This window comes from Streptomyces sp. NBC_01381 (genome assembly GCF_026340305.1).
Taxonomy (GTDB): domain Bacteria; phylum Actinomycetota; class Actinomycetes; order Streptomycetales; family Streptomycetaceae; genus Streptomyces.
Genome location: NZ_JAPEPI010000002.1, coordinates 2,968,030 through 3,198,715, shown reverse-complemented (window position 1 = coordinate 3,198,715; position 230,686 = coordinate 2,968,030). Strand labels below are relative to the sequence as shown.

The following is a 230,686-nucleotide window of genomic DNA, read 5'->3' as shown; positions in this document are numbered from 1 at the left end:
ACGGCTTGGCAAGGGTGATCGCGTCGCCTGCCCAGGTCATGTCGGGGTGGAGTGCTCCGAGCGCCCGGCCGACGCCGTGGGTGGCGATGACTGTCGCGCGGTGGGCGATGTCCTGATCGATGATCGAGCGCAGTTCGGACCAGCCCTCGGCCAAGGTATCGCGCCAGAACCGGGCGAGACCGTTGGCGAGATGGCGCTGCATCCGCCCCGACTCCGCGATCCGGCGGGTGGTGGCCAGCAGCGGCCTGTTCCAGTGGGTCCGGGTGTGGGTGAAGACCTGGGTTTCGAGGTCGTCCTGCGCTACGGCCTCGATTTGCGCGATCTGCTCGTCGATCAGGTCGCGGCGCTGTGCGTCCGTTCCTGGCTGAGGGGTGAGCAGGTCAGGTCTGTAGGTGTCGCCGTTTTGCGGCAACAGGTCTACGAGCAAGGCAACGTCGGGATGGGCAAGTGATGCTCGGGCGAGTGGTCCAGGATCCCCGAAGACCGGGTGCCGTCCCGACGCGGCGGTGAGTCTCAGCCACGCCATGGATTCCGAAGCAGGGGAAGCCGCCAACCGTGTCCTGGACACTGTATTGGCGTCTACACGCAGGGTGAGCACCGCCCCGACGCTAGCAGTCGTCGCGATGGATTTGAACCTGCTCAAATGCTTTCCGGCCTGAGGTCCCCGCGTGGTGGAGTCGTGTTGCCGAACAACGGCAGCAACGTTCACTGCCCGATCTGAGGCGGTCGCCTCCGCACGACGGTGAGGTTGCGCATCCGGCACTCGAGGAACCTGGGAGTGGTGTCATGGTGAGGTTGAAGGACGCATCGAAGGTGAAGAGCCGCACGAGGAAGGTCGGCGTGGCCGTGACCGCAGCCGCGTCGGTTGCCGGGTTGGCCTTCACGGCGACACCCGCGACCGCCGTCGCCGCTGCCGCCACCGTCTCGATTGAGTATGGGGCGAGCGACTACGAAGGCACGGTCAGCTGGTCCAACCGGTCGGTCGGCATCGACGCATGGTTCAAGGCCAGCAATTGTCGGCGGGTCTACGCGCGGGCGTTCGCCGGTAGCACCTCTCTGGACTTCAAGAGCAGCAGCACTTGGTGCAATCGATCCGGGCCGGCGGACTTCGCCCTTGCCGCGAACGTCGTCGGTGGGTCCGACAACGTCTGGGTCTACATGACCGACGAAAACGGGAACTACCTCAAGGGACAGACCTGTTACCGCGCCGGCTACTACTGCATCGCCGGCCTGCACTAGTACTGCAGCGGTCTTTGTGGTGATTGTTTGTCAGCTGAGGGTCATGCGGCGGTGCCGGCCGGGACAGCGGCGGATCTGGTAGTCGTCCAGGACGTTGCCGGTGTCCTGGGTGGGCCGTCCGGGGGGGGGGCGGGGCTGACACATCCGGCAGGCCACAGCCGTGCGTTGATCGCGGCGATGAGAATCATCGCCGCGAAACGGGCCGCGACTTTGCCGAGCCGGTTCACCACCGCCCTGTTTCCCTTCAACCGGTTGATGCCGCACGCGACCGCGGTCGCGCCCTGTAGTCCCCATCCTGGAGATCGCATGAAGACTCATCTCGCCGCCGCCCTCGGTTCCATCGTGCTGACCGCGGGCACCCTGCTGGGCGCTCCCGCCGCCGGCGCGCAGACAGCCCCCTACCCGAGCACCTCTTTCGACATCACGATCGGCGCCAACTCCGTCCGTGGCACCCTGACTTGGCGCGACCGGTCGGTCAGGGCCGCAGGAACACACCGGTCCGTCAGCTGCAGCAGGGTGTGGTTCAGCACGTACGGTGCCTCTGGCAACGAACTGAGCACTTGGAGCAGCGGCACTCGGTGCAACGTGACATACCAGTTCAATGCCGAGTCCCCTGCGGATGTGCCCGGCGGGGCGGCGTCCGTCAGGATCTGCCTCGAGGCGTACACGACGCTCGCGTGTGAGTGGTACAACCGGCCCTGACCCACCCGACCGGCCGGGCGCAAGACCCTCAGCGCCATGCGGCTGGCCGGCAGTTCTGACGGGTCATCACCAGGTGTCCGGCCGTTCCCCGTTCCCCGTTCGCAGTCATCGCAGGATCTCGTTCGTGTGTGGATCCTCTGAAGTGACGGCCGAGGGTGGCCTGAGCTGGGAAGACGCTGATTGGTGTGTGGTGGCGCCGTTGTGCTTCTACGTGGCGGGGTTGAGGTGGGGCGCCATGGTGTCTTTGCCGGATGAGCTTCAGGCGCGGGAGGCTGCGGCTCGGCAGCGAGTGGAGGAACTCCAGGCTGAGGCTGTGGAGTTGGCCGTCCGGCTGGAGGAGGCCGGGGAGGATCTTTCGCGGCTAGAGATCACGCGGGAGACCGTCGCGATGGTGCCGCCATCGCTCCCTTGTCATAGGCGTCCCGCAGGATCGCCTTGAGCGTGCGCAGTATGTTGACCTGATTGCCCCGGCCAACGCCGTCGGCCTCCAACTCGTCCAGGAAACGCTCCACCACAATGGGGGTGACGGATATCAGCTTCCGTGAAACCTAGGCGCGGAACGATATGGACGTTGATAGAGCTGCTTCTGTCCCAGCTCCCGGCGCGCTTCCGCGACAGACGGCGCCGTGCGCTTCTTCTCCGCGTAGATCTGCGTGAGGCGCTCGATCGCGTCGTCCTGCGTGTCGAAGCCGCCCTCCTCGAGCTGCTTCCCTAGACCGTTGCGGAAACGGATTGTGTACGGGTGCGGGCACCGGGTCGGCCTGGCACAACCGCAGTCCTTGAAGAACGAGCCCATACCGCGGGCGAACTGTCGAGCCACGTAGCGAACCTTCCGAACGAGAGCCAGGCATCTGCGCCCAGGCCCCCGCCGCGGCGGTCACCAGGTCAGCGAGCCCGAGCGCTCCCGCACCCCATGCTGACCATTTGCTGACCTGAGCGGCCCCATTATGCCTCTGACCTGCACAAACGCCGAGATGCTAGATCTTGGACCTGAACATGGTGCGAAGCGTCAGAGCACTCCGGAATCTAGGCTCCCTGCCCGCGTTTTTGCAGGTCAAGGGCTGAATGTGCATTTCATGTCGCGCCGCGGGTTCCCACCAGGGCCGCACCGCATCACCGGTGCGGAAGGCACTCCTCGGCCATAATTCCGTCACCACGGCGGGAGGAAGCCGATGCGGGAGAGCGTGGACGCCAGGCACAAGCGGGTGCTCGGCCTCGTGCGGGAGCGCGGAAGCGTGCGCGTCGTCGAGCTCGCGGCGCGGCTCGGGGTGTCGGTGGAGACCGCCCGGCGTGACGTCGCCACGCTGGCCGAGGCGGGGCGGCTGCGGCGGCTGCACGGCTCGGTGCACTGGCCGACCGCCCAGCTGAGTCCGCACGAGGCCCGGCTCGCCCGCTCGGCGCCGGCGACCGCGGCCGCGCCTGCTGCCGGCGCCGCGCAGAGCGGCCTCGTCCTTGGCATGGTGGTGCCGGCGACCGGCTACTTCTACCCCTCGGTCATCCGCGGCGCCCGTGCCGCGGCCGCCGCCCTGGGCGCCCGGCTGCTCGTCGGGACCACCGACTACCGCGGCGAGGAGGACACCCGGCGGATCGAGACCCTCGTCGAGGCCGGCGCCACCGGCCTGCTCCTGACGCCCAGTTGGGGCATCGAAGGACCGGATCAGGACGCGCTGCGGGAGCTCATCGCCCTCCCCGTCCCCGCGGTGCTCGTGGAACGGCGGATACCGACCGGCTCGCGCGGCGCCGACATCGGCCGGGTCGGCTCCGCGCACGCGGAGGGTGCCGCGTCGGCGGTGCGCCATCTCGCCGCGCTCGGGCACCGGCGTATCGCGCTGCTCTCCAGGACCACGCACACCTCGCCGCATCTGCGCCGCGGCTACCGCGCCGCGATCAGCTCGTTCGGCTTCGCCCAGGACGACCTGTCCCCGCTCGACGCCGCCGGTCCCGGCGGATTCGACACCTTCGAGCGGGACACCGACCGGCTCCTGGAGCTCGCGGCGTCCGACGGGGTGCGGGCCGCGATCGTGCACACCGACGCCGACGCGATCAATCTGCTCCAGCGCCTGACGGCCCGCGGCCTGCGGGTGCCCGAGGACTTCGCGATCGTCGCTTACGACGACGAGCTCGCCGCGCTGGCCGATGTGCCCCTAACCTCAATCGCCCCGGCGAAGCACGCGATGGGCGACACCGCCGTGCGGCTGCTGCTTCGGCAGTTGACCGAGCCCGATACCCGGAGCGCGCACATCGAGCTGCTGCCGCGCCTGCGGGTGCGCGCGTCGTGCGGAGCCTCCACCACAACGGCCGGCTGACTGCTGCTGCCCGCTTGTTGACCGAATGCTCGACGAGCGTTGACCTCGGTCAACCGGAATCCCAACCTTGCCGAGCAACAGGGCCCAGCAAGCATCATGAGGCCATTCCCCCCTCCCCCAGGAGAAGTCCATGCGCATGCGATTCCTCGTCCCCGTGGCGATCGCCGCCACGGCGGCCTCCCTCGTCCTGGCCGCTCCCGCCCAAGCCGCCGTCGAATGGAACGGCGACGCGGACAACGGCGGCACGGCCGTCTTCGCCTCGGTCCTCTGCGACGCGCCGTCGTACGTCTACCAGCCGGACTGGAACGACGGCCGCGGCAAGATCTTCGGCTTCACCAAGCGGCCGGGATCCGAACGGTGCGAAGGGCACGGCATCGCAGGACGCACCCTCTCGGCCGGCAGAACCTACTGGTTCGGCTGGGAGTCGATGACCAAGACCGGCAACGCCCAGACGGTCTTCCAGTGGAAGTCGTGGGGCACCGGCTCGGAGCACGACCAGAACTACCCGGTCATCATGAAGGTCGAGAACAGCCAGTTGAAGATCTGGTACGTCGCACCGGGCGAGGAGTGGGTCCTGGTCGGCAGCGTCCCCTGGACGCCGGGCACCTGGAACAAGATCGAGCTCGGCATCAACGCCCAGTCGTCGACCGCCGGTTCCTTCTCCCTGTACGTCAACGGCAAGCAGGTCGCCGACCGGCAGGGCACCAGGACCTGGGACCTGAAGGGCAACGTCCCGCGCTGGGGCACCTACGGCTCCACCATCACGGACGTGGAGTCCGTGCACTGGGTCGACGGTCTCAAGATGGGCCCCACACGCGGTGACGTCGGCTGACCCGTCAGTCGCTGTGCAGCGCCGCCCGCAGTTCGTCATCGGCCGACCGCTTGGCCCGCCCCCTCCCCCGCGTGGTGTCGACGACCACCTCGTGCAGGGGGCCGCGCCACGCGAACGGGGGCCGGTAGCGCTCCGGGTCGACCGAGAGCCCTCGGTCGTGGCCGACGGAGAGGCCCGCGCCCCCGTGCTGGAAGGTGTAGGGGAACGGGCCGCCGAGGGACGTGGTCGCGATGTCCTCGCCGTCCACGTGGAGGGTGAACTCCCCTTGTTCCTTGCCCTCTTGGCCCACGTCGTACCGCACACCCAGCCGATGCCTGCCCGCGCCGAGCGGTTCGCTCGCCACCACCCGGTCCAGGTCACCGGCGCGGGAGCAGGCGAAAGCGAGGCGGCCCCCGTCGGCGTACAGAACGAACCCGCCGTTGAGGTCGCCGAGCGCGCACAGCACCCCGGCGGCCACCGTGCCGTCCGGCACCTCGGCGTCGGCGGTCAGCTCGAAGCCGCCGAAGAGGAGGGGCAGCGCCTCGTCGTGCACCGGGGTGCCGCCCGGAGCGTAGGAGGCACGGGCGGGTGGCGGCCAGGCGGGCGGGATCATCGCGGTGAGGCGTTCCTGCATGCGGTCGTCGAGGGGAAGGACCTGGTTGCGCTCAGCCTCCGCGTCCCAGAGAGTCACCAACTTCCGTACGACATCAGGGTGTTGGTCCGCCAGGTCGTGCGCCTCCGCGAAGTCGTCCGTGAGGCGGAACAGCGACCACCGGTCGGCCGCGAAGTCGCGGCTGCCCGGCAGGAGCCGCTCCTCGTCCTCGACGCCGCGCGAGACGTGGTCCGTGGTGGCCTTCCACTCCCCGTGCACGATGGAACGGGAGCCGAGCATCTCGAAGTACTGGGTGGGGGTGGGCAGTTGGGCGTGGTCCGGGTCGCCGAGGACACCCAGCAGGCTGCGGCCGTCCACCGGCTGCTGGGGCACCCCGTCGACCTCCGTCGGCGCCTCGATCCCGCATGCGTCGAGGATCGTCGGCATGAGGTCGACGGCGTGCGTGAACGCGGGGCGGATCGCGCCCGGGTCGGGGACGCGGCGGGGCCAGTGGGCGATGAGCGGGGCGCGGGTGCCGCCGAGCCAGGTGTAGCGCTTCCACAGCCGCAGCGGGGCGTTGCCGGCCCAGGCCCAGCCCCACGCGTAGTGCGGATAGGTCGCGGGGCCGCCCCAGTCGTCGAGCGCGGCGAGGTTGCGGGCGGCGCTGTCGCCCGAACGCGCGGTGAAGCGGTGCTCGTTGAGGGTGCCGAGGCTGCCGCCCTCCGCGCTCGCCCCGTTGTCGGAGAGGACCAGGACGAGGGTGTTGTCGAGGCGGCCGGTGCGGCGCAGGAAGTCGAGCAGCCGCCCGATCTGGACGTCGGTGTGGGTGAGGAACCCGGCGTATACCTCCTGCATGCGTGCGAAGATCCGCCGTTCGTCCCCGTCCAGTTCGCTCCAGTCCTGGATCCAGGGCGGGCGGGGCGAGAGTTCCGTGTTCCCCGGCACCACGCCCAAGGCGGTCTGCCGGGCGAAGGTCTCCTCGCGCCAGCGCTCCCAGCCCTGGTCGAAGCGGCCTCGGTAGGGGTCGCTCCAGGCGCTGGGCACGTGGTGCGGGGCGTGTGTCGCGCCGAGCGGGAAGTAGAGGAAGTAGGGCTTGTCGGGGGTGGCCTGCTTCTGGTCGAGGATCATGCGGATCGCCGCGTCGGCCAGGTCTTCGGTGAGGTGGTAGCCGTCGTCGGGGCCCGCCGGGGGTTCGGTGTAGTGGTTGTCACGGACGAGCCGCGGTGCGTAGTGGTTGGTGTCGCCCTGCAGGAAGCCGTAGAAGCGCTCGAAGCCGTAGCCGAGCGGCCAGCGGTCGAAGGGGCCGGACGCGGTGCGCTCCCAGCGCGGGGTGAGGTGCCATTTGCCGACGGAGAGGGTGGAGTAGCCGGCGTCGCGCAGGACGCGGGGAAGTGGTGCGGCGGACTTCGGGAGGCGTGCGGTGTAGCCGGGGTGGGCGATCGGCAGGTCGACGAGGAAGCCCATGCCGACGGCGTGGTGATTGCGGCCGGTCAGCAGGCTTGCGCGGGTCGGTGAGCACATCGCGGTGACATGGAAGCGGTTGAAGCGCAGCCCGTCGGCGGCCAGGCGGTCCAGGTTCGGCGTCGCCATGTCGGAGCCGTAGCAGCCGAGTTGGGCGAAGCCGAGGTCGTCGAGGACGATGACGACGACGTCCGGGGCGTCGGGGGCGGGGCGTGGGCCGACCGGGTGGCGGTGGCCGTGGTCAGTCATCGGTGGGGGCCTCCGGTTCACGTGGGACGTCCGGCTCGATGAGGGCGCGCGTCGCGGGGGCGACGGGCGCGGTGAGGACGGCCACCGCCGCGTCGACGAGGTTCGCGACGAGCAGGTCCGTACGGCGTCCCGGCTTGGCCGCGCCGTGCTGCAGGGCGCGTTCGTGGTCGGCGAGGGTGTGCAGGGTGAGCCCGACGAAGATGCGCCAGCGGTCGGCGCGGACGGGTTCGGGGAGCTCGGTGAGGCAGGCGTCGATGCGGGCGTACAGGCGGTCGAGCGCGCGGGTCCAGGTCTCGGCGGCCAGGTCGTAGGGGGCGATGTCCTCGACGTACAGGGCCTGCGCGACGAAGCGGAGGAAGTAGCTGGGCGGTGCGTCCGGGTCGGCCGCGGCCCGGGTGATCCGGTCGGCCATGGGGCGGACGAACACCTCGACGAGTCCGCGCAGTTCCTTGCCGCGCCCTTCCTCGTCGAGCACGGCGAGGCGGTGGAGCTGGCCCTCGTTGGTCGGGCCGAGCCGGTGTGCGTAGACAGCCGTCACCAGGCCCCGCTTGTCGCCGAAGTGGTAGGCGACGGCAGAGGTGTTGCGCTGTTCGGCCGCCGCGGCGATCTCGCGCAGCGACACGGCGTGGATGCCGCGTTCGACGAAGAGCCGCTCGGCGGTCTCGATGAGCCGGACCCGGGTGGCTGCGGGGTTCTGGTGGGGATCGGTCACGTCGGCAAGTGTGCAGACCTTGCCCCTTCAACGCAAGTGCGTTAAACACTGAACTCGCAGCAATCGCAAGCGACTTGACGGTCAGTCATATCGGTCAGTCAGAGACGATCGGCGGTGCGACGCAGCCATGCCAGATCCCTCCCCCTCCCCCGAGGACACCCCTCTGCCCGACGGCCTCTCCCCGGCCCAGTACGCCATCCTGCTCGTCCCGCTGATCCTGCTCACGGAAGTCACCGCGCTCGAACTCACGCTGATCTACCCGGTGTTGCCGTTGATGTCCGACGCCTTCGACACCCCCTCCATCGGCTGGACGCTGACCGTGGTGAGCCTGACGGGAGTGGTGGCGCAGCCCTTGCTCGGCCGTGTCGCCGACGTGATCGGCAAGAAGCGCATGATGCTGTACGCGGCCGGGCTCTTCGCGGCCGGCTCACTGATCTGTGCGCTGGCGCCGTCCTACCCGGTCCTGCTCGCGGGCCGCGCCGTGCAGGGCACCTGCCTGGTGATGGCCCCGGCCGCGTACGGCCTGATCCGTGACATCTTCCCGGCGCGGGTGGTCCCGGTGGCGCTCGGTGCCGTCACCACGGGGATCGGTCTCAGCGCGATCATCGGCCCGCTGACCGGCGGCGCCCTTGGCCAGGCCTTCGGCTACCGGGCGGTGTTCTGGTTCGCCCTCGTCTACGTCGCCGTCCTCATCCCGTGGTTCGCGCGCGCCCTGCCCGAGTCGCCGGTCCGCCGGCCACGCGCCGACTGGCGCCGCGTCGACGCGGCGGGCGGTCTGCTCCTCGGCATCGGCGCGGGCGGCCTGCTGCTGTTCATCGGCCAGGGCGGCGGCTGGGGCTGGGCATCGGCGCCCACGCTGGCCACCCTCGGCTGCTCCCTCCTTCTCCTGGCCGGCTTCGTACGGCGTGAACTGCGCACCGCAGAGCCGCTGATCGACCTGCGGTTGCTGACCGGGCCCGCGCTGCGCTGGACGCTCGTCGCGGCGTTCTCGGGCGCCTTCGCGATCGGCGGGACGGCCTTCGCGATGCCGATGCTGGTGCAGACGCCGACGTCGCTCGGCTACGGCTTCGGGATGAGTGTGCTCGGCGCCGCGGTGTTCCTCGTCCCGCAGGGGCTGATCGGCGCGGCGTGCGGGCCGCTCGGCGGGCTCCTGGCCGGGCGCCGCGGCCCCCGGTACACGCTCATGGTCGCCCTCTGCGGCCTGTCCGCCACCACGCTCACCCTCGCCCTGCTGCACACCGCGCTCTGGCAACTGCTGCTCGCCGCGCTGTTCATGGGCGTGGGCTTCGGCTGCTTCTTCGTCGGCGTGTCCAACCTGGTGGTGGAGGCGGTGCCCGCCGATCGCACGGCGGTGGGCGCGGGCCTGATGGGCGTGGCCAACAACCTCGGGCAGGCGACGGGGGTGACGCTCCTGGGCGCGGTCCTCGCCCGGTACCTGGTGGACGACTCGGACGAGGACCGGATCCTGTACGCGGAGACCGGCTACCTGCTCGCGTTCGGCCTGGCATCGGCGGTGGCCTTCGCGGGCCTGATGGTGGCGACGGCGATGCGCCATGGGCGCGCTCCCGCCTCGGGCGGGGTGCTGCGGCTCGTGGGGGCGGAGCAGGAATCCGGCCACCAGAAGTCGAAGCGGCTCTGAGATGCGGCACACCGGCGTCCTTGAGACGCCGGTGTGTCACACGAGCCGTTCCGCATGCGCACCGGCGGGCGGCGCCCCTGCCTCTCGCGGAGAGCGCGCCGCAGGCCCGCGGCGCGATCAGGTCCTGGCCGCGGACGCCGTGGACCACGGCCGGTGGCGCTGGAGTTCAGCGCCGTCCCGCCGGCCGCGTCCCACCGCCGCCGGAACCTGCCCCGCGGCGGCCTTGAGACGAGGCGAACCGGCGCCCAGAGACGCCGGTACACCGCATGAGCCGTGAGGCCTGGCCCTTACGCCGCCACTTCCACGTCCTCGCCCTTCACCACTCCCGCCCCCACGTCCTCGCCCTTGGCCGCGAACTGCGTCCGGTACAGCTCCGCGTAGCGCCCGTCGACCGCGAGCAGTTCCTCGTGCGTCCCGCGCTCCACGATCCGCCCGGCCTCGACGACGAGGATCTGGTCGGCGGACCGCACCGTCGAGAGGCGGTGCGCGATGACGATCGCGGTGCGGCCCTCCAGCGCCTCGGCGAGGGCCTCCTGCACCGCGGCCTCCGAGGTGTTGTCCAGGTGGGCGGTCGCCTCGTCGAGGATGACGACCCGCTGCTGGGCCAGGAGCAGCCGGGCGATGGTCATGCGCTGGCGTTCACCGCCGGAGAGGCGGTAGCCGCGCTCGCCGACCACCGTGTCGAGGCCGTCCGGCAGGGAGCGCACGAGGTCTTCGAGGCGGGCCCGGCGCAGGACGTCCCACAGGTCGTCCTCGGTGGCCTCGGGGCGGGCGAGCAGCAGGTTGGCGCGGACCGACTCGTGGAAGAGGTGGCCGTCCTGGGTGACCATGCCGAGCGTCTGGCGCATGGACACCGCCGTGAGGTCACGGACGTCGACCCCGCCGATCCGGACGGTCCCCGCGTCGGCGTCGTACAGGCGCGGCAGCAGTTGTGCGATCGTCGACTTGCCCGCTCCGGAGGAGCCGACGAGCGCGACGGTCTGGCCGGGCTCGGCGCGGAAGGACAGTCCGTGCAGGACCTCGTCGCCGCCGCGGGTGTCGAGGGACGCGACCTCTTCGAGGGAGGCGAGGGAGACCTTGTCGGCGGACGGGTAGCCGAAGCGGACGTCGTCGAACTCCACCGCCACCGGCCCCGAGGGGACCTCACGGGCGTCCGGCTTCTCGTCGATCAGCGGTTTCAGGTCGAGCACCTCGAAGACCCGCTCGAAGCTGACGAGCGCGCTCATCACCTCGACCCGCGCCCCCGCGAGGGAGGTCAGCGGCGCGTAAAGGCGGGTGAGCAGCAGGGCGAGGGAGACCACCGCGCCCGCGTCCAGCGTGCCCTCCAGGGCGAAGTAGCCGCCCAGGCCGTAGACGAGAGCGAGCGCGAGGGCCGAGACGAGGGTGAGCGCGGTGATGAACGCGGACTGCGCCATGGCCGTACGGACGCCGATGTCCCGCACCCGGTGGGCCCGCGCGGCGAACTCCGCCGACTCGGCGCCGGGCCGCCCGAAGAGCTTGATCAGCGTGGCGCCCGGAGCGGAGAACCGCTCGGTCATACGGGTGCCCATCGCCGCGTTGTGGTGCGCGGCCTCCCGCTGCAGCTTGGCCATCCGGGAGCCCATGCGGCGCGCGGGCACGACGAACACCGGAAGCAGCACGAGCGCGAGGAGCGTGATCTGCCAGGAGAGCGTCAGCATCACGGCGAGGGTGAGAAGCAGGGTCACGATGTTGCCGACCACCCCGGAGAGGGTGTTGCTGAAGGCGCGTTGTGCACCGATCACGTCGTTGTTGAGGCGGCTGACGAGCGCGCCGGTGCGGGTGCGGGTGAAGAAGGCGACGGGCATGCGCTGTACGTGGTCGAAGACGGCGGTCCGCAGGTCGAGGATGAGCCCCTCCCCCAGGTTCGCCGACAGCCAGCGGCTGAGCAGGCCGAGTCCCGCCTCGGCGATGGCGATGGCGGCGATGAGCAGGGCGTACCGGACGACAAGAGATGACTCTCCGTCAGAGACGATCGCGTTCACGACATTGCCCGCGAGAACGGGGGTCGCGACGGCGAGGAGCGCGGTCACGACGCTCAGGAGTACGAAGTGGGCGATGCGGCGCCGGTGCGGGCGGGCGAACCTGCCGATGCGGCGCAGCGTGGCGCGGGCGAAGGGGCGGCTGTCCTGCTCGGCGTTCATGACGCTCTGCAGCTGGGTCCAGGCTGTCGTTTCCATGCTCATGAGAGGAACTTAGAACCTCAAGCTTTCTTGAGGTCAAGCTTCACCGGGACAGGCATCGGAAAGAGGTACCGTTACCGACTTCCTGATTCGAGAAAGCGAATACATGCGAGAGCTACGAAGGCGTTCTCTGCTGTCCGCGATCGGCGGCACGGCCGTTGCAGGAAGCGGCTTCACCGCCGCCGGTACGGGAAGCGCCCAGGCCGCGCCACAGCGGCGGAGCCGCCCCGACCCGAGGGTCAAGAAGTTGCTCGACCGTATGACTGTCGAAGAGAAACTGGGCCAGCTGCAGCAACTGCCGTGGGCCGTCAGCACGGGCCCCGGCGGCACTGAGACCAAGGACGTCGAGGACGCGGCGCGCGCGGGACGGCTCGGTTCCGTACTGAACATCTTCGGCGCCGAGAACAGCAACGCCCTGCAGCGCATCGCCGTCGAGGAGTCCCGGCTCGGCATCCCGCTGCTCTTCGGGCTCGATGTCATCCATGGTCTGTGGACCACGTTCCCGATCCCCCTCGCCCAGGCGGCGAGCTTCGACCCGGAGGTCACCCGGCGGGACGCCGAGATCTCCGCGAAGGAGTCACGGTCGAACGGCGTGCACTGGACGTTCTCGCCGATGATGGACGTCACGCACGAGCCGCGCTGGGGCCGCGTCGCCGAGGGCTGCGGCGAAGACCCGTATCTGACGACGGCGTTCGCCGTGGCCAAGGTGGAGGGCTATCAGGGCGAGAAGGGTGCGGGCCTGGCGGACAAGGACCGCATCGCCGCCTGCGCCAAGCACTTCGTCGCGTACGGCGGGGCCGAGGGCGGCCGTGACTACAACACCGTCGACGTGTCCGAGTCCCGGCTGCGCAATCTGTATCTGCCGCCGTTCAAGGCCGCGTTGGACGCGGGGGTGGCCACGGTGATGGCCTCCTTCAACACGATCAGCGGCGTCCCGGCGCACGCCAACTCCCACACCCTCATCGACGTACTGCACAAGGAGTGGGGCTTCGAAGGATTCGTCGTCAGCGACTGGAACGGCGTCGACGAGCTGATCGCGCACGGCTTCGCCGAGGACGGCGCCGACGCGGCCCGTCTCGCGCTCAACGCCGGCGTCGACATGGAGATGGCGAGCACGGACCTGGCCAAGCACGGCAAGAAGCTGCTGAGCGGCGGAAGGATCAGCGAGCGGCGGCTCGACGAGGCGGTCGCGCGGATCCTGAACCTGAAGTTCGCCCTGGGGCTCTTCGAGCATCCGTACGTCGACGAGGGAACCGCCATCGACAAGCCCTCCGCGGCGGCGCGCAAGGCGGCCCGCGAGACGGCGGCCCGCTCCATGGTGCTCCTGAAGAACGCCGGCCGGGCACTCCCGCTCAAGAAGTCCACCGGGTCGATCGCGGTCGTCGGGCCGTTCGGCAACTCCGAGGATCTGCTTGGGACTTGGACGTTCCCCGGCGCCACGAAGAAGTTCCCCGCCGGGAGGGTGCTCGACGCGGTCAAGCGCGCCGCTCCGGACGCGAAGGTGACGTACGCGAAGGGAGTCGACCCGGAGGGCAAGGACACCCGTGGCATCCCGGCGGCGGTCGCCGCGGCCAAGGGCGCCGATGTCACCGTCGTGGTGGTCGGTGAGCCCCCGGCGATGAGCGGCGAGGCGGCGGCGCGCAGCGACATCGGCCTGCCCGGCGCGCAGGAGAAGCTGATCGAGGCGATCGCGGGGACGGGCAAGCCGTTCGTGGTGGTCCTGGTCAACGGACGCCCGCTGACGATCGGCGACTGGCTGGACAGGGCGCCCGCCGTTCTCGAGGCCTGGCACCCGGGGCTCGAGGCCGGGAACGCCATCGCCGACGTGCTGTTCGGCGAGGTCGCTCCCGGCGGCAAGCTGCCCGTCTCGTTCCCGCGTACGGTCGGCCAGATCCCCGTCCACTACAACCGGGAGTCGACGGGCCGTCCGTACGCCGCGGACAACAAGTACACGTCCAAGTATCTGGACCTGCCGCCGGAGCCGCAGTTCGCCTTCGGCCACGGGCTCAGCTACACGACCTTCGAGACCGGCGCCCCGAAGCTGAGCCGCGACCGCGTCTCGGCGGGCGCCCTGCGCACGGGCGACACCGTGGAGGTCTCGGTCACGGTCGCCAACACCGGTGACCGGGCGGGCGACGAGGTCGTCCAGTTGTACGTCCACGACATCGCGGCGAGCATCGCGCAGCCGGTGCGCAGACTGCGCGGGTTCCGCCGGGTGACGCTGGGAGCGGGCAAGTCGACGACGGTCCGCTTCCTGCTCGGCGCCGATGACCTCGGGTTCTGGACGAACGCCGAGGGCGGTGAATTCCGGGTCGAGGCGGGGGCGGTGGACCTGTACGTCGGCAACAGCTCCGAGGCGAAGGCGAAGCAGCGGCTGACGATCACGTAGGGCGATGGCGTGCGGGCCGGGCCCGGTGGGGTCCGGCCCGCCGCGTCAGCCGAGCTCCAGCGTCGCGACGCCGAAGACCCGCTCCTGGGCGAGCGGCCGGACCGGGCCCGTGTACATCCGGGCGGTCTCGAATGTGGGCTTCAGGCCGCGGCTCTCGGCGAGGGCGACGGCCTCGGGCTGTGTCTCGGGCACGTCGATGGCGACCGGAGCGCCGTCCGCCTCGGCGGTCAGCGCGTCGAAGAGCGCCTCGGCGTCGGCGCGCGTGTCGGCGAACAGCGGCCCGATGCGCAGGGCTTCGCGGGCGGGGCGCAGCACTCCGTACCCGGTCACGCGGCCGTCGACGATGCGGGCGAGGGCGCGGTGTCCGGGAGCGGTGAGCCAGGGGTCCAGGAAGCGCGGGCGGTCGGCGGGATGGCTCGCGGCGTCGTACGCGGTGATGGCGCGCAGCCCGGCCGCCTCAACGGGCCGGATGTTCGCGGGAGTTGGCGCGCCAGTGGGTGCGGGGCCCAGGTAGCGCATGGTGGTGTGGGTGAACTCGAAGCCCGAGCGGCGGTAGTTGTCCTGCTGGGTGACGACGCCGTCGAGGCCGACGGTCCGCCTGCCCGCGTGGGCGAGGGCCGTGTTCCAGGTGGCGAGGCCGTGGCCCCGGCCCCGCAGGTCGGGGCGGACCAGGTAGAAGCCCAGGAAGGCGTACTGGTCGTCGTAGTTGACGACCGAGATCGCGGAGGCCGCCTCACCGTCCACCCGGCCGATGAAGAATCCCTCGGGGTCCTGCGCGAAGAAGGAGGGCACGTCTCTGAGACCCGGGTTCCATCCCTCGCCCGCCGCCCATTCGACGACCGTCCGCCAGTCGTCGGGCGTCGCCCGCGAGATGACGAGCCGTCCTGGGGCCGAATGTGTCATCGCTGCACCCTTCTCGCACCGGAAGGGACCGTCCCCTGCCCCGGAAGGGGGCCGCCCCTCACATCGGAGAGGGACCGCCCCGGCGCGATCGGTGATCACGACCGCACCGGGACCATCCTTCCCGACTCCTCGCCCGGCTATCCGGTGCTCCGGCCAACCCGTGCTCCGGTGCGATTCAGGTCAGCCGATCTGCGCTCCGTACACCGCGAGGGCGTCCGTCACCGGCTGGAAGAACGTCTGGCCGCCGGACGAGCAGTTGCCGCTGCCGCCGGAGGTCAGGCCCAGTGCGTCGCTGCCCGCGAAGAGCGAGCCGCCGCTGTCACCGGGCTCGGCGCACACGTCGGTCTGGATGAGACCGTCCACGGTGCCCTGCGGGTAGGAGACCGAGACGTCGAGTCCCTGCACGGAGCCGTCGTGCAGCTGGGTGGTGCTGCCGCTGCGCTGTACCTGCTCACCGACGACGGCCTCGCGCGCGCCGGTGATCTGCTGGGTGGAGCCGTTGTAGAGATTGACCTCGCTCGGGTGCGGCACATCGGCCGTGTACTTCACCAGGGCGTGGTCGGCTCCGGGGAACGTCCAGTCGACGGCCTGGCCGATCTCGGCGCCGCCCTGGCTGTCGGACCAGCTGGTGCCCGCGAGTTCGGTGCAGTGGCCCGCGGTGAGGAAGTGCGGCGCGCCGTCCTTGACGACGTTGAAGCCGAGCGAACAGCGGCCGCCCGAGCTGTAGATCGGGTCGCCGCCCGCGATCAGCGGCGAGAACTTCCCCGCTGTCCGCTTGAGCACGGCCTTGCCGTCCTGCGCGGCGACGGCCTTCTTCAGCTTCCGCAGTTCGGCGCCCTTGACGGTGCTGTCGGCGGTGACGACGACCTTGTTGGTCACGGGGTCGACGGCACGCGAAGTGCCGGGCACGGAACTGGCGTTGAGCTCCATCTTCGCCGCTTCGAGCGCGGTCTTGGTGTGGCTGACCACCTTGGCCACGGCGCCCGCCTCGCGCACCTGCTCGGCCGCGGCCTCGTCGACGACGTTGATGACCAGGTTCCGCGCCTTCGCGTCGTAGTACGCGCCGGCCGTGTCGCCCTTCAGGTCGGCGGCCAGCGATGTCGCGAGGTCACCTGCGGCGGCCGACGACAGGGTGTCGGCAGTGGGGGTGGGTGCCGCGGTGCTGGTGTTCGCCATGGTCAGGCTTCCCGCGACCAGGGCGGCGACGCTCGCTCCGGCCATGACGAGGCGGCGCGTGCGCAACTGTGGGGTTCTCACTCAGTACCTCCATGGGGGGTTGGAGCCGTTCCAGTGGGGCGGCCCCGGGGAGTTACAGACATGAGCATGCCAAGCAGTGACGTGGTCGCGTCCCGCCCGGCAACGGCGCCGAGTATGACGAGACCGGCACAAGGTCACAAGACCCGGCCACCCGCGGCGGCTTGAAATCCACGGCCGAGCGGTGAGCCATAAGCGCGTTTTGCAGGGGCGCCTAGTTCCGGTATTGGGCTGATTTGAGCCTGATATCTGCCGTGCGGGGAATTCCCGGGGGTCGTATGGAAAGGTCTGCCTGGGGTTCGTGACCGGTAGGTCAGCCATTTCAGGCCTTTCCTCAATCAGCCCTGAAAAATCGCCACTTGCGGCCCGGGAACGACGAGAAGACGATCGGCGCCACACGCCCAGAGCACCGTCTTCGCACCGTCTTCCAGGAGGTTCCAGTGACCGACCGTCTGACCCTCGGCCCGGATGCCGCACGGCAACTCGCGACGACCACCAAGACCACCCCGCAGATGCGCGGCATCACCCCGCGCTATCTGCTGCGCGCGCTGCCGTGGGTGGACGTCGAGTCGGGCACCTACCGGGTGAACCGCCGCCGCACCTTCGTGCTCGGCGACGACCGCATCACCACGTACGAGGAAGGCGACTCGCACCGCGTAGTGGCGGGCGACTTACGCGAGGTGCCCTACCTCCGCGAGGCCGACGACGCGCTGCTCGCGGAGCTCGCCGGCGCCTTCACCGAGGTCACCTTCGAGGCCGGTCAGGTCCTGACCCAGGAGGGCGACCCCGCCGACCGGCTCTGGGTCGTCGTACGGGGCCGGGCCGAGAAGCGGGTGACGGGGCGGTACGGCGAGGACGCGCTGCTCGAAGTCATCGGTGACGGACAGTTCTTCGACCTCGGCGCGTGGACCCGCACCGAGGCGATGCCCTACCGCGTCAAGGCGCTCACCCCCGGCATCGCGCTCTGCGCGGACCGCAGCGCGCTCGCGGCACTCATCGACCGCGACGAGACGCTGCGGGGCGCGTGCGCGGCGTACGCGGAGGGCGAGATGATGACGCCGGGCGCCGAGGTGCCGGTGGACCTCAGCGCGGGGCACGTCGGGGAGGTCGACCTGCCGGGCACGTTCGTCGACTACGAGGACGCGCCGCGCGAGTACCACATGACCCTCGCGCAGACGGTGCTCCGTGTGCACACCAAGGTCGCCGACCTCTACAACGGCCCCATCGACCAGACCCGGGCCCAGTCCAACCTCACCGTCGCCGCGCTGCGCGAACGCCAGGAGTCCTCGCTCCTGAACCACCCCGAGTACGGCCTGTTCAACAACGTCTCCGCCGGGCAGCGCGTCCAGTCGCGCACCGGTGCGCCCACGCCCGACGACCTGGACGAGCTCCTGACCAAGGTGTGGAAGCAGCCCGGCTTCTTCCTCGCGCACCCCAAAGCCATCGCCGCGTTCGGCCGCGAATGTACGCGGCGCGGTGTGCCCCCGGTGATCGACAGCCGCTTCGGCAGCCCGCTGCTCACCTGGCGCGGCGTGCCGCTGCTGCCGTCGGACAAGGTGCGGTTCTCCAACGGCTCCGGCGTCTCCGTCGGCACCACCGAGATCCTCCTGATGCGGACGGGCGAGGCCGAGCAGGGCGTGGTCGGGCTGCGTCCCGCGGGCGTCGCGGACGAGGTCGAACCGGGCCTGTCCATGCGGAACATGGGCGTCGACCAGAAGGGCATCACGTCGTACCTGATGACGGCGTACTTCAACACGGCGGTCCTGGTGGAGGACGCCATCGCCGTCCTGCAGAACGTCGAGGTGTCGAACTACCATGACTATTCCTGACCTCACGGGTCGGCTGCCGGGGCTGGCGGAGGCTTCGGGCGGCACGGTTCCGGAGGTGCCGCCGACTCCGGGGGTCCCGGCGACGCCGCCCGTGCCGTCGGCCCAGGAACTGCTCGCGGACCCGACGACCGCCGCGCTCCCCGGCCCCCAACCACCCGCCTTCTCCCCCGAGTCGGCCCGCAAGGACTTCCCGATCCTGCACCGCACGGTGAACGGGCACCCCCTGGTCTGGCTCGACAACGGCGCCACCACGCAGAAGCCGCGCCAGGTCATCGAGGCGCTCGGTGCCTACTACTCCGCCGCCAACTCCAACATCCACCGCGGCGCGCACACCATGGCGCGCGAGGCCACCGAGCTGTACGAGGCGGCGCGGGCCGCGGTCGCCGGGTTCCTGGGGGCCGGTTCGCCGGACGACATCGTCTTCGTACGCGGGACGACCGAGGCCATCAACCTGGTCGCCCAGAGCTGGGGCCGGGCGAACCTCGGCCCCGGGGACGACATTCTGGTGCCGGTCCTGGAACACCACTCCGACATCGTGCCGTGGCAGCTGCTCGCGAAGGAGACCCGGGCCCGCGTCGTCCCGATCCCGCTCACCCTCGACGGGGAAATCGATCAGGACGCGTACGCCGATCTCCTCTCGTACCGCACGCAGTTGGTCGCCATCAGCCACGCGTCGAACGTCCTCGGCACCGTCCCTCCGGTGAAGGAGATGACCGCACTCGCGCATCGCTACGGCGCGAAGGTCCTGGTCGACGGGGCGCAGGCCGTCGCGCACTTCCCGGTGGACGTGACAGATCTGGACGCTGACTTCTACGCCTTCTCCGGGCACAAGCTGTTCGCCCCGACCGGCATCGGCGCCCTGTACGCGAAACCGGAGATCCTCCAGGCCATGAACCCGTGGCAGGGCGGCGGCAACATGATCGAGTCCGTGGAGTTCGGGCGGACGACGTTCGCGCCCGTCCCGCACCGCCTTGAGGCCGGCACCGGTCACATCTCGGGCGCGGTCGGCCTGCTTGCCGCGCTGAACTGGTTCACGTCCTTCGACCGGGACGCCGTCGCCGCGTACGAGGACGCGCTCCTCGCGTACGCGACGCAGGCCATGTCGACGGTGCCCGGCCTGGACGTCCTCGGTTCGGCGCCCGACCGGATCGCGGTCCTCACGTTCACCCTCGCGGGGCACGATCCGGCGGCCGTCGCCGACTGGCTCGACCGTGACGGCATCGCCATCCGCGCAGGACACCACTGCGCGCAGCCCGCCCTTGCCCACTACGGCGTGGAGTCCGCCGCCCGTGCGTCGCTCGCCCTCTACAACACGTCCGAGGAGGTGGATCAGCTGGTGGCGTCCCTGCGGCGACTGCAGGACGCGCCACAGGCCCAGCAGCCTCCCGCGCCTTAGCCCGTGAGCCAGTATGTGGTGTGCGGTGTCCATGGTCCTATGGGCGCCGTACATCACTTTGAGCTCGGGAGGCCAGGATGTTCGTCCCGTTCGGTGCCCTTGATTTTCTGGACCGCGCCACGACCGTGTACGGGGACCGCGTCGGCATCGTCGACGAACCGGATCAGCCCGCGGAGCCCTGGCAGGGGCTCACCTACCACCGGGTGGGTGAGCTGGCGCGGGCCCAGGCCGCCGGGCTCGACGCGCTCGGGGTGCCGCACGGCGCGCGGGTCGCGGTGGTCTCACCCAACAGCGCACGGCTGTTGACGTCGTTCTTCGGGGTGAGCGGATACGGCAGGGTGCTCGTGCCGGTGAACTTCCGGCTCACGGCCGACGAGGTGAGCCATATCGTCGGACGGTCGGGGGCGAGTGTGCTCCTGGTCGACCCCGAGCTGACGGAGCGTCTGGCGGGCGTGGACTGCGCGCACCGCTTCACGCTCGGGGCGGCCGCCGATGCTGAGTTGTACCGCTTCGGCACCGAGCCCGAGCCCTGGGAGCCCGACGAGAACGCCACCGCGACCATCAACTTCACCAGCGGCACCACGGCCCGCCCCAAGGGCGTACAGATCACCCATCGCAACATCTGGGTGAACGCGCTGACGTTCGCGCTGCACGCGGGTGTCAGCGACCGGGACGTCTATCTGCACACGCTGCCGATGTTCCACGCCAACGGCTGGGGCATGCCGTTCGCGATGTCCGGCATGGGCGCGCGCCACATCGTGCTGCGCAAGGTGGACGGCACGGAGATCCTGCGCCGCGTCGCCGAGCACGGCGTCACCGTGCTGTGTGCGGCGCCCGCGGTGGTCAACGCGGTCCTTGCCGCCGCGCAGTCCTGGGAGGGGGAGATCCCCGGCCGGGACCGGGTGCGGGTCATCGTCGCGGGGGCGCCGCCGCCCACCCAGACGGTCGAGCGGGTCGAGTCCGAGCTCGGCTGGGAGTTCATCCAGATCTACGGCCTCACCGAGACGTCCCCGCTCCTCACGATCAACCGCACGCGCGCCGAGTGGGACGGCCTGGAGCCGCGGGAGCGCGCGGAGAAGCTGGTGCAGGCCGGTCCGCCCGCCCTCGGGGTGACGCTGCGGACCTCGGACGAGGGCGAGGTACTCGCCCGCTCGAACGTGATCCTGGAGGGCTACTGGGAGCAGCCCGCCGAGACCGCCGAGGCCCTCGAGGACGGCTGGTTCCACACGGGCGACGGCGGGAGCATCGGCGAGCACGGGCACCTCACGATCAGCGACCGCAAGAAGGACGTGATCATCACCGGCGGTGAGAACGTCTCCTCGATCGAGGTGGAGGACGTCCTGTTCAGCCATCCCGCGGTGGCCGAGGTCGCGGTGATCGGGGTGCCGGACGAGAAATGGGGCGAGACGATCAAGGCGCTGGTGGTCCTCGCTTCCGGCACCGAGGCCAGGGAACAGGACCTGATCCGGCACTGCAAGGCACACCTGGCCGGCTTCAAGGCCCCCACCTCGGTGGAGTTCCGCGCCGAACTGGCCCGCACGGCCACCGGAAAGCTCCAGAAGTACAAGCTGCGCCGGCCCTACTGGGAGGGGCGCGAGCGAGGGGTCAACTGAAAATCGCTGGAGCAGGACGCCACCGCCTCATACCGTGACCCGGTCGATGATCAACGGATGAGGAGTCACGGTGGAGCACGGCGGATGGGCCGACGAACGGTTCGGGGCGGTCGCGGACGCGTTCACCGACAACTTCGAGGAGTCCGGTGAACTCGGCGCGTCCGTCGCGGTGTTCGTCGACGGGCGCAAGGTCGTCGACCTGTGGGGCGGTGTCGCGGACGAGCGGACCGGGCGCCCGTGGGACGAGGACACCGTCGTACCGGTCTTCTCCTGCGCCAAGGGCGTCGTCAGTGTCTGCGTCCATCTGCTCGCCCAGGAAGGGCGCTTGGACCTGGACGCTCCGGTGGCCGTGCACTGGCCGGAGTTCGCACGCGGCGGCAAGGAGACGATCACCCCGCGCATGGTCCTCGCGCACCGCGCCGGACTCCCCGCCCTCGACCGTTCCCTCACCTTCGACGAGATCACCGCGTGGACGCCGGTGGTCCGCGCGATCGAGGAGCAGAAGCCGCTGTGGGAGCCGGGCGCCGCCCACGAGTACCACGGGCACACCTTCGGCTTCGTCCTCGGTGAGCTGATCCGCCGCATCACGGGGCGCACACCGGGCGCGTACTTCCGCGAGGCCGTCGGTGACCGCCTCGGGCTGCGTACGTGGATCGGTCTGCCCAAGGAGGAGATGCCCCACCTCGCCCGGCTCACCGAGGCCGCGGGCCGCCCCGGCAACCCCGACCCCGAGTCGCTCGTGATGCGGATCGTCACGATGAACGGGGCGTTCGCCTTCCCCGGCCTCGACGAACCGCACGGCTGGAACGACCCGGCGCTGCTGCGCGCCGAGATTCCCGGCGCGGGCGCGGTGTCGTCGGCGCGCGGTCTCGCGACGCTGTACGCGGCCGCGGCGACCGGGGTCGACGGCGCGCCCCGGCTGCTCGCGGCGGACACCGTCACCGACGCGCTGCGCGAGCTGACGGCGGGCCCGTCCTGGTCCGGCTTCCCCGACCTGGGCGCACGCTGGGGCGCCGGCTTCCTGCTCGACGCGCCCCGGTTCCGCCCGATGCTCGGCGCCCGCAGCTTCGGCAACGACGGCTCGGGCGGCCAATTCGCCTTCGGCGACGACGAGTTCGGGGTCGGCTTCGCCTACACGGCGAACCGCATGATCGGCCATGGCGACGCGCGCGCGAGGCGGCTCATCGAGGCCCTGGGGGCATGCGTCGGCTGAGGCACCGGACAGCAGGAAAGCCTGGACTCGGTCCTGGCGCGTCTCACCGCGCCCTGACCGTGATCCGCGCCGCCGAGTCGAAGTGGCCTTCGTCGTCGGCCGGTTGGGCGTAGACGACCGTGACGGTGCGCCGCACCCCGTCGAAGCGGTCGGCGTACCGCTCCTCGGACGGGCCGGTCCGCCGCGGCTCGGCGGTGATGTCGTACGTCCGGAGGAAGTCGGCGACTCCCGAGTCGTCGCTGTTGCCGACCCGGTACCGGAGCACGGAGGTGCCGTCCTGCCGCGTCTTGGCGTACGTCGGCACATAGAAGCGCGTGCCCGGGTGATGCTGGTCGTGATGCATCGCGGCCCTGCGCTCCACCGCCTCCTCGGGCGGTGGAGCGTCCGGGGTGAGCAGGGCGACGGCGGCCCAGACGACCACCGCCAGCGTCCACACCACGCATCCGGCGAGCAGCCAGAACAGCGCCTTGCGTCGACGAGGCCGAGCGCTCGCCTCTTCCATACGTTCCCCCTGTGCCCACGCGTGCCTCCTGCCCCCACATCGTGGCATCCCCCACTCTTGCTGGCGCCGGCCGCCGGTGTCGTGGCACCGTTCGCGGGCAGGAGGGACGGCAACCGCACCCCCACGGGGAGCATTTGGCCCACCTTGGGCGCATTGTCCGTAAAGACCGCGGTCAATTTCCCGCTGTCTCTCAGGTTTCTGTTATCGGGGCGGAGACCAGGGATCTCCCCTTCTGTCGGAGGAGACAGGTCCCAGGACAGAGAGTGGACAACCGTGAGCAGTGAACGTGAAGTCGCGATGATCATGGCGGCACGGGCGGGGAACGAGCAGGCACAGGACGACCTCGTCGCCGAGTACCTGCCGCTGGTCTACAACATCGTCGGCCGGGCCCTGAACGGCCACGCGGACGTGGACGACGTGGTGCAGGAGACCATGCTCCGCGTGCTCGCGGGCCTTGAGGGGCTGCGCAGCCCGGAGAGTTTCCGCAGCTGGCTCGTGGCCATCACGATGAATCAGATTCGCGGCCACTGGCGCGGGCGCGGGGCCGAGCCGATACCGGCCGGCGGTGGGCTCGCCGACGCGTACGACGTGGTCGACCCGGGCGCCGACTTCGTCGACCTGACCATCGCCCGCCTCGGGCTCTCCGGCCAGCGCCGCGAGACCGCCGAGGCCACCCGCTGGCTGGACGAGGACGACCGCGCGCTGCTCTCCCTGTGGTGGCTGGAGTCCGCGGGCGAGCTCTCCAGGGTCGAGGTCGCCGCCGCGCTCGAGCAGACGCCGCAGCACACTGCGGTACGGGTGCAGCGGATGAAGGCCCAGCTGGAGACGGCCCGCGTGGTGGTGCGCGCGCTGGCGGCCGATCCGCGCTGTGTCCAGCTGGAGCAGATAGCCGCCGGCTGGGACGGCGCACCCTCCGCCCTCTGGCGCAAGCGGCTCGCCCGGCACGCCCGCGACTGCGCGGCCTGCGCGAGCCACTGGTCGAACCTGGTGCCGGCGGAGCGGCTGCTCATCGCCCTCGGCCTGGTCCCGGTGGCGGCGGCGCTCGCGGACCGGGTCGCGGCACCGGGCCTCGTCACGGTGGCGAACGCCCACGCGGCGCCCTCGGCCGCCCACTCGGCCGCCCCGTCGGCACGCGGCCGGGCCCGCCTGCGGCGCACCAGGCGCCGCCGTCGCAACGCGACCGTGGCGGCCGCTGCCGCCGCCCTGCTGATCGGCGGCGGTACGGCCTACGTCCTCGCCACTCCGGAGTCGGAGGAGACCTCGCCCTCCACCGCGGCGGCCACGGAGTCCCCCATCAGCGCCTCGCCCTCCAAGAGCCCGAGCAAGTCGCCGAAGCCCTCCGCGTCGCCGAGCAAGACCAAGGCCAAGGCCAAGCCCAAGCCGACCAAGACGAAGGCGAAGCCCTCCCCGACCCCCACCAAGGCGAAGCCCACGCCGAAGCCGACGAAGACCGCCGCCCCGCCGCCGGCCACGCCGAGCGGCGTCGCCGACCAGGTCATCGCGCTGGTCAACACCGAGCGTTCCAAGGCGGGTTGTGGCCCCGTCACCTCCAACAGCAAGCTCGCCACCGCGGCCACCAATCACTCCGCCGACATGGCCGCCCGCGACTACTTCGACCACACGAGCCCCGACGGCAAGGACCCCGGCGACCGCATCACCGCGGCCGGCTACCGCTGGAGCACGTACGGCGAGAACATCGCACGCGGCCAGCAGACCCCGGCCTCGGTCATGGACTCCTGGATGAACAGCGAGGGCCACAAGGCCAACATCCTCAACTGCTCCTTCAAGGAGCTCGGCGTGGGCATCCACAACGGCTCCGGCGGCCCCTGGTGGACGCAGGCCTTCGGCGCGGCGCTCTGACGCGGGTCACTGACTCGGCTCACCGGCTCGGCTCACTGACTCGGCTCATTGACTCGGCTCACTGGGCCGAGACCTTGTGGACGGCGGTGTCGTCGGGGTCAAGACGTCGGCCGTCCGCGGACAGCACCTCCAGTGCGCGGAGGCGATTCCCCTCCCGGCGGTCGACCAGCTCCGAGTGCGGTTCATCGGGGGCGAAGAAGTTCTGTTCGCCCCACTGCCGCAGGGCCACGATGACGGGGAAGAGCGCCTTGCCCTTCGGAGTCAGTACGTACTCGCGGTAGGCGCTGCCGTCCGACGCGGGGACGGATTCGAGGACACCGCCGGCGACGAGGGTGCGAAGGCGCGCGGTGAGGATGTTCTTGGCGACGCCGAGGCTGCGCTGGAACTCCCCGAAGCGCCGGCTTCCGTCGAAGGCGTCCCGCACGATCAGCAGGGACCACCAGTCGCCGATCGCGTCGACCGACCGGGCGACGGGGCATTCACTGTCGTCGAAGCGGGTCCTGGTCACCATGGCGCCCCTCACTCTCACATTGGTTGCAACATGCTACCAAGCGGGGCTACTGTCACCGTCACTGGTAGCAAGATGAAACCAGATACGCGGAGACGGCGGAGAAGTACGTGAGGAGTGCTGATGCCCGGCAACTGCAAGGCTGCGCCACGACGGACCGAGGACCGAGACAGGGAAGGCCCCACGTTCGCCCTGTCCCGCGGCGTCGTCATCCTGTTCGCCGTCGCCTGCGGCGCCGCGGTGGCCAACGTCTACTTCTCCCAGCCGCTCCTGGTGACCATGGGCCACGACCTCGCCATGAGCCCGGCGCTCGTCGGCGGCGTCGTCACCCTCACGCACGTCGGATACGGCCTCGGCCTCTTCTTCCTCGTGCCGCTGGGCGACATGGCCGACCGCAGACGGCTCATCGTGGCCCAACTTCTGCTCCTGGCAGGGGCGTTGGTCGTGGTGGCCGTCGCCCGCACGGCGGCGGTCCTGCTCGCGGGCATGGCCGCGATGGGGCTTCTCGCAGTCGTCACGCAGACGCTGGTGGCCTTCGCGGCGTCACTGGCGCCTGCCGCCGGGCGCGGACGGGTCGTCGGTCTCGTCACCAGCGGTGTGGTCATCGGCATCCTGCTCGCCCGCACCGCATCCGGACTCATCGCCGATCTCGCGGGCTGGCGCTCCGTCTACCTCGCATCGGCAGCACTCACCACGCTGCTCGCCCTGGTCCTGTGCCGCGTGCTGCCGCGCCACGGTGCCGTACCGCCGACACCTCTGCGCTACGGACAACTCCTGCGCTCCACGGTCACCCTCTTCGCACGGGAACGACTGCTGCGGATCCGGGCCCTGTTCGGCCTGCTGGTCTTCGCCGCCTTCAGCACCCTGTGGAGCAGCGTCGCGCTGCCGCTCAGCGAGGCCCCGTACTTCCTGTCCCACAGCGCGATCGGGGCGCTGGGCCTGATCGGTGTCGCCGGCGCGCTGGCCGCGACCGTGGCGGGCCGCCTGAACGACCGCGGGCTCTCCGGGCGGACCACCGGCATCGCGCTCGCCCTGCTCGCCGCCTCATGGCTGCCGTTGGCCTTCACCCGCAGCTCGCTCTGGGCGCTCGCCGTCGGCGTGATCCTGCTGGACCTCGCCGTGCAGGCGGTCCATGTCACCAACCAGACCCTGATCTACGCCCTGCACCCGGACGCGGGCAGCCGGCTGATCGGCGGGTACATGGTCTTCTACTCCATCGGCAGCGCCACCGGCGCCATCGCCGCGACCTCCCTCTACACGGTGGCCGGCTGGGGAGCCGTATGCGCACTGGGGGCCGCGTTCAGCTGCCTCGGCCTCCTGCTGTGGGCGTTCACCCGACACAACACCCCTGCTACCAGGGCGAGATCGGCTGTATGCCGGTCCGGCGGCTCGCGGCGTCCAGCAGATGCCCCATGCGCTTGACCGTGTGCAGGCCGACGATGCGGTCGTGACGGTCAGGGTGGGGAGACGGGCGCAGAGCGCGGTCTCGCGGCGCTGGATGTCCGCGATGTCGTGGACCCAGAGGGTGGCGAGGACGTTGGCGGGACCGGTGACGCCCGCGACCAGTCGGCATTCAGGGAGGGCGGCGAGCGTGCGGTGGACGACGCCCATGTCGCGGGCCGGTGCCTGGGCGAGCAGGGTCACCGGCACCGGGTGTCCTGCCAGTGGGGCGGCGAGGTCGCAGCGGAAGGCGAGGACACCCGCGTCCGTGAGACGGCGCAGCCTGCGGCGGACGGTGGGCGCACGGCAAGACACCGGGCGCCGACCGTGCGGTGCTGGACGGCGCGACAGCGCTCGCTCTGGTGGGCGCGGACCTCGCGGCGTCCGGGGAACAGCGCGGCAGGTTGCTCGCGGGGGTCGCCGGGCGTCGGGCCCGCAGGTGACGGCGCCGGAGCCCGCACGGCGCCTTGGCGGGCTGCGCCGGTAACGTGTGCCCAGCTCATCGGAGGGGCTCTCGGGGAAAGGTTGTGGCGCGGCTTGAACTGCGATAGGTCGACGATGGCGGCGAGCGGCGAGCGGCGAGCGGCGAGCGGCGAGCGGCGAGCGGCGAGCGGCGAGCGGCGAGCGGCGAGCGGCGAGCGGCGAGCGGCGAGCGGCGAGCGGCGAGCGGCGAGCGGCGAGCGGCGAGCGGCCAGCGGCGAGCGGCCAGCGGCCAGCGGCCAGCGGCCAGCAGCCAGCAGCCGGGCGGCCAGCAGCCAGCGGCGGCGGTCGGGCGGCAGCCAGCGGCGTGACGGGCGGGCGCGTGACGGGCGGGCTGTTCTGCAGCGCGCCTCTGGGCGGGCATGAACGGCGGTGGGCCCCTGCGCGTCCCCGTCGGGCACGACGCCGACCGCTGGACCACCTTCCGCAGTGAGAAGACCCTGGTCGTAGCCGCTCGCACGGTGACGTCGACGGCGCGTGTCCTGGAGTGTCTGCCGGCCCTGCTGCGCGGCGACAGCCGGGTGAGCGTCGTCTTCGCGTACGACGGCACTTCCGCCTTCAACGACGGAGTCCTCGATCTGCTGCACGCCTCCGGCTGCCGGGTCATGCCGTGGGATCAGCTAGGCCGGATCACGCCCGACCTGATCGTCTCGGCGAGCGAGAACATAGACGTGCCCGACGGCGCGTGCCCGGTCCTCGTCCTGCCGCACGGCATCGGCTTCCAGAAGTTCGTGCCGGACTCGCGCTCGGCGCGGGACCGCCTCTCCGGTGTCGTACCGGACAGGCTGCTCGAAGCAGGCCGGGCCTGGCTGGCCCTCTCCCATCCGGCCCAGGAGGAGCAGCTGGTCGCCGCCCATCCGAAGGCAGCGGGGCGCACCCTGCTCGTCGGCGACCCGGTCTACGACGAACTGCGCGCCGGCGCGGGGCGGGCAGCCGCGTACCGACGCGCGCTCGGCCTGCGCGACGACCAGCATCTGGTGGTGCTCAGCTCGACCTGGGGCAGCACCTCGCTGCTCGGCCGGACGCCCGATCTCCCGGCGCGGCTGCTTGCCGCGCTGCCCTGCGACGAGTACCGGGTGGCCGCGATCGTCCACCCCAACATCTGGGCGGCACACGGCAGTTGGCAGATCCGGAACGTGCAGGCCGCCGCCGCCCTGGAGGCGGGCCTGCTGCTGGTTCCGCCGGTGGGCGCGTGGCAGTCGGTGCTCGTCGCGGCATCGGCGGTCGTCGGCGATCACGGTTCGGTGACGCTGTACGGGGCGGCGCTCGGCAAGCCCGTCCTGCTCGGTGCGTTCGGCCACGACTCCGTGCCGGGCACGGCGATCGCCGAACTCGGCCGTACCGCGCCCCGGTTCGACCCGCACGGCGATCTGTACGCCCAACTGCGCCACGCGCTCCGTCCGCCCGCCCCGGGGCGGTACGCCGCCGTGGCCGACCACGCCTTCGCCGAACCGGGTCTCGCGCTCGCCCGGCTGCGGACGGCGGTGTACGGGCTGATGGAGCTGCCGGAGCCGCGAACCGCACCGCCCGCCCCGTCGCCGCCACCACGCCCCGAACCGGCGGCCGACGTCGTCACGTCCTGGACGGTGACCACATCGGTGATCCGGGACCAGGACCCCGCGACCGTCGTCGTGCGACGCCATCCGGCGGCAGTCGGCGACACGGCGGGCGAGGAGCCCGGCACGTTCACGCACCTGGCCTGCGACGACGCCGAGCGGGACACCCGGCTGACCGAGAGCGCGTCGGTACTGCTGCGCCGCGACCCGGCCGCGACGGCCACCGAAGCGATCAACTGGGCGCATGACACCCTCGACCGCTACCCCGGCGCACTGCTCGCCGCGTCGACATTGTCCGGCGGCGGCTGCCTGGCCGCTCTCCGGGACGGGCGTCTCGTGGAGGCGGCAATCACGGGACCACCAGCCGCCGCCGGCCTCGCGGCGGCCGCCGTCTACACCTGCCTACGCGCGGACCTTCCCCTGACAGACACCATCGCGACCCTACGAATCGGCGACGCACGCGAGGAAGACGTCGCGCTCCGCATCCGCCCCCAAGCGACGACCGAGCCGCACGCCTGACCTGCAACACACATCAGGCGCCCCACTGTGTGAAAGCGCCGCTGACCGGACCACCGTCCGGGCACAGCCTCGCAGCCGCCACCGTCTACACCTGCCTACGCCCGGACCTTCCCTGACGGACACCGCCGTGATGCTACGGATCGGCGACGCGCGTCGCGAGAAAGACGTCACCCTCCGCATCCGACCCCAGGCGACGACCAAGCCCCTCGACTGAGCCAGGCGCCCCGACCTCCAACGCACGTCCGGCATCCCGCTCAGCGAAGGCGTCGCTGACCGGACCACCATCCGAACACAGCCTCGCAGCCGCCGCCCTCTACACCTGCCTACGCGCAGACCTTCCCCTGACAGACACCATCACGACGCTACGAATCGGCGACGCACGCGAGGAAGACATCGCCCTCCGCATCCGCCCCCAAGCGACGACCGAACCCCTCGGCTAGGCGGCGCTCCGGGGCGTCCGGAGCTCCTGTCCGCTGCGGGCTCGGCGGGTGTCAGACAGCCTCGTCCGCCACACCTCACACATCCCCCTCACCGGACATCCGCCCCAGCCACCGCCTCAACTCCCCTGCCTCCGGGTTGCCTTCGGACTCGTAGATCTCCGCCGCCCTCCGCACCAGAGCGCGGCGCCGCGCCGAGTCCTCCTCCCGGGCCTCCAGGATCTTGGCCATGGCCACCCTCGCCTCGGCCTCGTAGTGGAACGCCTCCAGTGCGCGCAGGGCACCCGCCGCGTCCTCCAGGGCGGCGATCGCCTCGTCGGTCCTGCCGTGTCGTTCGTGCACCGCGGCGATGGCGATCAGGACGCGCGCCGCCATCCTCGGGTCCTCGCAGGCCGTCAGCGCCCGGTGCGCCTCCCGCAGCGTGTCCAGGGCGTCGGCGTGATCGCCGTGGGCGGCCTGTGCGTGGCCCAGGAAGTACGTCGCTATCGCCGCTCCCCGCAACTCCCCTCCCTGGACGTTGAGTTCGAGGGACTTCCGGTACGCCGCCATGGCCCGGGGCAGATCGGTGCGCTCCCAGAGGCGTCCGGCGAACTCCAGGGCGGAGGCGTGCACCACGGGGTGCCCCGACACCTCGGCGCAGGCCACGGCCTTCTCCAGTTCGACGCGGGCCGCCTCGTGCTCGCCGAGGCTCATCAGCGGGCGGGAGAGCAGGCTGCGTAGCCTCGCCTCGGCCGCGGGGACCGGCGTGGCGTCGGCCACCGCGGCCGCCACGCCCAGCTCCAGTGACTCCTTCCAGGCGGCGAGATGCCGGTGGTGGAGGAAGAGCACCGTGAACGCCTCGGAGAGCTGCCACACCTGCGTGAACAGGCCCTCGTCGAAGGCCGTGCGCAACACTTCGAGGATGTTGGGGTGTTCGGCCTCGAGCCAGTCCAGCGGGGCCGGTGAGCCGTCGGCGGCGAAGGGGTCGGGCGCGTCCGCCAGGAGGTCGGCGAGATCGGCGATGCGCAGCCGGTCGGCTCTGACGGCCCGGTCGGCGAACGCGGTCAGGGCGAGATAGTGCGTCACCATGCGCTCGACCGCCGCGCGCAGTGTGCCCCGCGTCTCCTCCTGGGCGGCGCGCTCGCGCGCGTGCAGGCGTACGAGATCGTGGAAGCGGTAGCGGCCGTCCTCTGCCAGGTCGAGGAGCCGCACCTCCTCCAGGGCGTCGAGGAGGGAGCGGGCGGTGTCCGTGCCGAGCCCAGCCGTGGCAGCCGCGGCCCCTGCGTCGAACGACCCTCCCGGCAGACAGGACACGAGCCGGTACATCCGGGACGCCTCCGGCGACAGCTCCCGGTAGGTGAGATCGAACACCGCGGTCACGGAACGCTCCTTCCCCACCGCCATCCCCGCCAACCGGCCGCTCTCGTCGGCCAGTTCACGGGCAAGGCACGTCATGGTCAGCCTCGGACCGGCGAGCAGTCGGGCGGCGAGCACGCTGAGCGCCTCGGGCAGACCCGCGCACAGTTCGACCAGGTGCCGGGCCGCCTCCTCCTCGTCGGTCACGGCATCGTCGCCGCACAGCTCGGCCAGCAACTCGATGCCGCTGCCGTGGCCAAACGGCTCTACGGGCAGCAACTTCGCCCCAGAGACGGCGAGTTCACCGAGGCGGGCGTGGCTGGTGGCCAGCACGACGCTGCCGGGCCCCTTGGGAATCAGCGACCGCACCTGGGCCGGGTGGCTGACGTTCTCGAAGACCATCAGTAACCGGCGCGGCGCCGAATGCGACCGGAACAGCGCGACGCGGTCCTCGTACATCGCGGGAATGTACGACTCCCCGATCCCGATCGCCAGCAGGCACTTGCGCGCGGCCTCGGACACATCGCTGCCGCCCGAAGGACCGCCGAGCGAGGCGAAGTCGACGTAGATCTGCCCGTCGGGGAAGAGCGCGCGACCCTGCTCGGCCGCCCAGTGGCAGACCATCGATGTCTTGCCGACTCCGCGCAGGCCGTAGAGGAGCCCGAGGCCGACCCGGGCCCGGCTCCGCTCCGAGCGTCCCGCGCCGAACCAGCCGTCGAGTCGTGCGATGTCGTCCCGCCGATTGACGAAACTCCCCAGGACGGGCGGGACTTGGTCCGGTGTGACGTGCGGTCCGGGGGCCTGTGCCTGCTGGACGTTGAAGGTGATGCCTCCGTGCACCTGCCCCGCCTGGACGACGGGCCCGTGCACGATTCCTGACAGGTCGTTGTGCGTGTGCATCACCGAAGGCTCCGGTCCGTTCGGCACATCGGGCTCTTCGCTCGCCATCCAGGGCTCCCCCTCGCTCCGCGCTCGGGGCGCCTTCCCCCAAGCATCACTTGTGCCACCGTAGAGAGCGATCTTCGTCCTGGCGAGGAGGCCCCTGACTGACTCGTGCGGCGCGGATCAGTAGGTTGATGCCATGAACGACAAGCTCACCGTAAGCGTCCTCGGCACCGGCATCATGGGCACCGCGATGGCCCGCAACCTCGCCCGCGCCGGGCATCGCGTCCGGGCCTGGAACCGCAGCCGCGCCAAGGCCGAGCCGCTGGCCGCCGACGGCGCGTACGTCGCCGACACCCCCGCCGACGCGGTGCGGGGCGCCGATGCCGTCCTCACCATGCTGTACGACGGCGCCTCCGCCCTGGAGGTCATGCGGGAGGCGGTCCCGGGTCTGCGCCCCGGCACGGTGTGGGTGCAGTCGACGACCGCGGGCATCGAGGCCATCGGTGACCTCGCCGCCTTCGCCCAGAGCTATCAACTCCCCTTCTACGACGCCCCCGTGCTCGGCACCCGGCAGCCAGCGGAGGCCGGAAAGCTCCTTGTCCTGGCCGCCGGTCCGGTCGAGGAGAGGGACGTGGTGACCCCCGTCTTCGACGCCGTCGGCGCCCGGACCGTGTGGACCGGTGACGACGGGGCGGCGGGCAGCGCTACGCGGCTCAAGCTGGTGGCCAACAGCTGGGTCATCGCGGCGACGAACGCGACGGGCGAGGCCCTCGCCCTGTCCCGGGCACTCGGCGTGGACCCGCAGGACTTCTTCGACGTCATCGCGGGCGGCCCGCTCGACATGGGCTATCTGCACGCCAAGGCCGATCTCATCCTGGGCGACCGGCTGACACCCGCCGCCTTCGCGGTGACCACCGCGGCGAAGGACGCCCGCCTGATCGTCGAGGCGGGCGAGCGGCACGGCGTCCGCCTCGACGTGGCCGCCGCGGGCGCCGAACGCCTGCGCCGCGCCGCCGCGCAGGGGCACGGGGACGAGGACATGGCGGCCGCGTACTTCGCCAGCTTCGACGACGAATCCCGCGCCTGACGCAGTGCGGGGGGGCGGCGGCTACCAGGTGACCGGGAAGGCGAGCAGCCCCTGGATCGTGCCGCCCGGCTTGAAGGGCACCTGGTCCGTCGGCACGTTCGGCGCGAGCGTGGGCACACGGGTATGGAGCGCCGTGAGGGCGATCTCCAGCTCCGCGCGCGCCAGGTTCTGGCCCAGGCATTGGTGGACGCCGTGGCCGAAGGCAACGTGCTGAGCGGCCGAGCGCCGAACGTCGAGCACGTCCGGGCGGGCGAACGCCCTGGCGTCGCGGTTGATCAGCGACGTGGCCATGACCACCCCGTCACCTGCTCTGATCACCCGGTCGGCGACGGGGATGTCCGCGACCGCCACGCGGAGCAGGCCGTCCGCGACGGACAGGAACCGGAGCAGTTCGTCGACGGCGCCGGGCAGCAGCGCACCGTCCGCTCTCAACTCCGCCAGTTCCCCGGGGTGTTCCATCAGGGCGAGCGTGCCGAGGGAAATCATGTTGGTCGTCGTCTCGTGTCCCGCGATCAGCAGCACCAGCGCGATGCCCGCCAACTCGTCGCGGTCGACGCCCCCTTGGGAGCGCTGCTGGGCGATCAGGTCGTCGAGGAGCGCGTCACGCGGGTCGGCCTCCCGCGCCGTGACCCGGTCGCGCAGATAGCCTTTGAGCTCCGCGCGCGCCCGCTCCGCCCCGGCCGCCGTCGACGCCGTGAGCGACTTCCTGCAGGCACACTTCGCGCTCGCGCCCCGCAACGACACCGAATTCTGGCGGGCCAACAAGGAGTTGAAGCTCTCCGACCAGATCCAGGAGAAGATCGCCATGTACCGGGCGGGGCTGCCCGTCAACGCACCGACGGCCGGCGAGAGCGAGTACTACGGCAACTTCGACGCGGAGTTCCGCAACTTCTGGACCAACGGCAGCTACTACTGCATCTTCTCCGGTCTCGGCCTGCAGCCCGAGCACCCGCTGCCCGCGCTGCTGCACCGCACCGAGTCCCTGGAGGGGCCCGGCCGCTCTTCGCGCGGGTCGCGGAGGAGCAGCGCGGACTGCTCGCGACGCTGCCGTCGCACCACGACTATCTGAGCCGCCTGCACAGCGCATGAACGGGCGCAGGCAGACCGGGCCCGTCGAAGGCGACCGCTACCGGACCCTGATGAGCGGCTTCCCGACCGGTGTCGCGGTGGTGACGGGCATCGACGAACTCGGGGAACCGCGGGGCGCGACCTGCTCCGCGCTGTGCAGCGTGACCATGGTCCCGCCGACGGTCCTGGTCTGCCTCACCGCGGGCAGCAGCACCCTGGCGGCGGTGCGGGAGCGGGGCTGGTTCGCGCTGAACCTGCTGCACGCCGGGGCCCGGTCGGCGGCGGAGGTCTTCTCCTCCCCCGTCGACGACCGGTTCGCCCGGGTGCACTGGAAGCGCCTCGGCACCGAGGGCCTGCCCTGGCTGGCCCATGACGCGTTCGCCGTCGCCGAGTGCCGGGTCAGCGAACTCACCACCGTGTCCACGCACACCGTCGTCTTCGGGGAGGTGATGGACGCCGAACTCGCCGACGAACCGCCCCAGCCGCTGCTTTACGGGCTGCGCCGGTTCGCCGCCTGGCCGGGCGAGGCGTGACGTCACCCGGCGGCAGTGGGATAGCGGTGGAACGCACCGGACGCTGCCACGCCCAGTTCCGGCCGCCATCCGAGCAGTACGGCGGCCGACGGCGCGAAGAGCTCGGAGGGTACGTCCCGGGGCGCGAACCAGGCCCACCGCTCGATCTTGTCCGGCTCGCGCACCGCGGCCGGGGCACCTGAAGCCGTCGTCACGAGTGCTCCGGCCGTCACCCGGGTCACACCGCGCTCCCCGTCCACGAAGAACGCGCCGATCCGGACATCCTTCGCATCCGCCGACAGGCCGGTCTCCTCGGCCAGTTCACGCACCGCCGCGTCCTCGAAGCTCTCGCCGGGGTCGACCTTGCCGCCCGGCAACTCCCAGCGCCCGTCGTGCCCGAGCCCGAGCAGCACGCGCCCGCTCGCGTCGAGGACGACGACTCCTACGCCGACGAGCCCGTGCGGCGTGGGGAAGGCCCGCTCGGGCCTCTCGGGCCGCTCCGCGGGCGAGGTACTGCTGCTCATGCGCCATGCCTTTCTGCGTGGCCGGGGACGATACGACGACGGTACGCAGCACCAGGAGCCGGCCCCCGGTCGAGCCCGGCAGCGGCGTGGTGGAATGTCGCGGCCGCACCCAGACGACAAGTGGAGCCGCGCACTCCGCGGCCGCGACAGGAGCAGAAGCCGCTCCCCTGCGGGCCGGCCTCGCCCCGCACTGGCCGCCCGAAGGCTACGGCTTCTCCGTCACCGTCGGCCTGCTGTCGCCCGCCGCAATCGCCCTGATGGCCATGGCGACGATGCGTACGAAGCAGAGAGCCGCCCAGGGACGGGCGGGCTGGACCCGAGCGTCCGGATGGGGGCCGGTCGCTTCCGCGGGAACAAGCAGCAGACCTCCCCGGTGAGCGCGGACTCGTCTGCCGCCGACGGGAGTTGACACAGCACCACCGTGACCCTGTGTGATGTCAGGCCACCCACCCGTGCATTCACATCCGTGTCGATCTTGTGCATCTTTGCAGTCAGGGGCATGGAACCCGGACGAGACCTCCCATCTCTCTCCGTAAAGCAAGTCTCCGCCGTGATAACACGGAGTGATCAATCCTAAGGAGACGACGACATTATGGGTATCTTCAGCCGTCGCCAGACCGCGACCCTCGAGCCGACGCCGTCTTTCGGCCCCAGAACCCCTTCCTCCGGCGCCGGTGCGGCACTTGACCCGGCGCTGCGTGCGCTGACGGGCGAGTGGACCATCGACCGGCCGCACAGCCGCATCGGATTCTCCGTGCGGCACGCGATGGTCACGACGGTGCGCGGCGCCTTCGCCGACTACACGAGCACGCTGCACTTCGACGGCGACCGGCCCGCCGCGTCGAGTGCCGAGATCGTCATCCAGGTCGGCAGCGTCGACACGGGGGTTGAGCAGCGGGACGCACACCTCATAGGCGCCGACTTCTTCGACGCGCGCCGCCACCCGGAGATGGCCTTCCGCAGCACCTCCACCGTCCATGAGGGCGGAGAGACCTTCCGCATGGCGGGGGACCTGACCATCCGCGGGATCGCCCGGCCCGTCGAGCTGCAACTCGACTACCTCGGTTCGGTCGTGGACCCGTTCGGCTACGAGCGGGCCGGCTTCGACGGCACCACCACCATCGACCGCACCGACTGGGGCCTGGTCTACAACCAGCGTCTGGAGGCGGGCGGCACCATGGTGAGCGAGAAGGTGCGGCTGCAGTTCGACATCTCCGCGATCCGGTACTCGCCGGTGGCATAGCGGAACCGGAGTCGCCAGAGGTTCGTGTCTGATGAAATGAAACGTGTCGGGCCTCGGTGGCACAGGGCGCTCCCCGGGGCTGATCGGACCGCTCAGGAGGGTGGGCGAGGATGCTGCCTGAAGCACTGACCGCGCTGGCCCGCGGCGCCCGGAACTCCCAGGCCCTCGGCTGGCTGGCGCAACAGCTGGAGCGGGCCGGCGACATCGAAGGGGCGGAGGCATCGATCGTAGAAACGGCCAAGTCCTTCGGGTTCGTGCCGAATCTGCTGCCTCTGGCGGAACCGTGCGAGAAGGCCGGAGATCTCCGCGGCTCGGAGCGGATATATCTGCGGGCCCTCGACGACCACAGAGACACACGGGCGCTGGCGCATCTGGCACAGCGATACGAGCGGGCCGGGGACGTCCGAGCCGTGGAGCGGCTGTACCAGCGGGTGATCGACAACGGACATCCCTTTTTGCTGACGCGCTTTGGGGAGTCACGCGCGGCCACCGGGGACGTCCGCGGCGCGGAACGGCTGTACCGGCGGGCCGCGGACGCCGGGAGCACCCGGGCCCTTGGCTGGCTTGCGGGGCTGCGCGAGCGGGCCGGGGACGCGGCGGGCGCGCGGCGGCTGTTGTGCTGGGGGCTTGAGGCCGACGGGTCTCCGGACCAGCCTTGGTAGTCCTCCGGGAAACCAGCCGTGGTGATCCCCGGGGAAGCTGAATCACCCGTTTCCCCGCCCCTGGGTGCCGAGAGCGCCGGCATTGCGTTGAATCGGCAGTGATCGACGCCTCCGGGAGCCAGCATGTCCCTGCCGCACAGCCCGACCGAGGGGTCACCTGTGGGCCCGCCGCCGCGCGGGGGCCGGCTCCGCAGGACCGGGCAGTGGTGCGCCCGCCACTGCGTGATCGTCATCGTGGTGTGGCTGGCCGCTCTCGTCGGCCTGCAGGTTCTGAACGGAAAACTGGGCGGCGAGTACTCCGACGACTTCTCCCTGCCCGGAACCCAGTCCGAGCAGGGCCTCGACGTGCTCAAGGCGCATGAGCCCGCGGCCGGCGGCTACAGCGCGCAGGTCGTGCTGCACGATTCGGCCAAGTCGCTCAGCGACCTGAGCAGCCAGGTCGGCTCGGCCGTCGGCAGTCTGCAGAAGCTCCCCCATGTGCTGTCCGCGCAGAGCCCGCTGCCCGCGCAGCAGCAGCCCGCCGGCACGCCCAACGTGGGGCCGCTGTCCTCCGACGGCAAGACGGGATACATCACCGTCCGTTTCGACGTGCAGCCCTCCACGCTCGGCGACGACTATCTGGACGGCGTCGACAACGCCGTCCAGCCGCTGCGTGCCGCCGGCGTGGAGGTGGAGTACGGCGGCCCGCTGGGCGAGCTGGCCCGGCCGGAGCCGGACGACCGGACGAGCGAAGCCATCGGATTCGGTGTGGCGATCGTGGTCCTGCTGATCGGTTTCGGCAGTGTGCTCGCCGCGCTGCTGCCCCTGGTGACCGCGCTGATCAGCGTGATCTGCGGCCTGGCCTGCCTGGGGCTGCTTGCGGCCGCGTTCACCTTCGCCACGGTCTCGCCGACCCTTGCGACGATGATCGGGCTCGGCGTCGGGATCGACTACGCGCTCTTCCTGGTCACCCGCCACCGCCAGAACCTGCTCACCCAGGACCCCTCGACGGCGGCCGGGCACGCGGTGGCGACCAGCGGCCGGGCCGTACTGGTCTCCGGATGCACGGTGATCATCGCCCTGTCCGGCCTGTGGGTCTCAGGGATCTCGTTCATCGGCAAGCTGGGGCTTGCCGCCGCGGTCACCGTCGTCACGGCCGTACTGGGCGCACTGACGCTGGTCCCGGCGCTGCTCGGCCTCATCGGCCGGCGGATCGACAAGCTGCGCGTGCGGACCCCCGTGGCCGAGACGAACGCCGAGCCGGGGGCGACGGCACAGGGCACCTGGCACCGCTACGCGCAGCGCGTGGAGCGGCGGCCCTGGTGGTTCCTGGGCGGCGGCGTCGTCGTGCTCGCCGTCCTGTCGATCCCGGTCTTCTCCCTCCAGCTGGGGCACATCGGCGACGGGGCGGACCCGAAGTCCTTCACCGACCGGCGCGCCTTCGACCTGATGTCCGACGCCTTCGGGCCCGGCTCGAACGGCCCGATGACCCTCGTCATCGACCAGAGCGACGTGCCACAGAACGACAGACAGTCGCTGGAGACCCAGGCGCAGAAGGCCCTCACCAATGTGCCGGACGCGGCCGTGATCACCCCGCTCCAGCCCACATCGGACGGCGACGTGCTGATCTCGACGGCCTACTCCGTCGCCGCCCCGCAGGACGAGCGGACGACGGACCTGCTCAACCGGCTCACCGACGACGTGCTGCCGCAGGCGGTGTCGGGGACCAGCGCGCAGACGTACGTCACGGGGACGACCGCCGCGCAGGGCGACTTCATGGAGATCGTCTCCAAGAAGCTGCCGCTGATCATCGCGGTGGTGGTGGGCCTGGCCTTCCTCGTCATCCTCACCGTGTTCCGCGGGCTGCTCGTCGCGGTCAAGGCCGCCGTACTCAACGTCCTGTCGATCGCGGCGTCCTACGGAGTCGTGGTGGCCGTCTTCCAGTGGGGCTGGGGCGGTCCGTCGCTCGGCGTCTCGGGAAAGGTCCCGATCGAGAGCTACGTACCGATGATGATGTTCGCGATCGTCTTCGGCCTGAGCATGGACTACGAGATCTTCCTGCTCTCCCGGGTCCGCGAGGCCTGGCTGCGCACCCGGGATCCCCGGGCGAGCGTCGCCCACGCCCTGGAGATCACTGCACGGGTCATCACCTGCGCCGCACTGATCATGGTCAGCGTCTTCGCCGCGTTCATCATCAGCGACAACATCGTGGTGAAGATGCTGGGCCTCGGCCTGGCCGCGAGCGTACTCATCGACGCCACCGTGGTCCGCCTGCTGCTGGTGCCCGCCGTCATGACCCTGCTGGGGAAGGCCGCCTGGTGGACCCCGCGGTGGCTTGACCGGGTGCTCCCGCACATCGACGCCGAGGGCGAGGAGGAGGAAAAGGCGGAGGCCGGCGGGCGTTAGGCGCCGCACGCCGCGCACTCAGTGTCCGCGGAACGCCTCCTCCAGCCACCATGCCCCGTGCTCCCGCACCACCTTGGCGTCGATGAGCAGCGGTGCGGTGCGCGGGCCGACGACCCAGTCCTGTACGGCCTTCAGGTCGGCGGGCGTGCGCACGGTCACCGCCTCGAAGCCATAGCCTCGGGCCACCGCGGCGATGTCGGTGGGCGGGAACTCGACCGTGCCGAGGGGGAATCCGTCCGGGCCGAAGTGGTGCACCTCCGCGCCGTACGCGTCGTCGTTGTAGACCACGACCACCATCGGCAGTCCGAGCCTGCGCACCGTGTCGAGTTCGACGGCACTCATCAGCGCCCCGCCGTCGCCGAGCGCGGCCACCGCGAGACGGTCCGGGCGGGCCAGAGCCGCGCCGATCGTGGTGGCGAGTCCGAGGCCGACGGACTGGAAGCCCTGCGTGAAGCACAGGCCCTGCTCGTCGGGGACGGACAGGTACATCGTCGGGTAGCCCATGAAGTTGCCCGAGTCGACGCCGATCACGCGCTGCGCGGGGAGGATGCCGTCGAGGGCGATGCTGAGCGTCCGCGGGTCGATGCGGTCCCGGGTGCCGGTGTCGTCGTACGGGAGGTCGCGCCAGTTGAGTCGCGCGGCGAGCGCTTCGGCGGTGGCGGGGGTGCGGTAGCCGCGGCCGCCGCCGTCCCCCAGCGCGGTGAGCGTCTGCCGCACCGTCAGGAGCACGTCGCCGGTGACCCCGAGATGGACGGGGCGGTGTGCGCCGAGCGCCGTGGGGTCGTCGTCGACCTGGACCAGGGTCGTGTCCGTGCCGATGAGCCGGCCGTGCCGCGTCGTCCACATGGTGAGCGAACAGCCCAGGGCCACGATCACGTCGGCGCCCTGGATCAGCTCGGCGGCGAGCGGCGACGAGAACCCGCCCGCCACATCGAGCGACCACGGGTTGCCCTGGAACAGGCCGCGGGCCACCGCCGACGTCGCGAGCAGCGCGCCGCAGCGCTCGGCGAGCGCCTCAAGGGCCTGGCGGCAGCCGGGCCCGCGCGCGCCGCGTCCGGCGACGAAGACCGGGCGCTCGGCGTGCGCGAGGATCCCGGCGAGGGCCGAGATGTCGTCGTCGGCGGGTGCGACGGCGGGGCGCGGGGGCGGCGGCACCACGGCGGCCAGGGTCCGGTCCGCGTCCGGAACGTCCAATGCTTGTACGTCGAGCGGAAGGTTCAGCACGACCGTGCACCGCTCTTGGGCGGCACGGCGCACGGCGGCGGTCGCCTGCGCGACGGCGTCGGCCGCCGACGTCACACGGGCACTGCGCGCGCCGACCGCCTGCGCCAACGCCCCTTGATCTACATGGAAGTTGGAGCGGGGGTTGGACGCCTCCGCCGCGAGCACGACGAGGGGCGTGCGGCTCTTGGCGGCCTCGCCGATCCCGGTGAGGGCGTTGGTGAACCCGCACCCCTGGTGCACGCTGACCGCGGTCACGGCGCCCCGCACGCGCGCGTACGCGTCGGCCATGGTGGCGGCGCCGCCCTCGTGGCGCGCCGCGACGAACCTCGCGCCCGCCGCCACCATCGCGTTGGTGACGTGGAAGTTGCCGGAGCCCACCACGCCGAAGACCTGGCCGACCCCGGCCGCGACCAGGGCCCGCCCGACCGCTTCGGCGACCTTCACGACGGCCGCCCCGCCCGTTCGACGAGGGCGAGGACCCGGGCCGGCGCCCCGGAGCCGGAGACGATGGGCAGCGGCCCCGCGATCACGACGGCCCCGGTCGGCGGCAGTTCGGCCAGGTTCTGCAGCTGCGTCAGGCCGTACTTGCCGCTGCCCATGAGGTACGAGTGGCAGGGAAACGCCGGCTCGAACGCGTGCGCACGGCCCGCGTCGGTGCCCACCGTCTCCACGCCGAGCCCGGCCACCGGCGACTGCTCGGCCACCCAGCGGGCGCACTCGGCGGACAGGCCCGGCGTATGAGGCCCGTTCTCATCCGCGTTGAGGAAGGGGCCTTGCGCGTACGACCTGCTGCTCCACCCGGTCCGCACGAGGAGCCACCCGCCGTCGGGCAGCGCCCCGTGCCGGTTCTGCCACGCCTGTATGTGCTCCACCTCGATGAGGAAGTCGGGGTCCTTGGCGACCTCGTCGGTGACGTCGAGCACCACCGCGGGAGCCACCAGTTGGTGGGCGGGCACCGAGGCGACGTCGGCGAGGTCCTTGCCGGTGACCCAGTGGTTGGGTGCGTCGAAGTGGGTGCCGGTGTGCTCGCCGGTGCGGAAGTTGTTCCAGTACCAGGCGGGCCCCCGGTCGTCGTACCTGCTGATCTCCTCCAGCTCGAACACCTTGGTCTGCCCGAACTCGGGCGGCAGTTCAAGGACCGGGGTGCTGGACGACAACGGCGCGGTGAGGTCGACGACTTCGATCGCGCCTCCACGCAACCCGGCCACCAGGGCGGCGAGAACGGAGGGCGACGAGGATCCCGGCGCGGCTGCGGATGCTGACGTCGACTCAGACATGCCTGCATCCTGAAGCCACCGTCAGGGCCGCACAAGCGCCCGGGATCCCCGGATCCACCTAACGGATCCACCTACCGGGCCCACCCACCGGACCCACCTATCCGACGCGCTCGATCCGCGCCTTGCGGATCAGGAACTTCCCGGACTCGCGCACCTCCTCGAACGCCGCGTTGTTCAGCAGCACACAGCTGCCCGACGCCGAAGTGACCTCCACTGTCGTGGACTTGGAGTTGTCCAGGTTCGTCACCTTCAGCTGCGTACCGACGGGGAACTCGTTGCTGGACGCGGCCGGCGCGCCGCCCTCGCCGGACAGCGTGACGGTGGAACCGGCACAGACGACCTCGCCCTCCGCCCCCGCGTCTCCCCCGTCCTCGGGCGGGGCCGTGGCCGTGGCATCGCCGCCCGGCTCCTCTGCCGGCGGCTGAGCAGCGTCCCCACCGGAGCCGCCCTCGCCGGCGCCTGCTCCTTCACCGGCACCCGCTCCTTCACCGGCCCCGGCACCCCCGCCGGCCTCCGCGCCGCCCTCCGCACCCGCCCCGGCATCCGCGTCGCAGCCCGACGCCGCCTGCTTCCGCCTGATCTCCTCGATCACCGCTTCCCTATTGGCGATCCGCGCGGCGGACTGGGCGTCGGGGTTGGCTCGCTGACCCGCGATGAACTCCTCGTTGTTGCTCAACGCGGTGGCCAGCCCGTCACACGCTCCCGACGCCTGGCTCGTACCGGTCATCACCACCGCTGTTCCCGCCACCAGCGCGGCGGCGCCCACCATGAGGACGACCTTCTTCTTACGGGTGAGAGTCTTCTTGCGCGACACGTGCGACTCCTGTCCCCGGCGGTGTACGCCACCGCCGGATGGGTTTCCGTGTGCCGTCACATACGCGCAGCAGCCCCACTCGTCTCACCCGCCCCACCAACCACTTGGCGGCAGCCCTGCCCTGTCTGGCGGTCATGCCCGGCGCTGTTGGGCACGGAAGGCGGACGGTGTGACGCCCGTGCGGCGGGTGAACTGGCGGGTGAAGTAGCCGGGGTCGTTGAATCCGGTGCGGCGGGAGACCGCGACGACGGTCAGGTCCGTCTCCGCGAGCAGCTCCTTGGCCCGGTTGATGCGCAGCCGCTGGACGTACTCCTTCGGGCCGTGCCCGGTCTGCTGACGGACGATGTCCCTCAACTTCTCGGCAGTCAGGCCGAGTTCGCGCGCCGTGACCGGGAGCGGGAGTGCGCTGTTGCGGGCCAGCGCGACCAGCACGGGGTGTTCGGTCTGCGGGCGGCCAAGCGCGGTGATCAGTTCGTGGAGGGCGGCGGCCGACGCGGTCTCGGGGTCGGGGCGGTCCAGGGCGCGGCGCAGCCGGGTGAACAGCAGGACGGCCGATGCGGCCACGGCCATGGGGGTCGCCTCGGCCGGGAGATAGCCGAGTTCGGCGTACGCGTGAGCGGCCGGGCCGTCGTACAGAGCCCACTGCTCGCTCCAGCCATGCTCGTCGGGACCGTAGGTGTGGGGCACCCCCGCCGGCAGGTGGAACAGGGTCGGCGGGACGACCGGGCGGTCGTTGCAGCGTCCGCGCCCCGCGGTCACGAGGACCACGGCATGCGAGGAAAGCACCCGCTCGCGCACCGTCCCGATACGGCCGCTCTGCCCGCCCGCTCCCAGGCACACCAGGCCGAGCCCCCAGTGCGCGGCGGCGGGGGTGAGATAACGCGACCAGCCCGGCATGCGGTCACTGTAGGCGGGACGGCCCGTGCCCCGAAAAGTCCCACCACGGGCCCGCATTCGTGCATGGCCCTGCGAGCCCCGCCGAGTCCAGGATCGTGGCCATGCTGACCTCCAACGGCTACGTACTCGACACCGCGCCCACCAGGATGGGTGCCCTCGCACCGGTACCCGACGAAGAGCGGCACGACCGTGCCGCCCTGTGGACCCGTCTGCGCCGCGACGGCTACCTCTACCTCAAGGGCGCCCTGGCGGTGGACGCCGTGACCGCGTTCCGCCGCCACTACTTCGATGCCCTCGCCCCGACCGGGCTCCGGGAGCGGGGCCGGTCCAACCCACAGCCGGCGGCCCTGCGCCGGGTGCTGTTCAAGGAGCTGGTGCCGGGCCCCGTCTACCAGGAGTTCTGCACCCAGCCCGCGCTGCGCGACTGGTACGCGTGGTTCCTCGACGCATCGGCGTTCCTGCACCGGCGGAAGATCATCCGGCATCAGCGGGCGGGTGACACGGGCATCGGATTCGCCACCCAGGCCCACTACGACCTGGTGTATCTACGGGAGGGCACCGACCGAGTGCTCAGTTCCTGGATCCCGTTGGGCGACTGCCCCGCCACACGCGGCGGCCTTGTCTACCTCGAAGGCAGTCATGAGCGGGTGCGCGCCGAGGAACAGGACGGCCGCCTCGGCAGGCCCGCCGCCTCGATCACGGCCGATCTCCCGGCGCTGGCCGAGGAGTTCGACTCCCGCTGGCTGATCGCCGACTACGAGGCGGGCGACATGGTGGTCCACTCCCCGTACCTGGTGCACGCTTCCCTCGACAACACCGATCCGGACGAAGTGACCCGCCTGTCCACCGACATCCGGTACCAGCGCGCCGACGACCCCATCGACTGGCGCTGGCAGGAGCACTGGCACGACCGCGACGGCCTGTGAAGTACGCGCGGCACGGCACGGCACGGCACGGAAGAACGTTGCCACTTGTTTGATTCTGTGCGGCTTCGTCGGAGGATGTTAGGGGCGGCGCAAAGCTTCGTCAACGGCGCCGACACAGAAACAGGATGACGGCACGTCAGGTGGCCACGTGGCCACATCCCCACCCCTGGACCGAGATTGAGCGGCCTCATCAGCCACTTTGCGTCCAAGCCGGGGATTTCACGCGACCCCTCCGTGCACAAGTCCTTGACAGATTCCGGGGCTGCTCCCAAGGTTTCACTCGACCCGCCGGATGTTTACGTGAACATCCAGAGCCCTTGGCCGCCGCACCAGGGAAGGAAGACATGTCCCCCCACATCACCTCGCAGCCCAGCACGCCGCCACCGGCCCGAAGGCGCCGACTCCGCCGGCCCCAACGTCGCGCGCTGGCCGCCCTGTTGCCCGTACTGGTAGCCGTGCCGATCGCCGTCGTGTCCGGCGCTTCATCGGCCACCGCGGAGCCGAGCGAGCTGGACCCGAGCCAGTTCAAGGGCGTGAACTGGGCGCGCCCCGGCGACAATTTCGTCGACGCCCCCGCCGTCCCCGAAGGGCTGGACGTCGCGGACAGCTACGACACCGTGAAGGCCAAGGCCGACTCCGTCTACACCGGGTTCGAGAGCATCGGCGTGAACACCGTCCGCCTCCCCGTCAACACCAAGTCGGTGGGCACGCCGTGGTGGGACGCCTACACCGGCGCGATCGACGCCGCGACGGCCAAGGGGTTCAAGGTCGTCCTCTCCTACTGGGAGGACGGAGCGTCCTCGAACGGCCGGATCATCGACATGGCCGCCTTCAACTCGATGTGGAACACGGTCGCGGAGAGGTACGGCTCCGACGACCACGTGTACTTCGAGCCGATGAACGAGCCCCGCGGATACAGCGCCACCGAGTGGGCGGACATCGCCGCCACTTGGATCGCCGACCGCCCGGCGATCCCCAAGGAACGGATCTTCGTCAGCGGGTCCGGCTACAACGACGAGGTCAAGTCCGTGTGCGCCGACAGCAGGCTCGACGGGACCTATCTCTCCCTCCACCACTACGCCTTCGGAAAGGACCCGAAGGACTACGACGGGTGGGTCGCCGACCTCAAGAACGGACTCGGCGACTGTGCCTCGCGCACCGTCCTGGACGAGTTCGGGGCGCCCATGGACGACGAGCCCGACACCGGATTCGACTACAACGACCCGGACAGCGGCGAGAACTTCGTCCGGTACCTGCGCGCGGACACCGACACCGTCCGCTCCCTCGGCATGGGCGCGATCTATTGGCCGGCCCTCGGCGGCAAGCACCAGGAGCGGCCCATGTACGACTACTACTCCCTCTTCGCCCTGGAGGGCAGCGGCACGGACCTGCGACTCACCCCCCGCAACCCCAGCGGGATCGACCGCCTCAAGCACGCCTGGGGCCTCGACGCCGGGTAGCCGCACGCCTACACACCCGCACGCCCCGCCCATCCCCCACAACCCCCCACCCCCCACCCCCCACACTCCGACAGGGAGAAGTCATGTCCGCGCATCTGCAGAGGAGAACGAGGAGAACACCGGAGCCCAGGAGGAGGCGGAGGACGAAAGGCGTGGTCGCCCTGCTGTTCGCCGCCCTGGCAGGGCTCCTCCTCACCTTCCTCTCTCCGCCGGGCTCGGCCCAGGCAGCCTCCGCCGCCGTCACCGTCACCAACGGCACCCAGTTCACCGACCCGAACGGCGAGGTCGTGCACGCTCACGGCGGCGGCGTGATCAAGGTGGACGGGTACTACTACTGGTTCGGTGAGAACCGGAACGAGGACAACACCTTCCGGTACGTCTCCGCCTACCGCTCCACCGACCTGAAGACCTGGGAGTTCCGCAACCACGTCCTGACCGAGAAGTCGGACCCGGAGCTGGACTGGGCCAACATCGAGCGCCCCAAGGTCATTTACAACAAGGCCACCGGCAAGTACGTGATGTGGATGCACAAGGAGAACGGCTCCGACTACGGCGAGGCCCGCGCCGCCGTGGCGGTCTCCTCCACCGTGGACGGCGACTACGTCTGGCAGGGCAGCTTCCGGCCGCTCGACCACATGTCGCGGGACATCACCACGTTCGTCGACGACGACGGCACCGGCTACATGATCTCGGCAGCGAACGAGAACGCCGATCTGCACGTCTATCGGCTGTCCGCGGACTACACCAAGGTGGACTCCCTGGTGCGCAAGCTGTGGGAGGGCCAGTCGCGCGAGGCACCGGCCATGTTCAAGCGCGACGGCAGGTACTTCCTGCTGACGTCCGGCGCCACCGGCTGGTCGCCGAACCAGCAGAAGTACAGCAGCGCCAGCAGCATCACCGGCGACTGGAACGAGCTGAAGGACATCGGCGACGGGAAGACGTACGGCTCGCAGACCGCGTACGTCCTGTCGGTCCAGGGCGCCTCCGGGACGTCGTATCTCTACATGGGCGACCGCTGGGGCAACTCGATGGGCGGGAACGTCAACGACTCCCAGTACGTGTGGCTCCCGCTGCACTTCCCCACCGGGGACACGATGACGATGGACTACTACCCGCAGATCTCCGTCGACGCGGAGGCCGGCAAGGTGAGCGGCACCGGCACCTGGGAGACCCTCACCGCGGAGCACAGCGGGAAGTGCGCCGACATCGCCGACGAGTCCCTGGGTGACGGTGCGGCCGCGGTCCAGTGGTCCTGCGCTCAGGGGCGCCTCAACCAGCAGTTCTGGCTGCAGGACTCGGGGGACGGCACAGTGCGCGCGATGCTCCGGCACAGCGGGAAGTGCCTCGACGTCCGTGACGCCTCCGCCGACGACGGCGCGGCCGTCGTCCAGTCCGCCTGCGGCGAGGCCGAAAGCCAGCGCTGGACGGTGGAGGACACCACCGGGGACGGCGTGCGCCTCGTCGCGCGGCACAGCGGCAAGTGTCTCGACGTACAGAACAGGTCAGGCAACGACGGGGCCGCGCTGGTCCAGTGGACCTGCGACAGCGAAGCCGACAACCAGCGGTGGAAGCGCGCGGGTGCCTGAATCCTCCTGAGCCCTACGGCACTCAGCCGTAGGGCACTCGCCTACGTCGCGGACTGCCGCAGGACCGCGACGTCGCGAGGCGCCAGGACGAGACTGCCGGAGGAGCTCTGCCCGAGGAGCACGTCCCCGCTCAGTTCCGGCAGTACGACGCACTCGTCCCCGCGGTTGACCAGGAAGAGATACCGGCTCTCCGCATCGTGGCGCACCACGAGCTCGACCAACCCCCGCGCCTGCTCAGGGAGTTCACTGGTCACCCCCACCGCGGCGAGCAGCTCGGGCAGCAGTCCGGCCAGGCCCTCGGCCCCGAGGCGCGTGGAGACGTACGTGGCCGAACCCCGGCCCGTCGTGCGCCGCGTGACCGCGGGGCGGGAGACGTAGGCGCCGGTGCGATAGCGGGCGAGCACCTCGACCTCCGGTCCCGTCACATCGATCCGATCGGTCCACATGCTCCCGGTGGCCCCGTTGTCCAGGTCCACGGAGTCGCCGTCGAGCAGCGGCCCGAACTCCTCGATCCGGATGCCGAGCAGCTCCCGCAGGGCGCCGGGGTAGCCGCCGAGCCAGATGTGGTCGTTCTCGTCGACGACACCGGAGAAGTACGTGGTGACGAGGTGGCCGCCGCCCTCGACGTACCGCGTGAGCTCCTTGGCGAGCGTCTGCGGCATCACATGCAGGACGGGGGCGATCACGACGTCGTACGAGGACGGATCCGTGCGGTGGGCGGGTACGACATCGGCGCGGATGCCGAGGCGCAGCAGTGCCGAGTACCAGTCAAGTGCCTCGCGGTGGTATTCGAGCCGCGAGGTGGGATGGGAGTCCAGCTCGCCGGCCCACCAAGAGTCCCAGTCGAACAGGACGGCCACGCGTGCGGGTTCACGCTCGGAGCCGGCGAGCGGCGCGAGGGCCTGGAGCGTGCACCCCAACTCGCTGACGGCGCGGAAGAGTTCGCTGTCGGCCCCGGCGTGCGGCACCATCGCCGAGTGGTATTTCTCGGCGCCCGCCGCCGACTGGCGCCACTGGAAGAAGCAGACGGCGTCGGCGCCGTGCGCGACATGCAGCAGCGAGTCACGGGCCAACTCCCCTTCATTCTTGGCCAGGTTGACGGGCTGCCAGTTCACGGCGCTGGTGGAGTGCTCCATCAGGAACCAGGGGCGGTGGCCCGCGATGCCGCTGGTCAGGTTGGCGGAGAAGGACAGTTCGTCGCGGTCCCGCGCTCCGGGGACGACGTAGTGGTCGTTGGAGACGAAGTCGAGCGCGCCCGATGCCGCCCAGTCCGCGTAGTCCATGCCCTTGGTGCCGCTCATCACCATGAAGTTGGTGGTGACGGGGACGTCCGGAGTGATCTCGCGCAGCACCTCGCGCTCGGCGATCAGGTGCTCCTTGAGCGCGTCCGACGAGAAGCGCTTGAAGTCGAGCTGCTGGGTCGGGTTGGGGTGTGAGGCCGCGAGGCGCGGCGGCAGGATCTGGCCCCAGTCGCTGTAGCGCTGGGACCAGAAGGCCGTGCCCCAGGCGTGGTTGATCCCGTCGAGGGTGGTGTAGCGGCGCCGCAGCCAGGTGCGGAAGGCGTGGGCCGCATCATCGGAGTAGTCGTAGACGTTGTGGCAGCCCAGCTCGTTGTTGACATGCCAGGCGATCAGGGCGGGGTGGCCGGCGTAGCGCGTCGCCACCTCCCGTACGAGCCGCAGCGCATGGGCGCGGAAGACCGGCGAGGTGGGCCGCCAGTGCTGCCGGGCGCCCGGCCACACCGTCTCGCCGGTCGCGGTCACCGGCAGGATCTCCGGGTGCGCGGTGGTCAGCCACGGCGGCGGTGAGGCGGTCGCGGTGGCCAGGTCGACGCCGATGCCACCCGCGTGCAGCAGGTCCATGACCTCGTCGAGCCAGCCGAAGTCCCAGCTGTCGGCGGTGGGTTGGAGCCGGGCCCAGGAGAAGATCGCCAGGGAGACGACGTTCACACCGGCTTCGCGCATCAGCCGGATGTCCTCCTCCCACACCTCCCGCGGCCACTGCTCGGGGTTGTAGTCGGCGCCGTAACCGATCCTCCGGCTGCCGTCGGGGCCCTTCGCGTACGGAAAACGGGAGGTGAGAGGGGCGGTCATGCACGTCCTTTCAAAGGAACGGTCTTCCAGGGGCGCGGAATCAAGCCGAGCGGAATCGAGCGGGGTGGGCTACTTCTCCACGGTGAAGCCCTGCTCGCCGCCGTACTTGACGGACGCCTCCTGCCACGACTTCAGGCCCGCCGACAGCTTCGTACCGGAGACATAGGCCTTGCCGACGGTGTCGTTGAAGATCGAGTTGGCGTACACCTGGTAGGGCAGGTACTTCCAGTCGGTGGGTACGTTCTTCGCGGACTCGGCGAAGATCTTGTTGGCCTTCTGGCCGCCGAAGTAGGGGAACGCGGTGTCCTGGAAGGACGAGGAGTTCAGGTCCTTGGTGGTGGCCGGGAAGGCGCCGTTCTTGATGCGGGTCCCCACGCCGGCACCGGAGTTGGCGTACTCGACGAAGGCGTACGCGAGTTCCTTGTTCTCGCCCAGCTCGGGCAGGGCCAGCGAGCTGCCGCCGTTCTCGGCGCTCACGTCGGCGCCCTTGGTCCACTGCGGCAGCGGTGCGGCTCGCCAGTCCCCCGCGGCGCCCTTCACGCCGGAGGCGAAGTTGGCGGGCATCCAGGCGCCGACGGTCAGCGTGGCGATGGTGCCGTCGCCCAGGCCCTTGTACCAGTCGTCGCTCCAGCCGCTGACGGGAGAGACCAGCTTCTCGTCGATCAGCTTCTGCCACGTGTCGGTGTACTTCTTCGCGCCCGCGTCGGTGAAGTCGATGCCGACCTTCGTGCCGTCGACCTTGTACGGCCGCGAACCGCCCTGCCACAGAAGGCTGGTGGTCAGGCCCGCGTCACCGACGTCGCTGGTGATGTACGCCTTCGGGTCGGCCTTGTGCAGCTTGCGGCCGGCCTCCACGTACTCGTCCCAGGTCGTCGGCACGGCGATCTTGTGCTTGTCGAAGACCTTCTTGTTGTAGAAGAGCGCCATCGGGCCGGAGTCCATGGGGAGGCCGTAGACGCCGTCGCCGGACTTCACCGCGTTCCACGGGCCCGGCGAGTACGACCCGGCCAGCTTGTCCGCTCCGTACGCCGAAAGGTCGGCGACCTGCTTCGTCAGGGCGTACTGCCCCAGTGCGTAGTACTCGATCTGCGCGACGTCCGGGACGCCCTTCTTCGCCGAGATGGCGTTCGAAAGCGCCTTGTACTGGTCGTTGTTCGTGCCCGCGTTGACCAACTTGACGTCGACCTTCGGGTACTTCTTCTCGAAGTCGGCCTCGACCTGCTTCAAGGTGGGCTCCCACGCCCACACGGTGACGGTGCCGCCCTTCTTCAGCGCGGCCTTGATGTCGGAGGCGCCGACCTTCTTCTGGGCGGAGTCGTCGTCTCCCGACCCGCAGGCGGTCGCCCCCAGAGCGAGAACGGTGAGAAGACCAAGTCCGCGCAGCAAGCGGCGGGAGTGCTTGGGCATGGCGATACTTCCACTTCGTCGTGGTTCGACAGGATGAGCGACCGCGCCTGCAGACCGCGCCTACTCCTTGACGCTTCCGGCGGCGAGGCCGGACTGCCAGTACTTCTGGAGCAGCAGGAAGGCGGCGATGAGGGGCACGATCGTGAGCAGCGAGCCGGTGACGACCAGGTTGAAGACGGCCTCGCCGCCTGCCGTGGCCGCCTGTTTGTTCCAGGCGTCGAGGCCGAGGGTGAGCGGGTACCAGTCGGGGTCCTTGAGCATGATCAGCGGCAGGAAGTAGTTGTTCCAGGTCGCGACCGTGGTGAAGAGAAGGACGGTGACCGTGCCGGGCGCGAGCAGCGGCAGGGCGACCTGGAAGAAGGTGCGCAGCTCGCTCGCGCCGTCGATCCGGGCGGCCTCCATCAGCTCCGTGGGGATCGCCTCGGTCGCGAACACCCACATCAGATAGAGCCCGAACGGCGAGATCAGGGACGGGATGATGACGGCCCACGGGGTGTCGGTCAGACCCATCTCGCTGAACATCAGGAACGTCGGGACGGCGAGCGCCGTGGTGGGCACCGCGACCGCGCCGATGACGACCGCGAACACGCCCCGCTTGCCGGGGAAGTCGAACTTGGCGAGCGCGTATCCGCCGAGTACGGCGAGGAAGGTGGCGCCGCCGGCGCCCACGACCACGTACAGCAGGGTGTTGAGGAGCCAGCGGCCGAAGACGCCGTCCTGGTACGTGAAGGTCTCGGTGATGTTGTCCCACAGGGCGAAGTCGCCGTCGAACCACAGGCCGAACGAACCGGCGAGTCCCTCCTGGGTCTTGGTGGCGCTGATCAGCAGCCACAGGAGCGGGACGAGGCTGTAGAGCAGGACGACGCCGGTGAGCAAGGTGAGCAGGACGCTGCGCCGGGGGCGCCGGGGTGTGTGTCGGCGCGGGGTGCGCAGGCGCGGTGCGGTGGTGCGCGGCCGTGCCGCGGGCCGGGGAGCGGTGGTGGTGCTCGGTCCCGTCATGGGGATCACGCTCCCTTGCGCATGCCGCGCAGCTGGACGACATAGGCGACGACCATGGTGAGCACGCCCATGACGATGGCGACCGTCGCGGAGTAGTTGTGCTGCTGGCCGGAGAAGGACAGCGAGTAGGTGTAGTAGTTCGGGGTGTAGTCCGTGGTGATCGCGTTGGGCGCGAGCTTCTGGAGGATGGCGGGCTCGTTGAAGAGCTGGAAGCTGCCGATGATCGAGAAGATCGTGGCGATGACCAGGGCGCCGCGGATCGCCGGAAGCTTGATCGCCGAGATGACCCGCCACTGGCCGGCGCCGTCGATCTGCGCGGCCTCGTAGAGCGAGTGCGGGATGACGCGCAGCGCGGAGTAGAAGATCAGCATGTTGTAGCCGACGAACTCCCAGGTGACGATGTTGCCGATCGACGCCAGGACCAGGTCCGATGAGAGCGGGTCGGGCAGGTGGACGCCGAACGCGTCGTTGATGTCGCCGACCAGGCCGAAGCGGGGCCCGTACATGAAGCCCCACATCAGCGTCGCGACGACGGCGGGTACGGCATACGGCAGGAAGACGGAGATCCGGAAGAAGTCCTTGCCGTACAGGCGGCCGCTGTCGATCGCGAGCGCCACAAGCAGGGCGATGCCCAGCATGATCGGCACCTGGACAAGGAGGAAGAGGCCTACACGGAAGACGGCGTCCCAGAACTTGCCGTCCTGCAGGGCCTGTTGGTAGTTGTCCAGGCCCACGAAGGTGGTGCCGCCGATGAGTTGTGTCCGGAACAGGCTCAGATAGACCGAGTACAGCAGCGGCGCCAGGAAGACCAGCGCGAAGACAAGCAGGAACGGCCCGATGAACCCCCATCCCCTCCATGAGCGGCGTGCGCGCCGCGGCGGTGGCCCGGCCGGGCGGGGGGCTGCTGCCGCCGGCGGTTGAAGCGTCGTCATCTCGCGTCCCTCGCTTGTGCTTCGCCAAACCGAAACCGCAGTTCACGTAAACGTTCCAGGCCGGTTGAGCGGCTCGACCAATGCGCGGGTCAGGCGATATGTTTACGTAAACATTCGATGGCGGCATGTCTACACTGCCTCCAGATGAGCGGTCAAGGGTTGCTCACGAAGGGCGGCACCTGGTGAGGGAGAGCGTGGACGGCACAGACGAACACACCCCGGCGTCACGGACGCCGGGCGACGGGCCCATCCCCGCGAGCCGCCCCGCACGACGCCGTTCCGTGTCGATGGCGGACGTGGCCCGGCTGGCCGGGGTCTCCTCCCAGACGGTCTCCCGCGTCTCCAACGGCTTTCCCGGAGTCAACGAAGCCACCCGCGAGCAGGTCCTCTCCGCGATGAGAGAGCTCGACTACCGCCCCAACAGCGCGGCCCGCGCCCTCAAGAGCGGCGAGTTCCGCACCATCGGCGTCATCACCTTCACCCTCTCCACGACGGGCAACGTCCGCACTCTGGAGGCGATCGCCACCTCGGCCGCCCAGGAGGGGTACGCGGTCACGCTGCTGCCCGTCGCGGTGCCCACCCAGGACGAGGTCCGCGGCGCCTTCTCGCGCCTTGGCGAACTGGCCATCGACGCGGCCATCGTCATCATGGAGGTCCACCTCCTCGACGACGCGCGCCTGTCGCTGCCACCGCACGTGAAGGTCGTCGTCGCCGACTCCGACGCCGGAGACCGGTACACGGTCGTGGACACGGACCAGGTCGGCGGCACCCGTGAGGCCATCGCCCATCTCCTCGACCTCGGCCACGAGACGGTCTGGCACCTCGCGGGACCCGAGAAGTCGTACGCGGCCCAGCGCAGAACGGAAGCCTGGCGCGCGGCGCTCGTGCAGGCCGGCCGCACGCCGCCCTCGCTCGTCCGCGGCGACTGGTCGGCCGAGTCCGGCTACCGCGCCGGCCTCGAACTCGCCGAACGCGCCGAGTGCACCGCGGTGTTCGCGGCCAACGACCAGATGGCACTCGGCCTGCTGCGCGCCCTCAACGAGCGCGGCCGCAAGGTCCCCGACGACGTCTCCGTGGTCGGCTTCGACGACATCGCCGAAGCCGGCTCGTTCCAGCCGCCGCTGACCACCGTCCACCAGGACTTCGGCGAAGTCGGCCGCCGCTGCGTGGACCGCGTACTGCACCAGGTCAAACACGGCGCACCGGAGCACGGCACCACCCTGGTGCCGACCCGACTCGTGGTACGCGCGAGCACTGCCCCGCCACCTGCGCGCTGACCGGCTTCGAGGGCACCCGCGCCGCCGCCACGGCCCCCTTGGACGCCATGCGTACCCCGAAGTCCCCCGCGTGCGGGGCCAGTTCCGCGCTCAGGTCGGCGACCCGTGACCTGGGGCCCGCCAGGTCACGTGATCCTTCCGCCAGGCCCCCCGGCCGGCAGGTCGGCGCGGCGAACAGGCTCGTCTGCACCCATACCGCCGGCTACCGCCACGATGCCATCCCTGCGGGTACCGACGCGCTCGTCAGGCTGGCCCGGGAGGCCGGGTTCGCGGCGGAGGCGACCGACGATCCGGGGGTGTTCACGCGGGAGCGGCTCGACCGGTGCGCGGCCGTGGTCCTCTTGTCGACCACCGGTCCGGTCCTCACCGACCAGGGCCGATCGGCCCTGGAGGCATACGTACGGCGCGGCGGCGGGCTCCTCGCCGTCCATGCGGCGGCCAACGCCGAACCCGACCGGCCCTTCTACGGCGACCTGCTCGGCACCCGCTTCGCCGGCCACCCGCCGCTCCAGCCCGGCCTGGTCCACGTGGAGGACCCCGCGCGACGCGGACGTCCGCGTCCTGCTGCGCGCCGACGAGTCCACGTACACCGGCGGCACGCACGGCGCGGACCATCCGCTCTCCTGGTGCCCTCCACTGGGCAGCGGGCCGCCAGGGATCCCGCGAAGGCCGCTGCCGAACAGGCGGATCAGCGCAGTCCGGCGAAGAGATCGTTCTCGGGTACGGTCGCGCCGGTGGTGTCCTTGACGCGTACGAAGGTCTCCATGCCCATCAACTCGCCGAACCTCTCCTTGCCCATCTTGAGGAAGAAGATGTTCTCGCCCTGACTGGCGTGCGCGGCCAGCGCGTCGAACTTCTGACCGCTGAACGCGAGGGTGTCGACCCACGTGGTGATCTCGTCGTCGGGCAGCCCGATCTCGGCCATCGCGGCGGCCTCGGCAGGATCCGGCTCCGGCATGTCCGGGTGAAACTCGCGCATGAGCTCCCCGAACCGCTGCATCCCCGAGCGGGGCATCGTCGTCCAGTACACCTTCGGTGTCAGCTCGGTCATCTCCAGCGCCGCCATCGTGATGCGGTGGGCCTGGATGTGGTCGGGGTGGCCGTAGAAGCCGTTCTCGTCGTACGTGACGACCACATCGGGCCGGTAGTGCCGCATGAGCTCGGCGAGTCGGGCGGCGCCTTCCTCCACGGGGGTCTGCCAGAAGGCTCCGGGGGCGTCGTTGCTCGGCCAGCCCATCATCCCGGAGTCGGCATAGTCGAGCAGCTCCAGATCGCCGACCTTCAGGACGTCACAGCTCTCCTTGAGTTCTTGACGGCGCATCAAGGCGACGGCCTCCGGATCGTGCCCGGGATCGCCCGGCTTGACGCCCTCAGGGCCGTCACCGCAACGGCCGTCGGTACAGGTCACGAGAACCGTGCGGATGCCTTCCGCCGCGTACCGCGCGAGGACGCCTCCGGTTCCGGTGGCCTCGTCATCGGGGTGGGCGTGTACTGCCATGAGCGTCAAGGGCCGGCCAGTCATGAAACTTTCCTCCTGCAGAAGTACATCTCGATCCGAGTGCGCGGCGGGCGTACCGCGCCCCTGGGGGCCGGCGGCGCCGCCGGTCCCTCGGTCGATGCAACCGCGCCGGACGGACCGGCTGTTCCCGACGCGGCCGATTGGTCTTCCGACGTAACCGTCGGGACGACAGGATTTGAACCTGCGACCCCTTGAACACCGCACCAAGCGAATGGGCCTCATCCATGTCCTCAACATGAACGAGGCCCACGCCGACAGGTCAAAGCGAGCACCCCCAGAGTCGGCCACCTTGCTCCAGGCGGCCGGGGCGACGGGTGATGGTAAGTCAGCCCGCGGATTTCACCGGTTCCAGCTGAATGCTGAAATGGCGCAGGATCGGTGACTGCCCAACGATGCGATAGCCGTGTACCGAGCTGGGATCCTTGGCTATGTCCGCCAGGGTCTGGGCGACATGGTCGTAATGGCTGCGGGTGTAGACCCGGCGCGGGAGCGCCAGCCTCACCAGTTCGTAAGGCGCGCTCTTCAGGGGGTTTCCCTGTTCGTCCTCCTCGCCGAGGTAAAGGGATCCCAGCTCTGCGGAGCGGATGCCCCCACGCAGATAGAGCTCGCAGACCAGTGCGGTGCCGGGGTACTGATGAGGCGGTATGTGGGGCAGGAGACGCCCGGCGTTGAGGTAGAGGGCATGCAGGCCTGCGGGTTCGACGATGTCGACGCCGACGGCGCGGATGCGCTCGGCAAGGTAGTTGGCTGCCTCGGCGCGCTCCGCCAGATAGGTCGGCTCGGTGACCTCGAGGAGGCCTTGGGCCATCATGTCGAGATCACGGCCGGCCAGACCGCCATAGGTGGAGAAGCCTTCGGTGGCGATGAGCAACCCATTGCACTTCTCGGCGAGTTCGGGGTCCTTGAGACCGATGAAGCCGCCGATGTGGACGATGCCGTCCTTCTTGGCGCTCATGATGCATCCGTCCGCCAGGCTGAAGGCCTCTTCGGAGACCTGGCGAGGGGTGCGGTCCTGGTATCCGGATTCGCGGCGGGTCACCAGCCAGGCGTTCTCCGCGAAGCGCGCGGCGTCCAGGATCATGGGGACGCTGTGGCGGCGGCACAGTTCGGCCGTCCGGCGCAGATTCTCCATGGAGACCGGCTGCCCGCCACCGCCGTTGTTGGTGATGGTCATCACCACGGCCGAGACAGGGGACTCGTGTGCGCCCTCGAGTGCCTGCTGAAGAGCGGACAGGTCGATGTTGCCCTTGAAGGGATAGTCGCTGTCGAGGTCCGCGGCCTCGGCGCAGGGCAGGTCACGTGCCTGGCAGCCGGTCAGTTCCACGTTGGCGCGAGTGGTGTCGAAGTGAGTGTTCGACAGGACGGTGCTGCCGGGTTCCAGGAGCGCGGCGAACAGAATGCGTTCCGCCGCCCTTCCTTGATGGGTCGGCAAGATGTGTGGATATCCGGTGAGTTCGCTGACGACGGCGTGCCAGCGGTAGAACGAACGGGATCCGGCGTAGGACTCGTCGGCGTTCATACCGGCGGCCAGCTGGGCTGCGGAGAGCGCGCCTGTTCCCGAGTCACTCAGCAGATCAATGGTGACCTCGTCGGCACGCAGGTCGAAGGGGTTGTAGGCGACCCGCTTGAGGGCCTCCTCGCGCTGCGCGCGAGTCGTGAGGGCGAGGGGCTCGACAACCTTGATGCGGTAGGGCTCCACTTACGTTCTTCCTTTTGCTCTACGTGTGCTTGATACGTGGCCTGTGATGCCGCGCCCCTGCTTAGGGGGCGCTTGATTCCCGCGGGGGCAGGGACGGCGGCGGGCGGACCGCGTACGCCTCGGAGGAGAGGTAGACGGTGACGCGGGGCTGCCGGTGCTGCTGATGCGCGAGGGCCAGGTAGGCGATCAGCCCGACGCCGTCGGTGAGTTCCCGGGAGGTGAGGGCGGCCAGGGCTCGGCGGAGAGCTGATGCGTCCATGCCGAAGTGGGTCAGCAGGGCCGTAGCCCGGGCGAGGGCCTCCTCGTCGTCGCGGACGTAGTCCCGGACGGGAATGTGCAGCGTAAAGCCGCTCGGTGAGGCGGTCTCTCTGTCAGTGAAGGCATGACAGGTGAGCGCGGGCCGCCGTAGTAACCGCGGGCTCTCTCCGGCCTTCCGACCGGGCAGTGGGACCGATTCTGCGGCCAGCCGGAAGAAGGATCTGACCTGGTCTTCCGCCAGGTCGGGCGCGGTACGGCTCACCGTGACAGCATCGTCTGCGGACATGCGGGGATGCTTGACGTACACCCTGGCGCGAGGCGTCGCCCAACTGCCCAGGTCGAGGGCGATGAAGGGGTAGCCCGCCCCGTCGGGAAGCGCTGCGAACGCGTCGGCGTGGCCGAGTCGGTACAGCGCTTCCCGCACTGTCCGGGCCGCGTTCTCGGGGCCGTCGACGGAGGGGTTCAGATAGACCTTGACCCCGGGTATTCCTCCGGGACGCAGATCCAGCGCGTACCAGAGAGCCATCGGCCCCTCCGCGGCATCCGGGAAGAGGAGGTCTTCCAAGACGTCGAGTTGAGCGGTGGAGAAATTCCACCGGTCGGCCATCTCACGGATGACCTTCAGACCGACACGACCGCTCTCGGCCATGTCACCGGAAGCGCAACCGGGTTCCACCAGCATCCGCAGGGTCGGAGCGGCATCCGGGGTGAAGGCGAGGGAGAACTCGACCGGGGTGTGGTCATCGGAGATGAAGCTGAGCGAGGCCGGCGGCAGAGTCAACGGCCGGTGCGCGGTGTCCGCCAGGGAGTCCATCAGGACCTGGCCGTACGTGCGCGTGTCCGCGTCCGTCAGCCCGGCGATGGGGGCCAGGCGCAGCAGTTGGCCCAGGACGTGTTCGCCGAGCGTTGTTCTGTTGGATCCGGCGGCGGATGCCGACGCGGAGTCGGGCATCAGGAGCGCACTCACCGCGCCCCCAGCAGCGCTCGGCGCCGGGATCCGTCGCGCGTCGGCAGCACCCCCGCAGGCGGCCTGCCGGTGAGCGAGGAGGCAAAAAGATACCCGCCGGGAGAGGCGGGTATCCGACCTTGTTCTCCATCGAGCTCAGCGCCTATGGGCACGGCATTTCGTCTGAAAGGCGAATCCCTCCGGGGTGGCCGAGCCGCAGATGGATGGGCGGGTATGCCGTGGGGCTCCACTGTCTCTCCTTCACCGTGTGACAACCCAGACAGTCCGCGTGGTCCTACCCCGGCGATTCAGCCTTCATGCAACTAGCAATTACCTCATGTGTCTCCTGCGTCACATCGCGTTGCCCGGCTTCACCCCTGCAGCCAGGTGAGGAAGGCGCTCCACCGCCCGGGGCGCTTGGCGTTGCCCTGTTCGGTGCTCGGCACCGAACGCTGGGGCGCCTGGGGCTGTCGGGGTGTCTCCGGCTGCTGTGTCTGTGGCTGTGCCGAAGCGCGTGGTTTGACGGGGCCGAACCGGACGGGAAGCTGCGCCAATGCCCGGTTGAACGGGCCGGGCCGCCAGGCCAGGCTTTCCTCCGGGACCGCGAGTTCGACGTCGGGCAGTTCGTTGAGCAGGTGCTCGATGGCCGTCAGGGTGATGAGCCGGGCGGGGTCCTTGGAGGGGCACGCGTGCGGGCCGGCACTCCAGGCGAGGTGAGAACGATTGCTGCCGGCCTGGTCCGCCAGAGAGGCGTTGGCGGCTGCGAAGCTCACCATCACCAGCTCTCCGGCGCGGACCTTGTGACCGGCCACATCCGTGTCCACGGCCGGATAGTGGGGCGCGTAGTTGGCCATGGGCGGATTGCGCCACAGGGTGTCGTCGAGAGCTTCGTCCAGCAGTCCGCTGCGCGCGAAACGTTCGTTGGTGAACACGTGGTGCAGCGTGTTGCCGAGGAGGCCGCGCAGCGGCTCGGCACCGGCGCCGAGAAGCAGCACGAGCTGGTGAACCATTTCCATGTCGTTCAGCTGCGCGGGATGCTCCATCAGCCAGGAGGTGACGTCCTCGCCCGGCTGGTCCCGCTTCAGGGCGACCAGTTCACCGACGGCCTGGACGAGCACCTGGTTGGCCTGTTCCGCGTTGACGCCGTCGAACATGCCGCCGATGCCGAACATCACCCGGTCACCGATCTCCGGCGGGCAGCCGAAGAGTTCGTTGAACATGAACAGGGGAAACGGCTTGGCGTAGTCGTTGAGCAGGTCAGCCGAACCGCGGGCGCTGAACTGGGCGATGAGATACTCGGCGACCCGCTCGACGTTCCGGCTCAGCTGGATGTCGCTGATCCGGGCCAGACTGTCGGTGACGGCCTGGCGCAGCCGCAAGTGGGGGGCGCCGTCGGTGAACATGCAGTTGGGCCGCGGGGCGAGCAGGGGAAGGACCGGGCTGTCGGCGGGTATCCGTCCTTCACTGAGGGCTTGCCAGCCGTGTGGGTCCTTACGGAAGACCGCCGGATTCTGCAGCAGATCGAGCGCCGCGCCGTAGTCCGTCACCAGGGTCGCTTCCACTCCGGGAGCGAGCTCGACGGGCGTAGCGGGTCCGTGATGGCGCATGTACGCGTAGAAGGCATGCGGGTCGGCGGCGAACTGTGCCGTGTGGAGGGGGACCGGCTGACCGCTGTCGTGCGCGGGGCAGCCGGGTGGCGGGACGGGGGCGGTGGTCATGCGTGCTCCAGGGCGGCGCGTTGCTGTAGGTGGCGAACTAGCGTGATCAGTGCGTCTGTCGACGATCTCTGGTCCCGCGCGTCCATGACGACGACCGGGGTATCGGGCAGCAGGTCGAGCGCTTCGCGCACTGCCGCCTCTGTACGCGCCGGAGTACCGTCGAAGTGGTTGATGGCGATGGCGTAGTCGAGGCCGTGTTCCTCGATCAGGTCCATGACGGCGAACGAGTCCGACAGCCGCTCGGGGTCGACCAGGACCAGGGCTCCCAGGGCGCCGCGGGCCATGTCTTCCCAGAGGTTGACGAACCGCTGTTGTCCCGGGGTGCCGAACAGATAGAGCACCACGCGGTCGCTGAGCGTCAGCCGTCCGAAGTCCAGGGCGACCGTGGTGGTGGTCTTGCCCCGCACCCCCTTGAGATCGTCCACGGTCTCGGAGACGCGCGTCATGCTCTCCTCGGTGGACAGCGGGCTGATCTCGGAGAGCGTGCTGATGAGTGTGGTCTTGCCGACAGCGAAGTGTCCGACGACCAGGATCTTCACAGCGGTCTGCTCCGCGCCGCGCCGTACGTAGGCGTCATCATCCAAGGCGGGCCTTGAGACCATCCAGCACCTCCTGCAAGAGTTCTTTGTCGACCAGGCGAGCCTGGGGCACCGGCGCGCGGGTCAGCAGGTAGCCGCCCTCTGCGAGGGAGCTGAGAAGGACTTTGAGCACGCCCAGGGGGAGATGGGTGTGCCCGGCGATCTCGGCGACGGAGAGGTAGCCGCCCGCGCACATCTCGAGGACCTGCTGCTCTTCGGGAGAGAGCCGAGCGGGACGCTGCCGCTGGTCGGCGGCCGTCGTGACGAGAGTAATGAGCGCAAACTGGTTCTCGCCGGGAAGATCCCGCCCGCCGGTGATGACATAGGGCCGGACTAAGTGGCCCGATTCGAGTTCGGGCTCAGGGAGGTCTTGGTCGGTCATCGGCGATGGCCGATGTCTTCGCGGGGTGGTGTCGTCAGTTCCTTGCCCAGCTGGCCGACGAGCTGCTGCATGCGGAAGGTGATGTCGGCCATGTCGACGTCGAGGTTCGCCGCGACCGCGAGGTAGGCGCCCGTCCCCGCGGAGACGAGGAAGACCCAGCCGCCGTCGAACTCGACCAGCGTCTGACGCCACTGCAGGCTGTCGTCGTCACAGAAGAACCCGAGGGAGCGGCTGAGAGAATGCACTCCGCTCATCGCGGCGGCGACCTTGTCGGCCGAATCGCGACCGAGCCCCGAAGTACGGGACATCGGCAGCCCGTCGCCGGAGACCAGAACCGCATGCAGGGCCCCGGGAATCTCCAGGGCACTCTCGAGCATCCAGGACAGATCAGTACTCACGGGGCGTCAGGTCCTTTGCGTGCGTCGGCGTGGCCCGGCTGGTCCTCGAGGTCCGGCAGCGTGGTCCTGCCGTGCTCGGTGCCGCGCTGGAAGGCACCGAGGATCGATGCCGTCTCACTGCTCGAACGAGCGGGCTGGCGGGCGGGGGGCTCGCCGCTCGGCACCACACTCATGGTCCGCTTGCGCCTGCGTTTGGGCAGCCCGTCGGCCGTGGTCGCCGGCGCCTCCGGCTCACTCCCGTTCGAGACCGGGTCCGTCGGGGCAGCGGTGGGCTTCGGCTCCGGCATGCTGGTAAGCAGGTCCTTCGGGAGGAGAACCACCGCGCGAACGCCACCGTAGGGAGAGGCGGTGTCGACCGTCACGCTGAAGTCGTAGCGAGCACACAAGGCGCCGATCACCGCGAAGCCGAACTGCGGCGGGTTGCCGAGATCGCTGACGCTGGCCGCACGTGCACCCGACAGGAGGGACGAGGCGTGGGTCTTCTCCTCCTCGTTCATCCCGACACCCGCGTCGTCGATCACGATGCAGATGCCGCTCGGCACCGTCCGCACGTTGATCTCGACCACGGTTTCAGGCGCCGAATAGCTCGTGGCATTGTCGAGCAATTCGGCGACTGCGAGCGCGACCGGCTCGACCGCCCTGCTGGTCACGGCGAAATTGATCTGCGAAAGAATCTCGACCCGCGGGAAGTGACGGATCCTTCCCTGAGCGCTGCGGATCACGTCATAGACCGACGCCGGGTCCCGCTGTCTGCCGAGCCAACCCTGACACAGCACGGCTATGGACTGCGCGCGTCTGCCGAATTGACTGTTCATGTGGTCGATGTCCAGCATGTCCCGCAGAACGGCTGAGTCGCCGTACTTCTGCTGCAACTGGGAGATGGCCTTCTGCTGCTCCGCGGCGAGACCCTGGAGTGTCCGCATCGCGGACTTCAGTACGGTCTTCGTCGCGTTCTCCGCCTCCTCCTTGGCCTGCCGAACAATCTCGTCGTAACTGCTGCGCAGTTCGACGAGACTGGCTTCAAGGGCGGCGTACTGGCTTCGCAGGTCGGCGTTGGACGCCTCAGACTGCTGTCTCTCCTGACGTAAAGCTCTGATCGCCCTACGCTGGCGCACAACGAGAGTGGCCGCAGCAGGGACGCCGGCAGTCAAAGCCCAGACCGCCGGATCCTGCAAGTAGTTCGTCATATGACTCTCTTCAACTGACTGGAGTCCAGTTACTGGAACCTGCCCGCGAGCCCCTCGACGGCGGTCGCATGCGCCGCCCGGGTCGCCCTTGCCGCGGGCGTTTCATGGGGGGTGAACATCCGCTCGACAAGCGCCATGATCATACCACTCAGGTATATTGACGGATCGTCATATCGGAACGCCTATGCCAGGCCCTGGGGCCAACCTGCGCCCAGTCGTGTCGTAATGTCCTGGCGCGCCCAAATCCTCATCCGTATCAAGCTCAGCGTTTCGGCCGGCGGGCTGTCCAAGTCAACGGCCCTGTCTCGCAGTCGGTGGTTGCGAAGATCCACGAGGGCTCGCTGACATCCATGTGATGAATGTCAACGAGCCTGTGCAGATGGTGTTTTCAGGGCTGTCTCCACCGGCCATCGAGGATGTGGTCGACGCCGAAGGAGACCGCGGTCCGCCCGGAGTGCGGGGCGTGGTCAGGGCGCGTGCACGTCTGCCAACGCTGTTCGCCGTGGGATTGCCACCCCGCACGGCCCTGCGCACTCTGTTGCGTATCTCACTTCCCACCGGCCGGGTGCCCTTCGTGATCGGCGTCGACGACTGCTCACCAACCAGGCCCGAAAACCTCAAGGCCGCTCGCGCCCCCTTGCCCCCTTCAAGTTCGCCATTCCGGTCCGGAGTTCTGAAGTCCCTGTGCCACCCGTACGAAGCCGTATACGGAAGTACGGCGCATACCCACCGCCCCCAGGGCGAAAAGGCGCCGCAGTTCGTCAGAAGCGGTGCAGTGCCGCTCCGCCCGCGTACCGCGCCGACGCGCCCAACTCCTCCTCGATCCTGATGAGTTGGTTGTACTTCGCCGTACGGTCGGACCGGGACAGTGACCCGGTCTTTATCTGACCGCAGCCCGTCGCCACCGCCAGGTCCGCGATGGTGGTGTCCTCCGTCTCGCCGGAGCGGTGCGACATGACGACGGTCCAACCCGCACGGTGCGCGGTGGCGACCGTGGCGAGGGCTTCGGTGAGGGTGCCGATCTGGTTGACCTTGACCAGGACGGAGTTGCCGACGCCGGTGCGGATGCCCTCGCGCAGCAGATCCTCGTTGGTGCAGAACACGTCGTCGCCGGTGAGCTGGCAGCGGTCGCCGACGCGGGCGGTCAGCTCACGCCAGCCGTCCAGGTCGTCCTCGGCCATCGGGTCCTCGATGGAGACGACCGGGTACGCGTCGATCAGCTTGGCCAAGTAGTCGACGTGCTCGGTGGGCGTACGGCACACGCCCTCGCCCGCGTACACATACGTACCGTCCTGGAAGAACTCCGACGAGGCCGGGTCCATGACAAGGCCGATGTCCGTGCCGGGCCGGTATCCGGTGCGGTCGATGGCCGCCATGACGAAGTCGAGTGCCTCCTCCGCCGTGCGCAGCGCGGGCGCGAAGCCACCCTCGTCGCCGACGCCCGTGGCGTGCCCGGCGGACAGCAGGTCGCGGCGGAGCGTGTGAAAGACCTCGGATCCCATGCGGACGGCTTCGGCGAAGGTCGCCGCGCCCACCGGAGCGATCATGAACTCCTGGAAGTCCAGCGGGTTGTCGGCGTGGGCGCCGCCGTTGATGATGTTCATCATCGGCAGCGGGAGAAGACGGGCGTCGGCCCCGCCGAGGTAGCGGTAGAGGGGCTGACGGTGGGCCGCCGCGGCGGCCTTGGCGGCGGCGAGGGAGACGCCGAGGAGTGCGTTGGCGCCGAGGCGGGACTTGTCCGCCGTACCGTCGAGTGCGACGAGCGCGGCATCGAGACCGGCCTGGTCGTCGGCGTCGCGCCCCACGACCGCGGACGCGATGTCGCCGTTGACGTGGGCCACCGCACGGTCGACGCCCTTGCCGTGCCAGCGCCCGGGATCCCCGTCGCGCAGCTCCACCGCTTCGCGTGCGCCGGTGGAGGCGCCGGACGGGACCGCGGCGCGGCCGAGGGATCCGTCGACGAGAAGGACATCGGCCTCGACGGTGGGGTTGCCCCGGCTGTCGAGCACCCTGCGGGCGGTGACGGACTGAATGACGGTGGACTCAACTGCCCTGGAAACCATGGGAGGTCCTTCGCGTTAGACGCACGCCGCGGCCCTGCTGCGACAACGCTGGCGCGTGCCGCGACGACGCCGACTCTACAGCAATGCTGTTCAGTTCCGCTGTTCAGTTGTGCTGTTCAGTTGTGCTGTTCAGCAAAGCTGTACAGACAGGGTGCGCAGGGCCGCTGCCGACCACCGGTTAAAGTGCCTCATGCCCACCCCGGAACCCGCCGCCGTCGCCACCGAACTGCGTACCGCGATGGGTAAGCTCACGCGCCGCGTGAAGCACGAGGACCGGATTCCGCACGGCCAGGTCTCCGTGCTCGGCACCCTTGATCGCGACGGGGCCATGACCACCAGTGATCTCGCCGCGGATCAGCGCGTACGCCCCCAGTCCATGGCCCGTGCGGTCGGGCTGCTCATGGAGCAGGGCCTGGTCGTCCGCCGGGCGCATCCCACGGACGGCCGCAAGTCCCTGGTCGAGCTCTCCCCCGCGGGACGGGCCGCCCTTGAGGCGGAGCGCGGGCGCAGGGTCGGCTGGCTCGCCCAGGCCATCGAGACCGAGCTCACCGACGAGGAGCGGGACGTTCTGGCGCGCAGCGCCGCCCTGATGGAGCGGCTCGCCGCGCGCTGAAGCGTGTCGCACAAGGTGCGTCGAACTGTCCGTCGACGAAGGGGAGGTCTTCGGCAACCGCGTCGACGGCGGTGGCTAGTTGGGCCGGACGCCGGGCGCGCATCGCCAAGGAGGGTTCGACCGCGGTGATCGTGTGCGCCGCGGTCTCGTACGATCCGGTGCCCGCGCCGATGTTGAGGACGGTGCGCGCATCCCCGAGGGCTTGGGCGATGACGTTCAGGCCTGGCCGGAGCTGCGGTGCCCTCGCCCCGAGCAACGACTTTTCCATCTTGCATCTGCCATATGCAATCTCATATCCACCTGGTGAATGCTTGGCTGATCAGACAATGAGGGTGGCATGTGCTCCGGTGCACTTGGAGGATGTGTCGGCCCGGGCCCGGTTGTCGCCTTGCTCCATCTGCCATCCTCAAGGCGGGATTGCCCTGGTGGGCGCGACGGGGTCCCAGCAGTCCGTTCGCGGCCGTCATAGGTTCGAGGAACGGCGGCCGCCGCTGCGGCCTCGTCCCACCTGACGACCCGTGAGGCAGCACCCCATGACCCTGAGCATCCGCAACCAGATTCCCGGCACCGTCTCCTCCGTCACCGCCGGCGAGGCCATGGCGACCGTCAAGGTCCGTCTCGCGGGCGGCCAGGACATCACCGCCGCGATCACCACCGAGTCCGTCAAGGACCTTGGCTTCACCGAGGGCTCAGTGGTGAAGATCCTCGTGAAATCCACCGAGGTTTCCCTGGCCACCGGGCCGGTCCAGGGCGTCTCCATCCGCAACCAGATCGCGGGCACGGTCACGGACATCTCCACCGGCGGCGCCATGGCTTCCGTCAAGGTCGACGTCGAGGGCGGTGCGCTCACCGCCGCCATCACGAAGGATGCCGTCGCAGACCTGAACCTGGCCTCCGGCTCCCCCGTCGTCGCGCTCATCAAGTCGACCGAGATCTCCCTCGCCACCGCCTGACACTGCCTGCCGCCCCGGAGTGCGGGCCCGGCGGGGCTCTGACAGGGCCGAGGGGTTCCGCACCTATTGTTGCGGGCATGCAGCGCTACACAATCGGGCAGGCGGCCCGCCTGCTGGGCGTGAGTCCGGATACCGCGCGCCGGTGGGCCGATGCCGGGCGCGTGACCACCCACCGGGATGAAGGCGGGCGCCGGCTCATCGACGGGCGGGACCTGGCCGCCTTCTCGGTCGAGCTCGCCAAGCAAGGTGCTGACGAAGACGCGTCCTACACGTCCGTCCGCAACGCCTTCCCGGGCATCGTGACCGGTGTGCAGCTCGGCGATGTCGCGGCGCAGGTGGAGATCCAGGCCGGGCCACACCGACTGGTCTCGCTGCTGACCCGGGAGGCCGTGGAGGAGCTGGGCCTCGAGGTCGGCATGGAGGCCACCGCCCGCGTGAAGTCGACCAACGTACATATCGACCGGACCTGACGCACCTGGCCACAGCCTCCCGGACGCCGTTACCTGCACCGCCTCCCCGTACAAACGCACATACCACCCCTGCCTCTCATTCATCCGGCTCATGCGATGCAACAGGAGACCTACCCCTCGCATATGCGGCAGTATGAGCCCCGCATGCACACCTACGCCTTTCCGGAGGCGTGGTCGTCGAAAGACCGCAGAAGAGTCCTCAGGACTGAGCAGGACTAAAGGGAGCAGACCGTGATGACCCGATCCGCGCGCCGGACCCGCCGTACCCGCCGTACTTTGCAGGTGGCCGGCGCGGGCGCCGCCGCGTTGCTGGCGCTGAGCGCCTGCTCCTCGTCCGACGACTCTTCGACCAAGTCGGACTCTTCCGATTCCTCGTCGAAGAAGCTCTCGGGAACGGTGACCGTCTTCGCCGCCGCCTCTCTCAAGGAGAGCTTCACGACCCTGGGCAAGGACTTCGAGAAGGCCCACCCCGGCACGAAGGTCACCTTCAACTTCGGCGGCAGCGACTCGCTCGCCGCGGGCATCACCGGGGGCGCTCCGGCCGATGTGTTCGCCGCCGCGAGCCCCAAGACGATGAAGATCGTGACGGACGAGAAGGACGCGGCCGGCGCCCCGTCCACCTTCGTCCGCAACCAGTTGGAGATCGCGACCCTGCCGGGCAACCCCGACAAGGTCGCCTCCCTGAAGGACCTCACCAAGTCCGGCCTCAAGGTCGTCCTGTGCGACAAGACGGTGCCGTGTGGTGCCGCCACGCAGAAGGCGCTGGATGCCGGCGACCTGAAGCTCACCCCGGTCTCGTACGAGCAGGACGTCAAGAGCGCCCTGACGAAGGTGGAGCTGAAGGAGGCCGACGCCGCGGTCGTCTACAAGACCGATGTGAAGGCCGCGGGCGGCAAGGTGGAGGGCGTGGACTTCCCCGAATCGGCCGATGCCATCAACGACTACCCGATCGCCCTGCTCAAGGACGCGCCCAACGCCGACGCGGCGAAGGCCTTCATCAAGCTCGTCCAGTCCGCCGAGGGCCAGAAGGTCCTCACGGCCGCCGGGTTCCTCAAGCCGTGACCCAGCTCGACAAGTCCGGCGCCGCGGCCCACCCCCTCCCCGGTGGGCCGCGGCGCAGGCGCGTCGGGGCGGACCGGCGTGGCCGGCGCTCCGGGGTGCCGCTGCCCCTGCTGCTCCCCGCCCTGGTGGGCCTTGCCTTCCTGCTCATTCCGCTGGTCGCCCTTCTCCTGCGGGCCCCGTGGAGCACCCTGCCGGAGCAGCTGACCAGTACAGAGGTCTGGCAGGCGCTGCAACTGTCGCTGTTCTGCGCCACCGCGGCCACCGCGGTGAGCCTGGTGTTCGGTGTGCCCTTGGCGTGGCTCCTTGCCCGTACGGAGTTCCGCGGGCGGGGGTTCGTACGCGCCCTGGTGACGTTGCCGCTCGTCCTGCCACCCGTGGTGGGTGGTGTGGCGCTGCTTATGGCACTCGGGCGCAACGGTGTCGTCGGGCAGTGGCTGGACTCGTGGTTCGGGATCACGCTGCCGTTCACCACGACGGGCGTCGTGATCGCGGAGGCGTTCGTGGCGATGCCGTTCCTCGTGATCAGCGTGGAGGGAACGCTGCGGGCCGCTGATCCACGGTTCGAGGAGGCCGCCATGACGCTGGGCGCGTCGCGCTTCACCGCGTTCCGCCGCGTCACCCTCCCCCTGATCGCGCCCGGGATCGCGGCGGGCTCCGTCCTCGCCTGGGCCCGTGCCCTCGGTGAGTTCGGGGCGACGATCACCTTCGCGGGCAACTTCCCCGGACGTACGCAGACCATGCCGCTGGCCGTCTACCTCGCCCTGCAGAGCGACCCGGCGGCGGCAATCGCGCTGAGCCTGGTACTGCTTGCCGTATCGATCGCGGTCCTCGCCGCGCTGCGGGACCGCTGGATGACTGCCTCATGACCGACATCGAGAACAGCGAGAACATCGAGAACACCGCGGCCGGCCTCGCCTCCGCCGTCGGTCACGGCGCGGGCCTCGATGCCCGGCTCGTCGTCGACCGGGGCTCGTTCCACCTCGACGTGGCGCTGGCCGCCGCGCCGGGTGACGTCGTGGCGCTGCTCGGGCCGAACGGCGCCGGCAAGACCACGGCCCTGCGCGCGCTGGCCGGACTCACGCCGCTCTCGAGTGGCGGCCATCTGCACCTGGACGGCGCTTCCTTGGACGGCACGCCGCCCGAGTTCCGTCCGGTCGGCGTCGTCTTCCAGGACTATCTGCTCTTCCCGCATCTGTCCGCCCTGGACAACGTGGCGTTCGGGCCGCGCTGCCACGGCGTGTCCAAGGCCGAAGCCCGCACCCAGGCCGCCGCGTGGCTGGACCGCATGGGTCTGGCCGAACACGCCGGAGCCAAACCCCGCCGCCTCTCCGGCGGTCAGTCCCAGCGCGTCGCCCTCGCCCGGGCGTTGGCCACCCACCCGCGACTTCTGCTCCTGGATGAGCCGCTCGCCGCGCTCGACGCCCGTACACGTCTTGAGGTACGCGCCCAACTCCGGCGGCACCTGGCCGACTTCGAGGCCGTCGCGATACTGGTCACCCACGATCCACTGGACGCCATGGTGCTCGCCGACCGCCTCGTCGTCATCGAGCACGGCCGCCTGGTCCAGGAGGGTGCGCCCTCCGACATCGCCCGGCACCCGCGCACCGACTACATCGCCCAGCTGGTCGGCCTCAACCTCTACCGGGGCGAGGCCGACGGGCATGCGGTCCGCCTCGACGCCGGTCCTGCCATCACGACCACGGAGGATCTGACAGGACCGGTGTTCGTCGCGTTCCCGCCGGTGGCCGTGACCCTGTTCCGTGACCGGCCCACCGGGTCCAGTGCGCGCAACCTCTGGAAGTGCGAGGTGGCCGGCCTGGAGACGCACGGCGACCAGATCCGCGTGGACCTCACCGGCGAACTGCCCCTTGCCGCCGATCTGACCACCGTCGCGGCCGCGGAGCTCGAGCTTCACCCGGGCGCGACGGTCTGGGCCACCGTCAAAGCGACGCAGACACATGCCTACCCGGCTTGAGCGGAGCCTCCGGATTCCGCGGGGTCGGCGGCCCGTCGCGCCGCCTCCTGGTCCATCGCCAGCCAGACACGGTCGCGGGTCACGGGCATCTCGGTGAAGCGGATGCCGGTGGCATCCCGCAGTGCGTTGGCGAAGGCGGGGGCCACCGGGTTGAAGGGGCTCTCGCTCATCGACTTGGCTCCCAGGGGGCCGATCGCGTCGGTGGTTTCCATGAAGTGGACCTCGGTGCGTGGCACGTCGGCGTACTGCGGGAGGCGGTAGCGCCGGAAGGCCGCCGTGGTCACCTCGCCCCGCTCGTCGAGTCGTACGGTCTCGAAGAGTGTGGCGCCCAGCGCTTGGGCGACTCCGCCCTCGATCTGGCCGCGGCACTGCAGCGGGTTCATGACCTTGCCCGCGTCGGCGGCGTGGACACTGCGCAGGATCTTCATCTCGCCCGTGTCCGGGTCGACGGCGATCCTGAACCACTGGGCGTTGAAGGCCACCGAACGCGGGGTGCCGCCCCAGTGGCCCTCCGCCGTGATCTCGTCCTGCGCCCCTCGGGCATGGGCCGCCTCGTGGAGCTCTTTCAGGGTGACGATCCGGCCGTCGCAGTCGAACCCCTCCGCGCCGAGCACGCACAAGTGCCGTGCCACGCCCACGTACCGGGCCGCGAAGGTCTTCAGGCGCCCGGCCAGCGATTCCGCGGCGAGCAGGACCGCCTTGCCGGCCACGACCGTACCGGCCGAGCCGAACGCACCGGTGTCGTGGCGGACGACGTCGGTGTCGGACTGGCGGATGGCGATCCGGTCCATGGTGGTGTTGAGGGCTCCCGCGGTGATCTGCTGGTGGACGGTGGTGGTGCCGTTGCCGAACTCGGCGGTGCCGACGGCGATGTCGTACGTCCCGTCGGCGAGGAGACTGACGGTCGCGTCGGCGTAGTGGCCGCCGGGCGGGCCGGTGGCGATCATCGCCATGGCCGTGCCCTGGCCGGTCAGCCATCCTTCCGGGACGTCGTCGGTGCTCCGGTCCTCCGCGATGGCCTTGCAGACGATTCCCAGGCACTGGGCGAGTCCGTACGAGGCGATGTGCAGGTCCTCCTCCTCGCCGATCGGACTGAGCATGTGGTCGCCGGGGCCGATGATGTTCTTCTCTCGGAAGGCGAGGGGGTCCATGTCAAGGCGGCGGGCCAGCTCGTCCATGGCGGATTCGACGGCGAAGGTGACCTGGCCCAGGCCGTAGCCGCGGAAGGCGCCCGCGGGAACGCCGTTGGTGTAGACGGAGTAGGCGTCGACCTTCTTGTGCGGGGCCCGGTAGACGGCGAAGGACTCGCCGACGCTGTGGAACATCACGGCCGGGCCGTGATTGCCGTACGCACCCGTGTTGGACACGACCCGCATCTGGATCGCGGTCAGCGTGCCGTCGGCACGGGCGCCCAGCTTGATGCCGATCGTGAACGGGTGGCGGGTCGTGGCACCGTAGAACTGCTCGGCGCGGGTGTACTCGAGCTTGACGGGGCGCCGCAGCTTGAGCGCCGCGAGGACGACGATGTCCTCCGTCAGCATCTCCTGCTTGCCGCCGAAGCCGCCGCCCACCCGGCCTGCGACGACGCGGACTTCGTCCTCCGGCAGGCCGTAGAGGGCGCACAGCGCGCGGCGGGTCAGGAACGGAGTCTGGGTGCTTGAGCGCACGGTGAGCCGCTCGCCCGTGGCATCTTCCTTCGGCTCGAAGTAGGCGACGCAGCCGTGTGTCTCCAGGCTGGCGTGCTGGACGCGCTGGGTGCGGAAGGTCTCCTGGTAGACGACCGCGGCTTCGGCGAACCCGTCGTCGACGGAGCCGATCTCGCCGTGCACCTCGCCGGCCACGTTGTTCTCGACGCGGGCGATCCGCACCTCCGGCCCCTTGCCCGCGTGGATGACGGGTGCACCCTCGCGCATGGCCTCCTCCGGGTCGGTGACGTAGGGCAGTTCCTCGTACGTCACCTCGATCCGTCGGCAGCCCTCCTCGGCCGCCTGCTCGCTGATCGCGACGACGGCCGCGACGCGCTGGCCGATGTGGCGGACGGTGTCGTCGAGGACGCGGGTGTCGTCGGGGTCCTCGGTGGGGTGCTCGTGCCGGGCGCTGGAGTACAGCGTGTCGGGGGCGTCTTCGTGGGTGAGGACGGCGTGGACACCGGGCACCCTCAGGGCTGCGGAGGTGTCGATGGCGAGGATGCGGGCGTGCGGGTGCGGGGAGCGCAGCAGCTTCATGTGCAGGAGCCCGGGGACCTCGACGTCGAAGGTGTACCGGGCGGTGCCCGTCACGACCTGGGGTCCTGCCGGGGCGCCGAGACTCTTGCCCACCGCCTTGCCGGCGCAGGGGCGTTCGGTGTGCCGCACGCCGCGGACGGCGTCCTCGATGGCGCGATATCCGGTGCAGCGGCAGATGTTGCCCTTGAAGGCCCGCGGGAGGTCGTCCAGTTTGCCGTCGTCGTGGGCACCGCCCTTCTCCTGTTCGAGGGCGGCCGTGGTCATCAGGAACCCCGCGGTGCAGAAGCCGCACTGGAAGCCCTGGGCATCCAGGAACTTCTGCTGTACGGGATGGAGTTCGCCGCCCTCCCCGACCAGGCCCTCCACCGTGGTGACCGACCGGCCCTCCACCCGCACCGCCGGATAGAGACAGCTGTGCACCGGCTCCCCGTCCACATGCACGGTGCACGCCCCGCAGTCGCCCGCGTCGCAGCCCTTCTTCACGCCGAACCAGCCGCGCTCGCGCAGATACGTGCGCAGGCACTGACCGGCACGGGGCTCGGAGTCGAAGGTCTTGTCGTTGACCTGGATGCTGAAGCTCATCGCACACCGTCCCGGGTGAGTTCGTGGCGTACCTGCTCGGCGAGGTGGAAGGCCATGTGCCGCCGCCACTCGGGCAGTCCGTGGATGTCGTCGAACCAGTCGGAGCCGCCAACGGCCGACGTGATCGCCCGGCGCAGCCGGGCCCGGTCCGGCGGCAGGGCGAACCAGAGCCGGAACGGCCGTCGGGTCGCGGCCGTGATGGTCACGGCGAGCGAACCGTCCAACGGATCCAGCGTCCCGATGACGAGGGCGCCGGAGCGCCCGAGGCCGTAGAGCGACGCCTGCCGGAAAGCGGTACGGCAACGCAGCGAGCGGGCGGGGATGGTCACCGAGCGCAGCAACTCGCCATCGGCCAGATCCTTATGGCCTGCTCCGATGACGAAGGAAGCGACCTTAACCCGCCGGATCGAACCGTCCTGAGCCTGGAGCAGACACTCGCCGTCGAGGGCCGCGGTGAGGGAGATCATCGGTCCTGCGGGCAGGGCGTTGCAGAGGTTTCCGCCGACGGTCGCCATGTTCCAGATCTTGAACGAGGCGAGGAAGGCCCGGCAGCACTGCTCGAAGAGAGGGGCGGCCGCCGCGTCGAGCGTCCGCCCGAACCGGGACAGCTGAGCGATGGTGCACGTGGCCGCGATCTCCAGCGATCCGTCGGGCAGCGTGCGGAGCGGCTCCCAGCCCATCCGGCTCAGATCCACCAGGCGCCGCAGGTGCGGCTGGGGTTCGGAGAAGAGGTACGTTCCGCCGCCGAGCCAGGCGTCGCCGGGACGCCAGGGCTCGTGACGACGCGCGTCACGCACGTCGAGAACCGTGTTCAGATCCATGTCTCCCCCGTCTTCGCCCTTTGCTTCCCACGTCAGTGAAGCCCGGCCACAGGCCGAAAACGACTGGTGCAGAGCACGGAAAATCTCCGGCCCGGCCGGTCATGTCCTGGTGAATCAACCAAGAGGCGCGCCACCGCCGATCCCTTGCATTTACGATGACTCAACTCGCATCCACCTTGTGGATGTGAGAAGCCGGGGCGACGACCCGGTGACCATTCAAGGAGTCAGCACATGCACGTCGGAGACCTCCTCCAGATCAAGGGGCTCGATCTCACCCTCATCTGGGGTGGCGAGAATCTGCTCGACCAGGCGATCAGCGGAGTGACAGCCACGGACCTGGAGGATCCCGCCCGCTTTCTCCAGCCCGGAGAGATCGTGCTCAGCGGCCTGGTGTGGTGGACCGAAGCGGACCGTCACGCCAGGACCGAGCGCTTCGTCTCCGCACTGGCGCAGTCCGGAGCCACAGCGCTCCTCGCCGGCGAGGAGACCCACGGCACCGTCCCCGCCGACATCGTCGACTCCTGCCGCGAACACGGCATCGCGCTCCTGGCCGTACCGGCGCACACCAACTTCCGGGCGATCACCGAAGCCGTGTACCGGCGCCAGTGGGGCGACCTCAGCCGCCGCCCCGCAGACCACTTCGCCCTGCCCGAGAACGTACGCAACGAGCTCGGCCGTCTCCTCGATCACCGCGCCGATGCCGGCGAACTGCTTGAGTGTGCGCTCGCGCCGTTCGGTACGCCGTCGTGTTACGTGCTCACCAGCAGCGGGCGCACCATCGCCCGCACCGCGTCAGCCCCCGAACTCCCGGCCACGCAGGCCGCGCAGAACCTGCGCGGCCTCACCGGTGAGACGCTGCGCGTCCAGGCGGAGACCACGCCGTACGACGCCTGGTATCTCCATCTGCCACAGGCAGGCGGAGCACCGCCCCGAGCCCTGCACGAGACAGCCGAGGCCATCGGCCAGTACCGCCACCATCACGATCGCAGGCATGCGGCCCGGCGCCGGACCGGGCAAGAGCTGATCGCCCTCGTCGACAGGGGTGGCGCCGACACGGGATCTCTGACCAACGCCCTTGCGTCCTGCGGGCCGCTCACGGAGGGCCCCTGGCAGGTCGTGGTCACGGCCGCCGGTGGGCAGCTCGCGGACAGCGCCGCCGAGGAAGCGCTCACGGAGGCGCTTCAGCACCTCCCCTCCGCCGTCTTCGCGGTCGGCACGACCCTGGACGCGGAAGCCGTCGCCGTCGTACGAAGCGGCGGCTGGGGCACCGCCGGGCTCCGCGAGCCCTGGTCCCTGCTGCACGACTGCCGCCCCGAGACCCCGCTGCACACCGGCGTGAGCGCGCCCACCACCGAGCCCACCGGACTTCGTACCGCCCTCGCTCAAGCCCGCTACGCCCTCGCGGCGGCACGACACGGTTCCCCGATGCCCGGCCATGTGACCGCGGTCGAGGAACTCTCTTCCCTGGATTCACTCCTGGCCGGCATCCCCGCCGACGTACGCACCATCTTCAGCGCCGCGACACTCGGCCCCCTGGCCGACCGCGAACCGGCCTCGCACAGCAGGCTTCTGGAGACCCTGGAAGTCTTCCTCGCCCACAACTGCTCCTGGGCCCGCACTGCCGAAGCCCTCCACCTTCACGTCAACACCGTCCACTACCGCATCGAACGGATCCAGGACCTCACCGGACGGGATCTCTCCCGCTTGGACCACAAACTCGACCTGCGCGCCGCGCTCTTGTGCCGCTGAGATGGATGAAGGGCTCCGTCAGATGCGGCGTCGCCAGGTGCAGCGTGGTGGGGGTTTCGTGGCCGAGCATGCGCTGCCTCGAGCGGCTTGCCGCCTCGGGGTCGGTCTCGTGCGAGTAGGCGAGCTCGGGGTGGAGCAGTTGGAGCGCGTGCACCAGGAGGTCGCCGGTGACGAGCGCCAGCTCGCGCCCGTCGGCGACCAGCACGCTCTGGTGACCGGGCGTGTGACCGGGCGTGGCGACCGCGCGCCCGGCGCGCAGGGGCGTGTCCCCGTCGAGGAGCCGGAGCCGACCGGCCGCCTCGAGCGGGTCGGTGAGGGTCTCGCGAAGCTGCGGGTTGAGCGCGTCGAGGGCGTCGAACTCGGCCCGCTGGAGCAGGTATTCGGCGTTCGGGAAGTAAGGGCGGCGGCCGCTGGTCGCACTGCTGGGGGAAGCGGCGCCGCCCACTGAGGGGACGGCCGCCTCGGTCACGACCGCCCACCCGACGTGGTCGGTGTGCAGATGCGTGAGCACCACGGTGTCGACCTCGGCCGGGTCGATGCCCGCGGCGGCGAGCGACTCGGGGAGCGCACCGGGCACGGGCGCCCACGAGGCTGCCGGGCCGTCCGCCGGACCAATTCCGGCGTCCACGACGGTGAGGCCCTTGTCGCCGCGGATCGCGTACGCGCGGAACTGGAGCCGCCAGCCGCCCTCGGCGTCGACCGCGCCCGGGTCGTAGCGGTCGGCCTCGGCCCACTGGGCGGCCGTGGCCTCGGGAAAGGCCTCGGCGCGCGGGGAGAAGAACGGGCCCTCGCCGTCGGCGAGGGCGATGATCTCGGTCGAGCCGATCCGGAGGCGGGGAGCGCTGAGGGACATGGCCGCGATCCTGTCATGCCTCGCACGGGGCATGCGCGGCTGGTGACAGTGGGCCGGTCAGCCGCGGAAGGGGCCCGTGACTTCGTAGGTGATGCCGCCGGACGAGCTGCCGCTCGTACCGCGCTGGCTGGAGAAGTAGAACCGTTTGCCGTCCGGCGAGAAGGCCGGGCCACAGATCTCCGAGGAGGACTGGCCGGTGATCCGCAGGAACGTCGCGACCACGTCGTCCGGCGTGATGATGCAGATCTCCATGTTGCCGCCGTCCTCCGCTATGAACAGATCGCCGGAGGACGAGCCGGTGACGTTGTCGACGCCGGTCAGCGGGGCTCCGCCACCGACGACCAGGGAGTCGTCGTAGGCCAGCTCATAGGTACCGGCGGCCAGGTTGAGCTGCCAGACGCGGCCATCGCCCTTGGTGGTGAACCAGACGGTGTCATTGGCGTAGTGGCAGCCCTCACCGCCGTTGAACAGCTTGGCGCCGGAGACCTGGTCGCGGGTCGGGGTGGGCGAGCCGTCCGGGTCGGGCACGGTCGCCCAGGTGAAGCTGCCGGAGGTGGCCGTTCCGGCCTTGAGGACCTGGAGCGTGCCCGCCGAGAGGTTGCCCCACGTGGACGGAACGAACCGGTAGAAGCAGCCGTCCGACGCGTCCTCGGTCAGGTAGATCACCTTGCGGACCGGGTCGGCGGCGGCCGCCTCGTGGTTGAAGCGGCCCATGGCATCGCGGCGTATGGCGGCGTTCACGCCCCACGGGTCGGTCTCGTAGACGTAGCCGTTGCTGACCTCCTCGCAGGAGAGCCAGGTGTTCCAGGGGGTCGCCCCGCCGGCGCAGTTGCGGTTCGTGTTGGACAGGATCCGGTACGAGCCGGTGATGGAGCCCGTCGAGTTGAACTTGATCGCGCCCGCGCCGCCGGTGGAGGAGATCTCCGAGTTGGAGACGTAGATCCAGCCCGTGCCGTCGGCGAAACAGGCGCCGCCGTCGGGGGCGTTGTGCCAGGTGTAGGCGGTGGAGCCGACCTTCTGGCCGGACCGGGCGATCACCCGGCTGGTGAAGCCGCTGGGCAGCTGGATGCCGTTGGAGTCTGCCGTGCCGAGCGCTCCGTAGGGGCCCGGGCCCTTCTGGGCCGGCGCCGCGTAGGCCGCGCCCTGCATGAGGGTGTAGCCGAATGCCGCCGCTGTGCTGCCGACGACCGCTCCACGCAGGAAACTACGACGTTCCACTTGATCACTCCAGGGGATCGTGACCGTCCCTGCCGCACCGGTCGGGCGGCAGGGTCGCGGGGGGTGCGCTTCCGGAACGTACGAGTCCCGGATTGACGGTGCATCAACGACCGATGAAGCGGAAGCGACTGCTGCCGACCTGTTGCGCGCGGCCGATGATCTCGGCCGCGCCGTTCACCGTGCCGCGTCGGCCCCGGTCGTCGGCAGATAGCGCGGCGCGCGCCAAGCCTTCAGCCGCTGCTCCACCGCGGCCCCCAGAGACAGGAGCTCGGCGTCCTGGTGGTCACCGGCCATCAGGAGCAGGCCGACCGGCAGTTCGCCCACGGACCCGGCGGGCACCGAGAGGGACGGATATCCGGCGACGGCCGCCGGCGTGGACGAAGGGATGACGTCGTTGTCGCCGCGCGCGCAGTCGGTCGTCCAGGCGGGCGGGTTCGTGGGCGCCGCGATGGCGTCCAGGCGATGGGTGGCCATGGTCTCGTCGAGGGAGAGCCGGGAGAGGTCCTTCAACTCGGCGCGCATGGCACGGTACTTGGGGTCGGTGGTGGGCGGCGCGGCGAGTGCCTGCTCGAACAGCTCCTGACCGGCGAAGCAGGTCTGTTCCTCGGGGTGGGCACGGTTGAACTCGATCAGCTCGGCGAGGTTCTGGGGGCCCTTGCGCGTACCGAGGTAGGCGTCGATGTCCCGGTAGAACTCGCTGAGCAGCGCGGGGAATTCGAGTTCGGCGAGCCGCGCCTGGTACGGGGGCGTCACCTCGACGACGATCGCTCCGGCCTTGCGCAGCTTCTTCGCCGTACGGGTCATCACGGCGTCCACGTCGTCTCCGAGCGAGGGCAGGCGCCACAGCCCGATCCGCTTGCCGCGCAGGCCGGTGCGGGCGGCTTCACCGTACGAGTCCTTGCCCTCGCTCGAGCCCTTGCCCTCGCTCAGCACGGACAGCGTGAGCGCGGTGTCGACCACATTGCGCGCCATGGGCCCGGCCGTGTCCTGCTCGGCCGAGATCGGGACGAGGCCCGACTGGCTGACCAGGCCGAGGCTGGGCTTGTGGCCGACGACGCCGTTCATCCCTGCCGGGCACACGATGGAGCCGTCCGTCTCGGTGCCGATGGCGACCTGCGACAACGACGCGGCGAGCGCGGCGGCGGAGCCGGACGACGATCCGCACGGGTTCCGGTCGAGGACGTACGGACTATTGGTCTGCCCGCCCACCGCCGACCACCCCGAAGTCGGCTTGGCCGCACGGAAGTTGGCCCACTCGGACAGATTGGTCTTGCCGAGGATCACCGCCCCCGCCTTCCGCAGCCGGGTCACCAGCGCGGCATCGGTGCCGGGCGGGCTCCCGGCGAGTGCGAGCGATCCGGCGGTCGTCGGCAAGTCACGCGTGTCCACATTGTCCTTGACCAGCACGGGGATACCGTCCAGCGGCCCCAGGGTCTTGCCGCGCCGGTGCCTGGCGTCACTGGCGGCGGCCTGGCGCAGCGCCGTCGGGCTGGTGCGCAGCACCGAGTGAATCTTGGGATCGACGTCCTCGATCCGCCGCAGGTAGGCCTGGGTAAGCGCCTCCGAGGTCAGCGAACCGTCCGCCATGCGCGCCTGTAACTCCGGAATCGTCACGGTGTCCAGATCGACGCCGCGGTCCTCGGCAGCTTGCGCACCGGTGTTCGGTACGCCCGTCAGAAGCGACCCCGCGACGAGGGCAGCGGTCATTGCGGCCATGCTCTTCTTCCTCATGCGGCTCAGCGGACTACACGGGCCGCATTCGGCGCAAGAGTGCGGGGCTTCCACAGATCGCGGCACCCGCCGGGCCGGGCCGCTCAGGTAACACCTCCGCCCCCGAGCGACAACCGTGCCCAGGGTGCCGAGAATTGCCCTGATTGATCTCTACTGACGTCCGGGGTGAGCATCGCCGACTCCCGCACCCGCCACCACGTCTGCATCCGCACCCACGGCACCGGCCTCCCGGAGGTCGCCGACTGGACCTGGACCGGTTGATGCCCCAGCCGCCGCTCGGCGGACCGTGGCTCAGCTCTGGGCCGGGGTGAGCACCACGAAGTCCGCGTTCGACGGGTCGAGGCAGACGGCCAGGCGGCCGACGCCCTCCGCGTCCGCCGGTCCCATCTGCACGCTCCCTCCGTTCTCGGTGACCTTCGCGACCGCGGCGTCACAGTCGGCGACAGCGAAGACCGGGTGCCAGTACGGCCGCCCGCCCGCCAGCGCGAGGTCCTCTGTATGGAGCTGCATGAGGCCGCCCTGCATCCGCTCAGCGGGTAGCCCGGCGGGGGTGATGAGGGTGTACGTGCCACCGCCGCCCGGCAGCTCCATGTCACTGAACTGCCAGCCGAACACTCCGCCGTAGAACTCCTGGGAGGCCGCGGCATCGCTCGTGTACAGCTCGGTCCAGGACAGCGAGCCCGGATCGTCCGCCAGCTCGAAGCCCGAGTTCTTCCCCGGCTGCCAGACGGCGAACTGGCCTCCCAGCGGGTCGCTGTACTGCGCCATCCGGCCCCAGTCGTCGAGGTCCCGCGGCGCCACCCGCACCGTGCCGCCGGCGCGCTCCACGGCCTGAGTCGTGGCGTCCGCGTCGGTGACGGTGTAGTAGATCATCCAGGCCGAGCGTGCGCCCTCCTCGCTGAGCTTGCCGAGCCCGGCGACGGTCTTGCCGTCCTTCTGGAACATCCCGCCGTCCATGTCCTCCGACTCGCCCATGGACTCGTACTCCCAGCCGAGCACCGCGCCGTAGAAGGCCGCGGCGGCCCGGACGTCCGGGGCACCGAGGTCGAGCCAACAGGGGGAGCCGGGAGCGAGGTCAGTGGTGATCACGGCGATTCCCTTCGCAGACACTGTGTGGCACCAGCCTGGCACTCGGCACTGACAGTCGCGCGTCGACCGCCCGGTCATGCGCCTGTAGGGGGCGTGACGACGGGGGCCAGGGGCTGCGTGGCCGACCAACGTTTCAGGTGATGGTCGGTGCCGTGCCGCACGCGGAACTCCTGCCCGTACCAGGAGCCGTGGCTGCGCACGTCGTCGTCCGCCGCACGGACCAGGTCGGCGGTGGCCTCGGCAAGACGCTCGCCGCCGAAGACGGTGTACCAGTGCACTTGGGGGAACAGACCTTGGTGAGGTACTCCGAGGCGGTCCAGATCCGCCGGGCCTCCTCTGCGCTGCGCAGCCGGTAGCAGAGCTTCTGCTCTCCGGGAGGGCCCGCCCATGTGCCCGAGTCCCCGCGGCCCGTAGAACCCGCCGCGCCTGGCGTCGGGAGAGGTGACGGCGAGGAGGGCGGGAAACTGCGCGCTCTCGACCGTCCCGACGATGATGCCGCGGGCGGAGAGGGCCGAGCAGACTCGTCGGGGCGACTCCCGGATGGGAACGGTTGCTCGTGATGCCCCAGCCTTGGGCCTGGCTGCGCCGGTCGAGTTCGAGGCCGAAGAACCCGAACGCGATCTTCGACTGGCTGTACGCCTTCATGCCGTCGTACGAGCGTTCCCAGTTCAGGTCGTCCCAGTTGATGGCTCCTTGGTTCACCGCGATGCCGGCCTGGGCGGTCACCCACGCGCGGCCGGCGCGCAGCAGCGGCAGCAGATGGGCCACCAGGGCGAAGTGGCCGAGATGGTTCGTGCCGAATGGCAGCTCGAAACTGTCGGCGGTCGTCTGCCGGTCGGGCGGAGTCATGACGCCGGCGTTGTTGATGAGCTCGCGGAGCGACACGTTCGCGTCGGGGTCCGTCCGATGGATCGTGCCGATCGCGGCCTCGCCGTTGCGCGGGTTGCGTACGGGCAGGAGAGCCACGTCCCGTCGAACGGATCACGCCAGTGCAGAAGAAGCGGGCGATGGGCAGCGTCCAGACAGATGACCCGGGCGGCGGGCCACATCCTGGATCTCAGTGCATCGACCTCGCAGCCCGGCGCGGACGGGTCGCAGCCGTGCTCGACCAGCCGGCGAACCCCCAGCAGGCTTCGCACCGACCACCCCGCGCGGATCATGTCGAGGGGCCCACCTCGGACCAGTCGATGATCCGATCGCCGGGGTCACAACTTCTCCCGGCCGATTGCAGACCGCCTCCGTGGCCACCGTGGGCCCACCCGCTTGCTCGGCGTCCGGCTCTCGGAGGTGGACGCCGAAGGTGCTCCCTCGCTGACGGCGACAGCCTCGGCCGGGGCGATGCGGCGCAGCAGGAAGCCGGCGGTCAGGGCCATGACGAACATCACCACCGCGTACACCGCCGAGGGGATGGCCATCGGGGTGCTGTCCAACAGCGAGGGGCTGAGGGCGATTGCCATCGACAGCGTGGTGTTGTGCATGCCGATCTCGAAGCAGGTGGCGACGGACTGCCGATGGTCGCCGCGGGCCAGCCGGGTCGCGCCGTAGCCGATGGTCAGGGAGATCGCGCCGAAAAGGAAGACGACAAGGCCGACGTCGGCGAGATAGCCGAGCACGTTCTCACGCTCGGCGGCAAGCGCGGCGATGATGATGCCGACGAGTACGGCAACCGCCGTCACCTTGACCATCCGCGTGGAGCGCTCCGCGAAGTCCGGACGGCGGTGTCGGACCAGCATCCCCGCCGCGACCGGCACCAGCACGACGAGGAAGACCTGCAGTGTCTTGTCGAAGCGCAGTCCCAGCGCCTCGTCCGTGCCGGTCATGAAGTGGTCGAGGGAGAGATTCACGACGATCGGCAGCGTGACGACGGCGATGACCGAATTGATGGCGGTCAGCGTGACGTTGAGGGCGACATCGCCGCCGAAGAGATGGCTGAAGATATTGGCCATCGTGCCGCCGGGAGAGGCCGCGAGCAGCATCATGCCGACGGCCGGCGCGGGACTCAGGTCGAAGGCCAGCACCAGGCCCAGACAGGCGGCGGGCAGCAGCACCAGCTGGCAGACGAGCGCGACGGCCACAGGCCGCGGATACGCCGCGATCCTGCGGAAGTCGGCCACAGACAGGCCGAGTCCGAGACCGAACATGATCGCGGCGAGGACGGCAGGCAGCAGATAGGTGGTCAGCGGCGAGTCCACGCCAACAGACTCCGCGAGGCTGCTCGAAAAGTCCACGACCCTACAGAACAGCTCCCGCCTCCACCGCTCCCGGTTCGCCGGTGACCAGGTCCAGCAGCGTGACCCGGCGCCGGCCCGGGGAGTTGGCCACGTGGACCGCGGTCTCCGTCTGGCCGAAGCCGTACCGGATCAATACACCCCAGGACGGTTCACAGGATTTGAACCTGCGACCCCTTGCCCCCCAGTCATGTGCACGATCCTGGTTCGGAGTTCTGAAGACCCATTGGCGCCCGTACGACGTCGTCTGCTGAAGTGCGGGGCCGCTCTTAAGAACTTCTTACGCTCACCCCCGATGCTCTCCCCCGTGAATTACGTGAAGAGCAACAGCAGTCAGACACAGCAGCCCCGGCACGGTGACGTCGCGGGCGCGCGGCGTCGGCGACGCATCCGTACGTACGGCATCGCTGCGGCCGTCGTGCTGACCGCCACCACGGCGTCGGCCGGCTACCTGGCCATGGCCGAGCCGCCGTCAGACGGCGGTACGCCGGGCGAACGGCCACAAGTGCACGGCAGCACGGTCGACTTCACCGTGCATGGCGGCACCGCGCGCGTGGACACCGGGTCGCTGCGCGTCACGGGGCACACCGACGACGGGGCCTCACTCCCGGTGTCCGGCGCGGCGGTGCAGCAGCTCGGCAAGCCCGGCCCGGTGACCGTGGACGGCGACACTGCCCGCTGGACGTACCCCGACAAGAAGCTCACCGTCACGGCGGAGAGCGATCACGGTCGGCTGCGCATGACGGTGCGCTCCGGTGCCGACCAGAACCTGTCCTGGCCCAGTACCGCGCCCGGCGCTCACGGGGCTCTTCAGATCCCGCGCGGCGAGGGCCTGCGCGTCCCGGTGAACGACGCCTTCTGGAACTCTGGCGAGGCCGGGCTCAAGGACACGGAGGCCGAACTCTCGGGCGGCCTCACCCTTCCGGCCTGGGGCTACACCCAGGGCAAGCACGGCGTCAGCTATATCGTGCCGGAGGAGGTCGGCACTTCGCTGGGCTTCGCCTCGAAGGGCGGCCGGCTCGGCTCCACGGCGCAGCACGAGTTCTCGCGGCGCGAGCAGACCCGCGACTACACGGTGCACTTCTCCCTCACCGGCTCCTCCCCGGCCTCCTCCGCCACCAACTACCGTGCTTACCTCGAAGAAGGCGGCAAGTGGCGCTCCTTGAAGCAGAAGATCCGGGAGAACCCCGAGGTCGAGCGGCTGCTCGGGGCTGTGCACGCCTATGCCTGGGGCGATGCCCGTACCGCGAAGGGCGTGAACGAGCTGCGCAAGCTCGGCGTCTCCCGCCTCTGGCTCGGTTACGACGCCGACGACCAGCCGATGGACAAGCAAGCCGTGCGGGCCGCGAAACGACACGGCTACCTGGTCGGCCCGTACGACTCCTACGCCAACGGCCAGCCCTCCGAGAGCGCCGACAACCCCTCCTCGAAGTGGCCCGGCTCGGTCTACCCGGACTTCTGCATACGGAACGGGAAGGGGGAGATCAAGGAAGGCTTCCGCGGCCGGGGCTGCTACGTCAGCACCCAGGCGTTCAAGCAGGCCGAGCCCGGCAAGCACTACCTGGCCGACCGGGCGAAGAAGATGACGGCCAATGGCGCCGACAGCTACTTCCTGGACGTCGACGCGGCAGGCGAGCTGTTCACCGACAGCAGCAACGGCCACCGCATGAACAAGAAGCAGGACCGCGCCAACCGCCTGGAGCGCATGCGGAAGCTCGCATCCGACGACAAGTTCGTCCTCGGCTCCGAGTCCGCCGGTGCCTGGGCCGCCCCCGTGCTCTCCTTCAACCACGGTGGGCAGACGCCGGTCGCGGACGGCTTGTGGAAACTGGAGAGGGACAAGGAAAAGTGGGGCGGCTACGCGCCGCAGGGCGAGCCGGCGACATTCTTCAAACAGGTCAAGCTGCCGCCCGAGCTGGCGAAAGCGATGTACGACCCGCGCTACCGCGTCCCCCTGTACGAAACCGCGCTGCACGGCTCCGTCATCAACACCGACCGCTGGGAAATGCCGTACAACAAGCTCCCGGACCAGAAGACCGACCGGGCATTGATGTCCGCCCTCTACAACACCCCGCTCAACTTCACGCTCGGGGACAAGAGCCTGATGTCCACGGGCAAGGAGATGGCGGCGCTCCAGCGCCATTTCGCACCCCTGCACAAGGCCGCCGGAACCGAGCGGATGACCGGCTATCAGCGGCTCACCGGTGACGGGACGGTGCAGCGCTCGGAGTTCGGCGACGGGAAGCTGACTGTGACCGCCAACTTCGGGAAGAGGAAGTACGGTTCACTGCCCGGCGGTTGTGTGGATGCCAAGCTCGAGAACGAGGCGAAGTCCCATCGCCTCTGCCCCGCAAAACTGCCCTGAGCGTTCCCCGAGCGAGGTCACTGGTCGTGCGCGCTGTACCAGTCGCGGCCCGATGCGACGATCCGGCAAGTCGCTGCCGATCTGGGCATCAACGGGTGCCGACCGAGCCGCCGACACCACTGGAGGCGGAGAGCGCCGCTCTGCGCAAGAAGGTCCGTGAGCTGGAGGAGGAACGCGAGATCCTGCGCAAGGCGGCGAAGTATTTCGTCGGGGAGACGCGCTGGTGAACCGCTTCCAATTCGTTGCCGACCACCACCGCCGCTACGGCGTGAAGCGGCTGTGCAGCATCCTGGGCATCGCCCGCTCCAGCTTCTACTACTGGCGTCGGACGGCCGCGGACCGGGCCGCCCGGCAGGCGGCCGATGCCCGCCTCGCCGCCCGGATACGGGCCGTGCACCGCGAGTCGGGCGTGCGGCTGCGTCGCAGGCACCGCACCACGATCGCGGACCGGTCTCGGCGAAGGCCCCGGACCTGATCGGCCGCGACTTCACGGCAAGCGAGCCGAACACAAAGTACGTCGGCGACATCACCCATCTCCCGCTGAACGGCGGGAAGTTCTTGTATTTGGCCACCGTCATCGCCCTCGCCTCACGGCGCCTGGTCGGCTGGGCGATCGCGGACCACATGCGCACCGATCTCGTCATCGACGCCCTGGCCGCCGCCGAGCGGACCCGCGGCAGCCTCGCCGGGGCGGGACCACCGGGCCCAGTACACCAGCCGGGCCTTCGCCGACGCCTGCCGCCAGGCCGGCCTCCGCCAGTCCATGAGCGCGATCGGCTCCAGCGCGGACAACGCACTTGCCGAGTCCACTCGGACACCGCAGTCCCATCGCCTACGAGACGGCACTCGACACAACATCAACTACCCTGGACGAGTCCTCCACCCGCATCGCCATCACCGAGGCACACGCGGCAGACCGACGACGAGAGCTACACCGTGATCTCGAAGACCCCAGCGGCCTGACGGCCGCTGGGGTCGTTTCACACCATCCCGTCGACAACCAGCACGTCGCCTTCATGCACATCTTCAGCGTCGCTCAACACCTCACCAGGCGAGCGACCCTGACAGCGCCAGCCACAGCTCACCTACCCAAGATCGCTCAGTAGCTCGTACTGACGGTCGCCCCCGTGAAGGAGGTCGTGGCGTGGAGGCTGACGTAGTGGTACGCCCCCGGCCGCAGGCCCGTCACCGTGAGGGACTCGGTGTTGTCCCGGCCGGTGGACCGGGCGGTGTGGGCGCTCGGCGTGGCCCAGGTGTCGGGGTTGAAGTAGAGGTCGGCGTTGCCGGTGCCGCCGGAGGTCTTGATGGTGAGGGACTTCGTGCCGGAGGGGATCCAGAGGTAGAAGTGGGCGGTGTTTCCGGTGGTCGCGGAGACGTTGCTGCGCCCGCAGTTCTTGCCCAGGACCCGGGTGTCGGACGCCGTGCATTCGGTCGTTCCGCCGCCCGAGAGTGTGTCCAGCCACGCGTTGAAGGAGCTGTCGTAGTTCAGCGACTTGGTGAAGGCGTACGCGTCGGCGTACTTCCCCGTCCGGTAGTAGCCGAGCAGCCTGGTCACGTCGGCGGGGTGCTTCTCCAGCATGTACCGCGCCGCCAGGTAGCCCCAGTGGTAGGTCCGGGCCGTGTTGGAGTTCGCGTAGGTGGTGTCGAAGAGGGTGCTGAGTGCGTACGTGTGCTTCGGGGCCTCTTTGAGCGCGGCGTCGTAGCGGAGGTTGCGGTAGGAGTACGACACGTACTCGGCCGCGCCCTCGATCCACCAGACGGCCGGGTGTGCCTGTCCGGCGCTGAAGTCGCCGTACATGTCGTACCGGCCGTCGAGGTAGTGGGTGTACTCGTGGTTGAGGTTCCAGATGCGGGCTGCGAAGCCATTGTCCGTGTCCCACTGGTAGGCGATGAACCGCGGCTGGTTGCCCGCGGCCGAGGGGTCGCCTTCCAGGTACATGCCGCCGTTGTTGGTGTCGATGCCGTAGATCGCGCCGGCGTAGGTCTGGTAGTCGTCCCTGGAACGGAAGGCGACCACCTCCATGGTGGTGTTGTTGTCGTCGGCCACGGGCCGCCCGCCGTCCTGGACCACGTCGTGGAAGTAGGTGTTCTGTCGGAGCAGGCTCGAACAGGCCGCCTGGAACTCGTCGTTGGTCATCTTCTGGGCCAGGATGTGCAGCACTCCGGCGCTGCAGGTGTGCTTCTGGGACAGCACTGCGGCCTTGAGCTGCTTCTCCAGGTCGCAGGTGCCGTAGGCGGAGCAGTTCGCGCTGTCCTTGCTGTTGGCCACGACGGCCACCCGTACCCAGAGCTTCGCGCGGGCGCCGGTGATCGCGCTGTTGTCAAGCAGCCACTTGCTCAGCGGGCGGACCTTGCTCCGCAGGGCGGCGTACTGCACGAACCGGGCCGTTTCCCCACCGGCGTTGGCCACCAGGAACGCGGAGTCCGTGCCCAGCAGGTCCAGGTGCTTGGCGGCGAAGCCGTGGACCGCGTCCACGATGCTCGGGTCGGCCTGTACCGCGGCCGGGTAGCCGTCCGCCCACTCCCCGCGGAACAGGACCGTGAAGACGTTGTTGACCGCGTTGCGCATGTACCAATTGGCGTTGTGGGCGCTGTCGTACGCGGCAAGCAGGCGCTTGACGACGTACAGGTAGCGCGCGTTCTCCTCGGCGCTGTCGATGAGGACGACGGCTTCCCCGAGGATCTCCCCGTTCGCGTCGCTCACGGTGCGGGTGGCCGGGTTGGCGTAGAAGGTGTCCAGCGCCTGCCTGGTCGCGGTGGCCAGGGTGCCCGTGTACGGGCCGACCGTGTCCGGGTTGTAGTAGTGGACGTAGTACCCGGCGCGCAGATACAGGATGAGCTGTTCAGTGCTGGCAGCGTTGGTCCCGTCGTACGACGCGGCGTTCGTCCGCAGCGCGTTGGCCACGGTGACCATCTGCGCCTCACGGAAGGCGTGGTACTGGTCCGAACCGGTCACGCTGAACAGCGAGTTGACGCAGCCGACCGAGGCGGCCTTGATCGCGTTGACCAGGGCCGCGCCCGTGTTGCCGGTGAAGTCGGAGACCCGGCAGTCGGCCGCGGTCCGGGTCGTCCGCAGCGCCTTGGGGGCCGTGGCGGCCGGGGGCGTGAGCGGTGCGAGCCGCTCGGCACTCTTCTGCTTGCCGGGTCTGTCCTGCTCGACGATCTCGGTCGGTCCTGAGACCGGCTTGCCGCGTGCGGCAGTGGCGGTGGCAGTGGCAGGGGCGGTGGGCTCCGGAGCGGGCCGCGCGGCCAGTGCCTGCGCGCCGCTCCCCGCCATCAGGGCGGTACTTATCAATAAGGGCACGACGTAGCGCCGTAGGGACATCGCGACTTCTCCTTCTACTGGGGATATGGAGAGCGATCTTGCTTGACATGAACACATAGCACATGTGACATGTAAAATTTCACATGGTTCATGGGCGGGCAAGACTCGCGTCCTTCATCCTTTGCGCCTTGTGTCATGCCACAACCCCCGTGCGGGTCAAGGGAATTGGGACCAGCACGGGGCCCGCTCACGAGCCCCCGGCTCACCTGCCGTCCGCAACCGCTCCGCGAAGCCGAGCCCCCCGTACTGCTCGGCCACCGACGAAGACGCTCCCGGGTCAGGGTCCTTGAAGTAGAACCCCAGCTCAGGCAGCGGTCCGGTGATCCCACCGTGAGTGCCCGCTGCGCGAACTTCGCGCCGAGCACGGAGCGGAGCATCGTCTGCCCGGTCTTTCCGTCCCTACCGGGTCTGGAACGGCTCGTCGTGGAAGGAGGTCGGCAGTGGCACCACGATCGGCTACCGCCGCCTCCTGAAGCTGTCGGAGCCGGTCACCACCAACAAGGTGCGACTGCGGATCAGCACCACCGGTGCCGACCGGGCGGTGGACGGCGACACCAGCGGTGAACAGCGCGCCGGCTCCGTCACCCACACGTCCCTCACGCTGCTCGACAGCAACCCGTGGTGGCAGGTCGACCTCGGCTCGTCCCAGCACGTCGGCAAGGTGCGCCGGCCGTTGTCGCTCGCAGAGTTCCAGGCCCTCGGCTGACACCAACACCGAGCAGGCCCCGGAAGTCGAACGGGGCCAACTGAACCACTGCCGCGTAGGCGCCGAGCAAGTGCACGACAGGGGTGTCGGCCCGCTCCCCGCAGCGAGCTTCCGTCCGACCGCACGGCCTGCAGGTGATCGCCACCGGAGAGACCGCCTCGGCGGAATCCTGCACGAGTCCTCCGCACTCGCCGCCGCCGGACCGGAGGTGATCCTCGATCGCTCGGTCGACGCCCTTCTCGCCCACGCCCACGCACTGGACGCCTTGCTCGGCTACGAGGTCCACCACCAACTCCGCGACCCGCCCGAAGGGTTGCGTGCCGCCGCAGACGGTGCGGTGCCCCTGCTGCTCGGGGGTGTCAGCAGGGGCACCGCGGCCCGGGGCGGAACGGCAGCGGGACTACGAGGTGGCCAGCGCTTCGGTGGGAGGCAGCCGGGCGGCTCGTACAGCCGGATAGAAGCCGGCCAGGCCGCCGATTACGAGGGTGGCGCCGACGCCGCCGACCATGGCCCAGACCGGCACCACCGTGGTCATGTCCTGGTACGTCGCGTAGCCGATGGTGACGCCGATGCCGAGCAGTACGCCGCCGATGCCGCCAAGGGCAGACAGCAGCAGCGCCTCGGCCAGGAACTGGGTGCGTATCTGGCCTCGGGTCGCGCCGAGCGAGCGGCGCAGGCCGATCTCGGAGCGGCGCTCGAGGACGGAGATGACCATGGTGTTGGCCACGCCGACGCCGCCGACGAGCAACGCCACGCCGCCGAGGCCCAGGAGCAGTCCGCTGAGGGTGTCGTCCGTGGCCTCCTTCGCCGCCAGTACGTCGGAGGGGCGGGAGACGTCGACCTCGTTGGGCACCTCCGGGTTGGCGGTGGCGCCGAGCTTCGCCTGGACGTCCTTGACCGCGTCCTCCTCGGCACGGACGTAGACGGTGGTCGGGTAGCCGTCGAAGCCGAGCTCCTGCTCTGCCACGCCCCAACCGATCATCGCGTTGTTGTCCAGGTCGGGCAGCAGCTCGTTCGGCGCCATCAGCCCCACGACGGTGAACCAGCGGTCGCCGAGCCAGACCCGTACCTCCGGTCCAGCGTGGTGGATGTTCAGCTGGTAGGCAGCGTTGGCGCCGAGCACGACGGCCGGGTACTTGCTGTTGGCCGCGTTGAGCCAACGGCCGTCGGTGAGCTCGGCGCCGATGGACTTCAGCAGGTCGGTACGGGCGGCGGTGACGCGCAGGCCGCCGGATTCCTCCTTCGGCATCAGGTCGTTGCGGTAGACCTTCGCGCTGGTCTTGCCGAGGGCGGAGACCGAGGTGACGTCCGGGATGTTGCCGATCATCGAGAGGGAGCGCTCGGGCAGGTGCGCGGTGCCGCCGCCGAAGGACTCGCCAGGGGACACCGTCAGGAGGTTGGTGCCGAGTGCGGCGAGGCGCTGGTTGAGGTCGTTGGTGGAGGACGAGGAGATGCCCACCACGCCGATCATGGCGGCGATACCGATGGCGATGCCCAGCGCGGACAGGAACACCCGCATCGGCCGCGCGCGCAGCCCCGAGCCGCCGACCCGGACCACATCGGCCGGGCCCATCCGGGCCGCCTTGGGGCGCGGGGGCGCCGGGAGGCTGCGCCAGGGGGCGGCACCGGTCTCCCGGGGCGGGGATGTCAGGCTCATCGGACGCTCCCTCCGGCCATCAGCTCGCCGGCCGCCGCGCCGAAAGCCGAGTCGTGCTCGATCCGGCCGTCCTTGAGCCGGACCTCCCGCGGCAGCAATGCGGCGATGTCGCGGTCGTGGGTGATGACCACGACCGTCGTGCCGGCCTCCTGCAGCTCGTGCAGGAGCTCCATCACCACCGCGCCGGAGCGGGAGTCCAGCGCGCCGGTCGGCTCGTCGGCGAGCAGCAGCGGCGGGTCGCCGAGCACCGCGCGGGCGATGGCCACGCGCTGCTTCTCGCCGCCGGAGAGCTGGTGCGGCTCGTGGTAGAGCCGCAGGCCGAGGCCGACCCGGCGCAGCGCCCGCTCGGCCAGCTCGCGTCGCTCGGCGCGGGACCGGCCGCTGTAGAGCAGCCCGTCGGCGACGCTGTCCAGCGCCGGTACGCCCTGCGCCAGGTGGAACTGCTGGAAGACGAAGCCGATGGTGGCGGCCCGCAGCGCGGACAGGTCGCGGTCGCGCAGCTCGTCGATGTCGTGGCCGCCGATACGGACCTTGCCCTCCGAGGGGCGGTCCAGGGTGCCCATGATGTTGAGCAGCGTGGACTTGCCGGAGCCGGAGGGACCGACCACCGCGAGCAGTTCGCCGTGGTGGATCACCAGGTCGGCGGACCGCAGCGCGGCGAGGTCGCCGTAGGACTTGGAAACCCCGGCCAGGTCGACCACCGGGTGGGACAGTGCGGTCACTTCGGGACCCCCACGACGGTGCCCTCGGAGATGCCGGCGCCGGAGACCTCGACCATGCTGTCGGCGAACATGCCGAGCTTGACCGGGACGTACTCGACACCGTTCGGCGCCGAGGACTTCACGACCTCCAGCGCGTAGCCGCCGCCGTCCTTGGCCACCAGGGCGCTGACCGGGACCGCGAGCACATCCTTGCGGCTCTCCGACTTCAGGGTGACGTCGACCGACGCCGCCTGATAGTTGCCGAGACCCTTCTGATCCTTCACCTTCAGCTCGACGGGGAGGGTCGATGCCTTGTCGCTGTCGCCGGAGCCGGAGTCACCGGAGCCGGAGTCGCCGGACCCCGCGTCGGCGGCGTTGGAGGGCGAGCCGACCTCGGTGACCGTCGCCTCGACGCTCGTCCCGTCAGGGAGTTTGACCTGCGCCTTCGTGCCGTTCTTGACGAGGTCCTCGTACTGGGCGTCGAGGTCCACGGTGATGACCCGCTCGGTCGCGGTCCAGGACAGCACGGTGCCGCTGAGCGCGGCGCCGACCTCGGCCTTCACCTCGGAGACCTTCCTGGCCCCGGGGGCCACCACCGCGTCGCCCGGCTTGACGGTGCCGGTCTCCTCGCGGTTCAGGTCGCCCTGCCACTCCTGCACGGCGGCGGCGGTGTCGTCGTTGTACGTGGAGTCGGCGACGAACCCGTCGTAGCCGAGGGCCTTCAGATTCTGCTCGAGGATCTTGACATCGCTGCCGGACGTGCCGGACTTCATGGTCCGGTAGAAGGGGATGTTGCCGTAGAGCAGGGGCGTCTTCTGCTGGTTGTCGCGGTAGACGTCCCCGCCGCGTTTGATGGTGTCGCCGGCCTTGGGCACCCAGGTGACGATGCCGGAGCCGCCGCCCGCTCCCGGCTTGGCGCCGCCGCCGGAGGACTGGGCCAGCACGGTGGACGCGTCGCCGTAGCTGAGCTTGCCGTCCACGGTCTGGGTGTCGGTGAGGGAGGTGCGCTGCACCTTCGCTGTCGCCGAGGGGCCTTTGGATGCCTGGGGCTTGTCGTCGTCCTTGCCGCCCAGCGTGCCGGTGGCGGCGAGGCCCGCGGCCGCGGCCACGGCGATCGCCACCAGCACGATCAGGGTGGTGCGCAGCGGCCGCCGCTTGCGGTGGCTGAGCGGCGGCTCCTCGCCGCCGCCGGCGCCGTCCTGGCCCTCGCCGCCGCCGGCTGGGACGGGGGCCGGAGCCGCGGGATCCTGGGCGGAAGCGGCGAGCGCCGCCCCGGCCGGCTGCTCGGTGGCCAGGGCACCGGGCCCGCGCACTTCCAACGCGGCGGCCGGGTCGCTGTCCGGCCCGCCGGGACCCCGCGGTCCGGGGGTGTGGTCCGGCGACGTCATTGCTCGGACCCGTCAGTGAAGTACAGCTCGCCGCCCGGCGACTTGTCCTGGCAGGCCTGCGAGGCCTTCTGCATTTTCGGGTCGTCGGGCATCATGCCGATCTTGCCGAGCGGTACGTTGAGCCGGGTGCCGTCGATCTCCGGGTCCGGGAACTTCGGGATGCCGTTCTCGCGGATGCACTTCGCCCACGAGGTCACCTTCGAGGTGTCCATCTTGCCGCCGTTCTCGCGGGAGCGCCCCTGCGGCATCTTGTCGCGGCAGGCCTCCATCGCCTGCTGGGTCTTCGGGTCGTTCTGGCCGTTGCCGGGGTTCATGATGACCCGGCCGTCGGCGTCCTGCTCCGGGTCCGGGTAGTCGGGCACGCCGTTCGCCCGCATGCACTTCGAGTAGGCCAGCGCCTGGGTGAATCCCTTGTCCTTGGTTCCAGGGGACTTACTGCTCCCCGATTCGGCGGCACTCGAGTCACCGGAGCAACCGGCGGCACCGAAAGCGGCGAGAAGCAGTGCGGACGTGGCGATCAGGGTGCGCGCTTTGGTGCGCTTGCGTGTGATGAGCATGCAGCCGTTTCTACGCGGACGGCGGTCACACGGCGGACACAGCCGCGGCCGTCCAACTGTCCATTCCGCAAGCGTTTGTGACCGCACGGTTACCGGGGCCCTCACACGGTGAGGACATGACGCTGACTGCTGCGGCCACCCACCCCGAGGCCTCCCCCGGCACCGCCCCACCGCCCCACCGCCGCTGGTTCTGGCGCTCTCCCCCGGACCAGCCGCCCTGGGCCCGCCCGGCGCTGCTGGGGGTGGCCGCGCTCGCCGCCGTGCTGTACGGCTGGAATCTCACCAGCAGTTCCTACGCCCCGTACTACTCGGTGGCCGCCCGCAGCATGTCGGAGAGCTGGCACGCGTTCTGGTTCACCGCCCTCGACCCGGCGGCCACCATCACCATGGACAAGGTCGGCGGTTTTCTGTGGCCGCAGGCCCTGGCCGCCCGGCTGTTCGGCTTTCACGCCTGGGCGCTGACCCTGCCCCAGGTGCTGGAGGGCGTGGTGTCGGTGCTGGTCCTGTACCGGGTGGTGCGCCGCTGGCAGGGTCCGGTGGCCGGGCTGGCCGCGGCGGGGCTGCTGACCATGACGCCGGTGGCCGCGTCGATGTTCGGCCACGCGATACTCGACGCCTCCCTCACCATGTGCCTGGTGCTGGCCGCGGACCAGTACCAGAAGGCGGTCATGACCGGCCGCCTGGGCCCGCTGCTGCTCAGCGGCGTATGGATCGGGCTGGGCTTCCAGGCCAAGATGATGCAGGCCTGGGTCGTCGTTCCGGCGCTCGCCCTCGGCTATCTCATCGCCGCCCCGCACCCGCTGCGCAAGCGGCTGGGGCAGCTGGTGACGGCCGGCGGCGTGCTGCTCGCCGTGTCACTGTCGTGGGTCGCGCTGATGACCTTCACCCCGGAGAGCTCGCGCCCGTACGCGGACGGCACGACCAACAACAGCGCCTTCGCCATGGTTTTCGGCTACAACGGGCTCGACCGCCTGCACGACGGCCTGATCGACGGCTCGTTCAAGGGGACCTTCCAGGGTGCGCCGCCGTCGCAGGGCCAGGCCGGCGCCCAAGCGGGCGACGCCCAGGCCATGCCGGGCACCGAGGGGTGGGGCAAGCTCTTCGGACCCCGGTTCGCCGCGCAGATCGGCTGGCTGTATCCGCTGGCGCTGCTGTCCCTGGTCCTCGGCCTGGCTCGGCACCGCCGCGCCCCGCGCACCGACCAGCGGCGGGCCGGCTATCTGATGTGGGGCGGCTGGCTGCTCACCTCGGCGGTGCTGCTCAGCGCCATGGGGGTCCCGCACACGGCCTACGTCACGCTGCTCGCACCCGCGCTGGCCGCGCTGGCCGCCGCCGGCATCGTGGCGCTGTGGCGCATCCACCGCACGGCGCTCGGCCCGCCGCAGACCCTGGTGCTGCCGGCCGTCATCGTCGTACAGGAGGCATGGACGCTGCATGTGGCCGCGGAGTACCCGGAGTTCGTGCCGTGGCTCACGCCTGTGATCCTCGCGGCGTCCGTCGCGGCCTGCGCGGCGCTCGTGTACGCGGTGCTGCCGACGCCGCCGGACGCCCGGCTGTCCCGCCGGATCGGGGTCGCCGGGCTGGTGGCGGGCTGCGTCGCGATGTTCGCCGCGCCCACGGCGTGGTCGCTGTCGGTCCTTGACTCCACGTACGCCGGCTCGTCATTCGACGCGTACGCCGGGCCGCCCTACCGGCCGGAGGGCGGCAAGCCGGGGAAGAAGAGCGGCGGGCCGGCCATATCCTCGGGCGGGCAGGGGGCTTCCGGGCAGCCGGGCCGCTCCTCCGGCCCGTCCGGGGCCCAGAGCGGCGGCGGCATCGTGACCGGGCTGAGCAAGGACCAGAAGAGACTCCTGGCGTACGTCCAAAAGCACAACCGCGGCGCCGAGTACACCTTCTCCACCGACGGCTGGGAGTCGGCGGCCCCGTACATCTACGCCAGGGCCCTGCCCCTGCTGCCGCTCGGCGGGTTCACGGGCGGGGCCAACTCGGCGACCCTGGCCGAGTACCGCAAGCTGGTCGCGGACGGCAAGCTGCGCTTCGCACTGCTGCGCGGCGGCGACGGGAAGACGGGCGCGTCACAGCCCGGAAGCTCGGTGGGGCAGATCAACGACTGGGTCAGGTCCACGTGCACCAAGGTCGAGCCGAAGGCGTACGGCGCACAGCAGCCGGGCGAGAAGGGCCCGGGTGAGCCCAAGGGAGCTGAAAGCCCGAAGGCCCCGAAGGCCCCGAAGGCCCCGAAGGAAGCCCAAGACCGGAAGGACCCGAAGGGCCGCCCAGGACCCAAGGCGCCGGAGGAGCAGACGGGATCGAGGTCCTCGGAGGATCAGGCCGGAGCGAAGCCCTCGAAGGGCAAGGCAGACCCCGAGCAGCAGGACCAGGCAGGCCCACAGGGCCAGGAGACCCTCTATCGCTGCTCCCCCGGCGCCGTATGACACCGGCCGGGCACTGACGTGGGCGACGGCCCTGTCCGGGCCGCCGTCGGCGTCACCAGGCGACCGGCAGCTCTTCCACGCCGTACTGCGCGGCGAAGGGACGGAACCGCAGCTCGGCCTCCGGAACGGCGAGCCGCAGCCCGGGGAACCGCGCCAGCAGCCCGGCGATGGAGGCCCGCAGCTGCAGGCGCGCGAGCGCGGCCCCGATGCAGTGGTGGACGCCGTGCCCGAACGCCAGGTGCGAGGAGGCGTCCGCGCGCGTGAGGTCCAGGCGGTCCTCGGGGCCGCCGGGCAGCCTGGTGCGGTTGACCGCGAGGAGGGAGCAGGAGACCGTCTCGCCGGCCTTGATCTGCTGCCCGCCGAGGGTCACGTCCTCCAGCGCCGTCCGCGGCGACGCCGTCGACACCACCGTGACGTGGCGCAGCAGTTCCTCCACCGCCTGATCCAGCAGCTCCGGCCCCGCGCGCAGCAGCGCGAGCTGGTCCGGGTGCTGCACCAGCGTGAGCACGCCCAGGCCCAGCATCTGCGTTGAGTTCTCCAGCGCGCCCAAGAGAAACGAGTTGGCGACGCCGACCAGTTCGGCGTCGGTCAGCTCCGCGCCGTGTTCGCGGACGATGGTGCCGAGCAGGTCCTCGCCGGGCTCCCGGCGCTGCCGCGCGACGATGCCGCCGAGGTACGAGATGTACGCCTTCTGTGCCGCTATCCGCCGCCGGGCGCGGCTGCCGGAGTGGGCGTCCATCCGGCTGGGCGAGCGCACGTCGAGCATCCGACCCAGCTGGGCGAGGTCGTCGCGCGGGATGCCGAGCAGCGCGCAGCTGACCAGGCCCGGCACCGGCCAGCCGAAGTGCCGCATCAGGTCGGCCGGCGGCCCGTTCTCGGCCAGCACGTCGAGCCGCTCGGCCACCACCGCTTCTACGGCCGGAGCCATCGAGCGCATGCGCCGGCTGGTGAAGGCCGGCGCCAGCAGCTTCCGTAGCCGGCCGTGCTCCGGGGGGTCGTAATGCAGCAGATTTCCGGCCTCCTTGGGCTGCGAGATGGCCTTCTGCTGTACGGGCGGCACGGAGCTGAACCGGTCGGTGTCGCTGAGCACCGCCCGTACCTCCGCGCGCCCCGTGACGACCCAGTCGAAGACTCCGGGGTCGCGGGCGACGGGCGTGCTGTGGCTCATCCGGGTCAACTCGGGCGTCGGGGCGAGGCCGTCGCGGCGCAAGTGCGGGGGCAGTTCCGGTGGCTTCGGCATGGGGTGCCTTTCCGTTTACCAGGAGACCGGGAGGTTCTCGATGCCGAAGGTGGCCATCCACGGCGGCCGGAACCGCAGGTCCTCGCGGGGCACCGCGAGCCGCAGCTCGGGGAAGCGACGCAGCACGGCCGCGAAGGCGATCCGCAGTTCCATGCGGGCGAGGGCCGCGCCCGCGCAGTAGTGGATGCCGTGGCCGAAGGCGAGGTGGTTGTCGCCCTCGCGGAGGATGTCGAGGCGGTCGCGGGCGGTCTCGTCCGGTTGGGCGCGGTTGACCGCCAGCAGCGAGCAGGAGACGACCTGCCCGGCCTCGATGGTGTGCTCGCCGATGCGCACCTCCGTCAGCGCCGTGCGTGGTGAGGCGACCGCGACGACGGTGGCGTAGCGCAGCAGTTCCTCCACCGCCCGGTCCATCAGCTCGGGTTTCCCGCGGAGCACGGCGAGTTGGTCCGGGTGGTCGAGCAGCGCCAGGATGCCCAGGCCCAGCATGCCGACCATGTTCTCGATCCCGGCGGCCATGACGGAGGCGGCCAGGCCCACCAGTTCCTTGTCGGTCACCTCCGGGCCGTGCTCCTTGATCAGCCCGCTGACGAGGTCGTCGCCGGGGTCGCGGCGCTTGGTGGCGACGTAGCGGGCCAGATAGTCGTCGAAGGCCTTGGCGGAGGCGCGGCGGGCCCGCCAGCCGCGGTTGTCGCGCCGGCTGAGGTCGAGGTGGCGGGCGAGTTCCGCCTGGTCGTCGCGGGGGATGCCGAGGAGACTGCAGCCGACCAGGCCGGGGATGGGCCAGGCGAAGTGCCGCATGAAGTCGGCCGGGCTGCCGGCCCGTTCCATGACGTCGAGGCGGTCCTCGACGATCCGCTCGACCTGCGGTTCGATCCGGCGCATCCGGCGCAGCGTGAACTCCGGCGCCAGCATTTTGCGCAGCCGGGTGTGCTCCGGCGGGTCGTGCATCAGCGGATTGCCGATCTGGGTGATCTCCCGCGACTCCTCCTCGCTGTCGGCCGGTGGCCGGGTGGAGAAGCGGCACTGGGCATCGCCGAGGATCTCCCGTACTTCGTCCCGTCCCGTGGCGACCCAGCTGATCAGCCCCGGCCCGGTGTCCTCGAGCAGCGGCGTCCGCTCGCTCATCACCTCCAGGCCCGGCGGCGGTTCCATTCCCTCCCGCACATGGTTCGGGATGATGTCGAAGGACTTCTCCGCTGCCATCTCAATCGCCCCTTCCGGCACGGATCTTCGCGGTGAGCACGCGGCCGATGCCGGACCGGTGCGCGGATTCGAGCATGTCCTCGTGGCTGGAGGTGACCTCGTGGGTCTCGATGTTCCCGGCAACGTAGGGGCGCCAGCTCGCGATGGCCTCGGTGGCCAGCAACTTCTCGGTGCGCCGCTCGGTCGCCACGAACACCAGCAGGTCGCCGCCGAAGCGGCGCGGGGTGTGGTCGCGGATGAGGCCGACGATGTTCATGATGACCTCCCGCATGTTCTCCAGCTGCGCCCCGCGCGCCTCCACGTCCCGGCCGGGACCGGCGCCGCTGTCCTCGTCCCAGCTGCCCCTGCCGTCCACCGGACCGAAGCCGCCCTCCTGGTCGCTGCCGACGGATCCGACGTCCCGGTACGGATACGCGTCGAGCAGCGCGAGCAGATCGACCTGCTCGCCCAGTTCCTCCAGCCGGCAGGCGATGGCCTGCGCGACGACACCGCCGAAGGACCAGCCGGTCAGCCGGTACGGGCCGTGCGGCTGCACGCTCCGCAGCTGGGCAACGTAGTCGTCCACCATCTCTTCCATGCTCTGCGGCAGCGGCTCCGGGCCGGCGAGGCCGCGCGCCTGGATGCCGTACATCGGCAGATCGGCCGGAAGGTGCGGCAGCAAGGTGGCATAACTCCAGCTCAGGCCGGTGCCGTGGTGAATGCAGAACAGCGGCCGGCGATCGCCCTCGGCACGCAGCGGCAGCAGCACCCCGAGGTCCTCGGAGTTTCTGACGGTGCGTCGGCCAACGCCGTCGCGCCGGTGCCGGTCCGGGTCGCCCGCGGCGTGCGGCCGCAGCAGGCCGGAGGCTTCGCGCCGGGCCCATTGGCCGGTGCGCAGCATCCGTTCGCCGCGGCGGCCGAAGGGGCTGGCGACGAGGCGGCTGCCGGTCTCGCCGGATGCGTCCGGGTAGCGGTGCGCGAGCGCCGGGCCGGTGACGTACACCTCGCCCAGGGCGCCCGGCGGGACCGGACGGAGGTAGAAGTCCAGCAGATGGGCACGGGTGCCGTCCGGCCACCGCACGTCCGTGCCCTGGTCGCCTGGCGCTGCCGCCGGCCGCTCGGTCAGGGCCCGCTCGCCCTCGTCAAGGAGCTCGAGTCTGCCGATCGGGAGTTCCGGATCCTTCGCGACCTGCTCCAGCACCCGCACCAGCCGGCGGGCGAAGGCGGCGGCCTCCGGCTCGTCGAAGAGGTCGACGGCGTAGTCCAGGCTGCCGACGATGCCGTCCGGGTCCCCGTAGTCCTCGAAGCTCTCGGTCAGGGTGAGCCGCAGGTCGAGCGCGGAGTTCTGGGGCGGCAGCGGCAGCCTGGTGGTGGCCAGCCCCGGCAACCCCGCGTCCTCCCACTTCTCGGCGATGTCGTCGCGTACGTCGAGGAGAACCTGAAATACCGGGTGATGGGCTCCGCTCGACCTCGGCTCCAGCCGCTCCACCAGCCGGTCGAAGGGCACGTCCTGGTTCTGCAGCGCTTCCTGGTACGCCTCCCTGGCCCGCTTGACCAGGGTGCGGAAGGCCGGGTTGCCGTGGGTGTCCAGGCGCAGCGACAGCAGCCCGGACAGCGGCCCGACCACGCCTTCCAGGCTCTCCTCCCCGTCCGGCCGCGGCAGTACGGTGCCCAGCAGCAGGTCCGTGCCGGCGCCGAGCCGGGAGAGCAGCAGCGCGAGCGCGGCATGCACCGCCGTGAAGGTGGTCGCGCCGGCGGCGTCGGCCGCGTCAAGGAGCTGGGCGTGGGTATCCGCCGGGATCCGGATCGGGATGGAGGCGGTGCGCCGGTCCGGCCCGGCCGCCGGCTCCCGGTCCGTCGGCAGTCCGGTCCGCAGCGGGGCGTCGGCCCAGGCGGCCCTCCAGTACTCGAGCTGATCGGCGACCAGGCTCTCCGCCTCCTCCTCACCCTTGAGCAGCCCGCGCTCCCAGAGCGCGTAGTCGGCGAACTGCAGTGGCAGCGGCGCCCGTTCCGACGCCCGCCCTTCGCGGCGTGCCCCGTAGGCGGCCGCGAGGTCGCGGATCAGCAGATTCACCGAGGACTCGTCCGCCGCGATCGGGTGGATGACGAGGAGCAGCACATGCCCGGTGGCCGAGAGCCTGAAGAGATGCTGCGCCCAGGGCATCTCCCGGGACAGGTCGAAGCACTGCCGAATACGGGACGCCAGCAGCCCGGGCAGCTCGTCCTCGCTCGCCGGCAGTACCGCCGGCAGCACCGCCGGCCCGGCGCGTACAACGTCGTCGCCGGCCTCGGACGGCTCCTGCACCAGCGTGCCCTCCGGGCTCTCCCGGAACCGCGTACGCAACAGCTCATGCCGCGCCACCACATCGGCCAGCGCCGCCCGCAGAGCCGGCACGTCCAACTCGCCCTCGAGCCGCAGCGCGGCGGCGAGGTTGCTCGTCGCGTCCGCGCCGGCCGCCCGTTCCGCCTGCCAGACCCGCTGCTGATGCACGGAGGCGGGGAGTTCGGCGGGCCGCTGTTCCACCGCCCGCAGCGGCGGCCGCAGCTTGGCGCCGAGCAGCCGCTCCACGCCGACCGGGGTCGAGGCGCCGAAGAACTGCCGGATGCTCAGCTCAGCGCCGAGTTCGGTACGGACCCGTCCCGCCAGCCGCATCGCCAGGGCCGAGTTGCCGCCCAGGTCGAAGAAGTTGTCGTCCGGCCCGACCCGCTCCAGGCCCAACACCTCGGCGAAGAGGACGCACAGCGTCTCCTGGAGTTCACCCTGCGCCGCCTGCGCCGAGACCAGGTTGGCGTAGCTCGGCGCGGGCAGGGCGGACTTGTGCAGCTTGCCGTTGGGGGTGAGCGGCAGCGCGTCGAGCGCCATCACCGTGGCCGGAACCATGTACTCGGGCAGCCGGGCGGCGGCGAACTCCCGCACGGCGGCGGGGTCCAGTCCGCCGCCCTCGACGGGGACGGCGTAGGCGACCAGGCGGGGGTCGCCGGGCCGGTCCTCGCGGACGACGACGGCCGCCTGGGCGATGTGTTCGTGGGCGGCGATGACCGACTCAATCTCGCCGAGTTCGATGCGGAAGCCGCGGATCTTGACCTGTTCGTCGGCGCGGCCCTGGAAGTACAGCAGCCCGTCGCCACTCCATTTGGCGAGGTCGCCGGTGCGGTACATGCGCGCGCCGTCGGCGTACGGGCAGGCCACGAAGCGTTCGGCGGTCAGGTCCCGGCGGCCCAGGTAGCCGCGGGCCAGACCCGGACCGGCGAGATAGATCTCGCCGGTGGCACCGATCGGCACCGGACGTAGGAAATCGTCCAGGACATAGACCCGGGTGTTGGGCAGCGGGCTGCCGATCGCCGGGGGCTGATCGTCCGGTGTGATGCCCTCGTCGAGCGCCACGGCCGTGGCAATGACGGTCGACTCGGTCGGACCGTAGGTGTTCCACAGCCCGGCCGCCGCCCGCCACTTGGCGGCGAGGTCGGCGGTCAGCCGCTCGGCACCCAGCACCCAGTTGCGTACGCCGGGGACGGTCTGCGGGTCCAGGACTCCGAGCAAGGAGGGCACCACGCTCGCGACGGTGACACCACTTCCCTCGACCATGGCGGCCAGGGCCTGCGGGTCGGCGCGCTCCTCACCGGCGGCGATCGCCAGGGTGCCGCCGGACGCCAGAGTCACGGCTACGTCAAGCACCGAGGCGTCGAAGCTGAACGACGCGAACTGCAACGTCACCTCGCCAGGACCGGCGCCCAGCACAGGCCCCATCGCCTCGACGAGATTGGCCGGGCCTCGGTGGGGGACAGCGACGCCCTTGGGGCGGCCGGTGGAGCCGGAGGTGTAGATCACGTACGCCAACTGGTCGTGAGCCACCTCTATTTCGAGCGGCAGCTCCGACTCCGCGGTGATCGCCTCCTCCGCGTCGGCCAGCACGGCGGTGTCCAGCACGACCTGTGCCTCGCTGGACGCGACCATGAACTCGAGGCGGTCGGCGGGGTACTCCGGGTCCAGCGGCACGTACGCGCCGCCAGCCTTCCACACCGCCAGCATCGACACCACCATGTCGACGCCGCGCGGCAACCGCAGACCCACCCGCGACTCCCCGCGCACGCCCTGCCGACGCAGGTAGCGGGCCAGCCGATTCGACCGCGCCTCCAGCTCCGCGTACGACAGCTCCTCGGACCCGCAGCGCACCGCGGCCACGTCCGGGGTCCGGACCACCCACTCCTGGAAGCGCTCCGGCACGGTCAGCGGGCCGAACGGCCGGGTGCCGGCGTTCCATTCCTCGACCACGCGCGCCCGTTCGTCCGTCTCGAGTACGTCGATCTCGCTCAGCCGCACCTGCGGATCGGCGGCCACCTGCTCCAGGACCCGTACGAGACGGTCACCAAGGGCCCGTACCGTCGACTCGTCGAAGAGATCCGCCGCGTACAGAATCCCGCCCCCGAGACCCGCCGGAGCGCCATCCACACCCCACCGCTCACCCAGGGATACGGACAGGTCGAACCGCGCCGGAGGCGCGGCGGCCGGCGGGAACGGGGTGACGCGTAGGCCGGGCAGCTGCCATTCGGCCTCGGGGATGTTCTGCAGCGCCAGCATCACCTGGAACAGCGGGTTGCGGGACAGCGAGCGCGCCGGGTTCAGCTCCTCCACCAGCCGCTCGAACGGCACGTCCTGATGCGCGTACGCCGCCAGATCCGCCTCCCGCACCCGCCGCAGTACCTCCGCGAACGACGGATCACCTTCCAGATCCGCCCGCAGCACCAGCGTGTTCACGAAGAACCCCGACAGCCCCTCCAGCTGCGCATCCCCGCGTCCCGCGACGGGCGTACCGAGGGGGATGTCCGACCCGGCGCCCATCCGCGACAGCAACACCGACAGCGCGGCATGCACCAGCATGAACATCGTCGCCCGGCCGCGCCCGGCCGCCTCGATCAGGCGGGCGTGCGTCTGTGCGGACACATCGACGTCCACCGTTCCGCTGCGGAAGGAGGGGGTCGCGGTACGGGCGCGGTCCATCGGCAGCGCCAGCTCGGGTGGTGCGTCGGCGAGCGTGTCCTTCCAGTACGCCAGCTGCCCGCTGATCACACTCTCCGGATCACCCGGGTCACCCAGCGCCTCCCGCTGCCAGAGGGCATAGTCCGCGTACTGCACCGGCAACGGGTCCCAGCCCGGCGCCCGCCCTTCGCAGCGAGCCTCGTACGCCACCCGCAGATCCCGGGCCAGCACCCCCATCGACCAGCCGTCCGAGGCAATGTGATGCACCACCAACAGCAGCACAAACTCCCTCGGCGCCACCCGCAGCAACGACACCCGCCACGGCAGCTCCACACTCAGATCAAAGCCACGGCCGCTGAGCCCGGCCAGAGTCTCATCGAGGCGGGACTCCTCGGTGTCCACGACGGCCGGCCGCGGATGGGCATCATGTCCGGCCAGTACGTGCTGGCGGGGCTTGCCCTCCCGGTCGGGGTAGACGGTGCGCAGGCTCTCGTGCCGGTCCGCGACATCGCCGAGCGCCGCCTCCAGCGCCTGCAGATCCAGCTCACCCTCCATCCGCAGCGCCAGTGGCAGGTTGTACGCCCCCGCCGCCTCCGAGTCCACGCCGTCCATCCGGCTCAGGAACCACATGCGCTGCTGGCCGAACGACAGCGGCACGTCGTCGGGCCGCGGCTGCGGCCGCAGCGCCACCCGGTTCTCGGCCGCGGCGTCGCCAACCAACCGGGCGATCCCGGCCACAGTGGGTGCGCCGAAGACGTCGCGGATACCCACCTCGGTGTCAAGCACCGCGCGGATTCGGGCGACGAGCCGCATGCCGAGCAGTGAGTCCCCGCCCAGTTGGAAGAAGTCGTCATCGATACGGACCTCGCCAATGCCGAGGACCTGGGCGAAGAGGGTGCAGAGGATTTCCTCGACGGGGGTGGATGGTGCCCGTCCGTGACCGGTGGCAGTTTCGGGGGTGGGGAGGGCGGCCTTGTCGACCTTGCCGTTGGGGGTGAGCGGCAGGGCGTCCAGGACCGTGATGGTGGCCGGCACCATGTGGTCGGGGAGGCGGGTGGCGGTGAACTCCCGTATGGCGGCGGGGTCCAGCGACGCGTCGGACACAACGTAGGCGGCTATGCGGTCGTCGCGGGCGACGACGGTGGCCTGGGCGATGTCGGGGTGGGCGGCGAGGACGGATTCGATCTCGCCGAGTTCGATGCGGAAGCCGCGGATCTTGACCTGTTCGTCCGCGCGGCCCTGGAAGTGCAGCAGCCCGTCGCCGCTCCATTTGGCGAGGTCGCCGGTGCGGTACATGCGGGCGCCGTCGGCGTACGGGCAGGCCACGAAACGTTCGGCGGTCAGGTCCCGGCGGCCCAGATAGCCGCGGGCCAGACCCGGACCGGCCAGATACACCTCGCCGGTGGCACCGATCGGCACCGGACGCAGGAAATCGTCCAGGACATAGACCTGAGTGTTGGGCAGGGGACTGCCGATCGCCGGCGCTTCGTCGTCGGATGTGAAGCTTGCCGGCAGTTCCACGGCCGTGGTCATGACGGTCGCCTCGGTCGGCCCGTAGGTGTTCCACAGACCCGCCTGAGCACGCCACTTGGCGGCCAGGTCGGCGGTCAATCGCTCGGCACCCAGCACCCAGTTGCGTATGCCGGGGACGGTATGCGGGTCGAGCACGGACAACAGAGACGGCACCACGCTGGCCACCGTCACCCCAGCCGTACGGACCATGTCGGCCAGCGCCTGCGGATCCGTGCGCTCCTCGCTGGCCGCGATAGCCAGGGTGCCACCGGACGCGAGAGTGGCGGCCACGTCGAGCACCGAGGCATCGAAGCTGAACGACGCGAACTGCAACGTCACCTCACCAGGACCGGCACCCAGCACCGGACCCATCGCCTCGACCAGATTGGCCACACCCCGGTGCGCCACCGCCACACCCTTCGGACGGCCCGTCGACCCCGAGGTGTAGATGACATACGCCAACTGACCGGCATCCACCACGGCCTCAAGCGGCGCGTCGGGCTCGGCGACAATCGCGCCCTCGGCCCTCGCCAACCACTCCGCGTCGATCACCAAGGACGCGCCGCTGTCGACGGTCATGAACTCCAGCCGGTCCGCGGGGTACTCCGGATCCAGCGGCACATACGCACCCCCGGCCTTCCACACCGCCAGCATCGACACCACCATGTCGACACCCCGCGGCAGCCGCAGACCCACCCGCGACTCCCCGCGCACACCCTGACGACGCAGGTAGCGGGCCAGCCGATTCGACCGGACCTCCAACTCCCCGTACGACAGCTCCTCGGATCCGCAGCGCACCGCGGCCACGTCCGGAGCCCGAACCACCTGCGCCGCGATGGCCTCCACTACCGTGGCCGACTCGACCGGCCGGGTGTCGGCGTTCCACTCCCCCACCACCCGCGCCCGCTCACCCGCGTCGAGTACGTCGATCTCGCTCAGCCGCATCTGGGGATCGGCGGCCACCTGCTCCAGGACCCGTACGAGGCGGTCGCCGAGAGCCCGTACGGTCGATTCGTCGAAGAGATCCGCCGCGTACAGAATCCCGCCCCCGAGACCCGCCGGAGAGCCATCCGCACCCCGCCGCTCGCCCAGCGTCACGGCGAGGTCGAATCGCGCCGGCAACTCCGCCACGGGCGGGAGCGGCGTGACCCGGAGGCCGGGGAGCTGCCATTCGGCCTCAGGTATGTTCTGCAGCGCGAGCATCACCTGGAACAGCGGGTTGCGGGACAGCGAGCGCGCCGGGTTCAGCTCCTCCACCAGCCGCTCGAACGGCACATCCTGATGCGCGTACGCCGCCAGATCCGTCTCCCGGACGCGCCGCAGCACCTCGGCGAAGGACGGGTCACCTTCCAGATCCGCCCGCAGCACCAGCGTGTTCACGAAGAACCCCGACAGTCCCTCCAGCTGCGCGTCCCCGCGGCCGGCGATGCCGGTGCCCACGGGAATGTCCGACCCGGCGCCCATCCGCGAAAGCAGCACCGACAGCGCAGCATGCACCAGCATGAACATCGTCGCCCGGCCCCGGGCAGCCACCGCCACCAGCCGCCGGTGCGTGTCCGCATCCACCGAGACCGGCACACTGCCGCCTTGGAAGGAGGGCTCCCCCCTGCGCGCACGGTCCACCGGCAGGGCCAGCTCCGGCGGCGCGTCGGCCAGGGCGTCCTTCCAGTACGCCAGCTGCCCGCTGATCACACTCTCCGGATCACCGGGATCACCCAACGCCTCCCGCTGCCACAGCGCGTAATCCGCGTACTGCACCGGCAGCGCTTCCCAGCCCGGCGTCCGACCCGCACACCGCGCCTCGTACGCGACCCGCAGATCCCGCGCCAGCACCCCCATCGACCAGCCGTCCGAGGCAATGTGGTGCACCACCAACAGCAGCACGGACTCCTCCGGTGCCACCCGCAGCAACGACACCCGCCACGGCAGCTCCGTACTCAGATCGAAGCCGCGGCCCGACGCTGCCGCGAGCTGTTCCTCCAGTCGCCCCGCATCGGCCGGCCGCACGTCCAGCGCGGGCCGTCCGGCAGCACCCTCCAGCACCTGCTGCCACGGCTCGCCATCCGCATCGGGGAAGACGGTCCGCAGGGTCTCGTGCCGGTCCGCGACGTCGCCGAGCGCCGCCTCCAGCGCCTGCAGATCCAGCTCACCCTCCATCCGCAGCGCCAGCGGCAAGTTGTACGCCCCCGCCGCCTCCGAGTCCGCCTCGGCGAGCCGGTTCAGGAACCACATGCGGCGTTGTGCGTACGAGACCGGCACCTGGTCGGGGCGCGGCTGCGGCAACAGCTCCATCTGCTTGCGTTCGACGGCGCCAGCCAGCTGCCGCGCCAGCCCGGCGGGCGAGGGTGTGCCGAACAGGTCGCGGATGCTCACTTTCGCGTCCAGCACCGCCCGGATACGCGCGACGAGCCGCATGCCGAGCAGTGAATCCCCACCGAGCTCGAAGAAGTCGTCTTCCGGCCCCACCCGTTCCACACCCAGCACATCGGCGAACAGCCCGCAAAGGATCTCCTCCACGGGCGTGGCTGCCGCCCGGCCCTGGCCGGCCGCGTACTCGGGTGCGGGCAGCGCCGCCTTGTCGACCTTGCCATTGGGGGTGAGCGGCAGGGCGTCCAGCACCGTCACGGTGGCCGGGACCATGTGGTCCGGGAGGCGGGCGGCGGTGAATTCCCTGATGGCGGCGGTGTCCGGAGCGGCCTCTGATACCGCGTACGCGGCGATGCGGTCGTCGCGGACGACGACGGTGGCCTGGGTGACATCGGGGTGGGCGGCGATGACGGATTCGATCTCGCCGAGTTCGATGCGGAACCCGCGGATCTTGACCTGTTCGTCGGCGCGGCCCTGGAAGTGCAGCAGCCCGTCGGCGCTCCATTTGGCGAGGTCGCCGGTGCGGTACATGCGGGCCCCGTCGCCGTGCGGGCAGGCCACGAAGCGCTCCGCGGTCATCTCCCGACGGCCCAGGTAGCCGCGGGCCAGACCCGGGCCGACCAGATAGACCTCGCCGACTACACCCGGCGGCACCGGCCGCAGGAAGTCATCCAGGACGTACACCTGGGTGTTGGACAGTGGAATGCCGATCGCCGGCGGCTGATCGTCCGGGGTGATGCCGGTACTGAGCGCTACGGCCGTCGTCATCACGGTGGCCTCGGTCGGGCCATAGGTGTTCCACACCTCGGCCCCGGCGCGCCACTTGGCGGCCAGGCCGGCGGTCAGCCGCTCGGCGCCCAGGACCCAGTTCCGTACCCCCGGCACAGACCGCGGATCGAGCACCGACAGCAGCGACGGCACCACACTGGCCACCGTCACCCCAGCCGTACGGACCATGTCGGCCAGCGCCTGCGGATCCGTGCGCTCCTCGCTGGTGGCGATCGCCAGGGTGCCGCCGGACGCCAGGGTGACGGCGACGTCGAGCACCGAGGCGTCGAAGCTGAACGACGCGAACTGCAGCGTCACCTCGCCAGGACCGGTGCCCAGCACCGGCGCCATCGCCTCGACCAGATTGGCCACACCCCGATGCGCGACGGCCACACCCTTCGGGCGTCCTGTGGAGCCCGAGGTGTAGATGACGTACGCCAACTGATCAGGATCAAGCTCCACTTCGAGCGGCGCGTCCGACTCGGCAGCAACCGCCACACCCACGTCCGCCAGCCACTCGACATCGATCACCACCGACGCACCGCTGTCGACCGTCATGAACTCCAGCCGGTCCGCGGGGTACTCCGGATCCAACGGCACATACGCACCCCCGGCCTTCCACACCGCCACCATCGAGACGATCATGTCGATGCCACGTGGCAGCCGCAGGCCCACCCGCGACTCCCGGCCCACACCGCGATCACGTAGATACCGAGCCAGCCGATTCGACCTGGCATCCAGCTCCCCGTACGAGACGGCCTCCGCCCCACACCGCACCGCTGCCGCCTCCGGGTCCTGGACCGCCCGCTCCCGGAAACACTCAGGGACGGACAGTGACGACACCAGCCGCGCCGTGGCGTTCCACTCCCCCACCACCCGCGCCCGCTCCCCCGCATCCAGCAGCTCGATCTCGCCCACCCGCACCCGCGGATCCGCCGCCACCTGCTCCAGCACCCGCACCAACCGGCCAGCGATCGCGGCGATGTCCTCCCGCCCGAACAGCTCCTCCTGGTAGTCCAGCTTGAGATGCATCCGCTCCTCGGGCACCACGATCAGCGCGAGCGGATAGTGGGAGGCGTCCCGCACCGCCGGTGTGCGGCGGATTTCGAGGCGTCCCGGGGCGGGCTCCTCCTTCGGCGGGCTGGGGTAGTTCTCGTACACCACGATCGTGTCGAAGACGCCGCCCGGGCCGGCAATACGCTGCACCTCGGGCAGTCCGAGGTGCTGGTGCGCCATCAGCGCGGACTGGCGTTTCTGCAGGTCGGCGAGGAGTTGGGCGACCGGTTGGGCGGCCTCGAGGCGAACCCGCACGGGGAGGGTGTTCATGAAGAGGCCGACCATGGACTCCACGCCGGGCAGTTCCGCGGGCCGCCCGGCGGCGGTCGCGCCGAACACCACATCCGTGCGGCCGGCCAGCTGCCCCAGAACCAGCGCCCAGGCCGCCTGGATCACGGTGTTGAGGGTCACGCCCTGGCCGCGGGCCAGCCGGGTGAGGTCCTGGGTCAGCTCGGCCGAGAGGTCGGTGATGAGGTTCGCGGGCTCGCCGGGACGCCTGCCCGGGTCGGCCGGGGCGACCAGCGTCGGCTCTTCGGCGCCGGCGAGTTCCGCCTGCCAGGCCGCCCGCGCGGCCGGCTTGTCCTGGCGCTGCAGCCAGGCCAGGTAGTCCCGGTACGAGGTGGCCCTGGGCAGTGCGCGCGTGTCGCCGCCGGCCGCGTAGATGGCCGCCAGTTCGCCGAAGAGCACGGGCAACGACCAGCCGTCCATGAGGACGTGGTGGCTGGTCAGCACGAGCCGGTGGCGGTCTTCGGCGAGGCGGACGAGGAGCAGTCGCAGCAGCGGCGGCGTCGCCGGGTCGAAGCGCTCCCGCAATTCCGCCGCGCACCGCCGCTCGATCTCGGCGGCCGCGTCGGCTTCCGCCAGCCCGCTGACGTCCGCGTGCTGCCACGGCAGGGTCACCTCGCGGGCGATGACCTGCACCGGTTCGCCTGAGCTCCGCCGCCGGAAGCTCGCCCGCAGCGCAGCGTGCCGATCCAGCAGCGCTTCCCAGGAGGCACGCAGCATGTCGGCGTCCAGGGGCCCGATCAGGTCGACGCCACGCTGGCCCTGGTACACATCGGCGCCCTGGTCGTCGAACGAAGCGTGGAACAGCAGCCCTTCCTGCAGCGGCGACAGCGGCCAAACGTCCTCGACACGGGCTCGGGCCATCGGGTTTTCTCCTCACAGTTGCCTGGGTCGAGTGTCTTAAGTGCGGTCGTCGGCGAATTCGGACTCGAGATCGTCGACCTCGTCCTGGCCGAGGTCGAGCAGGGGGAAGTCGGAGGGGGTGTGGCCGCCGGCGGCCGGGTCGGCCGTGGTGTGGGCGGCAAGTCCCGCCAGCAGATCCAGCCAGCCGAGCCCCAGCCGGTCGGTGTCGGCCGCGTCCAGCAGCCCGCTGGGCCAGGCCAGCGACAGCGACAGCTCCGGTCCGCTCGGGGTGTCCTGGACCAGGGCGCCGGCCTCCAGTACGTGCCGCGCCGGCATGCCCGGCCCGGCCGCGCCGCCCAGCGCCGACTCGCCGGCCGGCTCCCACGCGACGGGCGGTCCGCTGGAGTCGCCGGCGGGGAAGCGGCCGAGGTAGTTGAAGCCGATCTGCGGGGCGGGCAGCCCGGCGAGTACGGGTGCGGTCTCGGGGTTCAGATAGCGCAGCAGCTCAAAGCCGAGCCCGTCCCCGGACGCGGCCTTGGCCTGCTCCTTCACCGCCTTGAGCAGGGTGCCTGCGGCAGGCCCGCCCGTCCGCGCCCGGGCCGGGCCGGTAGTGCCGACGCGCAGCCGGACGGGGCGCGTACTGGCGAACCAGCCCACGGTCCGCGACAGATCCACGGTGTCGTGCAGCTGCTCCCGGCCGTGCCCCTCGACGTCGACGAGCACGCCGGCGCCGTACTCCGGCCGCCACCGCGCCACCGCGCCCGCCAGCGCGGCCAGCAGCACCTCGTGCACGCCGCAGTGGAAGACGGCCGGAGTGCGGGCGACGAGCGTCTCGGCCGTGGCGGTCGGCACCAGCCAGCGGCGCCGGACCGTGGTCCGCTCGGTGTCCTGCGCGGGGTCCAGCGGGCGCCGTCCCAGCAGCGGCTCGTCGCCGGTCAACAGCTGCTTCCAGGCCGGGAGTTCCGCCGTCCGGTGCTCGCTGACGGCCTCGGCTGACATCAGCTGCGACCAGCGGCGGAACGACGTATCCACCGGGTCAAGGCCCGGCTCCCGGCCCACGGCCGCCGCCTCGCAGGCGGCCCGCAGATCCGGAAGCAGGACCCGCCACGACACCCCGTCCACCGCGAGGTGATGCACGACGACCAACAGGCGGCCCACTCGCTCGGATCCGGCGTCGAGCCACACCACCTGCGCCATCACTCCGGCGCCCGGATCCAGTCGGCCGACGGCCGCCTCGGCCTGGGCGGCCACCAGCGCGTCCAGCGCCCCCACGGGCACGTTTGCCGCGTCCACGCGGGATATGAGCGCCGGCACGTCGGTCAAGCCCGGCTCCGGCACCACCAGCTTCGACTCGGCGGCCAGGAGCCGGGCGCGGAGCATGTCGTGCGCGTCCAGTAGCGCGCCCACGCCGACGGTCAGCGTCTCCAGACCCAGCTCCGGGGGCGCGCCGACGACCATCCACTGCGCGAAGGCGGCCTCTGTGACGGCGTTGCCGAGCGATCGCATCACCGGGGTGAAGGCGATCTCCCCCACGCCGGACACGTCCACCGCCGATACCTCGCTGTCCGTCGCGGCGACAACTCGCGCCAGACCGGCCGGGGTTCGCTCCTCGAAGACCTGCCGCGGCGACACCACCCAGCCCGCACGGCGCACCCGCGACGCCAGCTGCATCGACATGATCGAATCGCCACCGAGCTGGAAGAAGTCGTCATCCACCCCGACCTCGCCCACGCCCAGCACCTCGGCGAACAAGGTGCACAGGAGTTCCTCGACAGGCGTTGACGGCGTGCGACTCGGCTCGCGGGCGACGCCGGGGTCGGGCAGCGCGGCTTTGTCGACCTTGCCGTTGGGGGTGAGGGGCAGGGCGTCCAGGACCGTGATGGTGGCCGGGACCGTGTAGTCGGGGAGGCGGGTGGCGGTGAACTCCCGTATGGCGGCGGGGTCCAGCGACGCGTCGGACACGACGTAGGCGGCGATGCGGTCGTCGCGGGCGATGACGGTGGCCTGGGTGACATCGGGGTGGGTGGTGAGGACGGATTCGATCTCGCCGAGTTCGATGCGGAAGCCGCGGATCTTGACCTGTTCGTCGGCGCGGCCCTGGAAGTGCAGCAGCCCGTCGCCGCTCCACCTCGCCAGATCGCCGGTGCGGTACATGCGCCCGTCGTCGGCATACGGACAGGCCACGAAGCGCTCCGCCGTCAGCTCCCGACGGCCCAGATAGCCGCGGGCCAGACCCGAACCGGCCAGATACACCTCGCCCGTCGAGCCGATCGGCACCGGACGCAGGAAGTCGTCCAGGACGTAGACCTGAGTGTTGGGCAGCGGGCTGCCGATCGCCGGGGGCTGATCGTCCGGTGTGATGCCCTCGTCGAGCGCCACGGCTGTAGTCATCACGGTCGCCTCGGTCGGACCGTAGGTGTTCCACAGCCCAGCCTGAGCGCGCCACTTGGCGGCGAGATCGGCGGTCAGCCGCTCGGCACCCAGCACCCAATTCCGTACCCCCGGAACCGTCTTCAGGTCGAGCACGGACAACAGAGACGGCACCACGCTCGCGACCGTCACGCCGCTGTCCCGGATCATCCTCGACAGGGCCTGCGGATCGGTACGCTCCTCACCCGCGGCGATCGCCAGGGTGCCACCCGACGCGAGGGTGACCCCCACGTCGAGCACCGAGGCATCGAAGCTGAACGACGCGAACTGCAACGTCACCGCACCAGGCCCCGCGCCCAGCACCGGCCCCATCGCCTCGACCAGATTGGCCACACCCTGATGTGCGACGGCCACACCTTTCGGGCGTCCTGTGGAGCCCGAGGTGTAGATGACGTACGCCAACTGATCAGGATCAAGCTCTACTTCGAGCGGCGCGTCCGACTCGGCAGCAACCGCCACACCCACGTCCGCCAGCCACTCGACATCGATCACCACCGACGCACCGCTGTCGACCGTCATGAACTCCAGCCGGTCCGCGGGGTACTCCGGATCCAGCGGCACATACGCACCCCCGGCCTTCCACACCGCCAGCATCGACACCACCATGTCGACACCCCGCGGCAACCGCAGACCCACCCGCGACTCCCGAACCACACCGCGATCAAGTAGATACCGAGCCAGCCGATTCGACCGAACCTCCAACTCCCCGTACGAGACGGCCTCCGCCCCACACCGCACCGCACACGCCCGCGGAGCCCGAACCGCCCATGCCCGGAACCGCTCCGGCACCGTCTCCGACCCGACCGCCCGCGCCGTGGCGTTCCACTCCCCCACGACCCGCGCCCGCTCACCCGCATCCAGCAGCTCGATCTCGCCCACCCGCACTTGCGGATCCGCCGCCACCTGCTCCAGCACCCGCACCAACCGGCGCCCGATCCGCTCGGCGTCGCGCTCCTCGAAGAGATCGGGCCGGTAAGCCAGCTCGATCCGCAGCTGGTCGTGCGGGGTCACCCCCACAGTGAGGGGATAGTTCGTGGCCTGGCGGGTCTCGCCGCCGGAGATGGTGTAGGTCTCGGTGCGGCCTCTCCGCGGTTCCGGGGCCTTGGGAAAGCTCTCGTACACGACCAGCGTGTCGAAGCCCGCGCCCGGTCCGGCCGCGCGCTGGATCTCCGCCAGGCCGAGGTGTTGGTGTGCCATCAGCTCCGACTGGCTCTGCTGCAGTCCGGTGAGCAGTTCCAGCACCGGCAGTTCGGGCCGTAGGCGGACTCGTACCGGCAGGGTGTTGATGAGCAGTCCGACCATGGACTCCGCCCCGGGCAGCTCCGCCGGCCGGCCCGCCACGGTGGCGCCGAAGACCACGTCGCGGCGGCGTGCCAGCCGCGCGAGCACCAGTGCCCAGGCGCCCTGCACCACCGTGTTCACGGTCAGGCCATGGGTGCGGGCCAGCTCCGTAAGGGCCCGGGTGGCGGGCTCGGAGAGGTCGAGGCGGCACTCCTGCGGCAGGACCGCGGTCCGCTTCGGGTCGACGGCCGCTACCAGCGTCGGCTCTTCGGCGCCGGCCAGCTCGGCCTGCCAGGCGGCTCGTGCCGCCGCCTTGTCCTGGCGGTTCAGCCAGGCCAGGTAGTCCCGGTAGCCGGCCACCGGGGGCAGCGTCCGGCTGTCGCCGCCGGCCGCGTACACCGCGGCCAGCTCGTCGAGCAGCACCGGCATCGACCAGCCGTCCATCAGGATGTGGTGGGTCGTAAGGACCAGCTGGTGCCGTTGGTCGGCGAGCCGGATCAGCAGCAGCCGCAGCAGCGGCGCGGCCGCCAGGTCCAGCCGCTTCGCGTGCTCCTGTGCGGCGAGTTCAGCTGCCCTGGCCGTCCGCTCGGCCTCCGCCAGGCCGGACAGGTCGGTCTCCCGCCAGGGCAGTCGTACCGTACGGGCGATGAGCTGGACCGGTGCTCCCGACTTGCGCTCGTGGAAGCTCGCCCGCAGTGCCGCATGCCGGTCCAGCAGGGCCTGCCAGGAGGCCCGGAAGCGGGCCGGGTCCAGCGGCCCGGTCATCGAGATCACCGTCTGCAGGGCATAGACGTCCGGGCCTTCGCCGTCGAAGGAGGTGTGGAAGAGCAGCCCTTCCTGCAGCGGAGAGAGCGGCCAGACTTCGGCGAGGGCGTTTCCCTTGGCGCCGGTGGAGGCCGGCGAAGTGGGCGTCTTCACAGCGGGTTTTCTCCTTCGCGTTCTGCCGCCAGCGCTTCGAACTCCTCGACCTCGTCCTGGGCGAGCTCGAGCAGCGGGAAGTCGGAGGGCGTGTGGCCGCCGGCGGCGGGGTCGCCGTCCGTGTGCGCGGCGAGTCCGGTGAGGACGTCCAGCCACTGGCGGCCGAGTGCCGCGCCCTGCGCGTGGTCCAGCAGGCCGCCCGGCCAGGCCAGCGACAGGGTCAGTTCAGGTCCGTGCGGGGTGTCCTGGACGATCGCGCCGGCTGCCAGCGCGTGGGCGGCCGGGGCCTGCGGGTCGGCGGCACCGCCCGGGCCCGTTTCGCCGGCCGACTCCCAGGCGCCCGGTTCGCCGGTGTCGGCCCCGACGGGGAACCGGCCCAGGTAGTTGAAGCCGATCTGCGGTGCCGGCAGCGCGGCCAGCTCCGGTGCGGTGCTCGCGTTCAGATGGCGCAGCAGCCCGTAGCCGAGGCCGTCGCCCGGAACCCGCTGGAGCTGTTCCTTGACCGCCTTCAGCAGGGCGCCGGCGGCCGGGCCACCGGAGAGCGCGTCGGCAAGGTCCACGCCTGAGGACGCCACCCGGACCGGATGTACGCCGGTGAACCAGCCGATCGTGCGCGACAGATCCACCCCGAGGCGCTGCGCCTCCCGGCCGTGGCCCTCGATGTCGACGAGCACACCGGCGGCGTACTCCGGCCGCCACCGCGCCACCGCACCGGCCAGCGCCGCAAGCAGCACCTCGTGCACGCCACAGTGGAAGACGGCGGCGGTACGGGAAACGAGCGTCCGGGCCACGGCGGCGGGCACGACCCACTCCTCACGGCGCAGACCCGCCACCGTGTCCCGTACAGGATCCAGCTCTCGCCCGCCCAACAGCGGCTCGCCGCCGGTCAACAGCTGCTTCCAGACCGGGAGTTCCGCCCTCCGGTGCTCGCTGACGGCCTCGGCTGACAGCAGCTGCGACCAACGGCGGAAGGACGTACCCACGTCTTGGAGTCGGGGCTCCTTGCCGGCAGCCACCGCCTCGCAGGCAGCCCGCAGATCCGGCAGCAGAATCCGCCACGACACCCCGTCCACCGCGAGGTGATGCGCCACGATCACCAGCCGGCCCACGGCATCCGGCCCGGCGTCGAGCCACACCACCTGCACCATCACCCCAGCGCCCGGATCCAGCCGTTCGACGGCCGCCCGCGCCTGCGCCCGGACCAGCTCGCTCAGCTCACCATCCGCCGCGTCGACCGCAGCCACCCGCGATACGCGCTCCGCGGCGTCGGTCGAACCCGGCTCCGGCACCATCAAGCGGGACTCGCCGGCCACCAGCCGTGCCCGGAGCATGTCGTGTGCGTCCAGCACGGCGGTCACGCCGGCGGTCAGCGCCTGAAGACCCAGCTCCGGGGGCGCGCCGACGACCATCCACTGCGCGAAGCCCGGCCGCGTGGCCGACTCCCCGAGCGACCGCATCACTGGCGTGAAGGCGATCTCTCCCACGCCGGACGCATCCACCGCCGATACCTCGCTGTCCGTCGCGGCGACAACTCGCGCCAGACCGGCCGGGGTTCGCTCCTCGAAGACCTGCCGCGGCGACACCACCCAACCCGCACGGCGCACCCGCGACGCCAGCTGCATCGACATGATCGAATCTCCGCCGAGCTGGAAGAAGTCGTCATCCACCCCGACCTCGCCCACGCCCAGCACCTCGGCGAACACGCCGCACAACGCCTCCTCCACCGGCGACGACGGCACCCGGCTCGCCTCGCGCACGACATCGGGCGCGGGCAACGCCGCCTTGTCGACCTTGCCGTTGGGCGTGAGCGGCAGCGCGTCCAACACCACCACCACGGCCGGGACCATGTACTCGGGCAGTCGGGCGGCCGCGGACTCCCTGACGGCGGCGCCGTCCAGTTCCGCGCCCGCGTCACGGACGACGTACCCGACCAGCCGCTCACCGTTCGCCGCAACCAGCGCCTGGGCCACCCCCGGATGCGCGGCGAGGGCCGACTCCACCTCGCCCGGCTCGATGCGGAACCCGCGGATCTTCAGCTGCGCGTCCGCCCGCCCCTGGAAGAGCAGTTGACCGTCGGAGGTCCACTTCGCCCGGTCGCCCGACCGGTACATCCGCCCGCCTTCGGCGTACGGGCAGGCCACGAACCGCTCCGCCGTCAGCCCCGGCCGCCCGGCGTAGCCGCGGGCCAGGCCCGAGCCGGCCAAGTACAGCTCTCCCGTGACGCCGGCGGGCACCGGCTGCAGGAAGCCGTCGAGCACAAAGGCCCGGGTGTTCGTCATCGGGCGTCCGATCGGCACGGTGCCGGCGCCCGGCGTCAACGGCCGGCTCATGGCCGCGCAGACCGTCGTCTCCGTCGGCCCGTAGGCGTTCACCAGGCGCCGTCCGGAGGACCAGCGGTCAGCCACCGCCTGCGGACAGGCCTCGCCGGCCACCGTCACGGTCTGCACCGTGTCCGGCAGCGACTCCGCCACCGCCAGCAGACTGGGCGGCAGCGTTACGTGCGTCGTCCGGGTCCGTGCCAGGGCCTCGGCCACCGGCAGCTGCGGCGGCAGCTGTGCCGCGTCGGCCACCACCAGCGTGGCGCCGGACAGCAGCGCCATGCACAGCTCGGAGACAGCGGCGTCGAAGCTCAGCGAGGCGAACTGCAGCACCCGGGCGTCCGGGTGTACGGCGAACCGCTCGATCTGCGCCCGCGCCAGGTTCGCCAGCCCCACGTGCGAGACCACCACGCCCTTGGGACGGCCGGTGGAGCCCGAGGTGTAAATGACATAGGCCGCGTGCTCCGGCCGCAGCGGCGCGCGGCGCTCCGCGTCCGCGATCGCGCCGGGCACACTCGCCGCCACCACCGCGGCCACGGCGGGCTCGTCCCACGCCAGGGCCCGGTCCGCGAACTCGTCCGGCAACACGCCGCGCACCGCGGTGGAACACAGCACCAGCGCCGGATCGGCGTCCCGCAGCATGAACTCCAGCCGCTGCCGCGGATACGCCGGGTCCACCGGTACGAAGACGCCGCCCGCCATCGACACCGCCAGCAGCGCCACCACCGCCGGCACCGTTCGCTCCGCAAGGAGCGCCACCCGGACCTCCGGCCCGACGCCGGCGGCGATCAGCCGACGGGCCAGCCGGCCGGCCGCATCCTGCAGCTCTCGGTAGGTCAGGGTCTGTTCGTCAGCCTGTGGCAGAGCCCGCTCGTCCCCGCGCGACAGGGCCCGCTCCTCCGGTACGAAGCTGAGCGCCGCCGCGTCCGGGGTCCGCCGCACCTGGCGGGCGAACAGCTCGGGCAGCGGGGCGGCGGTCACCGGCGCGGCGGGGTCGGCGTCGTTCCACTCCCGCAGCACCCGCGCGCGCCCGGCCGCGCCGAGGACGCCGATCCGGCCCACTGGCACGGTGGCGTCGGCGGCCAGCTGCTCCAGCACCCGCAGCAGGCAGGCCAGGTTCTCCGCCGCCCAGTCGCGGGTGCCGAGGTCCGGCCGGTAGACCACCTCTCCTGCCAGCCGGTCGCCGGGCGCCATGATGAGGGCGAGGGAGTAGTGGCTCGCGTCCTGCGACTTGCCGTCCGGCCGCAGCGAGAGGCCGCCCGCCGGGCCGGCGGCGGAGCGCGGGTAGTTCTCGTAGACCACCAGCGTGTCGAACTCCGCACCGGACCCGGCGAGTTTCTGGATCTCTGCCAGGCCCAGGTGATGGTGCCCCATCAGGGCGGCCTGGCGCCGCTGCAGGTCCGCGAGCAGGTCCAGGGCCGGCTGCGCGGGGTCCAGGCGGGCCCGTACCGGGAGGGTGTTGATGAACAGCCCGACCGAGGCGTCCGCGCCCGGCACGTCGGCGGGCCGGCCGGCCACCGTGCTGCCGAACACCACGTCGTCGCGCCCGATGAGCCGGGCGAGCAGCAGCGCCCAGGCGCCCTGCACGATCGTGTTCATCGTCAGGCCGTGGGTGCGGGCGAGTTCGGTGAGGTCACGGGTCAGTTCGGCGGAGCACTCGAACTCCAGCGGGATCGGGCGTGCCGCCGCGGCCGACCGGTCGGGCGCGACGCGGGAGGGCTCGTCGGCGCCGGCCAGCTCCGCCCGCCAGGCGGCCCGCGCGGCCGGCCGGTCCTGTCGGCCCAGCCAGGCCAGATACTCCCGGTAGGACGTCGCCGGCGGCAACGCCGTCCGCCGCTCGCCGGCCGCCGCCTCGTACAACGCGGACAGCTCGTCGAAGAGGACGGGCAGCGACCAGCCGTCGACCACGACGTGATGAGTGGTCACCACCATGCGGTGCCGCCGCTCGCCGAGCCGGATCAGCAGTACACGCAACAGCGGCGCCTTGGTCAGGTCGAACCGCTCCGCCATCTCCGCCGCGCACAGCCGGCCGATCTCCGCGCGCGCCTGCGCCTGCGGCAGTCCGGACACATCGGCCGCGCGCCACGGCAGTGTGACGGCGTCGGCGATGACCTGCACCGCTGCTTCGTCGGAGGCACCCTGGTGAAAACTCGCCCGCAGGATGGGGTGCCGGTCAAGCACCTCCTGCCATGCCCCGCGCAGCCGTGCCGCGTCCAGCGGGCCGTCGAGCAGCAGGGCCCGCTGTCCCGCGTAGACGTCGGGCCCGTGGTCGTCAAAGGCGGCGTGGAAGAGCAGCCCTTCCTGCAGCGGGGACAGCGGCCATACGTCGGCCAGGTCCGGGACCGCCAGCTCCAGCTCCTGGACGCCGCGCTGGGTCAGGGGCAGTTGGAGAAGGGGGAAGTCGGCGGGGGTGTGGCCGCCGGCGGCGGGGTCGCCGTCCGTGTGTGCGGCGAGTCCGGTGAGCAGCGCCAGCCACTGGCGGCCGAGCTCGGCGGCCTCGGCGTCGTCGAGCAGGCCACCTGCCCAGGCCAGGGAGAGCGTCAGCTCGGGCCCGTGCGCGGTGTCCTGAACAACCGCGCCCGCGTCCAGCGCGTGGGCGGCCGGAGCCTGCGGGTCGGCGGCACCGCCCGGGCCGGACTCACCGGCGGGCTCCCAGGCGGCCGCTTCGCCCTCGCCGGAGTTGGGCCCGGCGGGGAAGCGGCCGAGGTAGTTGAAGCCGATCTGCGGTACGGGCAGCGCGGCGAGTGCCGGCGCCGCCTCGGGGTTGAGGTAGCGCAGGAGCTGGTAGCCGAGGCCGTCGCCGGCCTTGGCCCGGGTCTGCTCCTTGACCATCTTCAGCAGGGCGCCGGCGGCCGGGCCACCGGAGAGCGCGTCGGCAAGGTCCACGCCTGAGGACGCCACCCGGACCGGGTGCACGCTGGTGAACCAGCCCACGGTGCGCGAGAGATCCACCCCGTCGGCCAGTGCCTCCCGGCCGTGGCCCTCGATGTCGACGAGCACACCGGCGGCGTACTCCGGCCGCCACCGCGCCACCGCGCCGGCCAGCGCCGCGAGCAGCACCTCGTGCACGCCACAGTGGAAGACAGCGGCGGTACGGGAAACGAGCGTCCGGGCCACGGCGGCGGGCACGACCCACTCCTCGCGGCGCAGGCCCGCCACCGTGTCCCGTACGGGATCCAGCAGTCGCCGGCCCAGCACCGGCTCGTCGGCGGCGAGCAGCTCCTGCCAGGCCGGGAGTTCCGCCACCCGGTGCTCGCTGACGGCCTCGGCTGACAGCAGCTGCGACCAACGGCGGAAGGACGTACCCACGTCTTGGAGTCGGGGCTCCTTGCCGGCAGCCACCGCTTCGCAGGCGGCGCGCAGATCCGGCAGCAGAATGCGCCACGACACCCCGTCCACCGCGAGGTGATGCACGACGACCAGCAGGCGGCCCACCCGCTCCGGCCCGGCGTCCAGCCACACCACCTGCGCCATCACCCCGGCGCCCGGATCCAGCCGGCGGAGTGCGGCCTGCGCCTCGGCCCGGACCAGTTCGCTCAGCTCCGGGTCATCGACACCGGTGCCGTCGACGCGGGATACGAGCGCCTGTACGGCGGTCGAGCCCGGCTCCGGCACCACCAGCTTCGACTCGGCGGCCACCAGCCGGGCGCGGAGCATGTCGTGCGCGTCCAGTAACGCGGCCACGCCGGCGGTCAGCGTCTCCAGACCCAGCTTCGGGGGCGCGCCCACGACCATCCACTGTGCAGACCCGGCGCCGGTCACGGACTCACCGAGCGAGCACATCACCGGGGTGAAGGCGATCTCCCCCACACCGGACGCGTCCGGCCCGGCCCCGGCCACCGACTCCGCCGAACAGTCCGGCTCCACGACCCGCGCCAGACCGGCCGGAGTGCGCTCCTCGAACACCTGCCGCGGCGACACCACCCAGCCGGCCCGCCGCGCTTGCGACGCCAGCTGCATCGACATGATCGAATCGCCGCCGAGCCCGAAGAACGAGTCGTCCGCCGCTACACGGTCGATCCCCAGGACCTGGGCGAAGAGGGTGCAGAGGATTTCCTCGACGGGGGTGGATGGTGCCCGTCCGTGGCCGGTGGCAGTTTCGGCGGTGGGGAGGGCGGCTTTGTCGACCTTGCCGTTGGGGGTGAGCGGCAGGGCGTCCAGGACCGTGATGGTGGCCGGCACCATGTGGTCGGGGAGGCGGGTGGCGGTGAACTCCCGTATGGCGGCGGGGTCCAGGGCGGTCGCGCACACGGTGTACGCGGCGATGCGGTCGTCGCGGGCGATGACGGTGGCCCGGGCGATGTCGGGGTGGGCGGCGAGGACGGATTCGATCTCGCCGAGTTCGATGCGGAACCCGCGGATCTTGACCTGTTCGTCGGCGCGGCCCTGGAAGTGCAGCAGCCCGTCGCCGCTCCATTTGGCGAGGTCGCCGGTGCGGTACATGCGGGCGCCGTCGGCGTACGGGCAGGCCACGAAGCGTTCGGCGGTGAGGTCCCGGCGGCCGAGGTAGCCGCGGGCCAGACCCGGACCGGCGAGATAGATCTCGCCGGTGGCGCCGATCGGCACCGGACGCAGGAAATCGTCCAGGACATAGGCCCGCGTGTTGGGCAGCGGACCGCCGATCGCCGGCGATGGGCCGTCCGCGCTGATTCCCTCATCGAGCGCAACAGCCGTGGTCATGACGGTGGCTTCAGTGGGTCCGTAGGTGTTCCACAGCCCCGCCTGGGCACGCCACTTGGCAGCCAGGTCGGCGGTCAATCGCTCGGCACCCAGGACCCAGTTGCGTATGCCGGGGACCGTCTGCGGGTCGAGCACGGACAGCAGGGAGGGCACCACGCTGGCCACCGTCACCCCAGCCGTACGGACCATGTCGGCCAGCGCCTGCGGATCGGTGCGCTCCTCGCTGGTCGCGATCGCCAGGGTGCCGCCGGACGCGAGGGTGGCGGCCACGTCGAGCACCGAGGCATCGAAGCTGAACGACGCGAACTGCAACGTCACCTCGCCCGGCCCCGCGCCCAGCACCGGCCCCATCGCCTCGACCAGATTGGCCACACCCCGATGCGCTACGGCCACACCCTTCGGACGGCCGGTCGACCCGGACGTATAGATCACATACGCCAACTGATCGAGATCAAGCTCTACTTCGAGCGGTGCACCCTGCTCGGCAGCGACCCCGGCACTGGTTTCCGTCAGCCACTCGGCGTCGATCACCACCGACGCGCCGCTGTCGACCGTCATGAACTCCAGCCGGTCAGTCGGGTACTCGGGATCCAGCGGCACATACGCGCCACCGGCCTTCCACACCGCCAGCATCGACACCACCATGTCGATGCCACGTGGCAACCGCAGACCCACCCGCGACTCCCGAACCACACCGCGATCACGCAGATACCGAGCCAGCCGATTCGACCGCACCTCCAGCTCCCCGTACGAGACGGCCTCCGCCCGACACCGCACCGCGACCGCCTCCGGAACCCGGACCGCCCACTCCTGGAAACGCCCGGGCACGCTCAGCGACCCGACCGGCCGCGCCGTGGCGTTCCACTCCTCCACCACCAGCGCCCGCTCGCCCGCATCCAACAGCTCGATCTCGCCCACCCGCACCCGCGGATCCGCCGCCACCTGCTCCAGCACCCGTACCAACCGGCATAAGATCCGCTCGGCGTCGCGCTGGTCGAACAGGTCGTGGCGATAGTCGAGCCGAAGCTTCAGTTCGGACGCGTCCACCCCAAGCGCCAGCGCGAAGTTCGTTGACTCCCGCATCCCCGCACCCGTCAGCCGGACGGAGTCGAGGGCGACCGGCACCTCCGGGTCACCGGGGAAGTTCTCGAATGCCAGCAGCGTGTCGAAGCCCGCGCCCGGACCTGCCAGCCGCTGGATCTCCGTAAGGCCCAGATGCTGGTGATCCAGCAGTGCGGACTGCTCAGCCTGCAGGTCGGCGAGGAGCTCGGCGACAGTACGCGCCGGATCGAAGCACACCCGTACCGGGATGGTGTTGATGAACAGCCCCAGCATGTCCTCCATGCCCGGCAGCTCGGCCGGCCGTCCCGCGACCGTCGCTCCGAACACCACGTCCCGGCGGCCCGTCAGGCCTCCGACCAGCAGCGCCCAGACAGTCTGCAGAACGGTGTTCAGGGTGACGTCCGCGTCGCGGGCCAGCCGCGTCAGCTCTTGGGCGAGCGGCGGGGGCAGCTCGGCGCCGACGCACGCGGTCTCGCCGGGCGAACGGGCCGGGTCGGCAGGGGCGACCAGGGTTGGTTCCTCGGCCCCGGACAGGGCCTGCTCCCAGGCCGACCGCGCGGCGTCTTTGTCCTGCCGCGCCAGCCAGCCCAGATACTCCCGGTACGGGGTGACCGCGGGCAGTCCCGCGCCGCTGCCGCCGGCCGCGTAGGCAGCCCACACCTCCCGTAGCAGGATCGGCAGCGACCACCCGTCCAGGACCAGGTGGTGCATGGTGATCACCAACCGGTGGCGGTCCTGGCCCAATCCGATCAACAGCACCTTCAGCAAGGGCGGCGTCCCCAGGTCGAATCGCTGTGCGCGCTCCTCGACCGCGATCCGCTCCGACCGCGCCCAGGCCGCCTGTTCCGGCTCGTCCGTCAGGTCTTCCTCGCGCCAAGGCAGCTCCACGCCCTCGACGATCACCTGCAGCGGCTGCTCGATCCCCGCCACCTGCCGGAAACCGGCCCGCAAGCTGCTGTGCCGGTCAAGCACCACCTGCCACGACGCCCGCAGCACGCCTGCGTCGAGCTGCCCCTCCAGGTCCAGGACCAGCTGCTCCACATACACATCCGTGCCCTGCTGATCAAACAGCGCGTGGAACAGCAGCCCTTCCTGCAACGGCGATACGGGCAACACCTCCACCAGACCGGGCGCTGCCGCCTCCAACTCCTCCACCTGCGACTGCCCCAACGCCACCAAGGGGAAATCCGACGGCGTATGACCGCCACCACCCGACCCCACATGAGCCTCAAGCCCGGCCAGCATCTCCGCCCAGCCATCAACCAGAGACTGCGCCGCCTCCACGCCCAACAGCCGCTCCGGCCAGGAGAGGCTGAGGGTGAGTTCCGCGCGGCCCTCGGCCAAGTCATGCACTGCGCCCATGAACTCCAGGGCGTGCAACACCGGGAAGTCGCCGCCGGCCCCGGCGCCGAGGTCGTCGTCGAGCAGCTGCCAGTCGCCGCCCGCAGGACTGCTGAAGCGGCCCAGGTAGTTGAAGCCGATCTGCGCGGTCGACAACGGCGCGCTCCCGTACGCCGTATCGGGGTTGAGGTACCGGAGCATGCCGTAACTCAGCCCGTCCCCCGGCACAGCGCGTACCTGTTCTTTGATCCGCTTGACGACCGCTCCCGCGGCTGCCTGGCCGGCCCGTATCGCGCCACCGTCGACCACGCCCGGATCCAGCCGGACCGGGTGCACACACGTGAACCAGCCCACCGTCCGCGACAGATCCACCCCGTCGCCCAACGGCTCCCGCCCATGCCGCTCGACGTCGACCAGGAATGACGCCTGCCCCTGATCGGCCCACTCCTGCAGCGACGCCGCCAACCCTGCCAGCAGCACCTCATCAACCTTGGCACCGAACGCCGCCGGCACCCCGGTCAACAACGCCGACGTCACCGACACAGGCACCCGCACCGACACCCGCCGCACCGACGACTCGACATCCCGCACCGGATCCAGCGGCAGCGCCGTCAACAGCTGGTCGGAACCCGCCTGCATCGCGCTCCAGGCCTCCAGCTCCGCCAGCCGCTCCGCACTCCCGGCCTGCACCTCCAGCTCCCGCGCCCAATGCCGGAACGACGTCGCCACCGGCGCCAGCACCGGCTCCCGACCCGCAGCCAACGCCGCACACACCTCCGCCAGATCCGGCAGCAGCACCCGCCACGAGACCGTGTCCACCACCAGGTGGTTGAAGACGAGTACCAGTCGCCCCTCGGCCACCGGACCGGCGTCGAACCACACCGCGTCGAGCATCTGACCGGCGGCCGGATCCAGCCGCCGCGCGGCCGCTCGGACCTGCGTGCTGGTGAGCTCCCGCAGCGCGTCGTCCGCCAGGCCGGTCGCGTCGACCTGGCGTACCCATGCCCGCTCGGGCACGTCCGCCGGCACCTCGAGCCGTGGCTCCGGACCTGTTACCAACCGCGCCCGCAGTACGTCGTGATGACCCACCAGCGCCTGCACCGCACGTACGAGAACGTCGAGGTCCAGTCCGGCCGGGGTGCTCACCACTCCCGACTGCACGGCCTCGCCCACCTGGTCGAGTCCGACTCGTTCGATCAGCTCATGCATCACCGGAGTCAGCGGCACCGCACCCACACCGGAATCCCGCCCCGGCACCACACCACCGCTGTCCACTGCCTCCGCAACCCGCGCCAGTCCCGCCGCGCTCCGCCGCTCGAACACCTGCCGCGAAGAGATCGCCAGCCCTGCCCGCCGAGCGCGCGACACCAGCAGCATCGACATGATCGAGTCGCCGCCCAGCTCGAAGAACGAGTCCTCGGCACCCACCCGCTCCAGGCCCAGCACTTCGGCGAAGAGATCGCACAGCAGCACCTCGGCCTGCGTCGCCGGCGCCCGGCCATCGCGGGCCGCACGCTCGGGCGCGGGCAGCGCCGCCTTGTCGACCTTGCCGTTGGGGGTGAGCGGCAGCGCGTCCAGGACGGTCACGATCGCCGGGACCATGTGCTCCGGGAGCCGGGCGGCGGCGAAGTCCAACAGGGCGGTCGTCTCGATGCCGCTGCCTGCGGTGGGAACGGCGTAGGCGACGAGACGGTCGTCGCGGGCGATGACGGTGGCCTGGGTGACATCGGGGTGGGCGGCGAGGACGGATTCGATCTCGCCGAGTTCGATGCGGAACCCGCGGATCTTCACCTGCTCGTCCGCGCGGCCCTGGAAGTGCAGCAGCCCGTCGCCGCTCCATTTGGCGAGGTCGCCGGTGCGGTACATGCGGGCGCCGTCGGCGTACGGGCAGGCCACAAACCGCTCCGCGGTGAGGTCCCGGCGGCCCAGGTAACCGCGGGCCAGACCCGGACCGGCCAGATACACCTCGCCGGTGGCACCGATCGGCACCGGACGCAGGAAGTCGTCCAGGACATAGACCTGGGTGTTGGGCAGCGGGCTGCCGATCGCCGGCGCTTCGTCGTCGGATGTGAAGCTTGCCGGCAGTTCCACGGCCGTGGTCATGACGGTGGCCTCGGTGGGACCGTAGGTGTTCCACAGCCCCGCCTGCGCACACCACTTGGCGGCCAGATCGGCGGTCAATCGTTCGGCGCCCAGGACCCAGTTGCGTATGCCGGGGACGGTATGCGGGTCGAGTACGGACAGGAGCGACGGCACCACGCTGGCCACCGTCACCCCGGCCGTACGGATCATGTCGGCCAGCGCCTGCGGATCGGTGCGCTCCTCGCTGGTGGCGATCGCCAGGGTGCCGCCGGACGCGAGGGTGACGGCGACGTCGAGCACCGAGGCGTCGAAGCTGAACGACGCGAACTGCAACGTCACCTCGCCAGGACCGGTGCCCAGCACCGGCGCCACCGCCTCGACCAGATTGGCCACACCCCGATGCGCCACCGCCACACCCTTCGGGCGCCCTGTGGAGCCCGAGGTGTAGATGACGTACGCCAACTGATCAGGATCAAGCTCTACTTCGAGCGGCGCGTCCGACTCGGCAGCAACCGCCACACCCACGTCCGCCAGCCACTCGACATCGATCACCACCGACACGCCGCTGTCGACCGTCATGAACTCCAGCCGCTCGACCGGGTACTCCGGATCCAACGGCACATACGCACCCCCGGCCTTCCACACCGCCAGCATCGACACCACCATGTCGACACCCCGAGGCAACCGCAGACCCACCCGCGACTCCCGAACCACACCGCGATCACGTAGATACCGAGCCAGCCGATTCGACCGCACCTCCAACTCCCCGTACGAAACGGCCTCCACCCCACACCGCACCGCGGCCGCCTCCGGGGACCGAACCACCCATTCCCCGAAATGCTCCGGCACGGACAGCGGGCCGACCGGCCGGGTGCCGGCGTTCCACTCCCCCACCACCAGCGCCCGCTCATCCGCACCGATCAAGTCGAGCTCGCTTACCCGCACCCGCGGATCCGCCACCACTTGCTCCAGCACCCGCACCAATCGGCCGGTCAACGCCCGGGCGGTGTCCTCGTCGAAAAGGTCGGGGCGATAGTCGAGCCGAAGGTTCAGGTCGGAGGGGTCCACGCCCAGCGCCAGCGCGAAGTTTGTCGACTCCCGCATCCCCGCACCCGTGACGACCACGGACTCCAGCGATGACGGCACATCCGGGTCGCCGGGGAAGTTCTCGAACGCCAGCAACGTGTCGAAGCCCGCGCCCGCTCCTGCCAGCCGCTGGATCTCTGTCAGACCGAGATACTGGTGATCGAGTAACTCCGACTGTTCCGCCTGCAGTTCGGTCAGCAGCTGGGCCAACGGCTGCGTGGCCTCAAGCCGCACCCGCACGGGGATCGTGTTGATGAAGAGGCCCAGCATGTCCTCCATGCCCGGCAGCTCGGCCGGCCGGCCCGCGACCGTCGTCCCGAAGACCACGTCCCGGCGGCGGGCCAGCTGACCCAGCACGATCGCCCATGCCGCTTGCAGGACGGTGTTCACCGTGACGCCCAGCTCCCGGGCCAGGTCGCGCACCGCGTCGCTCAGCTCCGCACTCGGCGCACAGGCCACCGATCGGGGCAGTGCGGCCCCGGCATCCACGGCGGCGGGGGCGACCAGGGTTGGTTCGTCGGCCCCGGACAGGGCCTGCGTCCAGGCGGCGCGCGCGGCGTCCTTGTCCTGGCGCGCCAGCCAGTACAGATACTCCCGGAAAGGCGTGACCGCGGGCAGTCCCGCGCCGCTGCCGCCGGCCGCGTACGCAGCCCACACCTCTCGCAGCAGGATCGGCAGCGACCAGCCGTCCAGCAGGATGTGGTGCAGCGTGATCACCATGCGACAGCGATCCGCACCCAGCCGGATCAGCAGTACGCGGATCAGTGGCGGCCGCGCCACGTCAAAGCCCCGCACCCGCTCGGCCAGAACCAACTCCTCGGCCTGTTCCGGCCGTTCCGTCAGGTCTTCCTCACGCCAAGGCAGCTCCACGCCCTCGACGATCACCTGCAACGGCTGCTCGATCCCCGCCACCTGCCGGAAACCGGCCCGCAAGCTGTCGTGTCGGTCAAGCACCGCCTGCCACGACGCCCGCAACACGCCCGCGTCGAGCTGCCCCTCCAGGTCCAGGACCAGCTGCTCCACATACACATCCGCCGACCCCTCGTCGAACAGGGCGTGGAACAGCAGCCCTTCCTGCAACGGCGATACGGGCAACACCTCCACCAGCCCGGGCGCTGCCGCCTCCAACTCCTCCACCTGCGACTGCCCCAACGCCACCAAGGGGAAATCCGACGGGGTATGACCGCCACCACCCGACGCCACATGAGCCTCAAGCCCGGCCAGCATCTCCGCCCAGCCATCAACCAGAGACTGCGCCGCCTCCACGCCCAACAGCCGCTCCGGCCACGCCAACGTCAACGTCAGCTCCGGCCCCTCGGCCAGATCACGGACCGCGCCCAGGAACTCCAGCGCATGCCGCACCGGGAAGTCGCCGCCGAGGCCGCCCCCGACATCGTCACCGACCAGCTGCCAGCCGCCCGAGCCGCTGCTGAAGCGGCCCAGGTAGTTGAAGCCGACCTGCGCAGTCGGCAACCCGGCCAGCTCCGTCGCCGTAACCGCATTCAGATACCGGAGCAGGCCATAACCGAGACCGTCCCCGGGCACACCCCGCACCTGCTCCTTGACCCGCTTGACGACCTCCCCGACCGCCACCGACCCACCGGCATCCAGCCGGACCGGATGCACACCCGTGAACCAGCCCACCGTCCGCGACAGATCCACCCCGTCGCTGCCAAACGGCTCCCGCCCATGCCGCTCGATGTCGACCAGCGTCCCGGAGCCACCCTCGGGCCGCCACTCCTGCATCGCCGCGGCCAACCCCGCCAGCAGCACCTCATCGGCCTTGGCACCGAACGCCGCCGGCACCCCGGTCAACAACGCCGACGTCACCGACACAGGCACCCGCACCGACACCCGCCGCACAGTGGTGCCCAAGTCCATGGCCGGGTCCAGCGGCAGCGTCGTGAGCAGCTGGTCGGAACCCGCCTGCATCCCTGTCCAGGCCGCCAGCTCCGCCAGCCGCTCCGCGCTCCCGGCCTGTGCCTGAAGCTCCTGTGCCCAATGTCGGAACGACGTCGCCACCGGCGCCAGCACCGGCTCCCGACCCGCAGCCAACGCCGCATAGGCCTCTGCCAGATCCGGCAGCAGCACCCGCCACGACACCCCGTCCACCACCAAGTGATGAACCACCAGCAACAGCCGGCCCGGCGCATCCACCCCGGCGTCGAACCACACCGCCTGCACCATCACACCGGCCGGCGGATCCAATCGCCCCACCGCCGCCCGCGTCTGCGCATCCACATCCGCGCCAGCCGCATCCACCCGGCGTACCCACGCCCGCTCCGGCACCGCCTCCGGCACCTCAAGCCGCGCCCCCGTACCCGGCACCAACCGCGCCCGCAGCACGTCATGCCGCGCCACCAGCGCCTGCACCGCCCGCGCGAGCACCTCGAAGTCCAGTCCGGCCGGCGTACGCACCCAGCTGGACTGCACGACCTCATGGAGCCGTTCCGGACCGACGCGTTCGATCAGCTCATGCATCACCGGCGTCAGCGGCACCGCACCCACGCCGGACTCCCCGCCCGGCACCACATCGCCGCTCTCCAGCGCACCCGCAACCCGCGCCAGACCGGCAGGAGTCCGCAGCTCGAACACCTGCCGGGAGGAGATCGCCAGCCCTGCCCGCCGAGCGGCCGAGACCAGCAGCATCGACAGAATCGAGTCCCCGCCCAGGGCGAAGAAGTCGTCGTCGGCACCGGCCGACCCCGCGCCCAGCACCTCGGCGAAGAGCCCGCACAGCAGCGCCTCCACAGGCGTCGCCGGCGCGCGGCCCGCACCAGCCGTCGCATCGACGGCGGGCAGCGCCGCCTTGTCCACCTTGCCGTTGGGGGTGAGCGGCAGCGCGTCCAGCACCGTCACCGCGGCCGGGACCATGTACGCGGGGAGGCGGCGGGCGGCGAATTCCCGTATCGCGGTCGCGTCGGCCGCGCCCCGCGCGCCGGGTGTCACATAGGCGGCGATACGGTCCGCACGCACCACGACGGCCGCCTGGGCGACCTCCGGATGCGCCGCGATCACCGACTCGACCTCGCCCGGCTCGACTCGGAAGCCGCGGATCTTCACCTGCGTGTCCGCCCGGCCCGCGAAGTGCAGGAGCCCTTCGTCGCTCCACTTCGCCAGATCGCCGGTGCGATACACGCGCCCGCCGTCGGCGTACGGGCAGGCCACAAACCGCTCCGCGGTCAGACCCGGGCGACCCAGGTAGCCGCGGGCCAGACCCGGGCCGGCGAGATAGACCTCACCCACCACACCCGGCAGCACCGGGCACAGGAAGTCGTCCAGCACGAAGACACGGGTGTTGGGGAGCGGGCCGCCGATGGCCGGCGGTCGGTCGTCGGGGGCAATGCCGGTCGCGAGCTCCACGGCGGTGGCGATGACGGTGGATTCGGTGGGTCCATAGGTGTTCCACAGCCCCGCCTGGGCACGCCACTTGGCGGCCAGATCCGCGGTCAGCCGCTCGGCACCCAGCACCCAATTCCGCACCCCCGGCACGGCCTGCGGGTCGAGCACGGACAGCAGCGACGGCACCACGCTGGCCACCGTCACCCCAGCCGCACGGATCATCTCCGCCAGCGCCTGCGGATCCGTACGCTCCTCGCCGGCAGCGATAGCCAGGGTGCCGCCGGACGCCAGCGTCACGGCCACGTCCAGCACCGAGGCATCGAAGCTGAACGACGCGAACTGCAGCGCCGTCGTCCCCTCCGAGACGCCCAGCACCGGGCGCATCGCCTCGACCAGATTCGCCACACCCCGATGCGCCACCGCCACACCCTTCGGGCGGCCGGTCGAGCCGGAGGTGTAGATCACGTACGCGAGCTGATCCGGTTCGACCGCGACATCGAGGGGGACGTCCGGCTCGGCGGCGATCGCCGGCCCGGCGGCGGCCAGCCGGTCCGCGTCGACCACCACCGACGCGCCGCTGTCGACCGTCATGAACTCCAGCCGGTCAGTCGGGTACTCGGGATCCAGCGGCACATACGCACCCCCGGCCTTCCACACCGCCAGCATCGACACCACCATGTCGACACCCCGAGGCAACCGCAGACCCACCCGCGACTCCCGGCCCACCCCAAGCCCACACAGGTAGCGGGCCAGCCGATTCGACCGAACCTCCAACTCCCCGTACGAAACGGCCTCAGCGCCGCAGCGCACCGCTACCGCATTCGGCGTGAGCACCGCCCAGGCCCCGAACAGCTCCAGCCAGGTGTCCGCCGACACCGGCCGCGCCGTGTCGTTCCACTTGTCGACGACCAGGGACCGCTCCGCCTCGTCGAGGGCGTCCAACGTGCCGATACGGGCGTCCGGCTCAGCCGCCATCCGGGTCAGCACCCGTATCAGCCGCTCCGAGATCGCCACGGCCGCCGTCGCGTCGAAGCTGTCCAGCCGGTGATCGAGCCGCAGCCGCAGCCCGTCGATCGGGTCAACACCCAGCGTCAGCGCGAAGTGGGTCGACTCGCGGACCCCGGAGCCGGTGAGGCGCAGCGGCTGCGGGGGGCCGCTCTCGCCGGCCCGGTAGTTCTCGAACGCCAGCAGCGTGTCGAAGCCCGCGCCCGGACCCGCCAGCCGCTGGATCTCCGTAAGGCTCAGATGCTGGTGGTCCAGCAGCGCGGACTGCTCAGCCTGCAGGGCGGCGAGCAGCTCCGCGACCGTCCGCGCGGGATCGAATCGCACCCGCACCGGGACGGTGTTGATGAACAGCCCCAACATGTCCTCCATGCCAGGCAGCTCCGCCGGCCGCCCCGCGACGGTGGCGCCGAAGACCACGTCCCTGCGGCCCGTCAAACCACCGGCCACCAGCGCCCAGGCGGCCTGAACGACGGTGTTCAGCGTGACGCCGTGCCGGCGGGCCAGCTCGCGCAGCGCCCCGGTCAGTTCGGCGGCCGGTGCAAAGGTCAGCTGGTCGGTCGGACTCGGCGTGCCGTCCGCGGCGGCGGAGGCCACGAGGGTCGGCTCGTCGAGCCCGGACAGGGCGTGCGTCCAGGCGGCCCGTGCGGCGTCCTTGTCCTGCTGCGCCAGCCAGGCCAGGTGTTCACGGTGCGGGGTGACCGCGGGCAGTCCTGCGCCGGTGCCGCCGGCCGCGTACGCAGCCCAGACCTCTCGCAGCAGGATCGGTAGCGACCAGCCGTCCAGCAGGATGTGGTGCAGCGTGATCACCATGCGACAGCGGTCCGCACCCAGCCGGATCAGCAGTACGCGGATCAGTGGCGGCCGCGCCACGTCAAAGCCCCGCACCCGCTCGGCCAGAACCAACTCCTCGGCCTGTTCCGGCCGTTCCGTCAGGTCTTCCTCACGCCAAGGCAGCTCCACGCCCTCGACGATCACCTGCAACGGCTGCTCGATCCCCGCCACCTGCCGGAAACCGGCCCGCAAGCTGTCGTGTCGGTCAAGCACCGCCTGCCACGACGCCCGCAACACGCCCGCGTCGAGCTGCCCCTCCAGGTCCAGGACCAGCTGCTCCACATACACATCCGTGCCCTGCTGATCAAACAGCGCGTGAAACAACAGCCCTTCCTGCAACGGCGATACCGGCAACACCTCCACCAGACCGGGCGCTGCCGCCTCCAACTCCTCCACCTGCGACTGCCCCAACGCCACCAACGGGAAATCCGACGGCGTATGACCGCCACCACCCGACCCCACATACGCAGCCATATCCGCCAGGGCCGCCGCCCAGCCATCAACCAGCGCCTGCGCCGCGCCCGCGTCCAGCAGCCGCTCCGGCCACGCCAACGTCAACGTCAGCTCCGGCCCCTCGGCCAGATCATCGACGATGCCTTCGGCCTCAAGGGCGTGCATCGCCGACGACCGGCTCGCGAAGCCCTCTCCCAGGCCGTCGCCGAGCAGCTGCCAGTCGTCGCCTGAGCCGCTGCTGAAGCGGCCCAGGTAGTTGAAGCCGACCTGCGCAGTCGGCAACCCGGCCAGCTCCGTCGCCGTAACCGCATTCAGATACCGGAGCATGCCGTAACCGAGACCGTCCCCGGGCACGGCGCGTACCTGCTCCTTGACCCTCTTGACGACCTCCCCGACCGCCACCGGCCCGCCGGCATCCAGCCGGACGGGGTGGATTCCGGTGAACCAGCCCACCGTCCGCGACAGATCCAGTCCATCGCTGCCGAACTGCTGCCGACCGTGGCTCTCGACATCCACCAGGAACGAGATCCGGCCCTGGTCGCCCCACTCCCCTATCGCCGCCGCCAGCCCCGCCAGCAGCACCTCATCGACCTTGGCACCGAACGCCGCCGGCACCCCGGTCAACAACGCCGACGTCACCGACACAGGCACCCGCACCGACACCCGCCGCACAGTGGTGCCCAAGTCCATGGCCGGGTCCAGCGGCAGCGTCGTGAGCAGCGGGACGGAACCCGCCTGCATCCCTGTCCAGGCCGCCAGCTCCGCCAGCCGCTCCGCGCTCCCGGCCTGTGCCTGAAGCTCCTGTGCCCAATGCCGGAACGACGTCGCCACCGGCGCCAGCACCGGCTCCCGACCCGCAGCCAACGCCGCATAGGCCTCTGCCAGATCCGGCAGCAGCACCCGCCACGACACCCCGTCCACCACCAAGTGATGAACCACCAGCAACAGCCGGCCCGGCGCATCCACCCCGGCGTCGAACCACACCGCCTGCACCATCACACCGGCCGGCGGATCCAATCGCCCCACCGCCGCCCGCGTCTGCGCATCCACATCCGCGACAGCCGCATCCACCCGGCGTACCCACGCCCGCCCCGGCACCGCCTCCGGCACCTCGAGCCGCGCCCCCGCACCCGACACCAACCGCGCCCGAAGTAAGTCGTGGTGGCCCACCAGCGCCTGCATCGCGGCCGTCAAAGTGGCCGCGTCCATTCCTCGCGGGGTGGCGACCAGGGCTGACTGGAAGACCTCCGACAGGTCCTCCGACCGCACCCGCTGCAGCAGTTCGAGCATGACCGGGGTGAGCGGCACATCGCCCGAACCGGCGGCCGTGTCGACGGAAGCGGGAGCGTCGCCCAAGGGCAGCGCGACCGCGGCGATGCGGGCGGCGGTCCGCTCCTCGAAGACCTGCCTGGTCGTGACCGCGAGGCCGGCCCGGCGGGCGCCGGATACGACCATCATCGACAGGATCGAATCCCCGCCCAGGGCGAAGAAGTCGTCGTCGGCACCGGCCTCCCCCAGGCCCAGCACCTCTGCGAAGAGCCCGCACAGCAGCGCCTCGACGGGCGTCGCCGGCGCCCGGCCCGCACCAGCCGTCGCATCGACGGCGGGCAGCGCCGCCTTGTCCACCTTGCCGTTGGGGGTAAGCGGCAGCGCGTCCAGCACCGTCACCGCGGCCGGGACCATGTGCTCCGGGAGACGCGCCGCGGCGAACTCGCGCACGGCGGCGGAAGCGAGCTCGCCGGCAGCGGCCACATACGCGGCGAGACGGTCCTCCCGTACGACCACCACCGCCTGCGCGACAGCTGGATGCGCGGCGAGAACGGATTCGATCTCGCCCAATTCGATGCGGAACCCGCGGATCTTCACCTGCTCGTCCGCGCGGCCCTGGAAGTGCAGCAGCCCGTCGCCGCTCCACTTCGCCAGGTCGCCGGTGCGGTACATGCGCCCGCCCTCGGCGTACGGGCAGGCCACGAAGCGCTCCGCGGTCAGCTCCCGGCGGCCCAGATAGCCGCGGGCCAGCCCCGGACCGGCCAGATGGACCTCACCCACCACACCCGGCAGCACCGGGCGCAGGAGGTCGTCCAGGACGTAGACCTGTGTGTTGGGCAGGGCGCGGCCCATGGACGGGGGCTGGTCGTCCGGGGTGAGGCCGGCGGGCAGCTCCACTGCGGTGGCGATCACCGTGGACTCGGTGGGGCCGTAGGTGTTCCAGAGCCCTGCCTGGGCGCGCCACTTGGCGGCCAGGCTCGGGGTCAGCCGCTCGGCGCCCAGCACCCAGTTGCGTACGCCGGGGACCGTCTGCGGGTCGAGCACGGACAGGAGCGACGGCACCACGCTGGCCACCGTCACCCCGGCCGATTCGATCATCTCCGCGAGCGCCTGCGGATCGGTGCGCTCCGCGCTCGTGGCGATCGCCAGCGTGCCCCCCGATGCGAGGGTGGCGGCCACGTCCAGCACCGAGGCGTCGAAGCTGAACGACGCGAACTGCAACGTCACTTCACCGGGACCGGCACCGAGTACCGGCCCCATCGCCTCGACCAGATTCGCCACACCCCGATGCGGGACGGCCACACCCTTCGGGCGGCCCGTCGACCCCGAGGTGTAGATGACGTACGCCAACTGATCCGGATCGAGCCCCGCGTGGAGCGGCTGTGCGGACTCCGCGGCGATCGCCGCCCGCGCGCCGGCCAGCCACGCCGCGTCGATCACCAGCGACGCCTCGCTGTCCGCCGCCATGAACTCCAGCCGGTCCGCCGGGTACTCCGGATCCAGCGGCACATACGCACCCCCGGCCTTCCACACCGCCAGCATCGACACCACCACGTCGACACCCCGCAGCAACCGCAGACCCACCCGCGACTCAGACCCGACACCCAGCCCCCGCAGATACCGGGCCAGCCGGTTCGTCCGGTCGTCCAGCTCCCCGTACGAGAGGGTCTCGGAGCCGCACCGCACCGCGCATGCCTCCGGCGACCGAAGCGCGTGGGCACGGATCAGTTCCGGAACGGTGTTGGTGACAATCGAGCGTCGAGAGTCAGGCATGCCAGAGGTCTCCACTGGGTCGTCGATCGCTGGACGTGCGTGCGGAGTCAGCGGTGCTCAGGCGGCGGTGGCGGCGGGCCCTGGTGAAAGAAGGGGCCGCCTCCGGGCCCGCCGGGGCCCGGTCCCATGCCCGGCCCGGGGCCCATCCCCGGCCCTGGTCCCATCCCCGGCCCTGGTCCCATCCCGGGCTCGGGTCCCATCCCGATCCGCACCGGACCACGGCCACCGGGCCCAGGACCGCCCGGCCCAGGCCCGGGCCCGCCCGTATGCACCGGCTCCAGTTCCGGTCGCGGCGCCGGCGATCCGTTCTTCGACTGGTCAGCGAACTGCGTCCGGTACAGCTCGGCGTACAGCCCGCCCTGTTCGAGCAGTTCCTCGTGGGTGCCCGACTCCTGGACCCGGCCCTCGTCGATCACCAAGATCTGGTCGGCGTCGCGGATCGTTGCCAGTCGGTGGGCGATGACCAGCGAGGTGCGCCCCTTCAGCGCGGTCTTGAGGGCCTGTTGCACGGCCGCCTCGGACTCCGAATCGAGATGCGCGGTGGCCTCGTCGAGGACCACGACGGGCGGAGCCTTCAACAGCAGCCTGGCCATGGCGATGCGCTGCTTCTCGCCGCCGGAGAGCCGGTAGCCACGGTCGCCGACCACGGTGTCGAAGCCGTCCGGAAGCGCTTCGATCAGCTCCCAGATCTGCGCGGCCTTGCAGGCGTCGATCAGGTCCTGCTCGGTGGCGTCCGGGCGGGCGTAAGTGAGGTTCTGGCGGATGGTGGTGTGGAAGAGGTGCGCATCCTGGGTGACCATGCCGACGGTGTCCAGCACCGACTCCAGGGTCAGGTCGCGCAGGTCATGGCCGCCGATGCGCACCGTACCGGCGCCCGGGTCGTACAGGCGCGGCACCAGGTGCGTGATGGTCGTCTTGCCCGCTCCGGAGCGGCCGACCAGCGCGGTGAGCTTGCCGGCCGGTGCGGTGAAGCTGAGGTCCCGCAGGGTCCAGGCGTCGCCGGCGCGCTCCGGCATCGGCAGCGCGATCGATTCGAGGGAGGCGAGCGAGACGTCGGCCGCCTTGGGGTAGCGGAACGACACATTGTCGAACTCGACCGACATCGCGGGCGACTGCTTGCCGCCGGCACCGTCTCCGGCACCGCTCGCCGCCGGCAGCGCCACCGCGTCCGGCTTCTCCGCGATCAGCGGCTTCAGGTCCAGGACCTCGAACAGCCGGTCAAAGCTGACCAGCGTATTCATCACGTCCGCCTGGGCGTTGGAGAGCTGGCCGATCGGCTGCATCAGCCGGGTGAGCAGGGTGGCCAGGGCCACCAGGGTGCCCATCTGGATGGTGCGGTCGATGACCAGATGGCCGCCGACCCCGTACACCGCGGCCGTGGCCAGCGAGCTGACCAGCATGGTGGAGAGGAAGAGCAGCTTCATGTGGACGGAGGTCTGCACACCCACGTCGCGGCTTCTGCCCGCCAGTCCGGAGAACTCGGCCGACTCCCGGCCGGGGCGGCCGTAGAGCTTGGCGAGGAGGGCGCCGGTGACGTTGAACCGCTCATGCATCATCGAGCCCATTTCGGCGTTGATCTGCATGTGCCGCCGCATGAGCCGCTGCATCCGGCGGCCGATGACCCGGCCGGGCACCACGAAGAACGGGGCCAGCAGCAGGGCGATCAGCGTGATGACCCACGACAGGTAGATCATCGTGATCAGGATGAAGGTGAGGGTGAGCGCAGCGGAGACGACGGTGGAGAGCAGCGACGTGAGCGCCGCTTGTGCTCCCATCACGTCGGTGTTGAGCCGACTGACCAGCGCTCCGGTCTGGGCCCGGGTGAAGAAGGCCAGCGGCTGCCGCTGTACGTGGTCGAAGACCTCGGTCCGCAGGTCGTAGATGAGCCCCTCGCTGACCCGGGCGGACACCCAGGCCTCCACGAATCCAAGCAGGCCGGCCACGAGGGACAATCCGGCGACGGCCACGGCTATCCATACGACGGCCGAGGTGTCGTTCTTGAGAATTCCGTTGTCGATGAGGTATTTGAACATCAGCGGAATGGCAACCGCGATGCCGGCGTTCAGCGTCGTCGTCGCCAACAGGCCCACTATTATGCGGCGGTGTCGCCTGGCGTACGGGAATATTCGCTTTGCGGTGCCGGGCCTGACCTCTTGTTTCCCGATGGACGGATCGGGTCCGTCCCCTCGCACGATCACCGGTCCTGGGCCACCCATCATGGCCACAGCTACCACCTCTGTCCCGTTGTCTCGCCGTCCGGTCGGTCTTCGGTCAGTTGACGGATTCGGCCGTGACGTTCTCGCCGTCGGCCGCGTCCATCGCCTCGGCGAGGCTCCTGGGACGCATGTCCGTCCAGTTCTCCTCGATGTACGACATGCAGGCCGCTCGCATTCCCTCGCCGAAAACGACCTTCCAGCCGTCCGGCACCTCGGCGAATGCGGGCCAGAGAGAATGCTGGTTTTCGTCGTTCACCAGCACCAGAAAGGAGCCGTTCTCGTCGTCAAAGGGATTCGCCATGACCACTCCCGCCAATGGGTTCACCTGGGCGTGGCCAACAATAATCAGGCCCCTGGTAGACGACAAGCAGCGTAATTTGACAGCCCTGTCCAACCGCTTATTCTCGGCACTTGGACACGCTATTTGGACTTGTCGGCCTTTCTTGTCACCGCTCTCGTCGCAGCGCCGGTGAGCTTGCGCTGTGCGGGAAAGACCACCTGCACGACCAGGCCGCCGTCCGGGCGGTCCTGCGCCGTGAGTTCGGCGTCGTGTGCGGTGGCGATGGAGCGGACGATGGACAGGCCGAGGCCGTGGTGGCCGTCGTCGGCGTTGCGGCGCATCCGCTGGAAGGGGTTGAACAGCCGGTCGACCTGGTCCGCGGGGACCTGCGGACCGGTGTTGGCGACCCGGACGAAGGCCCGGCCGGAGCGGGTGCCGATGGTGATCTCCACCTGCCCGTCGGGGTGGTTGTAGTCGATCGCGTTGTCGAGGAGGTTGGCCAGCAGCCGTTCCACCAGCACTGGGTCACCGTGCAGGGCGGCGGGCTCGACATCGGCGACGAGCCGCAGGCCGCGCCGTTCGGCGGCCGGGCGGAAGGTACGTACGATTTCGTCGGCGAGGTGCGCCAGCTCCAGCGGCTCCGGCTGCTCGAGGCCGCGCTCGCTGGTCGCCAGGAACAGCAGCGACTCCAGCAGTCGGCCCTGCTGCTTGCTGATCGCCAGCAGCCGCTCGAAGTTGCTGCGGAAGGACTCGACCGTCGGGGCGCCGTCGATGAGGGACTCCTCGAGCAGCGCGTGCTCCAGCGTGAGCGGGGTGCGCAGTTCGTGCGCGGCGTTGGCGACGAAGCGTCTATGGGAGTCCAGGGCCGTCTCCAGTCGGCCGAGCAGGCCGTCCACCGTGTCGGCGAGGTCCTTCAGCTCGTCGCGCGGGCCGTCGACGGCCAGCCGCTCGTGCACATTGCGTGCCGTGATCTGCTGGATGGCGGTGGTCATGGAGCGCAGCGGGTGCAGCACGCGGCCGGCGACCACCCAGCCGAGCCAGATCGCGATCACCGCCGTGACCGCGAGGGCGATCGCCGACTCGAACAGCAGCCGGCTCATCATTTCCTCGTGGGTACGGGCGGCCTGCTGGCGCAGCCCTTCCGTAAGCCGGTCGGCCGACGCCGGTTGGCCGTCGCCGATCAACCGGCTGCGGCGCGGCGGCTCACCCGACTCCGACGACTCCTGGTAGCCGCTGACCAGGACTGGGCCGCCGGTGGAGCTGGCCACGAGCAGATAGGTGACGGTGAGCAGGACGGCGCCGGACAGGACGAACAGCCCTCCGTACAGCAGGGTGAGGCGCATGCGTACCCGCCGGGGCCGCAGCAGCGCGGCGGCCCGGGCACGGGTGAGGTGGGTCGCGGTCAGCGGGAACGAGCGCATGACACCTCAGATCCGGTCAGATCCGGTACCCGCCGCGGGGTACCGTCTCGATCACGGGCGGGGACCCCAGCTTCGCGCGCAGCCGGTTGATCGTCGTCTTGACGGTGTTGGTGAACGGGTCCGTTGCGTCGTCCCACACCCGCTCCAGCAGCTCCTCGGTCGGTACCACCCGGCCCTCGGCGGTCATGAGGTACTCGAGGACCGCCAGCTCCTTGGGGTTGAGTGGCAGCCGCTCGCCGCCGCGAGTGGCGAGCCGCTTGCCTGGGTCGAGCCGCAGGTCGCCGTGGTCGAGGATGGGCGCGAGCGCCTGCTGCGGGCGCCGGGAGATGGCGCGGATCCGGGCGATGAGCTCCGGATAGGCGAAGGGCTTGGGCAGATAGTCGTCCGCGCCCAGATTCAGCCCTTCCACCCGCTCGGCCATCGTGCCGGAGGCGGTGAGCATCAGCACACGGGGCTGCTGCGGCTGTTCGGCCAGCGTGCCGCAGACGTCGTCGCCGTGGATTCCGGGGAGGTCCCGGTCGAGCACGACGACGTCGTAGTCGACGACGGAGGTGCTCTCCAGGGCGCGTTCACCGTCGTGTACGACATCGACGGCCATTCCTTCGCGGCGTAATACCCGCGCCACCGATTCCGCCAGCACGGCATGATCCTCAACCACCAGCACTCTCATCGCCCCACCCCTAGCGCAGCCCGGTCGCCTTCAGCCGATAACGCTATCGCTCGGATACGTCAGCCGGGCGTGAAGAATCCGGTCATCGCCTCGTTCACCGCGTCGGGCTTTTCCAGGCAGCCGAAGTGGCCGCAGCCGGAGATTTCGGTGTAACCGGCGCCGGGGATCGCCGCCGCGACCTCACGGACCAGGTGCGGGCGGGCGACGAGGTCGTCGGCGAAGCCGATGACGTGGCAGGGCACGCCGATCCGGCGGTAGGCGGGCAGCCGGTTGCCGATCAGCTGCAGGCCCAACTGGGCGCGGACCGACCCGGGGGCGGCCCCGGACAGCTCGAAGACGGCCAGCCAGTCCTGCAGGCGCTCCTCGTCATTGAGGGTTTCCGGCGACAGGTTCTGGATCGCCTGCGCATAGGCCGCGTACGCCGGCGGCAGGGCGCCGCTGTCGGCCAGTGCCAGGTCGGCGGCCGCCATGGCTGCGATCAGCGCGTCCGCCCGGCCGCAGGAGGCGATCAGCACGGCCTGCCGGACGAGCTCGGGGCGGGCCAGCAGCAGTTCGGCGACGATGATGCCGCCCAGGGAGAAGCCGACGACCCGGCACGGGCCCGCGCCCAGGTGCTCGATGAGTCCGGCGACGTCAGCCGCCATGTCGTCGAGGGTGTATGACTGCGGTCCGGCTTCGGTCGGCGGGATGCCCCGGTTGTCGACGGTGACGACCCGGTAGCCGGCCGCCTTCAGAGCCGGGACCTGGTGGGTGCGCCAAATCCGCCCGGGCGCGCCGGTTCCGGTGACCATCACCACCGGCTCTCCGGAACCGTAGTCGTCGTAGCTCAGCCTGATCCCGTTGACAGGCACCACCGGCATCGGGCATCCCCCTTTGCTCTCCGCTCACTTACCGGTCCAGACGGGATCGCGCTTCTCCGTGAAGGCCTTGACCCCTTCCGCCACATCCCCACTGCGTCTGCGGCGCTCCTCCCAGCTGTAGGTGGCGGTGAACGCGTCCGGGAGCGGCATGTCGACCGACGCCAGGGCGGCCTGCTTGATCGCCCGTACCGAGAGCGGGGCACTACACACCAGGTCCCGCGTCCACTGGGCGACGCAGTCGTCCAGCCGGTCAGGCGGTACGACCTCGTTGACCAGGCCGTACCGCAGGGCCTCGGCGGCGTCGAGGCTGCGGCCGGTCAGCAGGTGTCCGAGCGCGACCTTCTGCGGCAGCTGCCGGATCAGCCGGAACGCGCCGCCCGCCCCGGGGATCAGGCCGAGCCGCGCCTCGGGCAGGCCGAACACGGCCCGCTCGGAGGCGATGATCAGGTCGCAGGCCAGAGCGAGTTCGAACCCGCCGCCGAGGGCGTAGCCCTGGACCCGCGCGAGCACCGGCTTGGACAGCGTGAAGCGGTCGGTGAGCCGCGGCCAGCCGCTCTGGCCGCGGCTGCCGAAGGTGGTCGGCGGCGCGCCCTGGGCGCCCAGCCGGGCGCGCTCCTTGAGGTCCTGTCCGACGCTGAAGGCGCGGTCGCCGGCCCCGGTGAGTACGGCGACGCGTACCTCGTCGTCGGCCTCGACGTAGTCCCAGACCGCGCCGAGCTCCTCGTGCATGCGCAGGTCCATCGCGTTGAGCACGTCCGGGCGGTCGAGCGTGACGTAGGCGACGTGGTCGCGCGTGACGCACCGCACCCGGGGGCCGGCGTCGTTCATCCGGCGCGCCCCGCGAACCCGCCGACCTTGTCGATGACGTCCTCGCCGTACAGGCGCAGCGCCTGCTGCAGCGCGAATTCGGCCATGTACCGGCGGAATTCCTCCGGCGGCTCCTCGACGGCGTTCAGCATTCTGCGGTTCGCGACGACCGCCGGGCTCTGCATCTGCGCCACGCCGCGAGCCACGGCGGCGTCGAGCTCGCCGGGCTCCACGACCTCATCGATCAGCAGCCGGGCGTCCGGTTCGGTCGCCCAGATCCGCCGCCCCGACAGGATGACCTGGCGGGAGATCCGCGGACCGGTGTGCCGGCCGAGGCGGAAGTTGGCGGCTCCCGGCACGATGCCCTCGCGGGCGGCCGGCAGAGTGAGATAGGCGTCCGACGCGGCGAGCACCTGGTCGCAGGCGAGCAGCAGCTGCATGCCGCCACCGATGGCGAAGGTGTCGACGGCCGCGATCCAGGGCTTTTCGACCGTACGGGAATGCCAGGCCCCGGCGTGGTCGGTGAGCAGGCCGGTGACCAGCTTGCGGAGGTAGCCGAGTTCGCGGCGGAGCAGGAAGCCGGTCAGCGAGATGCCGCCGGCATGCAGGCTCTTGAGGTTGATGCCGGCGCTGAACACCCGCTTGCCGCGGTAGCGGGGATGGCTCATCTCCCCGCCCCGCAGCACGCCGACGCGCACCTCCTCGTCAAGGAGCGCGAGGTCCACGGCGGTCTCCATGTCGTCGACCTGCTCACCGTCCTCGGCGTTCAGGCAGTCGTCCCTGCACATCGTCAGGTACGCGGCGCCGTCCCGCCGTTCCAGCAGGACCGAGCGGGTGCGCAGCACCCCGGTGCGGCGGAACTCCGGCAGCAGCCGCAGGGCGCGCGGCGTCGGCCGCAGCATCGCGTCCAGCACCCGCGGGCCCGCCAGCGGGGAGCGCAGCACCGCCCGCAGGAAGATGCCCTGGTCTATCTCCCAGCCCTCCTTGTCCGCCTGGCGGCGGCCGCGGTCGGCGGCGAGCTGCTTCTCCGTCGGCACCAGGCCGGGGTAGGCGTCCGCGGCGGCTGCCACCAGCTCGTCGATGCGCAGCCCGTCGGCGAGCCGCTCGAATACGGCGTCGGCGTGTGTGTCGAGGTAGTGCACCCGCAGCGCGCGGGCCGCGTCCTTGGCGGCGGCGAGCTCCGCGCGCTGCGGGTGCGTGCGCGCACCGGGGTCGGGGAGCGCCGCGATCAGGTCCTCCACGCGGGCCGCCGCCTCCCGCAGGCTCGGCCAGACGTCCCTGTCCGGCTGGTCGGGTGCCGTCACGACGCCTCCTGCCGGGCCGTGCCGCGCAGCGCCCGGTCGCAGGCGGCCAGATGCGGGCCGAGCGCGTCCTCGAAGCTCGTCGTCGCGGCGTCGAAGAGCAACTGCCGCCGGATCGCCAGCTCCTTGCCGACCAGCCCGCTGGCAAGTCCGGCGACGGCCGCCGCGGCGGCGGCGGGCTCGTCGACGATCTCGTCGACGATGCCAAGACGCAGCGCCTCGGGAGCCTCGATCGGCAGGCCGAAGAGCACGGCGCGGCGGATCCTCGCCGTGCCGACCAGCGCGACGAGCCGGTAGCCCGCCATGCCGGGCCAGGTGGCGGTGGCGTCCCGGGGGATCAGCAGCCGGGTGCCATTCGTCGCCGCGCGGACGTCCGCAGCCAGGAACACGTCGAGCGCCGTCCCTCCACAGTCGCCGCCGGCGACCGCAACCGTGGCGACGGGGAGCCGTTCCAGCCGGCGCAGCGCCCGCTCCCACTTGCTGACCAGCATCACGTCGAGTCCGCTGGTCCAGTCGCCGCTGGGGGCGCCGGAGACGTGGACGGTGAGGATGCCGGAGCCGCCCTGTGCCTCGGCCCGGTCGCAGACCTCCTGCACGGCCGAGACGGCGGCGGCCGACATCGGCTCGGTGCCGTCCACGGTCAGCGTCAACGCCTCTTTCACGGCGCTCTCCCGCCTCACCACTGGACCAGTGCTGTCTCGAGGGTGGAGCCTGGCCCCATGGTCATCAGCACGCCGTACTCCCCTGGTTTGGTGACGCCTTCGTCCAGCAGCCGTTCGTAGGAGAAGAGGAAGGAGCCGCTGGACACGTTTCCGTAGTCGCGCAGCACGCTGGTGGTGTGCCGCACGTCGTACCTGGTCAGGCCGAGGTTCACGCCGACCGCGTCGATCACCTTCTTGCCGCCCGAGTGCACCAGCCAGTGGGTGATGTCGCTGCGCCGCAGGCCCGTTCCGGCCAGCAGCCGGTCCACGACGATCTCGGCGTGGGCGCCGACCACGTACGGGATCTGCGGGTCGAGGAAGAAGCTGAAACGGGCGAGGTCCCGGTCCCAGTCATAGCGCATGGCCCCGATGGCCTCGGGGATGATGCAGCTGGCGAACTTCAGCAGCCGCGGACCCTCCTCGGCTCCTGCCGCGCCCGCCTGTTCGCCGGTCCGTTCGCCCGCGAGCAGCGCGACCGCGCCGGCGCCGTCGCCGAACAGGCTGTTCACGACGGCCGTGCGCATCGTCGAGTCCATCGCGTACGCCGCCGAGCAGGCCTCCGTGCACAGCACGACGGCGAGTTCGCCGGGGTGGGCCGCGGCCCAGCCGGTGACGACGCCCAGGGCGTTGAGCCCGGCGTTGCAGCCCATGCCGACGATGTCGGAACGGCTGCAGTGCCGGTCGATGCCCAGCTCCCGGATGAGCAGCGCGCTGAGCCCGGGGGTGAGGAAGCCGGTGGAGGTCACGCAGCACAGGTGGCGCAGGTCGGCCAGGTCGGCGCCGGCCCGCTTCAGGCAGGCGCGCAGCGCGTCCGCGCCCATCTCGATGGCCAGTTGCTTGTGCTTGGCGAGCAGGTCGCCCTGCGGCTCCGCGATCCGGGCCCCGGTGGCGTCCACGGCGGGGAGCGTGAGGTGGCGGCGCTCGATGGCGCTGTTGAGGAAGACGGAACGGACCCGGGGGTCGGTTATTGCGAAGGCGTCGAGCACCTCCTGCTGGCTGTACGAGGTGGGCGACACCGCCGTACCGACGCCGACGATCCGCGGGTGCAGGAACTCCCGCCTCGCGGTCAGGCCGGGCTGAGGCACGACCGGTGCGGATTTCCGGGGGGAATGCGGGCTTTCAAGGATGGCGGTCACCGGAACGTCCACCCCCACCTACGCGGCTTACTGCGCAGCAGTCCTGAGTAGCTGGTCACGTACCTCCCCCTTCCCTTCCGGAGTTCTCCGCCGCTATGAAGCGGGCGAGCCGCGCGGTGCCTTCTTTCATTTCCGCGGGCGTCAGATAGCTGATGGACAGGCGGATGCCGTGCCGGCCGCCGCCGTGAGGATGAAAGTTCCGCATCGGCGTCCAGATGACTCCGAATTCGCGCGCGGAGCGGGTCAGAGCGGCCTCGTCCGCCGCGAAGGGGACCCGCATGCTGAGGAAGAACCCGCCGGCCGGTTCGTTCCACCGCACTCCGAGCGCCGCACGGCGGTCGGCGGGCAGGGCCTCGCCGAGATGCCGGAGCATGGCTCCCATGGCGTCGCCGTAGTAGTCGGCAGCTTTGGCGTTCAGCTCCGAGAGCCGGCCGTCGGCGGCGAGCAGCGCGCCGGCCACGGCGGCCTGGCTGAGCGACGGGGTGTTCACCGTCACCATGCTCTTGATCTTGGCGAGTTCGGCTGCGAGCAAGACCGTACCGCCGGCGCCGTCGTCGACCCGCTGGTCGGCGACGGCGAAGCCGACGCGAGCCCCGGGGAAGACCGTCTTGGAGAAGGAACCCAGGTGCACCACCGAGCGGCCGATGTCGAGGGACTTCAGCGTCGGCAGCCGCGGGCCGGGGCTCACCATCCGATACGGGCTGTCCTCCACGATCAGGAGGCCGTGCCGCCCGGCCAGGCGAAGGAGAGCCCGGCGGGCCGGCTCGCTCATGGTGGTGCCCGCCGGGTTGGCGTGGTCGGGCAGCACGTAGAGGGCGCGCGGGCGGCGGCCGCGGGCCAACTGCTCCTCGATCGCCGCCTCGACGTCGTCGGGGTGCAGCCCGTCCTCGCGTTCCTCGACCGGGCAGACGGCGATGTCCAGCAGCCGGGCCGCGCCGGTGATCCCCACGTAACAGGGGCTGGAGACCAGCAGCACGTCGTCGGGGCCGGCCATCAGCGCCCGCAGCACCAGGAGCATCGCCTCCTGTGCGCCGACGGTGACCACCAGCGACTCGGCCGGGACGTCGATGTCCTCGTCGGCCCGCAGCGAATCGGCGATGATCTCGCGGATGGTGCCCGCGGTCGGGCCGTACTGATAGAGGGCGGTCCTGATCTCCTGCGGCGAACTCCCCTGCGCGGCAAGGTGGTCGAGGTAGCCGCGGATGTAGGTGAAGACCTGCTCGGTGTCGAAGAAGCCGTCGTACGGGCGGCCGGGGGCAAAGGAGATCGCATCCGGATAGCGGAAGGTGATCTCGTTGAGGAAGTTCATCGTGTCCAGCACCGGGTCGGCGAGGGAGTCGTGCAGGTCCTGCCTGAGTAAATCCGCCGGCGCAAGCTGCCGCGTTATCATGGGCTCCCCCAAAAAGGCCGCCTGGCAATTCAATGAAGGTGAATTTCCGGCTTCAGCATCACACGTGCACCAGGATTCGACAACGACGTCCAACCGGACGCGGTGAACTCCTGGACAAGGGGAATTATGATGCGGCGGGAACATGAAATCGCGACTGGACCGAGCCCGTCCAACCAGCTGAATTTGCCACTTGGACGGCCCGGTCGGACAGCCGCGATCAACTATTCCTACGCCGTAACCTCATAATCCATGCGCGCGGCGATCTCCTCCCAGACGCCCGCGCACTCGCGGGCGAGGCTGGTCACCGTCCCCTTGCAGTGCGGGGGCACGCTGTCGATAATCGCCTGCCACTCCGCACCGGCGAGGGTGAGGAGATTGAATAGCCGCAGCAACGTACGTCCAGTTTCGCTGAACCGCAGGGCGGGGTCGGATTTCAGCCGGTCCACGGCCGCCACCCGCTCCGCGATCCGCGACCTTCTGATCGCCTCGCCATCACTCGTCACCGCGGGCGGCTCGGTCCTCGCCCGCTCGGCGGGCGTTGCCGGGACCACGGCCTCGGGCCGTGGACGCGCCCGCACGCGCGGCTTCGGCAGCGGGTCCTCGCCGCGGTGCAGCCGGTTTCTGACGTCCCTGGCGGTCTCCGGCGATATCCGGGCCTCACGCGCGATCTGCCGCAACGACAGCCCGGGATTCTCCTGGATGAGCTTGCCGGCCAGCGCGCGCCCGGCAGCGATGTTGACCGGCCGGACCCGCCCGTCCTGGCCGATTCTGCTGCCCTCGATGAGGTTGCCCCCGGCCGCCCGCCGGCGGATCTCGGACACGACGCCGGGCGACAGACCCGCGGTCGTGGCGATCATCCGGTCCGACCAATGCGGGTGCGTCTTGATGATCCGGCCCGCCGCCTGCTTCCGGTCCGCCATCGACAGCGGCAGGCCATGCGCGACGTTCGACTCCACCGCGAGCACGAAGGCGTCGGATTCGCTTCCGTCGAAGTACGTTACGGGGATCTTTTCATCACCGCGAAGCTGCGCCGCCCGTAAACGGTGCACCCCGTCGATCACCCGCATGGTCGGCCGGTGCACCAGCACCGGAGGAAGCGGAACCCGCACTTCCATCAAGGCCTGTATATGGTCCTGATCAGCACCCGCACTACGCGGCGATGCGGCGACGGACAATGAGCTGATCTCGGCTTCGACTACCATCTCTTGTTCGAACTGAGGCTGGCCAGACTGCATCACAAGCTCCTCTCGAGGTAACTCCTGCGAACCAGCTCGCACTCAGCGGTGCATGGCGTTAGGCGTACCCCAAAGGAGTGTGGACCAGGTGATACCGGCGTCGCTTCCACTGTGGATCTTCCCCACGGCTGAGCGCATTGGATTTCTCCCCCCGCAATGCCACCGCACGGGCCGAATAACGACCCTGTTAGCCGCTTGGGACTCTAACACCGTCCATCGGCTCTGACGCCAGGAATCCGGACACCGTACGCCCCTTCAGAGGGGGTCGGCCAGATGCCTCAGGCGGGGCCGAGAACGTTGGCCCCGGCTCCGTACGCAAGGGAATAGACGCAGGTCCGACGGGTGTGCGCGGCCGGCTTCCGCCGACCGCCGACGGAATCCGCACGGCCGACAACCCGTATCTGCACAGCCATCGGGCAATTGGCACGAAACAGGGGAGAGAATGCGCGATTCCGTTGTCTCGCCGGCGAGACAACGGGGCGAACGCCCTACGGTGAAAACGGAGTTTCAGATTTCGAGAGAGGCATCGAGCAGGGCCGCAGATTCCCCGGGATCGTCGGCCGCCTCGTCCAGCATGCGGACAATCCACTCCAGCAGGTCGAGCCCTGCCGCCGCGGCAGCCCTTTCCCAGCGGACCCGGTGATCGGACGGCAGATCGAGCTGCACCTGCGGGGCAAGTGACCCTCCGCCGGAATCACGCCGAGTCCGGGTCCGGCGGCGCAACTCATTCCGCGACCAGCCGCCCTGCTCGGCCCGGGTCAGCCAGACCTCCCGCTCCTCCGCAGGACATCCGGCCACCTCGGCATGGTGCTGGAAACTGAGCTGCGCATGCCGCCGGGCAGGCTCGTACTTACCGGCGACCCAGGCATAGTTGCGCAGGGTCTGGTAGTCGAGGCCGGTGTCGGCCACCGCCTTGCGGTAGCGGTCGGGATACTCTTTCCTGCCGTAGATCAGCCAGTCGCCCAGCCACCATGCCGACGAATCCGATACCACGAATATCTGCCGGCCGATATGGCGCCACTGCGCCAGCGGAAGACCGGGGGACAGCGTCAGCGCGGTGCGCCGGGGCGCCATCCGGGCGTCCGGTGTGAGCCGCGCCCGGCCCTCGACCGGCGACTGTGCCGCCTGCTCGCTCCCGCGCGCCGCTCGCCCTGCAGATGTGCGCAACTCATCGCCCCCTTGATCACTTGCTCATCCTCCACCTCGGGTGGTCTCGGCGAGGTAACAAGGACCGGACGAACGAGCGGCGGAGCACCCCTTCCTGCCATGTGGCCCTGTGTTACACCGGAGTTACCCATTCCCCTGTCTACTGGTCGCACAGCCCTCAGCCCCGCGAGCAGATACAGGAGGCTTCATGGCCACCGCTACCCGGCGCTGCGCCGAATGCGACGCAGAGTTCGCCTGGACCAGCCGGAACCCCACCCGCAGGTTCTGCGCCCCTGGTTGCCGGGCCCGGTGGTGGCGGGCGCAGCAGCTGCGGGCCGCCGAGGCACCGGAGCCGGCGGAGGTCCAGTACGCGGCCGAGCCCGGCGCCGGCCTGGGCGCCTTCCACGAGTGCCCCAGCTGCGGCGAACACCTCACGGTCATCAACCTGCTTATCCCCGACGCCCGTTGACGCGGGCCCGCCATGCCCCCGTCCAAACAGTCGGTTCTGTCACTTGGACAGCGCTCCGGGCATTCTTGGCGAGGCATTCGACCGCCATTTACGGAGGGGACGACAGATGAGACGCGCGTGGTGGGTGGTGGCCGGGCTGGTGGCAGCGCTGACCGTGCCACCCGGCGCGGCGGACGCCAAGCACGGCGTACGCCCGCAGATCCAGTCGCTGGACGGCAGTGGCAACAATCGGGCGCACCCGGACTGGGGCCGGGCCGACAGCCCGTATGCGCGCTTGACTGCCCCGAATTACGCCGACGGGCACAGCGCCCCCGTCGCCGGGCCCGACCCTCGCTACGCCAGCAACCGGATCTTCGGCGACGAGGAGGTCCTGGGAGCCAACGACGTACCCGCGGTGAACATCTTTTCCGAGCGCCAGGTCAGCCAGTGGGGCTGGGCCTGGGCGCAGTTCCTCGACCACACCTTCGCGCTGCGGCTGGGCGAGCAGGCCAGTGACCCGCAGGGCGAGCGGGAGGACATGAAGGGCGACGGAAGCGATCCGCTGGAGCTGATATCCGGCAAGCACTATCTGCCGTTCGTACGATCCAGGCCGGCCGAGGGCACCGGCGTGACCAACGCGCGCCAGCAGGTCAACATGCAGAGCTCCTACCTCGACGCCTCCGGCGTCTACGGCACCAAGAACACCCGCCTTGACTGGCTCCGGCAGGGTCCGGCGGACGGCAATGTGGCCAACAACGGGGCGAAGCTGCTGCTGCCTGACGGCTACCTGCCCCGCCGGGACGCGCGAGGCGACGCCTCGAACGCTCCTGCCACGGACATCGACGGCCGGCTGCACGCCGATCCGGCCAGCGCGGCGGTCGCCGGGGATGTGCGGGTGAACAACAACATCGCGGTGACCGCGGTCCAGACGCTGTTCGCCAGGGAGCACAACAGGATCGTGGACGCGCTGCCCGCGTCGCTCAGTGAAGAGGAGCGGTTCCAGATCGCCCGGCGGGTGGTGATCAGCGAGATCCAGTACATCACCTACCGCGAGTTCCTGCCCGCCATGGGGATCAATCTGCCGCGCTACCGGGACTACGACCCGAAGGTGAACACCACGCTGTCCAACGAGTTCGCCGCCACCGGCTACCGGGCGCACAGCATGATCCACGGCGGCTTCTCCGTCACCCAGCCCGCCGACCGCTACACGCCGGCCCAGCTGGACGCGTTCCGGGCCGCGGGCCTACCCGCCTTCCTCACCAACGACGGCAAGGTGGTCGTCGAGGTCGACATGGTGCACACCCGCGACAACCCATCGCTGGTCAAGGGCCTGGGTCTTGGCCCGACGCTGCAGACCATCGGGGAGCGGGCGCAGTACCGCAACGACGAGACGATCGACCACCTGCTGCGCAGCGTGCTGTGCGGGCCGCAGAGCGCCGACCCGAAGTGCGTCTTCGACCTGGGCGCGACCGACCTGGCCCGCAGCCGCGACCACGGCATGCCGTCGTACAACTCCATGCGCCGGGCCTACGGCCTCCCGCCCGCCCGGTCGTTCACCGACATCACCGGCGAGGCCACCGACGCCTTCCCGAAGGACCCGGAACTCACCCCCGGCAACGAGATCAACGACCCGGACAGCACCGACTTCACCAATATCACCAACCTCTTCGGCAGCAAGGTCGGCCACCGCAACGACCCGCGCGACCACTCCACCGTCAGCTACACCAAGCGGACCACGCTCGCCGCCCGGCTCAAGGCGATCTACGGCTCGGTCGACCGGGTGGACGCCTACGTGGGCATGCAGTCGGAACCGCACCTGAAGGGCTCGGAGTTCGGCGAGCTGCAGCGGTCCATGTGGGCGCGGGAGTTCCGGCGGCTGCGCGACGGCGACCGGTTCTTCTACGGCAATCAGGCCGGCACCCTGGAGGCGATCTCCAAGAAGTACGGCATCGACTTCCGCCACAACCTGGGCGACCTCATCGCGGCCAACACCGACATCAAGCGCACCGAGCTGCCCGGCACGGTCTTCTTCCCCCGCGGCGAAGTGCCTGCCGGCTCCTGCCGGGTGAGCTACGCGGCGGAGCCGAAGGCGGGCGGCGAGTTCACCGGCACCATGAAGATCAAGAACACCGGGCGGACGCCGCTCGCCGCCTGGTCCGTGCGCTTCCGCTACGCCGACGGCCAGCAGATCAAGCAGTCGGAGGGCGCCGAGGCCATTCAGAACGGCACCGACGTCGCCCTGCAGAGCCCCGGCTCGGACGGCGCCCTGGCCCCCGGCCAGACCCGCCAGGTCTCCTTCACCGGCACCCTGCCCGGAGCCAACAGCACCCCGTCCGACTTCAACCTCAACACCACCGGGTGCGCCACCGGATACCGGTAGTCCGTTAAACCCGGCGGTAGGAGGACTTGACGCCTGCTCGGGGCGCTCACAGAGCGGGTGACCTTCCCTCGTAGCGTAGAGACCCAAGCCGATCGTGCAGGTCGCACAGGATCTCGGGATCAACGAGACCACGCTCGCGAGCCGGGTGTCGCTGGCCCGAAGGTCCGGCGGTGCCACGGCGACGGGCGAGAGCGAGGAGCTCGCGCGGCTGCGGCGGGAGAACACGCAGCTGAAGAAGGACAACAAGGAGCTGGCCATGGAGCGTGATGTGCTCAAACGCTGCATGGTCTTGTGGGTGAAGTAGCTGTGACGGACCCGGCGTTGCTCGTCGGGGTGATCAGCGACCAGAAGACCGTGCACAGCATTTCGCACCGCACCTCCTGTCGAGCCCTGGGCGTGTCGGAGGCGTGGTTCCACAAGTGGCGCCGCAGGCCGTCCGAGCCGACGAAACGCGAGACCAGGCGGGCCGAGCTGGCCGAGCTGGCCGAGCTGGCCGAGCGGATCCGATACTTCCTCGACTGCTCCGGCCGGACGTACGGCTCGCCGAGGATCACGCTGGATTTGAGGGAGGAGGACTGGCAGATATCGCAAAATAGCTGTCAAGGGGGCACGGGGGAGCACTACCCCTGACGAGAAATCGGACAAGGTGGCACCACGCTGGCACTTGACCAATGCGACGACTCAGCGCCACAGAGATTTCCACCGCGTGCGACACCAACAGGCGACCCTGTGGGGCTCGTTAAGTCATCGCTGCAGGTGGAAGCTGGGCGAAAGGGCCTCGGCGGCGGCTGAGATGCTGCACTGGTGATCCTCAGCGTTCAACCTCTGGATGACATGTGCACCGAGACATGGAGTCCACGCAGACATGGGGTCGGTGTAAGCCGTCAAGGGGTCGAGTGGGAGCACGGCCCTATGACGAGTATTCGGTCAAGGGGGCGAACAGCGTGACCCCTTGCCTCGTACACCAAACCGCGCAGCGGAGATCCTCCGTGGGAGCGACCGGATCGGGTGAGCAACCGTCGACCCACGGTTGACGTCGCTCCCAGACTCCCGCTCACAGGGAGCGGCCCCCGCTCCCAAAATCGCTCCCACACACGAAGTAGGGGCCATCCGAAGATGGCCCCTACCTGCGACGTTTCCGTCGGGACGACAGGATTTGAACCTGCGACCCCTTGACCCCCAGTCAAGTGCACGATTCTGGTTCGGAGTTCTGAAGCTCCGTTGACGGCCGTACGACGCCGTATGCGGAACTACGGGGACGCTGAGACACCTGAAGCGGCAGGTCCGAAGCATGCCGCTTGAACTGCGCGGATGGAGTTCTCGGCAGGCGCAGAGCCGCCGCGGCGGCAGCCTCGAAGGCTCAGGCGCAGGTCTCGCATGCCAGCGGGCTGTCTTCGCACGAATCTGTATGTGGAACCGGGGTCGAGGCCCACGACGTTGCGCCTGCCGAAAATGTCATCCATGCAGATCAGGAGCATCATCGACGGTGCGGCAGGATGATTTCGTGTTGCTTCGTCTCGCCTACCTGACCGTCACCAACCTGTTCTCCTCACTGCGATTGCTACCGATAAGCGATCGCGACAAGGACACGGAGATCCTCGCCCTGCGCCACCAGATCACCGTCCTGGAACGGCAACTCGGCACGGACCGAATCAAGTTCACTCCCGCGGACCGGGCGTTCCACGCCGCTCTGCTGATCCCCTGCCACGCCAGGCCCTACGTCGACTCCGGTTACTGGTCCGGCCCGACACCGTGCTGCACTGGCACCGCGACCTGACCAAGCGGCGTCACGCCCGCACCTGCCGACCGAAGAAGCCGGGCCGACCGCCCACGGTCCACTCGATCCGCAGACTGGTCCTGCGTCTGGTCCGTGAGAATCCATCGTGGGGCTATCGCAGGGTGCACGGCGAACTCGCCACCCTGGGCATCAAGGTCACCGCCTCCACCGTCTGGGAGATCCTCACGTCCGAAGCCATCGACCCCGCGCCCGACCGGGCCGCCACCACCTGGGCCGACTTCCTACGCTCCCAGGCCGACGCCCTGATGGCCTGCGACTTCATCGAGACGGTGACTCTGACCGGCCAGCGTCAGTACATCCTCGCGGTCATCGAGCACCTCACCCGCCGCATCCGGATCCTCGGCACCACCGCCCACCCCACCGCGGGCTGGGTCAGTCAAGCCGCCCGCAACCTGGCCATGGACCTGACGGACGCCCAAGCCACCCACGCGTACCTGATCCGGGACCGGGACGCGAAGTACCCAGCCCCCTTCGACGAAATCCTGTGCAACGCCGGAATCCAAGTCGTGCGCACCGGCGTCCGGATACCGCGCATGAACGCGATCATGGAACGCTGGGTCCAAACCTGCCGCCACGAACTACTGGACCGCACCCTCATCTGGAACGAGCGCCACCTGCGCCACGCACTTCACCAGTTCGAGCTGCACTACAACACCCACCGGCCCCACCAAGCGAAAAACCAGTCAGCACCCCTACGCGCCGTTTCCGCACCACTCCCCCACGCACAGATCACCCAACTGAAAGTGCGCCGGAGAGACCGCCTCGGCGGAGTCCTCCACGAGTACCAACATGCCGCTTGAGCTACGCGGATGGAGTTTCCGGCAGGTGCATGCTCCTGGGCCGCCAATACTTCTCATCCTCGACGAGACGACGGTCCACCTGGCCGCCTCGATCCGCCGACTGGATGCTCGAGGTGGAGGACGGGAGGGCTCGCGGAGCGCGGTACACATGAGGAGCTGGGGGGCGTTGGGCCACGTGGTCCGGGCCGCGTGACGCCCCTCATGCAGGACCCGTACAGGACGGGACAGTTCCGCTGCACGAACAGGCGCGGGTGCAGCACACTGACCGAAGGCCACGGTGACGGTGGGCGCCGCGCGGCGTGAGGGGGACCGCATGGATGAGGCCGAGCGTCGACTGGACGACATGGGCAGTGTGGACACGCCGCACGACGGGACGTGGAGGCCCCCCGAAGGAGAGCCCGGCGGGCTCGCGGAGGCGCTGGAGACGTTGCGGGCCGAGTTGGACGCGGCGCAGTCGGCCGGTGCGCGGCGGAGGCTGAGGTTCGAGATCGAGGAGGCCACCCTCGAACTCCTGCTGGAACTGCGTTCGGACATCAGGCCCGGGATGAAGCTGGCGTTCGGCGTGGTGACCGCAGAAGTGGGTGGAGCACGCGGCAGCGCACGTACGCACAAGCTCACGCTCAAGCTGAAGGTCCGCGATGAAGCGCTCGGCGGGCGCAACGCAGCGGTGCGGGAAGAGCGGAAGCAGCGGCGGGAACCGGGCCCAGCCGTCGACGGGGAGCGGGACCGGACGGAGCGGGCGGACTAGCCGTGGACCCGCGACGCCTGGCCGCCGTGCAGGTTGGGGATGCCAAGTACATCCACGCGAACGGGTCTGGATACCTGCTCACGCCGCATCTCGTGCTCACGGCTCTGCACGTTCTCACCTTGCCCAAAAAGCTCCTGACGCAGCAACGCATCGATGTCGTCGTCGGGCACCCCGACCACGGTGACCGGCTGCACCGGTCCGGTTGGCTGCGCTGGTCCGCCTCCGCACGCGACGTCGCGCTAATCCAACTCAACTCGCCGGTCGATGTGCCGGGCGAGGTGCTCTGGGGGCGTCCGGTCGCCGGTGTGCTCGACTACGAGGCACTGGGGTTCCCGAACTTCGCCCGCTACGACGGCGAGCAGCGAATCGAGCACTTGACCGGCCGGCTCCCCGCTCTCGGTCAGGGGGCCGCTGGCGGTCTCGTCCTGGACTTGAACGCCGCCCCACGGCCGCGTCTGGACCGACGCAACTGGGGCGGTGTCTCGGGTGCCGCTGTCTTCTGCGCGGACTGCCTGGTCGGGGTCGTAGTCATGGACGATGCGGACTTCGGCGACTTGCGACTCCACGGGGTGTCCGCGCACACCTTCGCCCAGGACGACGAGTTTGTCGGCCACTTGGGAGCGGACGGCGGGCGCAAGCCGACCTTCAGACGGCTGACGGGCCGGGTGCCGGTCGGCCAGGGCGAGACTGCGTCCGCGCCGCAATCCCTGGCCCCCATCGACGAACTGAGGCAACTGTCCGAGGAATACCTGGGGTCGGCGGCCACTGCCTCGATGCGGGTCGGCCCGCACGGCCCCTTCTTCGGGCGGGACACGGCCATCCGCAGCATCGAAGAATGGCTCCGCCCGGCCCCGGGGACCACGGCGAGCACCGCACTGGTGGTCACAGGCATCATGGGCTCGGGGAAGAGCGCCCTTCTGGGGCGCACGGCGCTCTCCCACGACGAGTACGGGCGGCAGACCGTGGCGCACGAGCCCACGCCGGAAACCGGGGGCGTCGGGCCTGTCCTGACGGCACGTCTCTCTCTGGTCGCGATGAACGCGGCCAGGCTGACGCGTGTGCTGGGGGCCGCCTGTGGAGTGGACGCCGACACCGTCGCCGACATCGTGACGGCACCAACACCGGCTGTAGGGAAGGTGCCGGTAGTGCTGCTCGACGCGCTCGACGAGGCCGACCGACCCGAGCAGTTGTGCCGGACGGTGATCGCTCCCCTGATCGAAAGCCGCGAACCCCGTGTGCGGCTGCTCATCGGCACCCGCTCGCACCTCCTGCCGTTGTTGCAGCGTCTCGGCGTCCGCACGATCGACCTGGACGGACCCGACTACGCGGACCGGAAGGCATTGGAGCGCGCTGTTCGCCATGAACTGACCAATCACGTCCCTCACAGCGTGTGGCGCGACGCCGCGCCGCAGGACACCCTCGCCGCGGCGGTGCGGCAGGTGGCCGACCGGGCCGGCACCTCGTTCCTCCTGGCCGGCCTGCTGGCCAGAGCACTGGCACGGCGGCCCGCCGTCGGCCTTCCCAGCGCCGCGGAATGGCGGCAACTGGCAGAGGACGGTATCCACGGCGCCCTACAGGCAGATCTGACCGAACGGCTCGGCGACCGGTTGCCCTGGGCCAAGGAGCTCCTCAAGCCCCTCGCCTTCGCCCGCGGCGCCGGCCTGCCGTCCGCCCACGTGTGGCCACAGGCGGCGTCCATCCTGCACGGCCACCACTACACCGCCTACGACATACGGGAGTTGCTCCGTGTCCTGAGCGACTACGTCGTGGCGACCACGATGGCTGGCGCCGACGAAAGCGACACGTCCTTCCGGCTCTTCCACACCGCGCTAGCCGACTGGCTGGCCAAAGGGCACGATGCGGACGCCGCCCACCAGGCGATCGCCCAGGCACTCATCGATGCGGTTCCCCAGGACGGCGCGACGCCCGACTGGCATGCGGCGTCTCGCTATACCCTCGACCACCTCGCCATGCACGCGCGGTCGGCGCACACCCTGCGCACGATCCTCGACGACCCGGGGTTCCTGCTGCACAGCGACCAGGCTGCCGTGCTGGACGCGGTCAACCGCGCGGACGTCCCCCGAACCGCACAAGCGTTGCGGGCCACGACAGCACTGCGCCATGACACCCCGGCGACCGTCCGGGCGCAGATACTCCAGGCCGCGGCCCGACGCTGTGGAGCCGACACGCTCGCGGACCGGCTCGACGACTGCTGCTGCCCGCCGGCCCTTGCCACTCGCTGGAGCCGCCGCCGACGCATCCTGGACGACGAACTGCCCACCGGCTTCGATGGCAGCCCCCGCGACGTGATCGCACTCTCGTGGCGCGGGCAGCCTGTCTGCGTCGTGCTCGGGAGCCGACACCACGAGGACTTCCTCCAGGTTCTTGATCTGGAGACACGTTCACCTGTCGGCGAGATTGTGCCGACGGGGACGGCGGACGGCACACGCCTCCTCGGCCCGGTCCGGACCTCCCGCGGGATGACCGTCGTGTATCGCAGCGGCGACTGTTTGAGGCGCTGGTCGATGGATGAAGGCAGGCACATTCGTCCAGATCTCCTCTTCGATCACGAGGAGAACGGCTCACGGAAGTCGGTGTGGAGGTTCACCCTGGGGCGCATTGCCGACCGGACCGTCGCGGTGGTCGCGACTTTGAGCGGTCGCCTGTACTGCTTCGACCTTGAAGCGGACTCGCCGCACCCGATACACGAGCCCCAGCCAATCGAAGCGCTTCCGCTGAACGGCCTCGCCCTCGCCCATGTGCGGGGAGAGCCCGCGGTGGTGTGCCTGTCGTACGGGCGCGTCGAGTGCCGAGCGCTGGGGGACGGATCCACTCTGTCCGCCCCGTGGGAGGTGGCGGGCGGCCTCGGCGACATCGTGCTTCTCGACCGCCAGGACCGGCCGGGAGAGCAGGCCCTGGCCGGCTTTCGGCTGCGGTACCCCATGACCGACGACGAATTCGCCATCGACCTGTGGGACCCTCTCACCGGTGAAATCTTGGACACGAACGCGGAGTACCGCGAAGAGCGCTGTGACCGTTGGCCGAGGCGCCCGGAGTACGAGTCCGCGTGGATCGAAGAGTTCGACGGCCGCCGACGACTGTTCCTGACGTCCGGCCGGGAACGGTACGAGCGGGATCCGCGTACCGGCGCGCGGATCGGCCCGCCGTGCCAACTACGCCGGGGTGCCGTGGAACTCACCGTTCATGGCGAACGCCACACATTGGGCATCGAGGAGAAGCGGCTACTCCTGCGCGAGGCCGGCCACTACGCTCTCGACCCCTTCGATCCATCCACATGGCCTCCGGCCGGCCTCATCCAGGAGACGTACCCGCCACCCGCAGAACCTGAGGGCCCCGCGCCGCTGGTGGGTCTGCCCGCCCGGGCCGGCATGCACCGAGGACGTCCCGTCTTCCTCGTGACGACCCCGTACACAGGGCACGAGCGGCGGACGGCGACCCTGGTCGACGCGCGCACCGGCGTCGACCTCAGTCCGCCCTGGACCATCCCCGTCCCGCCCGACGAGATCACAGCCATCGACTGGGCCGTGGTCCAGGGTCGCCTCATGGTCCTCGCCTTCCACGCCAAGCTGGTCATGGACCAGTACCAAGGCAAAGCGACCGTGCTGATCTGGGATCCCGAACGGCGCACCATGGTGCGTCGCATGTCGATCGTGCATCCAGGCCAAGTGGTCGGCGTGCACACGCCAGGGACTCCGGACCTGTTGTACCTCACGGTCCACGACGGGCCGGACCTGCTCTGGGATCTCACCTCCGACACATTCACCCCGGTGAGTTGTCCCGAGCAGGAGTCCCTGCACGCGTTCGCGAGGCGCGGCCCCTACGTCTGTATCCCGCCCGGGGACAGCAACCGGCTGGGCAACGGTCGGGTGTGGCGGATGGCTGCAACCGACCGGGCGGAGGCAACCCCGATCCGACTGCTCCCGCCTGATGCGGACGAGCGTTGGCGCATGGTCCCCGATACTCTTGACGATTCGGACGCCATTATCGACGTGGGCGGCCGAACGACGGCCCTGCGCCTGCGGCAACGCGGGTATCGCGCATCCGACATGACGCTGGAGGTCTATCTTCTGCCGACTGCCACAGCCGACCCCGAGCCAGTACGGCGTCGCTGGTGGCGCAGGCAACGGGCGCTCCGGATCGCCGGACACACGTTCCCGCTGGAGGTCAGCGTGGACCATGTGGTGCCCGCAGCGAACTCCAAACGTGGCCGCTTCTACGCTGTCGGCGGCAGCCTACTGACCGGCTTCTCTCTGGAGTGGAAGGAAGAGGTTGCGCAGGAGTCGCACGACGAGCCGACCGGTCGCGGCGCCCGCGTAGCACCGTCGGAACCCTTCCCTGTGCTGTACCAGGACCACGACAGCTACGACACTGGCGCCCGGATCCTCCACATGCTGACCTGCCCGGGGGAGGGGGTGGCCCTGTTCACCGAGGACGGCGTCACCTTTGTCACGGACAGGCAGCGCTGAGACGCATCGCAGCGCAGGACGCCGCACGGACCGCCCACGACCGCTTCATCGGCGCTGCCACTGCGTACTTCAGCGCCGTGCCCTGCTGCCTGGCGACCTTGTGGGGCTCGTTAAGTCATCGCTGCAGGTGGAAGCTAGGCGAAGGGACCTCGGCGGCGGCTGAGATGCTGCACTGGTGATCACTTCCATGGTGTACCGGGCGACCCGGGCGTTACTGTCCGTACCTGCGGTCCTGCTGCGCTCGGACTCGGCCAAGGACGCCGAACTGCTCGTGCTGTGGCACGAAAACGCCGTGCTGAGACGGCAACTCGGCGGGCCGGCCCGTTACGAGCCCGCAGACCGGCTTTGGCTGGCCGCCTTGTCCTCGCTGATACCGCGCCGCCACTGGAACAGAATCTTCCCGGTCACTCCAGGGACGCTCCTGGCCTGGCACCGAAGGCTGGTCGCCAGGAAGTGGGACTACACCAATCGGCGCCGACGCACCGGGCGCCCGCCCACCGCAGCCGCAGTCAGGAAACTGGTCGTGCGGCTGGCAAAGGAGAACCCGGGGTGGGACCACCGGCGGATCCAAGGCGAGCTGGCCCAGCTGGGGCATCCAATCGCATCGTCTACCGTCTGGAAGATCCTGCGCGCGGCCGACGTCGACCCGGCTCCGCGCCGCACCGGCCCGAGCTGGCGCGACTTCCTCGCCTCCCAGGCCGAGGCGATCATCGCAGCGGACTTCTTCCACATCGACACGATCACAGGCAGCCGACTGTACGCGCTCGCGTTCCTTGAGCACGGTAGCCGTCAGCTCCACATCACCGGCGTCACCGCCCCCCCCACCGCACAGTGGGCGACGCAGCAGGCCCGCAATCTCACCGTTGACCTGGGCCACCGCAATGAGCCCCTGGTTTATGTTCTCCGCGACCGCGACAGTAAGTACACCAGCTCCTTCGACGCCGTCTTCGAAGCCGAAGGCATTGACGTACTGCTCAGCGCGCCCCGGGCGCCTCGTATGAACGCCCACTGCGAACGAGTGATCGGCACGATCCGCCGAGAGGTGCTCGACCACATGCTGATCATGAATGAGGCCCATGCACGACAGGTCCTCGCCGCATATCAGGACCACTACAACCGGCATCGACCGCACCGGTCCCGGGCTCAACAACCGCCCGCCGCCCAAGACCCACCCGCTCCCAGGCACGGCCCCAACACCCGCGCACTTCTACGCACTCGTATCCTCGGCGGAACAATCAACGAGTACCGATATGCCGCCTGAGCTGCAGCGACGACTTTTCGAGCCCCACACGGTCCACTGGGCGGTGGGGTGGGCGGTGACGCCGGCGAGGTGGACGCGGCGGGTGCCGTGCTCGATGAAGACCAAGGCGTACAGGCGCTGGAGCGAGATGGTGTCGAGGTGCAGGAAGTCAGCGGCGAGGATGCCGTGGGCCTGGGTCTTCAGGAACTGGCGCCAGGTCGGGCCGGAGCGCTGCGGGGCCGGGTCAATGCCGGCGTCCTGCAGGATCTGCCAGACCGTGGACGGGGCGATCGGGTTGCCGAGGCGCGCGAGCTCGCCCTGGATCCGGCGGTGGCCCCAGCTGCTGTTCTCTCGGGCCAACCGCAGGATCAATTGCCTGATGGTGGGCGCCGTGCGGGGTCGGCCCGGACGGCGACGAGAGGTGAACGTCCACTTCCGGGCGACGAGTTGGCGGTGCCAGGCCAGCAACGTGGTCGGGGTGACCGCGAAGACCTGGCGCCAGCGCTCCCGCGGGACCAGCCCGGACAGGACCGCCAGCCAGATCCGGTCGGCGGGCTCGTAGCGGACCCGGGCGATCTGACGGCGCAGCACCGCGTTCTCGTGGCGCAGTGCCAGCACTTCCGCGTCCTTGGCCATGCGGCTGCGCAGCACCGCAGCAGGCACCGTGATCAGATTCCGGACCAGCGCGGTGACAACCGACATCGACATCCGCAGATCGTCCCAGAGCAGTCGAGCCGCTTCGCCAGGATCAGCAGACGTGCAGGCCACAGCCGCGAATCGTATTTTCGAGGGGACAGGATCCGCCGCGCGGCCAGGACCTCTACGGGTGGGCTGAACCTGGACGTTCAGATCGTCTGACGGTCCCGCACTCAACCTTCCTCACGCCACGGCTGTCGGCCGGTGCGCACGCCGCAGTGTTCAAGAAACGCTCGGTCTTCCACCCCGAGCGGCGGCCCGTAGGGCTTGCCAAAGATGGTGAGATCGCTCTTGAGCTGAGTGCGTAGCAAGGACAACTGACGTTGCGCCAAAAGCCCCCGCTCCTGTTCCCGCTCAGCACCCTTCAACTGCTCGATACGTTGGCGTGAAACCTCGGGAGTAAGTTCTCCGACCGGACGTGTGAGGTTGTCCTTCGCCTCGAAGTACACGCTACGGCTGCGCCGTTCGAGGAGCATTCCGTCACCGTTCGCGTAGTACCAGTCGGTGAAGGCTTCGTGTAGTGACTGAACGTCCCTGCTCGTTCAGCGGGTCAGCGTATGGAGTGGCCGCCCGCATCAGGACCCAAAGCCGCTCGTAGGACGCCAACCGCCGCTCGGAGAGCCGGATCTTGACGTCCCGCCCGATGTTCCCCGCGACGGCGAACCCGGCTACGCCGAGAGTCAAGGTCACCACTACAGAAGCCCAGTCTGCTACGTCGGCCATACCAGCCTCCCTAGGCCCAGTTCGGTGTTCTGCCAGTACCTACAAAAGAACACCTATGGGCAGGGCAGCGCCATCCTCATGCAGCCGATACATCAGTCGGTCGTTTGACGAACTGCCGGATCTCTGGCTTCCTCCTGCCAGATGGCGAGGTTGCCTCGGGTGGTCAGGGTATGGGGGTGGTCGAGGCCCAGTACTCTCCCCATGTCTGCCAGCAACTCGGTATATGCAGCTGCACCGCCTGACGCATCCCCCGCCTCCCCCTGCCAGACGGCCAAGCTCCAGCGAGCGTTCAGCGTGTCCGGGTGGTCAGCTCCAAGCAATTGCCCGGCCTAGGTCACCTGCTGCCAGATATACGCGTGCCAAACTGGATATCGAGGCGATCGTGGCGGGTTCGTAGGCGGCGGGGTTGGCTGCCGCCAGTCGGCGGCGGACGGCCACTGCCTCTTCGGCAACCGGCAGAGCCTCCTGCCAGCGCTCCTAGGAACGGCAAACAGCTACGCGATCAGCTCAGAAGCTCGATCTGTCCGAGAGCGTGGCGAGCGCGAGGGTGCCCAGCAGGTCGAACTCTTCGCCGTCGGGGTCAGCGAGGCGTTGGTCGAGCCGGGTGAGCGCGGGGCTGCCCGGTGTCAAGCCGTTCCACAGTCGCTCAATGCGGCCAAGGCCGCCGGCCACGAGCTGCTCGCGGATCACGCCGACTGTTTCGGCCCCGTCGGCGAGCCGCACGAAGCGCGGATCGGGCATGAAGCCGAACGTTGTGGGTGCCGAATATTACGTCGGTGCAGTTCAGCACCGCTATCGCGCCAACGACAGCGGTCGGCAATGATCAATGCCCATGCTCCTCCGACTGGCCTGCATCGCCGTCACTCACGCCTTCACCGCCCTGCGGCTGATCCCGATGAACGACCACGACAAGGACGTCGAGATCCTCGCGCTGCGTCACCAGCTCGCCGTCCTGCAACGTCGGCTCGGCAACCAGCGCCCCGGATTGCAGGCGGCCGACCGCGCCTTCCTGGCCGCTCTCCTCGCCCCGCTGCCACGAACCGCCCTGCCCGGCTACGGCCTGCTCTGGAACGAAGCCCACCTGCGGCGAGCGCTCCACGAGTATGAGCAGCACTACAACCATCACCGCACCCACCGCACACTTCAGGCTGCCGCACCTCTCCACGCCGTCCCCGAACCGCTCGAACCAGTACAGATCGAGCGCCTAGACATACGCCGACACGACCGTCTCGGCGGCGTGCTCCACGAGTACCAACACGCTTCCTGACCTGCAGGGGCGTAATTATCGGCACGCACACCCTCCCCGACCCCATCGCCCCGGACGGCACCGTCATCCGTCGTGATCTACTCGGCGGGGTAATCCACGAATACACGCAGGTCGCGTAGGCGGCCGAGTGTCGGGCACCCACAGACGGAATAACTGACACCGGAGAACTCGGACTCCATCGGCCCAACTTCTAGTTCGAAGTCCCACGACCAGTAGAAACTGGCGCGCCGATCTTACCCATCCTCTTCTGAAGAGATTCGTGACGGAATGCATATGCGGCACCTCTGCGGCATAAAATACCTCGCTGTGCCGCATCGGCAAGAAAATCATCCAAATTTCTAGGAAGCCTTCCTGTCAGAACAAACCAGTAACGCACGATCCAATAGCGAACCCTAGGGGTAAAAAAGGCCACCCAAATTACCGCAAGAAGGCAATATTCTACAATAATTAAGAATTGAGATTTTCGAGTAATTGACCAAACGCCTAGCCCGTTCGCAGCCAACTGCTCTAACGAAATCCACACCAGAGAGCCCAGTGCGCCAGTGATCACTAGTGCCATAAGTGCGGAGAACTTTAAAGAAGACTTCCCGTAACGCCAATTCGGGGCCGCATCATCAATAAGAATAACCCCCAGTACGTCATCGCGACTCGAATAGGAGAATGCGCGATACGCGAAGGCGAAAATAGCAAGACCAGCCAAGAGTGCCATGGTGACGGAAATCGGGAGCAGTACGCTCCAATCCCGCAAAGAATCTAACACCTCTACCTTCCATGACGACATCCGCAAAGACCATAGGCCGACGTACAGAATTCCATATATCCCTCCACCTAAGAGCACAGATCCGATAATCGACAAAATTGCAATCACGGCTCGCTGCTCCGGAGGGCTCAAATCACGAAAACTACGTCTCATTTCCAGCTCTTCAGGGGAGTCATATTCTCCCTCTCGTTCCCTATGGAACCAGCGAGCGAGCACAGAGATGACGGCGCCGAGAAAGAAGCCCATCAAAGCGTCACGCGCGAGCACTCTCGACCCATAAGTCGCCAGGGAGAATAGACTCATTTCCATTACCGTGACTACCGATACGCTCGCCATCATAAGCCAGAATGGGGCGGAATATTCTAACGTCCACCAGCGAAAACTCGATAATTCATGCTTGTCTAAATGCCGCGCTAGGAACTGAAGCCAGTGCTTCGCTTCACGAGGGCTTTTCCAGACACGCGGGATACCTGTAGTAGTCTGGTGGGCTCGGCCGCCCACCAGCGGATCGAAGGCGTCATCAACTAGAGCGTCGACCAGATACTCCCGCACAGCCATTGGAGTCGTGAGACTACTCTCCAAAAGATCCATGGGGTCGCCCGGCTGGCCAATTCCATACGTGACCTTTGCTAGCGAGAGATATAGTGGTGTGGTCAACGCAAGAGTGATGGGAAGGGATTTCTCGCCTGGCAGATTAGCGAGCCTGGAAAAGAAGATTTTCCACTCGTTTCTCTCTCCCGGATCTTGATGCCTCCATGGCTCAAGAAGGAAATCTCGAGCCGCCTCAAAATCCAGCACATCGACTCTTACGAAATCTGCCCGATATGGGTGCGAGCGATTATCATTGGTCGCGACTCTAATAGCGCTCGGTTGACTAGTCAGGACCCACGGCTGCTCAAACATAGCCAGGGATCGCATTGCCGGATTCCTTAGAAGGCTCGGCATCTCATTTAGGCCATCAAAGAGTGGCAAGATTCGCTGCTGGCAAACGAGAGTGTCAGCTAATTTCTCTGCCGCTTGCTGATCTGTGTCGGTGAGATTTTGGATCAGTTGCTCCACATGTAACGCGATCCAGTCCTCCAAGGGGCGAGCAAGAGGATTCCACGACTCCAACGGCAGTACGAGTGGAATGGGCTGGGCGAGAGCGAGGGAAAAGTCATCCAAGAGCTGATGGGCTAGTTGGTAGACAATGGCTGTCTTTCCGGAGCCTGAATCGCCTAGTACGACTAGTTGCTGATGCCTGGTACGGGCTAATGTCTCCGCAGGATCTGGGAGTGCGCCATCCAGGTTTAGGCTCGGACCGATCGGCTCAGTCACCTCGCGCCAGGAGATGCTCAGGGAGTGCGCGTCTGCCAAACCTAGTCGCCGGCGCTGGGTCGCGTACACCGGCCGGAGTCCTGCTGCGATTATCGATAGAACCTGATCAACATCGCGATCAAGATCCGTAGTGACATCTGGAGTGATGGCCTGTTGCCCCGGGTCTTGAATTTCCCGCAAAGACTCACTGAGCCTAAGGCGGCGACGCTGCACTACGAAATAATCGTCATTCCACCACGACGCTACTGGCACGACGTGGAGTCGTCGCCCCGCGTAAACATTCGGATTATGATCCAGGGCAAGTACTCCAATGAGTAAGCCCTGACAGAATATCGCCGAACCAGAAGCGCCACTCCATTGGAATCCCCCCCAAGGGGACAAGTCGTCAGTCGTGGCATCCCGCAAATTGGGATCTCTTAGAGTGGAGCTCTGGATATGCAGCGTAAGACGGTGCTGTTCGGAGAGCGGTGTCACAACTCCAAAGAACTGATCGATTCTACGCTGCTTGCCATCAGAAGTGGCGTCTCGGGCCGGAAATCCAGCTCCCGTTGCTCTACGCTCCGGGCCTCCGCGAACAACCCCCCAACTTACTGCTGGATGAGCCAAAAAGTTTGATCCCATTTCGATAAGAGCTACATCTATGTCCTGATTATCGCTGGCCCACACCACTAGACCGGCATGCCGATCTCCGTTATCCGTTCGCACATAAACTTGGTGCCCGCCGCCAGACATTGCTTCTCTCACAATGTGCCGCGCGGTTAGTACAGTGCGCTCACCTACTATGTAGCCCGAACCAAAAGTGCCACTTTTCCCTGGCTGGGCGCACCATACTTGCACCACTCTGCCCTTTTGTGGGTGACTCTCCATGAATGAAGACATTACGACGTGCCCCGACTAATCTGGGGGTTCTTGAAGCCGGTGGCCGATGTACACGTCGTTGTTCTCACCAGCATTTTTCTGTACTGGCTTGAGTGACATGGAAACACGATGCCTGGCATGTGACGTGCTACTGCGATCAGCACCCGCAGTTACGACCCAGAATCGCACGTCACCTTTAGCGGTGCTACGCTTCTCCATCTCTATCTCAAACTCAAGGTCCAGAGAAGATATTCCGAAACTAATGGACTCATTGATGCTTGCAGCTACAGCGGTTGACGATTCACGCCGTAGGGCAGAAACCGTCTCTGCAAGTCCAAGCTCAAGTAGCTCACTGTCGTCACCAGCCACTCATGTCACCATCCCCCGTGGAGCGCCCATAGACTACCGCCAGGTTACTCCAAATGCAGCCATCGGTGTCCTCTACTTGCGGTTTCGCTGTGGATGTACAAGACCTCTGCTGCTGTAGCTCTCTGTGAAGTGGGTGGTCGCGGATCTCTCTCGGTTACCAGTGATCAGGGATCCGTCGTTATCGTGGCCAGCCGACGTAGCCGGTATGGACCTGATACCTCCAATTGGCCGTGGTGGTGATTCATTGGATCGGCAGGTACGCGTATAGGAACGGCTCCCTGTGATCATGGAGTGTCGAGTGCTCTGATCACCACAACGGACGACCGTGTAAGGCTCAAAAACACGAATCGTCGTCCCACCACCTTGAAGCCACTCGCCGCAAAGAACCGGGAACACAGGACTCTGAACAGCGGCTCTGCCGCGTCTGGGATCATGTTTCGTGATCCTGTCCACGGTGTACGCTGGCACCCGTCGCCTGCTGCCGCTGCCCGCGCTGCTGCGGCGTGACGTCACGAAGGACGCGGAGTTGCTGGTGCTGCGCCACGAGAGCGCGGTCCTGCGCGGACATGTCCCACGCCTACACCTCGAGCCAGCCGACCGCCTGCGCTTCACCGCGCTCTCGCACCTGATACCGCGCCGCCGTCGGCCTCAGGTCTTCCCCATGACGCCGGCCACGCTGCTGACCTGGCATCGCAAACTCGTCGCGAAGAAATGGCAGTCAAAGCCCTGGTCTTGCGCGTGGCGGCCGAGAACCCGGGATGGGGCCATGGGCGCATCCACGGCGAACTCACCAGCCTCAGCCACACGATGGCTGCCTCCACCGTGTGGAACATCCTCAACCAGGCCGGTATCGACCCCGCCCCACGTCGTACCGGACCAACCTGAAGGCAGCTCCTCGCAGCCCAGGCCGAACACATAGTCGCCGTCGACTTCCTGCACGTCGACACCATCAACCTCAAACACATCTACGCCCTGGTCATGCTCCAACACGGCAGCCGCCGTGCGCACCTTCTCGGCGTCACCGCCAACCCCACCGGCCCATGGACCACCCAGGCCGCCCGCAACTTCCTCATGGACACCGGCATGAACATCGCAGGCATCAAGTTCCTGATCCGTGACCGTCTACCGGCCCGGTCTCGTCGATCCCTACCGCGACCACCTGCGCAAACGCCGCACGGACGACCCGGCCGTCCCCGTCACCCATCTACTGACGGAGATCCGGGAGAGGGGCTACACCGGCAGTGCGAACCTCCTGGTCCGCTACATCAACCAGGGCCGGGTTGAAGCCGACCATGCCGTCCTGTCACCCCGCAAGGTCACCAGCCTGCTCACCCGTCACCCCGACCACCTCGACGACAAGCAGCGCGCCCTGTGTGACCAACTCGCGGGCGCCTGCCCCGAGATGACCGCTTTGGCCGACCAGATCCGCGCCTTCGCCGCTCTGCTCGTACCGTCCGCGGGCAACGCCGAGCAGCTGACCGCCTGGCTCACCCGGACCCGCGCCGCAGACCTGCCCTTCCTGCACTCCTTCGCCACCGGCCTGGAGCGCGACCGCGCCGCCGTCGATGCCGCCCTCACCCTGCCCCACCACAACGGCCGCACCGAGGGCGTCAACTGCAAGATCAAACTTCTCAAGCGCCAGCGATACGGCCGTGCCGGCCACCCGCTCCTACGCCAGCTCATCCTGCTCAACTGACCGCCAGCGGCACCGATCAACGCCTACGAAAATCTTGGAAGACCCGTTGGTTTGGACAGTCCCGAGCGGCGCGGATGGGGTTCTCGGCAGGCGCAGACCTTGAGGGCCGGACGTCCTTGTGAGGACATGCCTTCCAGGAGTTCGTCTGGTCACCGGGCGGCTGGGCGCGGAAAGGACGAAAGCCGCCTGGGCTGGTGGCGCATAGGGCCTGCCTCCGGGGTCCGTACCTTGGGCTATTCCCTGGGGCACACGCTCGGCTCTACACTCGTTCGGTGTCCGGACGCTCGCAGCGAGGCGTCAGCGCCGTCACCCGGGGGAGACAGTGGACGTCCCGACGTTGATCCTGTTGGGGGCGGCGGGTGGTCTTTTGCGTGGGGCCCTGGACCTGTACACGCGGTTCGTGTCCTGGCAGGTTGATCGCCGCGCTCATCGCCAGTTCGCCGCGGCGAGGATGGCACAGGGGGAATCCCCGCAGTTCCAGGCTTACTTCGACCCCTCTGTCGACATCGCGGCAGCCGTTGTGCACAGCGTGATGGGTGCCGGGGCCGCGGTGCTGTTCGGTAGGACGGGCCAGATCAGCGGTGAATACGCCGCCCTCGTCGTCGGCATATCGGCGCCCATGCTGCTTACCCAACTCGGCCGCATCCAGACGGTGAACGAGGCGATGACGGGAGACCGGCAGCCGGCTGGGGCAACTACGGATGCCGAGGTGCCTGCGGCTGCCAGCGTCAGATCCGTGAGTGATGCGGCCGACCTCGCCGCGGCAGATGCCCCAAGCGCCGCAGCCGCCACGGCGCCGTCCGTTCCCCTGTCCCGAACGGAGCCTGCGCCCGCACCCTCCACGTCCCTCGCAGGCTCGGTCCAGCCCCTCCCCACTGCCGAGCCCACTTGGCCAGTGCCTTCGCCCAGGACGCCAGCCCCGGTTGCGGGCGCCCGTACGGCGGAGCCCGCAACCGGCGAGCTCCCCACGGATCGAACACAACTCCGAGATTCCGCGCGCCCCGAGGGCACTCCCTTCCTCACGGACCCGGCCGACGGCCGTCGGCGCGCGCCACGACGGCGGCAGAGGCCGGCGATTGAGGAGGAGGGGCAGTGAACGACGTCTCTCCGCACCTGCTCGCCGAAGACCGCGAGGAGTACGAGCGGATCCTCGACGAGGCACTACACACCGCCTCCCGCCGTCCGGGACTGGAGGCCATGGGCCAACAGCTCACCCCGGAGCAACTGCGCACTCTGGCGCTGAACGCTACCGCCCTCATCGCGGCGGCCGCGGCGACCGAGTACCAGCACTACGTACGGGCCCGCGAACAACTTAATGGCTCGGCGTCCGGGTACGAGTCCTCAGGCACGGCGTACTCGTCCTCGCTCGCGACGTCCGCAGACCCGTCTGCCTTCCCCCGCTCCGACACTTTCCCGGCGGCCGCTGAGCACGATGTTGGTTTGGGCCATCGGTTCGGCGCTGCTGTCCTGGGTGCCAGACAACCGGGCGGCCGCCGGATCAGCGACGGAGTCGCTCCGCAGCGGTGGGCCAGGATGTCCTACGGCCGTCGTCTGCTGGCGGCGCTGCTTGGCTTGCGCGTACGGCCAGAAGTACTGACGGCGGAGGCGCGGACACGGCGTACGTCCGAGCAGACAGCGGCCGTCCACACGCCCCCTCGCACGCGCCCGGCCGGGGACAACCGAGAATTGAGCGAGGAGTTGGTCCGGGCCAGAGAGGCTTGGCGCGAAGCTGTGCTGGAACGCGGCATCATCCCCTTCCTGCGGGAAGCACTCGCTGACCCCGGTGCTGCGCCTTCTCCTGCGCCAATGCCAGACACTCCACGGGCTCCCCATTTCCCCGGTCGGCGGCCTTTGCGCGGAGGGACGAACTTCGTCGTGTCCGGCAGCAGCGCTATCGGCGCAGGCGGCGACGTCCGCATCGAAGGTAGCGCCGTCGCCCTCAACCACTCCTCCGCGACTGTCGGCCCCACGGATGAGCCCGACCGCGACGTCGCCATCGCCGAACTCCGCGCCGCCGCAGGACTACTGCTGGAACAGCTCCGCAGATACCGGGACCAGTACGAGGACGGCGCGGAACTCGTCGAGGCCGCCGAGCGCTTCGAGGCGGAACTCGCCCGGGAAGAACCACGTCGCACCGCCCTCCTGCGCTGGCTGGGCTTCATCGCCGCCGGCGTCCAGTCCGACGCCGCGATTGCGAGCGACGTGGCCGCAATTCAGGACAGCGTGACCAGCCTGCTGTAACACCGTGGGCGGCACGGGACTCCATCTCCTGCCCGGCCCCGCACGTCGAATTTCAGAAGTCGAAATCCATGTAAGTGCATGTTTCGCGAAGCAAGATCGTTCTCGCCGGGATCTCCTGTACGCCACCACTCACACTCGGATCTCAGATCCGCGTCATAAGTGCGGCCCAGGGGTCATCGCTCGCGAGAACATGACGGAGATTCTGAGTACCTACATCTTGATGAGGTTGGCGATGTTGAACACGCCGCCGCGTTCCTCGAACTGCTCTTCCGCCCACAGGACGGTCTGGGTGCCCTGGTGCTTGACCATCCCGGGCGAGATGCCGAGTCGGAACGTGCCCGGCACGGGCTTGCCCTCGGGCGTGTGCGGCAGGACGTCCAGCGGGGACGTGTGGGTGCCGAATATTACGTCGGTGCAGTTCAGCACCGCTATCGCGCCAACGACAGCGGTCGGCAATGATCAATGCCCATGCTCCTCCGACTGGCCTGCATCGCCGTCACTCACGCCTTCACCGCCCTGCGGCTGATCCCGATGAACGACCACGACAAGGACGTCGAGATCCTCGCGCTGCGTCACCAGCTCGCCGTCCTGCAACGTCGGCACGGCAATCAGCGCCCCGGCTTACAGGCGGCCGACCGGTGCTGAGGATGGCCGCGGAGAACCCGCACTGGGGATACCGCAGGATCGCCGGCGAACTCGCCTGCCTGGGCCGCCCGGTCGGCGCCTCCACGGTCTGGGCGATCCTGAAAAGAGCCGGGATCGACCCGGCACCGCGACACTCGGGGCCGACCTGGGCACAGTTCCTGCACAGCCAGGCCTCCGGAATCCTCGCAGTGGACTTCTTCCACGTCGACACCGTGTTACTGCGGCGCCTGTACTGCATGGCGGCCATGGAAATCTCCACCCGCCAAATACACCTCCTTGGCGTCACCGCCCATCCAACCGGTAGCTGGGCAGTCCAGCAGGCCCGCGACCTCCTCATGGCACTGGACGACGACGTCGACCGAGTGAAGTTCCTGATCCGGGACAGAGACGCGAAGTTCACCGACGCCTTCGACGCCGTCTTCGCATCCGAGGCCATCCAGGTACTGCTCACTCCCACGGGCCCCGCGGGTCAACGCGTACATCGAGCGCTGGATCGGCGGATGCCGCCGAGAGCTCCTCGACCGCACACTGATCGTCAACGAACGACACCTGCGCACCGTCCTGGCCGCATACGAGACGCACTTCAACACCCACCGCCCACACCACGCCCTCCGCCACGCAGCACCCCTGAGACCACTCCCCGACCCCACAGCACCAGACGCCAAAGCCATCCGCCGTGATCCACTCAGCGGTGTCATTCACGAATACACGCAGGTCGCCTGCGGCGGCCGAGTTTCGGGCACCCACAGGTCATGGAGATCTCTACCCGCCGCGTACACCTCCTGGGCGTCACTGCCCACCCGACCGGCAACTGGGCAATCGAGCAGGCGCGTGACCTCCTCATGGCAATGGACGACCGCATTGACCAAGTGAAGTTCCTGATCCGGGACCGTGATGCGAAGTTCACCGACGCCTTCGACGCCGTCCTCGCATCCCACGCCATCCAGGTCTTGCTCACTCCCATCCGGGCCCCGCGGGCGAACGCGTACATCGAACGCTGGATCGGCGGATACCGCCGAGAACTCCTCGACCGCACACTGATCGTCAACGAACGACACCTGCGCACCGTCCTGGCCGCATACGAGACGCACTTCAACACCCACCGCCCACACCACGCCCTCCACCAAGCAGCACCCCTGCGACCACTCCCCGACCCGGACAGCCCGGACGGCAAGGTCATCCGTCGAGATCTACTCGGCGGCGTGATCCACGAATACAACCAGGTCGCATAGGGCGGCCGAGTTACGGGCACCCACACGCCCGCAACCTGGCCATAGACCTCACTGACGCACAGGCCACCCACGCGTACCTGATCCGGGACCGGGACGCGAAATACCCCGCCCTCTTCGACGAAATTCTGCGCAACGCCGGCATCCAAGTCGTGCGCACCGGCGTCCGGATACCGCGCATGAACGCCATCATGGAACGCTGGGTCCAGACCCGCCGCCACGAACTCCTAAACCGCACCCTCATCTTCAACGAGCGCCATCTACGCCACGCGCTCCACCAATTCGAACTGCACTACAACACCCGCCGACCCCACCAAGCGAAAGACCAGACAGCACCCCTACGCGCCGTCCCCGAACCACTCCCCCACGCACAGATCACCCAACTGAAAGTGCGCCGGAGAGACCGCCTCGGCGGAGTCCTCCACGAGTACCAGCATGCCGCCTGAACTGCACGGATGGAGTTTCCGGCAGGCGCAGAGGTCGTCCCGAGGTAACTGGGTCGAGGTCACACATCTCACTCAGGAAAAGATCGGCCGGGGCCCGAGCAACAGCGCAGCGAGCCGGAGGTACGCCGTGTACGCCTCGGGGGTCAGCCAAGACAGTTCGACTGTACTGCCCATCGCTAAGTGCCCGTCGCGTGGAACCGTGACCAGTCCGCGGCAGCGTGAGCTAAGGGCCCGGCGTGCAGCCGGGTCGAGATTCCAGCCGGCGGCCGGTCGGCTGTGGTTGAGTACAACGACCGCCTCCTTGATCAGGTCCGGACGGTTAATTGAGACCAGCCGGTCCATGGTGCGATGGGCCTGGGTGAGCCCAGCGGGATCCGCCCGGGAGACAATGACCACGCGGTCGGCGTACCCAAGGACTGCGGCGAGCGGAGTGTCCGCATCCACCAGGGTGAGGGGGAAGTGGCGCCCGGTGGCGGCTGCTACCAGGGCGAATTCCTGGTCAGAGAACGATGCCCTCGCCGTCCGCTGGGACAGCGAGTCGTCGGCCAAGACCATCAGGCCCGAGCGATGTGGCGACAGGAACAGTTGAAGCTCCTCGAAGGTGCGCACGTCGTGGAGGGAAGCGGCTAGGTCGCTCAGGCCCGCCATCGTGTTACGAAAGACCCGCCGGCTGATACGGACGTGGCTTCCGGCGTGCCGGTCAGCGTCAACCGCCAGTACGTGTTCCTGCCGCTGATCGGCGAGGACCGCCCCCAGCATCATGGTCGTCGTGGTGCAGCCGACCCCGTCCTTAACGCCCAGTAGAGCGATTTGCAGTGGTCGATCGAGGGCGGCTCGGACTGTAGCAGTCCAGCTGGCGCTGTGGTTTGCCGCCCCGTCCGCACCGTCCGCCCCTCCGTCCCCATCCGAAACGGAGGAGGACGGAGGCGGCCAGGACTCGTCCTCGGAGCCCTCCCACGCGGCGCCGCCCGGCAGCCGCGCGCCCAGCGCCCGGGCGACTTCGCCGGCAGTGGGGCGATCCTCCGGTTCGGCCGCCACACAGCGCAGCAGCAACTCGCGTAGCTCCTCGTCGACTTCGCCGAACTCCAGGTTGTTCTCCAGGCCGCTGCGTTCGTAGCCCTGCCAAGTCCGGCCAGTCGCAGCGTGCAACAGGATCGCACCCAGCGAGTAGACGTCGCCCGCCGCGATTCGCGACTCTCCCCAGTACGTGACCTCCGGTGCTCGGTAGTGGGAGTGCGCGGGCACAGATGCCGTGGACGCGCTCCAAGCGCCGTCAATGCGGGCCGAGGTCCAGCTGATGATGTGCAGGGTCTCCTCCGTGGCCAGAACGACACCCGGGGCAAGCGAGCCGTGCACGATGCCCCGGCGATGGCAGCGGGCCACCGCGCGCGCCAAATGCCAGCCCAGCCAAGTGAACAGCGGAGTGCCGGGCTGCGGCCCGGCCGCGTCCAGCAGAGCTCGCAGGGTGGGGGCGGGACGACCGTCGGCCAGGGTGTCGAGCCGCAGGGCAAGCCATGGCGTGGGCAGGCCCTCCAGGTCGCTGCCGACGACGACGGGCGCGTACGCACCGTCCATGCGGCGCAGCGCACGACGCTCGACCTCGAGCAGTTCCCGGCCGACGGACGACGCGAATGATGGCGACACCCGCAGCAGCACCCGTCGTCCCTCCTCGTCTTCGCCGATGTAGGCGGTGGGTCTGCTGCTCGATCCGTCGCGTTGCAGAAGCGAGTACGGGCCGAGCGTGTGCAGATCCTGCAGGCGCAGCGACAGCCAGGTCGGTGAGGTGTCGATCCCCGAGGGGAGACGCACTTCCTCGTACGCGATCGGTCGCTCGGGCACCGTGGCCATCGGCCGGGCGCCCAGGTGAGTCAGGAGGCGGTCTTCGAGCCAGGCGAATGGGCGGGTGCCGGGCAGCAGTTCGCCGGTGCCCGAGGGGTGGGCGAGCCAGGCCGGGAAGTCCGGCGAGCGGCCCACGAGGGTTCGCAGCCGGTCTGTGACCGCGCGCGTCGTGCGCAGCAGATCGACCGGGGATGCAGTGTCGAGCAGGATGTCCTGGGCGTCCTTGGGAAATCCGAACCGCCGGTGCTGCGCGGGAAGGTGCTCGTCGCCCGAATCGACCTGGCGCATCAAGCCGCCCAGGAACACCTCGGCGAGATGCACGGTGTCGGTCTGCCACGGCACGGCCGCCTGCACGAGTCGCATCACCGGCACGGTCAGCGGTGACACCGCAGCGAGGTGGGCTGCCAGGCGGTACGCCGGAGGGGAAGCCGCGTCCCGGAACCGCAGGACCGCGCTCGGCGCGTCCGCGCCACGGGTGTCGGCGCTGCCGCGCGGCGCCCCGACGTGCGGCGGCCTCAGCAGCGACAGTCGCGCGCTGGCGCCGGGCGAGGCTACAAGGCGTGCCCAGGTGGCGATCGCCGGCGGATACGGTTCGAGCACCGGTATGGGTACCCTGGCAAACTCCTCGCCAAGCCCGGGCGGCAGCAGTGGGTCGGTCACCTCCCACGTGTCGTTGGCCGCGCCGCGCCGCCTGCTCGTCACAAGCCACGGTTCAGAGCCGATCCCCGAACCGTCCCACAGGTGCGCGGGGAGAGTGTGCATGATCGCAGTCGGTCCGTGCCGCGCCCAGCGTTCCAGCGCCTTCGTCAACCGCCCGTCCCGCCAGCACGTCCCGACTCCGTCGCTGATCACCAGGACTAGTGTGCGTCCCGACGGGTCAACGACGGAGGCGGGGGACAGTGCCGGGGCGCGCGGATCGAAGGGGCGAGCCCGTAGCAGCGGTGCCCGCGCCGATCGAGAGTCAAGGCCATGCACACGGACATCGCGGAAGGCACCGAGGCGCTCCAACAAGGTGCGCAGCTCCATGGCAAGCCGCCGCCACAGCAACATCGAGATGCCCTCATCGATGAGAAGGACGAGGTTCAGCTGACGCTGTCGCGCGGGGCGCGTGACCATGTCCGGCAACCCCGTCTCGGCGAGCGCCGCAGTGGTGGCCTCCTCGTCGAACTCCGTCCGAAAAGGGTCAAGACCGGACTGCTTCAGCGCCCGCAGTGCCCGAGAGAAACGCAGTTCGTCCTCTCCGAGCGCCTTCTCCTCCGGGACGCGTACCGGCAACGCTCCCTCAGGCAGGCCCGTCCGAAATCCTGCGTCGAGCTCGGCCAGTTCGGGGGCACTACGCGCGGCGGCTGCGGCGTGCAGGGCGCCGAGCAGCTGGGCCGGGGGCGGGGGCTGAGGCGCGAACTCCGGTGTCGGCAAGGGGTCAGGAACCGGCCGTATATTCGACGAATCGTCGGGCCCCGGAGCGCCCTCGGTCGTGCCGGGCCCCGAACCGGGTGAGACCGCGCCGTTCAGACAGCGCGCGAGCGGGGCGTCCGCTCCGGCAGGAAGCCGCGCGGCCAGCCAGACCGTGTCGAGCAGTTCGTGCAGTGACAGGTCATGCCCGGTCAGATGTGCCAGTCTACCGAGTGCGGACAGCTGCGGTTGGTCATCGCCGCCCGATGGATGGGAGGCACTCTGCCCTTCGCTCACGCCCGGCATCTAGACGCTCCGCCGAACGCAGCGTTCCGGGACTCCGAGTTCCATGGCTGCTCAGATCTCCCCACCCAGCCGGTGCAGGACGGCGTCGAGCAACCCCTCGGCGTCGAGGTCAACTCCGCCCTTGCGCAGGAACACCGCGTTAAGCAGCTGGTCCGTGGCAAGTTCGCCAGGTGCCCGGCGGTTGAGGAAGGTGTGCAGGAGGTCATCGACACCGGCAAGGGCCTCATCACCGAGGTGCGCAGCCACGATGTCGCGCAACCGGGCCTCGTCCGGGTCGGGCAGGTCCAAGCGCACGCAACGGCGCATGAAGGCCGGCGGGAAGTCCCGCTCGCCGTTGCTGGTGATGACCACGACGGGAAATTCCCGGCAGCGCACCCGTCCCCTGACAACCCTGATCAGGTCGTCGTCCGCGCCATAAGTGAAAATTGACACCTCGGACTGCGCCTCGGACAGCCGGGACAGCTCGGGGATGTCGAACTCGCCTTCCTCAAAAACGGTCAACAAGTCGTTGGGGAGGTCTACATCGCCTTTGTCCAGCTCGTCCACCAGCAGCACTCGTGGCCGGTCTCGCGGCACGAGCGCCGTGCCCAGCGGGCCGAGTCGGATGAAGGTGCCGACGTCTGGCTCATTGTCGCCGCGCTCCTTGCGCAGATGAGTCTCGCGGAGCCGGCCGACCGCGTCGTACCCGTACAGAGCGTCCTTGAGGACCGAACGGCTGTTGACGGGCCAGTGCAGTACGGGCCCCAGAGCCAGCTCGCGGGCGATGGCGTGGGCCAGTGACGACTTCCCGGTGCCCGGATGACCGGTAACCAGCAGCGGGCGGCGCAGATGCAGGGCGGCGCTTACCACGTCGGCTTCGGTACGTCCGATCAGGTACGGGCGCGGCCGACCGCGGCCGTTCGTCGCGTCGGTGAACCGCCTCCACGGCGGGGCGGGGGGGAAGTCCACTGGCCGGACCGCGCCATCACCGCGGAACAGCCGCCATTCGTCGCCGTGCGTCATATCGCCTGCTCCGTTCCTCGCGAGGGGTCGGCCAGCCGAAGTTCATCCGGCAGCGGAAGTCCCGCGTCCTCCCACACCAGCGACGGGCGCGCGGCTCCGGCGGAATAAGCGGTGCCCCGGGCCCTGAAGTGCCGTAGCCGCTCAGGCAGTTCGTCTACGGGCCCCTCGGCGACGACAGCCGTGAGCGGCGGACCACCGTCGGGCCCACTGTGATGCTCTGCGCGGCCTCCACGGTCCTCGCGATCCCAGAGCACGATCGGCACCCCCATCACGAGGCAGATAGGAAGGAGTTCGCCTCGGTGCTCGGGGGACCCCTGTAGGTAGACGCGGGCTCCGTCCCTGTGAGTTGTCTTGAGCAGGCCGATGAGCCCCGCACGCCCGCCGACGGTGTGATCAGCCACTAGGGGCGGGCTCTGGGCGCGGGCCCGCCACCGCCGCTTGAGGTCAGCGTCACCGGTGCGTGAGCGGGTGCGCAGCTTCGGGCAGCGCAGCACGAGATGGAAGTCCTCGCCCAGCGGGGCGGGAATGACCTCGTCGGCACCGGCCCCATCCCACTCGTCCACAGGAAGTTCGAGCGCGTCCGGCGGCACTGACACGGCGACCATCGCCACCCCGTCGTCGGTGGAGTCTGCGGCGTCGCGGATAAGATGCGCGATCTCCTTGCCGGTGCGGGGCCGTTCGGTGCCTGTGACGGCGCGTGCGGCGCTGCCGTCCGGACGTACCCGCCACACCGAGCAGCGGTAGTGCCCGGCGGGGTCCTTGGCATACTGGTCGAGTTCCACGAGAATCCGGGATCCTGCCGGGGCGGTCCGCCGTGACCACCGCTCGGCGTCGGCGCGCCGCTCGTGCAGAGCCGACGCATGCACGCCCAAACGTGTCGAGACACGTCGACCCCACTCCTGAAGCGCTTGGCAGGCCAACCCACCGGTCTCGGCGGCAACGTACTCCACCACGCGCAGTAGGGCGGGGAGCCTTGGAGTCTCCTCGGGAACCGGCGACCCGTCGCCGTGCCAGGTCTCCAGCTCCCGCAGCACGCCGGGCACGGCGGACGGCGAGAGGCGAGTGGTCTGCAGAGAGCGAGGCAAGTCGAGGTAGGGCAGCGCGGCGTTCGCGGCACGGTGCAGTAAGCCCGGGTCCGATACGGCGAGGTGTTCCAACTTAGCGAGCAGTACGCGGTGTTCGGCCACCGACAGCAATCGGGCCGCATCGGTGACCCGGCCCACGGCGAGCAGCCGGTCGAGTTCGACACGACCGCGTGGGTCGTCGGCCACCGTGGGTGACAGCGACTCGGCGAGAGTGGGCAGCGCTCGCTCGGTACCGCCGAGCAACTGCGCCAGCTCCTCCACAGATGGCGCACTGCCGTCCACGGGGGCGCGCAGGCCGAGTTGGACGGCGAGCGCCCCGGCGTGCGCGGCGCGCGCGGCAGGGTCACCGAGCAGGATGTGCAGCGGGCCGACCAGCATGTCGCGCACCGACTCGTCCACGCCGAAGGCAGCAGGTCCCGCACCCAGGGCGGCCAAGTGCGGTTCGGGAACGGCTCCGGCCCGGCGCAGTTCCGCCATGACCGACTGCCAGCTCCGTCCCCAGCTGCGGCGCACGGTGTGCTGCGCGGCGAACGCCGTGTCCGGGGCATCGATCCGGCCCATGACCAAGCCCACGGCAGCGCGGTCGGCCACCGACCAAAGTGGTCCGCCGCTGTAGCCCTCACCAATCGCGGCGCCCGACAGTTGTCCGTCAAGGTAACCGACACCGTCACCGTACGAGGCGACGCGTACATCGGCGTACGAGAAGGCCTGACCGCCGCCATACCAGGCGCGCACCTGCTGGCCCATCTCCATCTCCAGCCAGCGCAGCGGGCCCACTTGCGTGGGCGGGTCGCCCTCCAGCTCGAGGACGGCCAGATCACCGTCCCACCGCAGGGTGCCATCCGTGATCGCCCTCTGGCGTTTGGACCGCGGAGGTATCCAGGCCGTAAGCCGCGCCAGCCAGGTGTGGGCGGCGGACAGCACGGGGAAGGCCACGTCGAGGACGACATTGCCGGGGTCCCCGGGGTTCAGGACGCGCAGCCCGAGCGCCGAGTTGACGACATGAGCGCAGGTCAGGAGGGATCGTCCAGCCAGGTATACCCCGGCCCCCGCCGTCGCCGTCCCGTCTTTGGACAGGACCCGCACGAGCCCGCCGCGGGCGTCCGCGGCCGTTTCATCCAGTGCTGTCGCGAACCAGGTCACGTCTGTCTCTCACAAGGCAGCTGCCAAGTGGCTGAAATCGTCATGCTGGCCTGGCCATTTGCGCCGACGATGCCGATCTTCAGATCCTGGCCGACCTGTATTCCGAAGTCGACGCTGATCTCGTGCGGCGGATCGGGGATGTTGCGCACCGCGTCGTGCACCTGCTGCAGGACAGGCCCCAGAGGGCTCAGCACGGTCCGCAGCGCATCCGTAGCCAGCTCCCCGACTCGCGCTCCTCGCCCCACCGGAGTCACTCCGGCAATGCCGTCCGGGAGATCGACGCCGCCCTGCGGTGGAGTCGGACGCTCGCCGACCGCCGCAAGTTCGAGGCGGACCTCTACCCCGTCGCCGAGAGTGAACTCAATGTAGTCGTCATGTGGCACAGGCACCATTGTGCCGAGCAACGCCCGTCTCAGACAGGTAAGTTGCCGAAATGAGGCGATCGTGATTTTCCACGCTGCCGCGCTCCCCGGACGCTGTTGCAACACTGCGCCTGCCGATAATGTCGTCCATACAGCTCAGAGACTTGTCGGTATGCCACTCGAAAAGTCATCGCCGCAGGTGAGGGGAGTACGTCAGTCTGCTGGGGTCATGTCCTCCGTGATCCTGTTCTTGTTGGACAGGGCTCGGTGCAAGTGCCGCTCGTTGTTCGTGAGCATACGATCGGTACATCCCTCACGTCACAGTAAGTATTCCCAATTTTCGGGTACTTGACATCGGTGCCGGGACTCATCGTGCAGGAGGTCGCCGTTCGCGTGGCCGAGCTTGCGTCAAGCCGTCTTGGGCGACAGTTGCAGCGTAAGGTGACCAAGAGCCATCAGGAAGGCTCTAGCCGCGCCGACGCTGGCGTCAGCGGCACCACGGCATTACGTTCCACAGATGGACCTGTCCACTCTGATCGCCGCCATCGCTGCAGCAGTTGCGTCCATCGCTGTCGCCCGCTGGCAATGGTTCGACCGTCCGCAGCACGGATGGAACGTCCATATGACACAAGATCGCCGGCACGAAGACTCGCCATCTGAAACGGGCAAGACAGTCCAACGACGTCTACGGGCAACGTTCTCCGTCCAGGCAGTGGGCACAGCGGTCGTGCACAGCGTGAAGGTCAGGGCGCCTGGAGCACTTGCTGGCGGGAAGCCGCGGAAGGACGAGACTGCCAACGAAACAGAGAAGCGTCGCAGCCTGTACGAGCGAGCCGACGATGAGCTCCGGCTCGAAGCCAATCGAGCTCGACATCTTCTTTCCGAAGCCAGGGACTGCGGTCTACATTGAGATCCTCTGAGTCGGGCTACGCCCATATCAGATGCTCGGAGAACGCGTCGACGCCCGTGCTCTGGCTGACGGAGAGCTGCCGGATTGGGAGCGATGGCAGTGGAGCTGGCGAAGCCTTCGCCCGCGATGCGCGCCAGGAGGGCAGTGGTGGGTGATCTGGCCCGTGAGAACAGCAGGCCACTGGGTACCCGCCAAAGACCTCACCCGCATTGCAATTCCGGACACGCGGCCGTCTGATCGTCTGGCAGCCGACCAAGGGCCGTCACAGACTGCCTAGTCCTGCGGAACGGAGTGCACGGGCGAGCACCGCACGGGAACCTCCTGCACGACCGACCTCAGGCCCCACCACCCGGGCACGCGCGTACCTTAAGGGCAGCTCTCATCGTCCTTGACCACGTCAAATGTGACCGTGACATCGGTGGGGTGTCGCCCTGGCTCTGGCATCTGGGAGCAGACCACCCAGTTGCGGTCCAAGACCTGGAACCTGTCCATTCCGGTGGCATCGCGGGAATCGAGAAGGTAGAACCCGTTCGCTTGAGCGGTGTCCTGTGCATCCTGCAGGGACTTGCCCACCAGGTTCGGCAGGACCGCTTGCTCGGCCGCTGGCTCAGTTTCCGCGGGCGCCTCGGTGGTCTCTGTGACTGTCTTCGTCGGCGTAGGCGTCTCGCCTGGGGAGTCATCGCCACCACACGCAGTCGCGCCAGCGAAGCAGAGCAGCAGTGACATCAAACCTGTTGTACACCATCTCCACCGCGGGACCCGAACAGCGTCGGACCTCATGGAGCAAGTGTCCTCCCAGAGAAGCTTCATTGCATCTCAGGCGCTCGAGCGCCTCCGACTTCACAGAGGCCTGCGAACACGCAGAGAAGACGGGCACGTCGAGCGCTCCCCCTGCCCGACAAGCCGCGCCAGACGCGGGCCATCGAACGCTGAGCTCTCAACCCCGTACCAAGGTGGCGCACGACTTGACGTCCAGTCGTACCCACATGGGGTCCCTCCGCGCCTTATGGCGTCGCACCATGCGCTCCGTCAAGGGATCTGTGCAGGTCACATGCCCTTCAGCCCCTGCTGTGGTCGTACGGTGGCCGTTCGCCGCGAACTCTGCGCGCCACAGGCTCACTCTGAAAGCACAGGTGTCACACCACGCCAAGAAGCGATCACCATGCGCACTCACCACGCCACAGGCCGCGTCTACCGCCGCTGCGGCTGCCGCGACCAGCAGAAACACCAGCTCGGCACGCACTGCCCCCTCCTGAATACCGACCCCAAACACGGGACTTGGACCTTCGCCGTCGAAATCCCCGCCGCCCAGACCGGCGGCCACAACCGCACCGTGCGCCGCGGCGGCTTCCCCACCCAGGACGACGCCGGCATCGCCCTGCACCGCTACCCCGCCGGCCGCAGCATCGGGATCAGCGCCGACCCCAACCAGACGCTCGAGGACCACCTCATCCAATGGCTCGCCGCACAAAAGCTACGGCTCAAACCCACCACCTGGATCCGCTACCGCGACTACACCCGAAACGATCTCATCCCCGCCCTAGGGGCCATCCGTCTCGATGACCTGGCCTACGAGCACCTGCACCACTTCACGCAGACCCAACTCGCCGCCGGGCGCGGCCAGCAGACTGTCTGGCACGTCCTCGCCACCCTCTCCAGCGCTCTCGGCGAAGCCGTGCGAACCCACCGCCTGCCTGTCAACGTCGCCCGGCCTACCGTGATCCCGCGCCCTGCTGCGGCAGAGCGCACCATCTGGACCACCGCCCAGGCCGTGCGCTTCCTCCACCACTGCCGGAGACGTGACCCGGACTTCGCCGACCTCGCCGAGCTCCTCATCGACACCGGACTTCGCCGAGGCGAAGCCCTCGCCCTGCACTGGAACGACGTACACCTCGACCAGAACCGGCTCTACACCCGCTGGACCCTGTCCGCCGTCGACAACAACAAGCTCGTCATGACCACCCCCAAGACCCGCGCCAGCCGCGACTGGGTCGCCCTCTCACCCCGCGTAAGTGCCGTGCTCGAGCGCCGCCGCAACACCTCACTCGCAGAGGACCCCACCGATCCTGAATACGGGAACGGGTTCGTCTTCGCCCGCCCGGACGGGCGCGCCTGGCACCCCGAATGGGTCCTCAATCACTTCCACGACCTCACCCAACAGGCCGGCGTCCCCCGCTGCACTCTCCACGACCTGCGCCACCTCGCCGTGACCATCGCCATCAGTGAAAACGTCAGCCTATGGGCCGTCTCCCAGACCGCACGGCACTCCCCATCTCCACCACCGCGAACATCTACGCCAACCTCACCCGACGTACCGCCCACCAAGCCGTCGACGCCATCGCCGCCGCCCTCAACCGCGAAGAAGAGCGTCGCGACCACATCACGACCACCGACACTCCCGCGGCTTGACGCGATTACCACGCACGACAGGTCCGATGGCACAGGTGACGACCACTCCACGACCACCAGCAGAAAGGCCGCTCCCGCCTAATGGCGGAAATGGCCTCCGACCTGCAAGAAGCTGGTCGGGACGACAGGATTTGAACCTGCGACCCCTTGACCCCCAGTGCGCGATTCTGGCTTGGAGTTGTGAAGCACGGTTGACAGCCGTACAACACCGTTATGCGGAACTATGACGCCAATGGGGCTCCTGACCCGGCAGAGCCGCCGCCTGGAAATCTGCACGCACAGGGACCTGCCCATCGACGCAGAATGGACTGGCTCCTACACCACCGCCGTCTTGCCCGTGGCTACCGACGCGCTATCCGGCAGCGGGTTCACCGCCGAGCTCTCATCGGCGTGCACCCGGCCCGGACCGCGGCGATCGTCTATAACCCCGCCACGCTCGAGGCCACGGGTGGAGATCCGCCGAGTGACCAGGATCTTTTCGGGTGGGCTGAACCTGGGCGTTCAGATCGTCTGGCTGTCCCGAACTCGGCCTTCCGCCCGCCATGGCTGTCGACCGGTGCGCACGCCGCAGTGTTCAAGAAAGGCTCGGTCTTCTGCTCCGATCGGCGGCCCGTAGGGCTTGCCAAAGATGGCGAGGTCGCTCTTGAGCTGAGTGCGTAGCAATGACAACTGACGTTGCACCAGGAACCCCCGCGCCTGTTCCCGCTCAGCCCCCTTCAGGCGCTCGATACGTCGGCGTGAGAGCTCTGGAGTGAGTTCCCCGACCGGACGTGTGAGGTTGTCCTTCACCTCGAAGTACACGCTACGGCTGTGACGTTCGAGGAGCATTCCGTCACCGTTCGCGTAGTACCAGTTGGTGAAGGCCTCGTGGAGTGAATGACGTCCCTGCTCATCCAGAGAGTCGGCGTATGGACTGGCCGCCCGCATCAGGCCCCAAAGCCGCTCGTAGGACGCCAACCGCCGCTCGGAGAGCCGGATCTTGACATCCCGCCCGATGTTCCCCGCGACGGCGAACCCGGCTACGCCGAGAGTCAACGTCACCACTAGAGAAGCCCAGTCCGCTACGTCTGCCATACCAACCTCCCTAGGTCCAGGTTGATGTACAGCCAGTACCTGCAACGGGACACCCAGGGCCAGGACAGCGCAGCTACCCAACGGCAGTTGGTGATCCACCTACTCGGCACCAACGCCCTCCTCGCGCGAGCGCTCACCACAACGCGGATGCTCGTCCTGCCCCGCACAGTGTGCAACCTACGGCTGGGAAATCTACGCCCTGCACTTGCCGAGATCGCGTCCGTCCTGGTCGGAGTCGATATATGAGGCCTGGGGCGTGGCACCTGTGGCTAATGACGCCGGGTTCTCGCTCTGCGGCCGAAGAGCGACCGGGACAACGTCGCTAAGATCCTCGCCCTGCGCCATCAGATCTCTGCAGTGTTGGAGGGCAGCTGCCCGCCGGGCGGCCGTCTGCCCCCGGTGATGCCCCAGGGACCGGCGCCCTGGTAGGCGCGGTCCACCAGGACAGGCACGCCCTGTCCTTGTCCGGCTTACGCTTGGCCTCCGCGGCGCTCACGAAACGGTTGTTGAACTCTTCGAGGCGCCGTGATTGGGCATACGGGCGGCTTCGTACCAAGCCAGGCCGATCATGTCGAGCTCGTACATCGCTTGCCGGGAAACGTCCGAAGCGTCAGCAACGGACCGGGCTCAACGATCGCCACCTCAGCAACAGCGCTGCTGAACTCAGTCCAGGCGTCATGCGCTCGGACGGCTGCCCCATTGCGGGCTGCGGTGCATGCGGACGGCCGTCTCGTAGCTCGCGACGCTGATCTCCTTGGCGCGGCGCCTGCTGAGCCAGTCGGCAGCCCACCACTTGAAGGTGGTTCGTTTCGACAGGCTCAAGGGGCACCTCGCGCGCCCTACTCTCGAGGGCCTGGCGCGGCCCGAGTCGCCCTCGACGTGCGTTGGCCCTCCGGGCATCGGCACCCGCCCGTGGACAACTCCGGTCTGTGGTCAATCGTCCGTTGAAGCTGACTGGCGTTGCCGATCCTGTCTGCATCAGGTCCTGGAGTGCCCCCGGTGACGATCTGTACCGTGGCGACTTCGCCACCCATCACATCCGTGTGAGCATGCAGGAATGCGGCGTGTTGCTCCAGGGGCCAGTTCGCGGGCCGGAAGCGTGCCAACCTGCCGATCGCTTCCCCGTTGTGATCCTCTCTGAACTCGCCGCGGATGTTGCGTAAGCGCACGTCGGCAAGCGTCGCGGCAGCGGATGGCTCCTTGAGCCACTCCTCAAGTAGGTTCTTGGCAAGGTCTTGGTGCACTGTGCCCATGTCGGCCTCCTCCTGCCGGACCCGACCTGGCATACGTACGGCACGCACCGGCTGATGCCACCCGTGCGGGGATGCACGAACGGCTACCGCAACAACGCCTCTGGGGCCCTGATCGACCAGTGTCCGCTGTCCGATCGCCGTCGCAGACAACGCTCTCGCCGAAGTGTTCTTCACCGATACGTGCTATCCAGGAAACAGGGCGCCAGGGGGGGAACAGATGATCAGCAACAAGCTCCTGAGGCAGCGCTGGTGGATCGTAAGCGCCACAGCCGCGGCCATCTTCCTGGCCGGCAGCATCGGATATGCGGCGTGGGCTCTGGTGACGCAGAAAGGGATGGGTCCAACAGATGTCGCCGGGGTCACCGGCATGATAGTGGGCGCAGTTTCTCTGTGGGCTTCCCTTCAAGGCCTGCGTACGCATGCTGACACCGAGCCAGTCAAGATCACCGGAAACTTGGCCGCACAAGTAAAACGAGTAGAGGCCACAGAATGGCGGCAACTCCTGGGCGGTGATTCAGAGCGGATAGACGTCGCGTTCACCTTTCTCCCCGAGATGTCCCGAAACGCTGAAGTGCCACTGTGGCAGGGCAGCCTGTCAGGGGTGATGGAATTCTACCAAACAACGCATCCGCGCCGATTAGTCATTACGGGCAGTCCTGGAGCAGGAAAAACCGTACTGGCACTGGAATTGCTTCTTTCCCTATTGGACAGTCGTCGCGACGGGGATCCAGTTCCGGTACGCATATCAGCCGCCAGTTGGGACACCGGCCTATCTCTTGAGCAGTTACTCATCGACCAATTGATCGACGCATATGGACTATCTGCCGCCACTGCGAAACATATCGTGGAGACACGCCACGTTTTGCCAGTACTGGACGGCCTGGATGAAATGGATATCGGGCAAACACCCGTCTTGGAATCTCGGGCTTCGGCCGCGTTGGAATGGTGCAATTCCTACCAGGACGGCCGTGACGTGGCACCCCTGGTACTGACATGTCGTGCAGATGAGTACGAAGCGCTGGAAAATTCTGGACAGCGGGTTCTGGATGCGGCTCGGATCGAGATAAACCCTCCTTCCGCCGATCAAGTGTGCGCATTCTTGAATCGACGAGTAAGAGATCCATACCGATGGCAGTCCGTGACCGACACCATTGCAGCGCACCCTTCAAGCACTCTCGCCCGGACGCTCAGCACGCCCTGGCAATTGACGCTCGCCATCGTCGCATACGACGCGGGCGGAGATCCTGACGAGTTACTTACCATCAACGGCGAACGAGCACTGGCCGAGCATCTACTCGCGCGATTCATACCTGCAGTTATGCAATTGAGCCCCAGGTTCAAAACCAGCCCGTACCAGGTGGATCAGGTAGAACGATGGCTGGCCGAATTGGCCAACTACCTCAACTTGAATGCCGGGCATATCCTGGGTGGCCGCACCCTTTCAGGCTGCGACATCGTATTGCACCACTTGTGGCCTCTTGGCGGGCATCGGATGCCGCGCCTAGTAGATGCAACATTAGCGGTATTGTCCGCCGTACCCCTCTGCGTGATCATCTACGCACTCTCACCGCACTCGGGCTCCGAAGGCTTGTTTATATTCGCCTACTCGATGACCGCCAATGCGATCTTTGCAATCATCCACTATTCCCGCTGGTGGCCCCATTCTCAACGTTTGAATTTTCGTCGCATGCGCAGCCGATCCGGCATCCACTCTTTGCCCATCGGAATATTGGGTGGAACTATTCTTGGCATTATTGCCGCCCCCTCCTTCGGTGCATCTATAGGTCTGACAGGGGGTATCCTGTTCGCGATTTCCTACGGAATCTCTTTTGGGCTCACAGGCGACATAGAGGATGACCAAGTAGGAACAGAGGGCCCCGAAGGTCCCTTGCATCATGACGCACTTTCGGCCACATTCTTCGGCCTAATCTGTGGCCCTCTGTACGGCTTCCTCATATCACTCCCCGGAGATAGCTTTATCTTTTGGATCACTTTCAGCCTAGCCGTTGGAATAACCAATGGAGCCACCGCGGGGGCCCTCTTTCATAGCCCTAGAAACGCGGTGACATTCGGCCTCATCTCAGGCATCGGAAGCGGTGTATCCCAGATCTACGCATCCGATCAGGTATCAGGCGACCTGACAGCACTACTGGCCGGTCCGGCATTTGCCCTCCTGGTTGGTTTCGTAGTATTGGCGAGGGCATCGCGCCGCTATTACTCCTTCTTGCTATGTATGCGAGGGCGCCTACCATGGCGCCTCAAGCGTTTCCTTAGATGGTCTTACAGCGTTGGGATTCTGCGCGCTTCCGGTATCGCCTACCAGTTCAGGCACCTTGAGCTACAAGATTGGCTGGCTCTACGGATAGGCTCGCCCACGCGGATTCCAACAGCCATTGATTAGTCGAGGGTGAGATTGTTGCGGTGAGTGGTGTGAGGCAAGGTGGGCCACAAGCTAGAAATCTTTAACGGCTGAGGTTACGTCAAGCCGTGACGATTAGTCTCGGCCGCGCTATGCCGGAGGGATGAGGTATGCCGATGGTGGCGGACTGACGGCTCAGGAGCGGGCTCGGCCTGAACAAGTTCGGCTCGCGGCCGCTGACTTGGCACGGGTAGCCGCACCTGGTGGTAGCAAGCAGCCGTATTCCTTGACAGATATGCGCATACACGCAAGGTGGATCGACCGAGCAGTGTCTGTCACAGCGTCCATCGGCGACGGCCTATTGACGGACTTTATTCTGCAACCCTTCCCGGAATACCTTCGACTTCCCGGCGCCTGTGGGTGCCCGAAACTCGGCTACCCCTGCTGACCTGGCCTTGCGGTCCAGGCCAGGCGTGGCGAGATCCTGGGGCATGGCTCTGCGACTGCTGTATCTGACCTTCTCGAAGGTCCTGGGATGGATTGCGTTGCTGGCGCGATCGGAGGCTTCCAAGAATGCGGAAATACTCGTACTGCGGCACCAACTCACTGTTCTCCGCCGCCAGGTTGGCCGGCCACACCCCTCATGGGCGGACCGGGCAGTGATCGCGGCGCTGTCCCGGCTGCTGCCCAAGGATTTGCGAGGGCACCTGTTCGTCACTCCGGGCACGCTGCTGCGCTAGCACTCCGACATGGTCAAGCACCGCTGGACCTACAAACGCCGAGGACCAGGCCGACCACCAACCCCGCCCACCGTACGCTAGCTGATGCTGAGGATGGCCACGGAGAACCCGCACTGGGGATACCGCAGGATCGCAGGCGAACTGGCCCGCGCCGGTCGTCCAGTTGGCGCCTCCACGGTCTGGGCGATCCTGAAGAGAGCCGGGATCGACCCGGCACCACGACGCTCGGGCCCGACCTGGGCACAGTTCCTGCGCAGCCAGGCCTCCGGGATCCTCGCGGTGGACTTCTTCCACGTCGACACCGTGTTACTGCGGCGCCTGTACTGCATGGCGGCCATGGACATCTCCACCCGCCAAATACACCTCCTTGGCGTCACCGCCCACCCGACCGGCCACTGGGCAGTCCAGCAGGCCCGCGACCTCCTCATGGCGCTGGACGACCACGTCGACCGAGTGAAGTTCCTGATCCGGGACAGAGACTCGAAGTTCACCGACGACTTCGACGCCGTCCTTGCATCCGAGACCATCCAGGTCCTGCTCACTCCGGTCCAGGCACCACAAGGCAAACGCGTACATCGAGCGCTGGATCGGCGGATGCCGCCGAGAACTCCTCGACCGCACACTGATCATCAACGAACGGCACCTGCGCAACGTACTGGCCACATACGAAACGCACTTCAACACCCATCGCCCCCATCGCGCCCTCCAACAAGCAGCACCCCTGCGACCACTCCCCGACCCGGTCGGCCCGGACGGCAAGGTCATCCGTCGAGATCTACTCGGTGGCGTGATCCACGAATACAACCAGGTCGCATAGGGCGGCCGAGTTTCGGGCACCCACACGGCCGCGACGCGGTCGCGTACGACATCTGCGCAGGACTGCGAGTGTGCGTGCCGCCCCGTGGCAGGAAGGCCTCACGAGTCGAGTCGGCGGGCTGGCGGGCCAAGGAACGTTCTGGCGCCGCGGTGGGCGGCGCCAGAACGGTGAGCTTCTCCCGCGGCAACGGGCGCTCTGTCTCCTGGGTGACTGTGTTGCCCGCAGTACTTCGGAGAGCCCGCTGGTGGCCGTGAGGCCATGCAGGCAGGCACGCACAAAGATCAGGCATGTCGGCGCGAAGGTCAAGGTTGGGACGCGGGCGCGGAAACAGAGGCGGCAATTCCCGTTCCGAGCTGCGGAGATGCGCGTTCCGGCATGTCCGAAAGCTGTAGTGGATCGCGGGACACCCCTGCGGATTGTCACCCTCGGTGACGATCGGGTCGGTCGAAAGGTGGGACACAACTGCGGAAAGCAGCCCACCACACCACCTGTGAACAGGCACGATCCCCCGCGGGGGGCCGCCGTGGAGCCAGACCGGCAAAGGGACACATCTGCGGATTGCGCGCCCGGCGGATAGTACTGGGGCCCGGGATGCTGCAACATCGCTAACCACCCGGGCGGCGGCAACCGACCCGGCGCACGACCAGCACAACTCGCAGTACCAGCAACTGAGCCCGCAGTACATGTAGTTGAGCCCCAAACGAACAGTTAGGCGAAGAGTTGAACAACGCAACTTGCGGCACGTCGCGTCCTCTGACTACGCCCGAGGCAGTCGTCCTCATCGTGATCATCATCGTTGCCGCCGCCCTGGCCGCCGCCGGTCTGCCGGCCGTGAGCGTAGTCGTCTTGCTCCTCGAGGCCGTCTCCCTCGGCCGCCTCGCGGTGAGGCTGCGGCGCAGCCGAACGGCCGCACGGCGGCTCGCGCAGGCCTGACCGTCCGATGGCACGCCGCGAGAACCCGATCCCCCGGTGCAGCCGGTCGTTACTGGCTCTGGTGACGTGGCTGCGTAACGGCAGGGAAGATGCCGCTCTGACCTACGAGCAGCTCGCCTCTGGTACCGAGTACAGCGCGGACACTCTCGCGCGCGCTGCCTCCGGGCGCAGCGTGCCGCAGAACCCGGCTGTGGTCCTGGCCTACGCCGCGGCCTGCGGACGCAGCACGAAAGAAGCCGAACGGCTGTGGAAGCACGCCCGGCGCGACGAGGCCCGCACTCAGGGCGTGGTCAGCGGTCACCGAAGCGGAGTGCACATCAGCGTCGTCAAGGACTTCGCCGATCTGCACTCCGCGCTCGTCGATCTCCACCACGACGATGGCCGGCCGCCCCTCCGCTCCCTTGACACCCGTCTGGGCGGAGTGGGGCGCCTGCCGCACAGCACCGTCGGACGGGTCCTCAAAGGCAGCTCCACACCCAGCCGGACATTCGTAGCGGCCTTCGCCGAGGCCTGCAACGTCCGTAGAAGCGAGCTGCCCGAGTGGACGAAAGCCTGGGACCGTGCGGACGCCGACCGCCGAAGCAGCCGGCTGCGCTCACGCAAACCCGACACCGCACAGCGCTTGACCTTCCACGACCGCGTCACGCCCAGGGACCTGCAGCTTCTGATGAGCGAGATGGAGTCGACCTCGCGCAAGACCCCCGCTCTCAAGATCACGGTCCATGTGCCCGACCCGGCCTCCTCTGAAGCAGACGCCGCCGCGCGGATGAGCCGCGAACTCCTCATCGACCAGGCGCAGCGCCGCGGAGAGCTCGCCTGCCCCCAGTGCCGCCGTCCCTCCTTCGGCTACAGCGATGAGCACGGCTGGGCACCGCGACTGTGCTCCAGCTGCGCGCCCGACGCGCCGCACGAGGGCACTCTCCCCGCCTCCAGCGCCGACGCTCCCACACTGGAACTGCGCAGGCCCGGCGCAGGCCCGGCCCCCGTTTCCGCCGCGGACACCCCCACACTGGTCCTGCGCATGCCCACACCGGGCGCCCGGCCCCCACTGCCACGGCGGAAGACCACCGGGTCATGGGCCCAGCCCGCCACACGGCAGCCGCCCGCACCGGCGCCGAACGCCGACCAGACGCGCACCCTGAACCAACCGGCGAGTCCGCAGCCGTTCATCCCCTCTCGCCTCAACCCCTTCGCCAGAAGGCCCCACCCGACGCCAGCCTCTCCACCGGCGGCCCGCCCACCGGGCAATGACTGCCCCGAGCACGGCCAAGAGAACACAACCACCGGACAGCAGCAGGACAATCAGCACACCCCGGCCCGACCGCCGACCATGCGCATCCGCATCAACATTCCCGGCTCCAGACCCATCCCGCCCGTGGTCATGCACACTCCCGGTGAAGCAAGCCAGGCCCGGCCGACACACCCAAGAGCACCGCGGCAGACGGAGAACCTCAGCCGGGCGCCCAGCACTCCATTCACCACAAGCGTTGAACCAACCCCACGCGGTCACCCGACGGACGGGACTCCACCGGCACCGTGACAACCCAGCCTCACCCTCTGCGAGCGTGCATCAACAGACTTGATCGATAGTCAGCAGGCCGCCGACGAGGAGCATGCGGGGCGGAGTTGATCGCGTGAGGTGGCCTCTGCCGCTCTCGGGGCGCTCACGGCCCAGTGGACTCGCCGAGTCCGGCAGTCCAGGTCTTCAGGACCGTTTCCTCGTGGCCGTCTGCCTGTACCGACAGCGTGATGACCACGCCCGGGGTGGAGCCGTATTCTCTGAACTATCGCAGTGACTACGGTCGCGAGACTGGTGGGCTCGCATGTTGAGGCGTCGCGTATTCCTTGGTGAGGTCGGTCCTGACGTCACCGTGTGTGGTCACCGGGGGCGTATCGGCTCCAGGTTCCTCCAAGTTCGGTGACCAGGCGGGTGGCCGCCTTGTCGTGGTAACCGAGTGCCTTCGCGATGACGCGGGCCGGATCCTGTAGGACCAACTCGCCGCGCTCGGCCTGGCCTTCAACGCCGTGTTTCATCGTTATCTAGTGCTGTCAAGCATCTCTACAGGTCAATGGGCTGGAGATGTGTAAGGCAAGTAAGGCATGTACGCACGAGTCATGACGGGTTGCCGTGGCGGGCGAGTTTGACCGTGCCGTCGCCGGGCCGAGGCCGTGTCAGGTTCTCGAAAATACGACAGCCTCAGCATGGTTTCCGCTGGTTCGTGCCGGGAGGATGTGCGTAGCCGCCTCCTCGTCCCGCCGTGCAGGGAGGGGGCGGGGTGGCGAAGGGGATCGTGGTGGGCAACGCAAGTGGTTCGGATCAGGAGTGGATGGACCTGGCGGACGCGATCACCCTGCTGCGGGATCAGATCGCCGAGGCGCAGGACCGGATCGCCGCTCCTGCGGGCGCCGGGCACCGGGGGGTGCTGTTCACGCTGGGGGAGATCACGCTGGAACTCGGCCTGGAGCTGACCAGCGCCAAGGGCGTCGACGGCGGACTGCGGTGGAGCGTGATCAGCCTGGGCGGGAAGAAGGAAAGCGGCAGCAGGGCCACCCACACGGTGACCGTGGCAATGACTCCGCACCTGCCCGGCGGCGGCGACATCGACGTCAGCGACGTGGAGAAGACCCGCCGCAAGCGGGCCGCGGGCAGCTGCGAGTGAACGGGGCGGCTGGTGGAGTTCGACCGGCGGGTGCAGGTCTGGGTGAACCATCCGGAGGGGACGACAGGATTCGGCTCGGGCTACCTCATCGCGCCGCGGCTGGTGCTGACCGCCGCCCACATCCTGGGCGCCGACGCCGACAGCCCGGTAATGGTGAGCCTGCCCGGCACCGGCGAGGAAGAGTTTCCCGTGGTCGTGCGCTGGCAGCGCTGGGACGACACCGTGGACGCCGCGCTGATCGAAATCGCGGAAGGCGTCGGCTGGCAGGTTCCACAGTCCCTCGGTGACCTGCTCACCCGGCCGCCCCAGCGCTACGGCCTCATCATCGGAACCCGCCCCCACCCGGTCACCGCGTTCGGCTTCCCCCGCATGCAGAAGGACACCACCGACGGCCGGCGCCTCGACGAGCAGTTCACCGGCCGTATCGCCCCGGGCACCGGCTCCCTGGCCGGCCGCTACGAACTCACCAGCACCGACCCCGTCCCTGCCGCCTATATCATCGGAGGGGGGAGCCGCTGGTCGGGCATGTCGGGCGCCGCCGTCCTCACCGACGACGGCTACGGCGGAGACCTCTTGTGCGGCGTCATACGCCGCGACCGCCAGGCCGACGGCGGCGGAACCCGCCTGACTGCCACCCCCACTGCACGCCTGCTGGCCGACGAAGCCTTCCGCACGCTCATTGCCGAGCACACCGGCTGGGAACCCGTCCTGGAACCGGTCGAACCCGCCGCCCTGCTTACCCCCGCTGCTGTCGACCGCAACCTCCGCTCTCCTGCCGCTCTTCTGCGCGCCGATGCCGAAGCCGTCGCCTTCCACGGCCGCGCCAGCGAACTCGCCGACCTGCGCTTGTGGTGCGAGAAGGGCCCGCCTGCCATTCAACTGCGTGTACTGACCGGGCCTGGGGGACAGGGCAAGACCCGCCTCGCCCGCCGCCTCACCGACACCCTCGGCTGGCATGGCTGGGTCGCCGGGCATCTGAGTTCCGACCTCGCCGACGACCCCACCCTGGCTCCACCCGACTTCACCACTTTCAACACCGCCCTACCCCTGCTCCTGGTCGTCGACTACGCCGAGACCCGTCCCCGCCTGCTGCGCCGCCTCGTCACTCACCTGCACCGCTCGCGCCACCGTGTACGCGTACTGCTGCTCGCCCGCTCCGACGGCCAATGGCGCACCGGCTCCCTCCAGGCCACCCCGGTCGTGCGAGACCTCCTCGAAGAAGCCCCAGTTATCCCACTCACCCCTCTCATTCCCACCAGCCAGCCCGCCCATGACCGGCACGACGCCTTCCGCCTGGCCGCCCACGACCTCGCCCGTCTGCTCCCGCTGCTATCCACCCTGCCCGCACACGACTGGGCGTGCCTGGCTGCCGCGCTCCGGCCCCCTGCGGACCTGCACGACTACCGCTACGACAACGTCCTCACCCTGCAGATGACCGCCCTGATCGCCCTCCTGCAGCACGGACCCCGACCCGTCGATGCGGCCCCCGGTACCCCACCGGAGCGCACCCTGCTCAAACACGAGGACCGCTTCTGGGAGGCCAGCGCCAAAGCACCCGCCTACAAACTCGACCTGCCCGCCCCCACCCTGGGCGCCGCCGTGGCCGTGGCCGCCCTCTGCGGAGCAAGCAAGGGGAAAGAGGACGAGGATGAAGAGGCCGTGGGGGTGCTCGCGACCCTGCCTGGCCTGCCCGCCGATCAGACGGCACTCGCCGCCGCATGGCTCGCCTCCCTGTACCCGGCCGACGGTGACCGGTACTGGGGCTCCCTCCAACCCGACCGCATCGCCGAGTACCACGCTTCCCGCACCCTCACCGAAGGCGACCTCACGTTGCCCGCCCTGCTCGGCGCGGCAGCACCCGGACAACAGGCCCAGCTCATCACCGTCCTGGCCCGAGCCGCGATCGCCCACTACAACGCCGGCCGCGCCCCCGAGAGCGAACACATCCTGCGCATCGTGGACACGGCCCTGGACACCGTCCCCCTCGACCACCAAGCCGTCCAGACCGCGGTAGCTGCACTCCCTTACCCGTCCCGCATCATCAGCCCTCTCGCCCTTCACCTCACCACCGCCCTCGCTCGCGTGTACCAGCAACGCGCAGTGGGCAACCCAGCCGCCTACCAACCCGACCTCGCCGCCTCGCTGTCCAACCTCGGCATTCGGCTGTCGGAGGCAGGGCGGCGGGGGGAAGCCCTGACTGCCGTGGAGCAGGCGGTGGAGATCCGGCGTCGGCTCGCGGCGGACAACCCGGCCGCCCACGAACCCGACCTCGCCACCTCACTGGCCAACCTCAGCATCCAGTTGTCAGAGGTGGGGCGGCGGAGAGATGCCCTGACCGCCACCGAGCAGGCGGTGGAAATCTACCGCCTGCTTGCGGCGGGCAATCCGGCTGCCTACGAACCCGATCTGGCGCGCTCGCTGTCTAACCTCGGCATCCAGTTGTCAGAGGTGGGGCGGCGGGGGGAAGCCCTGACTGCCGTAGAGCAGGCGGTGGAGATCCGGCGTCGGCTCGCGGCGGACAACCCGGCCGCCCACGAACCCGACCTCGCCACCTCACTGGCCAACCTCAGCATCCAGTTGTCAGAGGTGGGGCGGCGGAGGGAAGCCCTGACTGCCGTAGAGCAGGCGGTGGAGATCCGGCGTCGGCTCGCGGCGGACAACCCGGCCGCCCACGAACCCGACCTCGCCACCTCACTGGCCGTCTTCGCGACGCTTCTGGCGGCGGGAGGTGATCTTTTTAAGTCGCTACGCGCGACGGAGGAGGCTGCGGAGCTTTATCTCAGTCACGTTGCCACGATGCCGTCCGCATTCCCGCAGCTTCACGCTGTGCTGGACCTACAGGTGAAGCTGCTTGAGGCGCTCGGGCTCAAGGAGGAGGCGGAGACAGTCCGGCACTGGCTCAGGGAGTTCCCGCTCCCGCCCGATTCTCACAATTAACCATCTGTGAGAGTTCTGCGAGAGGCGCCGGGTTGGTCACGTTTCCGCAGGTCGCCACTCGCAAAAGTCCTCTCGAAACCCGCATGTTGTGCGAGGCACTTCTGAGAGACTGCCGCCGTTGGATCTCAGGGTTAACCGCTGTACCGCCGCTATTCGCGACCGGACTAGAGGAGTTCAGCCTGTTCGGCCGGCGGTCTACGGGAAGGTCGGCATGCCAAGGTCGATGTGGTGACGGTGGTTGTCCTGGATGGCATCGAGCTGTGCGCCTGCCGAGTATGCCATCCATGCAGCTCAGGAGCGTCTGCGACGGTGCGGCAGGATGAGCACTTGTGCTGCTGCGTCTTGTCTACTTGACCGTCACCAACCTGTTCGGCGCGCTGCGGTTGCTGCCGGTGAGCGACCGCGACAAGGTCACGGAGATCCTCGCCCTGCGCCACCAGCTCACCGTCCTTGAGCGACAACTCGGCGCGGACCGGGTGAAGATTGCTCCGGAAGACCGGGTATTTCTTGCCGCTCTGCTGGTGCCATTGCCCCGCGAGGTCCTGCGCCGATTGCGCCTACTGATCCGGCCTGACACCGTGCTGCGCTGGCATCGCGACCTGATCAAACGGCGCCACGCCCGCACCTGCCGGCCCAAGAAGCCCGGACGACCGCCCACGGTCCACTCGATCCGCAGACTGGTCCTGCGCCTGGTCCGCGAGAATCCCTCGTGGGGCTACCGCAGGGTGCACGGCGAACTCACCACCCTCGGAATCAAAATCGCCGCCTCCACCGTCTGGGAGATCCTCACCTCCCAGGGCATCGACCCCGCACCGACCGGGCCGCCACCACCTGGGCCGACTTCCTACGCTCCCAGGCCGACGCCCTCATAGCCTGCGACTTCATCGAGACAGTGACTCTGACAGGACAGCGCCAGTACATCCTCGCCATCATCGAACACGCCACCCGGCGCATCCGGATCCTCGGCACCACAGCACACCCCGCCGCGGCCTGGGTAGCCCAGGCCGCCCGCAACCTGACCACGAACCTGACAGACACACAGGCCACCGTCGCGTACCTGATCCGGGACCGGGACGCGAAGTACCCCGCCCTCTTCGACGAAATCCTGAGCAACGCCGGCATCCAAGTCGTGCTCACCAGCGTCCGGATACCGCGCATGAACGCCATCATGGAACGCTGGATCCAAACCTGCCGCCACGAACTACTGGACCGCACCCCCATCTGGAACGAGCACCATCTACGCCACGCGCTCAACCAGTTCGAGCTGCACTACAACCTCCACCGGCCCCACCAAGCGTTACAGCAGGCAGCACCCCTACGCGCCGTTCCCGCATCACTCCCCCACGCCCAAATCACCCAGCTCGACGTACTCCGAAGAGACCGCCTCGGCGGAGGCCTCCACGAGTACCAACATGCCGCTTGAACTGCACGGATGGAGTTTCCGGCAGGCGCAACGTCGTGGACACCGCCTATCTCACTCCCGCCCACGTCGAGCGGGCCCAGCGCGTCCACGGCATCACACTGCTCGGCCCAATCCTCGCGGACCACAGCCGCCAGGCCAACGAGCAGGCTCGCATGCCCCCAGCCCTACTAGGCAAGACACCACACCCACTCGGAGCATCTCCATACGGCGCCCTACAGACGCCAACGGCCACTTGCACCGCGACAAGGGGACCCACCGGAGCACTCCCCCCCCAGCCGACACCCCCGCCGACCTGCACCGCATGGCACCACCGCGTTCAACCTCTGGATGACGTGTGCACCGAGACAGGGAGCCCCCGCAGACATGGGGTCGGTGAAAGCCGTCAAGGGGTCCAGTGGGAGCACGGCCCCATGACCAGTATTCGGACAAGGGGGCGAACAGCACGACCCCTTGCCTCCTCCACCAGACCAGGCAGCGGAGATGCTCCCTGGGAGCGACCGGATCGGGTGACCATCCGTCGACCCCCGGTTGACGTCGCTCCCAGACTCCCGCTCCCTGGGAGCATTGGGAGCTGCTCCCCGCTCCCAGAATTGCTCCCAAAGACGAAGTAGGGGCCATCCGAAGATGGCCCCTACCTGCGACGTTTCCGTCGGGACGACAGGATTTGAACCTGCGACCCCTTGACCCCCAGTCAAGTGCGCTACCAAGCTGCGCCACGTCCCGGTGCGCGTGTCCCGCGGTGTTCTGCGTGATCGCGCAGACAGAACTTTACCCCACGTTCGGGGGTGGTCCGCTCCCTCGTCGTGGGGTGCGGGGAGGGACAATCGGCGCATGAGTTCCGCACCTCGATCCGATGAACCTGGCCGTGACCGTGACGCCGAGGGGCGGGCCCGCAACGCGCGGCCGCGTGACGGGCTCGGGCGCCCGTTGCCGTACGGCGCCGAAGGCGTGGAGCGGCAGCCCGAGGGGGTCACGCGTACTCCCGACGAGACGATCGCGCAGGCCCAGGCCCTGCTGGACGCCGGACGGCCCTTTCACGCGCACGAGGTCTTCGAGGACGCCTGGAAGTCGGGGCCCGATGACGAGCGTGACCTGTGGAAGGGGCTTGCGCAGCTGGCTGTTGGTCTCACCCACGCGGCGCGCGGCAACGCCACGGGCGGTGCACGGCTGCTGCTGCGCGGCGCAGCCGCGGTGGACGCGGGGCGGCGTGAGGAGCGGCCATACGGGATCGCGGTGGACGGACTGCTCGGCTGGGCGCGGGAGTTGGCCGAGCGGGTGGAGAAGGGCGGCTGCTCCCCCGTGGACGCGGCCTCGTGCGCGCCGCGGCTGCGGGGTGACGCGGCTCCGGGCGGGGAGGGGAGTGTGTAGGCCGTGGCTCCACGCCTCGCAGGGCGCCCGTCGTGTCCCGCCCCTCCACACCGCAGGGCGCCCGTAGTATCCCGCCCCTCCACACGCAGGGCGCCCGTCGCGCCCCGCCGCTCCCACACCCCGCAGGCCCCCCGCCGCACCCCGTGCGGCAGACTCTCGGCGTGCGAAAGATTCATGTCATCGGCATCGGCGCGGGCGACCCGGACCAGTTGACCCTGCAGGCCGTCAAGGCCCTCAAGAGCAGCGACGTGTTCTTCATCCTGGACAAGGGCGGGGAGAAGGACGACCTCGTGCAGTTGCGGCGTGGGCTGCTCGACGAGCACCGTGCCGACGGCGCGTACCGCGTGGTCGAGGCGCGGGACCCGGCGCGGGACCGGAAGGCGGGCGGCGCCGACTACTCCCCCGCCGTCGGGGACTGGCGCAGCCGCCGCGCGGACATTTATGAGCGGCTGATCGCCGATGAGATGGGCGAGGACGAGAGCGGGGCCTTCCTGGTGTGGGGCGATCCCGCGCTCTACGACAGCACCCTCGGGATCCTGGAGGAGGTGCTCGGCCGGGGCGAGGTGACCTTCACGTACGACGTCGTGCCGGGCATCAGCAGCGTCTCCTCGCTCGCCGCCCGGCACCGCACGGGACTCAATCGCGTCGCGCGGCCGGTGCAGATCACCACGGGGCGCCGCCTCGCCGACGGTGGTTTTCCCGAGGGGGTCGATGACGTCGTGGTGATGCTCGACGCCCATCAGGCCTTCCGGCAGTATGCCGGGCGGCCTGATGGCGATGGCGATGGCGATGGCGATGGCGATGGCGGCGACATGTACATCTACTGGGGGGCCTATATCGGGACCGCCGACGAGATCCTCGTCTCCGGGCCCCTCGACGAGGCCGCGCCCCGCATCGAGGCCCTGCGGGCCGAGGCCCGTGAGCGCAAGGGGTGGATCATGGACACGTATCTGCTGCGGCGCAACCTGGACTGAGCCCTCCGGGGTCCGGCGTCACCGGACCGGCCCGGTCCGGCATGCACCTGCCCAAGGGCGGTGTGAGGGTGGCCGTGTGACCACCACCTCCCAGCCGGCCGCCGAGGCCCCGGCGCAGGGCCCGCCCGTCCTGGACAAGCGCCGTCGCAATGTCGTCTTCGTGACGATCATGCTGGGGATGCTGCTCGCCGCGCTCGACCAGACCATCGTGGGCACCGCGCTGCCCACCATCGTGTCGGATCTGGGCGGCGCCGAGCACATGTCGTGGGTGGTGACGTCGTATCTGCTCGCGGAGACCGTCGCCACGGTCCTCGTCGGGAAGTTCGGTGACCTCTTCGGGCGGAAGGTCGTCTTTCAGATCTCGGCGATCGTCTTCATCACCGGCTCGTTCCTGTGCGGGCTTTCGACGAACATGACGCTGCTCATCGCCTGGCGCGCCCTGCAGGGCATCGGCGCCGGCGGTCTGATGGTGACGTCGATGGCGTTGATCGCCGATGTCATCCCGCTCCGTGAGCGCGGGAAGTACCAGGGTGCCATCGGTGCTGTCTTCGGGGTGGCCACCGTCATCGGGCCGCTGCTCGGCGGTCTTTTCACCGACCATCTGACCTGGCGTTGGGCCTTCTACGTCAACGTACCCATCGCGATCGTCGTGGTGATCGCGGCGGCCCGCACGATCCCCGTGGTGAAGTCGGCGGTGCGGCCCGTCATCGACTATCTCGGCATCGCGTTCGTCGCGATCGGGGCCAGCGCGCTGATCCTGGCGACGAGTTGGGGCGGCAATCAGTATGCGTGGGGGTCGCCGACCATCATCGGCCTCTTCGCCGGAGGAGTGATCGCCCTCGCGCTGTTCTGCGTGGTCGAGACGCGGGCCGCCGAACCGATGCTGCCGATGCGGCTGTTCGCCAACCCCGTCTTCACGGTCTGCTCGATCCTCAGCTTCATCGTGGGCTTCGCGATGCTCGGCGCGATGACATTTCTGCCGACCTATCTGCAGTACGTGGACGGGGACTCGGCCACTGTCTCGGGCGTGCGGACGCTGCCCATGGTGATCGGGCTGCTCATCGCGTCGGTCTTCAGCGGCAATGTGGTGAGCAAGACCGGGAAGTATCGCGTCTTCCCGATCGTGGGTGCGCTGGTGATGGCGCTCGGGCTTTATCTCCTTTCGCTGATGGGCAGCGAGACCAGTACGTGGCTCGAGTCGGTGTACATGTTCGTCCTCGGCACCGGCATCGGTCTTTGCATGCAGGTTCTGACCATCGCCGTGCAGAACACGGTCGCGTACGCGGATCTGGGCACCGCCACGTCGGGGGTGACCTTCTTCCGTACGTTGGGCAGTTCGTTCGGGACGGCGGTGTTCGGGACCATTTACGCCAACACCCTTGAGCCCAACCTCAAGGACGGGGTCGCCGCAGCGGCCGCCACCGGCGCCGCGGAACCCGCCGCGGTGGCCAAGGCGGCACAGAGTCCGCAGGGGCTGCACGATCTGCCGCCCGACGCGGCCGCGCCCATCATCGAGGCGTACGCCGACACGCTGCACACCGTCTTCCTGTGGACGGTGCCGGTGGCGCTCATCGGGTTCGTGGTGGCGCTGTTCCTCAAGCAGGTGCAGCTGCGGGACAGCGCGCGGATGAGTTCGGCGGACATGGGTGAGGGCTTCGCGTCGCCGACGACGAGCGGCTCCCCGGACCAGGTCCTGGAACTGGCGGTCGGGAACATCATCCGCAAGACCGGCATGGACACCGCGCGCCGCGTCATCGGGGACTCCGACACCCGGCTCGACATGGCGGGCGCGTGGGCCGTGATGCAGGTGACGCTCTTCGACCGGATGGTGGGCCACGCGAATCTCGGATTGATCGCGGCGCGGCGTCGCGTGCCGCCCGAGGTTCTCGTGCCGGTCTTCGACCGCATGGTCGAGGAGGGCTTCCTCACCCGCTCCGGCATGCTCTTCTCGCACACCCGGGCGGGCGAGCGCGAGGCCGATGTGATCGGCAAGGCGTGGGCGAAGTGGCTGGGCGAGCAGGTGGAGAAGGACAGCGGGCGTCCCGCCGACGCGGATCTCATCAGGGCGGTCGACGCGATCGCCAAGCGTCTTTTGGTGGAGGACTTGGAGCACGGTCTCTCGGCCGAGAATCAGCGACCGCTCGCGTCGGCCAAGGCCGCGGTGTGATCAGTCAAGGGCGAGGTGTGATCAGCCACGGCGCCGAGCTGTGATCAGCCACAGCCGAGCTGTGATCAGCCACGGCCGAGGCGCGATCAGTCGAGGCCGAGGTGTGAGAGGACGCCCGCCACATCGGGCAGCTCGTGCGCACCCTCCGGTGCCGGCGGGCGGCGGACGATCAGTACGGGCACGGACAGCGCGCGGGCCGCGGTGAGTTTGGCGGCCGTGGCGGCGCCGCCGCTGTCCTTGGTCACCAGCACGTCGATGCGGTGCTCGCGCAGCAGTGCCGTCTCGCCCTCGACGGTGTAGGGGCCCCGGTCGAGCAGGATCTCGGTGTGGTGCGGCAGCGGCGGTTCGGGCGGCTCCACGGAACGTACGAGGAAGTGGAGTTCGGCCAGGGACGGCTCCGCGAAAGCGGCGAGGCCCAGGCGCCCCGTGGTCAGGAAGACCCGGCGGCCGAGCGAGGGCAGCAGGGCCGCGGCCTCGGCGAGCGAGCCCGCGTCGTGCCAGACGTCGCCAGGAGCGGGCCGCCAGCCGGGCCTGCGCAGCAGGACCGCCGGGACGCCGGTGGCCGCCGCGGCCCGCACCGCGTGCTCGCTGATCGTGGCGGCGAAGGGATGCGTGGCGTCCACGACGGCGTCCACGCGGTGCTCGCGCAGCCAGGCGGCGAGGCCGTCCACGCCGCCGAACCCTCCGACGCGTACGTCACCTTCGAGCGCGGCGGGGCGGGCGACGCGCCCCGCGAGCGAGGTGGTCACGCGGACATCGCGCCGGGTGGCGAGGCGCGCGGCGAGCGCGCGGGCTTCGGTGGTTCCGCCGAGGACGAGCACATGCATGGGCCCGAGGTTACGTCCCACCCCCGGCCGCCTCCTCAGCGGAGCAGCAGCTGGAGTCCGCCGAGCACGGTCGCCCCGATGACCAGCTGCTCGAAGAGCCGCTGGTTGATGCGGTGCACGGCGACCTTGCCGATATAGGCGCCCGGGACGACGAAGAGCACGAGCGCGGCGTCGAGCAGCAGCGAGTGCGCGTCGATCAGGCCGAGGCCCACGCTGAACGGAACCTTGGAGGTGTTGACGATCAGGAAGAACCACGCCGACGTGCCCAGGAAGCTCAGCTTCCGGAAGCCCGCGGAGAGGAGATACATCGACAGGACCGGGCCGCCCGCGTTGGCGACCATGGTGGTGAATCCGCCGAGCACGCCGTACGAAGGGGCCTTGAAGCGCGAGCCGCCGCTTGGCTCCCCCTCGTCCGCCGGCACCCGGCGGCGCCACAGCGTGACCGCGGCCATCAGGAGCAGGATCGCCCCGATCGACGTACGCACCCCAGTGTCGTCGGCCCACATCAGGAAGACGGTGCCCACGACCACACCGGCCGCGACGGCCGGGAACAGCCGCCACAGGGTGGGCCAGTGGGCGTGCCGGCGATAGGCGAGGACGGCGAGCACGTCGCCCGCGATGAGGATCGGCAGCAGTACGCCGGTCGACTCGCGGGCCGGGAGGACCGCAGCGAAGACGGCGAGGCTGACCGTGTTGGCCCCGCTGACGGCGGTCTTCGAGAAGCCGACCAGTAGTGCGGCTGCGGCGAGCGCGGCGAATTCCCAGAGCGATATGTCCATGCCAGGAACAGATGGTAGACCCAACTATCGTCCGGGGACGACACGGTCTGGGCCCTGCTGTAGGTGGCCCTAGACCCTGCCGTAGGTGGACCGCAGCTCCCGCTTGAGGATCTTCATGCTGGGGCCGAGCGGCAGCGCGTCGGTGAACTCCACGCGGCGCGGGTACTTGTGACGGCCCAGGTGTTCCTTGGACCAGGCGGTGATGCCCGCGCCGTCGGGGTCCGAGCCGGGCCGCGCTACGACGACGGCGCAGATCTCCTCGCCGTGCACGTCGTCGGGCAGGCCGATCACCGCGGCGTGCGCGACGTCCGGGTGGCGCATGAGGACCTCTTCGACCTCGCGCGGGTAGACGTTGAAGCCGCCGCGGATGATGACGTCCTTCTTGCGGTCGACGATGGCCAGGAACCCGTCGGCGTCCTTGGTGCCGAGGTCACCGGTGCGGAACCAGCCGTCGACGACGGCCTCCTCGGTCGCCTCCGGACGCCCCAGGTAGCCGGAGAAGACGTTGTGGCCGCGGATGACGACCTCGCCGAGCTCCCCCGCAGGGAGCAGCTCGATGCGCCCCTCGACATCGGCGCGGGCGATCTCCACGTCGACGCCCCACACCGGGTGGCCGATGGTGCCCGCCCGGGTACCGAAGACGGGCTGGTTCACGGAGGCGGTGGGCGAGGTCTCGGAGAGGCCGTAGCCCTCATAGATCTGTACGCCGAAGGTCTCCTCGAAGCGTTCGAGTACGGCGACGGGGAGCGAGGCGCCGCCGGAGACGCACTGGCGCAGCGCGGGCAGTTCGGCGGCCGTGGCCGCGGCCGTCACGAGGTTCACGTACATCGTCGGCACCCCGTGGAAGGTGTTGACGCCCTCCGCCGCCATCAGCTCGATGGCCCGCGCCGCGTCGAAGCGCGGCAGCAGGACGAGGGTGGCGCCCGCGCGCCAGGTGGCGTTCATGGAGACGGTCTGGCCGAAGGCGTGGAAGAGCGGGAGCGCGCCGAGCGCGATGTCGTCGCGGTGCACGTCGTGGGCGTCGAAGGCGCAGACCGTCGCGTTCATCACCAGGTTGAAGTGGGTGAGCACGGCACCCTTGGGAACGCCGGTGGTGCCGCTGGTGTAGAAGACGACGGCCGGGTCGTCGGCCTCCCGGGTGAGGTACGTCGGCAGGGGCTCGGTCTCGCGCGCCAGGGTGTCCAGCTCGCCGTCCGCGCCGAGCGTGAGCATGCGTACGCCGGTGGCGGCGGCCGCGGCCTTGCCGGTCTCGGCCTGCGCGGGGTGGCACAGGAGCAGGGTCGCGCCGCTGTCCCGCAGGACGTGCTCGGCCTCCTCGGCGGAGAGCAGGAGGTGTACGGGGACGACGACGCCGCCCGCGGCGAGGATCGCGTAATAGGCGCGCGGGAACGCGGCGGTGTTGGGCGCCATCAGGGCGACGCGGTCCCCCGGCTCGACCCCGAGGCCCACCAGCGCAGCGGCCTGCGCTCGGGCCTGACTCCACAACTCGGCGAAGGAGAGCCGGAGTTCGCCCTCGACGAGGGCGGTGTGGTCCGGCCTGCGGCGGGCGGGCTCGGCGAGGATCGAGGCGAGGGACAACGTGGCCATGGGTGGTGCTCCGTTTCCGTGCGGCCTTGCGGTCTTGCGGTCTTGCGGTCTTGCCGTCTTGCCGTCTTGCGGTCTTGCGGTCTTGCAGGGTGACGCGGTGGCGGTCCGGTGGCGGCGCGGGCTCAGCCGCGCTCGACGAGCAGCGCGCTGCCCTGGCCCACGCCGACGCACATCGTGGCCAGGCCGCGCCCTGCGCCGGTGCGGCGCATGCGGTGGAGGAGCGTGGTCAGGATGCGGGCCCCGGAGCAGCCGAGGGGGTGGCCGAGCGCGATGGCGCCGCCGGTCGGGTTGACCAGGTCCGGGTCGATGCCGAGGGCGTCGACGCAGGCGAGGGCCTGGGCCGCGAACGCCTCGTTGAACTCGGCCTCCTGGAGGTCCCCGATGGACCAGCCGACGCGGGCCAGCGCCTTCTGGGTGGCGGGGACGGGCCCGATGCCCATGACGTCCGGATGGACACCGGCGGAGGCTCCGGCGACATACCTTCCGAGGGATTCGAGCCCGAGGTCGTTCAGGGCCTCCTCACTGACGAGGAGGAGGCCGGCCGCGCCGTCGTTCATCGGGGACGCGTTGCCCGCGGTGACGGTGCCGCCCTTGCGGAAGACGGGGCGCAGGCCGCTCAGCTTCTCGTACGAGGTGTCCTCACGCACGCATTCGTCGAGGTCGACGACGGTGCCGTCGGGCAGCGTGACGGGGAGGATCTCGTCGTCGAAGTGGCCGTTCTTGCGGGCCTCGGCGGCGCGTTGGTGGCTGCGCAGGGCGAAGGTGTCCTGGCGCTCGCGGGATACGCCGTGACGCTCGGCGACTTCCTCGGCGGTCTCGCCCATGGCAAGAACCCCGTGCAGCTCCTTCATCGCCGGGTTGACCAGGCGCCAGCCGAGCCGGGTGTCGAAGGTCTCCATCTTGTGCGGCAGCGCCTCGTCCGGGCGCGGGAGCACGAAGGGGGCGCGGCTCATCGACTCGGAGCCGCCCGCGAGGACGATGTCGGCCTCGCCGGCGGCGATGGTGCGGGCGGCGGCGGTGACGGCCTCCATGCCGGAGGCGCAGAGCCGGTTCACGGTGGCGCCCGGCACGGACTCCGGGAGGCCCGCGAGGAGGGCGGCCATCCGGGCCACGTTGCGGTTGTCCTCGCCCGCCTGGTTGGCGGCGCCCCAGTAGATGTCGTCGATCCGGGCGGGGTCGAGCTGCGGGGTGCTCGCGACGAGACCGCGTACGACCGTCGCGGCGAGGTCGTCGGGGCGTACGGAGGAGAGGGCGCCGCGGAGTTTGCCGATGGGGGTGCGGCGGGCTGCGGCGAAGTGGACTGGGCGCACGATACGGCTCCGGATCGTCACGGTTGATCTCACATGGTGGTCTCACGATATAAATTAGCACTGCTAGTTTTGGAGTCTAGTCGGGGGTGGGTCGTGGGGGAAGAGTCGCTTTCCCGTGTCGCGGAGAGGCGTGCGGGCCCCGAAGGGGCGCGGGGCTGTGACATGTGCGGCTCCGCCGCGTGGGCGCGACCAGCCACATCCGACCCGCAGATTCAGTACCGGCCTTGCAGCGGAGCGCTTGGCCCTCAGCCAAGCCCGATCCGCACCGCGCCACCCGCCGCGTCGACCAATCCGACCCAGGCCCCCGAGAGGTGCAGCGACCCATTGGCCAGCACCCTCCGCGGCACCCTCGCCCGGTGCAGGCACCGCCCGCCCTGGGTGACCAGCAGGACGGGGCGGACCAGGGTCTCCGCCGTACGCAGCAGGAAGCGGGCGCCGGGGACCGGTGGCTCACCCGGTACCAGGCGGTTCGGCGCCACCCACCGCAGAGGCGCGACGGCCTCGACGGGCAGCCCCGCGGACGCCGGCCAGTCCGCGCCCTCCAGATGGCGCCGCACCGCGACCGCCGCGGCCGCGCCCTCGCGCGCCGCGGCCCTCGCCGGTTCCACCGCGTGCAGCACATTGCCCACCGCGAACACCCCGCGCGCCGCCGTACGGAACGCACCGTCCACGGCGGGGCCCCGGGTCCCGGAGTCCAGCGGCACTCTCCCGCGCCGCGCCAGTTCCTGCTCGGGCACGAAGTCCCCGGTGAACACCACCGTGTCGCAGGCGATCGCCCCCGGCCGCCCGTCGGCGTGCCGCAGCCGCACCCCCGAAAGGCGCCCCCTGCCCAGGAGTTCGACGATCGTGGTACCGGTCAGGAGCGGCACCCGGCGCCCCAGCCTGGCCGAGGCGGCCCGCGCCCGGCCCACCTGCGGCCGTGTCTCCTCGGTGACGAGCGCGGCGACCTCGACGCCCGCGCGCCGCAGGGCGGCCAGCGCCGCGTAGCTCACCGGCTCCGCGCCGACGACGACCGCGCGGGTTCCGATCCGCTGGTGGTGGAGGTGCACCGCCTGCTGCAGTTCACCCGTCGTGTAGACGCCCGCCGGGCGGGTCCCCGGCACCAGCCGTGCGGCGCGCGGTCGTTCCCGCGCCCCGGTGGCCAGGACCACGGCACGCGCCGTGATCCGCTCCAGGCCGTGCGGTCCGGTCGTGTCGACCACGAGCGCCCCCGCCCACCCGGTGGCGGACACTCCAGTCCGTACTGCGACCCCGGCGCCGAGTGCGGCCTCGACGAGGCGGTCCGCGTACTGCGGCCCCGTCACTCCCCACCGCCCGAAGCCCCGGTGGTGGCAGTGGCGCGGCACCCCGCCGGCCCGCCCCTCGCGCTCCAGGACCTCCACCGTGCCCGCGCCGACCCTGGCGAGCCGCCCGGCCGCGGCGAGCCCCGCGGGTCCGCCGCCGATCACGAGTACGTCGATGGCCCGCTGCCGCCTCATCGTGCCGCCCCCGACTCGCCCCACCCGTCGAAGAGTTCGCGCACCGCGGCCCCGCAGTAGAACCCCTGGCACCGGCCGCCCCTCGCCCGTGTCCGCCGCCGCAGGCCGTCGAGCGAACCGGGCGGGACCGTGCTGATCAGGGCGTCCCTGATCTCCCCTCGGGTCACGCGTTCGCAGTGGCAGACGATGGTGCCATAGGCGGGGTCGGTCGCGATGAGGTCGGCGCGCTGGTAGGGGCGGGGGAAGGCCTCCCCGAGGTTCGGCATGCGCACGGGGTCGAGGTCACCGGCGTGCGTCAGGTCGAGTTCGGGTCCCGCCGCATCGGCGAGCAGGTCCACGACGTACGCGGCGATCGCCATGGACGCGGTGAGGCCCGTGGAACGGATGCCGCCCACGGTGATCCAGCGCTCATCGGGAGAGGCGTGGATCTGGTAGTCGTCGTGCTCGGTGGCGGCCCGCAGTCCGGCGTAGACCGTGGTGACCTCCTCGTCGAGCAGCGCGGGCAGGATCCTTCGCCCCTTGGCACGCAGCGTGTCGAGCCCGTCCGCGGTCGTCCCCGTGCCCGTCTTGTCGTCCAACTCCTCTGCGGTGGGCCCGAGAAGAACGTTTCCGTACACGGTCGGCGCCACCAGGACGCCCTTCCCGAGTGCTGTCGGCACGGGCAGGAGGATGTGGCGGACCAGGTCGCGGGCGAGCTTGTCGAAGACGATGAGCTGGCCCCGGCGGGGCGTGACGGCGAACTTGCCCTCGCCCAGGAGCTGTTGGTCGAGGTCATCGGTGTGCAATCCCGCTGCGTTGATGAGGTAGCGGGTGCGCAGCACGCCCCGGGACGTGGCGAGCTCACGGCATCCGCCTGCCGGGTACTCCACCCAATTGCCCTTCTTCACACGGCAGTTGAGGTGCAGATGCACTCCGCCACGGACGGCTTGGGTGGCGTACGCGAGGGTCGTCGTCCAGGGGCAGATGATGGACTCGCCGGGGACGTCGAGCGCGCCGAGGGCGCCGGGCCCCAGGTGCGGTTCACGGGCCCACACCTCGTCGGCGTCGATGATGCGGGCCGCCGTGTACGCGTTGCCTCGCGCCTTGTCCAACAGTCCGGGCAGGGCGGCCAGTTGTTCGTCGTCCCAGGCGACGAGCAGCGCGCCGACCGGCTCGACGGGGATCCCCGAATCGGCCGCGTACGCGGCGAGCAGGCGCTGCCCCTCGCGGACCAGGCGGGCCTCCAGGGAGCCCGGCACGGCGTCGAAACCGGTGTGCAGAATCGCCGTGTTGGCCTTGGACGTGCCGTCGCCGACATCGCCGGATGCCTCCACGAGGGCGACGCGGAGCCGGTGGTGCGCGGCCAGTTCGCGGGCGATGGCCGAGCCGACCACGCCCGCGCCGACGACGGTCACGTCGTAGGGCTCGGACGGAAGTGGGCCCTTGCTGGTGAGGGTCATCTCGGCCCCTCGGTGGTGACGGTCATGGTGTCGGCGCGGGCGCGCGGTCCAGGAGCGCGGCGACCGCCGAGCGGAAGCCCGCGAGGCGTTCGGCCGCCTGCCCGGCGTCGATCCGCGGCTCGTACACGGCGGCGGGCCGCCACCGCGGCACCACGTCGCGCACGCCGAGCCTCGGGTCGAGGCCCAGGCGCGCGACGGCGCCGACGCCGAGGGCGGTGACATCGGGCAACGCCGAGACCTCCACGGGCAGTTGGAGCAGATCCGCCTGGGTCTGCATCAGCAGGGCCGAGCGGGTCAGGCCTCCGTCGACGCGCAGGCTCGTCAGGGGCTCGCCCAGGTCGGCGGCCACGGCGTCGGCGAGCGAGACGACCTGCGCGGCGATGCCTTCGCACAGGGCGCGGACCAGGTGACCGGGGGCCGTGTCGAGGCCGAGCCCGGTGATCGAGCCGCGCAGATCGCCGCGCCACCAGGGCGCCGCGAGCCCGGCGAGTGCGGGTACGAAGGTGACGCCACCCGCGTCGGGCACGGCCGAACCCACCGGGTCGATGTCCTCGGCCCCGGCGATCACCCCGAGGTCGGTGAGCCAGCGGACGGCGGACGCGGCCGTGTAGACCTGCCCGTCCAGGCAGTAGCTGCTCTCCCCCGCGAGCCGCCAGGCGACACAGCTGACCAGGCCGGAGTCGCCGCGGCGCGGGCGTGAGCCGGTCTGGGCGAGCAGGAACGCCCCGGTGCCGTAGGTGCACTTGGCGGTGCCCGGCTCGGTGACGTCCTGGGCGAGCAGCGCGGCCTGCTGGTCGACGAGCAGGCCGGTCAGCGGGAGTTCGGGGCCGAAGGCCTTGGTGGTGCCGACCGGGCCCGCGGCGTCGACGACGCGCGGCAGCCGCTCGCCGCCGAGCCCGAAGACGTCCAGGGCCCGCGGCGACCAGGCGACGTCGTCCAGGCCGAGCAGCTGGGTGCGTCCCGCCGTCGCCGCGTCGGTGACGAACTCTCCGGTGAGCCGGTGCACGAGCCAGGCGTCGCTGGTGGTGACCACGCCGTCCCGGGTGAGATGACGGCGTATCCACGCCATCTTGGGTGCGGCGAAGTAGGGGTCGAGGGGGAGCCCCGTCAGCTCCCTCAACTCATCGGCGTACGGAGCTAGTTCCGTGCACAGCGGCTCCGCACGCCGGTCCTGCCACACGATCGCGTCGGTCAGCGGCCGGCCGGACGCGGGGTCCCAGGCGAGCACCGTCTCGCCCTGGTTGGCGAGCCCGACGGCGGCGACCGGCTCCCCCGCCTCGTCCAGGGCGCGGCGTCCCGCGTCGACGACCGAGGCGAGCAGGGCGGCCGGATCGACCTCCACGCGGCCGCCGGGCAGATGGCGCGGGCGCACCGGCGCGGTGCCGGAGCCGATCACGCCGCGCTCCGGGCAGAGGACGAGCGCCTTGGTGCCGGACGTGCCCTGGTCGATGGCGAGGACGGCCTCGCCGCGCGGAGCGCTGCCATTCGTGATCACCGCGGAAGCCTGCTACAGCGGCCACGAGGGCGTCAAGGGTCCCTCTTCCGCCCCGAAGGAGACGTAAATTGCCAACCGGCGCGCCGAGTTGAACACAATTCGATCCCAAAAGATCCATGAACCGCCATGGAAACGGAACATCCAGATCTACACTGACCGCCGAGCAACACCGTTGCGCCGCAAGCTAGTTCAAGCCATCAACCATTCCGCCATCCGCCCGTCCGCCCTCCTCCCCTCACAGAGGATTCATGCCCATGCCGTCCGGCCGCCCCGTCTATCACCCGGCGGGCCACGACGAACAGTTGCGCGCCGTGCTCCAGGACCTCAAGGCCGGTCGCTGGGTGTCGACGCGGAACCTGCTCGACGCGACGCCCGACTGGGGTCTGTGGACGCAGCGCACGCAGATCCTGGCGGCCGCCGTCGCCGGTTCCGACGTGATCAGGGCCTGGCAGGAGGAGGAGCCGCTCAGCGAGGCGGCCGCCGTCCTGCACGCCAGGGTGCTCGTCGAGCGGACGCTGCGCGCCCACCGGGCCGGGCACCGCCACACCAACGAGCTGTGGCGCGAGGCGGCCGCGGCGTGCGGCGCCATGGCGGACGCGTCCCCCGAGGATCCCGTGCCGTGGATCTGTCTGCTGGCCCTGGCCCAGCTCGACAAGGGGCAGCGGTGGGACGAGCACCGGGCGCCCGCCCCGGAGCCGATGCTGTTCCCCGGACCCTGGCATCTGCTCGCCGAGGCCGACAAGCGCGACCCCGGCAATCGCGAGGCCTACCACCGCATGCTGCAGTTCGCCTACGCGCGTCGACCCTCGGGACCACTGACCGAAGCGGTCAACTTCGCGCACTGGGCGGCCGGTTCGGCACCTGCCGGGTCCGCGCTGCACGTACTGCCCCTGTACGTACGGGTCGAGCGGTACCGCAAGGACGGCGGCAGCGAGCGCGCCCTCGACCTTCACTGGATCGGCGACGACGCGACCCGGTCCGCGCTGCGCGCCCTGCACCTGTGGTTCGAGCACACGCTGCCCGCGGCGACCTCGCTGCTCGACCTCAACCAGCTGGCCCACGCGTTATGGGGCGCACACCAATTCCAGGACGCCGTACGGGTGTTCACGGTCCTCGACCCCTTCTACACCGTGGCGCCGTGGACGTACCGCACCCGGTCGCCCGGTGACGCGGAGGCGGCGGCCGAGGCGTTCGTCCAGGCACGCACCCGCTGTATGAGCGCTGTACAAGATCCGGGCTGAGGCCTGCGGGCCCCGCCGGGCCCCATCGAAAGCAGCACCACCCGCTCCCCCCACCCCCAGTCCCCGCTCCCCGACGGAGGTACATCCGTGTCCCGCACCACCTGGTCGTCGAGCCCATCCGCGACCTCGGCTCCGCTGCCCGACGAGGAACAGAGACTCAGGGAACTCGGCTACCAGCCGGTCCTGGCCCGCCGGATGGGCGGCTTCGGCAACTTCGCCATCAGCTTCTCCGTCATCTCCATCCTGTCCGGCTGCATGACCCTGTACGGGTTCGGCCTGGGCACCGGCGGCCCCGCCGTGATGCTGTGGGGCTGGGCGGGTGTCGGCCTCTTCGTGCTCTGCGTCGGCCTCGCGCTCGCCGAGGTCACCAGCGCCTATCCCACGTCCGGGGCCCTCTACTACATGGCCGACCGGCTCGGCGGCCGCCGCTGGGGCTGGTACACGGGCTGGCTCAATCTGCTCGGTCTGCTCGGCGCGATCGCGGGCATCGACTACGGCGCCGCACTGTTCTCCGGGGCGTTCCTGAACCTGCAGTTCGGCTTCACGCCGACGCCGGAGAAGACCTTCCTGATCTTCCTCTGCATCCTGCTCCTGCACGCCGTCCTGAACCTGTTCAACGTACGTCTGGTGAGTCTGCTCAACTCCATCAGCGTGTGGTGGCACGTGGCCGGTGTCGCCGTCATCGTGGGCGTTCTCGCGATCGTGCCGGACCACCACCAGTCGCCGTCGTTCGTCTTCACCGAGTTCGTCAACGACACCGGGTGGGACAACCCGCTCTACGTCACGGCGATCGGCCTGCTCCTCGCGCAGTACACGTTCTCCGGGTACGACGCGTCCGCGCACCTGTCGGAGGAGACCTCCAACGCCTCGGTGTCCGCGGCCCGCGGCATCGTGCGCGCCATCTGGGCCTCGTGGATAGCCGGTTTCATCCTGCTGGCCGGGCTGACCTTCGCGATCCAGGACTACGCGGGCACGCAGCGCAGCGAGACCGGCGTACCGCCCGCGCAGATCATGATCGACGCGCTCGGCGAGTCCGGGGCGACCGCGCTGCTGCTCATCGTGATCGTGGCGCAGCTGTTCTGCGGCAACGCGGAGACGGCGGCCGCGAGCCGCATGGTCTTCGCGTTCAGCCGCGACAACGCGCTGCCGGGCTCCGCGGTGTGGCGCAAGGTCAGCGCCCGCACGCAGGTCCCGGTGCCCGCAGTGTGGCTTTCGGTGGGCCTGGCCGCGCTGATCGCGCTGCCGTCGCTCTACTCGGCGACCGCGTACACGGCGGTGACCGCCATCAACGTCATCGGCATCACGCCCGCGTACGCCATCCCGATCTTCCTGAAGCTGCGCGCGGGCGACCGCTTCCAGCCGGGCCCGTGGAACCTGGGCCGCTGGAGCAGGCCCATCGGCTGGATCGCGGTGCTGTGGGTGGCGTTCGTGACGGTCCTGTTCTGCCTGCCGCAGGTGTCACCGGTGACGGCCAAGTCCATGAACTACGCGTCGATCGCGCTGGCCGTGGTGCTGATCCTCGCCACGGTGTGGTGGTTCGTGGCGCGTCGCTCCTACAGCACGCCGTCGGCGTACGGGTCGGAGCGGGAGCAGGCGGAGATCGCTGAGGACATCGTCTGAGCTGTCCTCTCAGGGAGTGCGGCGGGGGTGCGGGCCGGTTGATCCGGTTGGTTCACCTTCCGCCCGCCACGCGCAGGATCGTGCCGGTCGCGTACGAGGCCTCGTCCGAAAGCAGCCAATGGACGGCCGCCGCGATCTCGTCGGGCTGCCCCGAGCGGCCCAGGGGGATCCCTGCCGCGAGCTTCGCCGGGCGCTCGGGGTCGGCGTGGAACTCGGTCCAGATGACGCCGGGGGCGACGGCGTTCACGCGGATGCCGTGCTCGGCGACCTCCTTCGAGAGGCCGACCGTCATCGTGTCGACGGCGCCCTTGGCGGCGGCGTAGTGGATGTACTCGCCCGGGGCGCCGAGGGTCGCCGCGGCGGAGGAGATGTTCACGACGGCGCCGCCGACGCCGGTGCGGGTCATGTCGCGGACCGCGCGCCGTGCGCAGAGCAGATAGCCGAGTACGTTCACTTCGAGTGCGCGGCGCATGGCGGCGGGGTCGGCCTCCGCGAGGGGGCCGACGGGGGCGCCGACGCCGGCGTTGTTCACCAGGCCGGTCACCGGGCCGAGTTCCGCGGCGGCGGTCTCGAAGAGGCGGTCGACGTCCGCCTCTTCGGCGGTGTCCATCTTGACGGTGACGCAACGGGTGCCGGCCTCGCGGACGGTGGCGGCGACCTTCTCCGCCGCTTCGGCGTCGGAGTGATAACCGAGGGCGATGTGGTGGCCCTCGTGCGCGAGGCGGCTGCAGATGGCCGCGCCGATGCCGCGGCTGCCGCCGGTTACCACGGTGACGGGGGTGTGCGGCATGTATTCCTCCACGGGGCTGGGCAGATCTGCTGGGCAGGCCTGGGCTGGCAGGGTTGAGTCGAGGTGATCGTAATCCTGTTTGATCGATCATTTGGTACCGGGGCTGCGCCCCAGACCCCGCTCAAGACCGCCGCTTCGCGGCGGATCTTTCCCGCCCGCGCGCCGTCGTCGGCCGCGCCGCCGTACCGCCGCTTCGCGGCGAAAGCTTTCCCGCCCGCCCACCCGATACCCCGCGCTTGCCCGCCCACCCTTTCAGCCCGTCCGGCGATTGAGGACGAACTCGGCGGAGCCGGTGATCGACGGTCACGAATCGCCGGAGGCAGAACCTCAGCCCCTCCGCGCCCGCACAAACTCCCGCAACGTCCCCGGCGCCAGCCCTCCGTACCCCTCGATCGCCTCCGTCACCCGATACAGCTCGTGGTGCGCCCCGATCAACCGGAACAGCTCCCACAGCTTGTCCAGGTGCGCCACCACATGCGCGTCCCCGTACAGAGCCATCGCCCGTTCCCGCCACTCCTCCGGCGAGGCGTCGACGTACTTCAGGCCCCCGCCGAACGTCTCCACCACCTCCCCCACCGAAAGCACCTGCCCGGTAAGCAGCACCACCGCCGAAGAGACCTCCGGGAGCGGATCCGTCAGGAGCCCGGCGCCCACCCGCGCCACGTCCTCCCCCGCGATCAGCGGAAGCACGGTGTCGGGCGCGCCCAGCGGCATCGCCAGCTCACGTCCGCCGCCGGCCCGCACCAGGAAGTCCAGGTTCTCGAAGAAGACCCCGGCACGGAGGTGCACCGCCCCGACGCCCGCCCAGTCGAAGACCTCCTCGGCGACCCAGTGCTGCCGCATCCTCGGCGTCCCCGCGTCCGGCGCGGCCGCCAACTGGGAGACCTCGACGACCCGTTCGAGCCCCTCCTGCCGCGCCGCGGCCGCGAAGGCACCCGTCGCCTCGAGCAGGCCGTCGGTGACGGGATAGGTGAAGAAGGCACGGCGTACCCCACGCACCGCCGAGAGGACGTCGGTGATCTCGCGCAGATCGCCAACCACCACCTCTGCCCCCAACTCCCGCAGCCAGGCGGCACGTTCGTCGTCGGTGCGGACGAAGGCGCGTACGGCATGGCCGCGCTCGCGCAGCAGGCGTACGACGTGACGGCCCGTGGAACCCTGTTGGCCGCCCGCCGCCCCGGTGACCAGGATGGGTGCATCCGCCCCGCTCATGGCGCTCACCGTCCCTTGTCCGTCACGTCGGCGAGGGTGATGCTGAACGCGCCGAGGCGTTCGAGGTCTCGCAGGAAGGGCTCCGCCCGGAACGCCTCTCCGGGTGCCAGCACCCCGGTCCTCGCCGGCCCCCTGCCCTCGGCGATCCGCACCGCCGCCTCCACCGAGGCGAGCGCCCCGGCCCGCCACAGATCATGGCCCGTCAACTGCCCTGCCGCGCCGCCTCCTTCGCCTTCCCCGATCGCCTGGACAGCGATGGTGAAGTCGGTGCCCGCCCGTTCCGCCGCCCCGATGTGCTCGCTCTCGAAGGCTTCCGGTGCCTCGAAGGCGCTGTTGCTCAGCATCAGGTCGACGTTGCGTACGGGGACATGGCGGGGCACCGTCACGACCTCACTCGACGGGAACGGCGCGATCATCGTGCGCGGGCCGACCGGCGGCGGGAAGGGGAAGACGGCGCTGCGGGGCTCGACGTAACCCGCGTGCAGCGCGCCGTCGCTGAAGGTGAGGCGTTCGGTCTCGGCGAAGAGGTGGCTCGCGGTGTTCTTGGCGCCGGTGGTCAGCCGCCAGCCGTGCACGGCGTACGCGATGACGATCCGGTCGATGCCCGCGATGCCGTCCGCCACCGCCCCGGCCAGGAGGTCGCCGAGACCTCCGTAGAAACTGAGGCCGGGGATCATGACGGCGCCGGTGCGCTCTGCCGTGGCCTGCGCGGTGTCGAAGACGCCCTTCACGTGGTGGGGTTCGAGGGCATGGTCGATGTAGTGGCAGCCGGCCTCCGCGGCCGCCGCCGCGACCGGTGCTCCGGTGACGGCGAACGGGCCCGCGCAGTGGATCATGACGTCGGCGGCCGTCATCACCTCGCGCAGTGCCGTGGCGTCGTCGACGGTGGCGGTGCGGGTCCGTACCCGGTCGCCCGCGTCGAGTTCGTCGGCCAGCGCGCGCAGCGCCTCGGCGTCACGGCCGGCCAGGAGCAACTGCTCGCCTCTGGCCAGGAGTTCGGACGCCACCAGACGTCCCGTGTGGCCATAGGCTCCGTAGATTGCGAAGAGCGGCTTTGTCATGCTCAACTCGCTTCCCTACCGAAGGTATGCAATTGGTGCGGAACCTACGTACCCTGAGTATGTCCGTCAAGGAGCCGACCGTGACCACCCCGCCCTCGCGCCCAACTGCCCGCCGCACCCAGGCGGAACGGTCCGACGCGACCACCGCGCAGCTCATCACCGCGGCGCAGCGGCTCTTCGGCCGGGACGGGTACGCGACGACCTCGATCGTCGCCGTGGCGGCCGAGGCCGGGGTCACGAAGGGCGCGGCCTACCACCACTTCCGCGGCAAGGCGGCGCTGTTCCACTCGGTGTTCGTCCGCGAACAGGAGGAGATCGCGGCGGAGTTGGAGCGCGCCGCGGCCGCGGAGCCCGACGCCTGGTCCGCGCTGCGGCGCGGCTGCCGCCGCTTCCTCGAGCACTGCCTCGACCCCGGATTCCGGCGGATCGTGCTGCTCGACGCGCCCGTGGTCCTGGGCTGGGAGACCGTCCGCGAAATCGAATACGCCCATACGTTGCGGGTGTTGACCGACGGAATGCGTGCCGCGGCCGCCGCGGGGCACTTCGGCGACGGGGATCTGGATGTGCGCTGCCAGATGATGTTCGGCGCGCTGTGCGAGGCGGGCATGCTCCTGGCCCGTTCGCCCGACCCCGCCTCCGCCCTCACCTCGGTGACGGCGGAGGCCGAACGGCTGCTTTCGGCGCTGGCCGCCCCTTAGACCTTCTCGGGGGCAGCCCTTTAGACCTTCTCGGGGGCAGTCGTCGTCCCCTAGACCTTCTCGGGTGCCGCCTCCTCGGCGGGCAGGCTGTCCATGAAGGAGGAGACGGAGAACACCGCGTTCCCCGGGCCCGCCGGGCCGTAACCGGGCGGCGACGTCAGGCCGTTGGCCTCCATCGTCGCGCGGTACGCCTCGAGCAGGCGGACGTGGTACTCCAGCGGCGCGCCCTGCGGGTTGGCCTTGCCCAGCGGCGTCGTCGGCTCCGGGCACCAGGTGGTGAAGCGCGGGGTGATGCCGCGCGACATGAAGTACTGGAGGCCTTCGACGGTGGAATCGATGGCCTCGCCGACCGTCTTGAACCCGAACGGCTCGGCCATCTCCACGCCCGCCACGAAGTTCGGGATCACATTGCGCGGGCCGAAGACCTCCGCGGAGTCCAGGATGCGGCGGTGCCACTCGTCACGGCCGACATAGCGCTCCTTGCCGGGGCAGTACCGCTCGAACAGATACGGGTCCCACACCTCGTAGTTGGGGTGGTAGATCCGCACGCCGTAGTCGTGGAAGCGCTGCACGTCCGCCTTGGGGAGCGCCTGTGCCACGACCTTGCCGATCCAGCGGCCGGGGAAGCGCTCCTCGATGGCCTTCGCGTACTGACCGTAGAAGTCCGCCTCGTCCTTGCCGCCGACCTTCGAGGTGACGGCGCCGCCGGTCAGCGTGTAGGCGGTGGAGGACTTGTTCGTGTCGTACTTGTCGATGATGGCGAGCGCTTCGAGGACCTCGTCGACGGGCTTCACGCCCGTGTAGGGGCGGCCCGCCGCCTTGTGCTGGCGCCAGTTGTGGTTGATGTCGCAGTACTGGCACTCTTCCTTGGCGCCGAAGTACTGGCAGACGCGGAAGACCGTCAGATAGATGAGGTAGCCCCACTGGATGGTGGGTGCCACCTCCATGACCGACTTGCCGTTCTCCAACGTGTGCCGGTAGTAGTCCGGCATCGGCGGCAGGCCCACGTCCGAGATGCGCGCGCCGTCCAGATAGAGGCCGAGGACGCCGTCGTCGTCCGCCGCCACGCGGTAGGGCGAGGACGGGTTCACGCGGACCGAGACGACCGTGCGGCGCAGTTCGTAAGGGCCGCCGGTGAGGACGATCTCCTCGGGCGGGCGGCGCAGGGCCGCGGCGCCGAGCTCGGGGAGCGTGCCGTGGTCGAAGGAGAAGATGAAGTACGACTTCGGCTTGACGTCGCCGTCCTCATTGTCGCTGAGCGCCGATTCGTCGAAGGCGATGCCGCCCCTGAGCAGGTCTTCCTTGATCACCGCCTCTCTGGGCACCTGCGGGAACCGCTCCATGAGTGACTCGACGAGCTGGGTACGGCTCTCGCTGCGGCTTGCCATCGGCCGGGCACCTCGGATCCTGTCGGTGAATTGTGCTTTCCCGTGGCCCCCACGCTAATACCCGTCCCGTGCGCCGCGGATCCGACTCCGGTCTCAGCCGGTCTCAGACCTCAGTGGTAGCCCTGCGTGACGTGCCTCCCTCCACGGGGTGGGCGGGAACCTCGCGGCACCGGCCTGCCGTTGTCCCTACATGAACGAGCTGGTTCCCGGCGGCAATGTGCCGTTGCCCGACGGCGCGGTCACCCTGCGTGTGCCCGGTCCCTTCGACCTGTCCGTGATCGTCACCGGCGACAGCGGGAAGGTCGCGGGCGACCGCGACTTCGTCTTCTACAACCAGCCCGCGACGTCCGGCGCCCGCCTTCAGGGCGACACGGTGACCGTCGACGGGCGGCGCCTGCGCGCCGGTGCCAGCCGTGTCACCGTGGCCGTCAGCCCCGCCGATCCGGGCACTCCCCTGGAGCGGCTGCCCGGCATCGCACTTCAGGTGCACGGTCCCGGCGGGCAGCTCGTCGCCCGCTTCACCCCGCCGCGCCCCGGCCGCGAGACCGTGCTGCTGCTCGCGGAGATCTACCGCCGGGGTCCCGTCTGGAAGCTGCGGGCGCTCGGTCAGGGGTACGCGGACGGGCTCGCGGGGGTGGCGCGGGACTTCGGGGTGGAGGTGACGAAGGACGATGCGCCGCCGACACCGCAGCCTCCGCCGCTCCCGTCTTCTGCACCCACGCCTTACGCACCGTCCCCGCCGCTCCCCTCAGCGGTGCCCGCGCCCGCCGCGCCTCCCGGCCTGGACGGATTCCTCCCCCTGGTGAACGCCGCGCGCGGGAAGGCCGGGGCGCCGCCGGTCACGCTCGACGCGCGGCTGACGGCGGCCGCGAGCACGCACGCCGCCGGTATGGCGGCGCGGTCGGCGCTCAGCTCGGAGAACGCGGACGGTTCGTCCCTCTACCAGCGGGTCGTCACGGGTGGGTACGCGTATCTGACCATCGGCGAGCACCTGGTCTCCGGGCCCCTCACACCCGCCGAGTTCGTGGAGTACTGCCTCTCGGGCGAGCAGGCGCGGCGTACGGTCCTGGACCGGGCGTACGCGCAGGTGGGTGTGGCCCAGTGCGTCGACGGCCGCTCCGGGGACGTCTTCTGGACGGCGCTGTGGGCCACCCCGCTCACTCCGCGGGGCCTGGCCGACTGGGCTTCCGCCGTGCTGCGGCTCACCAACGCCGAGCGGACGGCGGCCCGTCTGCGGCCTCTGTCCCCCGACCCTCTCCTCACCGTGGCCGCTCAGGGGCACAGCACGGACATGGTCGCGCGCGCCTTCTACTCCCACACGTCGCCGGACGGCGGCGAACCCTGGCACCGCGCGTCCGCCGCGGGCAGCGCGCACCGCGCGATAGGCGAGAACATCGCCTGCGGGCAGCGCAGTCCGGCCGAGGTGGTGGACGGCTGGATGAACAGTCCCGGCCACCGGGCCAACATCCTCAAACCCTCCTTCACCCACCTCGGCGTCGGCTTCGCGGGCGGCGGCTCGGCGGGCACCTACTGGACCCAGCTCTTCGGCGGCTGAGCAACCCGGGCGACGCGGACGGCGTCTGCTTGCAGAGCGGGCCGGCGCGCGAGGTGGGGCCTTCACGCACCGGCCCGCGTCCGCGTCACGGCCGGGTCCATCGGCAGGGGCGCCCTCGGCCGCGGCCCTCCGCCGGAACCGCCGACCGGGCCCGTCCGGCGACCGCTACCGGAATCCCGTCCGACCGAGCCAGGACGTGCGTTAAGGCCTTCGCACACCAGCCCGCGCCACCGCCGATGGCCCTCCGCCGGATCCCTTCGCCGCGCGCCCTCCGCCGAAAACGCCGACCGGCCCCGTCACCCAACCGCCACCGGAACCCCCGTCCGAGCCGACGCATAGCCCGCCTCCACGATCTTCAGCGTCCGCAGGCCTCCCTCCCCGTCGGCCACATCCATGCCGGAGTCCTGCGGCCCGTACAGGAACGCCCGCAGCATCCGCTCGTCCAGGTTGGCCCCGAACGGCAGTTCCAGGCCCTGGCGTCGGCGTTCGCTGTAGCCGTGCAGCGACTGGTCGAAGGCGTCCATCTCCAACGTCGCGCGCTCGCCGACAACGGTGAGTTCGAGCCCGCCCCAGGAGTGGTGGGAACGCGGGTGGGACCAGCTGCAGTCGATCGTGGCGACCGCGCCGTTGTCGTAGGTCACGGTGACGAGCCCGCTCGTCTCGGCCTCGACCTCGCCCTCGTACAGACGGTTGTTGGTCTGCGCGTACACGTCGAGGGGGCGCGCGTCGCCGAACAGGTCGTCCAGGAGGTCGGTGATGTGGACCGTGTGGTCCATCAGCGCGCCGCCGCCCGCGAGTTCGGGGTCCGCGAACCAGCGCCTCGCCCGGGTCGGCATCGCGCCGTTGTTCGCGCCGGAGACGGTGAGGACCCTGCCCGCTTCGCCCGAGGCGACCGCCGCCTTGACGGCCGCGTACGCGGGGCTGAAGCGGACCGGGAAGGCGACCGCGAGGCGTACCCCGGCCGCCCGGCACGCGGCGAGCATCGCCTCGCCGTCGGCGACCGTCGTGGCGAGCGGCTTCTCGCACAGGACGTCCACGCCGTGCGACGCCGCGAGCTCCACCAGCGGACGGTGGCGGGCGTTCTCCGAGCAGACGATCACCGCGTCCGGGGACCAGGCGAAGGCTTCCTCGTATGAGTCGGCGTACGCGACCCCAAGATCGTCGGCGAAGGCACGACCCCGCACCTCACCCGGCGCGGCCGACCCGGTGTCCGGGTCGCTGCCGATGAGCTCGACTCCCGGCATCCGGGCGAGCAGCCGCAGATACCCGCGCGCGTGGACATGGGCGAACGACAGCACGGCGACCTTCATCGCGTGACCTCCTGAATGGCCTCAAAGGCCTCACTGGCCCTGGCGTCCGTCCGGATCTCGACCGCGCGGCCCGTACGACTCGACTCCACCACCGCCTCGGCGATGCGCACCGCCTCGATGCCGTCCCGCGCGCTCACCCGTGGCGCGGCACCGCCCTCCTGCCATGACGCCGCGAACTCCCGCAGCTCCGCCAGGTAGGGGCTCTCCGTCATGGGGCTGGAAGGGATGCCCTCGTTGGCCGCGCGCACTCCCTGTGCGGTGATGCGGTAGCCGGGCACGGACGTCGAGTCGTGTCGCAGCAGTCCGTCGGCGCCCGCGATCCGGAACGTCGTACGGAACCGCTGGTCCGGGAGCCCCCACAGGCCGGTGACATGGCTGACGGCGCCGGACGCGTGGGTGAGGACGGCGGTCGCGGAGACGACCTCGGCGTCCGCGCCGGTGGCGTGCTCGACGCCGCGGGTCTGCGCGTGCACCCGGACCACGTCGCCCGCGATCCAGCGGGCGATGTCGATGTCGTGCACCATCAGGTCCATGATCACGCCACCGGACTTGGCGGGGTCGCCGAACCAGGGCGCCCACTGCGGACGCGCCCCGCCCCGCGTGAACCGCAGTACCGCCAAGTCCCCCAACTCGCCGTGCTCCACCGCCTGTTGCATTGCCGCGTACGCCGGGAAGTAGCGCACTACATGGGCTGGGTGCAGGTGCACGCCCGCCGCCTCGGCGGCCGTCGCGATCTCCTCGGCGTCCCGCGCGGTCAGGGCCAGAGGCTTCTCGCAGACGACGTGCCGGCCCGCGGCGACGGCGGCGAGGGCGAGTTCCTTGTGGGTGGGTGTGGGGGTGCAGATGTCGACGGCGGTGCAGTCGTCGAGCAGCGCGTCGAGGCTCGGCACGGCAGTGACCGCGTGCCCCTTGCGCCCTGCGCGCCCCTCGAATTCGGCGGCGAGCTTCTGGGCCGATCCGTCGACGGTGTACACGCTGACGCGGGCACCCAGTTCCAGCCAGCCGGGCAGATGGGCGCGTGCGATGCCGCCTGCGCCGAGCAGGCCTATATGAAGCGGTCGCATCAAGGGAGTTGCCTTTCCAGATGTCCGGACGGGGAGTCAGCTCTTGGAGCCGGAGAGCGCGACGCTCTGCACGAAGTGCCGCTGCAGGAAGATGTAGACGAGCAGCATGGGCAGGCTCGCGATGAGCGAACCGGCCATCATCACGGGGAAGTTGGTCTCGAACTGCCCCTCAAGGGAGGTCAGTCCCGCGCTGATCGGCATCTTCTCCGGGTCGGTGTTGACGATCAGCGGCCAGAGGAGGTCGTTCCAGGACCACATGGCGGTGATCACGGCGAGCGCGGCGAGCGCGGGACGCACCAGCGGCAGCATGACCGACCAGAAGATGCGGAACGGGCCCGCGCCGTCGATGCGTGCGGCCTCCTCCAGCTCCTTGGGCAGCGAGAGGAAGAACTGCCGGAGCATGAACGTGCCGAACGCGCTGAACATGCCGGGCAGGAAGAGCGCGGGCGCGGAGTTGAGCAGCCCGAGCCGCTGGATGATGTCGTACTGCGGAAGGACAAGCAGCGAGCTCGGCACCATGAGGACGGAGAGGAAGAGCGCGAACAGTACGTTGCGTCCCCGGAACTGCATCCGTGCGAAGGCGTAGGCCGCGAGGGAGCAAAGACCAGTTGTCCCACGGTCCGGCACACGATGTTGAGCACGCTGTTGACCAGCATCTCCCGGAAAGGCAACACGGTGAAGACCTCGTCGAAGCTCGACCAGTTCCAGGTGTCGGGCCGAGAGGCAGGACGGCGACGCCGCCGTGGCCCTTGAGCGCGGGTACGGCGTACCTCTGCCCGGCCATCGCGGACAGGTCGTGAACCATGGCGGTCTTCTCCGGCCAGTAAGGGTTCGGCACTTGGACTCGACCATCGCACTCTGCGGCGAGGACCAGCTGCGATTGATCATGTCGGTCCATTGGCTTGCTCCCCATCCTGAAGGGTGGGGATTCTGGCCGTCCCTACCCGATGCCGTGCCGCTGCGTGGCACGGCCAGCGGTAGGGATTCCGTGGCTTCCTGCTTCTTCGCGCTGCGCCAGAACGGGTTCTGGTCTTACCGGCGCTCCGCAGGCTGATACCGCCAGTCCGGCGGCCGATTTAACGTTGCGAGCGGCATTCACGTCCCGGTCATGGACAGTGCCGCAGGCCGGGCAGGTCCACTCCCGCACATCGAGGGGCTTGGACCCATCGCGGTGCCCGCAGGCGGAGCAGACCTGGCTGGTCGGCTCGAACCGGCCGATGGTGGTCAGGGTGCGCCCGTACCGGTGGGCTTTGTAGTCGAGCATCGCCAGGAAGGAGCCCCAGCCCGCGTCGTGCACCGACTTCGCCAGCTTCGTGCGCGCGAGTCCGCTCACCGCCAGGTCCTCCACCGCGATCGCTTGGTTCTCGACGATCAGGCGGGTGGAGAGCTGATGGTGGAACTCACGGCGGGCATCGGCCACCTGGGCATGGGCGCGGGCGACTTTCACACGGGCCTTGGCTCGGTTCTTGGATCCCTTCTGCTTGCGGGACAGGTCTTGCTGGGCCTTCTTGAGCTTCTTCTCCGCCCGACGCAGGAACCGCGGCGAGTCGATCTTCGTACCGTCGGAGAGGACTGCGAAGTGTGTCAGGCCGAGGTCGATGCCGACCGTCTGCCCGGTGGCGGGCATCCGGGCCGTGTCGGCGGCGGGGTCGGTGTCGATGACAAAGGACGCGAAGAACCGGCCGGCACTGTCCTGGATCACCGTGACACTGGACGGCACGGTCGGTAGCGCGCGGGACCAGGCGACCTTCACCGCCCCGATCTTCGGCAGGCTCAACCGGCCACCAGGCGTGATCGACCAGCGGGCGTTCACCGTGAACCGGATCGACTGCCGACTGTCCTTACGAGACTTCATCCGCGGCTCGGCGACCCTCACCCCCTTGCGCTCCCCCTGCAGCGAGGCGAAGAAGTTGCGGTAGGCGGCCTCCACATCACGCAGGGACTGCTGGAGGACCACCGCAGACACCTCCGCGAGCCAGGCGCGTTCCGGGCGCTTCTTCGCCCCGGTGATCAAAGCGCGGGACAACAGACCGAGCGAAGGGTAGGGGCGATGCTCGGCGTGGGCGTCACGGCGGGCGCGCACCGCATCGTTGTAGACGACGCGGGCGCACCCGAACGCCCGCGCCAGCGCACGGGCCTGGCCAGGCTCCGGGTACAACCTGAAGGCGTACCGGAGCTGCATGCCGCTGATCGTACGATCAGAGCACACACGCCGGAACAGGGAACACGCGTTCCCCACCTCATCCCGGTCCCCTCGGATAGTGCGGAGAACGTTGCCCGGCTTCGCCGGGAGCGCGATACAGCCGCTCCGCATCTGCGATCTCCTGTTCTCCATACCGCTCCGCGACACGGTCACGAGGTTCGCCTCACTCCGGGCCTGGCGACCGAGCGCTGCGAATGGATCCCAGTAGCGCAGGCCCTCGATGGAACGCTCGTCGCCGAAGCCGGACTTGCCGTCCTTGAGGACATAGCCGCCCGCGCCGTGGATGGCCGGATAGAGCTGGCCCTGGCGGTCCATCTCGGCGGCGATGCCGTGCACCCGCTTGCGGGGGTCGGTGAGTTCGGCGGCCGCGTCGCGCACGTCGTCCCAAGTCCACGTCGCGTCCGGGTACTTGATGCCCGCCTTGTCGAAGAGCGCCTTGTTGTACCAGAGGCCGATCGTGTCGAAGTCCTTGGGAAGGCCGTACTGGGTGCCCTGGTAGGAGTAGAGCTTCACCAGCGATGCGGGGTGGCGGTCCACGGGTGTGGCGTCACTCTTGATGTGGCCGCTCAGCGGCTCCAGGACGCCGTTGGACGCGTACAGCTGGAAGTTGACCGCGTTCATCCAGAACACATCGGGGGCCGTGCCGCCGCGCATCGCGGTCTTCAGGGTCGTCCAGTAGCTCGACCAGGGCGTGAGCTCCATGCGCACGGATATGCGCGGGTTGCGTTTCTCGAAGGCGTCGATGACCTTCTGCAGTCCCGGCACCTGGGCCACGTCCCACACCCCGTACGAGAGGGTGGTGCGGCCGCCGCCGGTGTCCGTGCTCTCGCTCTGACCGGAGCAGGCGGCGAGCAGCGGTGCCGCCATCGCTCCGTACAGCAGAGTTCTCCTGCGCATCCGCGCCTCCGCTTCGGTTTCTGCTCCGGGTGGCCTACGCCGCCGGGCCCCCGAGGAGCCCGGCTTCGACCTGGTCAAGTGCCTTGCGTACGGCGCCGATCGCCACGCCCTGACCGCCGAGCGTGCTCAGGGCAATGCGCGGGACGTGCAGGGTCAGCGGGCGAAGGCGTTCCTCGATGAGCGGTACGAGATGGCCGCCGAGCGGGGTCGCGCCGCCGGTGAGCACGATCAGCTCCGGGTCGACGGCGAGCGCGAGGGCCGCGATGCCCGGCGAGATGCGGTCGGCGAAGTCCGCGACGGCGGCGAGGGCGCGCGGGTCCCCGGTGTCGGCGGCACGGACGAGCGCCGCCACCTCGGACTCGCCCGTGCGCCGGGCGCCCTTCCAACTGAGCGCGTCCTGCGCGGTGTTCATGCCGAGCAGCGGAAGAAGCCCCAGTTCACCCGCGCCGCCTCGCCGCCCGCGGTGCAGCCGCCCGTCGATGGTGAGGCTGCACGCGACACGGTGTCCGGTCAGGACGCAGACGACGTCACCGGCGAGGGTGGCCGCGCCCTGCCAGCGCTCGGCGAGCACCGCGAGGTTCACGTCGTTCTCGACGAGCGTGTGCCCCGGCGTGTGCCCCGGCATGTGCCCCGGCTCCCCGTCGGTGAGCAGCTGGCCGAGGCCGACGCCGGACCACTCGGGGATGACGTGGGAGGTGATGGTGCCGCCGGAGTCGACGACGCCGGGTACGCCCACACAGCGGGCGAGGATGGTGTCACGACGTACCGAGTGCGCGTCCAGAAAGCCTTCAAGTCCCCTGCGGAGAAGGTCGAGCCGCGCGGCTCCGCCCAGCTCCGGGTCGATGTCCTCGCGGTGCGCGGCGAGGACCGTCCCGCCGAGATCGGCGAGGAGCAGCACCATCTTGTGCAGCCCGATGTCGGCGCCCACGACCCTGCCCGCCTCCACACGGAACCGGAACCGCCGCGCGGGCCGCCCCGGCGCGCGCTCGCCCTCGTCGCGCTCGACCTCCCCCGCCCAGCCGTGCGCGGCCAGTTCTTCGAGGGCCGACTCGACGGTGGGCCGGGAGAGCCCGGTGCCGGTGGCGAGTTCGGCGAGCGTCTGCGGGCTGCGGCGGTGCAGGGCACGCAACACGACCGTCGTGTTGAGCCGCCGCAGTGAGGCGAGGTCATGGCCCCGCGTCTCGTTACGCAACACTTCTTCACCCCAGATCGAGGCCGAGGCAGCGCTGTTGACCAGCGGGTCGACGCGTGCCCCCGGATATTTGGCAGGACACTTTCATATCCAAACGCGGCTGGGAACCCCTTTCGCAGCGTCGGAAGCAGCGAGAAACCCCCGTGTTAACTCCGTGCGCGACCCCTTGCCAAGGAAGATCGTACGTGTTCGGATTATCTCAGTCGGGCGGTCACCCACCGCCTCGTATCCGCAGTTCAGACCCTGTACGGCGGGCCAGTCAGGCCTGCCTGCGCTGCCCTCATAGCTCCCCATACCCCTCGCACGATGTGTCCGGAGTCGTGCTGCCCGTATGCCCGCATGCCCGCATGCCCCGGCAGCCCCGGCAGCCCGAAAGAAGGGATTCCCCGTGTTCGATCTTTCGTCCGTCGATCTGCTCGACGCCTTCACCCGTGAACTGCGCCTGTGCAAGCTGAGCGAAGGAGAGCACGTCGTCGTGCTCTCCGAGCCGGGCAGCCGCGGTGACTATGTGGCGGCGGCGTTCGGCGCCGCTAAGGCCTGCGGCGCCCATGTCATCGCCGCGACCGTGCCCGGCGGCAGTCCCGCGCCGATGCCGAGCACCCACACCGGAGCGGGCCCCGGCCTGGTCTCCGTGCTCAACGACTCCACCGCACAGGACCTGCTGAAATCCGCCGACCTGGTCGTCGACCTCACCCGCGAAGGCTTCATCCACGCGCCGGTGCAGCAGGAGATCCTGCGCGCGGGCACCCGCATCATCTTCGTCTGCGACGCGCCCGACGTCCTCATCCGCAACCTCCCCAAGGAGGCGGACAAGGACGAGGTGCTCGAAGGGGTGCGGCTGCTCAAGCAGTCCTCCGTCATGCGCGTCACTTCCGACGCCGGCACCGACCTGACCATTCAACTCGCGGGGTCCAAGCCCGAGTTCCAGTGCGGCTTCGCCGACGACCCGGGCCGCTGGGACCACTGGCCGAGCACGATGGTGCTGTGCTGGCCGGAGATCTCCGACGGGCAGATCGTGCTCGCCGAGGGCGACATCCTGCTGCCCTTCAAGGAGTACGTGCGTCAGCCGGTGACCCTGCAGATCGCGGGCGGTCAGATCGAGAAGGTGTCGGGCGGCGCCGAGGCCGAACTGCTCTCCACGTTCTTCGAGGACGCCGACGACCAGTGGGCGCGCAGCCTCTCCCACATGGGCTGGGGCCTGATGCGCACCGCCGACTGGTTCGCCACCGCGATGTACGGCAAGGACGACCTGATGGGCATGGACGCCCGCGCCTTCGCGGGGAACTTCCTCTGGTCCACCGGACCCCACCCGGTCCTCGGGCGTGAGTCGTACGCCCACCTCGACATCGCCATGCGCGGCTGCACGGTCACGGTCGACGACACCGAGGTCGTGACGGGCGGCCGGCTCACCGAGCGCTGACCCGCACGCCAACAGCCCACGCGCCAACAGCCCATACGTACAAGGAAGATGGAGGAAGTGTGGCGTCCAGCCAGTCGTTTGAAGTCACCGTCGTCGGAGGCGGCCTCGGTGGTCTGACCGCCGCCCTCGCACTGCGGCAGCGCGGCCTTCGCGTCACCGTGCTGGAGCAGGCGGCGCAGCTCGGCGAGGTCGGCGCGGGCATCCAGACCGCGCCGAACGCCAGCCGGATCCTGCTCGGCCTCGGTCTGCGGCGACAGCTGGAGGCGATCCACACCGAGCCGCTGGACCAGGTGCGGCGGCGCTGGAAGGACGGCAGTGTCATCGGCCTGACCTCGCTCGGGCAGCGCTGCAAGGACCAGTTCAACGCGCCGTACTGGCACTACCACCGGGCCGACCTGCACCGCGTCCTGATGGACGCCTGCGTCGACCCGGCGGGCCCGGGGCCGGTCGTCGCGCTGCACACCGCGAGCATGGTCGCCGAGCTCGACCGCACGGACCCCGAGCGCCCGGTGGCCGTCACCGACGACGGGCGGCGGTTCGCCTCCGACCTCGTCATCGGCGCCGACGGGATCCGCTCGGCGGTGCGCGACCTCATGGGCGCCCCCGACACCCTGCAGTTCTCCGGCGAGATGGCCTACCGCGCCCTGATTCCGGGCGAGTTGATCGCCGCCGACCCGGCGACGCGCTGGCTGGTCGACCGCTACCAGTCCACCATCTGGTACGGACCCGACCGGCATCTGGTCCACTACATGATCCGCGGCGGCGAGTTCCTGAACATCGTGGCCTGTGTGCCCTGCACCGACGAGGTCGCCGAGAAGTGGTCCGTCGCGGCCACCGCGCAGGACCTGGTGGACGCGTTCCCCGGCTGGGACGACCGGGTCCCGGCGATGCTGTCCAAGGCGAAGGAGGACGTGTCCTGCTTCGCGCTCTACCACCGGCGCCGCGACCCGGTGTGGCTCGACGGCCGGGTCGCGCTGCTCGGCGACGCCTGCCACGCGATGCTCCCCTACCAGGCGCAGGGTGCGTCGCAGGCCATGGAGGACGCCGCCGTGCTCGCCGAGGAACTGGGCGCGGTCACGGCGGGCGGGATCGACGGGGCGCTGCGCCGCTATGTCGACCGACGCGCCAAGCACGCCGGGATGGTCCAGGACGCCTCGCTGCAGAACAAGACCTTCTACCACTTCCCCGACGGACCCGAGCAGCGCGCCAGGGACGAGAAGCTCCGGCGCGACTTCGACGGCGAGTCCGACCTCTCGTACGACTGGCTCTGGGGCGGCAGCCCGCTCAACGACCCCGATCTCGGCGCGTTCTCCTACCAGTTCGCCCGCTGAGCCTCCTCCCCTCCCCCCTTCCCCCTTCTCTCACTCCCCCCACGCAGACCCGGCACCCGCAACCGCCGCAGAACGTCCCCGACGCGACTCCGTGGAGCGAACGTGAAAACAGGCGATCAGATCGTTCAGGAACTGCCCTGGAGATGGAACGTCCAGGGAAAGATCTTCATCATCGGTGGCCTCGGCTACCTCTTCGACGCGTACGACATCGCGTTGAACGGCTTCCTCATGCCGCTCCTCGGCAAGCACTTCGACCTCTCGCTCAGCGAGCGCGGGCTCATCGCCACCGCGAACCTGGTGGGGATGGCCGTGGGCGCCGTCGCCTGGGGCGCGGTCGCCGACCGGATCGGGCGCAAGAAGGCGTTCAGCGT

Annotated in this window: 157 protein-coding genes, 1 tRNA gene and 13 pseudogenes (2 of these 171 running past the window's edge); 72 read left to right on the top strand and 99 right to left on the bottom strand. The window is 69.7% G+C overall.

Features of this window, described 5'->3' with window-relative positions; genetic code table 11:
• A protein-coding gene (locus OG453_RS35615; RefSeq protein ID WP_266872678.1) for a helix-turn-helix domain-containing protein crosses the window boundary here: on the bottom strand, positions 1 to 412 show its 5' portion. It extends 407 nt beyond the left edge of the window; only the first 412 of its 819 coding nucleotides appear in the window; the start codon lies at positions 410 to 412; its stop codon lies beyond the left edge, outside the window.
• Between the two features lie 374 nt (positions 413 to 786).
• Between OG453_RS35615 and OG453_RS35610 the strand changes: the two genes are divergently transcribed.
• Positions 787 to 1,239 (top strand): hypothetical protein, encoded by a 453-nt coding sequence (locus OG453_RS35610; protein WP_266872677.1) that lies wholly within the window; start codon positions 787 to 789, stop codon positions 1,237 to 1,239.
• A 306-nt stretch (positions 1,240 to 1,545) separates the two neighbouring features.
• Complete coding sequence (locus tag OG453_RS35605; protein WP_266872676.1) at positions 1,546 to 1,941, top strand: hypothetical protein; 396 nt, start codon at positions 1,546 to 1,548, stop codon at positions 1,939 to 1,941.
• Between the two features lie 532 nt (positions 1,942 to 2,473).
• Here the strand turns inward: OG453_RS35605 and OG453_RS35600 are convergent.
• A complete protein-coding gene (locus OG453_RS35600; protein ID WP_266872675.1) occupies positions 2,474 to 2,761 on the bottom strand; it encodes a hypothetical protein in 288 nt (95 codons plus the stop codon).
• Positions 2,762 to 3,113: 352 nt separating this feature from the next.
• On the opposite strand from OG453_RS35600, the gene OG453_RS35595 reads away from it, so the two are divergent.
• Both OG453_RS35595 and OG453_RS35590 read left to right on the top strand, forming a co-directional pair.
• Positions 3,114 to 4,247, top strand: coding sequence for a LacI family DNA-binding transcriptional regulator (locus OG453_RS35595; RefSeq protein ID WP_266872674.1), 1,134 nt, complete (start codon positions 3,114 to 3,116; stop codon positions 4,245 to 4,247).
• A gap of 130 nt (positions 4,248 to 4,377) precedes the next feature.
• On the top strand, positions 4,378 to 5,079 hold the full coding sequence (locus OG453_RS35590) for a heparin lyase I family protein (protein ID WP_266872673.1): 702 nt from the start codon (positions 4,378 to 4,380) through the stop codon (positions 5,077 to 5,079).
• Between the two features lie 4 nt (positions 5,080 to 5,083).
• Here OG453_RS35590 and OG453_RS35585 read toward each other — a convergent pair whose 3' ends face one another.
• Positions 5,084 to 7,360 carry an arylsulfatase gene (locus OG453_RS35585; protein WP_266872672.1) on the bottom strand — a complete coding sequence of 759 codons (2,277 nt, stop codon included), beginning with the start codon at positions 7,358 to 7,360 and terminating at the stop codon, positions 5,084 to 5,086.
• Complete coding sequence (locus OG453_RS35580; RefSeq protein WP_266872671.1) at positions 7,353 to 8,072, bottom strand: TetR/AcrR family transcriptional regulator; 720 nt, start codon at positions 8,070 to 8,072, stop codon at positions 7,353 to 7,355. Before OG453_RS35580 ends, OG453_RS35585 begins: the two co-directional genes overlap by 8 nt.
• A 127-nt stretch (positions 8,073 to 8,199) precedes the next feature.
• Between OG453_RS35580 and OG453_RS35575 the strand changes: the two genes are divergently transcribed.
• Complete coding sequence (locus tag OG453_RS35575; RefSeq protein ID WP_266872670.1) at positions 8,200 to 9,711, top strand: MFS transporter; 1,512 nt, start codon at positions 8,200 to 8,202, stop codon at positions 9,709 to 9,711.
• Between the two features lie 287 nt (positions 9,712 to 9,998).
• On the opposite strand, the gene OG453_RS35570 is transcribed toward OG453_RS35575, so the two are convergent.
• Positions 9,999 to 11,915, bottom strand: coding sequence for an ABC transporter ATP-binding protein (locus tag OG453_RS35570; RefSeq protein ID WP_266872669.1), 1,917 nt, complete (start codon positions 11,913 to 11,915; stop codon positions 9,999 to 10,001).
• 256 nt (positions 11,916 to 12,171) lie between these two features.
• On the opposite strand from OG453_RS35570, the gene bglX reads away from it, so the two are divergent.
• On the top strand, positions 12,172 to 14,301 hold the full coding sequence (bglX, locus tag OG453_RS35565) for a beta-glucosidase BglX (RefSeq protein ID WP_266872668.1): 2,130 nt from the start codon (positions 12,172 to 12,174) through the stop codon (positions 14,299 to 14,301).
• A 45-nt stretch (positions 14,302 to 14,346) separates the two neighbouring features.
• On the opposite strand, the gene OG453_RS35560 is transcribed toward bglX, so the two are convergent.
• Both OG453_RS35560 and OG453_RS35555 read right to left on the bottom strand, forming a co-directional pair.
• Entirely contained in the window at positions 14,347 to 15,204 is an 858-nt protein-coding gene (locus tag OG453_RS35560; RefSeq protein ID WP_266872667.1) for a GNAT family N-acetyltransferase, read from the bottom strand.
• Positions 15,205 to 15,384: 180 nt separating this feature from the next.
• Positions 15,385 to 16,425 carry a S1 family peptidase gene (locus OG453_RS35555; protein ID WP_266873249.1) on the bottom strand — a complete coding sequence of 347 codons (1,041 nt, stop codon included), beginning with the start codon at positions 16,423 to 16,425 and terminating at the stop codon, positions 15,385 to 15,387.
• A gap of 473 nt (positions 16,426 to 16,898) precedes the next feature.
• On the opposite strand from OG453_RS35555, the gene OG453_RS35550 reads away from it, so the two are divergent.
• From OG453_RS35550 to OG453_RS35535, 4 genes are all read left to right on the top strand, one after another.
• Positions 16,899 to 18,287 (top strand): family 2B encapsulin nanocompartment shell protein, encoded by a 1,389-nt coding sequence (locus OG453_RS35550; RefSeq protein ID WP_266872666.1) that lies wholly within the window; start codon positions 16,899 to 16,901, stop codon positions 18,285 to 18,287.
• Positions 18,274 to 19,683, top strand: coding sequence for a cysteine desulfurase (locus OG453_RS35545; RefSeq protein ID WP_266872665.1), 1,410 nt, complete (start codon positions 18,274 to 18,276; stop codon positions 19,681 to 19,683). Before OG453_RS35550 ends, OG453_RS35545 begins: the two co-directional genes overlap by 14 nt.
• Positions 19,684 to 19,760: 77 nt before the next feature.
• A complete protein-coding gene (locus tag OG453_RS35540; RefSeq protein WP_266872664.1) occupies positions 19,761 to 21,296 on the top strand; it encodes an AMP-binding protein in 1,536 nt (511 codons plus the stop codon).
• 70 nt (positions 21,297 to 21,366) lie between these two features.
• On the top strand, positions 21,367 to 22,509 hold the full coding sequence (locus OG453_RS35535) for a serine hydrolase domain-containing protein (RefSeq protein ID WP_266872663.1): 1,143 nt from the start codon (positions 21,367 to 21,369) through the stop codon (positions 22,507 to 22,509).
• Between the two features lie 43 nt (positions 22,510 to 22,552).
• Here OG453_RS35535 and OG453_RS35530 read toward each other — a convergent pair whose 3' ends face one another.
• Positions 22,553 to 23,011: a hypothetical protein gene (locus OG453_RS35530; RefSeq protein ID WP_266872662.1), complete on the bottom strand. Its 459-nt coding sequence runs from the start codon at positions 23,009 to 23,011 to the stop codon at positions 22,553 to 22,555.
• A gap of 273 nt (positions 23,012 to 23,284) precedes the next feature.
• On the opposite strand from OG453_RS35530, the gene OG453_RS35525 reads away from it, so the two are divergent.
• Positions 23,285 to 24,871 (top strand): sigma-70 family RNA polymerase sigma factor, encoded by a 1,587-nt coding sequence (locus OG453_RS35525; RefSeq protein ID WP_266872661.1) that lies wholly within the window; start codon positions 23,285 to 23,287, stop codon positions 24,869 to 24,871.
• A 58-nt stretch (positions 24,872 to 24,929) separates the two neighbouring features.
• Here OG453_RS35525 and OG453_RS35520 read toward each other — a convergent pair whose 3' ends face one another.
• A complete protein-coding gene (locus OG453_RS35520; protein ID WP_266872660.1) occupies positions 24,930 to 25,382 on the bottom strand; it encodes a helix-turn-helix domain-containing protein in 453 nt (150 codons plus the stop codon).
• Between the two features lie 114 nt (positions 25,383 to 25,496).
• On the opposite strand from OG453_RS35520, the gene OG453_RS35515 reads away from it, so the two are divergent.
• The 3 genes from OG453_RS35515 to OG453_RS35505 all read left to right on the top strand — a co-directional run bounded on the left by OG453_RS35515 (position 25,497) and on the right by OG453_RS35505 (position 29,374).
• A complete protein-coding gene (locus OG453_RS35515; RefSeq protein WP_266872659.1) occupies positions 25,497 to 26,801 on the top strand; it encodes an MFS transporter in 1,305 nt (434 codons plus the stop codon).
• A gap of 555 nt (positions 26,802 to 27,356) precedes the next feature.
• Positions 27,357 to 27,665: a hypothetical protein gene (locus OG453_RS35510; protein WP_266872658.1), complete on the top strand. Its 309-nt coding sequence runs from the start codon at positions 27,357 to 27,359 to the stop codon at positions 27,663 to 27,665.
• Complete coding sequence (locus tag OG453_RS35505) at positions 27,662 to 29,374, top strand: hypothetical protein (protein ID WP_266872657.1); 1,713 nt, start codon at positions 27,662 to 27,664, stop codon at positions 29,372 to 29,374. The genes OG453_RS35510 and OG453_RS35505 overlap by 4 nt, the downstream gene beginning before the upstream one ends.
• A gap of 515 nt (positions 29,375 to 29,889) precedes the next feature.
• On the opposite strand, the gene OG453_RS35500 is transcribed toward OG453_RS35505, so the two are convergent.
• A complete protein-coding gene (locus OG453_RS35500) occupies positions 29,890 to 32,094 on the bottom strand; it encodes a hypothetical protein (protein ID WP_266872656.1) in 2,205 nt (734 codons plus the stop codon).
• A 133-nt stretch (positions 32,095 to 32,227) separates the two neighbouring features.
• Here OG453_RS35500 and OG453_RS35495 point away from each other — a divergent pair, with 133 nt between their 5' ends.
• Complete coding sequence (locus OG453_RS35495; RefSeq protein WP_266872655.1) at positions 32,228 to 33,118, top strand: NAD(P)-dependent oxidoreductase; 891 nt, start codon at positions 32,228 to 32,230, stop codon at positions 33,116 to 33,118.
• Positions 33,119 to 33,139: 21 nt separating this feature from the next.
• Here OG453_RS35495 and OG453_RS35490 read toward each other — a convergent pair whose 3' ends face one another.
• Positions 33,140 to 33,856 carry a cytochrome P450 gene (locus tag OG453_RS35490; RefSeq protein WP_323178701.1) on the bottom strand — a complete coding sequence of 239 codons (717 nt, stop codon included), beginning with the start codon at positions 33,854 to 33,856 and terminating at the stop codon, positions 33,140 to 33,142.
• On the opposite strand from OG453_RS35490, the gene OG453_RS35485 reads away from it, so the two are divergent.
• Together OG453_RS35485 and OG453_RS35480 are read left to right on the top strand one after the other, a co-directional pair.
• Entirely contained in the window at positions 33,813 to 34,187 is a 375-nt protein-coding gene (locus OG453_RS35485) for a tryptophan 7-halogenase (RefSeq protein ID WP_266872654.1), read from the top strand. The two genes, OG453_RS35490 and OG453_RS35485, sit on opposite strands and share 44 nt — an antisense overlap.
• A 16-nt stretch (positions 34,188 to 34,203) precedes the next feature.
• Positions 34,204 to 34,719, top strand: a complete 516-nt coding sequence (locus OG453_RS35480; RefSeq protein WP_266872653.1) for a flavin reductase family protein — start codon at positions 34,204 to 34,206, stop codon at positions 34,717 to 34,719.
• Positions 34,720 to 34,721: 2 nt separating this feature from the next.
• Here OG453_RS35480 and OG453_RS35475 read toward each other — a convergent pair whose 3' ends face one another.
• On the bottom strand, positions 34,722 to 35,222 hold the full coding sequence (locus OG453_RS35475; protein WP_266872652.1) for an NUDIX hydrolase: 501 nt from the start codon (positions 35,220 to 35,222) through the stop codon (positions 34,722 to 34,724).
• A 592-nt stretch (positions 35,223 to 35,814) separates the two neighbouring features.
• Here OG453_RS35475 and OG453_RS35470 point away from each other — a divergent pair.
• The 3 genes from OG453_RS35470 to OG453_RS35460 all read left to right on the top strand — a co-directional run bounded on the left by OG453_RS35470 (position 35,815) and on the right by OG453_RS35460 (position 39,512).
• Positions 35,815 to 36,465 (top strand): YceI family protein, encoded by a 651-nt coding sequence (locus tag OG453_RS35470; protein WP_266872651.1) that lies wholly within the window; start codon positions 35,815 to 35,817, stop codon positions 36,463 to 36,465.
• Positions 36,466 to 36,575: 110 nt separating this feature from the next.
• A complete protein-coding gene (locus OG453_RS35465; RefSeq protein WP_266872650.1) occupies positions 36,576 to 37,127 on the top strand; it encodes a lipopolysaccharide assembly protein LapB in 552 nt (183 codons plus the stop codon).
• 123 nt (positions 37,128 to 37,250) lie between these two features.
• Entirely contained in the window at positions 37,251 to 39,512 is a 2,262-nt protein-coding gene (locus tag OG453_RS35460; protein ID WP_266872649.1) for an MMPL family transporter, read from the top strand.
• Between the two features lie 18 nt (positions 39,513 to 39,530).
• Here OG453_RS35460 and OG453_RS35455 read toward each other — a convergent pair whose 3' ends face one another.
• The 4 genes from OG453_RS35455 to OG453_RS35440 all read right to left on the bottom strand — a co-directional run bounded on the left by OG453_RS35455 (position 39,531) and on the right by OG453_RS35440 (position 43,724).
• Positions 39,531 to 41,180, bottom strand: a complete 1,650-nt coding sequence (locus tag OG453_RS35455; protein WP_266872648.1) for a thiamine pyrophosphate-binding protein — start codon at positions 41,178 to 41,180, stop codon at positions 39,531 to 39,533.
• Positions 41,177 to 42,013 (bottom strand): cyclase family protein, encoded by an 837-nt coding sequence (locus OG453_RS35450; protein ID WP_266872647.1) that lies wholly within the window; start codon positions 42,011 to 42,013, stop codon positions 41,177 to 41,179. Before OG453_RS35450 ends, OG453_RS35455 begins: the two co-directional genes overlap by 4 nt.
• A gap of 97 nt (positions 42,014 to 42,110) precedes the next feature.
• Positions 42,111 to 42,827 (bottom strand): hypothetical protein, encoded by a 717-nt coding sequence (locus OG453_RS35445; protein ID WP_266872646.1) that lies wholly within the window; start codon positions 42,825 to 42,827, stop codon positions 42,111 to 42,113.
• Positions 42,828 to 42,959: 132 nt separating this feature from the next.
• Positions 42,960 to 43,724 (bottom strand): AraC family transcriptional regulator, encoded by a 765-nt coding sequence (locus tag OG453_RS35440; protein WP_266872645.1) that lies wholly within the window; start codon positions 43,722 to 43,724, stop codon positions 42,960 to 42,962.
• Positions 43,725 to 43,825: 101 nt separating this feature from the next.
• On the opposite strand from OG453_RS35440, the gene OG453_RS35435 reads away from it, so the two are divergent.
• The 3 genes from OG453_RS35435 to OG453_RS35425 all read left to right on the top strand — a co-directional run bounded on the left by OG453_RS35435 (position 43,826) and on the right by OG453_RS35425 (position 47,696).
• On the top strand, positions 43,826 to 44,650 hold the full coding sequence (locus OG453_RS35435) for a phytanoyl-CoA dioxygenase family protein (protein WP_266872644.1): 825 nt from the start codon (positions 43,826 to 43,828) through the stop codon (positions 44,648 to 44,650).
• A gap of 344 nt (positions 44,651 to 44,994) precedes the next feature.
• Complete coding sequence (locus OG453_RS35430; RefSeq protein WP_266872643.1) at positions 44,995 to 46,110, top strand: glycoside hydrolase family 5 protein; 1,116 nt, start codon at positions 44,995 to 44,997, stop codon at positions 46,108 to 46,110.
• Positions 46,111 to 46,271: 161 nt separating this feature from the next.
• On the top strand, positions 46,272 to 47,696 hold the full coding sequence (locus OG453_RS35425) for an RICIN domain-containing protein (protein ID WP_266873248.1): 1,425 nt from the start codon (positions 46,272 to 46,274) through the stop codon (positions 47,694 to 47,696).
• A gap of 41 nt (positions 47,697 to 47,737) precedes the next feature.
• Here the strand turns inward: OG453_RS35425 and OG453_RS35420 are convergent, their stop codons facing one another.
• From OG453_RS35420 to OG453_RS35405, 4 genes are all read right to left on the bottom strand, one after another.
• The gene (locus tag OG453_RS35420; RefSeq protein WP_266872642.1) at positions 47,738 to 49,789 is read right to left on the bottom strand and encodes a beta-galactosidase; all 2,052 of its coding nucleotides are present in this window, start codon (positions 49,787 to 49,789) and stop codon (positions 47,738 to 47,740) included.
• 69 nt (positions 49,790 to 49,858) lie between these two features.
• Positions 49,859 to 51,196: an ABC transporter substrate-binding protein gene (locus OG453_RS35415; protein ID WP_266872641.1), complete on the bottom strand. Its 1,338-nt coding sequence runs from the start codon at positions 51,194 to 51,196 to the stop codon at positions 49,859 to 49,861.
• Positions 51,197 to 51,256: 60 nt separating this feature from the next.
• Positions 51,257 to 52,195 (bottom strand): carbohydrate ABC transporter permease, encoded by a 939-nt coding sequence (locus tag OG453_RS35410; protein WP_266872640.1) that lies wholly within the window; start codon positions 52,193 to 52,195, stop codon positions 51,257 to 51,259.
• Positions 52,196 to 52,200: 5 nt separating this feature from the next.
• A complete protein-coding gene (locus OG453_RS35405) occupies positions 52,201 to 53,127 on the bottom strand; it encodes a carbohydrate ABC transporter permease (RefSeq protein WP_266872639.1) in 927 nt (308 codons plus the stop codon).
• A gap of 248 nt (positions 53,128 to 53,375) precedes the next feature.
• Here OG453_RS35405 and OG453_RS35400 point away from each other — a divergent pair, with 248 nt between their 5' ends.
• Positions 53,376 to 54,404, top strand: coding sequence for a LacI family DNA-binding transcriptional regulator (locus tag OG453_RS35400; RefSeq protein ID WP_266873247.1), 1,029 nt, complete (start codon positions 53,376 to 53,378; stop codon positions 54,402 to 54,404).
• A 43-nt stretch (positions 54,405 to 54,447) separates the two neighbouring features.
• On the opposite strand, the pseudogene OG453_RS35395 reads toward OG453_RS35400, so the two are convergent.
• A pseudogene (locus OG453_RS35395) lies at positions 54,448 to 54,555 on the bottom strand (sugar phosphate isomerase/epimerase); the annotation flags it as partial.
• On the opposite strand from OG453_RS35395, the pseudogene OG453_RS35390 reads away from it, so the two are divergent.
• Positions 54,515 to 54,883, top strand: a pseudogene (locus OG453_RS35390) (ThuA domain-containing protein); the annotation flags it as partial. The pseudogenes OG453_RS35395 and OG453_RS35390 sit on opposite strands and share 41 nt — an antisense overlap.
• Before the next feature lie 209 nt (positions 54,884 to 55,092).
• Here the strand turns inward: OG453_RS35390 and OG453_RS35385 are convergent.
• The 8 genes from OG453_RS35385 to OG453_RS35350 form a co-directional block, all read right to left on the bottom strand.
• Positions 55,093 to 55,926: a PIG-L family deacetylase gene (locus OG453_RS35385; RefSeq protein WP_266872638.1), complete on the bottom strand. Its 834-nt coding sequence runs from the start codon at positions 55,924 to 55,926 to the stop codon at positions 55,093 to 55,095.
• Between the two features lie 322 nt (positions 55,927 to 56,248).
• Positions 56,249 to 57,622, bottom strand: a complete 1,374-nt coding sequence (locus OG453_RS35380) for a tryptophanase (RefSeq protein WP_266872637.1) — start codon at positions 57,620 to 57,622, stop codon at positions 56,249 to 56,251.
• A gap of 61 nt (positions 57,623 to 57,683) precedes the next feature.
• On the bottom strand, positions 57,684 to 58,847 hold the full coding sequence (locus tag OG453_RS35375) for a tryptophan dimethylallyltransferase family protein (RefSeq protein WP_266872636.1): 1,164 nt from the start codon (positions 58,845 to 58,847) through the stop codon (positions 57,684 to 57,686).
• A 350-nt stretch (positions 58,848 to 59,197) separates the two neighbouring features.
• Positions 59,198 to 60,544, bottom strand: coding sequence for a cytochrome P450 (locus OG453_RS35370; RefSeq protein ID WP_266872635.1), 1,347 nt, complete (start codon positions 60,542 to 60,544; stop codon positions 59,198 to 59,200).
• Positions 60,541 to 61,146 (bottom strand): ATP/GTP-binding protein, encoded by a 606-nt coding sequence (locus OG453_RS35365; RefSeq protein WP_266872634.1) that lies wholly within the window; start codon positions 61,144 to 61,146, stop codon positions 60,541 to 60,543. The genes OG453_RS35370 and OG453_RS35365 overlap by 4 nt, the downstream gene beginning before the upstream one ends.
• On the bottom strand, positions 61,121 to 61,504 hold the full coding sequence (locus tag OG453_RS35360; protein WP_266872633.1) for a DUF742 domain-containing protein: 384 nt from the start codon (positions 61,502 to 61,504) through the stop codon (positions 61,121 to 61,123). Before OG453_RS35360 ends, OG453_RS35365 begins: the two co-directional genes overlap by 26 nt.
• Positions 61,501 to 61,902 carry a roadblock/LC7 domain-containing protein gene (locus OG453_RS35355; protein WP_266872632.1) on the bottom strand — a complete coding sequence of 134 codons (402 nt, stop codon included), beginning with the start codon at positions 61,900 to 61,902 and terminating at the stop codon, positions 61,501 to 61,503. Before OG453_RS35355 ends, OG453_RS35360 begins: the two co-directional genes overlap by 4 nt.
• Positions 61,899 to 63,089 carry an ATP-binding protein gene (locus tag OG453_RS35350; RefSeq protein ID WP_266872631.1) on the bottom strand — a complete coding sequence of 397 codons (1,191 nt, stop codon included), beginning with the start codon at positions 63,087 to 63,089 and terminating at the stop codon, positions 61,899 to 61,901. Before OG453_RS35350 ends, OG453_RS35355 begins: the two co-directional genes overlap by 4 nt.
• Positions 63,090 to 63,435: 346 nt before the next feature.
• Between OG453_RS35350 and OG453_RS35345 the strand changes: the two are divergent.
• Positions 63,436 to 63,681: pseudogene (locus OG453_RS35345) on the top strand (hypothetical protein); the annotation flags it as partial.
• 169 nt (positions 63,682 to 63,850) lie between these two features.
• On the opposite strand, the gene eno reads toward OG453_RS35345, so the two are convergent.
• Positions 63,851 to 65,152, bottom strand: a complete 1,302-nt coding sequence (gene eno, locus OG453_RS35340; RefSeq protein ID WP_266872630.1) for a phosphopyruvate hydratase — start codon at positions 65,150 to 65,152, stop codon at positions 63,851 to 63,853.
• 190 nt (positions 65,153 to 65,342) lie between these two features.
• Between eno and OG453_RS35335 the strand changes: the two genes are divergently transcribed.
• Positions 65,343 to 65,765, top strand: a complete 423-nt coding sequence (locus OG453_RS35335) for a MarR family winged helix-turn-helix transcriptional regulator (RefSeq protein WP_266872629.1) — start codon at positions 65,343 to 65,345, stop codon at positions 65,763 to 65,765.
• A 16-nt stretch (positions 65,766 to 65,781) separates the two neighbouring features.
• Here the strand turns inward: OG453_RS35335 and OG453_RS35330 are convergent.
• Positions 65,782 to 65,967: pseudogene (locus tag OG453_RS35330) on the bottom strand (methyltransferase domain-containing protein); the annotation flags it as partial.
• A gap of 331 nt (positions 65,968 to 66,298) precedes the next feature.
• Between OG453_RS35330 and OG453_RS35325 the strand changes: the two are divergent.
• The 5 genes from OG453_RS35325 (at position 66,299) to OG453_RS35305 (ending at position 70,225) form a co-directional block, all read left to right on the top strand.
• The gene (locus OG453_RS35325) at positions 66,299 to 66,718 is read left to right on the top strand and encodes a molybdopterin-binding protein (RefSeq protein WP_266872628.1); all 420 of its coding nucleotides are present in this window, start codon (positions 66,299 to 66,301) and stop codon (positions 66,716 to 66,718) included.
• Between the two features lie 77 nt (positions 66,719 to 66,795).
• The gene (locus OG453_RS35320) at positions 66,796 to 67,188 is read left to right on the top strand and encodes a molybdopterin-binding protein (protein ID WP_266872627.1); all 393 of its coding nucleotides are present in this window, start codon (positions 66,796 to 66,798) and stop codon (positions 67,186 to 67,188) included.
• A 234-nt stretch (positions 67,189 to 67,422) separates the two neighbouring features.
• Positions 67,423 to 68,250 carry a molybdate ABC transporter substrate-binding protein gene (gene modA / locus OG453_RS35315; RefSeq protein WP_266873246.1) on the top strand — a complete coding sequence of 276 codons (828 nt, stop codon included), beginning with the start codon at positions 67,423 to 67,425 and terminating at the stop codon, positions 68,248 to 68,250.
• Complete coding sequence (gene modB, locus OG453_RS35310; RefSeq protein ID WP_266872626.1) at positions 68,247 to 69,116, top strand: molybdate ABC transporter permease subunit; 870 nt, start codon at positions 68,247 to 68,249, stop codon at positions 69,114 to 69,116. Before modA ends, modB begins: the two co-directional genes overlap by 4 nt.
• The gene (locus tag OG453_RS35305; protein ID WP_266872625.1) at positions 69,113 to 70,225 is read left to right on the top strand and encodes an ABC transporter ATP-binding protein; all 1,113 of its coding nucleotides are present in this window, start codon (positions 69,113 to 69,115) and stop codon (positions 70,223 to 70,225) included. Before modB ends, OG453_RS35305 begins: the two co-directional genes overlap by 4 nt.
• On the opposite strand, the gene OG453_RS35300 is transcribed toward OG453_RS35305, so the two are convergent.
• Together OG453_RS35300 and OG453_RS35295 are read right to left on the bottom strand one after the other, a co-directional pair.
• Positions 70,213 to 73,032: a molybdopterin-dependent oxidoreductase gene (locus OG453_RS35300; RefSeq protein WP_266872624.1), complete on the bottom strand. Its 2,820-nt coding sequence runs from the start codon at positions 73,030 to 73,032 to the stop codon at positions 70,213 to 70,215. The genes OG453_RS35305 and OG453_RS35300 overlap by 13 nt on opposite strands.
• Entirely contained in the window at positions 73,029 to 73,853 is an 825-nt protein-coding gene (locus OG453_RS35295; RefSeq protein ID WP_266872623.1) for a xanthine dehydrogenase family protein subunit M, read from the bottom strand. Before OG453_RS35295 ends, OG453_RS35300 begins: the two co-directional genes overlap by 4 nt.
• A 231-nt stretch (positions 73,854 to 74,084) precedes the next feature.
• On the opposite strand from OG453_RS35295, the gene OG453_RS35290 reads away from it, so the two are divergent.
• A complete protein-coding gene (locus OG453_RS35290) occupies positions 74,085 to 75,602 on the top strand; it encodes a PucR family transcriptional regulator (RefSeq protein ID WP_266872622.1) in 1,518 nt (505 codons plus the stop codon).
• Here the strand turns inward: OG453_RS35290 and OG453_RS35285 are convergent.
• From OG453_RS35285 to OG453_RS35250, 8 genes and pseudogenes are all read right to left on the bottom strand, one after another.
• Positions 75,535 to 76,455 (bottom strand): MBL fold metallo-hydrolase, encoded by a 921-nt coding sequence (locus OG453_RS35285; protein ID WP_266872621.1) that lies wholly within the window; start codon positions 76,453 to 76,455, stop codon positions 75,535 to 75,537. The two genes, OG453_RS35290 and OG453_RS35285, sit on opposite strands and share 68 nt — an antisense overlap.
• 57 nt (positions 76,456 to 76,512) lie before the next feature.
• Positions 76,513 to 77,673 (bottom strand): alkaline phosphatase PhoX, encoded by a 1,161-nt coding sequence (locus OG453_RS35280; RefSeq protein ID WP_266872620.1) that lies wholly within the window; start codon positions 77,671 to 77,673, stop codon positions 76,513 to 76,515.
• 174 nt (positions 77,674 to 77,847) lie between these two features.
• Positions 77,848 to 79,404 carry an amidase family protein gene (locus tag OG453_RS35275; RefSeq protein ID WP_266872619.1) on the bottom strand — a complete coding sequence of 519 codons (1,557 nt, stop codon included), beginning with the start codon at positions 79,402 to 79,404 and terminating at the stop codon, positions 77,848 to 77,850.
• A 291-nt stretch (positions 79,405 to 79,695) separates the two neighbouring features.
• Positions 79,696 to 80,493, bottom strand: coding sequence for a VOC family protein (locus OG453_RS35270; protein ID WP_266872618.1), 798 nt, complete (start codon positions 80,491 to 80,493; stop codon positions 79,696 to 79,698).
• Between the two features lie 74 nt (positions 80,494 to 80,567).
• Positions 80,568 to 80,771, bottom strand: coding sequence for a hypothetical protein (locus OG453_RS35265; RefSeq protein WP_266873284.1), 204 nt, complete (start codon positions 80,769 to 80,771; stop codon positions 80,568 to 80,570).
• 11 nt (positions 80,772 to 80,782) lie between these two features.
• Positions 80,783 to 81,453, bottom strand: a pseudogene (locus OG453_RS35260) (short chain dehydrogenase); the annotation flags it as partial.
• Positions 81,454 to 81,539: 86 nt separating this feature from the next.
• Positions 81,540 to 81,659, bottom strand: a pseudogene (locus OG453_RS35255) (aminoglycoside phosphotransferase family protein); the annotation flags it as partial.
• Between the two features lie 39 nt (positions 81,660 to 81,698).
• Positions 81,699 to 82,685, bottom strand: coding sequence for a bile acid:sodium symporter family protein (locus tag OG453_RS35250; protein WP_266873245.1), 987 nt, complete (start codon positions 82,683 to 82,685; stop codon positions 81,699 to 81,701).
• Positions 82,686 to 83,016: 331 nt separating this feature from the next.
• Between OG453_RS35250 and OG453_RS35245 the strand changes: the two genes are divergently transcribed.
• Positions 83,017 to 85,086 carry a glycoside hydrolase gene (locus tag OG453_RS35245; RefSeq protein ID WP_266872617.1) on the top strand — a complete coding sequence of 690 codons (2,070 nt, stop codon included), beginning with the start codon at positions 83,017 to 83,019 and terminating at the stop codon, positions 85,084 to 85,086.
• Positions 85,087 to 85,205: 119 nt separating this feature from the next.
• A pseudogene (locus OG453_RS35240) lies at positions 85,206 to 85,894 on the top strand (DDE-type integrase/transposase/recombinase); the annotation flags it as partial.
• 291 nt (positions 85,895 to 86,185) lie between these two features.
• On the opposite strand, the gene OG453_RS35235 reads toward OG453_RS35240, so the two are convergent.
• The gene (locus OG453_RS35235; RefSeq protein WP_266872616.1) at positions 86,186 to 88,411 is read right to left on the bottom strand and encodes a M9 family metallopeptidase; all 2,226 of its coding nucleotides are present in this window, start codon (positions 88,409 to 88,411) and stop codon (positions 86,186 to 86,188) included.
• A 334-nt stretch (positions 88,412 to 88,745) separates the two neighbouring features.
• Between OG453_RS35235 and OG453_RS35230 the strand changes: the two genes are divergently transcribed.
• On the top strand, positions 88,746 to 89,117 hold the full coding sequence (locus OG453_RS35230) for a hypothetical protein (RefSeq protein ID WP_266872615.1): 372 nt from the start codon (positions 88,746 to 88,748) through the stop codon (positions 89,115 to 89,117).
• Positions 89,118 to 89,517: 400 nt separating this feature from the next.
• Here OG453_RS35230 and OG453_RS35225 read toward each other — a convergent pair whose 3' ends face one another.
• Genes OG453_RS35225 through OG453_RS35210 form a run of 4 tightly spaced genes read right to left on the bottom strand, consistent with a single transcriptional unit; the run spans position 89,518 to position 93,420 of the window.
• Entirely contained in the window at positions 89,518 to 90,774 is a 1,257-nt protein-coding gene (locus OG453_RS35225) for an ABC transporter permease (protein WP_266872614.1), read from the bottom strand.
• Positions 90,771 to 91,496, bottom strand: coding sequence for an ABC transporter ATP-binding protein (locus OG453_RS35220; protein WP_323178699.1), 726 nt, complete (start codon positions 91,494 to 91,496; stop codon positions 90,771 to 90,773). The genes OG453_RS35225 and OG453_RS35220 overlap by 4 nt, the downstream gene beginning before the upstream one ends.
• The gene (locus tag OG453_RS35215; protein WP_266872613.1) at positions 91,493 to 92,863 is read right to left on the bottom strand and encodes a peptidoglycan-binding protein; all 1,371 of its coding nucleotides are present in this window, start codon (positions 92,861 to 92,863) and stop codon (positions 91,493 to 91,495) included. The genes OG453_RS35220 and OG453_RS35215 overlap by 4 nt, the downstream gene beginning before the upstream one ends.
• Positions 92,860 to 93,420 (bottom strand): hypothetical protein, encoded by a 561-nt coding sequence (locus OG453_RS35210; protein WP_266872612.1) that lies wholly within the window; start codon positions 93,418 to 93,420, stop codon positions 92,860 to 92,862. The genes OG453_RS35215 and OG453_RS35210 overlap by 4 nt, the downstream gene beginning before the upstream one ends.
• Positions 93,421 to 93,536: 116 nt before the next feature.
• Between OG453_RS35210 and OG453_RS35205 the strand changes: the two genes are divergently transcribed.
• Positions 93,537 to 95,852, top strand: coding sequence for a glycosyltransferase family 39 protein (locus OG453_RS35205; protein WP_266872611.1), 2,316 nt, complete (start codon positions 93,537 to 93,539; stop codon positions 95,850 to 95,852).
• Between the two features lie 52 nt (positions 95,853 to 95,904).
• Here the strand turns inward: OG453_RS35205 and OG453_RS35200 are convergent, their stop codons facing one another.
• The 17 genes from OG453_RS35200 to OG453_RS35120 all read right to left on the bottom strand — a co-directional run bounded on the left by OG453_RS35200 (position 95,905) and on the right by OG453_RS35120 (position 149,045).
• Entirely contained in the window at positions 95,905 to 97,092 is a 1,188-nt protein-coding gene (locus tag OG453_RS35200) for a cytochrome P450 (protein WP_266872610.1), read from the bottom strand.
• Positions 97,093 to 97,107: 15 nt separating this feature from the next.
• Positions 97,108 to 98,295, bottom strand: a complete 1,188-nt coding sequence (locus OG453_RS35195) for a cytochrome P450 (protein ID WP_266872609.1) — start codon at positions 98,293 to 98,295, stop codon at positions 97,108 to 97,110.
• Between the two features lies 1 nt (position 98,296).
• Entirely contained in the window at positions 98,297 to 110,104 is an 11,808-nt protein-coding gene (locus OG453_RS35190; RefSeq protein ID WP_266872608.1) for a non-ribosomal peptide synthetase, read from the bottom strand.
• 36 nt (positions 110,105 to 110,140) lie between these two features.
• Entirely contained in the window at positions 110,141 to 114,712 is a 4,572-nt protein-coding gene (locus tag OG453_RS35185) for a non-ribosomal peptide synthetase (protein ID WP_266872607.1), read from the bottom strand.
• Positions 114,709 to 135,954 (bottom strand): non-ribosomal peptide synthase/polyketide synthase, encoded by a 21,246-nt coding sequence (locus OG453_RS35180; protein ID WP_266872606.1) that lies wholly within the window; start codon positions 135,952 to 135,954, stop codon positions 114,709 to 114,711. The genes OG453_RS35185 and OG453_RS35180 overlap by 4 nt, the downstream gene beginning before the upstream one ends.
• A 47-nt stretch (positions 135,955 to 136,001) precedes the next feature.
• Positions 136,002 to 138,044, bottom strand: a complete 2,043-nt coding sequence (locus tag OG453_RS35175; RefSeq protein ID WP_266872605.1) for an ABC transporter ATP-binding protein — start codon at positions 138,042 to 138,044, stop codon at positions 136,002 to 136,004.
• Positions 138,045 to 138,225: 181 nt separating this feature from the next.
• Positions 138,226 to 138,471: an MbtH family protein gene (locus OG453_RS35170; RefSeq protein WP_266872604.1), complete on the bottom strand. Its 246-nt coding sequence runs from the start codon at positions 138,469 to 138,471 to the stop codon at positions 138,226 to 138,228.
• Between the two features lie 119 nt (positions 138,472 to 138,590).
• Positions 138,591 to 139,871 (bottom strand): HAMP domain-containing sensor histidine kinase, encoded by a 1,281-nt coding sequence (locus OG453_RS35165; protein WP_266872603.1) that lies wholly within the window; start codon positions 139,869 to 139,871, stop codon positions 138,591 to 138,593.
• A gap of 16 nt (positions 139,872 to 139,887) precedes the next feature.
• The gene (locus OG453_RS35160) at positions 139,888 to 140,541 is read right to left on the bottom strand and encodes a response regulator transcription factor (RefSeq protein ID WP_266872602.1); all 654 of its coding nucleotides are present in this window, start codon (positions 140,539 to 140,541) and stop codon (positions 139,888 to 139,890) included.
• Between the two features lie 59 nt (positions 140,542 to 140,600).
• Entirely contained in the window at positions 140,601 to 141,401 is an 801-nt protein-coding gene (locus OG453_RS35155; protein ID WP_266872601.1) for an alpha/beta fold hydrolase, read from the bottom strand.
• 24 nt (positions 141,402 to 141,425) lie between these two features.
• Positions 141,426 to 142,229, bottom strand: a complete 804-nt coding sequence (gene dpgD, locus OG453_RS35150; protein WP_266872600.1) for an enoyl-CoA-hydratase DpgD — start codon at positions 142,227 to 142,229, stop codon at positions 141,426 to 141,428.
• Entirely contained in the window at positions 142,226 to 143,512 is a 1,287-nt protein-coding gene (dpgC, locus tag OG453_RS35145; RefSeq protein WP_266872599.1) for a (3,5-dihydroxyphenyl)acetyl-CoA 1,2-dioxygenase DpgC, read from the bottom strand. Before dpgC ends, dpgD begins: the two co-directional genes overlap by 4 nt.
• Positions 143,509 to 144,171: an enoyl-CoA-hydratase DpgB gene (gene dpgB / locus OG453_RS35140; RefSeq protein ID WP_266872598.1), complete on the bottom strand. Its 663-nt coding sequence runs from the start codon at positions 144,169 to 144,171 to the stop codon at positions 143,509 to 143,511. Before dpgB ends, dpgC begins: the two co-directional genes overlap by 4 nt.
• A gap of 14 nt (positions 144,172 to 144,185) precedes the next feature.
• A complete protein-coding gene (gene dpgA / locus OG453_RS35135) occupies positions 144,186 to 145,295 on the bottom strand; it encodes a 3,5-dihydroxyphenylacetyl-CoA synthase DpgA (RefSeq protein WP_266872597.1) in 1,110 nt (369 codons plus the stop codon).
• Positions 145,296 to 145,401: 106 nt separating this feature from the next.
• A complete protein-coding gene (locus tag OG453_RS35130) occupies positions 145,402 to 146,736 on the bottom strand; it encodes a PLP-dependent aminotransferase family protein (protein WP_266872596.1) in 1,335 nt (444 codons plus the stop codon).
• Positions 146,737 to 146,963: 227 nt separating this feature from the next.
• Entirely contained in the window at positions 146,964 to 147,971 is a 1,008-nt protein-coding gene (locus tag OG453_RS35125; RefSeq protein ID WP_266872595.1) for a ParB N-terminal domain-containing protein, read from the bottom strand.
• Between the two features lie 507 nt (positions 147,972 to 148,478).
• Complete coding sequence (locus OG453_RS35120) at positions 148,479 to 149,045, bottom strand: LmbU family transcriptional regulator (RefSeq protein WP_266872594.1); 567 nt, start codon at positions 149,043 to 149,045, stop codon at positions 148,479 to 148,481.
• A gap of 280 nt (positions 149,046 to 149,325) precedes the next feature.
• On the opposite strand from OG453_RS35120, the gene OG453_RS35115 reads away from it, so the two are divergent.
• The 8 genes and pseudogenes from OG453_RS35115 to OG453_RS35080 all read left to right on the top strand — a co-directional run bounded on the left by OG453_RS35115 (position 149,326) and on the right by OG453_RS35080 (position 161,039).
• Entirely contained in the window at positions 149,326 to 149,586 is a 261-nt protein-coding gene (locus OG453_RS35115; protein ID WP_266872593.1) for a hypothetical protein, read from the top strand.
• A gap of 106 nt (positions 149,587 to 149,692) precedes the next feature.
• Positions 149,693 to 151,945, top strand: a complete 2,253-nt coding sequence (locus OG453_RS35110; protein ID WP_266872592.1) for a peroxidase family protein — start codon at positions 149,693 to 149,695, stop codon at positions 151,943 to 151,945.
• 94 nt (positions 151,946 to 152,039) lie between these two features.
• On the top strand, positions 152,040 to 152,249 hold the full coding sequence (locus OG453_RS35105) for a hypothetical protein (protein WP_266872591.1): 210 nt from the start codon (positions 152,040 to 152,042) through the stop codon (positions 152,247 to 152,249).
• Positions 152,237 to 152,575 (top strand): hypothetical protein, encoded by a 339-nt coding sequence (locus OG453_RS35100; RefSeq protein WP_266872590.1) that lies wholly within the window; start codon positions 152,237 to 152,239, stop codon positions 152,573 to 152,575. The genes OG453_RS35105 and OG453_RS35100 overlap by 13 nt, the downstream gene beginning before the upstream one ends.
• An 874-nt stretch (positions 152,576 to 153,449) precedes the next feature.
• Positions 153,450 to 154,543 (top strand): annotated as a pseudogene (locus OG453_RS35095) (integrase core domain-containing protein).
• A gap of 313 nt (positions 154,544 to 154,856) precedes the next feature.
• On the top strand, positions 154,857 to 155,291 hold the full coding sequence (locus OG453_RS35090; protein ID WP_266872589.1) for a trypco2 family protein: 435 nt from the start codon (positions 154,857 to 154,859) through the stop codon (positions 155,289 to 155,291).
• Between the two features lie 2 nt (positions 155,292 to 155,293).
• Positions 155,294 to 159,778, top strand: a complete 4,485-nt coding sequence (locus OG453_RS35085) for a hypothetical protein (protein ID WP_266872588.1) — start codon at positions 155,294 to 155,296, stop codon at positions 159,776 to 159,778.
• Positions 159,779 to 159,953: 175 nt separating this feature from the next.
• Positions 159,954 to 161,039 carry an integrase core domain-containing protein gene (locus OG453_RS35080; protein ID WP_266872587.1) on the top strand — a complete coding sequence of 362 codons (1,086 nt, stop codon included), beginning with the start codon at positions 159,954 to 159,956 and terminating at the stop codon, positions 161,037 to 161,039.
• Positions 161,040 to 161,051: 12 nt separating this feature from the next.
• Here OG453_RS35080 and OG453_RS35075 read toward each other — a convergent pair.
• The 4 genes and pseudogenes from OG453_RS35075 to OG453_RS35060 all read right to left on the bottom strand — a co-directional run.
• Positions 161,052 to 161,726 (bottom strand): annotated as a pseudogene (locus tag OG453_RS35075) (helix-turn-helix domain-containing protein); the annotation flags it as partial.
• A gap of 161 nt (positions 161,727 to 161,887) precedes the next feature.
• Entirely contained in the window at positions 161,888 to 162,190 is a 303-nt protein-coding gene (locus OG453_RS35070) for a hypothetical protein (RefSeq protein ID WP_266872586.1), read from the bottom strand.
• 4 nt (positions 162,191 to 162,194) lie between these two features.
• Positions 162,195 to 162,437 (bottom strand): hypothetical protein, encoded by a 243-nt coding sequence (locus tag OG453_RS35065; RefSeq protein ID WP_266872585.1) that lies wholly within the window; start codon positions 162,435 to 162,437, stop codon positions 162,195 to 162,197.
• A gap of 507 nt (positions 162,438 to 162,944) precedes the next feature.
• Positions 162,945 to 163,178, bottom strand: a complete 234-nt coding sequence (locus tag OG453_RS35060; RefSeq protein WP_266872584.1) for a hypothetical protein — start codon at positions 163,176 to 163,178, stop codon at positions 162,945 to 162,947.
• Between the two features lie 91 nt (positions 163,179 to 163,269).
• Between OG453_RS35060 and OG453_RS35055 the strand changes: the two genes are divergently transcribed.
• Positions 163,270 to 163,704: a hypothetical protein gene (locus OG453_RS35055; RefSeq protein ID WP_266872583.1), complete on the top strand. Its 435-nt coding sequence runs from the start codon at positions 163,270 to 163,272 to the stop codon at positions 163,702 to 163,704.
• Positions 163,705 to 163,894: 190 nt separating this feature from the next.
• On the opposite strand, the gene OG453_RS35050 is transcribed toward OG453_RS35055, so the two are convergent.
• The 4 genes and pseudogenes from OG453_RS35050 to OG453_RS35045 all read right to left on the bottom strand — a co-directional run bounded on the left by OG453_RS35050 (position 163,895) and on the right by OG453_RS35045 (position 167,998).
• On the bottom strand, positions 163,895 to 165,781 hold the full coding sequence (locus tag OG453_RS35050; protein ID WP_266872582.1) for an NACHT domain-containing protein: 1,887 nt from the start codon (positions 165,779 to 165,781) through the stop codon (positions 163,895 to 163,897).
• A 315-nt stretch (positions 165,782 to 166,096) separates the two neighbouring features.
• A pseudogene (locus OG453_RS45410) lies at positions 166,097 to 166,648 on the bottom strand (serine protease); the annotation flags it as partial.
• Between the two features lie 27 nt (positions 166,649 to 166,675).
• Complete coding sequence (locus tag OG453_RS45405; protein ID WP_353962305.1) at positions 166,676 to 167,008, bottom strand: trypco2 family protein; 333 nt, start codon at positions 167,006 to 167,008, stop codon at positions 166,676 to 166,678.
• Between the two features lie 648 nt (positions 167,009 to 167,656).
• Positions 167,657 to 167,998 (bottom strand): hypothetical protein, encoded by a 342-nt coding sequence (locus OG453_RS35045; RefSeq protein WP_266872581.1) that lies wholly within the window; start codon positions 167,996 to 167,998, stop codon positions 167,657 to 167,659.
• A 124-nt stretch (positions 167,999 to 168,122) separates the two neighbouring features.
• Between OG453_RS35045 and OG453_RS35040 the strand changes: the two genes are divergently transcribed.
• Both OG453_RS35040 and OG453_RS35035 read left to right on the top strand, forming a co-directional pair.
• Positions 168,123 to 168,704, top strand: coding sequence for a transposase (locus OG453_RS35040; protein WP_266872580.1), 582 nt, complete (start codon positions 168,123 to 168,125; stop codon positions 168,702 to 168,704).
• 1,092 nt (positions 168,705 to 169,796) lie between these two features.
• Complete coding sequence (locus tag OG453_RS35035; RefSeq protein WP_266872579.1) at positions 169,797 to 170,945, top strand: hypothetical protein; 1,149 nt, start codon at positions 169,797 to 169,799, stop codon at positions 170,943 to 170,945.
• 210 nt (positions 170,946 to 171,155) lie between these two features.
• On the opposite strand, the gene OG453_RS35030 is transcribed toward OG453_RS35035, so the two are convergent.
• Positions 171,156 to 171,401, bottom strand: a complete 246-nt coding sequence (locus OG453_RS35030; RefSeq protein ID WP_266873283.1) for a hypothetical protein — start codon at positions 171,399 to 171,401, stop codon at positions 171,156 to 171,158.
• A gap of 12 nt (positions 171,402 to 171,413) precedes the next feature.
• On the opposite strand from OG453_RS35030, the gene OG453_RS45225 reads away from it, so the two are divergent.
• From OG453_RS45225 to OG453_RS35015, 4 genes are all read left to right on the top strand, one after another.
• Positions 171,414 to 171,590 (top strand): hypothetical protein, encoded by a 177-nt coding sequence (locus OG453_RS45225; RefSeq protein WP_323178697.1) that lies wholly within the window; start codon positions 171,414 to 171,416, stop codon positions 171,588 to 171,590.
• A 480-nt stretch (positions 171,591 to 172,070) separates the two neighbouring features.
• Complete coding sequence (locus OG453_RS45220) at positions 172,071 to 172,463, top strand: integrase core domain-containing protein (protein WP_323178723.1); 393 nt, start codon at positions 172,071 to 172,073, stop codon at positions 172,461 to 172,463.
• A complete protein-coding gene (locus OG453_RS35020; RefSeq protein WP_323178722.1) occupies positions 172,349 to 172,822 on the top strand; it encodes an integrase core domain-containing protein in 474 nt (157 codons plus the stop codon). Before OG453_RS45220 ends, OG453_RS35020 begins: the two co-directional genes overlap by 115 nt.
• 149 nt (positions 172,823 to 172,971) lie before the next feature.
• Positions 172,972 to 173,265: an integrase core domain-containing protein gene (locus OG453_RS35015; protein ID WP_266872577.1), complete on the top strand. Its 294-nt coding sequence runs from the start codon at positions 172,972 to 172,974 to the stop codon at positions 173,263 to 173,265.
• A 72-nt stretch (positions 173,266 to 173,337) separates the two neighbouring features.
• Here OG453_RS35015 and OG453_RS35010 read toward each other — a convergent pair whose 3' ends face one another.
• The 4 genes from OG453_RS35010 to OG453_RS34995 are packed head-to-tail and all read right to left on the bottom strand — an operon-like array spanning position 173,338 to position 180,415.
• Positions 173,338 to 176,793 (bottom strand): SAV_2336 N-terminal domain-related protein, encoded by a 3,456-nt coding sequence (locus OG453_RS35010; protein ID WP_266872576.1) that lies wholly within the window; start codon positions 176,791 to 176,793, stop codon positions 173,338 to 173,340.
• Between the two features lie 60 nt (positions 176,794 to 176,853).
• Positions 176,854 to 177,804, bottom strand: coding sequence for a MoxR family ATPase (locus OG453_RS35005; protein ID WP_266872575.1), 951 nt, complete (start codon positions 177,802 to 177,804; stop codon positions 176,854 to 176,856).
• Positions 177,801 to 180,032, bottom strand: a complete 2,232-nt coding sequence (locus tag OG453_RS35000; RefSeq protein ID WP_266872574.1) for a trypsin-like peptidase domain-containing protein — start codon at positions 180,030 to 180,032, stop codon at positions 177,801 to 177,803. The genes OG453_RS35005 and OG453_RS35000 overlap by 4 nt, the downstream gene beginning before the upstream one ends.
• Positions 180,029 to 180,415 (bottom strand): CU044_2847 family protein, encoded by a 387-nt coding sequence (locus OG453_RS34995; protein ID WP_266872573.1) that lies wholly within the window; start codon positions 180,413 to 180,415, stop codon positions 180,029 to 180,031. Before OG453_RS34995 ends, OG453_RS35000 begins: the two co-directional genes overlap by 4 nt.
• Before the next feature lie 496 nt (positions 180,416 to 180,911).
• Between OG453_RS34995 and OG453_RS34990 the strand changes: the two genes are divergently transcribed.
• Entirely contained in the window at positions 180,912 to 181,304 is a 393-nt protein-coding gene (locus tag OG453_RS34990) for a hypothetical protein (protein ID WP_266872572.1), read from the top strand.
• A 366-nt stretch (positions 181,305 to 181,670) separates the two neighbouring features.
• On the opposite strand, the gene OG453_RS34985 is transcribed toward OG453_RS34990, so the two are convergent.
• The gene (locus tag OG453_RS34985) at positions 181,671 to 182,030 is read right to left on the bottom strand and encodes a PASTA domain-containing protein (RefSeq protein ID WP_266872571.1); all 360 of its coding nucleotides are present in this window, start codon (positions 182,028 to 182,030) and stop codon (positions 181,671 to 181,673) included.
• A 436-nt stretch (positions 182,031 to 182,466) separates the two neighbouring features.
• Here OG453_RS34985 and OG453_RS34980 point away from each other — a divergent pair, with 436 nt between their 5' ends.
• Entirely contained in the window at positions 182,467 to 183,795 is a 1,329-nt protein-coding gene (locus OG453_RS34980) for a site-specific integrase (RefSeq protein ID WP_266872570.1), read from the top strand.
• Positions 183,796 to 184,214: 419 nt separating this feature from the next.
• On the opposite strand, the gene OG453_RS34975 is transcribed toward OG453_RS34980, so the two are convergent.
• The 3 genes and pseudogenes from OG453_RS34975 to OG453_RS34965 form a co-directional block, all read right to left on the bottom strand.
• The gene (locus tag OG453_RS34975) at positions 184,215 to 184,787 is read right to left on the bottom strand and encodes a hypothetical protein (RefSeq protein ID WP_266872569.1); all 573 of its coding nucleotides are present in this window, start codon (positions 184,785 to 184,787) and stop codon (positions 184,215 to 184,217) included.
• 368 nt (positions 184,788 to 185,155) lie between these two features.
• A pseudogene (locus OG453_RS34970) lies at positions 185,156 to 185,251 on the bottom strand (IS5/IS1182 family transposase); the annotation flags it as partial.
• A gap of 211 nt (positions 185,252 to 185,462) precedes the next feature.
• Positions 185,463 to 185,609, bottom strand: coding sequence for a hypothetical protein (locus OG453_RS34965; protein ID WP_266872568.1), 147 nt, complete (start codon positions 185,607 to 185,609; stop codon positions 185,463 to 185,465).
• A 648-nt stretch (positions 185,610 to 186,257) separates the two neighbouring features.
• On the opposite strand from OG453_RS34965, the gene OG453_RS34960 reads away from it, so the two are divergent.
• Both OG453_RS34960 and OG453_RS45215 read left to right on the top strand, forming a co-directional pair.
• Positions 186,258 to 188,441, top strand: coding sequence for an NACHT domain-containing NTPase (locus OG453_RS34960; RefSeq protein ID WP_266872567.1), 2,184 nt, complete (start codon positions 186,258 to 186,260; stop codon positions 188,439 to 188,441).
• A 449-nt stretch (positions 188,442 to 188,890) separates the two neighbouring features.
• Positions 188,891 to 189,139, top strand: a complete 249-nt coding sequence (locus tag OG453_RS45215) for an integrase (RefSeq protein ID WP_323178696.1) — start codon at positions 188,891 to 188,893, stop codon at positions 189,137 to 189,139.
• Positions 189,140 to 189,216: 77 nt separating this feature from the next.
• On the opposite strand, the gene OG453_RS45210 is transcribed toward OG453_RS45215, so the two are convergent.
• Complete coding sequence (locus OG453_RS45210; protein WP_323178695.1) at positions 189,217 to 189,477, bottom strand: hypothetical protein; 261 nt, start codon at positions 189,475 to 189,477, stop codon at positions 189,217 to 189,219.
• Positions 189,478 to 189,650: 173 nt separating this feature from the next.
• Between OG453_RS45210 and OG453_RS45205 the strand changes: the two genes are divergently transcribed.
• The 6 genes and pseudogenes from OG453_RS45205 to OG453_RS34930 all read left to right on the top strand — a co-directional run bounded on the left by OG453_RS45205 (position 189,651) and on the right by OG453_RS34930 (position 197,909).
• Positions 189,651 to 189,956, top strand: coding sequence for an integrase core domain-containing protein (locus OG453_RS45205; protein ID WP_323178694.1), 306 nt, complete (start codon positions 189,651 to 189,653; stop codon positions 189,954 to 189,956).
• A gap of 783 nt (positions 189,957 to 190,739) precedes the next feature.
• Positions 190,740 to 190,889: a hypothetical protein gene (locus OG453_RS34950; RefSeq protein ID WP_266872566.1), complete on the top strand. Its 150-nt coding sequence runs from the start codon at positions 190,740 to 190,742 to the stop codon at positions 190,887 to 190,889.
• Between the two features lie 61 nt (positions 190,890 to 190,950).
• A complete protein-coding gene (locus OG453_RS34945) occupies positions 190,951 to 192,429 on the top strand; it encodes a helix-turn-helix transcriptional regulator (protein ID WP_266872565.1) in 1,479 nt (492 codons plus the stop codon).
• A gap of 736 nt (positions 192,430 to 193,165) precedes the next feature.
• Positions 193,166 to 193,549, top strand: a complete 384-nt coding sequence (locus OG453_RS34940; RefSeq protein ID WP_266872564.1) for a trypco2 family protein — start codon at positions 193,166 to 193,168, stop codon at positions 193,547 to 193,549.
• 12 nt (positions 193,550 to 193,561) lie between these two features.
• The gene (locus tag OG453_RS34935; protein ID WP_266872563.1) at positions 193,562 to 196,486 is read left to right on the top strand and encodes a tetratricopeptide repeat protein; all 2,925 of its coding nucleotides are present in this window, start codon (positions 193,562 to 193,564) and stop codon (positions 196,484 to 196,486) included.
• A gap of 329 nt (positions 196,487 to 196,815) precedes the next feature.
• Positions 196,816 to 197,909 (top strand): annotated as a pseudogene (locus OG453_RS34930) (integrase core domain-containing protein).
• A 649-nt stretch (positions 197,910 to 198,558) separates the two neighbouring features.
• Here the strand turns inward: OG453_RS34930 and OG453_RS34925 are convergent.
• A tRNA-Pro gene (locus tag OG453_RS34925) sits at positions 198,559 to 198,632 on the bottom strand.
• Between the two features lie 108 nt (positions 198,633 to 198,740).
• Here OG453_RS34925 and OG453_RS34920 point away from each other — a divergent pair.
• The 3 genes from OG453_RS34920 (at position 198,741) to OG453_RS34910 (ending at position 202,418) form a co-directional block, all read left to right on the top strand.
• Entirely contained in the window at positions 198,741 to 199,277 is a 537-nt protein-coding gene (locus OG453_RS34920) for a DUF309 domain-containing protein (protein ID WP_266872562.1), read from the top strand.
• A gap of 161 nt (positions 199,278 to 199,438) precedes the next feature.
• Complete coding sequence (gene cobF, locus OG453_RS34915; RefSeq protein ID WP_266872561.1) at positions 199,439 to 200,251, top strand: precorrin-6A synthase (deacetylating); 813 nt, start codon at positions 199,439 to 199,441, stop codon at positions 200,249 to 200,251.
• 76 nt (positions 200,252 to 200,327) lie between these two features.
• The gene (locus OG453_RS34910) at positions 200,328 to 202,418 is read left to right on the top strand and encodes an MDR family MFS transporter (RefSeq protein WP_266872560.1); all 2,091 of its coding nucleotides are present in this window, start codon (positions 200,328 to 200,330) and stop codon (positions 202,416 to 202,418) included.
• 86 nt (positions 202,419 to 202,504) lie between these two features.
• Here the strand turns inward: OG453_RS34910 and OG453_RS34905 are convergent, their stop codons facing one another.
• The 7 genes from OG453_RS34905 to OG453_RS34875 form a co-directional block, all read right to left on the bottom strand.
• The gene (locus tag OG453_RS34905) at positions 202,505 to 203,245 is read right to left on the bottom strand and encodes a cobalt-precorrin-6A reductase (RefSeq protein ID WP_266873243.1); all 741 of its coding nucleotides are present in this window, start codon (positions 203,243 to 203,245) and stop codon (positions 202,505 to 202,507) included.
• Positions 203,246 to 203,280: 35 nt separating this feature from the next.
• Complete coding sequence (locus tag OG453_RS34900; protein WP_266872559.1) at positions 203,281 to 204,024, bottom strand: sulfite exporter TauE/SafE family protein; 744 nt, start codon at positions 204,022 to 204,024, stop codon at positions 203,281 to 203,283.
• Between the two features lie 69 nt (positions 204,025 to 204,093).
• The gene (locus OG453_RS34895; protein WP_266872558.1) at positions 204,094 to 205,611 is read right to left on the bottom strand and encodes a long-chain fatty acid--CoA ligase; all 1,518 of its coding nucleotides are present in this window, start codon (positions 205,609 to 205,611) and stop codon (positions 204,094 to 204,096) included.
• Positions 205,612 to 205,733: 122 nt separating this feature from the next.
• On the bottom strand, positions 205,734 to 206,921 hold the full coding sequence (locus OG453_RS34890) for an acetyl-CoA C-acyltransferase (RefSeq protein WP_266872557.1): 1,188 nt from the start codon (positions 206,919 to 206,921) through the stop codon (positions 205,734 to 205,736).
• A gap of 245 nt (positions 206,922 to 207,166) precedes the next feature.
• Positions 207,167 to 208,399, bottom strand: a complete 1,233-nt coding sequence (locus tag OG453_RS34885; protein ID WP_266872556.1) for an FAD-dependent oxidoreductase — start codon at positions 208,397 to 208,399, stop codon at positions 207,167 to 207,169.
• A complete protein-coding gene (locus tag OG453_RS34880) occupies positions 208,396 to 209,838 on the bottom strand; it encodes an FAD-dependent oxidoreductase (protein WP_266872555.1) in 1,443 nt (480 codons plus the stop codon). The genes OG453_RS34885 and OG453_RS34880 overlap by 4 nt, the downstream gene beginning before the upstream one ends.
• A gap of 22 nt (positions 209,839 to 209,860) precedes the next feature.
• The gene (locus OG453_RS34875) at positions 209,861 to 211,333 is read right to left on the bottom strand and encodes an FGGY family carbohydrate kinase (RefSeq protein WP_266872554.1); all 1,473 of its coding nucleotides are present in this window, start codon (positions 211,331 to 211,333) and stop codon (positions 209,861 to 209,863) included.
• Positions 211,334 to 211,587: 254 nt separating this feature from the next.
• On the opposite strand from OG453_RS34875, the gene OG453_RS34870 reads away from it, so the two are divergent.
• Entirely contained in the window at positions 211,588 to 212,574 is a 987-nt protein-coding gene (locus OG453_RS34870; protein WP_266873242.1) for a hypothetical protein, read from the top strand.
• Positions 212,575 to 212,661: 87 nt separating this feature from the next.
• On the top strand, positions 212,662 to 214,194 hold the full coding sequence (locus tag OG453_RS34865) for an amino acid permease (protein WP_266872553.1): 1,533 nt from the start codon (positions 212,662 to 212,664) through the stop codon (positions 214,192 to 214,194).
• 52 nt (positions 214,195 to 214,246) lie between these two features.
• Here the strand turns inward: OG453_RS34865 and OG453_RS34860 are convergent, their stop codons facing one another.
• The 3 genes from OG453_RS34860 to OG453_RS34850 all read right to left on the bottom strand — a co-directional run bounded on the left by OG453_RS34860 (position 214,247) and on the right by OG453_RS34850 (position 217,257).
• Positions 214,247 to 214,984, bottom strand: coding sequence for an SDR family oxidoreductase (locus OG453_RS34860; RefSeq protein ID WP_266872552.1), 738 nt, complete (start codon positions 214,982 to 214,984; stop codon positions 214,247 to 214,249).
• A 327-nt stretch (positions 214,985 to 215,311) separates the two neighbouring features.
• Positions 215,312 to 216,196, bottom strand: coding sequence for an NAD(P)H-binding protein (locus OG453_RS34855; RefSeq protein WP_266872551.1), 885 nt, complete (start codon positions 216,194 to 216,196; stop codon positions 215,312 to 215,314).
• A 5-nt stretch (positions 216,197 to 216,201) separates the two neighbouring features.
• Positions 216,202 to 217,257 carry a saccharopine dehydrogenase NADP-binding domain-containing protein gene (locus OG453_RS34850; protein WP_266872550.1) on the bottom strand — a complete coding sequence of 352 codons (1,056 nt, stop codon included), beginning with the start codon at positions 217,255 to 217,257 and terminating at the stop codon, positions 216,202 to 216,204.
• Positions 217,258 to 217,337: 80 nt separating this feature from the next.
• On the opposite strand from OG453_RS34850, the gene OG453_RS34845 reads away from it, so the two are divergent.
• Entirely contained in the window at positions 217,338 to 217,955 is a 618-nt protein-coding gene (locus tag OG453_RS34845) for a TetR/AcrR family transcriptional regulator (RefSeq protein WP_266872549.1), read from the top strand.
• Positions 217,956 to 218,005: 50 nt separating this feature from the next.
• On the opposite strand, the gene OG453_RS34840 is transcribed toward OG453_RS34845, so the two are convergent.
• Positions 218,006 to 219,343: a radical SAM protein gene (locus OG453_RS34840; RefSeq protein WP_266872548.1), complete on the bottom strand. Its 1,338-nt coding sequence runs from the start codon at positions 219,341 to 219,343 to the stop codon at positions 218,006 to 218,008.
• Between the two features lie 190 nt (positions 219,344 to 219,533).
• Here OG453_RS34840 and OG453_RS34835 point away from each other — a divergent pair, with 190 nt between their 5' ends.
• Positions 219,534 to 220,898, top strand: coding sequence for a CAP domain-containing protein (locus OG453_RS34835; protein WP_266872547.1), 1,365 nt, complete (start codon positions 219,534 to 219,536; stop codon positions 220,896 to 220,898).
• Between the two features lie 296 nt (positions 220,899 to 221,194).
• Here the strand turns inward: OG453_RS34835 and OG453_RS34830 are convergent, their stop codons facing one another.
• From OG453_RS34830 to OG453_RS34805, 6 genes and pseudogenes are all read right to left on the bottom strand, one after another.
• Positions 221,195 to 222,208, bottom strand: a complete 1,014-nt coding sequence (locus OG453_RS34830) for a Gfo/Idh/MocA family protein (RefSeq protein WP_266872546.1) — start codon at positions 222,206 to 222,208, stop codon at positions 221,195 to 221,197.
• The gene (locus tag OG453_RS34825) at positions 222,205 to 223,272 is read right to left on the bottom strand and encodes a Gfo/Idh/MocA family protein (protein ID WP_266872545.1); all 1,068 of its coding nucleotides are present in this window, start codon (positions 223,270 to 223,272) and stop codon (positions 222,205 to 222,207) included. The genes OG453_RS34830 and OG453_RS34825 overlap by 4 nt, the downstream gene beginning before the upstream one ends.
• 36 nt (positions 223,273 to 223,308) lie before the next feature.
• Positions 223,309 to 223,842: a carbohydrate ABC transporter permease gene (locus OG453_RS34820; protein WP_266872544.1), complete on the bottom strand. Its 534-nt coding sequence runs from the start codon at positions 223,840 to 223,842 to the stop codon at positions 223,309 to 223,311.
• A 370-nt stretch (positions 223,843 to 224,212) separates the two neighbouring features.
• Positions 224,213 to 225,454, bottom strand: a complete 1,242-nt coding sequence (locus OG453_RS34815) for an RNA-guided endonuclease TnpB family protein (protein ID WP_266873241.1) — start codon at positions 225,452 to 225,454, stop codon at positions 224,213 to 224,215.
• Positions 225,455 to 225,658: 204 nt separating this feature from the next.
• A pseudogene (locus OG453_RS34810) lies at positions 225,659 to 226,342 on the bottom strand (ABC transporter substrate-binding protein); the annotation flags it as partial.
• A 64-nt stretch (positions 226,343 to 226,406) separates the two neighbouring features.
• Positions 226,407 to 227,567, bottom strand: a complete 1,161-nt coding sequence (locus OG453_RS34805; RefSeq protein ID WP_266872543.1) for an ROK family protein — start codon at positions 227,565 to 227,567, stop codon at positions 226,407 to 226,409.
• Positions 227,568 to 227,952: 385 nt separating this feature from the next.
• Between OG453_RS34805 and OG453_RS34800 the strand changes: the two genes are divergently transcribed.
• The 3 genes from OG453_RS34800 to OG453_RS34790 all read left to right on the top strand — a co-directional run.
• Positions 227,953 to 228,984, top strand: coding sequence for a hypothetical protein (locus OG453_RS34800; RefSeq protein ID WP_266872542.1), 1,032 nt, complete (start codon positions 227,953 to 227,955; stop codon positions 228,982 to 228,984).
• A gap of 59 nt (positions 228,985 to 229,043) precedes the next feature.
• A complete protein-coding gene (locus tag OG453_RS34795; protein WP_266872541.1) occupies positions 229,044 to 230,315 on the top strand; it encodes an FAD-dependent monooxygenase in 1,272 nt (423 codons plus the stop codon).
• Between the two features lie 102 nt (positions 230,316 to 230,417).
• On the top strand, positions 230,418 to 230,686 hold the beginning of the coding sequence (locus OG453_RS34790; RefSeq protein ID WP_266872540.1) for an MFS transporter. 1,129 nt of this gene lie beyond the right edge of the window; the window shows 269 of its 1,398 coding nt (coding positions 1-269); it begins with the start codon at positions 230,418 to 230,420; its stop codon lies off the right edge, out of view.

What these genes read in the sequence shown, in the direction of transcription:
- OG453_RS35480 (WP_266872653.1), top strand. Translation starts at nt 34,204, where the DNA reads ATGAACGGGCGCAGGCAGACCGGGCCCGTCGAAGGCGACCGCTACCGG.
- OG453_RS34860 (WP_266872552.1), bottom strand. Translation starts at nt 214,984, where the DNA reads ATGCCGCACACCCCCGTCACCGTGGTAACCGGCGGCAGCCGCGGCATC.
- OG453_RS35435 (WP_266872644.1), top strand. Translation starts at nt 43,826, where the DNA reads ATGCTGACCTCCAACGGCTACGTACTCGACACCGCGCCCACCAGGATG.
- OG453_RS35530 (WP_266872662.1), bottom strand. Translation starts at nt 23,011, where the DNA reads ATGGAAGAGGCGAGCGCTCGGCCTCGTCGACGCAAGGCGCTGTTCTGG.
- OG453_RS34840 (WP_266872548.1), bottom strand. Translation starts at nt 219,343, where the DNA reads ATGGCAAGCCGCAGCGAGAGCCGTACCCAGCTCGTCGAGTCACTCATG.
- OG453_RS34960 (WP_266872567.1), top strand. Translation starts at nt 186,258, where the DNA reads ATGATCAGCAACAAGCTCCTGAGGCAGCGCTGGTGGATCGTAAGCGCC.
- OG453_RS35520 (WP_266872660.1), bottom strand. Translation starts at nt 25,382, where the DNA reads ATGGTGACCAGGACCCGCTTCGACGACAGTGAATGCCCCGTCGCCCGG.
- OG453_RS35275 (WP_266872619.1), bottom strand. Translation starts at nt 79,404, where the DNA reads ATGAGGAAGAAGAGCATGGCCGCAATGACCGCTGCCCTCGTCGCGGGG.
- OG453_RS35385 (WP_266872638.1), bottom strand. Translation starts at nt 55,926, where the DNA reads ATGACTGGCCGGCCCTTGACGCTCATGGCAGTACACGCCCACCCCGAT.
- OG453_RS35200 (WP_266872610.1), bottom strand. Translation starts at nt 97,092, where the DNA reads ATGCCGAAGCCACCGGAACTGCCCCCGCACTTGCGCCGCGACGGCCTC.
- OG453_RS35540 (WP_266872664.1), top strand. Translation starts at nt 19,761, where the DNA reads ATGTTCGTCCCGTTCGGTGCCCTTGATTTTCTGGACCGCGCCACGACC.
- OG453_RS34820 (WP_266872544.1), bottom strand. Translation starts at nt 223,842, where the DNA reads ATGCAGTTCCGGGGACGCAACGTACTGTTCGCGCTCTTCCTCTCCGTC.
- OG453_RS34830 (WP_266872546.1), bottom strand. Translation starts at nt 222,208, where the DNA reads ATGAAGGTCGCCGTGCTGTCGTTCGCCCATGTCCACGCGCGCGGGTAT.
- OG453_RS35405 (WP_266872639.1), bottom strand. Translation starts at nt 53,127, where the DNA reads ATGACGACGCTTCAACCGCCGGCGGCAGCAGCCCCCCGCCCGGCCGGG.
- OG453_RS35245 (WP_266872617.1), top strand. Translation starts at nt 83,017, where the DNA reads ATGCTCTCCCCCGTGAATTACGTGAAGAGCAACAGCAGTCAGACACAG.
- OG453_RS35285 (WP_266872621.1), bottom strand. Translation starts at nt 76,455, where the DNA reads ATGTCCCTCAGCGCTCCCCGCCTCCGGATCGGCTCGACCGAGATCATC.
- OG453_RS35210 (WP_266872612.1), bottom strand. Translation starts at nt 93,420, where the DNA reads ATGCTCATCACACGCAAGCGCACCAAAGCGCGCACCCTGATCGCCACG.
- OG453_RS34905 (WP_266873243.1), bottom strand. Translation starts at nt 203,245, where the DNA reads ATGCATGTGCTCGTCCTCGGCGGAACCACCGAAGCCCGCGCGCTCGCC.
- OG453_RS35350 (WP_266872631.1), bottom strand. Translation starts at nt 63,089, where the DNA reads ATGACGAACTACTTGCAGGATCCGGCGGTCTGGGCTTTGACTGCCGGC.
- OG453_RS35465 (WP_266872650.1), top strand. Translation starts at nt 36,576, where the DNA reads ATGCTGCCTGAAGCACTGACCGCGCTGGCCCGCGGCGCCCGGAACTCC.
- OG453_RS34920 (WP_266872562.1), top strand. Translation starts at nt 198,741, where the DNA reads ATGAGTTCCGCACCTCGATCCGATGAACCTGGCCGTGACCGTGACGCC.
- OG453_RS34990 (WP_266872572.1), top strand. Translation starts at nt 180,912, where the DNA reads ATGGACCTGTCCACTCTGATCGCCGCCATCGCTGCAGCAGTTGCGTCC.
- OG453_RS35320 (WP_266872627.1), top strand. Translation starts at nt 66,796, where the DNA reads ATGCAGCGCTACACAATCGGGCAGGCGGCCCGCCTGCTGGGCGTGAGT.
- OG453_RS35115 (WP_266872593.1), top strand. Translation starts at nt 149,326, where the DNA reads ATGGCCACCGCTACCCGGCGCTGCGCCGAATGCGACGCAGAGTTCGCC.
- OG453_RS45215 (WP_323178696.1), top strand. Translation starts at nt 188,891, where the DNA reads ATGGCTCTGCGACTGCTGTATCTGACCTTCTCGAAGGTCCTGGGATGG.
- OG453_RS35325 (WP_266872628.1), top strand. Translation starts at nt 66,299, where the DNA reads ATGACCCTGAGCATCCGCAACCAGATTCCCGGCACCGTCTCCTCCGTC.
- OG453_RS35065 (WP_266872585.1), bottom strand. Translation starts at nt 162,437, where the DNA reads ATGGCCGACGTAGCAGACTGGGCTTCTGTAGTGGTGACCTTGACTCTC.
- modA (WP_266873246.1), top strand. Translation starts at nt 67,423, where the DNA reads ATGACCCGATCCGCGCGCCGGACCCGCCGTACCCGCCGTACTTTGCAG.
- dpgD (WP_266872600.1), bottom strand. Translation starts at nt 142,229, where the DNA reads ATGAACGACGCCGGCCCCCGGGTGCGGTGCGTCACGCGCGACCACGTC.
- OG453_RS35555 (WP_266873249.1), bottom strand. Translation starts at nt 16,425, where the DNA reads ATGGCCGGAGCGAGCGTCGCCGCCCTGGTCGCGGGAAGCCTGACCATG.
- OG453_RS35005 (WP_266872575.1), bottom strand. Translation starts at nt 177,804, where the DNA reads ATGACGCACGGCGACGAATGGCGGCTGTTCCGCGGTGATGGCGCGGTC.
- OG453_RS35450 (WP_266872647.1), bottom strand. Translation starts at nt 42,013, where the DNA reads ATGTCTGAGTCGACGTCAGCATCCGCAGCCGCGCCGGGATCCTCGTCG.
- OG453_RS34895 (WP_266872558.1), bottom strand. Translation starts at nt 205,611, where the DNA reads ATGGCCACGTTGTCCCTCGCCTCGATCCTCGCCGAGCCCGCCCGCCGC.
- eno (WP_266872630.1), bottom strand. Translation starts at nt 65,152, where the DNA reads ATGGTTTCCAGGGCAGTTGAGTCCACCGTCATTCAGTCCGTCACCGCC.
- OG453_RS34825 (WP_266872545.1), bottom strand. Translation starts at nt 223,272, where the DNA reads ATGCGACCGCTTCATATAGGCCTGCTCGGCGCAGGCGGCATCGCACGC.
- OG453_RS34880 (WP_266872555.1), bottom strand. Translation starts at nt 209,838, where the DNA reads ATGACCCTCACCAGCAAGGGCCCACTTCCGTCCGAGCCCTACGACGTG.
- OG453_RS34855 (WP_266872551.1), bottom strand. Translation starts at nt 216,196, where the DNA reads ATGAGCGGGGCGGATGCACCCATCCTGGTCACCGGGGCGGCGGGCGGC.
- OG453_RS35335 (WP_266872629.1), top strand. Translation starts at nt 65,343, where the DNA reads ATGCCCACCCCGGAACCCGCCGCCGTCGCCACCGAACTGCGTACCGCG.
- OG453_RS35090 (WP_266872589.1), top strand. Translation starts at nt 154,857, where the DNA reads ATGGATGAGGCCGAGCGTCGACTGGACGACATGGGCAGTGTGGACACG.
- OG453_RS35505 (WP_266872657.1), top strand. Translation starts at nt 27,662, where the DNA reads ATGAACGGCGGTGGGCCCCTGCGCGTCCCCGTCGGGCACGACGCCGAC.
- OG453_RS35165 (WP_266872603.1), bottom strand. Translation starts at nt 139,871, where the DNA reads ATGCGCTCGTTCCCGCTGACCGCGACCCACCTCACCCGTGCCCGGGCC.
- OG453_RS35410 (WP_266872640.1), bottom strand. Translation starts at nt 52,195, where the DNA reads ATGACGGGACCGAGCACCACCACCGCTCCCCGGCCCGCGGCACGGCCG.
- OG453_RS45210 (WP_323178695.1), bottom strand. Translation starts at nt 189,477, where the DNA reads ATGGCCGCCATGCAGTACAGGCGCCGCAGTAACACGGTGTCGACGTGG.
- OG453_RS35205 (WP_266872611.1), top strand. Translation starts at nt 93,537, where the DNA reads ATGACGCTGACTGCTGCGGCCACCCACCCCGAGGCCTCCCCCGGCACC.
- OG453_RS35595 (WP_266872674.1), top strand. Translation starts at nt 3,114, where the DNA reads ATGCGGGAGAGCGTGGACGCCAGGCACAAGCGGGTGCTCGGCCTCGTG.
- OG453_RS35360 (WP_266872633.1), bottom strand. Translation starts at nt 61,504, where the DNA reads ATGACCGACCAAGACCTCCCTGAGCCCGAACTCGAATCGGGCCACTTA.
- OG453_RS35070 (WP_266872586.1), bottom strand. Translation starts at nt 162,190, where the DNA reads ATGCTCCTCGAACGGCGCAGCCGTAGCGTGTACTTCGAGGCGAAGGAC.
- OG453_RS35585 (WP_266872672.1), bottom strand. Translation starts at nt 7,360, where the DNA reads ATGACTGACCACGGCCACCGCCACCCGGTCGGCCCACGCCCCGCCCCC.
- OG453_RS35545 (WP_266872665.1), top strand. Translation starts at nt 18,274, where the DNA reads ATGACTATTCCTGACCTCACGGGTCGGCTGCCGGGGCTGGCGGAGGCT.
- OG453_RS35590 (WP_266872673.1), top strand. Translation starts at nt 4,378, where the DNA reads ATGCGCATGCGATTCCTCGTCCCCGTGGCGATCGCCGCCACGGCGGCC.
- OG453_RS35215 (WP_266872613.1), bottom strand. Translation starts at nt 92,863, where the DNA reads ATGACGTCGCCGGACCACACCCCCGGACCGCGGGGTCCCGGCGGGCCG.
- OG453_RS34900 (WP_266872559.1), bottom strand. Translation starts at nt 204,024, where the DNA reads ATGGACATATCGCTCTGGGAATTCGCCGCGCTCGCCGCAGCCGCACTA.
- OG453_RS34885 (WP_266872556.1), bottom strand. Translation starts at nt 208,399, where the DNA reads ATGAGGCGGCAGCGGGCCATCGACGTACTCGTGATCGGCGGCGGACCC.
- OG453_RS35560 (WP_266872667.1), bottom strand. Translation starts at nt 15,204, where the DNA reads ATGACACATTCGGCCCCAGGACGGCTCGTCATCTCGCGGGCGACGCCC.
- OG453_RS35130 (WP_266872596.1), bottom strand. Translation starts at nt 146,736, where the DNA reads ATGATAACGCGGCAGCTTGCGCCGGCGGATTTACTCAGGCAGGACCTG.
- OG453_RS35195 (WP_266872609.1), bottom strand. Translation starts at nt 98,295, where the DNA reads ATGGCAGCGGAGAAGTCCTTCGACATCATCCCGAACCATGTGCGGGAG.
- OG453_RS34975 (WP_266872569.1), bottom strand. Translation starts at nt 184,787, where the DNA reads ATGGCAGACGTAGCGGACTGGGCTTCTCTAGTGGTGACGTTGACTCTC.
- OG453_RS35235 (WP_266872616.1), bottom strand. Translation starts at nt 88,411, where the DNA reads ATGTCCCTACGGCGCTACGTCGTGCCCTTATTGATAAGTACCGCCCTG.
- OG453_RS35470 (WP_266872651.1), top strand. Translation starts at nt 35,815, where the DNA reads ATGGGTATCTTCAGCCGTCGCCAGACCGCGACCCTCGAGCCGACGCCG.
- OG453_RS35160 (WP_266872602.1), bottom strand. Translation starts at nt 140,541, where the DNA reads ATGAGAGTGCTGGTGGTTGAGGATCATGCCGTGCTGGCGGAATCGGTG.
- OG453_RS34870 (WP_266873242.1), top strand. Translation starts at nt 211,588, where the DNA reads ATGCCGTCCGGCCGCCCCGTCTATCACCCGGCGGGCCACGACGAACAG.
- OG453_RS35430 (WP_266872643.1), top strand. Translation starts at nt 44,995, where the DNA reads ATGTCCCCCCACATCACCTCGCAGCCCAGCACGCCGCCACCGGCCCGA.
- bglX (WP_266872668.1), top strand. Translation starts at nt 12,172, where the DNA reads ATGACTGTCGAAGAGAAACTGGGCCAGCTGCAGCAACTGCCGTGGGCC.
- OG453_RS35460 (WP_266872649.1), top strand. Translation starts at nt 37,251, where the DNA reads ATGTCCCTGCCGCACAGCCCGACCGAGGGGTCACCTGTGGGCCCGCCG.
- OG453_RS34980 (WP_266872570.1), top strand. Translation starts at nt 182,467, where the DNA reads ATGCGCACTCACCACGCCACAGGCCGCGTCTACCGCCGCTGCGGCTGC.
- OG453_RS34985 (WP_266872571.1), bottom strand. Translation starts at nt 182,030, where the DNA reads ATGTCACTGCTGCTCTGCTTCGCTGGCGCGACTGCGTGTGGTGGCGAT.
- OG453_RS35295 (WP_266872623.1), bottom strand. Translation starts at nt 73,853, where the DNA reads ATGGATCTGAACACGGTTCTCGACGTGCGTGACGCGCGTCGTCACGAG.
- OG453_RS35370 (WP_266872635.1), bottom strand. Translation starts at nt 60,544, where the DNA reads ATGACCACCGCCCCCGTCCCGCCACCCGGCTGCCCCGCGCACGACAGC.
- OG453_RS34835 (WP_266872547.1), top strand. Translation starts at nt 219,534, where the DNA reads ATGAACGAGCTGGTTCCCGGCGGCAATGTGCCGTTGCCCGACGGCGCG.
- OG453_RS35190 (WP_266872608.1), bottom strand. Translation starts at nt 110,104, where the DNA reads ATGGCCCGAGCCCGTGTCGAGGACGTTTGGCCGCTGTCGCCGCTGCAG.
- OG453_RS35500 (WP_266872656.1), bottom strand. Translation starts at nt 32,094, where the DNA reads ATGGCGAGCGAAGAGCCCGATGTGCCGAACGGACCGGAGCCTTCGGTG.
- OG453_RS35305 (WP_266872625.1), top strand. Translation starts at nt 69,113, where the DNA reads ATGACCGACATCGAGAACAGCGAGAACATCGAGAACACCGCGGCCGGC.
- OG453_RS35570 (WP_266872669.1), bottom strand. Translation starts at nt 11,915, where the DNA reads ATGAGCATGGAAACGACAGCCTGGACCCAGCTGCAGAGCGTCATGAAC.
- OG453_RS35225 (WP_266872614.1), bottom strand. Translation starts at nt 90,774, where the DNA reads ATGAGCCTGACATCCCCGCCCCGGGAGACCGGTGCCGCCCCCTGGCGC.
- OG453_RS35575 (WP_266872670.1), top strand. Translation starts at nt 8,200, where the DNA reads ATGCCAGATCCCTCCCCCTCCCCCGAGGACACCCCTCTGCCCGACGGC.
- OG453_RS35475 (WP_266872652.1), bottom strand. Translation starts at nt 35,222, where the DNA reads ATGAGCAGCAGTACCTCGCCCGCGGAGCGGCCCGAGAGGCCCGAGCGG.
- OG453_RS35300 (WP_266872624.1), bottom strand. Translation starts at nt 73,032, where the DNA reads ATGAGCTTCAGCATCCAGGTCAACGACAAGACCTTCGACTCCGAGCCC.
- OG453_RS35415 (WP_266872641.1), bottom strand. Translation starts at nt 51,196, where the DNA reads ATGCCCAAGCACTCCCGCCGCTTGCTGCGCGGACTTGGTCTTCTCACC.
- OG453_RS45225 (WP_323178697.1), top strand. Translation starts at nt 171,414, where the DNA reads ATGCTCCTCCGACTGGCCTGCATCGCCGTCACTCACGCCTTCACCGCC.
- OG453_RS35290 (WP_266872622.1), top strand. Translation starts at nt 74,085, where the DNA reads ATGCACGTCGGAGACCTCCTCCAGATCAAGGGGCTCGATCTCACCCTC.
- OG453_RS35495 (WP_266872655.1), top strand. Translation starts at nt 32,228, where the DNA reads ATGAACGACAAGCTCACCGTAAGCGTCCTCGGCACCGGCATCATGGGC.
- OG453_RS35155 (WP_266872601.1), bottom strand. Translation starts at nt 141,401, where the DNA reads ATGCCGGTGGTGCCTGTCAACGGGATCAGGCTGAGCTACGACGACTAC.
- OG453_RS35440 (WP_266872645.1), bottom strand. Translation starts at nt 43,724, where the DNA reads ATGCCGGGCTGGTCGCGTTATCTCACCCCCGCCGCCGCGCACTGGGGG.
- OG453_RS34815 (WP_266873241.1), bottom strand. Translation starts at nt 225,454, where the DNA reads ATGCAGCTCCGGTACGCCTTCAGGTTGTACCCGGAGCCTGGCCAGGCC.
- OG453_RS35170 (WP_266872604.1), bottom strand. Translation starts at nt 138,471, where the DNA reads ATGGCGAATCCCTTTGACGACGAGAACGGCTCCTTTCTGGTGCTGGTG.
- OG453_RS35605 (WP_266872676.1), top strand. Translation starts at nt 1,546, where the DNA reads ATGAAGACTCATCTCGCCGCCGCCCTCGGTTCCATCGTGCTGACCGCG.
- OG453_RS35420 (WP_266872642.1), bottom strand. Translation starts at nt 49,789, where the DNA reads ATGACCGCCCCTCTCACCTCCCGTTTTCCGTACGCGAAGGGCCCCGAC.
- OG453_RS35610 (WP_266872677.1), top strand. Translation starts at nt 787, where the DNA reads ATGGTGAGGTTGAAGGACGCATCGAAGGTGAAGAGCCGCACGAGGAAG.
- OG453_RS34850 (WP_266872550.1), bottom strand. Translation starts at nt 217,257, where the DNA reads ATGACAAAGCCGCTCTTCGCAATCTACGGAGCCTATGGCCACACGGGA.
- OG453_RS35055 (WP_266872583.1), top strand. Translation starts at nt 163,270, where the DNA reads ATGCTCCTCCGACTGGCCTGCATCGCCGTCACTCACGCCTTCACCGCC.
- OG453_RS35110 (WP_266872592.1), top strand. Translation starts at nt 149,693, where the DNA reads ATGAGACGCGCGTGGTGGGTGGTGGCCGGGCTGGTGGCAGCGCTGACC.
- OG453_RS35125 (WP_266872595.1), bottom strand. Translation starts at nt 147,971, where the DNA reads ATGCAGTCTGGCCAGCCTCAGTTCGAACAAGAGATGGTAGTCGAAGCC.
- OG453_RS35060 (WP_266872584.1), bottom strand. Translation starts at nt 163,178, where the DNA reads ATGCCCGATCCGCGCTTCGTGCGGCTCGCCGACGGGGCCGAAACAGTC.
- OG453_RS35120 (WP_266872594.1), bottom strand. Translation starts at nt 149,045, where the DNA reads ATGGCGCCCCGGCGCACCGCGCTGACGCTGTCCCCCGGTCTTCCGCTG.
- OG453_RS35365 (WP_266872634.1), bottom strand. Translation starts at nt 61,146, where the DNA reads ATGGTCTCAAGGCCCGCCTTGGATGATGACGCCTACGTACGGCGCGGC.
- OG453_RS35180 (WP_266872606.1), bottom strand. Translation starts at nt 135,954, where the DNA reads ATGCCTGACTCTCGACGCTCGATTGTCACCAACACCGTTCCGGAACTG.